Source organism: Kribbella sp. NPDC006257 (assembly GCF_040613535.1).
Classification (GTDB): Bacteria; Actinomycetota; Actinomycetes; order Propionibacteriales; family Kribbellaceae; genus Kribbella.
Genome location: NZ_JBEXSJ010000014.1, coordinates 1 through 198,851 on the forward strand (window position 1 = coordinate 1; position 198,851 = coordinate 198,851).

General features: G+C 66.9%; 164 protein-coding genes, 3 tRNA genes, 2 pseudogenes and 2 riboswitches. Of the genes and pseudogenes, 78 read left to right on the forward strand and 91 right to left on the reverse strand.

From position 1 onward, the window contains the following. The 4 genes and pseudogenes from ABZ004_RS18500 to ABZ004_RS18515 form a co-directional block, all read left to right on the forward strand. A pseudogene (locus ABZ004_RS18500) lies at positions 1 to 1,055 on the forward strand (hypothetical protein); the annotation flags it as partial. Beyond that, the gene (locus ABZ004_RS18505; protein WP_355681093.1) at positions 1,052 to 2,323 is read left to right on the forward strand and encodes a hypothetical protein; all 1,272 of its coding nucleotides are present in this window, start codon (positions 1,052 to 1,054) and stop codon (positions 2,321 to 2,323) included. The pseudogene ABZ004_RS18500 and the gene ABZ004_RS18505, both read left to right, overlap by 4 nt. Further along, on the forward strand, positions 2,320 to 2,967 hold the full coding sequence (locus ABZ004_RS18510) for a helix-turn-helix transcriptional regulator (protein WP_355681094.1): 648 nt from the start codon (positions 2,320 to 2,322) through the stop codon (positions 2,965 to 2,967). Before ABZ004_RS18505 ends, ABZ004_RS18510 begins: the two co-directional genes overlap by 4 nt. Continuing rightward, a complete protein-coding gene (locus tag ABZ004_RS18515) occupies positions 2,967 to 4,616 on the forward strand; it encodes a right-handed parallel beta-helix repeat-containing protein (protein ID WP_355681095.1) in 1,650 nt (549 codons plus the stop codon). The genes ABZ004_RS18510 and ABZ004_RS18515 overlap by 1 nt, the downstream gene beginning before the upstream one ends. Before the next feature lie 353 nt (positions 4,617 to 4,969). Here ABZ004_RS18515 and treZ read toward each other — a convergent pair whose 3' ends face one another. The 4 genes from treZ to ABZ004_RS18535 form a co-directional block, all read right to left on the reverse strand. Further along, positions 4,970 to 6,676 carry a malto-oligosyltrehalose trehalohydrolase gene (gene treZ / locus ABZ004_RS18520; RefSeq protein ID WP_355681096.1) on the reverse strand — a complete coding sequence of 569 codons (1,707 nt, stop codon included), beginning with the start codon at positions 6,674 to 6,676 and terminating at the stop codon, positions 4,970 to 4,972. 1 nt (position 6,677) lies between these two features. Beyond that, positions 6,678 to 9,128, reverse strand: a complete 2,451-nt coding sequence (gene treY / locus ABZ004_RS18525) for a malto-oligosyltrehalose synthase (protein WP_355681097.1) — start codon at positions 9,126 to 9,128, stop codon at positions 6,678 to 6,680. Continuing rightward, positions 9,125 to 11,242 carry a glycogen debranching protein GlgX gene (gene glgX / locus ABZ004_RS18530; RefSeq protein WP_355681098.1) on the reverse strand — a complete coding sequence of 706 codons (2,118 nt, stop codon included), beginning with the start codon at positions 11,240 to 11,242 and terminating at the stop codon, positions 9,125 to 9,127. The genes treY and glgX overlap by 4 nt, the downstream gene beginning before the upstream one ends. A 79-nt stretch (positions 11,243 to 11,321) precedes the next feature. Beyond that, positions 11,322 to 13,337 (reverse strand): DUF1906 domain-containing protein, encoded by a 2,016-nt coding sequence (locus ABZ004_RS18535; RefSeq protein ID WP_355681099.1) that lies wholly within the window; start codon positions 13,335 to 13,337, stop codon positions 11,322 to 11,324. Between the two features lie 217 nt (positions 13,338 to 13,554). Here ABZ004_RS18535 and ABZ004_RS18540 point away from each other — a divergent pair, with 217 nt between their 5' ends. Continuing rightward, on the forward strand, positions 13,555 to 14,343 hold the full coding sequence (locus ABZ004_RS18540) for a serine protease (protein WP_355681100.1): 789 nt from the start codon (positions 13,555 to 13,557) through the stop codon (positions 14,341 to 14,343). 141 nt (positions 14,344 to 14,484) lie between these two features. On the opposite strand, the gene ABZ004_RS18545 is transcribed toward ABZ004_RS18540, so the two are convergent. Both ABZ004_RS18545 and ABZ004_RS18550 read right to left on the reverse strand, forming a co-directional pair. After that, the gene (locus ABZ004_RS18545) at positions 14,485 to 15,684 is read right to left on the reverse strand and encodes a hypothetical protein (RefSeq protein WP_355681252.1); all 1,200 of its coding nucleotides are present in this window, start codon (positions 15,682 to 15,684) and stop codon (positions 14,485 to 14,487) included. Then, on the reverse strand, positions 15,668 to 16,711 hold the full coding sequence (locus ABZ004_RS18550; protein ID WP_355681101.1) for a glycosyltransferase: 1,044 nt from the start codon (positions 16,709 to 16,711) through the stop codon (positions 15,668 to 15,670). The genes ABZ004_RS18545 and ABZ004_RS18550 overlap by 17 nt, the downstream gene beginning before the upstream one ends. 72 nt (positions 16,712 to 16,783) lie before the next feature. On the opposite strand from ABZ004_RS18550, the gene ABZ004_RS18555 reads away from it, so the two are divergent. Genes ABZ004_RS18555 through aceB form a run of 3 tightly spaced genes read left to right on the forward strand, consistent with a single transcriptional unit; the run spans position 16,784 to position 19,828 of the window. Then, on the forward strand, positions 16,784 to 17,341 hold the full coding sequence (locus tag ABZ004_RS18555; RefSeq protein ID WP_355681102.1) for a TetR/AcrR family transcriptional regulator: 558 nt from the start codon (positions 16,784 to 16,786) through the stop codon (positions 17,339 to 17,341). Then, positions 17,338 to 18,195, forward strand: coding sequence for an LLM class F420-dependent oxidoreductase (locus tag ABZ004_RS18560; RefSeq protein WP_355681103.1), 858 nt, complete (start codon positions 17,338 to 17,340; stop codon positions 18,193 to 18,195). The genes ABZ004_RS18555 and ABZ004_RS18560 overlap by 4 nt, the downstream gene beginning before the upstream one ends. A 52-nt stretch (positions 18,196 to 18,247) precedes the next feature. Then, positions 18,248 to 19,828 (forward strand): malate synthase A, encoded by a 1,581-nt coding sequence (gene aceB, locus ABZ004_RS18565; protein WP_355681104.1) that lies wholly within the window; start codon positions 18,248 to 18,250, stop codon positions 19,826 to 19,828. Between the two features lie 25 nt (positions 19,829 to 19,853). On the opposite strand, the gene ABZ004_RS18570 is transcribed toward aceB, so the two are convergent. Further along, complete coding sequence (locus ABZ004_RS18570) at positions 19,854 to 20,234, reverse strand: cupin domain-containing protein (protein ID WP_355681105.1); 381 nt, start codon at positions 20,232 to 20,234, stop codon at positions 19,854 to 19,856. A gap of 69 nt (positions 20,235 to 20,303) precedes the next feature. Between ABZ004_RS18570 and ABZ004_RS18575 the strand changes: the two genes are divergently transcribed. Beyond that, positions 20,304 to 20,645, forward strand: coding sequence for a YciI family protein (locus ABZ004_RS18575; protein WP_355681106.1), 342 nt, complete (start codon positions 20,304 to 20,306; stop codon positions 20,643 to 20,645). On the opposite strand, the gene ABZ004_RS18580 is transcribed toward ABZ004_RS18575, so the two are convergent. After that, complete coding sequence (locus ABZ004_RS18580; protein WP_355681107.1) at positions 20,634 to 20,930, reverse strand: antibiotic biosynthesis monooxygenase; 297 nt, start codon at positions 20,928 to 20,930, stop codon at positions 20,634 to 20,636. The two genes, ABZ004_RS18575 and ABZ004_RS18580, sit on opposite strands and share 12 nt — an antisense overlap. Positions 20,931 to 20,983: 53 nt before the next feature. After that, positions 20,984 to 21,337 carry a GNAT family N-acetyltransferase gene (locus ABZ004_RS18585; RefSeq protein ID WP_355681108.1) on the reverse strand — a complete coding sequence of 118 codons (354 nt, stop codon included), beginning with the start codon at positions 21,335 to 21,337 and terminating at the stop codon, positions 20,984 to 20,986. Between the two features lie 213 nt (positions 21,338 to 21,550). On the opposite strand from ABZ004_RS18585, the gene ABZ004_RS18590 reads away from it, so the two are divergent. Genes ABZ004_RS18590 through ABZ004_RS18600 form a run of 3 tightly spaced genes read left to right on the forward strand, consistent with a single transcriptional unit; the run spans position 21,551 to position 23,884 of the window. Then, positions 21,551 to 22,141, forward strand: coding sequence for a hypothetical protein (locus ABZ004_RS18590; RefSeq protein WP_355681109.1), 591 nt, complete (start codon positions 21,551 to 21,553; stop codon positions 22,139 to 22,141). A 44-nt stretch (positions 22,142 to 22,185) separates the two neighbouring features. Then, positions 22,186 to 23,115 carry a diiron oxygenase gene (locus ABZ004_RS18595; RefSeq protein ID WP_355681110.1) on the forward strand — a complete coding sequence of 310 codons (930 nt, stop codon included), beginning with the start codon at positions 22,186 to 22,188 and terminating at the stop codon, positions 23,113 to 23,115. A gap of 22 nt (positions 23,116 to 23,137) precedes the next feature. Beyond that, positions 23,138 to 23,884, forward strand: a complete 747-nt coding sequence (locus tag ABZ004_RS18600; RefSeq protein WP_355681111.1) for a hypothetical protein — start codon at positions 23,138 to 23,140, stop codon at positions 23,882 to 23,884. Between the two features lie 15 nt (positions 23,885 to 23,899). Here ABZ004_RS18600 and ABZ004_RS18605 read toward each other — a convergent pair whose 3' ends face one another. The 12 genes from ABZ004_RS18605 to ABZ004_RS18660 form a co-directional block, all read right to left on the reverse strand. Beyond that, on the reverse strand, positions 23,900 to 24,562 hold the full coding sequence (locus ABZ004_RS18605) for a class I SAM-dependent methyltransferase (RefSeq protein WP_355681112.1): 663 nt from the start codon (positions 24,560 to 24,562) through the stop codon (positions 23,900 to 23,902). Further along, entirely contained in the window at positions 24,555 to 26,780 is a 2,226-nt protein-coding gene (locus tag ABZ004_RS18610; protein WP_355681113.1) for a DUF4062 domain-containing protein, read from the reverse strand. Before ABZ004_RS18610 ends, ABZ004_RS18605 begins: the two co-directional genes overlap by 8 nt. A gap of 104 nt (positions 26,781 to 26,884) precedes the next feature. Then, a complete protein-coding gene (locus ABZ004_RS18615; RefSeq protein WP_355681114.1) occupies positions 26,885 to 28,045 on the reverse strand; it encodes a VWA domain-containing protein in 1,161 nt (386 codons plus the stop codon). Continuing rightward, a complete protein-coding gene (locus tag ABZ004_RS18620) occupies positions 28,042 to 30,261 on the reverse strand; it encodes a DUF5682 family protein (protein WP_355681115.1) in 2,220 nt (739 codons plus the stop codon). Before ABZ004_RS18620 ends, ABZ004_RS18615 begins: the two co-directional genes overlap by 4 nt. Next, positions 30,258 to 31,337, reverse strand: a complete 1,080-nt coding sequence (locus ABZ004_RS18625) for an AAA family ATPase (RefSeq protein ID WP_355681116.1) — start codon at positions 31,335 to 31,337, stop codon at positions 30,258 to 30,260. The genes ABZ004_RS18620 and ABZ004_RS18625 overlap by 4 nt, the downstream gene beginning before the upstream one ends. Continuing rightward, a complete protein-coding gene (locus ABZ004_RS18630; RefSeq protein WP_355681117.1) occupies positions 31,334 to 32,734 on the reverse strand; it encodes a DUF5691 domain-containing protein in 1,401 nt (466 codons plus the stop codon). Before ABZ004_RS18630 ends, ABZ004_RS18625 begins: the two co-directional genes overlap by 4 nt. Then, the gene (locus ABZ004_RS18635) at positions 32,731 to 34,041 is read right to left on the reverse strand and encodes an SWIM zinc finger family protein (RefSeq protein ID WP_355681118.1); all 1,311 of its coding nucleotides are present in this window, start codon (positions 34,039 to 34,041) and stop codon (positions 32,731 to 32,733) included. Before ABZ004_RS18635 ends, ABZ004_RS18630 begins: the two co-directional genes overlap by 4 nt. Before the next feature lie 64 nt (positions 34,042 to 34,105). Continuing rightward, on the reverse strand, positions 34,106 to 36,355 hold the full coding sequence (locus ABZ004_RS18640) for an MFS transporter (protein ID WP_355681119.1): 2,250 nt from the start codon (positions 36,353 to 36,355) through the stop codon (positions 34,106 to 34,108). Between the two features lie 474 nt (positions 36,356 to 36,829). Then, positions 36,830 to 37,573 (reverse strand): SDR family oxidoreductase, encoded by a 744-nt coding sequence (locus ABZ004_RS18645; protein WP_355681120.1) that lies wholly within the window; start codon positions 37,571 to 37,573, stop codon positions 36,830 to 36,832. Positions 37,574 to 37,665: 92 nt separating this feature from the next. Beyond that, entirely contained in the window at positions 37,666 to 38,601 is a 936-nt protein-coding gene (locus ABZ004_RS18650) for a LysR family transcriptional regulator (protein WP_355681121.1), read from the reverse strand. Between the two features lie 32 nt (positions 38,602 to 38,633). Then, the gene (locus tag ABZ004_RS18655; protein WP_355681122.1) at positions 38,634 to 38,795 is read right to left on the reverse strand and encodes a hypothetical protein; all 162 of its coding nucleotides are present in this window, start codon (positions 38,793 to 38,795) and stop codon (positions 38,634 to 38,636) included. Positions 38,796 to 39,089: 294 nt separating this feature from the next. Further along, the gene (locus tag ABZ004_RS18660) at positions 39,090 to 39,461 is read right to left on the reverse strand and encodes a glyoxalase superfamily protein (RefSeq protein WP_355681123.1); all 372 of its coding nucleotides are present in this window, start codon (positions 39,459 to 39,461) and stop codon (positions 39,090 to 39,092) included. Positions 39,462 to 39,575: 114 nt separating this feature from the next. On the opposite strand from ABZ004_RS18660, the gene ABZ004_RS18665 reads away from it, so the two are divergent. Both ABZ004_RS18665 and ABZ004_RS18670 read left to right on the forward strand, forming a co-directional pair. Beyond that, on the forward strand, positions 39,576 to 40,001 hold the full coding sequence (locus ABZ004_RS18665) for a phage holin family protein (RefSeq protein ID WP_355681124.1): 426 nt from the start codon (positions 39,576 to 39,578) through the stop codon (positions 39,999 to 40,001). Next, the gene (locus ABZ004_RS18670) at positions 39,998 to 40,336 is read left to right on the forward strand and encodes a DUF3618 domain-containing protein (protein ID WP_355681125.1); all 339 of its coding nucleotides are present in this window, start codon (positions 39,998 to 40,000) and stop codon (positions 40,334 to 40,336) included. Before ABZ004_RS18665 ends, ABZ004_RS18670 begins: the two co-directional genes overlap by 4 nt. A 114-nt stretch (positions 40,337 to 40,450) precedes the next feature. On the opposite strand, the gene ABZ004_RS18675 is transcribed toward ABZ004_RS18670, so the two are convergent. Continuing rightward, entirely contained in the window at positions 40,451 to 41,197 is a 747-nt protein-coding gene (locus ABZ004_RS18675) for a class I SAM-dependent methyltransferase (protein ID WP_355681126.1), read from the reverse strand. A gap of 104 nt (positions 41,198 to 41,301) precedes the next feature. Between ABZ004_RS18675 and ABZ004_RS18680 the strand changes: the two genes are divergently transcribed. From ABZ004_RS18680 to ABZ004_RS18690, 3 genes are all read left to right on the forward strand, one after another. Beyond that, the gene (locus tag ABZ004_RS18680) at positions 41,302 to 42,183 is read left to right on the forward strand and encodes a LysR substrate-binding domain-containing protein (protein ID WP_355681127.1); all 882 of its coding nucleotides are present in this window, start codon (positions 41,302 to 41,304) and stop codon (positions 42,181 to 42,183) included. Between the two features lie 95 nt (positions 42,184 to 42,278). Next, the gene (locus tag ABZ004_RS18685) at positions 42,279 to 43,106 is read left to right on the forward strand and encodes a SigB/SigF/SigG family RNA polymerase sigma factor (RefSeq protein ID WP_355681128.1); all 828 of its coding nucleotides are present in this window, start codon (positions 42,279 to 42,281) and stop codon (positions 43,104 to 43,106) included. 93 nt (positions 43,107 to 43,199) lie between these two features. Continuing rightward, positions 43,200 to 43,694: a DNA polymerase ligase N-terminal domain-containing protein gene (locus tag ABZ004_RS18690; protein WP_355681129.1), complete on the forward strand. Its 495-nt coding sequence runs from the start codon at positions 43,200 to 43,202 to the stop codon at positions 43,692 to 43,694. On the opposite strand, the gene ABZ004_RS18695 is transcribed toward ABZ004_RS18690, so the two are convergent. From ABZ004_RS18695 to ABZ004_RS18735, 9 genes are all read right to left on the reverse strand, one after another. Then, positions 43,684 to 43,992, reverse strand: coding sequence for an AzlD domain-containing protein (locus ABZ004_RS18695; RefSeq protein ID WP_355681130.1), 309 nt, complete (start codon positions 43,990 to 43,992; stop codon positions 43,684 to 43,686). The genes ABZ004_RS18690 and ABZ004_RS18695 overlap by 11 nt on opposite strands. After that, positions 43,989 to 44,696, reverse strand: coding sequence for an AzlC family ABC transporter permease (locus ABZ004_RS18700; protein ID WP_355681131.1), 708 nt, complete (start codon positions 44,694 to 44,696; stop codon positions 43,989 to 43,991). The genes ABZ004_RS18695 and ABZ004_RS18700 overlap by 4 nt, the downstream gene beginning before the upstream one ends. Continuing rightward, positions 44,693 to 45,235 (reverse strand): CGNR zinc finger domain-containing protein, encoded by a 543-nt coding sequence (locus ABZ004_RS18705; RefSeq protein ID WP_355681132.1) that lies wholly within the window; start codon positions 45,233 to 45,235, stop codon positions 44,693 to 44,695. The genes ABZ004_RS18700 and ABZ004_RS18705 overlap by 4 nt, the downstream gene beginning before the upstream one ends. Positions 45,236 to 45,319: 84 nt before the next feature. Next, a complete protein-coding gene (locus ABZ004_RS18710; protein WP_355681133.1) occupies positions 45,320 to 45,964 on the reverse strand; it encodes a nitroreductase family protein in 645 nt (214 codons plus the stop codon). Positions 45,965 to 45,983: 19 nt separating this feature from the next. Beyond that, positions 45,984 to 46,955 carry a penicillin-insensitive murein endopeptidase gene (locus tag ABZ004_RS18715; RefSeq protein ID WP_355681134.1) on the reverse strand — a complete coding sequence of 324 codons (972 nt, stop codon included), beginning with the start codon at positions 46,953 to 46,955 and terminating at the stop codon, positions 45,984 to 45,986. Between the two features lie 90 nt (positions 46,956 to 47,045). Next, complete coding sequence (locus tag ABZ004_RS18720) at positions 47,046 to 47,666, reverse strand: L-threonylcarbamoyladenylate synthase (RefSeq protein WP_355681135.1); 621 nt, start codon at positions 47,664 to 47,666, stop codon at positions 47,046 to 47,048. Positions 47,667 to 47,675: 9 nt separating this feature from the next. Then, complete coding sequence (locus tag ABZ004_RS18725; RefSeq protein ID WP_355681136.1) at positions 47,676 to 49,019, reverse strand: S41 family peptidase; 1,344 nt, start codon at positions 49,017 to 49,019, stop codon at positions 47,676 to 47,678. A 69-nt stretch (positions 49,020 to 49,088) separates the two neighbouring features. Beyond that, positions 49,089 to 49,538 (reverse strand): class F sortase, encoded by a 450-nt coding sequence (locus ABZ004_RS18730; RefSeq protein WP_355681137.1) that lies wholly within the window; start codon positions 49,536 to 49,538, stop codon positions 49,089 to 49,091. A 191-nt stretch (positions 49,539 to 49,729) separates the two neighbouring features. Next, entirely contained in the window at positions 49,730 to 50,563 is an 834-nt protein-coding gene (locus ABZ004_RS18735; protein ID WP_355681138.1) for a DUF4397 domain-containing protein, read from the reverse strand. 216 nt (positions 50,564 to 50,779) lie between these two features. On the opposite strand from ABZ004_RS18735, the gene ABZ004_RS18740 reads away from it, so the two are divergent. Next, positions 50,780 to 51,502, forward strand: a complete 723-nt coding sequence (locus ABZ004_RS18740) for a hypothetical protein (protein WP_355681139.1) — start codon at positions 50,780 to 50,782, stop codon at positions 51,500 to 51,502. Between the two features lie 116 nt (positions 51,503 to 51,618). Next, on the forward strand, positions 51,619 to 53,097 hold the full coding sequence (locus ABZ004_RS18745) for a DHA2 family efflux MFS transporter permease subunit (RefSeq protein ID WP_355681140.1): 1,479 nt from the start codon (positions 51,619 to 51,621) through the stop codon (positions 53,095 to 53,097). Here the strand turns inward: ABZ004_RS18745 and ABZ004_RS18750 are convergent. From ABZ004_RS18750 to ABZ004_RS18760, 3 genes are all read right to left on the reverse strand, one after another. Continuing rightward, positions 53,084 to 55,090, reverse strand: coding sequence for a neutral/alkaline ceramidase (locus ABZ004_RS18750; RefSeq protein WP_355681141.1), 2,007 nt, complete (start codon positions 55,088 to 55,090; stop codon positions 53,084 to 53,086). The two genes, ABZ004_RS18745 and ABZ004_RS18750, sit on opposite strands and share 14 nt — an antisense overlap. Positions 55,091 to 55,313: 223 nt before the next feature. Continuing rightward, positions 55,314 to 55,604 (reverse strand): hypothetical protein, encoded by a 291-nt coding sequence (locus ABZ004_RS18755; protein WP_355681142.1) that lies wholly within the window; start codon positions 55,602 to 55,604, stop codon positions 55,314 to 55,316. Positions 55,605 to 55,618: 14 nt separating this feature from the next. Further along, complete coding sequence (locus tag ABZ004_RS18760; protein WP_355681143.1) at positions 55,619 to 64,768, reverse strand: LamG-like jellyroll fold domain-containing protein; 9,150 nt, start codon at positions 64,766 to 64,768, stop codon at positions 55,619 to 55,621. A gap of 394 nt (positions 64,769 to 65,162) precedes the next feature. On the opposite strand from ABZ004_RS18760, the gene ABZ004_RS18765 reads away from it, so the two are divergent. The 3 genes from ABZ004_RS18765 to ABZ004_RS18775 all read left to right on the forward strand — a co-directional run bounded on the left by ABZ004_RS18765 (position 65,163) and on the right by ABZ004_RS18775 (position 67,118). After that, on the forward strand, positions 65,163 to 65,900 hold the full coding sequence (locus tag ABZ004_RS18765) for a tachylectin-related carbohydrate-binding protein (protein WP_355681144.1): 738 nt from the start codon (positions 65,163 to 65,165) through the stop codon (positions 65,898 to 65,900). A 64-nt stretch (positions 65,901 to 65,964) separates the two neighbouring features. Continuing rightward, positions 65,965 to 66,240, forward strand: coding sequence for a hypothetical protein (locus ABZ004_RS18770; RefSeq protein WP_355681145.1), 276 nt, complete (start codon positions 65,965 to 65,967; stop codon positions 66,238 to 66,240). Continuing rightward, positions 66,207 to 67,118 (forward strand): hypothetical protein, encoded by a 912-nt coding sequence (locus ABZ004_RS18775; RefSeq protein WP_355681146.1) that lies wholly within the window; start codon positions 66,207 to 66,209, stop codon positions 67,116 to 67,118. The genes ABZ004_RS18770 and ABZ004_RS18775 overlap by 34 nt, the downstream gene beginning before the upstream one ends. 47 nt (positions 67,119 to 67,165) lie before the next feature. On the opposite strand, the gene ABZ004_RS18780 is transcribed toward ABZ004_RS18775, so the two are convergent. The 3 genes from ABZ004_RS18780 to ABZ004_RS18790 form a co-directional block, all read right to left on the reverse strand. Next, positions 67,166 to 69,418, reverse strand: coding sequence for a hypothetical protein (locus ABZ004_RS18780; RefSeq protein ID WP_355681147.1), 2,253 nt, complete (start codon positions 69,416 to 69,418; stop codon positions 67,166 to 67,168). Between the two features lie 186 nt (positions 69,419 to 69,604). Further along, complete coding sequence (locus ABZ004_RS18785; protein WP_355681148.1) at positions 69,605 to 70,036, reverse strand: hypothetical protein; 432 nt, start codon at positions 70,034 to 70,036, stop codon at positions 69,605 to 69,607. Next, positions 70,033 to 79,758 (reverse strand): polymorphic toxin-type HINT domain-containing protein, encoded by a 9,726-nt coding sequence (locus tag ABZ004_RS18790; protein WP_355681149.1) that lies wholly within the window; start codon positions 79,756 to 79,758, stop codon positions 70,033 to 70,035. The genes ABZ004_RS18785 and ABZ004_RS18790 overlap by 4 nt, the downstream gene beginning before the upstream one ends. Positions 79,759 to 80,012: 254 nt before the next feature. On the opposite strand from ABZ004_RS18790, the gene ABZ004_RS18795 reads away from it, so the two are divergent. Further along, positions 80,013 to 82,034, forward strand: coding sequence for a tachylectin-related carbohydrate-binding protein (locus ABZ004_RS18795; protein WP_355681150.1), 2,022 nt, complete (start codon positions 80,013 to 80,015; stop codon positions 82,032 to 82,034). A gap of 52 nt (positions 82,035 to 82,086) precedes the next feature. On the opposite strand, the gene ABZ004_RS18800 is transcribed toward ABZ004_RS18795, so the two are convergent. Beyond that, entirely contained in the window at positions 82,087 to 82,827 is a 741-nt protein-coding gene (locus ABZ004_RS18800; protein WP_355681151.1) for a DNA alkylation repair protein, read from the reverse strand. A 182-nt stretch (positions 82,828 to 83,009) separates the two neighbouring features. Between ABZ004_RS18800 and ABZ004_RS18805 the strand changes: the two genes are divergently transcribed. The 5 genes from ABZ004_RS18805 (at position 83,010) to ABZ004_RS18825 (ending at position 87,160) form a co-directional block, all read left to right on the forward strand. Beyond that, positions 83,010 to 83,399 carry an STAS domain-containing protein gene (locus tag ABZ004_RS18805; protein WP_355681152.1) on the forward strand — a complete coding sequence of 130 codons (390 nt, stop codon included), beginning with the start codon at positions 83,010 to 83,012 and terminating at the stop codon, positions 83,397 to 83,399. A gap of 102 nt (positions 83,400 to 83,501) precedes the next feature. Then, positions 83,502 to 84,293 carry an ATP-binding protein gene (locus tag ABZ004_RS18810; RefSeq protein ID WP_355681153.1) on the forward strand — a complete coding sequence of 264 codons (792 nt, stop codon included), beginning with the start codon at positions 83,502 to 83,504 and terminating at the stop codon, positions 84,291 to 84,293. A gap of 327 nt (positions 84,294 to 84,620) precedes the next feature. Then, positions 84,621 to 85,652 carry a LacI family DNA-binding transcriptional regulator gene (locus ABZ004_RS18815; RefSeq protein WP_355681154.1) on the forward strand — a complete coding sequence of 344 codons (1,032 nt, stop codon included), beginning with the start codon at positions 84,621 to 84,623 and terminating at the stop codon, positions 85,650 to 85,652. A 24-nt stretch (positions 85,653 to 85,676) separates the two neighbouring features. Continuing rightward, positions 85,677 to 86,261, forward strand: coding sequence for an SIS domain-containing protein (locus ABZ004_RS18820; RefSeq protein WP_355681155.1), 585 nt, complete (start codon positions 85,677 to 85,679; stop codon positions 86,259 to 86,261). Between the two features lie 170 nt (positions 86,262 to 86,431). Next, positions 86,432 to 87,160 (forward strand): polyprenol monophosphomannose synthase, encoded by a 729-nt coding sequence (locus ABZ004_RS18825; protein WP_355681156.1) that lies wholly within the window; start codon positions 86,432 to 86,434, stop codon positions 87,158 to 87,160. On the opposite strand, the gene ABZ004_RS18830 is transcribed toward ABZ004_RS18825, so the two are convergent. Together ABZ004_RS18830 and ABZ004_RS18835 are read right to left on the reverse strand one after the other, a co-directional pair. After that, positions 87,157 to 87,894 (reverse strand): hypothetical protein, encoded by a 738-nt coding sequence (locus ABZ004_RS18830; protein ID WP_355681157.1) that lies wholly within the window; start codon positions 87,892 to 87,894, stop codon positions 87,157 to 87,159. The two genes, ABZ004_RS18825 and ABZ004_RS18830, sit on opposite strands and share 4 nt — an antisense overlap. Positions 87,895 to 87,948: 54 nt before the next feature. After that, entirely contained in the window at positions 87,949 to 88,488 is a 540-nt protein-coding gene (locus ABZ004_RS18835; RefSeq protein ID WP_355681158.1) for a metallopeptidase family protein, read from the reverse strand. 101 nt (positions 88,489 to 88,589) lie between these two features. Here ABZ004_RS18835 and ABZ004_RS18840 point away from each other — a divergent pair, with 101 nt between their 5' ends. The 8 genes from ABZ004_RS18840 to ABZ004_RS18875 all read left to right on the forward strand — a co-directional run bounded on the left by ABZ004_RS18840 (position 88,590) and on the right by ABZ004_RS18875 (position 92,343). Then, a complete protein-coding gene (locus ABZ004_RS18840) occupies positions 88,590 to 89,762 on the forward strand; it encodes a hypothetical protein (protein ID WP_355681159.1) in 1,173 nt (390 codons plus the stop codon). Between the two features lie 413 nt (positions 89,763 to 90,175). Continuing rightward, positions 90,176 to 90,248 (forward strand) — tRNA-Glu (locus ABZ004_RS18845). A 59-nt stretch (positions 90,249 to 90,307) separates the two neighbouring features. Then, positions 90,308 to 90,384: transfer RNA gene (locus tag ABZ004_RS18850), tRNA-Asp, on the forward strand. A gap of 53 nt (positions 90,385 to 90,437) precedes the next feature. Further along, positions 90,438 to 90,510 (forward strand) — tRNA-Phe (locus ABZ004_RS18855). A gap of 189 nt (positions 90,511 to 90,699) precedes the next feature. After that, a complete protein-coding gene (locus ABZ004_RS18860) occupies positions 90,700 to 91,005 on the forward strand; it encodes a hypothetical protein (RefSeq protein WP_355681160.1) in 306 nt (101 codons plus the stop codon). A gap of 12 nt (positions 91,006 to 91,017) precedes the next feature. Further along, positions 91,018 to 91,329, forward strand: coding sequence for a hypothetical protein (locus tag ABZ004_RS18865; RefSeq protein WP_355681161.1), 312 nt, complete (start codon positions 91,018 to 91,020; stop codon positions 91,327 to 91,329). Positions 91,330 to 91,383: 54 nt separating this feature from the next. Further along, positions 91,384 to 91,674 carry a hypothetical protein gene (locus ABZ004_RS18870; protein ID WP_355681162.1) on the forward strand — a complete coding sequence of 97 codons (291 nt, stop codon included), beginning with the start codon at positions 91,384 to 91,386 and terminating at the stop codon, positions 91,672 to 91,674. Between the two features lie 270 nt (positions 91,675 to 91,944). Beyond that, the gene (locus ABZ004_RS18875) at positions 91,945 to 92,343 is read left to right on the forward strand and encodes a hypothetical protein (RefSeq protein ID WP_355681163.1); all 399 of its coding nucleotides are present in this window, start codon (positions 91,945 to 91,947) and stop codon (positions 92,341 to 92,343) included. Between the two features lie 20 nt (positions 92,344 to 92,363). On the opposite strand, the gene ABZ004_RS18880 is transcribed toward ABZ004_RS18875, so the two are convergent. Beyond that, entirely contained in the window at positions 92,364 to 93,545 is a 1,182-nt protein-coding gene (locus ABZ004_RS18880) for a Fic family protein (protein WP_355681164.1), read from the reverse strand. Positions 93,546 to 94,583: 1,038 nt separating this feature from the next. Here ABZ004_RS18880 and ABZ004_RS18885 point away from each other — a divergent pair. Both ABZ004_RS18885 and ABZ004_RS18890 read left to right on the forward strand, forming a co-directional pair. Then, positions 94,584 to 96,791: a S8 family serine peptidase gene (locus ABZ004_RS18885; protein WP_355681165.1), complete on the forward strand. Its 2,208-nt coding sequence runs from the start codon at positions 94,584 to 94,586 to the stop codon at positions 96,789 to 96,791. Between the two features lie 475 nt (positions 96,792 to 97,266). Continuing rightward, a riboswitch (cyclic di-AMP (ydaO/yuaA leader) is annotated at positions 97,267 to 97,437 on the forward strand. Positions 97,438 to 97,502: 65 nt separating this feature from the next. Next, on the forward strand, positions 97,503 to 98,972 hold the full coding sequence (locus ABZ004_RS18890; protein ID WP_355681166.1) for a family 16 glycosylhydrolase: 1,470 nt from the start codon (positions 97,503 to 97,505) through the stop codon (positions 98,970 to 98,972). A 237-nt stretch (positions 98,973 to 99,209) separates the two neighbouring features. Here ABZ004_RS18890 and ABZ004_RS18895 read toward each other — a convergent pair whose 3' ends face one another. The 5 genes from ABZ004_RS18895 to ABZ004_RS18915 all read right to left on the reverse strand — a co-directional run bounded on the left by ABZ004_RS18895 (position 99,210) and on the right by ABZ004_RS18915 (position 103,465). Next, positions 99,210 to 99,614, reverse strand: coding sequence for a hypothetical protein (locus tag ABZ004_RS18895; protein ID WP_355681167.1), 405 nt, complete (start codon positions 99,612 to 99,614; stop codon positions 99,210 to 99,212). Next, a complete protein-coding gene (locus tag ABZ004_RS18900; RefSeq protein ID WP_355681168.1) occupies positions 99,611 to 100,882 on the reverse strand; it encodes a hypothetical protein in 1,272 nt (423 codons plus the stop codon). The genes ABZ004_RS18895 and ABZ004_RS18900 overlap by 4 nt, the downstream gene beginning before the upstream one ends. A gap of 121 nt (positions 100,883 to 101,003) precedes the next feature. Beyond that, positions 101,004 to 101,453, reverse strand: a complete 450-nt coding sequence (locus tag ABZ004_RS18905) for a DUF4304 domain-containing protein (protein WP_355681169.1) — start codon at positions 101,451 to 101,453, stop codon at positions 101,004 to 101,006. An 11-nt stretch (positions 101,454 to 101,464) separates the two neighbouring features. Beyond that, positions 101,465 to 102,916, reverse strand: a complete 1,452-nt coding sequence (locus tag ABZ004_RS18910) for a PQQ-binding-like beta-propeller repeat protein (RefSeq protein WP_355681170.1) — start codon at positions 102,914 to 102,916, stop codon at positions 101,465 to 101,467. Positions 102,917 to 102,964: 48 nt separating this feature from the next. Beyond that, positions 102,965 to 103,465, reverse strand: coding sequence for a hypothetical protein (locus ABZ004_RS18915; protein ID WP_355681171.1), 501 nt, complete (start codon positions 103,463 to 103,465; stop codon positions 102,965 to 102,967). Positions 103,466 to 104,100: 635 nt separating this feature from the next. Here ABZ004_RS18915 and ABZ004_RS18920 point away from each other — a divergent pair. Together ABZ004_RS18920 and ABZ004_RS18925 are read left to right on the forward strand one after the other, a co-directional pair. Continuing rightward, a complete protein-coding gene (locus ABZ004_RS18920) occupies positions 104,101 to 105,612 on the forward strand; it encodes an esterase-like activity of phytase family protein (RefSeq protein ID WP_355681172.1) in 1,512 nt (503 codons plus the stop codon). Between the two features lie 97 nt (positions 105,613 to 105,709). Beyond that, a complete protein-coding gene (locus ABZ004_RS18925) occupies positions 105,710 to 106,006 on the forward strand; it encodes a hypothetical protein (RefSeq protein ID WP_355681173.1) in 297 nt (98 codons plus the stop codon). Between the two features lie 365 nt (positions 106,007 to 106,371). Here ABZ004_RS18925 and ABZ004_RS18930 read toward each other — a convergent pair whose 3' ends face one another. The 3 genes from ABZ004_RS18930 to ABZ004_RS18940 form a co-directional block, all read right to left on the reverse strand. Continuing rightward, positions 106,372 to 106,953 (reverse strand): hypothetical protein, encoded by a 582-nt coding sequence (locus ABZ004_RS18930; protein ID WP_355681174.1) that lies wholly within the window; start codon positions 106,951 to 106,953, stop codon positions 106,372 to 106,374. 2 nt (positions 106,954 to 106,955) lie between these two features. Beyond that, a complete protein-coding gene (locus tag ABZ004_RS18935) occupies positions 106,956 to 107,246 on the reverse strand; it encodes a hypothetical protein (protein WP_355681175.1) in 291 nt (96 codons plus the stop codon). A 66-nt stretch (positions 107,247 to 107,312) separates the two neighbouring features. Then, a complete protein-coding gene (locus tag ABZ004_RS18940) occupies positions 107,313 to 107,756 on the reverse strand; it encodes an AAA family ATPase (protein WP_355681176.1) in 444 nt (147 codons plus the stop codon). Between the two features lie 92 nt (positions 107,757 to 107,848). Between ABZ004_RS18940 and ABZ004_RS18945 the strand changes: the two genes are divergently transcribed. After that, a complete protein-coding gene (locus ABZ004_RS18945) occupies positions 107,849 to 108,124 on the forward strand; it encodes a DUF6247 family protein (protein WP_355681177.1) in 276 nt (91 codons plus the stop codon). Positions 108,125 to 108,221: 97 nt separating this feature from the next. Further along, positions 108,222 to 108,512: pseudogene (locus ABZ004_RS18950) on the forward strand (NUDIX domain-containing protein); the annotation flags it as partial. Positions 108,513 to 108,682: 170 nt separating this feature from the next. On the opposite strand, the gene ABZ004_RS18955 reads toward ABZ004_RS18950, so the two are convergent. The 3 genes from ABZ004_RS18955 to ABZ004_RS18965 all read right to left on the reverse strand — a co-directional run bounded on the left by ABZ004_RS18955 (position 108,683) and on the right by ABZ004_RS18965 (position 111,385). After that, positions 108,683 to 109,534 (reverse strand): carbon-nitrogen hydrolase family protein, encoded by an 852-nt coding sequence (locus ABZ004_RS18955; protein ID WP_355681178.1) that lies wholly within the window; start codon positions 109,532 to 109,534, stop codon positions 108,683 to 108,685. Positions 109,535 to 109,903: 369 nt separating this feature from the next. Further along, entirely contained in the window at positions 109,904 to 110,449 is a 546-nt protein-coding gene (locus ABZ004_RS18960; protein ID WP_355681179.1) for a DinB family protein, read from the reverse strand. A gap of 36 nt (positions 110,450 to 110,485) precedes the next feature. Next, on the reverse strand, positions 110,486 to 111,385 hold the full coding sequence (locus ABZ004_RS18965) for a phosphotransferase (protein WP_355681180.1): 900 nt from the start codon (positions 111,383 to 111,385) through the stop codon (positions 110,486 to 110,488). Between the two features lie 57 nt (positions 111,386 to 111,442). Here ABZ004_RS18965 and ABZ004_RS18970 point away from each other — a divergent pair, with 57 nt between their 5' ends. Further along, a complete protein-coding gene (locus tag ABZ004_RS18970) occupies positions 111,443 to 112,315 on the forward strand; it encodes a nucleotide excision repair endonuclease (RefSeq protein ID WP_355681181.1) in 873 nt (290 codons plus the stop codon). Here ABZ004_RS18970 and ABZ004_RS18975 read toward each other — a convergent pair. Continuing rightward, positions 112,284 to 112,925 (reverse strand): tyrosine-protein phosphatase, encoded by a 642-nt coding sequence (locus ABZ004_RS18975; protein ID WP_355681182.1) that lies wholly within the window; start codon positions 112,923 to 112,925, stop codon positions 112,284 to 112,286. The two genes, ABZ004_RS18970 and ABZ004_RS18975, sit on opposite strands and share 32 nt — an antisense overlap. After that, positions 112,922 to 113,725 carry a DinB family protein gene (locus ABZ004_RS18980; RefSeq protein WP_355681183.1) on the reverse strand — a complete coding sequence of 268 codons (804 nt, stop codon included), beginning with the start codon at positions 113,723 to 113,725 and terminating at the stop codon, positions 112,922 to 112,924. Before ABZ004_RS18980 ends, ABZ004_RS18975 begins: the two co-directional genes overlap by 4 nt. Positions 113,726 to 113,779: 54 nt before the next feature. Here ABZ004_RS18980 and ABZ004_RS18985 point away from each other — a divergent pair, with 54 nt between their 5' ends. After that, positions 113,780 to 114,640 (forward strand): biopolymer transporter Tol, encoded by an 861-nt coding sequence (locus ABZ004_RS18985; protein ID WP_355681184.1) that lies wholly within the window; start codon positions 113,780 to 113,782, stop codon positions 114,638 to 114,640. Here ABZ004_RS18985 and ABZ004_RS18990 read toward each other — a convergent pair. Next, positions 114,637 to 116,064, reverse strand: coding sequence for a DHA2 family efflux MFS transporter permease subunit (locus ABZ004_RS18990; RefSeq protein WP_355681185.1), 1,428 nt, complete (start codon positions 116,062 to 116,064; stop codon positions 114,637 to 114,639). The two genes, ABZ004_RS18985 and ABZ004_RS18990, sit on opposite strands and share 4 nt — an antisense overlap. Before the next feature lie 93 nt (positions 116,065 to 116,157). On the opposite strand from ABZ004_RS18990, the gene ABZ004_RS18995 reads away from it, so the two are divergent. The 3 genes from ABZ004_RS18995 to ABZ004_RS19005 all read left to right on the forward strand — a co-directional run bounded on the left by ABZ004_RS18995 (position 116,158) and on the right by ABZ004_RS19005 (position 117,720). Beyond that, positions 116,158 to 116,877, forward strand: coding sequence for a TetR/AcrR family transcriptional regulator C-terminal domain-containing protein (locus ABZ004_RS18995; protein ID WP_355681186.1), 720 nt, complete (start codon positions 116,158 to 116,160; stop codon positions 116,875 to 116,877). A 9-nt stretch (positions 116,878 to 116,886) separates the two neighbouring features. Next, positions 116,887 to 117,441 carry a DUF6058 family natural product biosynthesis protein gene (locus ABZ004_RS19000; RefSeq protein ID WP_355681187.1) on the forward strand — a complete coding sequence of 185 codons (555 nt, stop codon included), beginning with the start codon at positions 116,887 to 116,889 and terminating at the stop codon, positions 117,439 to 117,441. A 96-nt stretch (positions 117,442 to 117,537) separates the two neighbouring features. Further along, the gene (locus tag ABZ004_RS19005; protein ID WP_355681188.1) at positions 117,538 to 117,720 is read left to right on the forward strand and encodes a YegP family protein; all 183 of its coding nucleotides are present in this window, start codon (positions 117,538 to 117,540) and stop codon (positions 117,718 to 117,720) included. A 60-nt stretch (positions 117,721 to 117,780) separates the two neighbouring features. On the opposite strand, the gene ABZ004_RS19010 is transcribed toward ABZ004_RS19005, so the two are convergent. Continuing rightward, positions 117,781 to 118,143: a YciI family protein gene (locus ABZ004_RS19010; RefSeq protein ID WP_355681189.1), complete on the reverse strand. Its 363-nt coding sequence runs from the start codon at positions 118,141 to 118,143 to the stop codon at positions 117,781 to 117,783. 169 nt (positions 118,144 to 118,312) lie between these two features. Between ABZ004_RS19010 and ABZ004_RS19015 the strand changes: the two genes are divergently transcribed. The 3 genes from ABZ004_RS19015 to ABZ004_RS19025 all read left to right on the forward strand — a co-directional run bounded on the left by ABZ004_RS19015 (position 118,313) and on the right by ABZ004_RS19025 (position 122,401). After that, positions 118,313 to 120,130: a right-handed parallel beta-helix repeat-containing protein gene (locus tag ABZ004_RS19015; RefSeq protein ID WP_355681190.1), complete on the forward strand. Its 1,818-nt coding sequence runs from the start codon at positions 118,313 to 118,315 to the stop codon at positions 120,128 to 120,130. 16 nt (positions 120,131 to 120,146) lie between these two features. After that, positions 120,147 to 121,097: a pyridoxal-phosphate dependent enzyme gene (locus ABZ004_RS19020; RefSeq protein WP_355681191.1), complete on the forward strand. Its 951-nt coding sequence runs from the start codon at positions 120,147 to 120,149 to the stop codon at positions 121,095 to 121,097. A 266-nt stretch (positions 121,098 to 121,363) separates the two neighbouring features. Next, positions 121,364 to 121,556: riboswitch (cyclic di-AMP (ydaO/yuaA leader) on the forward strand. Then, positions 121,556 to 122,401: an NlpC/P60 family protein gene (locus tag ABZ004_RS19025; protein ID WP_355681192.1), complete on the forward strand. Its 846-nt coding sequence runs from the start codon at positions 121,556 to 121,558 to the stop codon at positions 122,399 to 122,401. Its footprint overlaps the riboswitch before it by 1 nt. A gap of 144 nt (positions 122,402 to 122,545) precedes the next feature. On the opposite strand, the gene ABZ004_RS19030 is transcribed toward ABZ004_RS19025, so the two are convergent. Continuing rightward, positions 122,546 to 123,202, reverse strand: a complete 657-nt coding sequence (locus ABZ004_RS19030) for a response regulator transcription factor (protein ID WP_355681193.1) — start codon at positions 123,200 to 123,202, stop codon at positions 122,546 to 122,548. After that, positions 123,199 to 124,398, reverse strand: a complete 1,200-nt coding sequence (locus ABZ004_RS19035) for a histidine kinase (RefSeq protein WP_355681194.1) — start codon at positions 124,396 to 124,398, stop codon at positions 123,199 to 123,201. The genes ABZ004_RS19030 and ABZ004_RS19035 overlap by 4 nt, the downstream gene beginning before the upstream one ends. A 167-nt stretch (positions 124,399 to 124,565) precedes the next feature. Here ABZ004_RS19035 and ABZ004_RS19040 point away from each other — a divergent pair, with 167 nt between their 5' ends. The 3 genes from ABZ004_RS19040 to ABZ004_RS19050 all read left to right on the forward strand — a co-directional run bounded on the left by ABZ004_RS19040 (position 124,566) and on the right by ABZ004_RS19050 (position 126,700). Continuing rightward, positions 124,566 to 125,453, forward strand: coding sequence for an ABC transporter ATP-binding protein (locus ABZ004_RS19040; protein WP_355681195.1), 888 nt, complete (start codon positions 124,566 to 124,568; stop codon positions 125,451 to 125,453). A 29-nt stretch (positions 125,454 to 125,482) separates the two neighbouring features. Continuing rightward, positions 125,483 to 126,292 (forward strand): ABC transporter permease, encoded by an 810-nt coding sequence (locus ABZ004_RS19045; protein WP_355681196.1) that lies wholly within the window; start codon positions 125,483 to 125,485, stop codon positions 126,290 to 126,292. A 216-nt stretch (positions 126,293 to 126,508) separates the two neighbouring features. Then, positions 126,509 to 126,700 carry a DUF3073 domain-containing protein gene (locus ABZ004_RS19050; protein ID WP_185442564.1) on the forward strand — a complete coding sequence of 64 codons (192 nt, stop codon included), beginning with the start codon at positions 126,509 to 126,511 and terminating at the stop codon, positions 126,698 to 126,700. A gap of 285 nt (positions 126,701 to 126,985) precedes the next feature. On the opposite strand, the gene purM is transcribed toward ABZ004_RS19050, so the two are convergent. Genes purM through ABZ004_RS19065 form a run of 3 tightly spaced genes read right to left on the reverse strand, consistent with a single transcriptional unit; the run spans position 126,986 to position 129,827 of the window. Next, positions 126,986 to 128,050 carry a phosphoribosylformylglycinamidine cyclo-ligase gene (purM, locus tag ABZ004_RS19055; protein WP_355681197.1) on the reverse strand — a complete coding sequence of 355 codons (1,065 nt, stop codon included), beginning with the start codon at positions 128,048 to 128,050 and terminating at the stop codon, positions 126,986 to 126,988. A gap of 43 nt (positions 128,051 to 128,093) precedes the next feature. Continuing rightward, entirely contained in the window at positions 128,094 to 129,656 is a 1,563-nt protein-coding gene (gene purF / locus ABZ004_RS19060; protein ID WP_355681198.1) for an amidophosphoribosyltransferase, read from the reverse strand. 24 nt (positions 129,657 to 129,680) lie between these two features. Next, positions 129,681 to 129,827: a hypothetical protein gene (locus ABZ004_RS19065; RefSeq protein WP_355681199.1), complete on the reverse strand. Its 147-nt coding sequence runs from the start codon at positions 129,825 to 129,827 to the stop codon at positions 129,681 to 129,683. 103 nt (positions 129,828 to 129,930) lie between these two features. On the opposite strand from ABZ004_RS19065, the gene ABZ004_RS19070 reads away from it, so the two are divergent. Both ABZ004_RS19070 and ABZ004_RS19075 read left to right on the forward strand, forming a co-directional pair. Continuing rightward, the gene (locus tag ABZ004_RS19070; protein WP_355681200.1) at positions 129,931 to 130,914 is read left to right on the forward strand and encodes a LuxR C-terminal-related transcriptional regulator; all 984 of its coding nucleotides are present in this window, start codon (positions 129,931 to 129,933) and stop codon (positions 130,912 to 130,914) included. Positions 130,915 to 130,923: 9 nt separating this feature from the next. Further along, entirely contained in the window at positions 130,924 to 131,520 is a 597-nt protein-coding gene (locus ABZ004_RS19075) for a hypothetical protein (protein ID WP_355681201.1), read from the forward strand. Between the two features lie 889 nt (positions 131,521 to 132,409). On the opposite strand, the gene ABZ004_RS19080 is transcribed toward ABZ004_RS19075, so the two are convergent. From ABZ004_RS19080 to ABZ004_RS19105, 6 genes are all read right to left on the reverse strand, one after another. Beyond that, a complete protein-coding gene (locus tag ABZ004_RS19080; protein ID WP_355681202.1) occupies positions 132,410 to 132,733 on the reverse strand; it encodes a hypothetical protein in 324 nt (107 codons plus the stop codon). 42 nt (positions 132,734 to 132,775) lie between these two features. After that, a complete protein-coding gene (locus tag ABZ004_RS19085; RefSeq protein WP_355681203.1) occupies positions 132,776 to 134,146 on the reverse strand; it encodes an NAD(P)(+) transhydrogenase (Re/Si-specific) subunit beta in 1,371 nt (456 codons plus the stop codon). Then, positions 134,143 to 134,448 (reverse strand): NAD(P) transhydrogenase subunit alpha, encoded by a 306-nt coding sequence (locus ABZ004_RS19090; RefSeq protein ID WP_355681204.1) that lies wholly within the window; start codon positions 134,446 to 134,448, stop codon positions 134,143 to 134,145. Before ABZ004_RS19090 ends, ABZ004_RS19085 begins: the two co-directional genes overlap by 4 nt. After that, positions 134,445 to 135,569 carry an NAD(P) transhydrogenase subunit alpha gene (locus ABZ004_RS19095; protein WP_355681205.1) on the reverse strand — a complete coding sequence of 375 codons (1,125 nt, stop codon included), beginning with the start codon at positions 135,567 to 135,569 and terminating at the stop codon, positions 134,445 to 134,447. Before ABZ004_RS19095 ends, ABZ004_RS19090 begins: the two co-directional genes overlap by 4 nt. 83 nt (positions 135,570 to 135,652) lie before the next feature. After that, the gene (locus ABZ004_RS19100) at positions 135,653 to 136,978 is read right to left on the reverse strand and encodes a dipeptidase (protein WP_355681206.1); all 1,326 of its coding nucleotides are present in this window, start codon (positions 136,976 to 136,978) and stop codon (positions 135,653 to 135,655) included. A 5-nt stretch (positions 136,979 to 136,983) separates the two neighbouring features. Next, positions 136,984 to 138,837, reverse strand: coding sequence for a hypothetical protein (locus ABZ004_RS19105; RefSeq protein ID WP_355681207.1), 1,854 nt, complete (start codon positions 138,835 to 138,837; stop codon positions 136,984 to 136,986). Positions 138,838 to 138,934: 97 nt separating this feature from the next. Between ABZ004_RS19105 and ABZ004_RS19110 the strand changes: the two genes are divergently transcribed. Beyond that, positions 138,935 to 139,873 (forward strand): hypothetical protein, encoded by a 939-nt coding sequence (locus ABZ004_RS19110; RefSeq protein WP_355681208.1) that lies wholly within the window; start codon positions 138,935 to 138,937, stop codon positions 139,871 to 139,873. 3 nt (positions 139,874 to 139,876) lie between these two features. Here the strand turns inward: ABZ004_RS19110 and ABZ004_RS19115 are convergent, their stop codons facing one another. Next, a complete protein-coding gene (locus ABZ004_RS19115) occupies positions 139,877 to 141,364 on the reverse strand; it encodes a serine/threonine-protein kinase (protein WP_355681209.1) in 1,488 nt (495 codons plus the stop codon). A gap of 137 nt (positions 141,365 to 141,501) precedes the next feature. On the opposite strand from ABZ004_RS19115, the gene ABZ004_RS19120 reads away from it, so the two are divergent. The 11 genes from ABZ004_RS19120 to ABZ004_RS19170 all read left to right on the forward strand — a co-directional run bounded on the left by ABZ004_RS19120 (position 141,502) and on the right by ABZ004_RS19170 (position 152,472). Then, a complete protein-coding gene (locus ABZ004_RS19120) occupies positions 141,502 to 142,620 on the forward strand; it encodes a hypothetical protein (protein ID WP_355681210.1) in 1,119 nt (372 codons plus the stop codon). Further along, positions 142,617 to 143,720, forward strand: a complete 1,104-nt coding sequence (locus ABZ004_RS19125; RefSeq protein ID WP_355681211.1) for a hypothetical protein — start codon at positions 142,617 to 142,619, stop codon at positions 143,718 to 143,720. Before ABZ004_RS19120 ends, ABZ004_RS19125 begins: the two co-directional genes overlap by 4 nt. Beyond that, positions 143,720 to 144,238 (forward strand): hypothetical protein, encoded by a 519-nt coding sequence (locus ABZ004_RS19130; RefSeq protein WP_355681212.1) that lies wholly within the window; start codon positions 143,720 to 143,722, stop codon positions 144,236 to 144,238. Before ABZ004_RS19125 ends, ABZ004_RS19130 begins: the two co-directional genes overlap by 1 nt. Positions 144,239 to 144,284: 46 nt before the next feature. Continuing rightward, entirely contained in the window at positions 144,285 to 145,442 is a 1,158-nt protein-coding gene (locus ABZ004_RS19135) for a hypothetical protein (RefSeq protein WP_355681213.1), read from the forward strand. Positions 145,443 to 145,502: 60 nt separating this feature from the next. Further along, the gene (locus tag ABZ004_RS19140; protein WP_355681214.1) at positions 145,503 to 146,237 is read left to right on the forward strand and encodes a metallophosphoesterase family protein; all 735 of its coding nucleotides are present in this window, start codon (positions 145,503 to 145,505) and stop codon (positions 146,235 to 146,237) included. A 183-nt stretch (positions 146,238 to 146,420) separates the two neighbouring features. Then, the gene (locus ABZ004_RS19145; protein WP_355681215.1) at positions 146,421 to 147,551 is read left to right on the forward strand and encodes a histidine kinase; all 1,131 of its coding nucleotides are present in this window, start codon (positions 146,421 to 146,423) and stop codon (positions 147,549 to 147,551) included. A gap of 10 nt (positions 147,552 to 147,561) precedes the next feature. Beyond that, positions 147,562 to 148,311: a LytTR family DNA-binding domain-containing protein gene (locus ABZ004_RS19150; RefSeq protein ID WP_355681216.1), complete on the forward strand. Its 750-nt coding sequence runs from the start codon at positions 147,562 to 147,564 to the stop codon at positions 148,309 to 148,311. Further along, positions 148,308 to 148,691: a hypothetical protein gene (locus ABZ004_RS19155; protein WP_355681217.1), complete on the forward strand. Its 384-nt coding sequence runs from the start codon at positions 148,308 to 148,310 to the stop codon at positions 148,689 to 148,691. The genes ABZ004_RS19150 and ABZ004_RS19155 overlap by 4 nt, the downstream gene beginning before the upstream one ends. Positions 148,692 to 148,703: 12 nt before the next feature. Beyond that, the gene (locus tag ABZ004_RS19160; protein ID WP_355681218.1) at positions 148,704 to 150,239 is read left to right on the forward strand and encodes a cation acetate symporter; all 1,536 of its coding nucleotides are present in this window, start codon (positions 148,704 to 148,706) and stop codon (positions 150,237 to 150,239) included. Between the two features lie 248 nt (positions 150,240 to 150,487). Beyond that, on the forward strand, positions 150,488 to 150,829 hold the full coding sequence (locus ABZ004_RS19165; protein ID WP_355681219.1) for a DUF485 domain-containing protein: 342 nt from the start codon (positions 150,488 to 150,490) through the stop codon (positions 150,827 to 150,829). A gap of 11 nt (positions 150,830 to 150,840) precedes the next feature. Then, the gene (locus ABZ004_RS19170) at positions 150,841 to 152,472 is read left to right on the forward strand and encodes a cation acetate symporter (protein WP_355681253.1); all 1,632 of its coding nucleotides are present in this window, start codon (positions 150,841 to 150,843) and stop codon (positions 152,470 to 152,472) included. Positions 152,473 to 152,590: 118 nt separating this feature from the next. Here ABZ004_RS19170 and ABZ004_RS19175 read toward each other — a convergent pair whose 3' ends face one another. From ABZ004_RS19175 to ABZ004_RS19185, 3 genes are read right to left on the reverse strand one after another with little or no spacing between them, the layout of a single operon-like run. Then, positions 152,591 to 154,075, reverse strand: coding sequence for a CYTH and CHAD domain-containing protein (locus ABZ004_RS19175; RefSeq protein WP_355681220.1), 1,485 nt, complete (start codon positions 154,073 to 154,075; stop codon positions 152,591 to 152,593). 48 nt (positions 154,076 to 154,123) lie between these two features. Continuing rightward, on the reverse strand, positions 154,124 to 154,279 hold the full coding sequence (locus ABZ004_RS19180; RefSeq protein WP_355681221.1) for a hypothetical protein: 156 nt from the start codon (positions 154,277 to 154,279) through the stop codon (positions 154,124 to 154,126). After that, positions 154,267 to 155,058 (reverse strand): methyltransferase domain-containing protein, encoded by a 792-nt coding sequence (locus tag ABZ004_RS19185; RefSeq protein WP_355681222.1) that lies wholly within the window; start codon positions 155,056 to 155,058, stop codon positions 154,267 to 154,269. Before ABZ004_RS19185 ends, ABZ004_RS19180 begins: the two co-directional genes overlap by 13 nt. A 40-nt stretch (positions 155,059 to 155,098) precedes the next feature. Between ABZ004_RS19185 and ABZ004_RS19190 the strand changes: the two genes are divergently transcribed. Both ABZ004_RS19190 and ABZ004_RS19195 read left to right on the forward strand, forming a co-directional pair. Next, complete coding sequence (locus tag ABZ004_RS19190; RefSeq protein WP_355681223.1) at positions 155,099 to 156,583, forward strand: PLP-dependent aminotransferase family protein; 1,485 nt, start codon at positions 155,099 to 155,101, stop codon at positions 156,581 to 156,583. A 327-nt stretch (positions 156,584 to 156,910) separates the two neighbouring features. Continuing rightward, entirely contained in the window at positions 156,911 to 157,228 is a 318-nt protein-coding gene (locus tag ABZ004_RS19195; protein ID WP_355681224.1) for a CopG family transcriptional regulator, read from the forward strand. 2 nt (positions 157,229 to 157,230) lie between these two features. Here the strand turns inward: ABZ004_RS19195 and ABZ004_RS19200 are convergent, their stop codons facing one another. The 3 genes from ABZ004_RS19200 to ABZ004_RS19210 are packed head-to-tail and all read right to left on the reverse strand — an operon-like array spanning position 157,231 to position 159,859. Beyond that, positions 157,231 to 158,193, reverse strand: a complete 963-nt coding sequence (locus tag ABZ004_RS19200; RefSeq protein WP_355681225.1) for a hypothetical protein — start codon at positions 158,191 to 158,193, stop codon at positions 157,231 to 157,233. Positions 158,194 to 158,222: 29 nt separating this feature from the next. Then, on the reverse strand, positions 158,223 to 159,515 hold the full coding sequence (locus ABZ004_RS19205) for an MFS transporter (RefSeq protein WP_355681226.1): 1,293 nt from the start codon (positions 159,513 to 159,515) through the stop codon (positions 158,223 to 158,225). Continuing rightward, a complete protein-coding gene (locus ABZ004_RS19210; RefSeq protein ID WP_355681227.1) occupies positions 159,512 to 159,859 on the reverse strand; it encodes a sterol carrier family protein in 348 nt (115 codons plus the stop codon). Before ABZ004_RS19210 ends, ABZ004_RS19205 begins: the two co-directional genes overlap by 4 nt. Positions 159,860 to 159,941: 82 nt before the next feature. On the opposite strand from ABZ004_RS19210, the gene ABZ004_RS19215 reads away from it, so the two are divergent. Then, a complete protein-coding gene (locus ABZ004_RS19215) occupies positions 159,942 to 160,580 on the forward strand; it encodes a hypothetical protein (RefSeq protein ID WP_355681228.1) in 639 nt (212 codons plus the stop codon). Here the strand turns inward: ABZ004_RS19215 and ABZ004_RS19220 are convergent. From ABZ004_RS19220 to ABZ004_RS19265, 10 genes are all read right to left on the reverse strand, one after another. Beyond that, positions 160,577 to 162,115 carry an alpha/beta hydrolase gene (locus tag ABZ004_RS19220; protein ID WP_355681229.1) on the reverse strand — a complete coding sequence of 513 codons (1,539 nt, stop codon included), beginning with the start codon at positions 162,113 to 162,115 and terminating at the stop codon, positions 160,577 to 160,579. The two genes, ABZ004_RS19215 and ABZ004_RS19220, sit on opposite strands and share 4 nt — an antisense overlap. After that, complete coding sequence (gene ricT, locus ABZ004_RS19225) at positions 162,115 to 163,092, reverse strand: regulatory iron-sulfur-containing complex subunit RicT (RefSeq protein WP_355681254.1); 978 nt, start codon at positions 163,090 to 163,092, stop codon at positions 162,115 to 162,117. The genes ABZ004_RS19220 and ricT overlap by 1 nt, the downstream gene beginning before the upstream one ends. A gap of 45 nt (positions 163,093 to 163,137) precedes the next feature. Next, the gene (locus tag ABZ004_RS19230) at positions 163,138 to 164,109 is read right to left on the reverse strand and encodes a DUF4190 domain-containing protein (RefSeq protein ID WP_355681230.1); all 972 of its coding nucleotides are present in this window, start codon (positions 164,107 to 164,109) and stop codon (positions 163,138 to 163,140) included. 37 nt (positions 164,110 to 164,146) lie between these two features. After that, entirely contained in the window at positions 164,147 to 164,821 is a 675-nt protein-coding gene (locus ABZ004_RS19235; RefSeq protein WP_355681231.1) for a DUF4190 domain-containing protein, read from the reverse strand. Positions 164,822 to 164,946: 125 nt separating this feature from the next. Then, positions 164,947 to 166,116 (reverse strand): DNA polymerase III subunit delta', encoded by a 1,170-nt coding sequence (locus ABZ004_RS19240; protein WP_355681232.1) that lies wholly within the window; start codon positions 166,114 to 166,116, stop codon positions 164,947 to 164,949. Continuing rightward, positions 166,113 to 168,104: a dTMP kinase gene (gene tmk / locus ABZ004_RS19245; RefSeq protein ID WP_355681233.1), complete on the reverse strand. Its 1,992-nt coding sequence runs from the start codon at positions 168,102 to 168,104 to the stop codon at positions 166,113 to 166,115. Before tmk ends, ABZ004_RS19240 begins: the two co-directional genes overlap by 4 nt. Before the next feature lie 41 nt (positions 168,105 to 168,145). Further along, positions 168,146 to 170,974, reverse strand: coding sequence for a glycoside hydrolase family 2 TIM barrel-domain containing protein (locus ABZ004_RS19250; RefSeq protein WP_355681234.1), 2,829 nt, complete (start codon positions 170,972 to 170,974; stop codon positions 168,146 to 168,148). Between the two features lie 76 nt (positions 170,975 to 171,050). After that, positions 171,051 to 171,494 carry a Fur family transcriptional regulator gene (locus tag ABZ004_RS19255; RefSeq protein ID WP_355681235.1) on the reverse strand — a complete coding sequence of 148 codons (444 nt, stop codon included), beginning with the start codon at positions 171,492 to 171,494 and terminating at the stop codon, positions 171,051 to 171,053. A 10-nt stretch (positions 171,495 to 171,504) separates the two neighbouring features. Further along, entirely contained in the window at positions 171,505 to 174,276 is a 2,772-nt protein-coding gene (gene topA / locus ABZ004_RS19260; RefSeq protein ID WP_355681236.1) for a type I DNA topoisomerase, read from the reverse strand. A gap of 435 nt (positions 174,277 to 174,711) precedes the next feature. Continuing rightward, positions 174,712 to 176,013, reverse strand: a complete 1,302-nt coding sequence (locus ABZ004_RS19265) for a hypothetical protein (RefSeq protein ID WP_355681237.1) — start codon at positions 176,011 to 176,013, stop codon at positions 174,712 to 174,714. A gap of 165 nt (positions 176,014 to 176,178) precedes the next feature. On the opposite strand from ABZ004_RS19265, the gene ABZ004_RS19270 reads away from it, so the two are divergent. The 4 genes from ABZ004_RS19270 to ABZ004_RS19285 all read left to right on the forward strand — a co-directional run bounded on the left by ABZ004_RS19270 (position 176,179) and on the right by ABZ004_RS19285 (position 184,809). Further along, on the forward strand, positions 176,179 to 179,952 hold the full coding sequence (locus ABZ004_RS19270) for an NPCBM/NEW2 domain-containing protein (RefSeq protein ID WP_355681238.1): 3,774 nt from the start codon (positions 176,179 to 176,181) through the stop codon (positions 179,950 to 179,952). 301 nt (positions 179,953 to 180,253) lie between these two features. Then, positions 180,254 to 181,555, forward strand: coding sequence for a cytochrome P450 (locus ABZ004_RS19275; RefSeq protein ID WP_355681239.1), 1,302 nt, complete (start codon positions 180,254 to 180,256; stop codon positions 181,553 to 181,555). A gap of 108 nt (positions 181,556 to 181,663) precedes the next feature. Then, positions 181,664 to 183,223: a GGDEF domain-containing protein gene (locus tag ABZ004_RS19280; protein WP_355681240.1), complete on the forward strand. Its 1,560-nt coding sequence runs from the start codon at positions 181,664 to 181,666 to the stop codon at positions 183,221 to 183,223. Positions 183,224 to 183,243: 20 nt separating this feature from the next. Next, entirely contained in the window at positions 183,244 to 184,809 is a 1,566-nt protein-coding gene (locus tag ABZ004_RS19285) for a GGDEF domain-containing protein (RefSeq protein WP_355681241.1), read from the forward strand. Here the strand turns inward: ABZ004_RS19285 and ABZ004_RS19290 are convergent. Then, complete coding sequence (locus ABZ004_RS19290; RefSeq protein WP_355681242.1) at positions 184,803 to 186,236, reverse strand: class I SAM-dependent methyltransferase; 1,434 nt, start codon at positions 186,234 to 186,236, stop codon at positions 184,803 to 184,805. The genes ABZ004_RS19285 and ABZ004_RS19290 overlap by 7 nt on opposite strands. 154 nt (positions 186,237 to 186,390) lie before the next feature. Between ABZ004_RS19290 and ABZ004_RS19295 the strand changes: the two genes are divergently transcribed. Then, entirely contained in the window at positions 186,391 to 187,794 is a 1,404-nt protein-coding gene (locus ABZ004_RS19295) for a hypothetical protein (RefSeq protein ID WP_355681243.1), read from the forward strand. Here the strand turns inward: ABZ004_RS19295 and ABZ004_RS19300 are convergent. The 6 genes from ABZ004_RS19300 to ABZ004_RS19325 form a co-directional block, all read right to left on the reverse strand. Next, on the reverse strand, positions 187,787 to 188,578 hold the full coding sequence (locus ABZ004_RS19300) for a class I SAM-dependent methyltransferase (protein ID WP_355681244.1): 792 nt from the start codon (positions 188,576 to 188,578) through the stop codon (positions 187,787 to 187,789). The two genes, ABZ004_RS19295 and ABZ004_RS19300, sit on opposite strands and share 8 nt — an antisense overlap. Positions 188,579 to 188,581: 3 nt before the next feature. Next, a complete protein-coding gene (locus ABZ004_RS19305; RefSeq protein WP_355681245.1) occupies positions 188,582 to 189,376 on the reverse strand; it encodes a DUF2785 domain-containing protein in 795 nt (264 codons plus the stop codon). Positions 189,377 to 189,527: 151 nt separating this feature from the next. Further along, complete coding sequence (locus ABZ004_RS19310; RefSeq protein ID WP_355681246.1) at positions 189,528 to 190,292, reverse strand: hypothetical protein; 765 nt, start codon at positions 190,290 to 190,292, stop codon at positions 189,528 to 189,530. 1 nt (position 190,293) lies between these two features. Then, positions 190,294 to 191,295 carry an ABC transporter ATP-binding protein gene (locus ABZ004_RS19315; protein ID WP_355681247.1) on the reverse strand — a complete coding sequence of 334 codons (1,002 nt, stop codon included), beginning with the start codon at positions 191,293 to 191,295 and terminating at the stop codon, positions 190,294 to 190,296. A gap of 309 nt (positions 191,296 to 191,604) precedes the next feature. Then, positions 191,605 to 193,911, reverse strand: coding sequence for a sodium-translocating pyrophosphatase (locus tag ABZ004_RS19320; RefSeq protein WP_355681248.1), 2,307 nt, complete (start codon positions 193,909 to 193,911; stop codon positions 191,605 to 191,607). Between the two features lie 215 nt (positions 193,912 to 194,126). After that, the gene (locus ABZ004_RS19325; protein WP_355681255.1) at positions 194,127 to 194,456 is read right to left on the reverse strand and encodes an STAS domain-containing protein; all 330 of its coding nucleotides are present in this window, start codon (positions 194,454 to 194,456) and stop codon (positions 194,127 to 194,129) included. 196 nt (positions 194,457 to 194,652) lie between these two features. Here ABZ004_RS19325 and ABZ004_RS19330 point away from each other — a divergent pair, with 196 nt between their 5' ends. The 3 genes from ABZ004_RS19330 (at position 194,653) to ABZ004_RS19340 (ending at position 198,714) form a co-directional block, all read left to right on the forward strand. Beyond that, a complete protein-coding gene (locus ABZ004_RS19330; protein WP_355681249.1) occupies positions 194,653 to 196,983 on the forward strand; it encodes a DEAD/DEAH box helicase in 2,331 nt (776 codons plus the stop codon). A gap of 39 nt (positions 196,984 to 197,022) precedes the next feature. Beyond that, complete coding sequence (locus ABZ004_RS19335; RefSeq protein ID WP_355681250.1) at positions 197,023 to 197,511, forward strand: hypothetical protein; 489 nt, start codon at positions 197,023 to 197,025, stop codon at positions 197,509 to 197,511. A gap of 450 nt (positions 197,512 to 197,961) precedes the next feature. Beyond that, the gene (locus ABZ004_RS19340) at positions 197,962 to 198,714 is read left to right on the forward strand and encodes an RICIN domain-containing protein (protein WP_355681251.1); all 753 of its coding nucleotides are present in this window, start codon (positions 197,962 to 197,964) and stop codon (positions 198,712 to 198,714) included. Positions 198,715 to 198,851: the final 137 nt, after the last annotated feature.

Sequence of the window (198,851 nt, forward strand, 5' to 3'; positions counted from 1 at the left end):
CCCCAACCGCGGCCACCCGGTCCGATCTGCCGGCGCGGGTTGCCGGGTTCGCCGGGCGGTCCGCGGAGCTGGCGGCGATCGCGTCTGCGCGGGTTGCCGATGGCGTGGGCGTGGTGACGATCGACGGGATGCCGGGGGTGGGGAAGACGGCGGTTGCGCTGGAGGCGGCGTACGGGCTCGGCTGTCCGGACGGCAGCTTCTACCTGGATCTCGGCACGCACTCCGACCAGCCGCTCGACGCCTTCGATGCCCTCGGCAACCTGATCCGCGCGGTCTCCGGCACCGAGATCTCGTTGCCTGCAGCAATGGATCAGCGGGCCGCGCTGTGGCGCTGGCTAGGCGCCCGGATCCTGCTCGTACTCGACGACGTCGCCGACGCGTTCCAGGTCCGCCAGCTGCTCCCGAACACCGCAGGCTCGATGGTGATCGTGACGAGTCGCCGCCGCCTGACCGGCCTGGACCGGACCGGCTCGGTGAGCCTCGACGTCCTGCCCGCCTCGGACGCCGCCCGCCTGACCGAGCCCGCAGCTCTGGTCGGCGTCGCCGAGGCCGAGCACGTACTGCGCTGGTGCGCCGGCCACCCGGCCGCTCTCCGCCACCTGTCCGACCGGATGCGCGACCGGCAACCCTGGACAGTCACCCGGCTCGCTGCCCGCTTGGACGACCGGACCAGCCGATGCCAGGAGTTCGCGGAGGTGCACGCGCTCTTCGACCCGACGTACGACGCCCTCTCCGAGCCGATCCGCCGGTGCTACCGGTTGCTGAGCATGACGCCGTCCTTCGACGTACGGCGTACTGCCCGGCTGCTCGACACCACCCAGCAGGAGGTGGAGATCCTGCTGGACGAGCTGCTGGACCTCCACCTGATCGCCGAGACCGGGCCCGGCCGCTACGCCCTGCACCCGCTGGTCCGCGATCACGCCCACACGCTCCTGCTCGCCACCGAGTCCGAGGACGAGCTGACAGCCGCAGCCACCCGCGTACGTCGGGCCGGTCGCGGCGAGCTGGAACTCGTGTCGCCGGAGGAACTCCACGGTCCGAGGGTTGTCGCATGAGGCCGCCTGCCGCGGCCGCTCCCGCACCGGGCCAGCAGACTGCCTACAGCCCGGCGGTCACCACCGTTCCCCAGTCAACTTCAGTCGGTACGCCGATCGCCGCTGTCCTGACCCGTCCACCCGCGCCTCGTCCGCTCCATGCGGCTGCTCCCCAACCTCCGATCGCTCTCCCTGTCCCGTTGCACCTGGCAGAGCAGCCACCAGCTCCGGCTCCGGTCCTGGACACAGTGGAGCGCCAGGAGAGGTCGATCAGAGTCGGACAGATCCTCAGCTGGCAGCTCGCATTGGTGATGGTGGGTGCCGCTACTGCCGGATCACGAGTCGTCCTGATCCTGACTGCAGTCGCAGCACTGTCGCTAGTCCTGCTGACCGCAGTGCGGTTCCGCGGGATGTGGCTCTACCGCTGGGCCGGAGTACTGCTGGCCTTCCTCACCCGCCACCGCCGCATCGACCTCCCTGCTGACACTGCGATCAACCTGGTCAGCCTGTTCTGCGGCCGCACCTCGACCAGCTCTCTGGTCGTCCGCGAGCAGCCGTACGGCGTACTGAGTCGCCCGGCCGGGGCCAGTGTGGCTCTCCGGGTCGGCGCCGACGCGCAGTACGAGCTGTTGCAGCGGATGGGATCGCTGGCCGACTCTGCCGACGAGCAGCCGGTCGACGTCACCGTGCAACTCGTTCTGCACAAGGGCACCAAGCAGAGCCAGCCGGCTCGCGCCTGGATCGCTGTCTGTGCGACCCGCTCGGCAGAGATCGCGACCGACGAGCAGGTCGGCCAGGTGCTCGCCAACACCGTCCGGCGGATGGTCCGGCGATTCGACCGGGAACAGCTCGAGTGCATGCCACTCGACGAATCAGACCTGCTCGCGTCAATCGGCGCGCTGGCCCACGCCAACGCGGGTCGCGGTCAGCTCCGCGAGCGCTGGACCAGCTGGGCTGCCGGCCCTGTCCTGCAGGTCGGCATCCGGCTCACCGGCTTCGCGCGGCTGTCCCAGCCCGTCGCCAAGGCCCTGATCAGCACCTTGCTCGGCACCGGCACCGGGGCCGCGCAGACCATCGCCATCACGGTCGCGGCACCCACCGACGACACCGAGCCCACTCTCTACGACGCCGTACTCCGGGTCGCCGCTTCGCACCCGGCCACGCTCGACACGGCGATCACCGTCCTGACCACGCTGGCCCGTTCCTGCGGGATCGAGCCGGAACGCCTCGACGGCCGGCACGCCACCGGCGTCGCCGCCACGCTACCTCTGGGGGTCCCTCTCTCATGACTGTCACGATGATCAATCGCCCGACGACCTTCCACCAGGTTCCTGCCCACGACGGGGTCGCTGCCCTGCTGGCCGGTGCCCGCGACGAGGTGATTGCCATGAGCAACCTCACCCCGAGCGGCCTGGCCTTCGGCCCGCGCGATGTCCGGCCGGGCCTGCGCTACCGGGCCATCTACCCCGACACCGCCCGGACCGCGCCGACGCTCTGCCGGCACCTGGGCGCGATGTCGATGGCCGGGGTGGGCGTCCGGACGATGCCGCTGGTGCCGATGAACGCGCTGATCATCGACGGCTCGGTGGTAGTGCTGCCCACCGACTCGACCAACAGCAGCGTCGCCGTACTCCGGCTGAGCAGCGTCGTCATCACCGCCTCCGAGCTGTTCGAGCGGGTCTGGCCCGACGCCGTGCCGCTGAGCGACAGCGACGTACCGCTCGACACCGACCTGTCCGGCCGGGAGCGCGAGATGCTGCGCCTGCTCTCGCTCGGCGCGACCGACGAGTCGGCCGCCGCGCAGCTGGGGATCTCGGTGCGGACCGTACGCCGGATGGTCGCCCAGCTGATGAACCGGCTCGGTGCTCGCAGCCGTTTCCAGGCCGGGGTGAAGGCCGCCGACCGTGGCTGGCTGCTGGACCGGGCCAGCTGATGCCGGCCGCGACGCGGGTACTGACCGTTGCCGCCGACCGTCCAGGCGCCTATCCGACCATCGGGGCCGCGTTGCTCGAAGCACCCGACGGAGCGGCCATCGCGATCGCCGCCGGGACGTACCCCGAAACGCTCGAACTCAGTGGTCGCTCGATCACCTTGCAGGCCGAGGCCGGGGCGACCGTCGTACTGGATGGGGCCGGGGCGGACTGGCCGACACTGCGGGCGGTCGACGGCGAGTTGACCGTACGCGGGCTCGACGTACGGGCCGGTGACAATCTCGCGATCTCCGTCGAGCGCACGGTGCTGACGGTCGAGCAGTGTGCCGTCCGCGGCCGGACGCGGCCGGCGATCAGCGTGCACGCGGCCGGCGTCTTCACCGTGGACCGGTGCACGATCGAGGGCGCCGAGACCGGGATCGTGGTCGAGGGCGCCAGCGGGCGGATCCTCGACACCGACGTCAGCGGGATCTCCGGCGACGGGATAGTCGTTGCCCTGGGCTCCGATCCGGTGATTCGCGGCTGCACGATCACGGCCTGCGGTGGTCGCGGCGTCTACGTCTACCAGTACAGCCGGCCGGAGCTCACCGACACCGAGATCGGGCACACGGGGGCCGAGGGGGTCGGCGTCGCGCACGGCAGTACGCCGGTCATCCGGCGGGTGACGGTGCACGACACCCGCGGACCGGCGATCACCTTCGCGCCGGGGTGCGGGGGCACCGTCGAGGGGTGCCGCACCGACAACACCGGGCAACCCGCGCTGGCTATCGCCGACGGCGCGACCGTCGAAGTGATCGAGCAGGCGTCCGCACGGCCGGCCGATACGGGTGGTCCGCTGGAGGAGCTGTTCGCCGATCTCGACGAGATGGTCGGTCTGCCCGAGGTGAAGGCTGAGGTGCGGGCGATGGTCGACGAGATCCAGGTGAACGAGTGGCGCCGCTCCGCCGGTCTGTCGGTCGGTGCGGTGAGCCATCATCTGATCTTCGCGGGCGCGCCCGGGACCGGGAAGACGACCGTGGCCCGGCTCTACGGGAAGCTGCTCAAAGCGCTCGGCGTGCTCCCGAAGGGTGACTTCACCGAGGTGTCCCGCCGGGATCTGGTCGGTCAGTACATCGGGCACACCGCGGAGAAGACCGCGCAGGTCTTCGAGAAGTCACTCGGTGGCGTGCTCTTCATCGACGAGGCCTACACGCTGTCCCGCTCGGCCGGGTCCGGCGGCGATTTCGGGCAGGAGGCGATCGACGCGCTGGTGAAGCTGATGGAGGACCACCGCGACGAGATCGCCATCATCGTGGCCGGCTACACCGACGAGATGAACGACTTCCTGGCCGCCAACCCCGGTCTGGGGTCGCGGTTCTCCAAGACCATCGAGTTCGAGAACTACAGCGCCGAGGAGCTGCTGCTGATCACCGACCGGATGGTGGCGGGTGGCGACTACCTGCTGGACCCGGCCGCGGGCCCACCGCTCACGGCGTACTACGACCGGATCGCCCACGGCCCGAACTTCGGCAACGCGCGCGAGGCCCGCCGGCTGGTAGAAGGCATGCGCAAAGCGCAGTCCCAGCGCCTCCGGGCGCTCGGCCGCATGCCCACCACCGACGAACTCCGCCAGCTACTCCCGACGGACGTCCTCACCGCCGCAGCTAGCTAGCTGGAGACCTTCGGCTGGTGCTCCCGGGATGCGGGGCGGCGGTCTGTGGGTGGGTGGTCCGTACTGCGTGGGGCTGGGCAGACCGGGCCCCGGCGGATGGGTCCGCCGCCCAGTCTCCTGCTCTTCCACTGCTTCTCTTCGTAGTCGTAGTAAGTGTCGACGCCTCCGACTGCCATTGATGTCCTCCCGTCAACCCCCGCGACCTGCGATGCCTCGTCCACAGTCCGTCACCGACCCTAGGAAATACAAGCGATTCTTCAAGTACCCACGACAACCGGACTCTTCGGCCGGAAAAGAGCCAGTTTGTCCAGACTTTTCAACCCACAAAGAACTTGCGGCTCGGGACGCTTACTTCACACTGCGAAGATGACAACGCTGTGTCCTGAGAGGCGAACACCCTCAGCAACCACCTCGGCCGTACCGAATGCCATCACCTCGTACGCCGGTACGCCGTCCAGCGGGATCTCCGCGCTCTCCGTCTCGAGATTCACCACCACCCGCAGGGACCCGCGGCTCACCACCAGCCAGGACTCGGTCGCGACCACCCCGACCGAGTCGAGCCGATCATTCCGCAGATCGTCGTTCCGCGCCCGCAACGCCAGGAGATCGCGATACCACCGCAGCAACTCGGCATGCGGCTCCTCGTCGACCTCGGTCCAGTCCAGCACCGAACTCCGCCACGTCTCCGGATCCTGCGGGTCCGGAATCTCCGCAGCGTCCCACCCGTACGCCGCGAACTCCCGCCGCCGCCCGGTCCGTACGGCGTCCGCCAGCTCGGGCTCGGTGTGATCGGTGAAGTACCGCCAGGGGGTCGAGGCGCCCCACTCCTCCCCCATGAACAGCATCGGCGTGTACGGCGAGGTGATCACCAGCGCAGCCCCGATCGCCAGCTGCCCCGGCGTCAGCGCGGGCCGGTCGCCCAGCGCCCGGTTCCCCACCTGATCGTGGTTGGAGGTGTACGCGAGGAACTCCCAGCCGCGGTGTCGCGCAGGATCCACCGGCCGCCCCCAGTCCTTGCCGCGGAACGTCGAGTACGACCCGTCGTGCAAGAACACCTGGGTGAGCGTCTTGGCAAAGACCCCCGGCTCGGCGAAGTCCGCGTAGTACCCGGCGACCTCACCGGTCAGCAGAGTGTGCAGCGCGTGGTGGAAGTCGTCACTCCACTGCGCAGTCATCCCGAGCCCACCCTCAGCCACCGGTTCGACCATCCGCGGGTCGTTCAGGTCCGACTCCGCCACCAGCCCCAGCGGCCGGCCCAGCTCCTCTGCCAACGCGGCCACCTCGTCCGAGAGCTGAGCAAGCAAATGCACCGGGCTGTCGTCAACCAGCGCGTGGACAGCGTCCAGCCGCAAAGCGTCGATGTGGAACTCGCGGAACCAGCGCAATGCGTTGTCGCAGATCCACCGGCGTACCTCGTGACTGCCCTCGTCATCCAGGTTGACCGCCGGCCCCCACGGCGTCGTGTGCCGCGAGGTGAAGTACGGCCCGAACGAGTCCAGGTAGTTCCCACTCGGCCCGAGATGGTTGTAGACCACGTCCAGACACACAGCGAGCCCGACCGCGTGACACTGATCGACGAAGCGCTGCAGCGCCTCAGGCCCGCCATACGGCTCGTGTACGGCGTACAGGTCCACCCCGTCGTAACCCCAGCCGTGCCGCCCGGGAAACGCAGCGACCGGCAACAGCGACACCACCTCGACACCGAGCGCCACTAGGTAGTCCAGGTGCTCAGCAGCTGCCTCTAGCGTCCCCTCAGGCGTGAAAGTCCCCAGGTGAAGCTCGTAGAAGACAGCCCCTCGCACGTCTCGCCCGGCCCAGTCACCATCGCTCCAGGCGAAGCGAGAGGAGTCGAAGACCCTGCTGAAGCCGTGGACGCCGTCCGGTTGCCACGGACTCCGCGGATCGGGCATCGGGTCGCTGCCGTCGACAGAGAACGCGTAGTCCGTCCCCTCCGCCTCGACCGACCACCAGCCGCCGTCACCACGCAGCATCGGCACCGAAGCACCGCCTGACAGCACCAGCGACACGGTCGAAGCATCAGGCGCCCAGACAGTAAACAAGTCAGCTCCTCGCCAGTAACGCCACCGGAAGCTCGGCCAGCAGCTCATGGATGCGAGCCGCTCCACTACCCACCGGACGTCCAGTCAACACGTCCTGCCAGTTCCCATCAGGCAGTACGACGGTGCTGTCTCCCCAGCCACCCAGTCGATGCAGAGCAACAGGCAGCCGAGTAGCGATCGTCACGGCGGCATCCCCACGAGCAAACGCGACAGCGTGCCCACTAGAGGTCGGCAGCGGCTTGTAGCTACCAGCGAACGCCTCTGCCTCCTGCCGTCGCAGCCGCAACGCACGTGAAGTCACCAGCAGCTTCTCGTCGGCCAGCCCTTCCGGATGAGCTCCACCGTCGAGCCGGGCCAGCCGAGCGATGCGCGACGAGTAGTCCACCGGTCGGCGGTTGTCGGGGTCGACCAGCGACAGGTCCACGAATTCGCTGCCCTGGTAGACATCTGGGACACCGGGCATCGTGAGCTGCACCAGCTTCTGCCCGAGCGTGGCTGCTCTCACGTATTCGGCCTGCCCGTCAGCGAACCGGCGTACGGACTCCAGGAGTGCCTCGTCAGCCAGGACTCCAGTGGCGAAGGCAGCGACGGACTGCTCGTACTCCGCGGCCGGCGACGTCCAGCTCGTGTGCCGCTTCGCCTCGCGGATCGCCTTCTGCAGATACGCCTGCAACCGGTCCTCGGCCAGCGGCCCGTTGTCCCAGGTGCCGAACAAGGTCTGCCACAGCAGGTACTCCGTGCTGCCGTCGAGCGCCGAGTCGCGATAGTCGGACGCCATTGACCGCCACGAACGCACCGCCTCGGCCCAGGCCGCAGGCTGCTCAGAGAGCACACCCAGCCGAGCCCGTACGTCCTCGGACCGTTTGGTGTCGTGCGTGGAGAGCGTCGTCATGGTCCGCGGCCAATGCTGGTTCAACCGGCTCGCAAACGCATGGAACTCCTCCGGCGAGACCCCGAAGTGCGCGGGATCCCCGCCGACCTCGTTCAGCGACGAGAGCCGGAACCACCGGTAGAACGCGGTGTCCTCGATCCCCTTCGCCATCACCGGTCCGCAGGTCTGCTGGAACCGCACGATCAGCTCGTGCCTGGCGTCCTCGTCGATCCGGCTCGCAGTACCGGCTTCCCTGCCCAACAAGAGATCCCGGACCAGCTCCAGCGTCTCCTGCTGCTCGTCGTCAAGATTGCGCCGAGCCAGCTCGACCGCATGCTCCATAGCCTGTACTGCGGTATGCGGCGCCGGCTCCCCCGGTACGACGTAGGCCCGGTACCGGTCGAAGTTCACCAGGAGCTCCACCACGACCTCGTGGAAGGCCCGTCGAGTGTGGTCGCGCAACCGCACGTCGTCCTGACAGATGCGCGCCAGCAACTCCACCAGGCGATGCACCTCGGCGTACTGCCCGTGCTGCACCACCTCTCGCTTCGCCTGCTCCACTACCGGCGCGAAGTCGGCCGGCTCACCCGTGAGCTCCGAGTGGAAGGCAGCAAGGGGCGCTGCACCCGCTGGGTCGACAAAGAGTCCGCCGACTCGCAGCAAGGCGTCGTACCCAGTAGTGCCGGCACACGGCCAGTCGGGCGGTAGCACCTCGTCACCTTCGAGGATCTTCTCCACTACGACCCACGCACCACCCGTGCGCTCGGCCAGGCGACGTAGGTAGCCGCGGGGATCAGCAAGGCCGTCCGGGTGATCGATGCGGAAACCGTTGAGCTTCCCCTCGTGCAGTAGCTCGAACAGAAGCTTGTGGGTGGCCTCGAAGACCTCCCTGTTCTCCACGCGCACTGCTGCGAGGGTGTCGACGTCGAAGAAGCGCCGGTAGTTCAGCTCCTCGTCAGCGACCCGCCAGTGCGCCAGGCGATACCACTGCTCGGTGACAAGCTCGGCGATCGGCAGATTCTCGGTGCCGGGCCGCAGCGGGTACTCGTGCTCGTAGTACCGCAGTACGTCGCCGTCCACGGACAGCTCCCCGTCGCCCAGCACCTTGCCGATGCGCTGTCCGAGCACCGCCATCAGCAACGGCTGGTTGCCAGCACCCCAGTCGACGTCGAACCACTCCGCATAAGGAGACCCCGGACCGTCTCGCAGTACGGACCACAACGCCTTGTTCAACCGCGCCGGCGTCGGCACCGCCACATGATTCGGTACTACGTCCGCGATCGCCCCCATCCGGTGGTCGGCCAGCGTCGCGGCCAACCGGTCGAAGGCCGGCCTGCCACCGGCCGGCTCCGACAACCTGGAGTGGTCGACCACGTCGTACCCGTGGGTGGAGCCGGGCGCGGCCTGCAGGATCGGGGACAGGTACGCGTGCGAGATCCCGAGGCTGTGCAGGTAGCCGACGATCTCGGCGGCGTCGTCGAACCCGAACCCGGCATGCACCTGCAACCGGTACGTCGCCTGTGGATGACCGGCTGCAGGCCGGTCCGGTCCGGAGGGCAGGGCTGGTGGGGGCACCGTCATGCAGTGCCCTGTCGCGGCCGGGTCAAAACAAGGGTGCCGTGCGCCTCGATCCGGACGGTGCTCCCCGCGGCGTGCTCCTCCTCGTTCGCCCGGCCGGTCGGGCGGATGGTGTCCACCACGACCGTCCAGTTCTCGCCGAACTCCTTGGGCGGCAGCAGGAAGTCCTGTGCCTCGTAGTTGCTGTTGAGCAGGATCAGGAACGAATCGTCCACCACTGGCTCGCCGCGCGGGTCCGGCTCGGAGATGGCGTCGCCGTTGAGGAACACGGCGATGGACCGGGCGTCGTCCCGGCTCCAGTCGCTGTCCTGCATCTCCTGACCGGCCGGAGTGAACCAGACCAGGTCGCCCAGCCCGTCGACTCCTTGGTCGCCGTGGAAGAACCGGCGACGGCGCAGTACGGGATGGTTGTTGCGGAGCTTGACCAGGTTGCCGGTGAACTCCAGCAGGTCCTTCTGCTCCTCGGTGAGATCCCAGTTCACCCAGGCGAGCTCGTTGTCCTGGCAATACACGTTGTTGTTGCCCGACTGGGTCCGGCCCAGCTCGTCGCCGTGCGCAAGCATCGGCACGCCTTGCGAGATCAGCAGCGTTGTCAGGAAATTGCGCTGCTGCTTGGCGCGCAACTGCAGCACCTCGGGATCGTCGGTCTCGCCCTCGACACCGCAGTTCCAGGAGCGGTTATGGCTCTCGCCGTCGTTGCCGCCCTCGCCGTTCGCGTCGTTGTGCTTCTCGTTGTACGAGACCAGGTCGCGCAGGGTGAACCCGTCGTGGGCGGTGATGAAGTTGATGCTCGCGAGCGGCCGGCGGCCGTCGTCGCGGTACAGGTCCGACGAGCCGGTCAGCCGGGAGCCGAACTCGGCCAGCGTGTACTTCTCGCCTCGCCAGAAGTCGCGCACCGTGTCGCGGTACTTGCCGTTCCACTCGGTCCACAGCGACGGGAAGTTCCCCACCTGGTAGCCACCGTCACCGACGTCCCAGGGCTCCGCGATCAGCTTCACCTGGCTGACCACCGGATCCTGCTGGACCAGGTCGAAGAACGCCGACAGCCGGTCCACCTCGTGGAACTGACGGGCCAGCGTGGACGCGAGGTCGAACCGGAACCCGTCCACGTGCATCTCGGTCACCCAGTACCGCAGTGAGTCCATGATCAGCTGCAGGACGTGCGGGTGCCGCATCAGCAGGCTGTTCCCGGTGCCGGTGGTGTCGTAGTAGTGCGACTTGTCCTCATCGACCAGCCGGTAGTACGCCGCGTTGTCGATGCCCTTGAACGACAGCGTCGGACCGAACTCGTTCCCCTCGGCGGTGTGGTTGTAGACCACGTCGAGGATCACCTCGATGTCCGCCTCGTGCAGCGCCTGCACCATCGTCTTGAACTCGGTCACCTGCTGACCGCGGGTGCCGTTGGACGAGTAGGCGTTGTGCGGGGCGAAGAAACCGATCGTGTTGTAGCCCCAGTAGTTCGACAGCCCGCGCTCCTGCAGGTGGCCGTCCTGGGCGAACTGGTGCACCGGCATCAGCTCGACCGCGGTCACCCCGAGGTCTTTGAGGTGATCGATGATCGCCGGGTGCGCCATCGCGGCGTACGTGCCGCGGATCTCCTCCGGCAGGCCCGGGTGGGTCTTGGTCAGGCCCTTCACGTGGGCCTCGTAGATCACCGTCTGGTGGTAGTCGTGGCCCGGCGGCCGGTCGTTGCCCCAGTCGAAGAACGGGTTGGTGACCACCGACAGCATCGTGTGCTCGCGGTTGTCCATCGTGTTCAGCTCGTCCGGCTTGGCGAACCGGTAGCTGAACAGCGACTCGTCGGCGTCGACCTGGCCGTCGATGGCCTTCGCGTACGGGTCGAGCAGCAGTTTGGTCGGGTTGCAGCGGTGCCCCTCGGCGGGGTTGTACGGCCCGTGCACCCGGAACCCATACCGCTGGCCGGGCTGGACCGACGGCAGATAGGCGTGCCAGACGAAGCCGTCCACCTCGGTCAGCTGGACCAGCTGCTCGGTTCCGTCATCAGCGATCAGCGCCAAGTCAACTTGTTCGGCAACCTCCGAGAACAGCGCGAAGTTCGTTCCGGAGCCGTCGTACGTGGCTCCGAGGGGATAGGGACGACCAGGCCATTTCTGCACCCGACGACAGTAGCCATCCCCACCCCCCGACGAAGAACCGCGGCTGGATTTCGTGCCGAATGTTCACTCCGGGCCGGACTTACTTCACGGTGACAACCTTCGTCGCGCTGACCGTGGTGGCGTGGTCGGCGTCGGCTAGCCAGACGACGCGGTAGTTGTAGGTGCCGCGAGCGGTTGGCTTGATGCCGAAGGCGTAGTTGCCTGTCGTGTTCAGCTTGGTGGTGGCGACGCTCGGCCAGGTGGTGCCGCTCTGGCGCTGCAGGTAGACCGTGGTGCCGGGGTGCTGCGGACGCATGTACCCGTAGAACGAGGTGCTGGCGCCGAGGTTGATGGTGGCCGCGGTGAGGTTCGCCGTGATCAGCGGGCGAACCTCGACGGTGAGGCTGCCGCTGCGCGAGCCCAGCAACGTGGACGAGCCGTTGTAGCCCCAGACATAGACGGTGGAGACCGTCGGCTTCACTACGGCACTGACCGAGCCGGTAGCGCTCGATGTGGTCGTGGTCACCGCGGTGAAGGTGGTGCCGTTCTTCGGTCGCGCGTAGAGAGTCATCGGTACGCCGACAACCGACGCCTTGGTGTCCACGTTCGTCACTCGGCTGTAGAGAGTGGCGGAGGTGTTCCAGACGATCGACGCCGAGTCGGCCGCGATCGTGGACCCGGTGCCGGTGAGGCGCAGATCGACTCCAGGGCCGAACTTGCCGGTGCTGTCCTTCACCCAGGCGCGGAACGCGTGGCTGGTGGCGTTGGCAAGCCCGGTGGCCGTAGTGGAAGCCGCTGTCCCCGCGTAGACCGCAGTACCGGCGCCAGGAAGACCAGGCGGGTTGGTGCCCGCGTTACGCCGTACGACGACCTGCCCGATGCTCGTGTTGGCCGGGACCGTCCAGCGGAGCGCTGCGGAACCGGACGCGCCGGTGCCGGTGAAGGCGGTCAGCGGTGCGGGCGGTGCAGTGACGTCGACTGCGTTGCTGTCGACGTTGATCTTCACGCCGCCGTAGGTCTCGTCATGCCCGCCGACGTATTGGTGAACCCGCTGATGATTGGTCCAGTACGTTGCCGGGATGTACTTGTTGTCCGACGTATCGGTCACCGGCGGGGTGCTGTAGCGGGCGAACCAGAGGTTGTCCGGCCGCGTGTACGCCGTGTTGTTGTAGGCACTCGCGAGGTCGACCCCACCCGAGGCCGCGCCGACATACGCACCGGCCACGTAGCCACGGCTGTTGAGCTCAGTGGTCCAGCCGCTCAGGTACGACAACACGGAAGCCTTGCAGGCCGCGGTGGAGGTGTAGGCCTCGATGTCGCTGTAGATCGCGCTGCGCTGCCCGAAGCCGAGCGCCGTCGCGCTGGTGATGGCGTTCGCCGCGGCCGTGCGTCCCTGGCTACGGGCGGTGGCCGGGTCCGTCGACATCCTGCTCTTGTAGGTGGTGCAGGGTGCCTGCATGCCGAGGTCGACCAGCAGGAACTGCCAGTTGTTGGCGGCGTTGGCGACGACCCAGTCCGGGGTGAGGTTCGGCTGCGCGCAGGCGCGGAGGCCGCCGCTGATGTAGATGCCGACCGCCTTGTAGGGGGAGGCGGTCCACGCGTTCATCGCGGTCGTGCTGGGCGCCGAACAGGCGTCGAACGCGGGTCCCGTGAGGTTTCCGGTCGCCACTATCGAGGCAGTGACGGCCTTGGGCGTCATCGCCGTACGGAACGACTTGGAGGTCACCCGGGCCGTGCCGAGGAGCTTGCGGGCGGACTGCTCGCCGCCAGGCGCGTAGTACGCGGTCGCCAGTACGCCGGCGTCCTGCGCGGCCACCTGGATCTCACCGTCGGTGGTGTGCGCCGCCTTGGTGAGCGGCTCCAGCACGATGCCTTCGCTGCGACCAGCCAGGTGCGCCGGGCAGTCGGCCTGCGCAGTACTGGTGCCTAGGTAGACCGCCGGGCGGTCGTACCGGACGCAGGCGGTCGGGTCCTTGGCCAGGTCGACAACGGGCCAGCTGGCCGGCACCGTCACCTGGTATCCGCGGTACGAAACCGTCTGGTCGCTGACTCCTTGGGCAGGGGTCACCCCGGTCGCCAGCACCACAACGGGCAGGACGAATTTCCACAACCTCACAACAAAGCTCCTCACAGCGGCTAAGCGGGCCGACGGCGAGTATTACAGAGAAGTTGTTCAAGGCACCTGAGTATTGCTACTTATGGCAATGGAGCGATCCCGTCGAGCAATCGCCGCAGGCCCCACACGTACTGCCCGGTCGAGATCGCGCTCGGCGTGACAGTGCTCCGGCGCGACGTACCGCGATCGGTCGATCACGTGCAGTAGGTTCGAGCCCATGTTGACTCGGGCCGCGGTGATCGCGGGTGTACTGGTCCTTGCTTCGGCGGGGGCGGCGGTTGCGACGACGAACCGGGAGGACCGGCCGATGATCATCGGCGGCACCCTGGCGAGCACCACCGAGGCGCCGTGGGCGATCTCGCTGGCCAATACCGCCGGCTCGGATCCGACCGGCCGCTGGTGCGGAGCCGCGCTGGTCCGGCCGGACAAGATCATCACGGCCGCGCACTGCATGATCAAACCCGCCGCCACCTACACCGCAGTACAAGGTCGAGCGGATCTGAACGATCTCGGCACCGGCCGGACCTCGAGGATCAAGAGCATCTGGGTCCACCCCGGGTACAACCACACCGACAACCACCACGACTTCGCGATCCTCACGCTGTCCCGGCCGATGACCGGCGTACCGGTGCTCCGGCTGGAGACCAGCAGCAAGGCGGATCGCAAGGGCGTCGTCCCGACGGTCTACGGCTGGGGCGACACCCACGGCACCGGGCCTGACGACATCCTGCAGAAGATCGCCGTCCCCGACCTCGGCGACGCGGCCTGCCTGGCGAACAGGGAGTACGTCGGCAACGGGTACACCGCCGCCGCCAACGTCTGCGCGGGCTACCTCGACGGCACCGGCGACGCCTGCCAGGGCGACTCCGGCGGCCCCCTCGTCCTCAACGGCCGCCTGCTCGCCACCGTCTCCTGGGGCAAAGGCTGCGCCGAACCCAACTACCCCGGCGTCTACGCCGAAATAGCCCCCGACGCCAAAACCCTCCAGGCCGAGATCAACAAGTAGCCGGTCCCGCCTGAGCACAGGTTCATTCGGGTAAACATTCCAGAACGCCGATGCCTACCTCTACCGCGAAGGCAAATCGAGAACCTGCCAGTCGCGGGCTGGCTTGTCGAGGTCGAAGTGGATGTCGCCTATCCGAAGTAGCTACTTGAGCAGAGCGGCGAGGTTGCTGGGCGCGTAGTAGGCGGTGCTGTCGGGACAAACAGGTGCTGTAGGCAACAGCTCGGCGAGCGCGGCCGGGGAATCGGCCAGTACTGCATCGCCGCGCTCGATGACCCGCAGCAGGTATTCGTGTCCCGGCAGCTGCGCTACGACGGTGCGGCAGCCGAGGACCATGCCTTCGAAGAGGGCGGTGGTCGCGACGCCGACCTGATACCCCGCCGAGGCGAGCAACCCCAGCGTCGACTCACTCGGCCCGGCCGAGATCCGCACCCCCGGCCGCGCCGAGTAGTCCGACGCATGCTCACTCGGGTGCAGCCGGAACACGACCTCGTACTCCGGGCGCGCGGCCGCCAACGACGCCGCGAACTCGAACAGCGACGGCCCGATCGTCCCCTGGGAAAGGAAAACCACCCGCTGCGACTCCTTGGCCGCCATCTCCGCATCCGACAACGGCTGAATGAAAGGTGCACCCGCAACCGCTGTCGTCACCCCAGCCGGAAGCTCTGCGACATCGGTCCAGTACGACCCGAAGCACCAGAGCTCGTCCGGCTGATCCGCGACCACCGGCCGGCCTGGATAGCTGTAGCCCAGGTGGAACGGCGAGATCGCGCCGTGCTGCAGCTCCACCACGCGGATCCCCAGATCACGAGCCGCGCCGACGATGTGCTGGTGGAAATACGCCACCACGACGTACACCGTCTTGATCCCGCGTCGCTTGAGCAGCGTCCGGTAGAGCGCGCGCAGCCGAAGATGCTTCGGCACCTCGCGAGCAACCAACGCGGCGATCGGCACCTTCACTCCGGTCAACGCCTCCAGCGCATCCGCGACCTTCCGGCTGCGGCCGTCGACCAACCGGCTGCGCACCGCCCCAGCCGCCGACGTGAAGAAGTCGAGATTCGTACTACGCGGCAGCGGCGTCCCGTTGATGCCCGAGTCGAGCACGAGTGCCGATGAGCCCAGCTCGGCCCGCAGCGCATCGGTGTAGATCTCGACCCCGCCGGGTTTGCGCGGATGCGGAACCACCAGTGAGTCGAACGGTCCCTTGGCGAAGAAAGGGTTGCGGGTGCCGACGCCGGTCACGTGCTGGCCGATCAACCGAAGCTGGTCAGCCCGCGTACGGCGTACCGGATGGGGTTCGCCGTGGATGCCGGTGCGTTTGCTCAGCTCATGGAAGACGCGCATCCGGATGATCGGCCACGGGTGCGCCTTCTGGATCCGCCAGTTCAGCAGATCCAGCTCCCGCTCCACCTGCCAGATCGCCTGACACAGCGTCGCCACCGTCTGCTCGGTGCCGTTCCCGGTACTCGTCATGGTTGATCCCTACTATGCCCGCGAGGCTGCCGATGCCCGAGAAGAACCGGCGGACGGCCTTCAGCAGGTAGGTCTTCCGGAAGGTGACCAGACCGCCGAGGCCGTACACGAAGGCCGAGGCGATCCGCGCCAGAGCATAGGCCAGGACCTTCAGGTAGCTGGCGGCGCCGGGCCGGATGAGCAACCGGCTGATCGTGTCGCCGCTGCCGGACCGGAACGCGCGACGGAACAACCAGCGCAACGTCGTACGGGAAGCCGGCACGTCTTCCTGGATCCGGGCCTCTTCGCACCAGACGATCCGGTAGCCGGCCTGGTTGACGCGCAGGAAGAAGTGCAGGTCGCTTGAACCGGTGTAGCGGAAGGCGGGATGGAAGGCCGGTTTCACATCGTGGTAGACGCGCTGGGCGACCAGGGTGTTGTTCGTGTAGGCCTTGTTGAGCAAGTCCCCGGTCGCATGCTTGCCGACCGAGGAGTGGACGTCGCTGTAGTGGTTCCACGCGGGCGCGTCGGCCGGCAGGATGCCCTGCACGGGCCCGGTCACCACATCGGCGCGGGTCTTCTCCCAGGCACCGAGCAGCGTTGCGAGCCAGCCGGGCGGGGCGACCTCGTCGTCGTCCACGAAGATCAGCGCGTCGTCGTTCCAGGCCAGCTGGACCGACTTCTCGCGAGCGAACGGAATACCCGGCTCGGGCTCGATCGCAGTCTCGATCGGATACCGGCCTTCGGCCTCGGCGATCACCTCGGCCGCCGACCCTTCGGCGTCGTTGTCGACCACGACGATCCGTACGGCGAAGTCGCTGTCGGACGGCAGTTCCTGCGCCTGCAGGCTGGCCAGCAGGTCCCTCAACAGGTCAGGTCGCCGAAAGGTGATGACGGCGATCGCGACGCTGATGCTCATGCCGACCGAGCCTAGCCGGGTTGCCCCCGCGGAAGCCATTCGGCTGTACCTATGGGTGGGTACAGTGGCTGGGTGGAGACGGTGGAGCGGTTGATCCGGAGTACGCAGGAACTGCTCTGGGAGCGCGGGTACGTCGGGACGTCGCCGAAGGCGATCCAGATCGCGGCCGACGCCGGGCAGGGCAGCATGTACCACCATTTCAGCGGCAAGGCCGAGCTCGCCAAGGCAGCGATCGAGCGGTCCGGTGCTGAGTTGCGCGCGGCTGCTGAGGAGCAGTTCACCGAGGGCACCGCGGCGTCGCGCATCACTGCTTATCTGCGCCGCGATCGGGAGGTATTGAAGGGCTGCCGGATGGGCCGGCTCACCTCCGATCCCGACGTGATGGCAGATCCGGTACTCCGGGCGCCGGTCGACGAGACGTTCGCCTGGATCCGGTCGCGGCTGGCCGAGATCATTGCCGAGGGCAAGAAGTCTGGTGAGTATCCGAAGAGCCTGGATGCTGCGAAGACGGCGGCCACCATCGCCGCAGTACTGCAGGGCGGGTATGTTCTGGCCCGCGCGGCGAACTCTGCGGAACCGTTCGACCTCGCGATCGAGGGCCTCATCGATCTGCTGGGAGCCGTTTCATGAAGATTGGCGCCATCTTCCCGCAACTCGAGATCGGCGCGGATCCGCTGGTCGTGCGGCAGTGGGCCGAGACCGTCGAGGCGGCCGGTTACAACCACATCCTCGCCTACGATCACGTGCTCGGCGCGAGTCCCGAGCATCGGCCGGGCTGGACCGGATACACCGACAAGTCCTTGTTCCATGAGGTTTTCGTCCTCTTCGGCTACCTTGCCGCGATCACTTCTTCGGTCGAACTGGTCACCGGCGTGCTGATCCTGCCGCAGCGCCAGACCGCGCTGGTCGCGAAGCAGGCCGCCGAGGTCGACGTGCTCAGCGGCGGCCGGCTGCGTCTCGGGGTCGGCATCGGCTGGAACGAGGTCGAGTACCAAGCGCAGGGCGTTCCGTTCTCGCAGCGCGGAGCGCGGCTGACCGAGCAGGTGGATCTGTTGCGGAAGCTCTGGGCCGAGCCGGTGATCTCGTACGACGGTGAGTTCCACCGGGTCGAGGAAGCAGGGCTCAACCCGATGCCGCGGCCGGACATCCCGATCTGGTTCGGCGGTGGCGCCGAGGCCGTCCTTCGTCGTACGGGCGAGATCGGCGACGGCTGGCTGCCGCAACTCGATCCGGGTGACGAGGCGCGGGAGAAGCTGGATCGAGTCCGCTCGTACGCCGTGGCGGCCGGTCGCGACCCGGCGTCGATCGGGTTCGAGGCGAGGCTGTCGCTCGGGCGGGTCCCGGAGAGCGAATGGGCGGCGTACGCCGAAGGCTGGCGGGAACTCGGCGCGACCCATCTCGGGATCAACACGATGGGCATGGGCCTGGCCACGCCGGAGGATCACGCCGCGGTACTGCGGGACGTCCTCCCCACCCTCGGATAGCGTGGGCCCGACTAGCGGGCATCCCCTCGGAGCGGCCGGGGAGCGGCGGCGGATGGAGGATCACGTGGCGATCGAGATTGCCGGACCGATGCTGGACCGGTACGACGAGATCTTGACCGGGCAGGCGCTGGAACTGATCGAGCTGCTGCACCGGGAGTTCGACGGGCGGCGGCTGGAGCTGCTCGGGAAGCGCCGCGAACGGGTCGCCGCGATCGCCGCCGGGGGAACGCTCGGTTTCCTCCCCGGGACCGCTGCGGTCCGGGAGGACTCGTCGTGGCGGGTGGCCGACCCGGCGCCCGGGCTGGTGAACCGGCGGGTGGAGATCACCGGCCCGACCGACCGGAAGATGACGGTCAACGCACTGAACGCCGGCGCCAAGGTCTGGCTCGCCGACCAGGAGGACGCGAACACGCCGCTGTGGGAGAACGTGATCGGCGGCCAGCTCAACCTGCTCGACGCGGTGACCCGGCGCATTGATTTCAGTTCCGAGGCCGGCAAGCGGTACGAGCTGCGGCCCGACGACGAGCTCGCGACGATCGTGGTCCGCCCGCGCGGCTGGCATCTGCCGGAGAAGCACCTGCTGGTCGACGGCCAGCGGACCTCGGGGTCGCTCGTCGACTTCGCGCTCTACCTCGTCGCCTGTGGACAACTCCAGCTCGATCGTGGCCAGGGACCGTACTTCTATCTGCCGAAGATGGAGTCGCACCTCGAGGCCCGGCTCTGGAACGACGTGTTCCTCAAGGCCCAGGAGTTCCTCGGGATGCCGCCCGGCACGATCCGGGCGACCGTGCTGATCGAGACCTATCCGGCGGCGTTCGAGATGGAAGAGATCCTGTACGAACTGCGCGAGCACTCGGCCGGCCTGAACGCGGGTCGCTGGGACTTCATGTTCAGCGTGATCAAGACATACCGGACCCGAGGTACGCAGTACCAGCTGCCCGACCGGAACTCGGTGACGATGACGGTGCCGTTCATGCGCGCCTACACCGAGTTGCTCGTCCGCACCTGCCACAAGCGCGGTGCGCACGCGATCGGCGGGATGGCCGCGTTCATCCCGAGCAAGGACCCGGCGGTGAACGAGCAGGCCTTCGCGAAGGTCGCGGCCGACAAACGCAGCGAAGCCGGTGACGGTTTCGACGGCTCCTGGGTCGCCCACCCCGGCATGGTCGACACCTGTCGCGTCGTCTTCGATGAGGTCCTCGGCTCCAAGCCGAACCAGCTCGACAAGCTCCGCGAGGACGTGCACGTCACCGCCGACCAGCTCCTGGATGTGGGGGCGACGCCCGGTGAGGTGACCGAGGCGGGCCTGCGGAGCAACGTGAGCGTGGCGATCCAGTACCTGGCCGCGTGGCTCGAAGGCACCGGCGCGGTCGGCATCTTCAACCTGATGGAGGACGCCGCGACCGCGGAGATCTCGCGCTCCCAGATCTGGCAGTGGCGGCACAACAAGGTCGTCCTCGACACCGGCGCCACCGTCACCACCGAGCTGGTGAACCAGATCGCCGACGAGGAGATCACGAAACTCGGCGACCCGGATCGCTACGCGGCCGCACGAAAGACGTTCCTGGATGTCGCCACCGCGGAGGAGTACGTCGACTTCCTGACCCTCCCGGCATACGAGACCTTTCCCTAGGACTCGCCTGGCGGCTCTCCGCAGCTCATCCTCGACCGTTGGTGAAGTTCTCGACGTTGACGGTGGGGATGCCGCCACCGGCCCGGGCGATGACGGCGATCGACGGTTCGTTCCCCGGGTTGCTCTCCCGGTGGATGGTGAACGCCGGGACATGGATGAAGTCCCCGGCGACGGCATCGAGATAGCCGGCTCCTCCGTCGAACTCGAGCCGGAGGATGCCCGATACGACGTACAGGCTGGTCTCGTTGCGATCGTGGTGATGCCAGCCGGAGATCGCGCCGGGCAGCGTCTCCACCCTTCCCGCCCACAGGATCGGTAGCTCGAACGCCTTCTTCCGCAGCATGCCGCTGGTCGGATCGGAGGCGATCAGCTCGACTTCCCGGATTACTCGCACAGGCTCGGTCATACGATCCATTCTGCTCCTGCCGACCTGTCGGTGCTGGTCAGTTGGTGGGGGAATGGCTACGGTCGGTGCATGCGGTACATGCTCCTGCACAAGACGAACGACAAGCTCGAGGCGGGCTTGCCGCCGGACGCCGACGTGCTTGCGCGGGCGGACGCCGTACTGGAGGAGATGCGCCAGGCGGGAGTGCTGTTGCTCGCCGAGGGCCTGATGCCGAGCTCGCGCGGCGCCCGGATCGCCTTCGCCGACAGTTCGCCGCGCGTCGTCGACGGACCGTTCACCGAGACCAAGGAGCTCGTCGCCGGGGTCTCGATCATCCGCGTCGACTGCAAGGACGAGGCCGTGCGGTGGGCCCTCCGCTTCGCCGACGGCGACCCCGGCACCGACATCGACATCCTCGAACTAGCCGACTGACTCCTCGGTGGTGCCCTCTTCGGCACTGATGACTTCGTCGATGGCGGCGAAGAAGCGGGCGATACCGGGCAGGTTGGCGCCCTTCGCGCGACTGGCCGCGTAGTCCTCGGCCGACGCCCAGTCCACGACGTCCAGCCACTCGCCACCCGGCAACTGAATCAACCGTGCTCCCCGGAACCCTTCGCGATCAGCCGCGAAGTCCGCCACCATCTCCGCCCGCGCCGCCAGCAGCTCAGCCGTCTTCTCCTCCGCCACCTTGAACCGCGTCAACTCCACCGTACTCATCATCACTCCATATAGTCAGCGCTATTGATAGTCACTGATTTTGACTATATCACTCAGCGCTGGCGCGACATATGAAGGAGGGGATAGGGCTTGCCCATGCCGTCCAGCTCTGAACGGCCGATGATCCGGAAGCCCTGGTGCAGGTAGAAGCCGACGGCCTGCGGGTTCTGTTCGTTCACGTCCAGGGTGGTGGCGCCGAACGCGCTGATCGCATGCTCGAGCAGCAACTTCCCGCCACCCTGCCCACGAACCGGCGGATCGAGAAACAACATCTCGACCTTCCCCGCCTCCACCCCCACGAACCCGACCAGCCGATCGTCATCATCACGCAACCCAGCCAGGTGCTCGATCTCCCCGAACCCACCCAGCACCAGCGGCCGGAAGATCTCGATATCAGCCTCACTCACAAACCCATGAGTAGCCCGAACCGACGCCTCCCACACCTCCAGCGCCCGCCCAAACTCCCCCACCCCAACCCCCGAAACCCTCACCCCACCAGCCCACCACGCCACCCCCACCCCCGCCACCGGTCTCACTTCGCGAGGAGCACGAACAGGCCTACGCCGGTAGAATTAGACAGGTCAGGGGGTGACGTTTCCTAGGCAGTTCGGAGGGGACCGGTGCAAGAAGACGGACTCGACGTGGCACAGGCACCCAGAAGCGGATTCGCAAGGATCCTCTTGACAAGATTCTTCGGCGTCGCCGCTCCGATCGAAACCCAGTCGATAGAAAATGCGCTATGGACGACGCGGCAGAGTCCGATGTCCGATCAGGAGACAGGTCTCCTGATCGAGCAGTACAAGCTCTATGTCGAGATGGCCGACCGCATCAGTACGCGCCGCGGTATCGCGAACGGCTTCTTCCTGACCTTGAACACGCTGATCTTCACCGCTGCCGGATTCTTCTGGCAGAAGCCGGCCGACGCTCGGGCTGGTTTAGTTCTGTTCCCCTGGCTCGTGCTCACCGGCCAATGCCTGGCCTGGTTCCTGATCATCCGATCGTACCGGCAACTGAACACTGCCAAATATGTCGTGATCGGCGCACTCGAGGAACGTCTGCCGGCCAGTCCGTACTGGCGGGCGGAATGGGCGGCTCTCGGGGTCGGCAGGGACCAGGCCCGTTACTGGCCGCTGAGCACCATCGAGCAGTGGATCCCCATGTTCTTCGCCGCATCGTACGTGATCGGATTCATTGCGCTTATCGCTGCCTGACCGACATTCGCGTCGGTAGCTGCCGACAGGAAATGAGCAATACCATGGATATTTTCGCCGACTGGGACAAACAGGCGACGGTCAGATCAGGTCTGCGCAGGGTGCTGCGCGATGAGTCGGACATGGGTAAGCGGCTATTCCCCGTCGAGCTCGTTCAATACCTCGACCATCCATTGCTGGCACACGCCGTTGGAAGTCACAGTGGCACCACCCATCGCATCCTCACGCAGCAGCTTTATCAGTACCTCTTGTTCACTATCCACTTCGAGGTCAAGATCGTGAACCGCGTGACGCAACTGATCGCCACCGAGTCGATGCCGCACAGCATCTCTCCCGAAACCAGACTGGCGGCCTTCAAGATCTACACCGACGAGGGGTACCACGCACTCTTCAGTCTCGACCTCGTCACCCAGATCGAGGCGGCCACCGAGATTCCTGCCCTGCCCTACACGTTCGACCCTTTCCTGGCAGCCGTCGACCGCACGATCGAGCTCGCGATGCCTGGCAACATCCCACTCGGCCGCATCCTGCAGGTGGTGGTGTTCGAGACAGCCGTGACCTCGATGCTGGAGAACATCCCGCGCGACCGAGGAGTCGCCACGCTCGTCCGTGAGACTGTCGCCGACCACGCTCGCGACGAGAAGTTTCACCATGCATTCTTCGCGCGCTTCTTCCTCGATCTCTGGGCGAGCCTCCCGACCGACATGAAGGCGGAGGTGGCATTCGCCATGCCTCGGCTGATTGTCACCAGCCTGTCGCCGTACCTCCAGCCGTACGCTAATATCCTCTCTGATCTCGGTCTGAGCACGGAAGATGTTCAGACAGTTCTCCGAGATACCTACGACCGTCGACAGGTACTTGCTACTGTCCGCCACAGCGCGCGGCACTCTGTTCGACTCTGCGAAAAGGCTGGTGTCCTCGAGGTCCCTGGAGCTGCGGAGGCCTTCAGGAATGCCGGCTTGTTAACGTCTTGATTCACTGCGACGGAGGCAGTTCATGGAGATCAACACGGTGCCATCTCTGGGCGAGCCGGTCGGGAGTGTGTGGAGAGATCTGCAAGCCCGGCATATCGCTTCATCCGGCACCTTCAACTATGCCCTGCCGCTGTCGAGCACCCCGCGGCCAATCTACTCCTGGGCGATCAAGAACCACGCGCGGTTCGCCGGCTGGGATTCATCCCGGTTCGTCCTGATGGACGAACAGGTCGACGGGACACCGCCTGCGGTCGATTACATCCCTGCCGTCGACAGCGCCAGCTACGAGTCATTCGCAAGGACGCACCTATTGTCGCCGTTGGACGCAGCCACCGGCGCCGAGACGCTCGTGCTCAAGCCCGACCTCCAGAAATTCTCGAGCTTCGACGCCCCGATCAACATGCTGGTTCTGGCACTGGGCGTCCAGGGGAACTACGCCAATGTCATGCCTGGGACGCCCCTCGACGTCGGCTGGCACCTGGCTCGGCTCATCGAAGAATTCCGGCAGGTCCACACCGAATCCTCGAGTGAATCGTATGCAGGCGCTCGTTTCCGTGAATACGGCATGTCACTCGGCCCATGGCAGGTACGCACGGCCGATCAAGTCATCGTCATTGTCTCCGGCGCCCGCAAGCGCGACCTGTACGCCGAATTGATGTCGCACAAGTCCCCTGATCCGGACTTTCCGCTGTCGATCATCTTCCACCCCGAGGTCCGCGATCGGGTTTCGGTCTTCGTCACCGAAGACGTCGTCGCCGAAGCCGGCTGAGCCTGTAGACCCGGCTCAGCGCTTGACGCAGAGGCCCATTCCACTGCCGAGCGGGACGATGGCAGACTCGACCCGATCTTCCTGCTGTATCAGCTCGATCGTGCGACGCAGGGCGGTCATCTTCGGGTTGCCGTCCGCCTCCACAACGTTCTCGCCGGAGTGCCAGCCTGCCACCGTAGCCATCAGCAGGTTGTCGATCACCAGGATCCCGGCGGTCTCGAGGAGATCGACGCAGAGCGAGAAGAGCTGCGGATAGCAACTCTCGTCGACATCTAGCAGCACCAGGTCGAACCGGCGGTCGTCAGCCAGCAGCTCGTGACAGACCGACTCCGCGTCGCCGACCCGGTACGAGATATCGACCGACTCCGGCGCGTACACGACGGATCTTGCCTTCGAGACCGCTTCCGCACTCTGGTCCACGGTGCAGATGGATCCGCCCCCCAGGTCTTCGAGCGCCTTCGTGAACACCGAGGTGCTGAACCCTAGAAAGGTTCCCAGTTCAAGGATCCTGGTGGCCCGACGCACGGTCACCAGAATCTTGAGAAGATTCACCTGCGAATAGAATATCTGCTCGTTCTCGTGCCCGGATCCGGCGATCTCGCTCTCGATATCCTGCAGAAACCCCGGCTTTGCCTGCCGCATTTCAATCCATTGCCGCAGCTGCTCCTCATCAATCACTAGCGATCTCCCCCAAGTAGTCCAGCGCCTCCTGCGCGACTCGGCGTTCGGCAGCCACACCGTCGCGACGGTACCTCTCGAAAATGTCCATGTCTCGGCCGTCGGCGACGCCACAGAGGCTGATGAGGTAGAAGAGCCGGAGTGGCTCTGGAACCATCGCGTCGAGTTTCGACACCAAATAGAGTCGTGCCTCTTCCAGACTGCCGTAATAGTCCTTCAGTTCACTTCTGATCACGTCCCTCGGGATCGGATTCCCGAGATGCGCCTGGAGCGCGGCGGGATCGATACCGGCACCCAGGTCGATGAGAGTCACCAGTAGCTCACGAGTGACGAACGGCTCTGTTTCAGCACCTGTGAGTTCTTTGAGCCGCGACTCTGCAGCGCGGAGGTCGATGCTCCCGGTCCTTCGCTGGACACGGGCCAGCAGATACGGGCACAGATATCGGAAGACCGGCGATTCGGCCAGCCCTGCCATCTCGAGAAGTGCATCGACTGCCCGCGGATTCGTCACCAGCAGGTCGACGGCGAACGCATCGGTGACTTTTGACGGAAACCGGCGCAGGTCCAGTTTTGCATCTCGTCGCAGAAGCGCCTCGACGATGCGTTCGGCCAGGAAGTATTCGGCGAACGATCGATGCGCATAGGTGAAGGTTCCATCGGCGCGCGCCCGCAGGAACGTCGCGACCCGGAGCGCTTCTGCTATCTCGTCGTACTGGCTGTTGAGAATGTCCTGGGGGAAATATTCCGGCAGCAGTTGTGGCAGATCATCGAAGTAGAACGAGTCGGTCGCCGAGGTGTGCAGCAACAGAGCCAGGTCCTGAAAGAGCCGTCGGGCACCGATGTGACTGAGCCGGAGCCGCCAACTCTCTCTGGCCAACCACCGATCCAGGTAGACCTCGTAGAGAGCTCCGCCAGTGACCGGCGCTTCCCTGTCTGCAGATTCGAGTTCACCAAGTGAGTCACAGACCATCGGCAGCAGAACAGGTCGTCTGGCCAGATCCGGAAGGTCAATGATGGCGCTCAGATTCCGCCACTGTTCACCGGTCGAATCACCGTACTGTGTGGTCAGGAACTGCCTCACCTGCGAACTCGTCAGTGCATTCACTGAGAACACGGCATGCCTGGCCCGCCGTCCGCCGGCGCTGCTCCGGAGTGCTGAACCCACCAATCGATCGATCTGCGCTTTCGAATCGAACAGATGAGAGCGGCTCGTGATCACCAACTGACGGCCGGGAGCAGACAGGCCCAGCGTGAGTTCGAGCAGCCGGAGTCGCGATCCTGGCGGGTTCTTGGCAACTGCCTCGTCGTACGCATCCAGGAGAAATACCCCCGCCTGCGAGGCTTCCAGCTCCGCCAGGCTGCCGACCGAGTGTTCCGCGCGACTACGAACGAATCCCCGGGCCCTCGCCGAGGAGGTCGCGTTCACCGGGTTCGTGGCCAGACCAGGAGCAGCAGCGAAGATGTCTCCGAGGTCTGCGAATTCCGGCAGCGCCTGAGCGCCCTCTCCGTTGTAGCCTTCCACCAAGGTCGCGTACAACTGCTTCAAGTACCAGGTCTTGCCTGAACCGACCTCCCCGAGAACGAAGATGACTTCCGTGCCCGCGGCGAGTTCCTTCCGGACCGCGACGTCGAGATCGACTGCGTCGGCCCCCGGCGCGTCGACTGCCGGGACCGCGGAAGTACAGGTCAGAGGAAGCACGAGATGGCGAAGGTCCCGACTGCGAATCGAAGCCGCTCGTTCCTTCGCCGCCGATTCTGCGGAAATCTTCGGCAACTGGATCGAAAGTGCCCGATAGAGCTCGAACTTCAGTTCTTCGATCGAGTCCACGGTGGCGATGTAGACGCCCGACCTGAAATGTGAGATCCGGTCGATAAACTCCTGCTGTGCGGGCTCGTAGCCGGGTTTCCTGAGGATGAAGCCGAGAAGCGGAACCTTGAATTCGTCAACCGCCCAGCGCGCCTCGAGTTCGGTGATCGACAAGTTCGTGGTGTCATCGACGTAGCCGTAGCGTGTGCCATAGATTCCCACCACGCAATCAGCGGATCGAACCATTTCCCGGCAGGCTTCGACGGGAGCGATATCTTGCGGCGCACCTTCCTCGCTCAGGATGACTGTCGACGCTGTCTCCACATCCGAGCAGAAAGCCACGATCGTCTGCTTCGCCGCAGAGCGGTACAGCTCGTACTCCTTGACGGGTGAGCTTACAAGAAACCTCATCCAGGCTGTCTCTTTCTGTCGCTCGCATCATCTCATCGCGTGCTGACACTCGCCAGACGAGCGCGGACAGCAGCGTTGAGGAGCAGTCCGGCGCCTGCCGGGCCTCACTTGGCCAGGTTCATCGCCGACCAGGTGGTGAGGTCTTCGTGGCGGATGGCGGCGGCCAGGAGGTCGGGGAAGAGGTCGGGGGTGCAGGCGAAGGTGGGGATGCCGAGGTCGGTGAGCGCTGCGGCGTTGTCTGCGTCGTACGACGGGGTGCCGGAGTCGGCCAGGGCGAGAAGGGCGATCACCTGTACGCCGGACTCCATCAGCGAGCGTGCTCGCCGGAGCATCTCCGCTCGTACGCCGCCTTCGTACAGGTCGCTGATCAGCACCAGCACCGTCTCGGCCGGCCGTGCGACCAGGCCCTCGCAGTACGCCAGCGCGCGGTTGATGTCCGTCCCGCCGCCGAGCTGCGTCCCGAACAGCACGTCGACCGGATCATCCAGCTGATCGGTCAGATCGACCACCGCGGTATCGAACACCACCAGCGACGTCCGCAACGCCCGCATCGACCCCAGCACCGCGCCGAACAAACTCGCGTAGACGACCGATTCCGCCATCGACCCCGACTGGTCGATCGCCAGCACGATGTCGCGCTGGACGCTGTGATTGCGCCGCGCGTACCCGACGAGCCGGTCCGGCACGATCGTCCCCAACGACGGCGAGAAATGCTTCAGGTTCGCCCGGATCGTCCGATCCCAGTCGATGTCCGAATGCCGCGGCCGCCCGGTCCGCCCAGCGCGATCCAGCGCACCCGTCACCGCAGCCCGAGTCCGCTCGGCCAGCCGCTGCTCCAGCTCAGCGACGACCCGGCCGACCACCTCCCGCGCGGTCTGCTTGGTCTCCTCCGGCATCACCTCGTTCAGCGCGAGCAAGGTGGTGACGAGGTGTACGTCGGGCTCAACCGCCCCCAGCAACTCAGGCTCCATCAGCATCCGCGTGATGCCGAGCCGCTCCACCGCATCCCGTTGCATGACCTGAACCACCGTGCTCGGAAAATACCCGCGGATGTCCCCCAACCACCGCGCAACCCGAGGCGCCGACGAACCCAACCCCGCCGAACGACGCGACCCACCCTCGCCCGGCTCCGCGTCGTACAAGGCTGCCAGCGCCGCGTCGATCGACTTGTCGGCCGCGGACAACGTAGTACCGGTCTCTGGCTCCGCTTCGCTGCCGAGGACCAGGCGCCACCGCCGCATCCGCTCTTCTTCCACGCCGCTCACACCCCCAGCAATCGCGCAACGGCCGGCAGCACCGACGCCGCCAGCTCTTCGTCGAGATCGTTGTCCTCAGCAACCACCCGGATCCGCCCACCAGGACCCAGTACGGCGGCCCGCGAACCGATCGACCGTCGCTCGGGCGGCGCGAAGGTGCCGAACGTCCGCCGCAACAACGGCAGCACCTCGACGAAGTCCTCGTCCCGGATCCCGGACAGCCACGAATCCACCAACGCCAGCAGGTGCTCATCGTGGATCAGCAACAACCCACCGCCGGCCAGGAAGCCTTCGATATAGCCGGCCGCGTCGCCCGTCGGGGTACCGGGCGTCAGCACCCGCCCCAGCCGGAGCCCGACCTCGCGCGCCTCCACCCGCGACGTGTCGAGCATCAACCGGGTCAGCCGCCCGGCGATCAACGGCGGCACCGACGACCGATCGCTCAGCCCTTCCAACGTCGCCAGCCACTCGCCCCGAACCTCCGAGGCGAGCAACGCGGTCGCATCCTGGACGCCGTCGATCAGTTCCAGCACCTTCGCCGCGGCGTCCGGATCGAGCCCATGCACGGTCCGCGCCAAGCCGGCACAGACGCGCGAAACCATCCGGCTCGCCACCGATCCGAGGCCGTCGCTGGAGCTCCCGCGCACATCCCCGTACCGCGCAGACCGGGCAAGCGCCGGCAACGCGGCCATCAGATGCCCCACATCAGCGTCCTTAGCGGCCCGCGTATCCACCCCAGCCAGCAGCGCCGGCAACGCGTCGGCAAGATCCGCCAGCAACGACCTCTCGAGCGCGGCGGTCACAGCCGCCAACGTCGAAGACTCGTCCGCGACGCGCAGCATCGTCGTAGTCGCCGCACCAAGCACCGTCGTACCGTGCGCACCCGCGGCGACAAGGTCCACTTCCAGCCCCGGATCCCAGCTCAGCGTCCAGGTCTCGCGGAACGTCCCCTGGTTGCGTCGCTCGTCCGCGGTCGGCACACCCCAGTCGATCCCCAGGATCCGCAGCCGGTGCAGCAGCCGCGACTTCTCCAGATCGTTCGGCTTCCGCAGGTCGAGCTCGACCACGCGCTCGACCGCGTCCCGCTTCATCCGCAACCGCCGCGCCTGAGCCGCCAGATCCGCCGCCACCGGAGCCTGCGGAGTAGCAGCCGGTACGGCGCCCAGCAGCTCTCCGACCACTGCCTCTCGCGTCACCAGGTCGAGGAGCACGTCGTTGCCCCCGCACATCACCGCTCGCGTCGCCTCGGTGACCTCGCTCAACCCAGCGAGCGGCCGTTCACGCAACGCAGCCAGCGTCTCCGCCAACCGGACCGCCTCGATCACATGCGCGCTCGACACCGGAAGATCCTCGGCCCGCAGTACCTGCGCAACCTTCGTCAACCATCGCGTGGTGATCTGATCAGGTGCCGTGAAGAGGTGGTGATACCAGCCAGGCGAGGTAACACCGGCACCGTATCCACTCGCCGACGCCAACCGGCCATGCGTCCAAGGCACCCAGGTGCAGGCGACCTTCCGCTTCGGCAAACCTTTCAGGATGCGAGCATCGTGAGTTGCCGGAGGCAACGGCGCCGTCAAGGCAGGCACATGCCAAGCACCGCACACCACGGCGATCCGCTCGAAGCCTTCCTTTATTGCCTTCCGCAACACCGTCCGCATGAAGGCCTCGCGCTGCGCCTCCCGCCCGACCGCCTCCTCGTCGACGCGCAGCTCAGCCATCGCCTCGGCGATCACCGTGAACGGTTCGGCCCCGTCGCGCCGATGCTCGATCACGTCGTCCCACCAGCGCTCGGGATCGTCGTACCCACCGGCCTCGGCGAGTGTCGCCAGCGGGTCGATCGACAACCCGCGCCGCCCGTCCGCCCCCGACGAGGCGAACTGATGTGCGGCCGGCAGATCACAGAACCGCACCGGTACGCCGGCCGTCAGCGCGTGCCGAATCGCCTGCCACTCCGGACTGAACACCGCGAACGGCCAGAACGCCGCCCGGGTCGAATCGTCCACCGCATAAGCCAGCAACGCGACCGGCGGCTCCATCTCTTCGTCCGCGGCCAATTCGACAATCTTGTCGGCCTCGGGTGGGCCCTCGATCAGCACGATGTCCGGCTGCAACTCACCCAGCGCAGTCGCCAACGCACGAGCCGACCCCGGCCCGTGATGCCTGATCCCGAAGAGGTGGACTCGCCCGCTCGTGCCGAGCGCCGGCGAAGGAGCTTCAGCTGTCATCCGCTGATGTCCCGGCACGCCCGGTAGAAGTCCGACCAGTCCTCCCGCTCGCGGACCACCGTCTCCAAGTACTCCGACCAGACCACCCGGTCCGCCGACGGGTCCTTCACCACCGCGCCAAGGATCCCACCCGCCACGTCGTACGAGCGCAGCACTCCATCCCCGAAGTGCGCCGCCAGGGCGAGCCCACCAGTCACCACGCTGATCGCCTCGGCAGTCGACAACGTGCCGGACGGCGATTTGACCGCAGTACGACCGTCCTCGGTCCGCCCGGCCCGCAGCTCACGGAACACCGTCACCACACGCCGGATCTCGACCAACGCATCATCGGCCTGCGGCAGCTCCAACGACGAACCCAACTGGGCCACCCGACGTGAGACGATCTCGACCTCATCCTCGGCCGAATCCGGCAACGGCAGCACCACCGTGTTGAACCGACGCCGCAAGGCACTCGACAGCTCGTTGATGCCCTTGTCCCGATCGTTCGCGGTCGCGATGACGTTGAACCCCTTGCGGGCTTGGACTTCCGTGCCCAGCTCGGCGATCGGCAGCGTCTTCTCGGACAGGATCGTGATCAACGCGTCCTGGACGTCGGACGGCATCCGGGTCAGCTCTTCGATCCGGGCGATCTTCGCATCCGCCATCGCGCGAAACACCGGACTCGGCACGAGCGCCGCCTCACTGGGGCCCTGGGCAATCAATTGCGCATAGTTCCAGCCGTACCGGATCGCCTCCTCGGCAGTCCCGGCCGTGCCCTGCACCAGCAACGTGGAATCACCGCTGATCGCCGCCGCCAAGTGCTCGCTCACCCACGTCTTCGCCGTACCGGGCACGCCGAGCAGCAACAACGCGCGATCCGTCGCCAACGTGGCCACGGCGACCTCGACCAGCCGCCGAGGACCGACGTACTTCGGCGTGATCTCCACATCTCCGGCAGTCCCGCCGAGCAAGTACGTCACCACCGCGGCCGGAGACATCCGCCACGCAGGCGGCCGGGTCCGGTCGTCCGACGCCACCAGCGCAGCCAGCTCCTCGGCGTACTCGTCCTCGGCATGCGGCCGCAGTACTTCAGTCATGACAACTCCTCGTACATTTCCCGGCGGAAGATCAAGGTCTCGACGAGCCGCAGCCGCCAGGTGTCTTCCTCACCTGTCGGTTCGCGGGTGATCCGATGGTTCAGTACTTCGGGCGGTACGGCGCGCGCCGCGATACTCGCCAACCGCGCCCAGCTGCGGCCGGTCCCGACCTTCGCCAGCAGATCGAGCACCATCACGCCGAGCGGCACCGGCCACGGCACCGGTAGCCCGCCGACCAGTTCGGCAAGATCGATCCGGGCGCGGAGGATTTCGAGTGCGGGCACCCATTCATCCTCAGGCAATATCCGCAGCAGCTCGGCGACACGATTACCCGTCGCGGCATTGACTGCGAGCAAGGCACGAGCCCATTCGACGTTCCGTTCTCGCACGGTCGCCTCGGCCCACGCCACCTGCAACACCTCCGGGGCGCAACCTTCCACCTTCAGTTTCAGATAGTCCGGCTCGGACGTTGCGAGCGGAGCCGCGGCGAGAATCTGCCGGAACCACCAAGCCCGCTTGCCGATTCCCTCCTGCGGCTGCGGATCGATCCCGTCCCGCAGCATCGCCTCGTCAACCCGCGACGGCAGCGTCACCGCCAACATCCCCTGGCTGACGTTCAGCTGCGCCCACACCCGCGCCGCCATCCTCTTCCCGTACTGCGAACCCGGCAACCGCGCGAGCAAGCCTGCCGCCGATCGCCGGACCTCCTTGGACCGATCGTCGAGGGCTGCTTCGAGAAACTCCTCGTCGGCAGGTGAGAGCTCATCCGCCAGCAGGGCAAGGAAGTCGAGCCGGATCGGCGCAGGTTCGGTCGGCCAGACCTCGCGCAACGCTTCGAGCGCCGCGGCCGGATCGCGCCGACGCAGGTCGCGCAACCAACTACGACGCTGAATCGCGTTGCCATGCGTCCAGATCGTCTCATTGTTGCTATCCGCAACCGCCTCGTGCAGGAACCGCCACTCGGGATTGAGGTCTGCCAACCAGGCGGCCCGGCGCCCCGCCGCCTTGACCACCAACGGCCTGTACTCCGAGCGCCCGCGCGCGTAGTCGGCCAAAGCCGGCAGGTGCTCCGGCGGCACACCCCACCCCCGAGCATCCGCAGCCCGCAACCATTCACCAAGTGCCGCCGTCTGGAACCCACCCAGCATCGCCGCCAACCGACGGACAGCAGCGTTGCGGGGAAGCGGTTTGTCCTCCCCAGCCGCTCGAGGCAGCGGCTCCAACCCCTCGAGCGGCTTCCGCCCAGCGCGCTGATAGACCGTCGCCAACGCAGCAGCATCCAGCAATCCACCGCTGCCGATCTGCGACCGAATCGCCTCCGGCAACTCATCGAAGTGCGCCGGCCGCCGCTCGGTCCCCAGCAACGCCGAACTCACCAACCCGTCCCATCCCCTCACGACAGCACCACCGGGCGGTCCTCGTGCCAGCACGTCATCGGTTTGAAACCGGCGCGGTTCCACTCACCTGACACGGTGATCGGGTCGCCGGCGGAGACCGCCAGCAATTTCCACGGATCGACGCCTGGCAGGAGTTCCAGCCCGCCCGTCTCATCGACCAGCGCCCATCCGTCGCCGTTCCGCGCCGGGCGCACGTCGGCCAGCACCAACGGCCAGCGTTCGTTCCAAGGGTCGGCCGCGAGCGATTCGACGTACGAGGCCAATGCCTGTAGCGCAGTGAAGCCACTCGGCCGCGGACCGGGCAGGCGTGGTGCCGATTGGGTCAGCAACGCGCGCATCGGCAGAGCGCCCGGATAGAAGGACAGTACGCCGGGGACGAGTTCGCCCGGGCGGCCCGGGAGCGGGTCGAGTTGGCGACCACCTGCGGCGAAGTTGAGGATCAGCGCGAGTCGGCCGGTCGAGGCACCACGCAACCAGACTCGCCGTACGGTCAAGTGGTCGTCCGGCTCGATCACCCGGCCGAGGACGAGCCAGTCGTCCTCGACCTTCTCACCTTCGGCCAGCACCCGCGCGGTTTCGACGGTCCAGCCGATCCGCGACTGCACGGTGTCCGCGAGGGACGGCGGCAACTCGGCCAGGCGGGAATGGGCCGACACGATGAGGTGGATCAGCGAGAGTTCCTCCAGCAACTCGCCCGGCCACCCGTGTCCCCGGCCGACGACGCCGGCTGCCCGGCGTACGGAACCCGCCACGCCCGGCGCCTGCGCGTCCACCATCCGCGCGGCGAGCCGGCTCAGCTCGGCGTACCCGCGCTGCTCGAATCCGCTCAACCCCTGCCGCACCTGATCGTCCAGCCAACCGCGCAGCTCAGCCATCCCACCTGCGACGCGATCCGCCCGGCGAGCCACCCGCTGCTGCGCCGCCAGCGGATCCGCGACCTCCCCCGGTTTCTTCTCCGCGCGCTCGGCCGCACGATCAGCGCGATTCGCCCGCTCCTCGATCCACTCGCTGGCCCAGGCAGGTTCGGTGCTCTCGGCGAGCAGGTTCGTGGACCACAGCAACAGCAGACCGAGCGCATGCTTGCAGGGAAACTTCCGGCTCGGACAGCTGCAGCGATAGGCAGGACCGCTCAGGTCGACGATCGTCTGGTACGGCTTCTTGCCGCTCCCCTGGCAGAGCCCCCAGACAGCCCGCTCGGAACTCCCCTGCTCCGACCACTTGGCCGGCTTCGCCTGCGCCTGCCCCGCCTTGGCCGAGGCAGCATCCGGCGCAAGCGCCAGCACCCGCTCCACATCCCAAGGCCCCACGCCGCTCCCTCTCCACCAGCCAGTAGATCGAGAGCATGCCATCCCACACCGACAGCCGGTTCAACTACCCGAACGCTTGGCGTTCCTGGTCGTGCGCCGGGTAGCCATTGCCGTGGTTGATGTTCGGATGCGGGCGGTGCGAGTTGGTGATGGCTGGCGGCGGGGCGGCAGGTGGTGCGGGAGTGTCCGACAGACCATCGCGTACTACGCCGAGTAGGCGCTCCTCGACGGCCTCGAGCTCCGCGATGCGTTGCCGGATCGCCTCCTCCTCGGCCCGGGCCGACGCCAGCAACTCATCCGCCTCGGCCTTCGCGACCTCCCGCAGATGGTCAGCCGTCCGTTGACTAGCGCTCAGCACACTCAACTCGTACCGCCGCAGCTCACCCACCAACGCACCGTCCTCCCGCTGCGCATCCAGCACCGGCGCCATCGGGTGATCGCTCTCCACCACCGGCAACGACTGCTCGAGCTCCGCGATCTGCTGGTCCACCCGGGTGAACAGATCAGCCACATCGGTCCGCATCCGCCGGATCACCGTCGCCGCGGCATTCACCCGCTCGGTCGCTTCCCGCTCCCGCTCCAACGCCGTCCGCTCGGCCGAAGCGATCACATCCAACGCCACCGCCGCAGCACGCGACGCCTCGTCCTCCATCCCCGGCGCGGGCGCGGCCGACAGGTCACGTTCCCCGACGGCGCCATCCGGTACGCCGCCCGCCATCGCCACCGTCCTCCGCAACGGCACCTCGCGGATGAACAGCACCGACAACAAGCTCACCACCGCAGCCGCAGCCGCGATCAGGAAGATCCGCCCGGTCGCATCCCCATACGCATGCCGCACGATCGTCGCCAACTGCGGCGGAAGCGCCCCGACATCGAGCACACTCGTCCCCGACCCACTCTGCAGCGCCTGCCCCGCCTGGGCACCGGCCGGACCGAGATCCCGCAGATTCGCCGTGATCAGATCAGTCACCCGGGTCGCGAGCACCGCACCGAGAACGGAGACTCCCACAGCACCACCAAGGCTGCGGAAGAACGTCACCGACGCGCTCGCGGCACCGACCTCGCTGACGTCGACAGTGTTCTGTACGGCGAGCACCAGGTTCTGCATCATCATGCCCATGCCGATGCCCATCCCGAGCATGCCGAGGCCGACGTACCAGTAAGGGCTGGTGTGATCGATCGTGCCGAGCACCGCAAGTCCGGCTGCCAGGAAGAGCCCGCCGAGAACCAGGTACCGCTTCCACTTGCCGAACCGGGTGATCATCTGGCCCGAACCGACCGAGCCGAGGAACGAGCCGAACATCATCGGGATCGTCAGCAGCCCGGCCTCGGTCGCGCTGTACCCACGAGCGATCTGGAAGTACTGCCCGAGGAAGACCGCGCTGCCGAACATCGCGACGCCGACCGCGAGGCTGGCTAGGATCGCCAGTGCGGTGGTGCGTTCACGGACCACCCGCAGCGGCACCAGCGGCTCACTCACCCGGGTCTCCACGACGACGGCGAGGATCGCCAGCAGCGCAGTACCGCCAAGGAACTCAGCGGTCTCGCGGGACCACCACGGGAAGTGCTCGCCGGCGAAGGTGACCCAGATCAGCGGCAGGCTGGCCGCGGCGGCGATCAGGATCGCGCCGAGGTAGTCCATCTTCACGCGACGCTTGATCAGCGGCAGATGGAGATAGCGCTGCAGCACGACCAGGCTGATGAGTGCGAGCGGGACGCAGACGTAGAAGCACCAACGCCAGCCGAGCCACGAGGTGTCGACGATGACACCACCGATCAGTGGACCACTCACGGTGGCGAGGGCCATCGTGGCGCCCATGTAACCGGAGTACCGGCCTCTGTCTCTTGGCGGGATCGCGGCGCCGATGATCGCCTGGGCCAGCGCCATCAGGCCGCCCATCGCCAGCCCCTGCAGAACCCGGGCGCCGATCAGGAACGGGACGTTGTGCGCCATCCCCGCGAGCGCCGAGCCGATCACGAACAGGATGGTCGCCAGCTGGACGAGCAGCTTCTTGCTCATCAGGTCCGACAGCTTGCCCCAGACCGGCGTCGACACGGTCATCGCGAGCAGGCTGGCGGTGATCACCCAGGTGTACTGCGTCTGGGTTCCTTCGAGGTCGGCGATGATCGTCGGCAGCGCGTTGCTGACGATCGTGGAGCTGAGGATCGCCGTGAACAACGCGGCCAGCAGGCCGGCGAGGATCTCGAGGATCTCCTTGTGGGTGAGCTCGGGATCGGCAGCCCGTACGGCGGCGGCGGCTTCGGTCGAGGGTGGCGCTTCGGTCGATGGTGCTGCTTCTGCGGGGGCAGACATCCGGGGTCCGTTCTGCTGCGCGATCGTTCGGCCGGCGCAGCTGATCGAGCTGCCCCGGGGCGGAGGACGGCGCCCGGCTCCCCGCCCTCACGGACGGAGCCTCACCCGGACCACATTTGGTTGCAGTACCCAACGATAACTTCTGGTGAGACGGGCCCTCCCACCGGAGGCCGGTTCCGCGTACGATCTCAGCCTGTTGAGTAATCAACAAAAGCCTCGGTGGAGCTGTCAGGGCCCACCGAGGCGCCTACCTCCTGGAAGAGGTTGTGGGCGTTGGCGGTAGCCCTGGGGGTCTGCCGGATATTGCCCGCCCGCATTGTTGGTCTCGCGAAGAACGCGAATCGTCCGGGATGCCTCCGACCCACGGCAGCGGCCGCCTCGTTCACCTGGCGCGCCAGCACCCGCGCCCGGAAATCAAAAGTGGGCGTGGACATCGACGAGGTCCACCTTGCTCATCTCACCACCCCTGGATGATCAAGCGGCCGAGCCGCCGTTGGTGTAGATGACCTGGCCGTTGATCCAGCGCCCGCGCCCGGCGAGGAACGAGATCACCTCGGCGATGTCCTCGGGCTGGCCGAGCCGCTCCAGCGGCGGTTCGGCGGCGATCCGGTCGATCAGCTCCTGCGGCTTGCCGTCCAGGAACAAGGCGGTCGCGGTCGGGCCGGGGGCCACTGCGTTGACGGTGATGTTCCGGCCGCGCAACTCGCGGGCGAGGATCAGGGTGAGCGCCTCGACACCACCCTTGGTCGCCGCGTAGGCGCCGTACCCGGGCCGCGCCAGCTTGGTGAGCGAGCTGGAGATGTTGATGATCGCGCCGCCGTCGCGCAACCGGCGGGCCGCCTGCTGGTCGACCACGAAGGTGCCGCGCAGGTTGGTCCGGACGACCTCGTCGAAGACGGCGAGGTCCAGGTCGGCCAGCGGCGACAACGGCATCACGCCGGCCGCGTGCACCACCACGTCGATCCCACCGAAGGCTTCCTCGGTCCGGTCGAACAACGCGGCCACCGCGGCCTCGTCGGCCACATCAGCCTGTACGGCGATCGCCCGGCCGCCCACCGCGTCGATCTCCTTCACCGCCAGCTCGGCCTCGCCCCGGTTCCCCGAGTACACGACCGCCACCGCGTAGCCCTCGGATCCGAGCCGGACCGCCGTCTCGCGGCCGATCCCGCGCGATCCGCCGGTCACGATCGCGACCCGCTCGGTGTGCTGCTCCGTCATCGCCCTGCTCCTTCTGAGTTCCCGATGTCTGACACCAAACAATCCTGCGCTCGGCGATGCATCAACTCAAACGACTCAACTCGATAGGTAAATCAATTCTGTTGATCCAAGAGATCCGCGCCGAGCGTGGTCCCGGCCGGCTGCTGGAGATGCTTGCCGACCAGTCCGAGCAACGCCCGCAGCGCCGCCGACGGTTTCCGCTTCTTCAGCGTCGCCATGTACAGCGACCACTGGAACGGCTGGTCCGCGATAGGCACCGCCCGGATGCGTTCCTCGGCCAGCACCGCGTACGCCGGCAGGATCGCCAGCCCGACCCCGTGCCGGACGAACTGGACCCCGTTCTCGATCCCGAGCGCCTCGACCACCACCCGTCGCTCGATCCCGGCCGCCTCGAACTTCTGGTCGATCAGCACCCTGGTCCCGAAGCCCGGCGGGAAGTCCACGAAGGCCTCGTCCGCCAGCTCGGTCAGGTGCACGGACCGCCGCCGCGCCAGCCGATGATCGACCGGAACGGCCAGCACCTGCGGCACCCGGAGCAGCTCCCACGAGGACAGATCCCGCGGCACGCTGCCCGCACCGACGCCCAGGAAACCGACCTCGATGTCGCCGTTCCGCAGCCCGAAGATCACCCCGGCCGACCCCTCCGCCTCGACCCGCAACTGCAGCTCGACGTTCTGGTACCGGCGCCGGAACTCGCCCGCCGCGGCCGGCAGATCGATCAGCCCGAGCCCCGGCAGCAGTCCGACCCGGACCGATCCGCGCATCCCGGCGCCGAGTTCGTCGACCACATCCCGGGCGCCCTGCACCGCGTCCATCACAGCGAGCGCCTCGGGCAACAACGCCGTACCGGCTTCAGTCAGTACTACGCGTTGGGCGCTCCGCTCGAACAGCGTGACCTTCATGTCCTTCTCCAGCGAGGCAATCGCGGCACTGACAGCGCTCTGCACCACATGCAGTCGCCGCGCGGCGAGCGTGAACGACCGCTCGTGCGCCACCGCCACGAAGTACTCCAACTGCCGCAACTCCATGGCCAGAGTCTGGCACTACGGCAGTGCTGGGCTCAGGGGGTGCGGACGGACTGCTGATCCACCCAGACCAAGTGGCCGTGGTGGCTGACCAGCACCTGGTCGGCGCGGTGGGACAGGGCCTGACCAGCGATCCAGCGGCCGCCGATGCGGACCTGGACGTCGACCGGCCTGGCTGTGGGGGTGGCGACAGGCATGGCACTCGACTTCTTGACAGGGGCGGCAGCGGATTGACGGCGTCGTGAAGCACGCTGGGGGTGATGGTGAAGATCGGTCATGTTCGTCCTCGGCAGGGACCGCAGTCGTCGACGCATCGAACGCCGGCTGGCTGCTCAACCAAAGGCCACCTTACAACCGGTCACCAAGCTCGTCCTAGCGGTAACCCGGACTGTCCGATGCTCGGAATCACCGATGGAATCCTCAACCAGGTAAGGACTTTCGAACTGTTCATCTTTAAGTAGAGTTCAAGTCCCCCGGAAGTTCCTGACCGGTCAGCTGTAGACCGGGAGTTGCTGCAGCGCCCAGCCGTTGCCGTCGGGGTCGCTGAAGAACACGAAGCTGCCCCACGGGAACTCCTGGACCTCCGACACCTCCACCCCGCGCCCGACCAGCTCGGCCCGCGCCGCGGCCACATCGGCGACCACGATCTGCAGCCCGCGCACCGACCCCGGCTCCGCCTGCGGCAGCCCGGTCCCGATCGCGATCGAGCAGGCCGAGCCCGGCGGCGTCAGCTGAACGAACCGCAGTTCGTCGGTCACCTGGTGGTCGTGGTCGGCATGAAATCCGACCTGGTCGGTGTAGAAGGCCTTCGCCCGGTCCACGTCCGACACCGGCACCGAGACCAGTTCGAGCTTCCAGTCCATCGTTTCCCCTCCCGAGTCGCCTACCTAGCGGCAAACCTACCGGGCGAACCGGGCAGTCGCTTGGCGTGACCAGCATTGGGTACCGGGCCGGTAAGCCAACCACGGGAGGTCACCATGACGACCCATCCGGCGCCCGTCCGGGAAGACGACCGCATCGGCGCCCTGGTCGCTCAGCTGAGCAGGGACGTGAGCCACCTGGTTCGCGACGAACTGCAGCTGGCGAAGGCCGAATTGAAGGACAAGGGCAAGGAGGCCGGGATCGGCCTCGGCCTGTTCGGCGGCGCGGGGACGTTCGCCCTGTACGGTCTCGGCGCGCTGGTGGCGGCCGCCATCTGCGGCCTGGCGACCGCAGTACCGGCGTGGTTGTCGGCGTTGATCATCGCGGTCGTGCTGTTCGCGATCGCCGGGGTGGCCGCGCTGCTCGGCAAGCGTCATGTCAGCCATGCGACTCCACCGATGCCGCAGCAGGCAGTCGAGGGAATGCACGACGACCTGGAAGCACTCAAGGGACACGAGCCGGAAGGTAGGGCAGTTCGATGAGTGATACCAAGATGAGTGACACCGAGATGCTGCGGGCCGATCTGGAGATGACCCGGCAGCACCTGGCCGACACCGTCCAGCAACTGAGCCGTCAGCTCAACTTCCCGCGCCGCATCAAGGAGTCCGCCGCCGAGGCCGCCGGTACCGCCGCACAGCGCGCCAAGCAGGTACCAGCGATGGCCAAGCAGGTACCGGTCATGGCGAAGCAGGTACCGGCGAGGGCGAAGCAGGTGCCTGGGCAGGCGCGGCAGCATCCGCGGGCGACCGCCGCGATCGGCGGTGCGGCCGCGATCGGCGCCGGCGCCGCCGCGTGGGCCGTCCTCCGGCACAAATGAGACGTGCTCCACAAACCCGAATGAAACAAGACCCTCTGGGCACCAGAAGAACAGCAAGTATCGGTTAACCAGGCCCCGGTGTTGAGCAGACAGCACCGGGGCCGTTCCGTGCCCTCAGCGCCGAATCGCGACCATCAATGCGTCGTTCCCGCGCCGCCAGACCACACCGGCCCGCTCGAACTCGTTCCGCCGCAGCAGATCGATATGCCACCCCTCGCGCTCCATCAGATCCCCACTCCAGTGCGCGAACACCTTCTGCCGCTCATCCCAGAGCCCCTCGTACGCCGGTACGCCGTACGCCCGCCGATACCAGCCATCACAGTCCTCCACCCCATCCCGGAAGCCGGCCTCGAGATGCTTTGCGTGCAACGCGTCCGCCGCCGCCCGGAGTACGGGCTCCGCGATCGGGAAGTGGTCCGCGTTGGCGAAGACCCCACCCGGCCGGAGGAGTCGCGCGACCCCGGCGTAGACACCGGCTAGCGCGTCCGCCGGGAACCAGTGCATCGCGGTCGCGGTGAGGACGGCATCGAAGCCGGCCTCGAGCCCGTCGGTCCAACTTGGTTCGGCCAGCTGTCTCGCCATCACCTGGACCCGCGGCTCGTCGGCGTACGCGTCCCGCGCCAGGTCGAGCAACAGCGGGTCGATGTCAACGGCAACTACTTCTGTCGCAGGGAACCGGTTCAGCACGCGGCGGGTGATGGAGCCGGGACCGCAGGCCAGATCGAGCACCCGGGCAGGCGATCCACCGGTCAGTTGCTCGACATGATCAAGCATTAGTTTGAAACGGAGTTCGCGATCCGGGGCGTGGATATTCTGCTGGTCTTCCCAGGTCGACCGGAGGTCTTCACGCAGTGTCGTCATAGGAATCACGTTGAGTGCGCTGAGCCCTCGACGTCCAACACACAGTCGCACTAACGTCACAGTCTCTGGTTATCGCTGCAGGTGGGAAGGTTGCACTAGACGTCATGGACGTTGATTTACGGTTGGTCCGGTATTTCTTGGTGATGGCGGAGGAGCTGCATTTCACTGCGGCCGCACGTCGGCTTTATGTGTCACAACCGGCGCTGAGCAATCAGATCCGGCGCCTGGAGGCCCAGCTCGGGGCCCAGTTGTTCGAGCGTTCGCCGCGGGGAGTAACGCTGACGGCGGCCGGCGACGCCTTCCTGCCGCACGCTCGCGGCGCGCTCGCAGCGATCCGCTCCGGCGTGGCCGACGCGACTGCCGCGGCCGGACGGGACCAGGTACTCCGGATCGATGTGCTCCAGACCGATCTGGCGACCCCGCGTGCCGTGCTGGCCAGGCTGCGCGACCGGCTCCCGTCGCTCCGGCTCGAGGTGAGCAGCCGCGGTACCCGCGATCAGGAGCGCCGGCTGCTCAGCGGCGAACTGGATCTCGCGCTCTGCGGCTCCACCGCGCACTGTCCGGAGGGAGTCGCCCAACGACTGATCCGGCGCGAGGCACTCGGCGTCGCACTGCCGGCCGATCACCCACTGGCGGCCGCCGAGTCGGTCGCCGTCCGGGAACTGACCGGCGAGACGCACTATCTACCGCGCGACGACTTCGCTCCGGAGTGGAACGAGTTCGTGCTGGCCTGCTGCCGGACGGCCGGCTTCACCCCGCGCCGGCATCCCGCAAGCACGGATGGAACGAGTTCCGCGCTCGAACTCGTCAAGGCCGGCGAATGTGTTGCCGTCGGTTTGCTCTCGACTCCGTATCCCGACGGCGTGGTGGTCCGCCCCCTGGCCGCCGGCGTCCCACCGTACGGATGGTCCTTGCGCTGGCGCGATTCTGCGCGGACGCCTGCGGCGGCCCTCGCAGCATTGCGCAATCTGGGCCCGGATGCATAAGTTCGTATCCCGTAGGGTAGGAATGACTCCAACAGATATTGACCGCGGTCCAGACATGTGCCGCGCCGTGACTCACAGTCGCGAGGTCAAGAATCATGGTTACCGCACTTGCTAGCAGCACCGTCGACGAGCAGTCTGCACCGAATGATCCGAAGCAGCGCCGCGACCGAGCCACCCGGGCCCTGTTGGCCCAGCGGGCCGGCTCCACGAACGAAGCAGAGCGTCAGTCCCTGCTGGAGCAGGCGATCGAGCTCAACCTGGGCATCGCCCACAGCATCGCGAGCCGGTTCCGCGGCCGCGGGGTCGAGTCCGACGACCTGGACCAGGTCGCCTACCTCGGCCTGCTGAAGGCAGCCCGTAGCTACCGGCCGGACACGGAGACGCCGTTCCTGGCGTACGCCGTACCGACGATCCGGGGCGAAGTGAAACGGTATTTCAGGGACTGTTCCTGGACCGTGCGCATCCCGCGCCGGCTGCAGGAACTGCAGGGCTCCATCGCGGCCGCCCGGCCGCAACTCGTCCAGGATCTGCAGCGTGATCCGACCCTGGAAGAACTCGCCGAGGCGATCGGTGTCGAGGTCGGCGAGGTCGAGGCCGCCATCGCTGCCGACGGCTGTTTCTCCGTGCTGTCGCTGGACCGTCCGATGGACGGCGAGTCGACCGCGAGCCTGGCGGACACGATCGCGGACGAGGAGGACGGCGCCTTCGAGCGCACCGAAGCGGTGGCCGTCCTCGAACCGGTGCTGAGCGAGCTGGCACCGCGCGAACGCCGGATCCTCGAACTGCGGTTCATCGAGGGTCACACCCAGGCCGACATCGGCGCCGAGATCGGTGTCAGCCAGATGCAGGTCTCCCGTCTGCTGCGCGGCATTCTCGACCGGCTGCGCGACCAGATCGAGCCTCCCACCGCTGCAGCGGCCTGATCGCCCTCCCGATCACCGGCCCGCAGCGCGCCCGTGGTGGTCCGCCGTAAGCTTGTCTGTACGGTGGACCACCAGCGGGGAGGCGTTGCTTAGATGCCTAGGGCACCTATTTTCGTGGTCCAGCTGCACGATGCCCGGCGCCTGCACTACGACTTCCGGCTGGAGGTCGACGGCGTCCTGAAGTCCTGGGCCGTACCGCGCGGACCGTCGCTGGACCCGACGGTGAAGCGGCTGGCGGTCTTCACGACCGACCACTCACTCGAGTACGCCGGGTACGAGGGTGTGATCGCCGGCAGCCAGTACGGCAGTGGCGCCGTGATCGTCTGGGACGGTGGCGTCTACCAGAACCTCACCCGGGACAAGCAGCGTCCGGTCGACCCGGCGACCGCGATCGATCGCGGTCATCTCAAGTTCCGGCTGCAGGGCGTCAAGCTCAACGGGATCTTCGCGCTCACCCGGACCGAGCGCGACTGGCTCCTGGTCAAGGTGCGCGACGACGACGCCGACCCGCTCCTCGACCTGACCGTCACCGAACCGCAGTCGATCCTCAGCGGCCTCACCATCGAGGAGATGGCGGCTAAAGGCTGAGCCGGAGAAGTGCCGTCACGACGATTCCTCCGGCGACGGCCGCCAGCATCGGAACCTTCGGAGTGACGCTCAGCCCGCCTGCCGCACCGACGCCGACCAGAGTCGTCCAGTCGACATCCCGCCAGCCCGCACCGCCGAGATCGGTCACGATCAACCCGGCGAGGAGGACCGGAGCGGTCAGCGCCGTGACTCCGACCACCCGGGGTGGCAGCTTCCTGCTGCCGATCACCAGCGGTGCGCTCCCCTTCATCAGCCAGCTGATCACGGTCAGCATGAGTACTGAGAGCCACATCTTCATTCCTGCTCACCATCCTTGTCCGGCAGTGCGCCCTTGTCCGGCTGTACGCCGAGGAGCGCGGCCGCGGTCGCGCCGAGCAGCGCGTAACCGGGCGAGGTCACGAACAACAAACCGGCCGCCACCGCCGCACCGATCAGTCCCGCCAGCAACGCCCGGGACGAGCGCCGCACCTCGTCGATCGCGAGGATCACGAAGAAGGCCGGGAAGGCCACGTCGAGACCCAGCCGGTGCATCAGGTCCGGGGCCGGCGCGATCACCGCTCCGATAGCGGTCCCGCTCACCCAGCACACCCACTGCACCAGGCTGGCGCCGAGCAGCCGGCGTACGTCGTACCCGCCATCGTTGCGGTGGGCAACGACGAAGGAGGCGTCCGCCAGCGCCTGCGCCTGGAGCGCCCGGGACCACCGGCTGCCGCGCAGACTCTCGTTCAGTGCAAGGCTCATCATCAGGTAGCGGGCGTTGATCAGTACGCCCGCGGTGACCGCGGCCACGGCGGATCCGCCGGCCAGGGTCGACAGCAGCGTGAACTGGGCCGATCCGGAGAACGCGAACATCGAGAACAGGACCGGCAGGCCGAATCCCCAGCCACGGCTCCGCGCCTCGGCGCCGAACGTGAGCGCCAGTACGAAGCACGCACCGGCAGGCCCGAGACCCAACCGCATCCCTTCCAGGAAGGGTGCCTTCTGCTCCGCGACGACAGTCATGAGCTACGCACCCGTTCGTAGTGCCGCTTCGCCCGGGCCCGGTTGCCGCAGTCCGCCGAGCTGCACCACCGCCGCGAACCGTTCTTGCTGCGATCCAGGAACAGCCAGCCGCAGTCGTCGTCCTGGCACTCGCGCAACCTGGTCAGGTCCGCACGTTCCAGCAGTCGCGCGGCGGCCATCGCCAACGTCCCCATCAGACCGTCGACCTGCCAGTCGAGCAGGCGCACCAGATCCGGAGCGGATGGCTCGGCGGTGTCCATCGCTTCGACAATCAGCCGGCGCAGTGCGTCGAGGTCGGCCCGCGCAGGTCCCTCGCCGCGAGCCATCGGCCGGAGTACGCGGTAGGCGATCTCGCGCAGCCTGGTGACATCTTGCAGCGGTGTGTCACCCGGACTCAGGCCGACTGCGGCACACCAGTCCGCGAGGTCCACTCGGGTGCTCAGCCGGTCGATCCGGCGTGCGCCGTCGAGTCGCCACGAGACCGTGTTCACCAGGTCCACCAGCAGGTGGCCGCCGATCAGTTCAGGTTGATAGCTCATCGTCATCACCTCTTCTAACAACCTAAAATGACTTAGCTTGTTAGGCGAGGCCAGGCGTGTCGTAGCAGCCCTGGCGTGGCCGGCCTACCAGGTGTCGATGTGCAGGATGTCGTCGAGTGGCCGCCGCGGGGCCGGCTTGAAGGTGTCGCCGGTGTAGTAGGCGGTCGGAAGCAGCACGGACTGCCGGATGTCCTCCGGCAGTCCGAGCAACTCGGAGATCTCCCGCTCGTAGGTCATGTGGAGCGTGGTCCACGCAGTACCGAGGCCGCGAGCCCTTGCTGCCAGGCAGTAGCTCCAGGCGGCCGGCAGGATCGAGCCCCAGATGCCGGCCTGGTTGCCCGCGCCCAACGACTTCACCTGCAGGCACGGGATCACCAGGACCGGCACCTCGCCCATCCGCTCACCCAGGTACGCCACACTCGAGCCGACCCGCTGCTGCACCGGCGCGCGATCGGGATCATCGGCGTACAGGCGCCCGGCTGCACCGGAAGACTCCAGATAGGAGGCGACCGATCGGCGGTAGTACTCACCGATCGCTGCGCGCTTCTCCTGGTCCGTGATCACGAGCCAGTGCCAGGTCTGCCGGTTGCTCCCCGACGGAGCTTGGAGCGCGATCTCGATGCACTCCTTGATCAGCTCCATCGGCACCGGGCGGTCCAGGTCCAGCCGCTTGCGGACGGTCCTGGTCGTGGTGAGCAGGTCATCCGGAGTCAGGTCGAGTGTGGTCACGGGCTCCAGTTTGTCTTTGTCAGCAGACGTAGGTCGAGTTGGGGTGCACCTTCTCGCAGTACCGGATGTGCAGGTGGTTGTCGTGCCCGGGCCAGTTGGCGGTCAGGCCCTCGTTGATCAGGGTCGGGTCGTTGAACCAGATGAACTTCACGTGGCCGGGCGCTGCTGCCCGGACTGCTTGCACCAGTTGACGGGTCGCCGCCCGGTCGTACGTCGAGGACTCCCAGGTGATCCGGCCGGCGGTGCACTGGGCGTTGTCGGTGCGGATCGGCCAGATGTCGATGTCCATGCCGTTCTCGTGGCTGGCATGGCCGGGAATGTCACCGCCGTGCTCGAACCCGGCGTCGCCGTACCCGACCTGACCCTGGTTCGTGCTCGCGAAGGACCTGGTGGCCGCTTCCAGCTGTGCGACAGCGGCCGCGGCGGCCCAGTTCGCGGCGGTGCCGTTGCCGTCCGGGTCCTGGTCGCAGAGGTTGGCGGTGAAGTCGGGATAGTCGTAGTGCCAGGCGAGATTGCGCCAGGTGATCGGGCCGACGATCCCGTCCGCGCCGATGCCGGCATGGGTCTGGAAGGCGATGACGGCGTCGCGGACCCCAGTACTGAACACGCCGTCGACAGCGAGGTTGAGGCGGCGCTTGGCGTTCAGCTCGACCTGGAGCGCCTTGACGGCGGCACCGGTGTCACCGGACCGGATGGTCGGGACGAGCGCACCCCAGGTCGCCGGACCGACGATGCCGTCGGCGCCGAGGCCCTTGGCGGTCTGGAATGCCTTGGCGGCCGTCACGGTGGCGGCGCCGAAGACGCCGTCGGTGGGGTTGGTCTGGCCGTTGGCTTGCAGGAGGTACTGGATCGCCAGGGTGTCGGCGCCGCGGTTGTTGAGGCTCTGGGTCGGGAAGAAGGCGTTCGCGTAGGCCTGCGCCGGGCTGGGCAGCAGGCCGATCAGGAGGACGAACCCGGCGAGCGCGGGGCCGAATCGCTTCAAGGAAGGCACGATGATCTCCGTTCGGGGCGGTGTCCGTGAGTCATTTCCCTCTCGGCGACACCTTCGGTCAGATTTTTCCTAACCGCAAGCCCCGGCGCCCTACTCGAAGGGGCTGGGATCTCCTGCCCCGATCCGGACGACCTCCGGGACGTCTTCGGAGAAGTCGATGACGGTGGTCGGCTCGGTACCGCAGTCGCCGGAGTCGACCACCGCATCCACCTGATGGTCGAGCAGCTCCTTGATCTCCCAGCCCTGCGTCATCGGCTCCTCCTGGTCGGGAAGCAGCAGCGTCGTCGACAGCAGCGGCTCGCCGAGCTCCTCGACCAGCGCCTGCGTGACCACGTGATCCGGAATCCGCACCCCGACCGTCTTCTTCTTCGGATGCAGCAACCGGCGCGGAACCTCTTTGGTCGCCGGCAGGATGAACGTGTAGCTGCCCGGGGTGGTCGCCTTGATCGCCCGGAACACCGCATTGCTGATGTGCACGAACTGCCCGAGCTGGGCGAAGTCCTGACAAACCAGGGTGAAGTGATGACGGTCGTCGAGATGCCGGATCGTCTTGATCCGATCGATCCCCTCCTTGTTCCCCAACGCGCACCCGAGCGCGAAACAGGAGTCGGTCGGATACGCGATCAGCCCACCCCCGCGCACCAGCTCGACCACCTGCCCGATCGCACGCTTCTGCGGATTCTCAGGATGCACATCGAAGTACCTAGCCATCCCCAGACCCTAGCGGCCTTCCTTCAGCAAGGTGAGTGCGGTGGCGAAGGCGGTGTCGCGGTGGTGGTTCAGCTCCTCGGGGGTGAAGACCGGGACCCGGATGTCCGGGGGAATGCCAGGACCGTCGAATGCTTTCCAGTCGAGGGTGCGGAACTCCTCGTTGGGAAGGATGTACTCCCAGCCGTTCGGCAGGGTTCGCTGGAGGGTGTCGGAGAAGACGCCCTGGGTGTTCTGCCCGACCCGGATCGGCCGCGGCATCCGGTTCATCATCGCCTCGGTGAAGGTCTCACCAGCGCTCATCTGCGACCCACCGGTGAGGATCACCAACGGACCGGCGTACCGGCGGCGGTTGGAGGGCTGGACGAAGAACGGCTGCGGCTTGGTGAACCGAGTGGGATCGGCGGGATCGTTGCGCGCTCGTTTGAAGTAGGCGAAGAAGGGCTTGTCCGTCAGCCGACTCGCGACGTCGAGGGCGAGTTGATCGGAACCGCCGCCGTTGATCCGCAGGTCGAGGATCAGCCCGCGGAGGTTCTGCGCGCCGGCCAGCGCCTGGTCGAGGGCAGCGTTCAGCGCGGTTCGCTCGGCGTTGTAGTCGGGGATGTTTCCGTACCCGAGGAACGCGATGATCCGGAGATACCCGATCCGGCCCGGCAGGCCGGCGTACCCGATCCTGTCGTTCGCGTACGACGTGTAGGTGATGCCCTTGAGTGCGGTGCTCTCGATGTACGGCCTCAGCCGGGCCTCGAGCTCCTCGCTCGGGAAGGTGGTGCCGGGGCGCACGCCCTCGTACAGCTTCCCCTCGGGCGTCCGGACCGCGGTGTGCGCATCGTTGAGCGGCCGGATCATGTCCGCAAGGAGGCCGAACAGCGCGTCGTCGGACATGCCGGGCGTGACCCGCTGCCGGTACTTCGCCCGCACGGCGTTCCAGTCGATGCCCTTCGCCTTGAAGAACGGGTAGTTCTCCGCGTAGTCGGTCCAGAACTGGTCGAAGACTGCTCGCGGCCCGGTCGGCCCAGGCTCCGTGCAGGTCCTTGGAAGGGCACGCAGCCGGCGAAGGTTCTTGTCGCCGACGTTGCCTTCAACATGCAGGCGGTTGGCCGTGATCGTGAAGGCCTGCTCACCGTTGGCCGTGAACCGGTTGCCACTCTGCCGGTAGATGGTGGGTGTCGAACAACTGATGCTGGTAGTCGGGTAGACCCGCGCCTGGCCTTTGTCGATCGCGAGGACCAAGCCATAGCCGTCCGTCTGCCAGACCCCGTCCAGCGAGTCGGTTGCCTGCGCCGCCACCGGGCCCACGAGTGGAACAGCGATCAGACCGGCGGCCAGGCCGACTCGGAGCGTCTTTGAGTTCATGCCGGCAACTCTCGCCGGACCGAGCGGCCGCCTCCATGGAGCTAGACCCCCAACCCGGTGGTGCTACCTCTACCTGGCCAGTCCCACCGGGGTCGCTGTTACTACCAAGTTTTCTTCGTAGCCACCTTTGGAGCGGTCATAGGCGCCGGTGCAGGTAATCAATACCAACTTATGATCACCCGTTTGATTGAATGCGTCGCTGCTGGTCGCAAGTGCATTCTTCGGTACTTCGGCGATGGAATCGATCCGGTACGCCGCGGTGTGCCCGCCGTCTCCGGTCAGAACAACGATTTCCCCGGCTTTCACCTGACGTAGCCGGACGAAAATGCCAATACCCTCCGTCGCCGAATCGACGTGACCGGCCAGCACCACCGCCCCGAACGGATCACCTGCCTCCGCGCCACCGTCCCACCAGCCGACGCGCTGAACCTCCTCCGGCACCCGCAGTTCGCCGTTCACCGTGCTGGCCGGGAGCACCGGCGCGCGATGTCCTCCGGGCAACACCACCTCGGTCGGCACGAAGCGCACCCGTTGACTGGCGGCCGGCGTACCGACTCTGCCGGGCAGCACGGGCAACCCGGGCGGCGACGCAGACTGTCCGACAGCCGGTACGCCGCCGCCCTCGCCAGGAGTCGGAACTGCCTGGTTCACCTGCGCGGCACACCCCTCCAGGGCCACGCACGAGAACAGCAGTCCGAGCAGGATCCTCCTCAGCGACGCACGACCTTTCGTACGGTCAGGATCGATGCGACGACCAGCAGCAGACCGACCAGCACGATCGGCTCGTCGCGGTTCATCAGCCTGGCGGCCTGAGCACCGGTCCCGGCGTTGATCAACCCGGCGGCCTGGCCACCGGTCCCGGTGTTCACCAGATCCGGCTTGCCGGACCCGGACCCGGGCAGTTTCAGCGACGTCACCACGACGTTCATCGTCTTCGAATCCGGCTCACCGATCGCGAAAACCCTGGTCAGATAGCCGGCTTTGACCGGCAGCGCCAGCGGCCCGAGAACGACCGGCGAGGTGGCGCCGGCCGGCACGATGTCGACCGAATAGGTACCGGCCGGAACGACGACGTCGAGCGATTCACCGTTCGCCACGTTCGCGAACAGCACCTTGCCGTTCACCCGGATGTCGGCCGGTCCGACCGCGGCCGTGTGCGCGACCCGGAGCGCGGCCTTGTCCTTCGGAATCCCGGTCAGCTTGTTCGCGTAGCTGGTGATCACCGGCGCCGCGGTCGGGGAGGCCGGCCGATGGATGACGACGTCGAGGTTGCTCTCGGCACCTACCGTGACGACCCGCTCGATCACCACCTTGCCGCCGTCCCTGGCGGTTACTTTCCGTTGCCCGGCGGCGATCTCGAGCGGGCCGACCACCTCGGCCCCCTTGACCCCGCGGGCCACCGTCCGGCCGTCGATCGAGATGTCCAGGGTCCGCCCGGGCAGCCCCTGGACGACGTGCACGACCCCCTTGCCGGCGGCATCAGCCGGTACGGCGAGCAGCACCGAGGCACCCGCGATCATCACCGCGAGCGCGCAGGAAATCACCCTCAGATAATGCGGACCTCGGATTCTCGAAATCATTCTGCCGATATTCGGAACTGATTCGACAACCCTCCGGAATGACCTGGACACGCTCTGCCTCCGCATTCCTGCCCCCTCAAAAATGACATTCAGAATAGGTTTTATCGTGCGAATTGGGGCGTATCGTATGCGGAAGTCGATCCGGCCGCCAGAGGAAGCGTCCGGGTCTTTGGGGGACCGATGTCGCTGTCCAGAGGAATCGCACTCGTCGCACTGGCAATGGGGCTGGGCGCAGCTACCGCATGCTCGAACGGCGACGGCGACGGCGACGCCGGACCGACCGCACCGAGTCCGGGACACCTGACCGGCGGCGGTGCCACCGCATCGATCCAGGCACCGCCGACCCCCGAGGGGCCGGGTCTGACCGCACCGGGGATCCGGCTGGCCGCAGTACCGAGGGGTGACGGAAGCTTCGACATCACCGAGGACCTGGTCGCGCGGAGTGCTGTCACCTCCTTGCCGTTGCGGCTACCCGATTCCGGCGAGGAGTTGCCGGGGATGATGACGGCGACCAAGCCGACGGTGACCGACCTGACGGTGATCGCGGACGGCGATCCGGTCCCGGTGGACCAGGCCGTGGTCAGTGGGCCGCGCGATCTGCCGATGATCACGGCGCCGACGCGGTTCAAGCTGACCTACCGGCTCCGCGGCTCCGTCGTACGGCGGATCCCGTCGACGACCGGGCGCGCCTCGGCCGCCATCAAACCACTGACGTCCGAGCTCGACGGCACGCTGCCGACCGACCTGGTCGTCTCCGGCGGCGGACTCCAGAACGCGATCTGCCCGTTGCTGACCGAGACCCGGTGTGCGGTCGGCGAACCACCCGGCATGGCAGTCCAGCAGGGCATCCCGGCGAGCCAGGCGCTCGCAGTACTGCAATTGGATCTTCCACTGCAGCCCTAGTGTCCTGAGTCGGAGGGTCGTGCTTCAGCTCCGGTGGTCAGGTGCGTGCATCGTGCCTGGGCGCCGGAGATGTGCACGAACCTCCGACTCAGGACACTCGCCCCTACGCTGTCCCTATGGTCGATGCAGAGGATCGGATCGCCTTCGGGACGGCGCGGGGCCGATGGGTGCTGGCGGCCACTGCCCTTGGTTCCGGGATGGCGTTCCTCGACGGCACTGTCGTGAACGTGGCGCTGCCTGCGATGGGTTCAGATCTCGACGCCGGTATCGCGGGGCTGCAGTGGATCGTCAACGGCTACATGTTGATGCTGGCGTCGCTGATCCTGCTCAGCGGCTCACTGGGCGATCGGCTCGGCCGACGGCGGCTCTTCGTGGTCGGGGTGATCTGGTTCGCGCTGGCTTCTCTTGTCTGCGCGGTGGCGCCGACCCTTTCGGTGATGATCGCGGGCCGGGTGCTGCAAGGCATCGGGGGCGCGCTGCTGACTCCTGGCAGCCTGGCGATCCTGCAGACCAGCTTCCGGCACTCGGATCGCGGCAAGGCCGTTGGCGCCTGGTCCGGGTTGACGTCGGTCGCGGCCGCGGTCGGCCCGTTCGTCGGCGGCACGTTGGTGGATCACGGCTCCTGGCGGCTGATCTTCCTCATCAACCTGCCGCTCGCCGCGGTGACCGTGCTCGTGGCGATGCGGCACGTCCCTGACACCCGCGACGAAACCTCCACCGGCAAGCTCGATCTCGGCGGCGCTTTGTTGGCCACGATCGGCTTGGCGGGGTTGACGCTCGGGCTGATCTCGGCCGGCGACCGCGGCTTCGGTGATCCATTGGTACTGACCAGCCTCGTGATCGGGGTGGTTGGGTTGGCGGTCTTCGTGGAGGTCGAGCGGCGCAGCTCCCATCCGATGCTCCCGCCCGGCATCTTCAAGAACGTCCGCTTCACGGGCGCCAACCTGGTCACGGTCGTCGTGTACGGCGCCCTGGGCACCGCCACCTTCTTGGTAGTCGTCTACCTACAAACAGCCCTCGGGTACGACGCTCTGCGCGCGGGCGCCTCGTTGCTCCCGATGACCTTGCTGATGCTGGGCCTCTCCAGCTACGCAGGCAGCCTCTCCGAGCGCATCGGCGCCCGAATCCCGATGACCGTAGGCCCTGTCCTGATGGCCGGCGGGTTCTTGCTGATGCGCCGAATCGGCCCGGGCTCTTCTTATTTTGCTGACGTTCTCCCCGCGGTCGTCGTCCTGGGACTAGGACTCGTCTGCACAGTCGCACCTCTGACGGCGACCGTTCTCTCGTCCGTGGAGGACCACCACGCCGGCATAGCCTCCGGCGTGAACAACGCGATCGCTCGTTCCGCCCAGCTCATGGCAGTCGCCGCGATCCCCCTAGCCGCAGGCATCACCGGCGACTCCTACCGAGACCCGGTCTCCTTCAGCCACAGCTTCATGACCGCCATGTGGATCTCGTCCGGGCTGGCCGTCATCGGCGCAGTACTAGCCTGGGCGACGTTGGCGGATCGCCGCCCAGCACCCCGCCCACCGGTCCCGATCCACAGCCACCGGCACTGCGCCTTGGAGTCCCCGCCGCTTACTAGCTCACACTGAAGGTTCGTGAGGTGCCGGTGAACGGGGTGATGGTTCCGTTCACCGCCTTCGAATCGCCGTGGTGGACGATCCGGTAGGTACCGGGTGCATCGGCCTTCCAGGTGATGGTCGCCTTCGAATCGGCCGGTCCGGTCCGCTCCCAGCGATACGTCGTACCCCAGTCTCCGTCGTCGGCAACTCGTTGCCATTGGCCACTTGTGAGCTTCTGGACTTCGAGGAAGGTGCCGTTGCGGTGCAGGTCGTTCTTGGGGTGCCCGGTCACGAAGGAGACAGTCACCGTCTGATTCACCTGGTACGCCGGGGCCGCGTCGGTGAGCACCTGGCCGAACGACTTGAACGGCGGTGGGCTGTCGAACACCACGCCGGTCTGCAGGTTCAACTCAGCCGTAGCCGGTGTCGGCGGATGCGTACCAGCCGGAACCTGTACGCCGGTCTTCAACGCCTTGGCCAGGCCGGCAAACTCCTGCTGATAGGCGGGCAGCGTGTACTTGCCGAATAGCGTCGACCCGCCTTCGTACTGCTGGAGCTGGTACTCCTCCGGCGTGGTGACGTACTGGCTGTAGGCGTTGGCATAGCCCTGGATCAGCACGTTATCGAGCGGGACGTTGAGCTCCTGGGCAACTGTGCGGCGGAGACGCAGACCGGCCACGATCGTCAACTCACCCGGCACCGCGACGAGATGGAACTGGCCGAGCTTGACGAGCTGGATCGGCACGATGTCCGGCGTCGCCTGCAGCATGCCGGTCGGTACTGCGGGTGCCTTCGGCGACTGGCAGCTGATCAGCCACGGCGGCACATCCACCTTGAACGGCTTGAGCAACTCGAAGAACGGATTCGTCACGCCTTCGGGGATGATCGCGATGCCCGGACCGTCCTCGACACTGCCGGCCAGCGTGGACACCCCGACGACGCCGGTGCAGGTGCGATGCGGCTGACCGTCGGGCGTGTACCGCGGGTCCACCTGGACGGACGACATGTCGACATAACGCATCCGCGCATCGATGCCGCCGGTGATCGTTGCCCTCGGCCCGCTGTACGCCTGCTCCGCCGCGTCCACCTGGCGCTGACCGATGATCCGATCGTTCTCTACCGGATCCTCGGTCGGGCCGGAACCCGGCCTGAGGTTCAGGTTGGGCGACATGTCTCCCGCGTTGGTGTTCGGGAACGCCGCCACGAACCCGTTGCGATTGTCGTCCAGATACCTGACGCCCTTGCCGTCGTGCTCCCACCGGTAGGCGGCGTACCCCTTGTTGTCCGGGCTGATCAACGTGTTCTCGTTGGTGATCGAGGTCGGGTGCGTCGCGAACCAGTTGATCGCCCCGACGTCCTGCCCGTTCTGCTGGAACCGCAGCACGGTCACCGCCGGATCGATAGCCTGCGGAAACGCCGCTTTGTCAGGCGCCGGATTGGCATCGAACGCTACTCGTGACCTGTTCACGCTCGCGTTGGTCAACTGACTGCGACCCAAGCTGATGCTTCCCGGCTTGAGATCGTCGTTGGCCTTCACCACCGCCTCAACGATCCCATCCACCGTCGCATCGAACGCCTGCTTCTGAAACCCCAGAATCGACAAGTTGTACGCCAGATTATGCGACTGCCCACCCGGCCCCGAGTGCGTGTGCGTAGCGTTCAGCAACACGTTCCGCTCGTTGTACAACCCCCCGTACTTCGCCTGCAACTTCGCCAGCACCGCATCATGCTGCGCCTGAAAAATGCTCTGCAGATCAGCGTTGACATACGCCACCCGCTCCCCACTCGCCCGGTCCACCATCACAAACGCCCGAGCCCGCAACCGCTGCTGAATCCCCGAAGTATTCTGCCCAAACTTCGAATACCCCATCATCCCATTCTCAGCCGCCGGCCCCGTGATATCAGAGATCCCTCTCCCCACGAGGTACTCCTCCGCATCCACCGCCGCCGCCTGCCCCGCAACCGTCACCCCCGCAGCGACGACCCCAAGAACCACCAGCGCAACGAACGGACGACGAGTCATCGCGACCTCCCTCGAAGCTGAACAACCTTCACTTCTACCGGAGAGTACCGGCCTGATCGCCGTATGTGAAGCACGGACCAGGGGCCACCTAACTGGATCCCCAGCACCCTCGCGCAATCCAGCCGGGGAAACCACAGTTGGTCGAGCGGTCAACGTTGGTTGAATCATCGAAGTCATGAATGCAGTTCACAACAGCGACCGCAGGACGGCGCCTAGACGCGTTTCAAGAATGAAGTTTAGAGAAGTCCGTGAAGCCCGAAATAGCCAGCCGCTCCACCGCGGCCTCGATGTTCTCGCGAGTGACCGTCTCGACGACCAGAAGGTTCGAATGAGGAAAGAAGCCTCTTTCTCGAATCTCGTAGGCGATATCCTGAGCAAGTCTGAAGGTGTCATATGCCGCAAACTCAATGGCGCTGTCGGCTACTAATATTCGGATACCGCCAAGGTACCCCTTCGCCTCTACCTCGTAGGGCACGAATCCCTCTGGCAACACCAGTGTAAATTGAATTGACACCCACAAGCTCCCGTCTACCTCGTCCGGATCTTCGCAAGCTCCTCAGCATACCGCTGCGGGGTCAGATTTGCCCCAGGAGCAGGCACGATCTCAAAATGATGCTCATTTCTGCCTCTCTGGATTATCCTAAGCGTTCTTGGAAATGTCTCCGGATCAATTCGATGCGGCAGGTACTTCTCGGCGAGCTCGTTGGCATCGTCGAACACAGAGACTCCATGCGTCTCCTTTACAAAGCCGGTCTCCTTGTCAACTTTGTATTCATGCGGCTTCGGTTTAAAGGTAAGCTCCTCATCACGCGCCCGACCTCTGAAGCAGTTTCCGGGCTCTGCCTTTCTTTGGCAATCCGGGTCTGCTCCGCCGCCTACGGCGCCAGCTCCGGCGGTAGATGACTGCGCAGGCTTGTCGCTTCCTCCTTCTAGGGCTTCGGCTAGGAGGCCGGCTTGGGGGACGAGGCCGGTGAGGGAGGGCCAGGAGATCTTTCCGAATCCTGGGGGCCGGTCTACCTGGCTGAGGACGGAGGCACCACCTGCCAGTGCGATCGCTGCGCCACCCAGTTGACCTGCGGTCAGGCCGCCGGTGGTCAGGGTGCCCCAGGCGCTGAATGCTGCGCCGGCGGTGCCGACTACCACACCCTTTGCGGCGACGGCGGCCTGGTAGATGGCGGCTGTCTGGCCGCGGATGTCGTCGACGAAGTTCCAGTTGCCGCCGCCGAAGGGATTACCTCGGGTGAAGAGCGGACCGCTGACTCCGGGCGCGTTGGGCTGCGGGTTCTTCTTGAGGTCTCTTTCGAGGTCCCTGCGAGCCTTGATGGCCGGGTCCGGGGGCGGCGGCGGCTTGGGGCGATGGGTTGATTCGTCGCCGTTGCCGTTGTCGTGATCAGGGCAGTCGGCGAAGGCGTAGCGACCGGCTGCGGCATTGAGGTAGCGGTTGTCGCCGCCTCCGCGGCCTGAGCGACCTTGGGTGCCTCCCATGCCGTTGCTTCTCGGCAAGCCGTCAAGGGTCCAGTCGAACCACGGCTCGGTGTCGATATTGCCGTCCGGTTCGCCGGGCATGTAGCCCAGCGGCACATACGGTGGCGGCCACCTGTCGCCCTCATCCGTGTCGTGGCCGCCGTTTCGGGTCGGCTTCGTTCCTGGGGGTGGGGGCGGCTCGACGATCCGCTTGTGCGTTGTCTTGCAGGAACTGTTGCCGGTGGGGTCGGTGTTGGTGAGGGGGTTGGCGTCGCCGTAGAGGTACTTGTTGGCGGTGACGGAGTCGCCTTCGGAGTACGAGATCGTGTCGCGGGAGGTGAAGGTGCCCGTGTCGGGGTCGTACCAGCGGGCACCCATGTTGGCGTCGCCGGTTGCTGGGTCGTTCCAGTCGCCCTGATAGCCGACGCCGTAGCTGAGACCGCCGGCAGCAGCGACCTTGCCGAAGGGGTCGTAGGTGCGGGAGTCAGGAAGAGCAGCCAGTATCCCATCGGCGGGGTCGAAGCCACCGACGACATCACTGTGGCTGTCGGACATCGTCAGGCGCTTGGTCGTGCCTTGCCCGATCGAGAGGACATCGTCCCCTGCACCGTGGCCGTAGACCTGGGTGCCGTCGGCCACTACCTCGTCGCTGAACCCGGCGTACTGCATCGTGGTCCCGTTGCCGGTGACCGGACGGTCCACACCGTCGTACTGGTACGTGCGACCGCCCTGGGAGATGACCCGGTCGAAGGCGTCGAACGACGTTGAGTCGGTTGTGGAGCCGGTCGTCTTCGACAGCAGCGTCCCGCGCGCGGAGTAGCTGTAATCTGCGGTTCCGTCGGTGATGAGGCGGTTACGCTCGTCGAAACGGGCCGTCTTACCGTCGGCGGAAACCCGGTTGCCGGCATCGTCCCACCCGTACGACGTGGTCTTGCCGGCACCCGTCCAGCTCCTCAGCCGGCCGGCGTCATCGTAGGTGTAGGTGTTCGCGCCGGCGCCCTGTACGCCGGTGGTGGTCTTGCCGATCAGGTTGTCGGAGAGGTCGAAGCTGTACGCGATCGAGCTCACCGTCGTACCGGCGCTGTTCTTCAGGCCGTCCGACTTCAGCCGGCCGAGTTCGTCGTAATCGAAGGTTCGGGTCCGCCCGAGTCCGTAGTTGATCGTCTTCGGAGCACCCGCGCTGTCGTAGCCGAACGTCTGCGCGGTCCTGGTGACTGAATCGGTGACCGAGCTCAATCGGCCCTTGGTGTAGCCGAAGTTCGCAGTACCGGACGCGTCGGCCCGTTGCACCAGCGATCCGTCGGCGTCGAAGGAGAAGTTCGCTGAGCCAGAAGGACCGGTCGCCGACAACAACTGCCAGCGATCGTTGTAGGTATAGGTGTTGTCGGCTCCGATGCTGTTGATCGAGGTGACCCGCCCCAGAGCGTCGTACCCGGCCTTCCGGTCAGCTCCCTGGACGCCAGGTCCCGAACCGGTCTCAGTCGTGAGCCGACCCGCGGCGTCAAAGGTCCGGGTGCGATTCACTCCCCCCGGCTCAGCGAGTTTGACGGCGTTTCCGGCGACGTCGTACGACGTGGTCCAGGTGCGGTCCGCTGCGGCTGGATGCGCCGCTGTGGAGGGTTCGATCACGGACTCGGTGAGGCCGAGGGTGTTCACGGTCGTGTACGTCGAGTTGCCGCGGCCGTCGGTGTAGCGGGTCTGGTTGCCGGCGGCATCGTAACCGAACGTGGTGGTGATGGTCTGGGTACTCGATGTCGGTTCCTGCTGGCGTACCAGCTGGCCCAACGCGTCGTAGGTGTAGCTGACCGTGCCACCGACCGGCGGCTTCGCTGTCAGAAGGTTGTTGTCGGCATCGAAGGTGTAGAGGCTCTTCCGCAGCTCGTTCTGGGAGGCATCCAGGTCGGTGCTCTGCACCACCCGGTTGGCCAGGTCGTAGCCGGTCAGGGTGGTTCGGCCGAGGCCATCGGCCGATTCGATCTGGCGGCCGAGGAAGTCATAGCCGAACTGCCTGACCACGTTGGAGGGGTCAACCACCTTGATCGGCTGCCCGATCGTGTCGTACGTCGTGGAGCTGGTCGCACCGGACGGCGATGTCGTCGAGAGCAGCCGGTCGCCCTCGTCATAGCTGAACTTGGTCGTGAAGTTGTCCGTCACCGGCTTGCGCTCGACCTGCGTCGCCGTGATCACCCGGTCGAGGTCGTCGTACGTCGACTCGCTCACGCCACCCAGCGGATCCGTGGTCTTCCGGAGCCCTCCGTTGCCGGTGTACTCGTACCGCCAAACTGCGCGATCATTGTTGGTGCCAAGAGGAGCATCGCGCAGAACCACCCGGTTCTGCCGGTCGTACCCGAAGCGGGTCTCGGCCCCGCGCGGGTCGATTGTCTTCAGCACGTTGCCGTTTCCGTCGTACTCCACCTTCGCGTTCGGCGTGACCTCAGAACCGCCTGGCGGCGTGTACGTCGGACCGGTGGTCTCGACCGGCAGCCCGAGCTTGTTGTAGGTGGTGCTGCCGACGTTGCCCAAGGCGTCCTTCGTCGACACGACCTCGCTGTAGGCGTCATATCCCACGGTCGTGACGGGAGCTGCCGTGAACGCCGGCTGCCCGTTCTCCTCGATCTGGACCTTCGGCTGCGTGATGACGTCCTGGCGCCCCAACTCGTCGTACCCGTAAGCGGTGGTGAAGTCCGCCTTGACCGCGCCGGCCTCGTTGCCGCGCGGCGAGGTGACGCTGGTCTGCAATGCACGCTGGTCGTAGGTCCAGCTTGTTGTCAGCCCGCGGGTACTGTCCAGCCAGACGGTCTGTGAGGTTTGGCGCCCAGCAGTGTCATAGACGTAAGTGGCCTTGCGTTGCTGCCCGTTGACCGCCCAGTGCGAGTTCGAGTAGTTGCCCGTTTCAACAGTCGACTGAATCTTGCCACCGGGCTCGTAGGTCATCGTGGTGGTCCGGTTGACACCGCCGGGGTCCACCGTGCTGGTCTTCACTCGGCCGGCCCCGTCACGGGTGTAGGCCGTCGTGGTCTTGCCGTCGTCGGTGACCTGCTTGAGTAGATTGCCGGCGGCGTCGTACGTGTCCGTCTCGAGGACGAAGTCGGCCGTGGTGCCGTCCACCTTGTGGAAGGCCTTCAGCGTCTTCGACTTCAGCAACCCGTCGCCGTAGTACGCGTACTCGACGGTCCGGCCCATGGTGTCGGTCTCGCGAGCCATCCGCCCGACAGGGTCGTAGCCGATCGACCGCATCACCTTGTAGCCGTCGTCACCGGTCGAGTCGGCGTCTCGCAGACGGACTTCAGTGAGCTGGTTGCTAGCGGAGTAGGCGTATTCGTACCGGTTGCCGTTGGCATCCGTCATCGACATCTTGTTGCCGAAGGCATCGTAGCTATAGGACGCCTCGTTGCCCGCGGCATCGGTCTGCCGCTCCAACCGATTCCGGTCGTCGAAGCTGTACGCCGTACGGCGCGGATCCCCTCCACCGAGGACGTCAACGGACTCTTGGGCGACCAGGTTGCCGTCGTCGTCGTACGACAGCGTGACCTTCTGCTGATGCTTGTCCCCGGTTACCTTGTCGGTCGTCACCGGGCCGGTCGAGGTGGCCAGCCGGGACGCCAGGTCGTAGGTGAAGGTCGTCGTGACCCCGTTCGGTTGCGAGTCCGACGTCTGCGTCTGGCTGATCTTGCGGCCGACGGCGTCGTAGGTGAACGAGGTCTTCAGCCCGGTCGGAGCAGTGATCTCAGCTATTTGGCCGGTGGCGTGGTACGCGTACGTCGTCACTCCGCCGCGCTGATCGGTCGTCGTCCGGATCAGGCCGGACGGCATCAGCCCGGTCGGCCCGACCTCGGAGCCGTCGGTGTAGGTGTTCCTGACCCAGCCGTCGTCGGTGCTGGTCTGAGTGGCGAGATCACCCTGCGGAACGTAGGTGTAGACGGTCCTGAAGGTGTTGTCGGTCGGCCCAGCCGCCCGGCCGTCCCGGAACTCGGTCGGCTTCGACCACCGCGGATCCAGCGGATCGGTCAGTCCCGTCGTCGGGAACGTCGTGTAGCTGGTCTGGCAGTCGGTGCTCATCCGGCAGGTGGTCTTCGACGTGTTGTTGCCCTTGCTGTCGTAGCTCAGCGTCGTCGATTCGCCGCCCGCGTTCGTCGTCTTCGTCAGCTGACCGGACTTGTCGTACTCGTAGCTGCGGACCGCGATCCCGTCCAGCGCATGCCAGTCGAAGATCGGATCCTGCGCCCCAGACCCCGGCGTCACGACGCAGAACTGCGGATCGCCAGGGTCCGGGGTGTTGCAGTTTGACGGCGTCGGGGTTGGGGACGGCGCCGGCGGCAGATCCTCCTCGCGTGTCCCGAGACCGTTCGGTACGCCGGCGCGCAGCATCCAGCCGCCGATCCCGTCGTACTCGTAGAAGAACCGCCGGTCGGCAGGGTCCCGGACCTCGACCGTGCGGCGAAGGTCGGCGGCGCCTCCGGTGACGGCCGGCGTACTGATCTTCCACAGCCCACCGTTGTCGTCGGTGAACTGCTTGATCCGTTCCGTGCTGGTGTCGTAGGCCGCGTCCTCGGCCACCTTGCCGCTCGGCAACGTGACGGTCGTCAACTGATTGGCGGCGTTCTTCCCCAGCTGGTAGTGCGCGGCGACCTGATCGGCCGACAGCGGCCGCGAGTACAGTGCGACCTCATCGATCGCCCCCGTCAGATAATTCCGGAGCTTGGTTCCCCAGCCAGGCCAGGCGCCTGGTGCGACAGCGAACGCCGCACCGAGTTGGTTGCTCACCATGTTCGCGTGGTCGACGTTCCGGCCGGTGATAGTGCCGACCTGGGCGCCGTCGACGTACAGGGTCTGAACGGCACCGTTGGAGGTGAGCGCGACGTGGTGCCAGTTGCCCTCGTCCACCGGATTGACCGAGGCCATCGGGGCAGCCGCGCCGTTCCAGAACTGCCCGCGCAGCAGGCCGTCCGTGCCGACGTACAGAATCGGCATACCGGTGGTGGATGTCCCTTCGACGCCGGCGTTCTGATACCCGAGCAGCGGGTTGGTGAGACCCTTGGCAAGGATCTTGAACCACATTTCGACGGACTGGTTCCGGTTCTTCCGGATCGCCCCGTTCGGCAAGGTCACGTACGACGGTGCGGTGGCTCCGCTGAAGCTCGCGGCCGTGTCGCTCGACCCGGTGAGGGCACCAGCAGCATTGTTGGTGACGCTCTTGTAGGTGCCGTTGTCCTTGCCGAAGTTGGTGAACACCTCGCTCGCGGCAGGGTTGGCGTCGTCGTTCAGGCGGTAGTACGACTCCGGCTGCGAATCAAGGATCGAGGAGCGATAACGCGATCCCGGGGCCGAGCCGTACGTCGTGCATTTGCTGTCCGGACCGCAGACCGAGGTGAGGATGTCACCGGAGTAGGAGTAGGTCCACTTCAAGGGGGCGCCGTTGACCGGAGCCGTGCTCACCGTGGCGACGTGGGCGCCGTTCCAGGTGAAGGTCAGCGCCTGGTTGTTGCCCTGCTGGCTGGTGACCTTGATCAGCTTGCCGTCGCCGCCGTACTCGAACAGCATCGGCTTGCCCCAGCGACCCTTGATCTGGGTGAGCTTGCCCGACACCGAGAACGAGTAGGTGTTCGCACCGCCGTCCTTCAACGTCCAGGTGCTGATCGTACTGTCAAAAGTCAACTGGGCCTGACGATTCGCCGGACCGACATAAGTCCCGTTGGGGTTCTTGCCGAACCGCACCTGCTGACCGTCGGGGTAGTTCGCCAGCACGCTCCCGGCCGGCTCGACTACGAGCCGCAGGTCGTACCTGCTGGACCAACCGGCGCCGAACACGCCCGTCTTGCGTGGGTCGATGCTGTTGTACGTCCGAGCCACGTTGAGCTCGGGGCCGGCGACCGGGATCGTGACGTCGACGGCCGAGGTCAGATGGTTGCCCATGTTCGGGTCGAACGGCTGGGCACCACTGCCGTACGGCGCATTGGCCAGCCGTGACGTGATCGCGGGCTGCGGTACGTCGGTGAGCAAGGCCATCCTGGCCGGCGCGACCGGCGATACCGTGATCCCGCCATTGAGGTCCTTCGCCATCAATCGCCAGGCATACTCCTTGTTCCAGGACAGCTTGCCGGCCGGAATCTCGTAGTTACCGGCCGCCGAGTACGCCGAGCTGAAGCAACCGACGTACGTGCCCGCGCTTGTCTTCTCACAAACCTCGAAGCTGTACGTAAGACTGGTCGACGGAGCGTCGATGTCGAACGCGCGTCCCCACAATTGGGGCGTGAGCACCTGGGTCCGATAGCCGTTGTCCGGCGACAGCTGGTCGACGACCGGAGGCAGATTGCGGACCTCGATCAGAACCTCTGCAGGGGTGACCTTCTCCGTACTGAAGTCAGGACCGCCAACCTTGGTCAGCGAGAAGTAGACGCGATACTGCTTCGCGCCGGTCGGGCCGGCCGGCATCATCTTGACCAGCGCGTCGAGCACAACACTGCTACCCCGCGCCAGCGTGGTCGGCAGATTCGCGCCGCGGTACTGGTACAGCTGGTTCTTGTTGACGTCCGTGACAATCGTCTTCAGGTAGTACTGCGACGGCGCCCAGTCGAACGCGCTCACGTTCTTCACCCGGACCTGGATCTTGCCGTCCTGGTTCTGCAGCACCGGCGGATTCGGCTTGCCGAGCACCGTGTACGACGCGTTGTACGGCGAATGGGTGACGAAGAGTTTCGGCGGATTCGCTCTCGCCGTACCGACGAACTTCTTCCACGCACTGCCGTCGTTCACCGGAGCTCGCAGTGAGATACCCCGGTTAGCGTTCGGATCGTTGACCCAGCGCTGGACCATCTCGGCTCCGGCAGCGCCAAGGTTGAATCCCACCGGAACCGTCGTGCACTTGGTGGTGGTGGAACCACTCGCAATGTAGCCCTGGGCAAAGGACTGCGAGGTCAGCGCGGCACCGACTGTGGGCCCCGGGTAGCTCAGGCTCATGCTTGGCGCCCAGTTCGCAGTGACCGGGTAGACGGTCACCGGACGCGGGGTACAGGACGGCGCAGTGATGCTGCTGACCTGCAGTTGCGCCCCGTAGATGGTGTTGAACTTCAAGGAATCGACGTTGAACTTCATGTACGCCGCGGAACGGTTGCCGTCCTGACTACCAACCATGAAGTTGTCGTCGCCGAGATAGCTACCCGAGTCCCGGACAGTGACGGCCTGGCCGGCATCGACGTGCAGTTCGGTGACAGTCGGGTCGACCCGGATCGGGAAGATCCGCGCTGGGTCGTCCAGCCAGCGTCCGTCCAGGTCCACCTTCAGCGCCTGCCGGCCGCCGGCCTGAACGAGGCGGTAGGTCACACCGCTCGAGGTGGCGCCTTTCCGGTCCACCATGAACCCGGCCGGGATCGTTGCCTTCTCGTTGCCCTGGGCATCGACCAGTGCGATCTCGGGGCCGTGCAGCCGCGCGGTCAGTCCGTCCAGGTGCAAGGGGAACATGTAGGACCGGGTCGCCGCCAGTGAGCGCAGTACGACAGTCTCTTTCAGGCCGCCCGGCTGTGTGGTGAGCTCCAGGTCCGCGCCGGGAGCGAAGCCCGAGTACCGGACCGTGTCGTCACCCACCGGCGTGCCCGCGGCTCCGTTGGCGCCACTCACCGTCCAGCCAACCTTCTGCCCACCGGCCAGTGTGAGCTCGGCGATCGGCTGGTCCTCGGCCGCCTTCGCGGAAAGCGTCGAGGTGACGCTGTCTCCGGTACTACGCCAGCCCGCAGCACCGGTGATCGCCGGCTGCCTGCTCAACGTCGTACGGGCCGGTGCCCAACTACCGTCCGGACGCTGGTAGTTGGTGGGGGACGTCGAGATCGTGGTGGTCTCGGTGCCGTCCGCGTTCGCAAAGGTCGACCCGTAGCGGCTGCGCTTGCCCGGAAGCTCTTTGCTGGTCCTGGCGTCAAAGCCTTTCACCGGCTGACTCTTCGACGGCAATATCTGGATCGCATTGGCCGGCGTACCAGGTTTTGCCGGCTGCAGCTCCGGATAGCGCGCTTTGAGACTCGTCGGCACCGTCTTGTTGAGGTTCTCACCGATCACGTGCGGCTGGTTCGCGGCAGAGCCCTCCCGCTGTTCGGGGGCCGGCTGCGCCTTGTGGTTCGACGGTCCGGCACCGCCACCGCTCGGCTGCCCGGTCGCCGCGGTGCCGTAATCGGCAGCACTCAACGGCACGGCAGCGACGAGAACGAACGCCAGCCCTTTGCTCATCCACCGAAGGGCAGTGGCCTGCTTGCGGGCGCGCGACAGCGATCGGGCCATGTGAACTACCCCCAGCGAAGTGGACTTCCTCGTCCCCCGAGTCAGTCAACGGGACGGAAGCTACACGCTCTGAAAACCGCTGCCTAGCAAGAACGCCCGCACTTGCACGTTGTTGCAGAGGCCTCATTGCAACTTCTTGCAATCCGGCTACTCATGATCAACGGACTCGGGTAACGTCCGAGCCGATCGGCGGAACGCCGGAGGGCGGGTATCGCGTCGACGCTGTGGCATGCGGCTCGGGGCCGGAATCACGCATGCGCCATCCCACACTGGGGGTTCCATGTTCAGCTCTGTTCCATGACGCCTCCCCGGGTTCGGACTCCGCCGGAAATTCGGCGCAGCCTTGCTGACCGCGGGCCTGACAGCCGGCCTGCTCGGCGCTGTCGGACCGACCACGGCTCAGGCCGAGGACGCCGACATCACCTGTACTCCGAGCCAGAGCATTTTCGCGACCAAACCCAACGGCGAACTATGGCTCTACCAGTTCAACGATCTGAGCGACAGCAACGCATCCCCGGTCTGGAATGCACCGCCCAAGCTGCTCGGGAACGGCTGGGACACCTTCAACAAGCTGCTCGCGGGTCCCGACGGTTGGATCTACGGGATCAGGGCGGCCGCCAACAACGGTGGCGGGCTGTTCGCCTACCACTGGAACGGCACCAAGTTCGATGTCGCCGCGAAACCGCTCGGTGGCATCTTCAACGGCTGGGCCGAACCCAGTCGCCTGAACAAGATCACCATCGACGCACGTGGCGACTTCTTCCTGATCCAGGACAACGGCGGTTTGCGCCGCTACGTATTGGACTCGGCGACGAACACCTTCAGCAGCCAGCCGCTCGGTACGGGCTGGAATGTCTTCGACTCGATCACAGCCACCGGTGACGGCGTCATCCACGCTCGCAAGCCGGCGGGGACGCTCACCAGGTACCAGTTCGAGAAGACCAGCGACCGCTTCATTCACGTCGTCCAGGACGGGGCCAGCGGCTGGCAGAACTACCCCAAACCCCCTGTCCGTCGGTGGCGACATCATCCTCGGCGTCGATGCGAGTGGCCGACTCGCGCAGTACAGGTACAAGCGTGATCCCAATGCCAGGTGGATCTTCCAGAACGCGACTCTCGGCACCGGCTGGCAGCAGTTCAACAACGTGGTCGGCACCTCCAACGCCTGCCGGCTGACCGCGTCCTACATCCCGACGCCGCCCGCAGTACCGGCCGAGACGAACGCTCCGATCGCAGTGATCCAGACCTCGACCGGCTCACTCGAGTACGGGTACACCGACAACATCGGCCGATCGTACTGGGGCCATCAGCCCGACCCCGTGGACTACGGCGGACTCGTCTGGAACCCGATCAACGGCAACGAGGCGTACGTCGGAACGCCCGGCGCGTGGTCCAGGCATCCGACGCCAAGGTGTCGGTGACCCTGCACAACACCGACAGCCGGTTCGCGGTTCGTAGCCAGACCGCCGCCGGCTCGAACACCCTGGCGCCGGCCGTCGATGCGGGTGGTGTGATGGCCTCGAACGGCGCCTCGATCAAGGATCCGAGCACGAACAAGGTCGTGACCTTCGCGCTGGACGGCGACGGCAAGCTGTGGGCCAGGCCGGAGGGATCGGGCGGGTTCCAACCCTGGGCGCAGCATGCGGCCCCGGCGACCTTCACCGGCACACTGTCGGTCGCCGTCGGCGCGGATGACCATGTCAACGTCATCGCACGCGACACGAACGGCACCTTCTGGGCCGCCAAGTGGGACGGCTTCGCCCCGACCGGCTTCAGCAGCCTCGGTGGTAGCGGATTCACCGGGCAGGTAGCGATCGTGCGCTACCCGGGCGATCTGCTGCGAGTGTTCGCGAGGGATGCCGGCGGGCACATCAAGACCCAGAAGCAGACCACTCCGGGGACCGCGTTCCCCGGCACGTGGCAGACGGTCGGTGCGGAGGATCAGACCTTCCCGGGCTCGCCGGCGGCGATTCTGGCACCGGACACCGGAATGGTTCAGGTGCTCGCACTAGGTGCTGACGGCAACAACTACTACGCGCAGGAACTCTCCCAGGGCGCTGGAACCTGGCCCACCTGGAAGAAGGTGGACGCTGGGCAGACCGAGCTGTATACGGCCAGCACTCCCACGCCCTTCGTCTACAAGGTCGGCGACGTACTGAAGTGGGCGATCCTGACCTACACGTCGGACTTCCAGGTTCGCGTGTTTCCCGCCAGCACAGTTACCAGTGCCGCGAAGGGTGCGAAGGCGGCTGACCCGGCCTTCACCCGGCAGACCCTTCCCAAAGCACCGAAGAAGTAGGAGCGAAAGAGGGGCCTCCGGATCATGGATCCGGAGGCCCTTCCGGCCTATCTGAGCTCGTAGATCTGTGCACCCGCTGTGGTGTGCCGGAGTTGCGCGTAGTGGCTGAGCATCGGCGAGACCCGGACACCCGCTCGCCGGTCGACGTAGAGCCAGCGGACGCCGTACTGGCGGAGCTTGTCGATGGCTGCCTGGGTCGGAGCGGTGAAGGCAGTGTTGTTGGCCGCGAGCAGGTCCTTGTTCCAGAACGGGAGGACGCTCGGGTTGACGCCGGTGGTGATCGACAGGCTGTTGGCCTTGTTCGTATAGGCCCAGCCTTCCACCAGCATCTGGCGCTCACTCAGCGCTGCGATCCAGAAGTGCCTGCTGTCACAAAGGTTTCCATGCTGGAAGAGGCAATGCACATTGGTCGCTACGACGTCGTCGGTGTCGCTGTTGGCATAGATCCAACGGGCAGCGTCCCGCTCGGCCTTGCTCGGGCCGCCGAGACCGATCTTGCCAAAGGCCAGCACACTCGCTTGCTTCGAGACCAGGCCCTCCAACGGCAAGGTCGTCGCGCCGATCGTGCAGGTCGCGACGAATGCGACCAGGAACGCGGTTGTCCTCGAGCCCGGGCGCCCGCTGAGCTTCCAGCCCGCGGCGATCAACAGAGCTGCCACCAAGAGGGCGCCGAGCATCCAGAGCATCGGGCCTTTGACGCCCGGCAGGTCGTTGGACCGCAGACGGGCGATCGCACATGCTCCGACACCCAGAGCCGCTCCGACCGGCACCAAGAGCGCAGCGCGTCTGTCGCCCAACCGATGGACCAGTTGGACAAGTCCCACACACGAGAGCACAGCAAGGAAAGGAAGCGCGGTCCGGTAGAAGTAGATCTGACTGATCCCCGGCTGCGACGTCAGCAGAGTCGCGAAGATCGCGCCGATGGCTGCACCGACCAGGTACGGCGTGGCCGGGTCGCGCCAGAAGCGCCGCAGGAACAGCACCCCGACGATCGCGAGCCCCCAGGCTGTCAGACTCGTTGCCGCACTCAGCAACTCGGCCGATCGGTCAAGACCCGTTCCGTGTCTCAGCGTGGCGTACGGCTGCAACTGGGTGAACAACGAGCCGAACTTCACCTGCAAGCCTGACGACTCACCGCCGAAGATGATCAGCACCGAGCCGGCGAAGACCACGAGCATGGCGGCCGTGGCGACCAGCGGAGCCCTGAAGGGAGACCGGGTGAACAGCCTGAACAGCAGGACCAATCCGAAACCACAGACCGCCAAGGGAACAACCGTCGCCTTGGCACCAGATGCGGCCACCGCGATCAGGACCAGCAGGATCCAGCGGCTCTTCGGGGACGGGTCTCGCAGCAGGTCGATCGCCACTACGGCGAGCAGCAGCGAGAGCATCACACCGAAGTTCTGGGTCGGACTCGCGTAGGCACTCGACGCCATCGACATCCCGCCCAGCCCGGCCTCTGGAAGCGGCTGCAGAGTCCCGCCGATCCCGGCCAGTACGACGGCCAGCGGTCCCGCCCACGTCGTACCGGTTCGCCCCAGTGCCTCCGGCCCGGTCAGGAACCGCTGCGTCAGCACGAAGACCAACGCGCATCCGGCAAGCGCCAACGGCAACCACATCAGCGAGTAGACGAGGTTCGTCAGGTTGATCCCAGTCGCCCACGAGGTCGCCGCGGTGATCTGATGAAAGAACGTCTGATACTTCATCGGCTCACCGGACACCCACAACGGCACGATCGGCACATCGGACTTCGCACTCGCCGCCAACGCCTGGTGAAAGGCCATATCCGGGTAGTGCGCCTGCGCCTTCGCGAACCCAGGAGCGTAGTACCGCGGCCCCTTCGCATAAATCACGAAGACCACCAGCAAACAAGATGCCGACAACAACCAAGCAGCCAACGGCGTCAGCGGGTCCTCAACCCGCCGCCACACCTTGCGACGCACGACCGGACTGAAAGCGCCGACCAGCAAGACAATCGGCCCCCACACCCAGGACCACCGCTGCAGCCCCGCTTCGGCGAAGGCCAGGTAAACGAGCAGCTGGACGGCACAACCGACCGCGAACCCCGCGGCGAAGTCCTCCACCAGGTTCCGCCGGTAGTTGCCGATCAACCGCCACAGAACGATCCCGGGCAAGGTGACCCCAAAGCCCACAAAGCCAACGAACTTCGCCACATCGAGCGCCGGCCCACCCCCACGCAGCATCGCCACACCCAACACCACCACCGGCACCACAGCCAGCCGCCCAGCCCACACTCCGCCGCCGACCCCAGCCCCCCGCCGCCTCCCCCGTACCCACATACCCGCCATCCTATTGCCGCCCCAACCGCACCCCGTAACCGGTCACCCACCACCCGGTAGCCAATCCGTCAAGGGGCAGCGCACAGGCGAGGCGGCTGAAGGTTGCGGTGAGCCAGCTCTCGACACCACTGACGCTCAAGATACTTGCTCACCGCAATGGCACCGACCGACTGTCTTCTGTTCGCGTTAGTTGGCGACAGCGCGCAGGAAGTCGTCCCGGTTGTCGATTGCGTAGTACGCCTCGTAGAGCGAGTCGAACGATGCGGTCAGTGAGTCGTCCAGCGCGAATCCAACAGCTGCGACCGCACGAGCCTTGCCGAAGGCTCGGCGATATTCGTCCCGGTTGGCATCTCCGGTGTCAACCCGCTCCTGGATGTCCCAAGCCGCCTCGTCCAGCTCCTGCGTCAGGTCGTCGATCCGGCTGCGAAGGTCCTCGATTCCGAAGCTTCTCGAACGGATCGCGTCGAGCGCCTCGGTGACCTTCGGGTCCGCCACCTTCGTACGCTGAACAGCCAGTAGGCAGGCCCGCTCAACGAGTCGATGACGCGTCTCATCAGGGCTCTGCCGGAGCAGGTCGACCAACTCAGGCGAGATCTGCGTCAATCCAGGTTGAGTCACCTCCTCACCTTCTTCAGTGGACTTGCAGCCAAGGCTCCAGCTTCGTCAATAGCAGCGGCGCACCGTGGACAGATCGGTCTTCCAGCCGCGACCCTGAGCGGCGTAATTCCGTTCGCCTTCATATAGTCGAGGATACTTGGCTCGGCATGACCGGGGCCTGTCGCTACGTCCTCGCCTTCCCTGATGAGGTCCCGCACACCAGGCCTCAGATATCCGCCGTCTTCGCTTGTTCCGATGACGGTCCGGAGGTTACCTGCCTCATCCACACCTTCGCCGACGCCCATCGTCACTCGCCCCTGCGATCCAGGCGGAAGCGCCGCCTGCAGTTCATCAGCACGCGCACGGATATTGCAGTTGTGGACTAGGAGGCTGGAGGCGCCTACGTAGTAGTTGTGGTCGTCTTCTACCTCGAAGTTGTAGACGGTGGTGGTGGTTTGTTGGTGGGCGATGGAGCGGATGGTGACTGTTTGGCCGGTGCGTTGGAGGAGTTTGTCGCCGACCTTGAGGTCGCCGGATTCCACCCAGCCGCGGTCGGGGGTGTAGAAGGGGTGTTCGGAGGTGACCGGGACCACGCCGCCGTCGGAGAGCGTGATCGTCATCAGCTCGTCGGCCTGCTTGTTGAAGAGGTCAGTGACCTTGCGCAGGACTGACTTGCCGGTGATCTGGTCTCTTGCCCAGACCTCGTCGCCGACCTTGATGTCCTCGATCGGCTTGGCACCTGAAGCGGTCGCGACCGTTGTGCCTGCTGGGAAGCAGTTACAGGCTTTCCCTACGTCTTCGGCTATTTCGCCTGCTCTGACTACGCCCTTGGCTTCTTTGCCGGCTTTGACGCCCTTGTTTACATAGCGGGCTGCCTTTGCGGCGGTGGCGGCGTAGCCGGCGAAGGGGATGGCTGACGCGGCTGAGAGGGCGGCGTTGACGTAGTCGCCTTCGGCGGCGTACCAGGCCGCGTTGGCCAGGTCGGCTACTTCGCCTACGCCGGGGATGAGGCCGACTGTGTCCAGGACGGCGTGGCCGATGGCGGACTTGTTGTCCTTGATGAACTTGCCGATGCCCTTGAAGGCATCCTTGAGATCTCCCCAGCTGGGCTTCTTCAGGTGGCCGTCGCCGGGGGTGGGGTTGGCGAACGGGTTGAAGGGTTGGTCGGCGTCGTTGGCTACCGGGCCGGTGCGGGTGACGGCGGCCTTGTAGATCTCGTCGGCTTGGCCTCGGGTGTCATTGATCAGGTTCTTGGAGTTGCCGCCGCCGGTGGGGTTGCCCTGGGCGAAGATGGGCTTGGTGATGGCGACGACGTTCGGTTGCGGGTTGTTCTTGACCTTCTGCTCGAGTTGCTTGCGGGCCTTGATCGCCGGGTCCGGCGGAGGCGGCGGCTTGGGCTTGGGTTTGGGTTTGGGCTGCACGGGATTGCAGTTCGAGCTAGCGGGGGAATCCGCCGCGTAGAGGACGCCGCTAACCGCCCTGGCGTTCTGGGGGTATCCAGTGGGCGTGCCGAGCGCCCGCGGGTCGATGCCGCCCGGCTTACCGGGGTGAACCCCACCGGGCCGGTCGGCGCCGTGGTCCATCGGGTCCTCGGGCGGCATGATCGGCGGCCACGGCGGCTTCGTAGGCTTCGGCCTCGATCGGGGAGGCGGGTCGCCGCCGTCATCGTCGTCACCAGGCCTGTTCGGCCCCACCTTGTCCGGCTTGCAGGAGGAGAAGCCGGTGGGGTCGATGTTGCTGAGCGGGTTGGCGTTGCCGTAGAGGTACTTGTTGGCGATCGCGGACTCGCCGCCGGAGTAGGAGGCGGTGTCGCGGGAGGTGAAGGTGCCGGTGTCGGGGTCGTACCAGCGGGCGCCCATGTTCACGTCGCCGGTGGCCGGGTCGTTCCAGTCACCTTGGTAGCCGACGCCGTAGGTCATACCGGCAGAGGCGGTGACCTTGCCGAACGGATCGTAGGTGCGAGAGTCGGGGAGAGCAGCCAACACTCCATCGGCCGGATCGAAACCGCCGATCACATCGGAGTGGCTGTCCGACATCACCAGGCGCTTGGTCGTGGCTTGGGCAACCGAAAGGACCTCGTCGCCAGGACCGTGCCCGTAAATCTGGGTGCCGTCGGCGACTACCTCGTCGCTGAAGCCGGCGTACTGCATCGTTGTGCCGTTGCCGGTCACCGGGCGATCGGTGCCGTCGTACTGGTAGGTGCGGCCGCCCTGGGAGATCACCCGGTCGAACGCATCGAAGCCGGTCGAGTCCGTGGTGGACCCGGTCGTCTTCGAGAGCAGCGTGCCGCGGGCGGAGTAGCTGTAGTCGGCTGTTCCGTCCGTGATCAGGCGGTTGCGTTCGTCGAAGCGAGCTGTCTTGCCGTCGACCGACACGCGGTTGCCGGCGTCATCCCACCCGTACGACGTGGTCTTGCCGCCACCAGTCCAGGTCTTCAGGCGGCCGGCGTCGTCGTAGGTGTAGGTGTTCGCGCCGGCGCCTTGTACGCCGGTCGTTGTCTTGCCGGTCAGGTCGTCGGAGAGGTCATAGGTGTAGGAGTCGGAGGCGACCGTCGTACCGGCGCTGTTCTTCAAGCCGTCGGACTTCAGTCGGCCGAGGTCGTCGTAGTCGAAGGTCCGGGTCCGGCCGAGCCCGTAGTTGATGGTCTTCGGGGCACCGGCGTTGTCGTAGCCGTAGACCTGCTGGGTACGCGTGACCGGGTCGGTGACCGAGGTCAGGCGGCCGTTGGTGTAGCCGAAGTCCGCAGTACCGGAAGCGTCGGTGCGCTGGACCAACGCGCCATCGGCGTCGAAGGAGAAGGATGCCGAGCCCGAGGGACCGTTGGACGACAGGACCTGGCCGCGGTCGTTGTAGGTGTAGGTGTTGTCGGCGCCGATGCTGTTGATCGACGTGACGCGGCTCAGAGCGTCATAACCGATCTTGCGCGAAGCCGATTGAACCCCGGTCCCGGAACCGGCCTCGTCGGTCAGCCGACCGGCCGTGTCGAAGGTCCTCAGACGAGTCACGCCGCCTGGTTCGGCCAACCGAACAGCGTTCCCGCCGACGTCGTACGAGGTGGTCCAGGTCCGATCAGCAGCCGCCGGGTGGGCAGCCGTGGAAGGCTCGATCACGGACTCGGTGAGGCCGAGGCTGTTCACGGTCGTGTACGTCGAATTGCCACGCCCGTCGGTGTAGCGGGTCTGGTTGCCGGCAGCGTCGTAGCCGAAGGTGGTGGTGATGGTCTGGCTACCCGAGACAGGCTCCTGCTGACGAACCAGCTGGCCCAACGCGTCGTACGTGTAGCTCACTGTTCCACCCACCGGCGGCTTCGCCGTCAGGATGTTGCTGTCGGCATCAACCGTGTACACGCTCTTCCGCAACTCAGTCTGCGAAGCGTCGTAGTCGGTGCTCTGCAGGACCCGGTCGGCCAGGTCGTAGGTGGTGAGGCTCGTGCGGCCGAGACCGTCGACCGCCTCGATCTGCCGGCCGAGGAAGTCGTAGCCGAACTGGGTGACCACGTTCGACGGGTCGGTCGCCTTGATCGGCTGACCGATCGTGTCGTACGTCGTAGAGCTCGTCGCACCCGACGGCGACGTCGTAGAGAGCAACCGGTCCGCGTCGTCGTAGGTGAACTTGGTGGTGAAGTTGTCCGTGACCGGTTTGCGCTCGACCTGCGTCGAGGTGATGACCCGGTCGAGGTCGTCGTAGGTCGCCTGGGTCACGCCGCCCAGCGGATCGGTCGTCTTCCGCAGCCCACCGTTCCCGGTGTACTCGTACCGCCAGACCGCCCGATCGTTGTTGGTCGAAGTAGGAGCATCCCGCAGAAGCATCCGGTTCTGCCGGTCATACCCGAAGCGGGTCTCCGCACCGCGCGGGTCGATCGTCTTCAGCACGTTGCCGTTCGGGTCGTACTCCGTCTTCGCGTTCGGCGTGACCGCAGTACCACCCGGCGGCGTGTACGTCGGCCCGGTGCTCTCCACCGGCAGACCGAGCTTGTCGTACGTCGTCGTACCGACGTTGCCCAGGGCATCCTTCGTGGACACGACCGCGCCGTAGGCGTCATAACCCACCATGACGACAGGAGAAGCCGTCACCGCGGGCTGGCCGTTCGACTCGACCTGAACCTTCGGCTGGGTGATGACGCTCTGGTGACCCAGCTCGTCATACCCGTAGGTGGTCGTGAAGTCGGCCTTGACCGCGCCGCTCTCGTTACCGCGCGGCGAGGTGACGCTGGTCTGCAGATCGCGCTGGTCGTAGGTCCAGCTCGTCGTCAGACCACGAGTACTGTCCAGCCACTCGGTCTGCGAAAGCTGCCGGCCGGCGGTGTCATAAGCAAAGGTCGTCTTGCGCTGCATCCCGGCGACCGACCAGTGGGTGTTCGAGTAGTCGCCCGTCTCGACCGTCGACTGGATCTTGCCGCCGAGGTCGTAGGTGATCGTTGTCGTCCGGTCAAGGCCGCCCGGGTCGACCGTGCTGGTCTTCACCCGGCCCGCGCCGTCCCGGGTGTACGCCGTCGTGGTCTTGCCGTTGTCGGTGACCTGCTTGATCAGGTTCCCGGCACCGTCATAGGTGTCGGTCTCGAGGACGAAGTCGTGCTTGGACCCATCAGCCTCGTGGAAGTCCTTCAGCGTCTTCGACTTCAGCAACCCGTCGCCGTAGTAGACATACTGGACGGTGCGACCCATCGCGTCGGTCTCCCGCGCGGTCCGGCCGACCGGGTCGTAGCCGATCGAGCGCATCACCTTGTAGCCGTCGTCACCGGTCGAGTCCGCATCCCGCAGCCGGACCTCGGTGAGCTGGTTGCCTGGCGAATAGGCGTACTCGTACCGGTTGCCATTGGCATCCGTCATCGACATCTGGTTGCCGAAGGCGTCATACGTGTACGACACCTCGTTGCCGGCAGCATCGGTCTGCCGCTCGAGACGGTTCCGGTCGTCGAAGCTGTACGTCGTACGCCGCGGCTCCCCACCACCGACGACATCCACGGACTCCTGCGAGACCATGTTGCCGTCGTCGTCGTACGACAGCGTGACCTTCTGCTGATGCTTCGCCCCGGTCACCTTGTCGGTCGTCACCGGCCCTGTCGTCGTCAGCAACCGCGACGCCGCGTCATAGCTGAAGGTCGTCGTGACCCCACTCGGCTGCGAATCCGACGTCTGCGTCTGGCTGATCTTCCGTCCGACCGTGTCATAGACGAACGAGGTCTTCAGGCCGGACGGTGAGGTGATCGAACCCACCTGACCGGTCGCGTAGTACGCGTACGTCGTGACTGCGAGACGAGCGTCCGTGCTCGTCCGGATCAGGCCGGACGGCATCGCGCCGCCGCCTGTCGCGACCTCCGAACCGTCGGTGTAGGTGTTCTTGACGGTGCCCGCGTCCGCGCTGGTCTGGGTCGCCAGCTCGCCTTGGGACAGGTAGGTGAAGCTGGTCTTGAAAGTGTTGTCGGTCGGCCCGGACGAGCGGCCGTCCCGGGCTTCGATCGGTTTGCCCCAGCGTGGGTCCATCGGATCGGTCAGACCGGTCGTCGGGTAGGTCACGTAGCTGGTGTGGCACTCCGTCGCGGTTCGGCACGTCGTCTGCGTGGTGTTGTTGCCCTTACCGTCGTAGCCGAGTGTCGTCGTCTCGCCGGCCTCGTTGATGGTCTTCACCAACTGGCCCGACTTGTCGTACTCGTAGCTACGGACCGCGATCCCATCCAGCGCGTGCCAGTCGAAGATCGGATCCTGCGACCCGGTGCCGGGGGTGACCACGCAGAACTGCGGATCGCCGGGGTCAGGCGTGTTGCAGGTGGTCGGAGAGGGCGTCGGCGTCGGAGCCGGCGGCAGATCCTCCTCGCGTGTCCCGAGACCGTTCGGTACGCCGGCGCGCAGCATCCAGCCGCCGATCCCGTCGTACTCGTAGAAGAACCGCCGGTCGGCAGGGTCCCGGACCTCGACGGTCTTGCGCAGATCGGCAGCACCACCGGTCATCTCCGGTGCGCCGATCTTCCACAGGCCGCCGTCGTCGTCGGTGAACTCCTTGATCCGTTCCGTGCTGGTGTCGTAGGCAGCCGACTCGGTCACCTTGCCGCTCGGCAACGTGACGGTCGTCAACTGGTTGTCGGCGTTCTTGCCCAGCTGGTAGTGCGCGGCGACCTGATCGGCCGACAGCGGCCGCGCGTACAGCGCGACCTCGTCGATCGAACCGGTCAGGTAGTTGCGGGCATTGGTCCCCCAGCCCGCCCACGCCGCCGGCGCCTGGGCATACGCACCACCGAGCTGGTTGCCGACCATGCCCAGGTGATCCACATTGCGGCCGGTGATGGTGCCGACCTGCGCGCCGTCGACGTACAGCGTCTGAACCGCACCGTTCGAGGTCAGCGCGACGTGGTGCCAGTTCCCCTCGTCCACCGGATTGAGCGAGGCCATCGGGGCCGCGGCGCCGTTCCAGAACTGGCCGCGCAGTTTGCCGTCCGTCCCGACGTACAGGATCGGCAGGCCCGCGGTCGAGGTCCCTTCCATCGTGCCGTTCTGGTAGCCGAGCAGGGGGTTGGTGAGACCCTTCGCGGTGATCTTGAACCACATCTCGACGGATTGGTTGCGGTTCTTCCTGATCGTCCCGTTCGGCAGCGTCACGTACGACGGCGCGGTGGCGCCGCTGAAGGTCGCGGCGGTGTCGCTGGATCCAGCGAGGGCGCCCGCGGCGTTGTTGGTGACGCTCTTGTAGGTGCCGTTGTCCTTGCCGAAGTTGGTCGTGACCTCGCTGGTGGCCGGGTTGTCGTCGTCGTTCAGGCGGTAGTACGACTCCGGCTGGGAGTCGAGGATCGACGAGCGGTAGTGCGAGCTCTGGGCAGATCCGTACGTCGTGCACTTGCCGTCAGGTCCGCAGACCGAGCTGAGAACGTCGCCTGTGTAGGAGTAGGTCCACTTCAAGGGCGCGCCGTTGACCGGAGCCGTGCTGACCGAAGCGATGTGGGTGCCACTCCAGGTGAACGTCAGCGCCTGGTTGTTGCCCTGCTGGCTGGTGACCTTCGTGAGCTTGCCGTCGCCGCCGTACTCGAACAGCATCGGCTTACCCCAGCGGCCCTTGATCTGGGTCAGCTTCCCGGACACCGAGAAGCTGTAGGTGTTCGCGCCACCGTCCTTCAGCGTCCAGGTGTTGATCGTGCTGTCGAAGGTCAACACGGCCTGACGATTCGCCGGACCGACATACGTGCCGTCCGGGTTCTTCCCGAACCGCACCTGCTGTCCGTCCGGGTACGTCGCGACCACGCTGCCGGCCGGCTCGATCACCAACCGCAGGTCGTACTTGCTCGACCAGCCGGTACCGAACACACCCGTCTTGCGCGGATCAAGACTGTTGTACGTGCGAACCACGTCCAGCTCGGGACCGGCAACCGGAATCGTCGCATCGATCGCCGAGGACAGGTGGTTCCCCAGGTTCGGGTCGAACGGCTGGTCCCCACTTCCGTACGGCGCGTTCGCCAGATGTGACGTGATCGCGGGCTGCGGAACGTCGGTGAGCAGCGCCATCCGGGCCGGAGCGACCGGGGAAGTGGTGACGGCGCCGCCAGAGTCCTTCGCCATCAGCCGCCAGGCGTACTCCTTGTTCCAGGACAGCTTCCCCGCCGGGATCTCGTAATTGCTGGCAGCGGAGTACGGCGAGGGGAAGCAACCGGTATAGGTACCGGCGGGCGTCTTCTCGCAGACCTCGAAGCTGTAAGTGATCCCCGGCGTCGAACCGTCGATGTCGTACGCGCGGCCCCACAACTGCGGCGTCAGCACCTGCGTGCGGTAGCCGTTGTCCGGTGAGAGCTGATCGACGACCGGCGGGATGTTCACGACCTCGATCGCGATCGAGGCGGGGGTGACCTTCTCCGTGCTGAAGTCCGGACCGCCGACCTTGGTGAGCGTGAAGTAGATCCGGTACTTTCCGACCGGCATCTTCTTGATCACCGGATTGAGCACGACGCTGCTGCCGCGCGCCAACGTCGAGGTGAGGTTCGCACCGCGGTACTGGTAGAGCTGGGTGCCACCGAGGGTCGTGACGACCGTCTTCAGGTAGTACTGCGATGACGTCAGAGCGAACGCGCTGAGGTTCTTCACCCGGACCTGGATGTTGCCGTCCTGGTTCTGCAGGACCGGCGGGTTCGGCTTGCTGAGCACCGTGTACGACGCGTTGTACGGCGAGTGCGTGATGAACAGCTTCGGCGGGTTGTCCTCGCCGGTACCGACGAACTTCTTCCACGCGCTGTCGTCGCTCACCGGAGCGCGCAGCGAGAGGCCGCGGTTCGCCGCCGGATCGTTCACCCAGCGCTGGACCAGAGCAGCTCCGTTCGCGCCGAGGTAGAAGGGCACCGGCACCGGCTTGCACTTGGTGGTCGTGGAATGGTCCGCAATGTAGCCCTGAGCGAACGACTGCGAAGTCAGCGCGGTACCCACAGCCGGACCTGGGTAGCTCAGGCTCGTGCTCGCGGTCCAGCTCGCGGTGACCGGGTAGACGGTCACCGGCCGCGGTGTGCAGGAAGGCGCCGAGAAGCTGCTCACCTGCAGCTGAGCGCCGTAGATCGTGTGGTACTGCAGCGCAGACACGTCGAACTTCAGGTACGCCGCGGAGCGGTTGCCGCCCTGACGGCCGACCATGAAGTCACTCGTACCCAGGTAGCTCCCCGAGTCCCGGACCGTGAGGGCCTGGCCGGCCTCGACCCGTACCTCGTCGACCGTCGGATCCACCTTGATCGGGTAGACCCGGGCCGGGTCGCTCAGCCAGCTGCTGTCCAGGTCCACCTTGAGCGCCTGCCGGCCGCCGTCGTCGACCAGCCGGTAGCTCACGCCACTCGAGGTGGCGCCCTTCTGGTCCACCATGAATCCGGCCGGGATGATCGCCTTTTCGTTGCCCTGGGCATCGACCAGCGAGACCTGGGAGCCCTGGAGCCGCGCGGTCAGACCGTCCAGGCGCAACGGGAAGAGGAAGGACCGCGCGGCGGACCGCGTACGCAGTACGACTGTCTCCTTCAGGCCGCCCGGCTTGGTGGTGAGTTCGAGGTCCGCGCCCGGCGCGATGCCTGGGTAACGGATGGTGTCGTCGCCCACCGGGGTGCCGGCGATCGCGCCGGCGCCGCTCACACTCCAGCCGACCTTCTGGCCACCGGACAAGGTGAGTTCGGCGATCGGTCGGTCTGCGGAGGTCGTCGCGGCCAGGGTCGATCCGACGCTGTCGCCGGTACTCCGCCAGCCAGCCGCGCCGGTGATCGCCGGTTGCCTGCTCAGCGTCGTACGGGCCGGTGTCCAGCTGCCGTCCGGGCGCTGGTAGTTCGTGGGAGTGGTCGAGACGACCGTGGTCTCCGTGCCGTCCGCGTTCGCGTAGGTGGTGCCGAAACGGCTGCGCTTGGCCGCGAGCTCCTTGCTGGTCCTGGCGTCGAAACCCTTCACCGGCTGGGACGTCGGCGGCAACGCCTGGACCGCATTGGACTGCGGCTTCGTGGTGTTGGCGGTCAGCAGGTCCGGATAGCGCGACTTGAGACTCGCCGGGACTGTCTTGTTGAGATTCTCGCCGACCGAGTGCGGCTGGTTCGCGGCGGAGCCCTCCCGCTGTTGCGGGGCGGGCTGTGCCTTGTGGTTCGCCGACGGCTTCGAGCCGCCGCCACTCGGTTGACCGGTCGCCGCGGAGCCGTAGTCGGCAGCGCTCAGCGGCACGGCGGCGACGAGGACGAAGGCCAGACCCTTGCTCATCCACCGAAGGAAGGTGACCTGCTTGCGGGCGCGCGACAGCGACGAACGGGTCATATGAGATACCCCCAGTGAAGGTGGACTTCCTCGTCCCCCGAGTCGGTCAACGCCAGGAAGTTATCAGGGAGCGGAAATACCTGGCTAGCGACAGAGCCCCGTATTGCAGCTTGTTGCAAAACTCCACTGTGCAAGGAGAAACAGGGATAGTGTGCGATCCGATCGGTGGTTCAGAACCGCCGGTCGACTGTTGGAGCATGCGGCTCGGGGCGGGCATCTCGCATGCACTCATCCCGATTCTGGGGGTTCCCATGTTGAGCACTCTTTCTGCACGCCTGCCCGGTCTCGGGTGGCGCCGCAAATTCACCGCCGTGGCGCTGATCGCCGGGCTCGCCACCGCCGGCCTCGCCCTCACCGCGCCCACCCAGGCACGGGCCGAGGACGCGAACATCACCTGCACGCCGACCCAGAACGTCTTCGCCATCAAGAGCACCGGCGAGCTGATGCTCTACAAGTTCAACGACCTGAGTAGCGTCACCGGGGCGACGGCCGCCACTCCGACCAAAGTCGGCAGCAGCTGGAACATCTTCTCCAAGCTGATCGCCGGTCCGGACGGCTGGCTGTACGGGATCAAGCCGAACGGCGGCGGCACGTTCGCCTACCACTGGAACGGCACAACCTTCGACGTTACGAACCGGAGCCTCGGCAACGTCTTCAACATCTACGCGGTGCAGGCGCGGGTCAACAAGATCACCATGGACGCGCGCGGCGACTTCTACACGCTGCAGGACGACGGCACGCTGCGCCGGTGGACGTACAACACCAGCACCGGCGCGATGACGAACCAGCCGGTCCGTGGTGACTGGAGCGGCTACAACGCGATCACAGCCGCCGGCGACGGCGTCATCTACGCACGCAAGCCGGCTGGTGGATCCGGCACCGGATCGCTCGACCGCTACCAGATCGAGCCAACCAGCGACCGGTTCCTCTCCGCGCGCCAGGTCGGCGGCAGCAGCTGGAACACCTTCAGCAGCTTCTTCAGCGTCGGCGGCGACATCTTGCTCGGGATCCGGCCGAACGCCGATCTGCTGCACTACCGGTTCCGGCCCGACCCTGACTTCACCTGGGCCTTCCAGGCAAACCAGCTGGGCGGCGGCTGGGACGCGTTCATCGACGTCGCCGGCACCTCGAACGCCTGCAAACTGACCAAGTCCTACGTCCCGGCCACGCCGACGATCCCGGCCGAGAACAACGCTCCGATCGCAGTCCTGCAGGCCGGCACTGGTCAGCTCGAGTACGGCCTCACCGACAACATCGGCCACACGAAGTGGGGACACCAGCCCGATCCGACCGACTTCGGCGGTACGGCCTGGACGACCCTGCCGGACACCAACGCGTATGTGGGTACGCCGGCCATCACCCAAGGCGCCGACAACAAGGTCGACCTGACCGTGCACGCCACCGACAGCCAGGCGTGGGGCTTCATCCAGTCGGCTCCGGCCGCCGCCACGCTGGGCGCCCCGGTCACCCGAGCCGGCCTGATGGCCTCGGGTGCCGCCGCCGCCAAGAGCCCGCTGACGAACAAACTGTTCCTGCTCGCGTTCGACGGCAGCGGTTCGCCCTGGATCAAGATCGAGGGCGTCTCGGGACTCCTGTCCTGGCAGCACTTCACCAGCGCGGGCGGTCAGGTCTTCACCGGTACGCCGGTCATCGGGCCTGGCCCCGGCACCACCCTGACGGTGATCGCCCGCGACACCGCCGGGACCTACTGGGCAGCGAGCTGGAACGGCACTGCACTGTCGGCCTGGAGCAGCCTCGGCGGTTCGGGCTTCACCGGCAAGGTCTCGATCGTCCGGTACCCCGGCGACCTGCTGCGCGTGTTCGCCCGTGACGCGGACGGCCACATCAAGACCCAGAAGCAGACCGCGGCGGGGACCTCGTTCCCCGGCACCTGGGACCAGGTCGGCGCCGCTGACCAGGTTTGGCCCGGCTCGCCCAGCGCCGTGATGGCGCCGGACACCGGGTTGGTCGAGGTCCTCGTCCGTGGCACGGATGGCAAGAACTACTTCGCCCAGGAGCTGGCTCAGGGCACCGGTAGCTGGCCGCAGTTCAAGGAGGTCCAGCAGGACGTGACCGAGCAGTACACCACCGATCCGACGGCCTTCGTCTACACCGCCGGCGGCGTTCCGAAGTGGGCCTTCGCCACCTACAACCAGGACTTCCAGGTCCGTGTGGTCACGGCCAGCAGCGTCAGCTCCTCGTCCTTCGCCACTACCGGCACCAGCATGAAGAGTGCGCCGGCCGACCCCACCTTCAACACCAACAAACTGCCGTAACTCTTAACCCAGCAAGGGCCGCCGGTGAGCACCGGCGGCCCTTGTTTGTTGTCTATGGCAAACGCTTCATCGACAGATACTGCTTTCGGGTCTCTGGCGGGAGGCGCTCTATGGCGTAGCGGAGCATGGTTCGGGGCATCGCCGTGGCGTGCTGGTCGAGGAAGGTTCGGAGGTCGTCGGGAGAGACGCGTTTGCCGGCCTCGCGGAGCATCCAGCCGGAGGCTTTGTGAATGAGGTCTTCCGGGTCGTCGAGGACCAGGGCGGAGAGGGCGTAGGTGTCGGCGGTCTGGCCGGCGCCGATCAGGTACTGCGTCGCAATGAGGGCGATCCGACGTTCCCAGAGGTTGCTAGAGGCAACGAGTTTGTAGAGCGGGTCTCGGTCCTTGTCGAGGAGGTGGGCGCCGACGATCTGCGGGGCACTGCAGTCGACGAGATCCCAGTTGTTCACGTGCTGGGTGTTGCGGAGGTAGAGGTCGTAGATCGCGCTCAGTTCAGCAGCGTTCGCAGTACGGGGTTTCACAGCGTTGGAGGCTCTGTCCGCGAGCAGGGCCAGTACTGCGAGGCGGTGCTCGTGGATCGGACTGGCCAGCGCCTTCTCCAGGTCGGCCAATGGCAGGCCGGCGCGAACATAAGGTTTCAGCAGCCCGCGCAAGGTGGACAGTTTGACGCCGATCATCTGGTCGCCATGACCGTAGCCGCCCGGCTGGAGCTGGAAGTAGCGCGCGAGCACCTCGGCGACGGCGGGGTCCGCGGCGTCGTCGATGGATCTCAGCAGGTCGCCGACCGTACTCACATCACAACTCCTCCAGTCGCTGTTCAGGATAGGCAACGCTAAGGCCGATCATCACGCTCCGAGGTCACTAGCGGTGCAACCGTTGTGACCTCGGAGCGTTCGGGCATACGGTGAGGCCAGGGCAGTTTCCCCGCGCCAGGACCGACCGGCGTCCGCGGAGCCGGCCTCGGGGAGGGACCGCCGTGACCAGCCAGCCGGAGTCACCGGACGACGAGATGATCCGGACCGTTTTCGATGTGGTCACCGAGGAACTGCAGCCCGGTGTCCGGCTGATCCGGATGTCGGGTGAGATCGACATCGCCAGCACCGAACTGGCCGCCCGGGCGATCCGGGCCGCGGTCGGACCGCCGGCCCGGATCGTGCTGATCGACATGTCCGCGGTGACCTTCTGCAGCTCCGCGGGGCTGGGAAATCTTGTCGAGGCGCGGCAACTCGCGACCCAACATGGCATCGATCTCGCATTGGTCGGGATCGGCCGTCCGGTGGACCGTCCGCTGTCCATCACCGGCCTCGGCGGCCAGTTCAGGATCTATGCCTCGGCCGAGGACGCTCTGCGTGAGAGGGGCGCCTGAAGGCCGCCGGCCTGCATCGACCCGCCCCGCGAGCTGCCCGGCTGCTCCGGGGCAGGCTGACCGCAGGGGAATCCGAGCGGGCGAGAGACGGTAAGGCGCGAGATGAGTCAGGGCAGGCCGCTCGAAATCTCGGTCCGGACGGTCGGCAACGCGGTGGTGATCCGCCCGGCCGGCGTACTGGACGTCGGCACCGCACCGCAGTTGCGGACCTTCCTGTTCAAGGCGCTGGCGGACCAGCCGGAGGCCGTGATCGTGCAAATGCAGGATCTCGTCCTGACCAGGGCCTCCACGCTCACTCTCTTCACCACGGTTGCCAGGCAGAACGCAGACTGGTCCGGCGTGCCGTTGATCCTCGTCACCGGCCGGCGGGACAGCCGCGCGGTCCAGCTCCAGACCCAGCTGATCGCCCGGTTCATCCCCGTCTTCGCAGAACTCGCTTCCGCGCTGGCCTCGATGCACACCCCACCGGCGCGCCAACTGACCAAGCTCCGGCTACCGTCGGTTCCGGCCAGTGCGGGCGTCGCGCGCCGGTTCGTCGCTTCCACCTGTGAGCTGTGGCGCTGCGAGGACGCCTCCGAGGACGCCGTCGCGATCGTTTCGGAGCTGGTCGGCAATGTCGTCCGGCACACCTGGTCGGAAGCCGATCTCCGGCTCGAGCTGCGGAGGCAGTTGCTCACGGTCGCCGTCACGGACCAGGACTCGGTCTTCCCGGTACGTCGTCCGCCGTCCGCCACCCGGACCAGCGGACTCGGGCTGAGCATCGTCACCCACCTGGCGAGCGCCTGGGGTGCCAACGCGAACTCCACCGGCGGCAAGGTGGTCTGGGCGACGATCCGGCTCACGCCGCCGAACGCCCGGGTGGAACTCAACAACGCCTGGCGGAACGGGCAGTAGCGTGGCCGCGTGACCAAGCTCTGGGGGGGTCCGCAGCGACGAGGCCGAGGGGCGGCATCTGCTCAACCTCGACGTCGAGCTGCCGGCCGACGTCCTGCGGCCGCTGGTCAGGGACGCTCTGAACGAGCCGGATTCGGCCAGCGAGACGCTGGTGGAGGCGGTCAACCGGCGGGGACGGGCGATCACCGTCCGGTTGATCTGCAGCCCCCTCCACGGCCCTGACGGGCGGCAGCGAGCGGCCCTGCTCACGATGGAACCGCAGGATTCGGCGAAGCCACTCGGGCCAGGACCGGTACCGGAAGGTGGCCCGGGCCCTACGATGACGGCGTGACTGGGGATTTGAAGAAGCAGGCGAGCCGGCCGACCGTGCAAGACGTCGCCCGGGAGGCAGGCGTGTCGCCGTCGACCGTTTCGCGCGCGCTGCACACCCGTGGTTACGCCTCGCGCGAGGTGCGGGAGCGGGTCCAGGCGGTCGCCCAGCGGCTCGGCTACGTCCCGAACCACATGGCCCGGAACCTGCGCAGCCGGACGTCAACGGCGATCGGCGTACTGATCTCCGACCTGCGCAACCCGTTCTACGCCGATCTGGCCGCAGGTGTGGAGGAGGTACTGCGCTCCGAGGGTCACCAGATGATCCTGGTCAACGACAACGGCGACCCGGACGAGGAGATGCACGCCGCCGAGACGCTGCTCGCGATGCAGGTCGCCGGCGTGATCGTCACCCCGGTCGCGGCGGGCTGCTCGAAGATGCTCCAGGACAACGGCATCCACGTGGTCTGCGCCGACCGACGGCTCGGCCGGGCCGGCTGCGACGCCGTCCTGAGCGACAACAAACTGGGCGCGCAGGAGCTCACCGAGCACCTGATCGGCTTCGGGCACGAGCGGATCGGGCTCTTGATCGATGAGACGAAATGGTCCACCGGGGCCGGTCGACTGTCCGGATTCCGGGCGGCGCACGAAATTGCCGGAATTGATCTCGACGAGGATCTGATCGTCTACACGAGCTTCGACGCCGACGCGGCCCGGCAGAGCACCGCAGAGCTGCTGAACGAGCACCACGTGACCGCGATCATGGCCGCCAACAATGTGCTGGCACAGGGCGCTTTGGCCGAAATCAAGCACCGCAGGCTGCGGATTCCGCACAAGATCAGCCTCGCGGCGTACGACGATGTGCCGTGGATGTCGTTGGTCCAGCCCGGAATCACCACTGTCGATCAGCACACTGTGGATATAGGTCGTAGCTGTGCGCAACTACTGATGGCCCGGATCCGGGACGAACTGCCCGCCCGGCACCGCACGATCAGGGTGGCACCGCGACTAATTGTGCGCGGATCTACCGGACAGGCTCCCCGCAAGTAGCAAAACTGGCGTACCACCGTCCACATGACCCAAATTTATGTGGACCGAGTCATCGCCCGGCAGCTCGAGCGACACGCCGAGGTTGCCTACGCGATGCACAGCCAGCTGGACGCGATCCAAGAGGTCGCCGACGAGCTCATCCGCCGACTGGACTCGGGCGGTGTGCTCTACACCTACGGCAACGGAGGATCCGCCGCCGACGCTCAGCACCTGGTCGGTGAACTGATCGGCCGGTACCTGCGGGAACGGCGGCCGCTGCCCGCCGTTGCCCTGGTCGGCGACGCCGCCGTGACGAGCTGCATCTCCAACGACTACTCCTACGACGAAGTGTTCTCCCGCCAGGTGGAGGCCCTGGCGCGGCCGAACGACATGGTGATCGGATTCACCACCTCCGGTACGTCTCCGACGGTGGTGAAGGGACTTGCGATGGCCCGTTCGCGGGGCGCGTGCTCGGTCGCCTTCACCTCCACCCGCGGCATCGCGCTGGCGGCAGCGGCCGACCTGGCGATCGTCGTACCGGCTGAGGAGACCGCGCGGATCCAGGAGATGCACCTGGTCGCGCTGCACCTGGTCAGCGAGCTGGTCGATCAGTGGGCGACCGCCTGCTGATCGGATCGCCGGGCGATCGGGTTGCCGACTCGCCGGTCATCGGATCGCCGACAGTCCGCTGATCAGTTCCATCCGCCCGAGCGGCGGTCCGGATGAACCCTGTGCACCCGGGCCGCCGCTTCCAACTGGTAGCGTCCTGCGTCCCGGTGTTTCTCGAAGAAGGACAGTTCATGGGCGAGAGCTCCAAGATCATCGTCGTCGTGCCGACCTACAACGAGCGGGAGAACCTGCCCGTGCTGGCCGGCCTGCTGTCGGACCTGCGACTGCCCGGCCTGCAGATGCTGGTGGTGGACGACAACTCCCCCGACGGCACCGGCGCCGTGGCCGACGAACTGGCCGAGAAGGCCCCCGACCAGGTCGCCGTCCTGCATCGCACCGAGAAGGACGGCCTCGGCCGCGCCTACATCGCGGGCATCGGCCGCGCGCTGGCCGAGGACGCCGACATCGTGATCCAGATGGACGCCGACCTGTCCCACCCCGCCTCGGTCATCCCGACCATGGTCGAGACGCTGCGGACGACCGACGCCGGCGTGGTGATCGGGTCCCGGTACGTCGAAGGTGGCTCCGCGGCGGCCGAGTGGGCCTGGCACCGGCGGCTGCTCTCGGCGTTCGCGAACGTCTATGTGAACACGATCCTGCGTTTGCACGTGAAGGACGCCACAGCGGGCTTCAAGGCCTGGAAGGCGGACACTCTACGGGCGATCGACGTGGCGAGCATCCAGAGCAACGGGTATTCGTTCCAGGTCGAGATGAACTACCGGACCGTACGCCGCGGCCTGCGCATCGCCGAGGTCCCGATCCGCTTCGAGGAACGCACCGTCGGCGCGTCGAAGATGACCTTCAAGGTCCAGCTGGAGTCGGCGCTGATGCCCTGGAAGCTCCTCTTCAAGCGGTCCTAGATCGACCGGGCAATCGACGCGGTCATCTTTGCCACCTCGGCGCGCACGGCGTCGAGGCTTTCGGCGTACGCGAAGTAGCAGATACTCACGCTGACATCGTTGATGGCAGGCAGACCACGGAACCTCGTGCAGACGCCTGCGAATCGATAGGTCACGCCGTCCTCGACGTAGGAGCTGGTGAAGCTGATCGTGGCCGCGTCGAAGGTGTTCAGATTGGGCGCCAGGGTCTTCCGCTCGGCTCCGAGTTTGAGATTGTCCAGGACCATCATGTCGGCGAAGGTCGTGGCGTCGGGGACCAGCAGGCCGGTCGTCTGCACCGGATGGTTCGACAGGGTGATCTGAGCCGCGCCTCGGCCTGGGGAGACCACCCGGGCGCCGTTGAAGCTCTCCCGCTGCCAGCCTTGCGGGATCTCGATGAACACGCCGTAGTTGATCGGGACGCCGCCATCGACCTCGGGATCGCGGCGCGGGTTCTTGGACGGGATCACTTCGGCCGCACTTGAGGGCTCAGGCGGGGTTGTGGGGGTACTCGCGGTCGTCTGGGCGCTCGCGGTCGTCTGCGGGCTCGCCGTGTGGTCGGAGCTCGCCGTGTGGTCGGAGCTCGCCGTGTGGTCGGAGCTCGCGGTGTGGTCGGACGAAGGTCCGGCGTACCGGAGGATCAGGGCGCCGACGACGAGCACGGCGAAGGCTGTCCCGGCTGCGAGCAGCTTGGTCGTCGGCGAGAGTGATGGCACGGGCTGAGGTTAGCCGTCGACGAGGGCGCCGGTCGGTCGGCGGTGCGGGCGCGGTCAGCCGTAGCCGAGGGCGTGCAGGCGGGCGTCGTCGATGCCGAAGTGGTGGGCGATCTCGTGCACGACGGTGATGTTCACCTCGTCGACGACGTCTTCGTGGGTTTCGCAGATCGACAGCGTGGGGTTGCGGTAGATGGTGATGCGATCGGGCAGCACGCCGCCGTAGTAGTGACCGCGTTCGGTCAGCGGGATGCCCTCGTAGATGCCGAGCAGGTGCGGATCGCTCGCCGGTGCGTCGTCCTCGACGAAGACGGCGACGTTGTCGATCAGCGCGGCAAGTTCGGGCGGCACCTGGTCCAGCGCCTCCGACACCAGCAGCTCGAAATCCGGCCGGCTCATCTCGATCACACGCCCAGCGTAGTGAGCGGTTCCACACGACCAGAGCCCGTACGCCGTACGCGGTGCCGGCCGCGCCCGGCGTACCGGGGTCGGCTGCGCGTTCGGCGTACCGGGGTCGGCTGCGCGTTCGGCGTACCGGCGTCGGCTGCGGGCCGGCGTACGGGGTCGGCGGGTTTCTGCCATGCCGGTTTCAGACATCGTTGAACCTCGTAGTACCTGGCTCGGGCTGCGGATACTGACGGCCAACCGGTCGCGTCCCGGCGACCGGTTTCCGCCGTCCACCGTTGCAGGAGTTCCGTATGAGAAAGCGCACGATCTGGACCACGGCTCTCGCCGCTGCCACCCTCGCGATCGGGCTGGCCGCGCCACCCGCCAACGCCGTACCGGTTGCCACCACCACAGCCACTGTCACGTCGTCCCAGGCCGACCAGCTGCTGGCGCAACTGCCCGCGTGGCGCGAGCAGGCTGCGGTCGTTCGCGCCCGGCTCGGGCTCGACGACAGTCCGCTGCGTGAGGCGACGCTGAACGCGATCGACCCCACGCAGTACGAATGCTCCCCGGCGCAGCCGCCGGTGGTCACCGCGATCACGGCCGGGATCGCGAACTGGACGGCCGATCAGCGGCTCGCCGCGCTCTACGTCCTGCTGTTCGACCTGCCGATGACGGAGGCGGTGTACTTCCCGACCCCGGGCCCGTACACCTTCGGCGCCCGCGGCGACTTCACGACCAAGGCCACGCACACCTTCCGCGACCTGCGCAACTTCTGGGACATCAAGTCCGACGACATCCAGCTGGTGCCCGCCCACGGCCGGATGCTGCTCGACACGGCTCGGGTCACCAAGGTGTTCACGACGTTCTACGGGTTCCCGCAGACCACGTCCCTCAACACCGCCGAGTTCATCAAGGCCCAGGTGAACACGGCCACGTTCAACTACGGCGACACCGCGCTCTTCACGTTCAACGCCTACGCGAACAGCATGGAAGGCCAGCCCCTTCCCGGCGTCGGCGACGTACCGGACCGGATCGTGCTCGGCGACGGCGTCCTGGACGGCTTCGCCCAGGTCGGCCTCGGCGACGTGACGACGCAGGCGATCCTGGCGCACGAGTTCGGGCACCACGTCCAGTTCGAGGACGGCCTGTTCGCCTCACCGCTGACCGGACCGGAGGCAACCCGCCGTACCGAACTGATGGCAGACGCCTTCGGCTCCTACTTCCTCACCCACGCGAGGGGAGCGGCCATGAACTGGAAGCGGGTCCAGGAGTTCGGCCAGACCTTCTACCAGGTCGGCGACTGCGGCTTCACCGCCGTCGGCCACCACGGCACGCCGAACCAGCGCCTCCGCACCATCCTCTGGGCCCACAACATCGCCGACTCCGCCCGCCCCCAGGGCCACATCCTCCCGTCCCGAACCTTCGACACCCTCTTCGAACAAGCCCTCCCCCAGTTGGTAGCCCCCGACGCAACCAACTAACCCCTCCGCGGTCCCGCGCCTAACCCGGACCAAGCCGACCAGGTGCTGCTGCAAGGTGCCTCCGGCATCATCAACCTGATCAAGCCGCACCCTGCTGCCGTACGCCGGCCACACCACCGGCGTACGGCACCCACTCCCCGAACCGGCACGTGGTGCGCCCGGTCTCTCACCCCACGGCGCACCACGTGCCACCCCTCGCGTCTTCGTGCACCGGCTGAGCAAATTCCCGCTGAACCGATGCTCATCCCATGCACAGAGACGACACTGATCCCCTTCTGTCCCCCCGGCTCGCCCTCGCCTCGCTTGCCGGCTTCCCACCCTTCAGGGCGCTTGTCAGGAACTCGTTTTGGACCTTCGCCAGGTCTCATCTATGCTTACGGCTGTCCCAAGGAGCTTCGGCTCCCGCGGTCCGAGTCCCCATCGTCTAGTGGCCTAGGACGCTGCCCTTTCAAGGCGGTAACGCGGGTTCGAATCCCGTTGGGGATACGGTCGAAAGACCGATGTCAGTAAGGCTCGAAGAATGGTGTAGCATCGTCGAGCAATCTGGCCCAGTAGCGCAGTTGGTTAGCGTGCCGCCCTGTCACGGCGGAGGTCGCGGGTTCGAGTCCCGTCTGGGTCGCCAGGAGTGAGAAGTGGCGGCGGGTGTCCACACACCGCCGCCATATTTTCTCTCCCGGTCAGGTAGCTCAGCTGGTAGAGCGTCCGCCTGAAAAGCGGAAGGTCGGCGGTTCGAGACCGCCCCTGACCACACTTCTTGAGCGTGAATCCGGCCATCGGCCAGTGCCTCCGAGTACTCCTGAGTGACCCTGATTGGCCATAGCTAATCGCACGCCAATCGCACGCCCGATTGCCTGTCCGGACATGCGCCATTGACCCAAACTGTCCCCGATCCGGCGTACCGTGGGATCTACGGGTCGACATTGCGAAGGGGCGACGCATGAACGTCAGCGACCAGGATCTGACCAGCGCCGAGCTAGCTGCGCTCAATCGGGCGATGGAGGTTGTCGATCGGCTACCCCGCGAAGCCGTCGACCGAGTCGTGCGTCACCTGCTGAGAGTTGGCCTGTACTTCCGGCGCACAAGGAACCCAGAGGTCTTGTCTGCCGCCGTGGACAGCCTCTTCCACATGGTCAAGAAGAACAGCGACGACACCTATCGCAAGCGGTCATCCGACGCACCCCATCGGGATCGGCGTGAGCAGTCGATGGATGCACAGCAGGTGCTGGCGGAGCTCCGGAAGTAGTCGAGCAAGTCGATGGCACGCATCGCTGTCGAGGCGTACCGGTGGCTCGATTGGTGGCTAGGAGAGTCAGGTCAGGCTGTTGAGGGTGATCGCGCGCTCCTGGTGGAGCTGGTCGAGTCGATCGAGTCCGACAAGTGGCGCAATGGTCGCTGGTTCTGCCCGTTTGACCCGGCTCAGGACCTTTACGACTGTCAACCTCGGCCGGGCCTCCATATCCTCATGTACCTACAACCTGACGCGGACGGCGAGTGGGCTGTGGGCATCGAGTCGATGACCTATGACGCCCCTGGCCATGACGAGCAGTACGACGACCTGCCTTTCTAGTGAGCCGCACCTGCCCGTCCCCCTGATTGCTGCAACTCAGGTCAGCGCACAGAAGTGAAGTATGTCGAGCTCGCGCATGCACTGTCGGCGTTCGTTCGAGCACGCAAGAAGGTGGGACTGACTCTGACCTTCCACGACCTCCGCCATACCGGACAGAGCCTCGCTGCCGCTTCTGGTGCGAGCACGGTTGACCTGATGAAGCGCGCCGGCCACTCGACGGCGGTAGCTGCTCAGCGGTATATCCACGCGGTCGAGGGACGTGACGCCGAGGTCGCAAAGGCGCTCAGCGAGATCGCGTCCAACGGTTCGGCAGCCCGCCTTCCGCGAACAATCAAGATCGACTGATGTCGCACGTAGATCGCACGCACATCTGAAAAGTGGCCTCTGACCTGCGGTTATGTGAGCGCCTGAAAAGCGGAAGGTCGGCGGTTCGAGACCGCCCCTGACCACCCTTCTGACCTGCGGTTTCTCCATCGGAGAACCGCCAACGCATCCCCCAGTACCGCAACGTCCGCCGACTTTCCACGGGCGGTTGACCGTATATGGTCATCGCGCATGACCGACCAAACGATGGGCGGTCAGCACTGACGTCGTGGCTTGCGGAGGGTGACAGCGGTGGGCTTCCTGCAGGGGTTCGATCATGAGAACTGGCGGGTCATCGTGGAGGATGACGATGCCGTGGCTTACGCGTACCTCTTGGACGGAGACGCAATAGTCAGCGACGTGTGGTTGTACAACCACGGCCCTGACCCGCTCGAACGACCATGGCAGAACGGTGCTGAGATGCCGTTCCGCAACCCTGCGGAGTTCACATCAGGAGATGACATAGGCGAGTCTGTGGCGTCGAGCGCGGTGGGCATCCGGTGGCTGGCAGTGGATGGACCTGGAATCAGAGCAGAGATCCGCCTTCGCGAACGGCCCATCGCCTGGCTTGAACCTGGTACCCGGCCGGGATGGTCCGCCCGGGTGACAAAAGATGGGCCGCTGGCGAAGCGAGCCCTCGACCGCTCCTGAGACTGCAACAGCTACCCCACTCACGAATGGTTCTGTCGATAAGGAACCGCGCGCTTAGGCTGCTCACCTCGGGTGTTGCCTGACTCGGTGGCGGACGCTCGCTCATAGTCGGTGAGGATCCCGAACACCTTCGGAGCCTCATAGAGACGTGAGCGCCGCTGATTGCCGATTGGCTGAAGGATTCCGGCCTCGACATAGCTTTCCATGGCCGCGAACGCAGCGGATCTGCTCGCCCCGGTCAATTGCATGACATCTTCTGCGCTGATCACTGGATGCCCGATCAACTCGGGAAGCAGACGTTCGGCCGCGCTGCCTTTGCGAGGGTTGAGCGTGGCTCGCCAATCCAACTCGAGATCCGCCAGACTTTTTTGCAGGGCGGCTGCATCGGCGGTGGCTCGCCGGGTTGCAGTCAGGAACAGGTCCAGCCAGTCGCGGAGACCATCGAGCGCCGCTTGTCCGTCCGGGGGGCCTGTGTATCTGAAGCTGGACAGTCCGTCGACATATGCCGAGGCGCGAGTCGCGAGTGCAAGGCTGATCGGCGGGATGAAGTCCCTTGTCAGCCCTCGCCTCTTGAGGATGACATGGATGAGGGCACGACCGGTTCGGCCGTTCCCGTCTGCGAAGGGATGGATCGTCTCGAACTGCGCATGGGCCAATCCGGCCTGCACCGTGCCGGGTAAATCGTCGCGATTTACGAACGCGCACAGATCCTCGAGTAATGCTTCGACGTACTCCGGTGGCGGCGGTACGAAGGCCGCCTGGCAAGGGTTGAAGTTGTTGCCACCGATCCAGTTCTGTTTGGTTCTGATCAGACCGGCGATCTCGGGTTGGTCCGAGTGCTCCATGAGAGCCCGGTGTATGTCGAGAAGATCCTCTACCTCGACCCTCTCGACCACTGCAACCGACTGCACCGCGTGGTTCATGGCTTTGACGTTGCCCAGAACGGCGTCGGCTGTCGCGTCTTTGTCCTGTACTCCGGCCGCCAACCTCGCTTCATGTCTGGCTAGCCGGCGGCTGTTGACCTGCAGGCCCTCGATCTTGGATGATGCGACGGCCTCAGCTCGCAGCAAGAACCGTGCCAGTTGCTCCAGGTGGTGCTCCCCGGGTCCGCCGAAGGCTGCCAGGGCACGTTCGGCGTCGACGATGTCGGCCGCGAATTCAGCACTGAAATCCAACCCATGGGCGCTGAGCAGGTCAGGCACGTACGCTGTGTACTCGCATGGACGTCTGTGTTTGCGCGGTCCGTAGGCGTCTGGATTGGCTTGCCAGACTGCGGTGATCTGCTGACTCAAACCTGGATCTCCTCATCGTTAAGTCCAGGTTATCTATCTAACCTGGACTTACAGCGATACTAGTCCAGGTTAGATCCCCACCTGAGGACCTCTCGCGACGAGCGACCCGGCAGTCAGAGCGCGCACAGAGAGGATCGCGCACCGCTCAACCGGGGGCAGGTCCCTTGGATCAATCGCTCCTAGCACTGACCCGCAGCCGTTACCGCAACGAGTACCGCAACGGCCTGCGACAGCGTGCGTCCGCCAGAGCGCAGCCCCAACGCCCAGCAGAAATGTAGGCGGCTTCGATATGGGCCGCTGTCGAGCTGAAAAGCGGAAGGTCGGCGGTTCGAGACCGCCCCTGACCACCTCATCTCCCTTCGCCTTCTGGTGGAGGGATTCTTCTTTCCCACGCACGCTCCGCAACCGGTCCTTCGTCGCCGCCACTGGTGAGGCTGGTCACTCGGATCGCCCGGAGGGCTCGCCCAGGCCAGCCCCAAACTCCGCGCTCTTGTCTCTCCATCGGAGAACCGCCGACCTTTCCGCTTGTCCAGCAACGTCTATCCAGCTAGGTGTTCCGCGAGCTGATCGAGCGCCTTCCGCGGATCGGCATGACTTCCCGGGTCGAGGTCGCTATCGAGACAGCGCTACGGCGCCTTGGATAACTGCGGGTTCCCTGCTGGCCGCCCTTCCGGTTCTGTTCGAGAACCGCTCTTGTCCACCCGTCTGGCCTCGGCTTCTCGGTTGCAGAGTCGCGGATCCCTTCGGCAGGACGGCAAAGTCCTTCACCAGTGCACTCGCCTTCGCACCGGGCTGTTTCCTCGCGTCGGTGCAGGCAGCCGGTGCGGACTGATCGCCCGGCTGAGAGGAATCCGGTGGCGGCTGGTGCGAGACCTTGACTTGGTCGCGGGCCGACCCCATCGTCGCGTGGGTCAGACGAATCACCTCCAGGAAGCTGGTGGACCGCCCATGAGAACTTTGACGAGGACACTGATCGCCGCACCGGTCGCGATGGTGATGGTCGCCCTGGCTGCGACTTCGGCAACGGCACAGTTGTCCGAACCACCGGCGCCGATCACGTCGTACGCCGGAGATCCTGGCAGGCTGGGCGATCCAGCGAGCTGGCGCACCCCTGAGTTCAACCGGGATGTCGGCCTGGTCTCGATCGGAGCGGAGTACGCCTACGCGGCCGGCTATGCCGGAGCCGGGATGTCCGTCGGCGTCGTCGACTCGGGCGTCTTCGCCGGGCACGTGCGAGAGCACGGCAGCCTCGCGACGAATTACGCGGTCGGGGACCGTTACTTCTCGGTGCCGGCACAAGGCGGCGACACCGGCCTCACACCAGGGTTCTACGACCCGGCGTACAACGACACGCACGGCACCCACGTCACCGGCACCATCGGCGCGAGCCGAGACGGTGTCGGTGAGACGACGCCCGCCGGTCCCGAGGCCAACATGCACGGCGTCGCGTTCAACAGCGACGTATACACGGGTAACACGCACAAAACCGACGGCGTCTTCTACGGCCTGCTCCCGGCCGACGCCACCGAGGCGCAGACCCCCGACAACGCCTACATCCAGAACGTCTACCGAGCTGTGAACACCGCGGCGACCACTGACGGCAAGCCGATCAGGCTCATCACGAGCAGCTGGGGCAGTGCGCCCCCGACCGAGAACTACAACACGTACGACGCTCCGCCCGGCGGACCGGCGACCTTCGGCCTGAACACGGCGTGGCGGCACTGGTCGCTGCCGGACGGTCTCGTGGACGCGAACGGCAAGACGGTGCGCTGGATGAACGGCGCCATCGAGGTCGCGCGTACCGGCACCATCATCCAGTTCACCGCCGGAAACGCCGGTGCCATCAACCCGACGCCGCGGGGCGCGGCGCCGTACTTCCTGCCCGACCTGGAAGGGCGCTGGTACACGACGTCCGGAATCAATCCCAACATCGGGCGTACGTTCAACGCCGACGGCTCGGTGCTCGTCCCGGGGCAGCAGGAGTTCAACCAGTGCGGTGTCGCGAAGTGGTCCTGCGTCACTGCTCCGAGCAGGCTGATCAACAGCACCACCGTGCAGCTCGTCGATGGTGTGCCGCAGCCTCGGTACCAGGCCTTCTCGGGTACGTCGATGGCTGGTCCGCACTCCGCGGCGGCGCTGGCCCTGATCATGCAGCGCATCCCCTACCTGACCAACGAGCAGGCGCTGTACACGATGTTCACCACCGGGCGGCAGAACAACACGATCAGCGATGCCACAGGTGTCGCGGTGCCGAATCCCACGCGTGGCCAGATCGTGCAGGTTCCGGACCGGCGCAACGGCTGGGGCACTGTGAGCCTGCGCGAGGCATTCAGGGGTCCGGGGCAGCTGCTCGGTCCGTTCAACGTCGACACAAAGGGGTTCAGCGATGTCTGGTCGAACGACATCTCCGACGTCGCCATCCAGTCACGGCGGCTGGAAGATGAAGCCGAAGACGCCGCCTGGGAGGCGACCAAAGCCGCCAAGGGATGGACCAACGGACTGCCGCCCGGCGCGAGCGACGTCGACAAGTCGGACTTCGCCATCGGTACCCGCCGCGAGCAGGCACGCGAGGCGCGCGTCTACGTCGGCAGTCTCAGCAAGAAAGGCGCGGGGACGTTGTTCCTCACCGGCAATGACAGCTGGCAAGGTAGGAGCACCGTGCGCGGCGGCAAACTCTCGGTCGTCGGCTCGCACGCAAGCGCGATCGACGTTGCCGGCGGAACGCTCGGCGGGAGCGGCACCGTGATCGGCGGCATCGACGTGGCCCGCGGTGTGCTGCAGCCCGGTCTCACAGCGAAGGAAGCCGCACGCATCACCGACGTACCCGTCACCCCAGGCAACGTCCTGACCACCGGCGGGGATGTGCGCATCGCCAGAGCGGGTCGCCTGGCCGTGACCGTCAGGGACGACAGCGACTACACGAGCGTCGCCGCCGCCGGCGATCTGGTGCTGGCCGGAGAACTGGATATTGACGTGCAGGGATCGCTGACCCGAGGCACCGTGCTGACGCTCATGAAGGGAAGGTCGGTCTCGGGCACGTTGCACAAGCTGCCTGAACGGCGCGTCGTGAACGCGGGCGGCTACTTGTTCAGGGTGTCGTACCGGAACAACAGCGTGACCCTGACCGTCATCGGCGCAGTTCCGCCCGGGCGATAGCTCGAGAAAACTCCGTTGCCCGGCGTACCGGCGTACTGGCAGTGCGATCGGTTTGGACCGCGACGGGCGACGGACTTACTCGGTTGAGGTTGGGGTTGGAACTGGCGGGAGATTGCGGCTGTCTGTAGACGGATGAATACGGTGTGAAATCGGCTGTTCGAAATGCGGCGTAAATTCTGCGCAAAGCTCAGAACAGACTGTTACGAAAGGACCGTTGCGTTCTCCGGATATCGGTGTCGCGCGACGGACAGTAATTCCGTGAGCGGCACCGATCCGTCGCAATTGTCACGCTCTGTCAAGAGAGCCTCCCGATTGTCGCGGTGCGTAATCACGATGGATTCCGTTACCGGTTTGAGACCTCGTTGTGACTGTGCATATAGTCACCGGCGCCTGGCTGGATCTGGGGACCGGGCAGGCGAGCAACGGAACACACTCCGCCGACTCGCAACGCCGAGTTCCGCCCTCCGGGTCGGTGGCCCCTCCCACATCGCATTCGAGGGCGGAAGTGGGGAACCCAAGGTTTCCGGACCGGCTGTGGCGCCTGCGTGCGCTGCGGCCGCTCCTTGGGGCGAAGTCGCACCCGCGACCGGGCAAATCTTCCTGCCCGAGCCCGACAGCTAACCTCACAGGCGTGCAGGAAGGACTGTCCCCATGGGGGATGCTTTCTCCCGTCGGCATGCACAACATCGCGCTGCCGTTCCCTCCGATAAATTGCAAGAACCGGCCGCAAAGGCCGGCCGCCGGGTACTGATCCCGCTCATCGCGGGCATCTCATTGCTCCTCACTACAGCCGGGATCGGCGTGGCGGCGCTGAACTCGGACAGCAGTCCGGCTCCGGTCAGCCTCACAGCCACCGCCGACGCCTACGTGAGCACCACTTCCGCCACCCAGCGGCATGGTTGGTCCTCTCGGTTGGTCGCGAAGATGAACGAGTCGACCAGCCTCATCCGCTACACCGTGCCCGCCGTGGCGGATGGCTACGAACGCAAGGCCACTCTGGTACTGACCCGGCTCACCACCAGCAACCCGGCCGAGATCGCGGTGTCGAAGGCGCCGGGCGGCTGGACCGAGGCCGTCACCTACTCAACCGCTCCGAAGCCCGGTACGCCGTTTGTCAGCGCGCCGGATGACGGCAAGTCGGCGCAGTTGCGAATCGACGTTTCGAAGGGCATCACCGAGGCCGGCGAGCTGAACCTGGCGGTGACGCAACCGGTTGGTGCCGGCGCCACCATCTTCGGTTCGCGCGAGTCCGGTACGAAGCAGACGAAGCTGGAGATCAGCTACGTTCCTGAAGGTACGACCGGCCCAGAGCCGTCGACACCTACTTCGGCCCCGACCTCAGCCCCCACCTCGGCGCCGACGACGGTCAAGCCGACGCAGTCGCCCACGGCGACGCCGACGACCAGTACGCCGACCGCTCCGTCACCGACGCCCACCGCGACGGCCTCGCCCACCACGACGTCTTCTCCGCCGACGACCGGCCTCAAGCCGTCGTGGAGCTCGACGAGTTCGAGCCGGCTGACGTTCCAGGACGAGTTCAATGCCACGGCAGTCGACACGACCAAGTGGGAGCGCGGCTGGTTCAAGGAAGGCATCTCGGACGGTGTCAACAGCGACAACCTCCAGTGCTACGACACCAAACAGGTCACCGAGTCCGGCGGGTACCTCAATCTGGCTCTCGCGCAGCGCCAGGCGACCTGCCGAGGTGGCACCAAGCAGTACGTGTCCGGTCTGGTGAACACCCGCAAGTCGTTCAACCAGCGGCTCGGCTCGTTCGAGGCAAGGGTGTGCCTGCCTGACGGCAACGGCGACGGCAAGGTCGACGGTTTCCCGGCCTGGTGGACGAACGGACCGTCCTCGGTGCCGTGGCCGGACCATGGCGAGATCGACATCCTGGAAGGCATTGGCGGCGGCACCAAGGCTTCGCTGCACTATGTCAACCCGGTCTACCACGGCGGTACGTACTCATCCACGCCGCTGGCCGGCTGCCACAACTTCGGCTCGCAGTGGACAAGCAGTGGAGTCACGTTCTACTACGACGGCAAGCCGATGTGGACGCACGCCTTCGCCGGCACGCTCCCCCAGTTCCTCATCTTCAACTACGCGGTCCGCCAGCACACGGGCGAAGCAATCACCCCCGGCACCGCAGTCCGAGTCGACTGGGTCCGAGTGTGGGCATGATGCAAGAGCTGAGTTCCTGAGATAGCAACACCGCGCGGGTGCATTCCTAAGTCTCAACACAGGAATGCACCCGCTAGGTGAAGTCCACGGCAGGGAACAGGTCTGGGCGCCGCCTGTCACTAGACCGGGAACCTGAGAGGGTGGCCGCAAGCCTTGACCGCAACAGCCAGCACGGACGGCCGCCGCTCCGCTGGCCCGGCTCCTCTCTCGCCCGTGTCGCTCCCCGGAAACCTTTCGTCAGCCAATGGGAGGCGAACTGTCTTGGGGGGTGAAGTCGAGGTCTGCAACCGACGGGGAACCCTCAGCATCCCAAACGCGGGCATAAGCTCCTGCAACGAGCGGCCAGATCTGTTGCAGGCCGTCTTCGACCGTCTCGATCTCGGCGGCTAGGTCTCCCGAGACAACGAACTCGTGTGGGATGACGCGACCGGCTGCATCCTTACGCCCCAACGGATCGGGAAAACGCAGCGCGACCTTCCCGGCAGCACGACGCCACGTCGTCGGCTCGTCCTCGAGATCCGCGAAGCTGCGTTCGTAGTCCAGTAGTGGGTCCGCCTGCCCTCCGCTGAGGAGGAACCTGAACCCCCAGGAGCGCCCTCGAGTAGCCCAAATGAGGCTCTCGGACAGGTCCTGAGGGCTCACTTGAGACTCCTGATGAACAGCTTCTCCTTGACGCCCTGTTCCAAATCCAATTTGAACTGGGTGAGCGTCGCGGTAAGGAAGTCATGGTGCTTCCGGGCCTGGGCATTGATATCCCTGAGTTGCGCCCCGCCCATCCTGGCGGCCGCAATCAGCGCAGGGACCGCAGCCTTGCCCGCGAGAGGGCCGACTATCGGCAACTTCGCCACCAGTTTCTCGATACCGAGACCCTTCCCAGCCATCAGGGCCGCAGCCATGGTCTCGGCACCGTCAGCCAGGGTGTCCAGAACCCTTCTCGGGATTTCCATCCGTTCGTTCCACTGAACTCGGCGCTCTAGGGGAAGCATTGAGGCCACCGGAAGGATGAGGTCGAGTCCGACCCGTTGAGTCACATCAATCTCCACCAACTCGGGGCCGGTCGAGGAGAGCTCGAACTTGGCCGAGGAGAGCAGCATGAAGTCCTCGCCCACCGATAGCGCGTCAGGCGTGTCCACGAGGTCTTTGAGCGTCGAGCGCAGGCCGTCGAGGTGATCGGCAGCCTTCCCGATGACGAGGTCGCGGAACGAATAGATGTCCCAGTCCGGGAAGAGGTCCGCCTTGGAGAGCGCAACGATCCAGATCCGCGGGAACTCGACCAGACGGTCCTCGTCGCTCAGGAGGTCATCCTTGAGCCGCAGCACGCCTTGGCGGAAGTTCGTGAGAAGCGACCGAAGGTACCGCTCCTCCTCGCCCTTGTAGTCCAGCAACTTCTGGCCGTCAACCAACAAGAGTGCGACGTCGGAGCATAGCAACGACCGGAACGTGTCGATCCGCCGATTGGCCTCTTCATCGCTGCTCGGCGACTCCTCGAACCACTCCCCCGGGTAGTCGTGCCATGCGAGTCGCAGGGCGTCGAAAGGCCGCTTGTTCGCCTCGGGGTTGTCGCCGCCCTTGAGCTTCACCGTGAATGAGTAGGTGGTGGCCGCGAATCGAGTGGGCGCCGGCGCCTTCGCGCGGTCCCTCATGCCAAGGAAGTTCTGGTAGAGCCGGTTGCCTTGGCCGGTGTCATCTGCGACAAGGTCCCAGAGGTCGTTCGAATACGAACCCTCCTGGGTCGGACCGAAGAAGGAGGAAACAAGCACCGTCTTCCCGGAGCCGCTCTCCCCGAAAACGGCGATGTGCTGCTCGCGGATCCTGGGATATTTCGCCATTGCGCGAACGTACCCCACCGGTGCAATCGACGGCGGCGGAAGGTCGTCGAGTTCGAGACCTCCGGTGGCCAGCCAGTCCAAGCGTGAACCCGGCTCATCTGGGCCTGCCGCGAGTACCCGTGAGGTCCCTTCAGCGATCATCCGCAGTTGCAGGGATTCTGCACGTCAGGCACGTCTTCTTTCGATGCCGAGCCGACTGACTCTACATCCGGGCCGAGAGCTGTTGCTTCCAGAATGGCTCTGCCTGCGACTCTACGAATCGAAGGACTTCGTGAGCGAGTGCTTGGTAGGTGGTGTGGGGCTGTAGTTTTGCCGTGCCGGGCTCGTAGTTGCGCGGTCCGAAGACGAACCAATGGTCGCCGTGGGGAAAGGCCGTCGTACCAAGGCGCGGGCGGGGCGCGGGGATGTCCTGGGCGGTCACCTTGTTGGGGGGCTTGTGTTCGCCCCAGGAAGTCGTGAAACCGTCAGGGCCGCACTCAGCGATCTCGACGACGAAGCTTCCGCCGGCTGAGAAGAACTGGAAGCTGATCAGGCAGATCTGGGTGTCCGAACGGCGACGCAAGTGCGGTAAGGATCCGGTGAATCCCTGAGGACGCAGGTGGTGTGCGATCGCGTCCTTCAAGGCGCCGTTCATTGCCTCGCGGGGAGTCATCTCCTGCACTTTCAGGAGGTTCGGTTGAAGGTGATGAAGAGGCCGTTGGCGTCGATTGTCACGGTGCGGCCGTCGCTGACGATGCCCTTGATCGGGCCGATCTTCTTGCCTGGTAGAGGATTCGTGACGGCTCCCGAGCCTAGGTCGACGGCGATCAGTCCGTCGTCGAAGGTGTTCGCCAAGAGGCTGTTGCCCAGGACTTCGGATGCCCCATGCCTCAGGGGCGAGGCGGTTGCGGAGATCTGCGTTCGCCAGCGTTCGGTGCCGTCGGTGAGGCTGCGGGCGACCAGGTCAGAGGTCTTCGGCCTCTCGCCCTTCTCGTAAGAGAGAAGGAGGCCGCCGGCCACCTTGAAGTAGTCGATGAGCCAGTAGCCGAACTGGTCCTTGAAGTCGTGCTTCCACAGTTGCTTGCCGGTCCGATCGATACCGGTCAGCCAGGTCTCGTTAACCAGGGTCTTGCCTTGGTAGGACGAGCGGCGGGAGATCACTGCCGCGACGTCCTTGCCGGTGCCCACGACATTACTGATCCAGCCTCGATCATCGGGTCCGCGGTAGGTCCAGGTCGGCGTACCGTCTGAAGTCGAGCGCGCCACGATTGCACCTCGATCCCTGACCGGCGGCTCCGACTTGTGGTCAGGATCGAGTTTCCGCGAGCGGGCGTCGTCATCCAGGTCGGTGGGGAGTCGGCTCAGCAGGAGTTGGTCTTGCAGTACATGCACAGAATCGGCCTGGTCCAGGCCCGCGACGCGTTTGTTCCAGTTGACTTTGCCTGACCGGGCGTCGATGCGGGCCAACCGCACGTCATGATCCGAGTCCTTGCGCCCATCGGATGGGCGGACGACGAAGAGCGCATCCCCGGACGCCGCTGAGGCGAAGGTCCAGCGCGAATCAGTGTCGCTGTCCTTGCCGACCTTGGTGCACCACGCGAGATCGCCGTTGCTGGTCTCCACGGCCGTGATCCGTGGCGCCGTGTCCCTGGGCATGCGCGTCAACACCAAACGGCCGGCCAGGTCCCCATCGCCGGCGCCGGTGCTCTCCTGGCGGCGTCCCCACACCGGTTTGCCGGTCTCCCCGTCCACCTGCACGATGGCAGCCGCCGTACCCGACCCGAGAAGGCCGCCGTCGCCCACCTTGAATCGGACGTCCCCGTCGTTCGAGTTGGCCAGAGTCGCGACAGCCGTGCCCGTTTGATGGGGTAAGACGACGGCATTTCGTGCTGCCCCAAGCGGCGCCACGGGGTGCTGGGCGACCTCCAGGAGATTCCGGAGGTTCTCCCGAGACCCTTCGTAGAAGTCGTCGACCTTGACCTGGTCCAGGGGCACCGTATGAACCCTCGCCAGCTTTGCGACCGGAACCTTCTCGAAGCTCGCCGAGCACCGCCCTTCCCACCAGGGCCGGACGATCAGAACTCCGGCCGCGATCACCGCGACGCCGGTGACGATGGCGATAGCCCGCCGGTTCATTGAGATCTCCGTTCAAAGGTAGGGATCAGCCCTGCTGCTTGAGCAATATCACTCGGTCATCGACCTTGACGTCCAACTCGGCGTCGAGCCCGTCGCCGGGTCCGGCCGGGTGTACCAGCCGGCCATCGAGACGCACACGGCGACCAGCCAGATGCCGACCGCGACGGTTGGTGCCCCGCTCCAGTCGATCTGCTCGATCCCCGGAGAGACTGGGGACGAATCCGGCTTGATGACAATGATCAGGACGGTGACCGCGAACCCGGCACAACTAGCTGCCAGGGCAGCGACCGTTGCCGGAGACACCAGACAGACAAGAGCCAGCAGGAGATAGGTGCGGAACAGCCAGGGACCCGCACTGCCCATCGGAGAGCTGGTGTCGGCGGCGGACAAGATGTCGAGCAGGCTGATACCGCTGTAGATCTGCGGCGGCTTCACAAGACCGTCGTTCCAGGTGGTCAGCCATGGTGTCGCGAGCAGAACCAGCAGGGCGAGAGATGCGGCAAAGCACATCAGGCGGAAGTCTCGCCACTTCTGGTTGGCATCGCGCATTGAAAGCCTCGTTCCCCAAGTCGTTGTCATGGGCATCCTTGCAGACCTGCGGCCGACAGGGCGGCGGCAAGCCGTTTCCTGCAGGAAGCTGCAACAGCTGAAGAATTGGGGTCAGTCGACCCACCATAAATGCGAACCGGTCCAGCGGTGTGCCGATGGACATGAGGTATGTGGTGGGAAAGGGCTCGCCGTTCGGTGGTGAGCGTGGGGGGGGGAAAGGTCAGCCGGAGACCTCATGTCCGTCGGTACGGGGTCAGGTGGAGAAGTCGATCGGGTGACCTTGCCGCGCACCGGTCGACCATTCGCTCGTGCGGAGGCAACGAGAGGCGACGGCGAAGGGGGTTGCGTGGGCGGTTCCCGGCGTACGAGATGCCACGGAACGAGCACAAGCAGCGGCAGTTACTCGACGGCTGTTGAGGCTAAACCTTCCGAGGGTTTGGCGGAGCCTCCGGGAGTTGCCGAGGGTTCATGTTGTGAAGGGGTGACGTTCATCGGGGGGCGTCAGGTTCGGGGGGATGAGATTTCGTGGGCGGGCTGTGGTGGCGGTCGGGGTTGCTGTCGGGTTGGTGGGCGCGGGTGGGGTGGTGGCTCGGGCTGGTGGGTGGTTGCCGTGGGGGGAGCATAACTTTCGGGTGGTGGGTGATTCGTACTCCGGGCGCGGTGCGGTGAGCGGCAACGTGCTGCGGAACGACTCGGGGGCGACTGCGGTCGTGAGGCATACCGAGCCGGTGAACGGGACCGTCTCGGTGAATGCGGATGGCTCGTTCACCTACAACCCGGCGTACGGGTTCAAGGGGGTGGATTCCTTTACCTACACGGCATCGGATGCGGTGCAGCTGTTCAGGACCACGCCGGTGTCGCCGCTCGGGGAGGTGGCTGGGCCAGGTGGGACCACGACGAAAGTGTCCGGGGCGGGGTTTGGGTCGTCGTTCACGCCGGTGCCTGGGAAGGCGGGCTACTTCTACGGTCTCACCGACCGCGGTCCGAACGCCGACGCGCCGGACGGCAACAAGTCGGAGATGTTCCTCGACTTCACGCCGCAGATCGGGAAGTTCAAGCTGGTCAACGGCAAGGCCGAGCTGATCAGCCGGATCCTTTTGAAGGGACCGGGTGGGAAAAAGTACAGCGGTCGGCCGCCGAACGACACGAGCGAGACGATCGACGACGTCAACGCGACCAATGCGAACGGTGGTACGCCGGTGCCGGTCGCGAAGGACCCGAATGGGTACGACTCCGAGGGCCTGGTCGCGCTGAAGGACGGCACGTTCTGGGTCTCGGACGAATATGGGCCGTATGTCACGCATTTCGACGCGAACGGATACGAGCTGGGTCGCCTGACGCCGTACAGGAACAGCCCGGACAACGCGTCGCACAAGATCCTCGGCTACCTACCGGCTGAGCTCGCGTTTCGCGCCAAGAACAAGGGCATGGAGGGTCTGACGCTCACACCGGACGGTACGACGCTCGTCGGTGTGATGCAGTCCGCGCTGCAGCAGCCCGATCTCGGCGGCGTCAAGCCGGGCAACGTCGCACCGACCCGGATCGTCGCGATCAACCTGCGCACGTTCGAGACCAAGCAGTACCTGTACCTGCTGGACAACCCGGCGAGCACGGGCGCCGCGGTCAGCGAGATCACGGCGCTGTCCAACTCCCGGTTCGTTCTCGACGAACGGGACGGCAACTTCGAGCCGTTCGCGCAGAAGAATCTCACTGTGGTCGACATCAATGGCGCCACCGATGTCAGCGGGTTGACCATCGGTGGCAAGTCGCCCGAGGCCTTCGCGGGGAAGGCTGACACCAACGCGGCCCTGACGGCGTTCACCGCGGCCGGCATCAATGTCGCCCAGAAGCAGCCGTCTGTGAATGTCGGCACGCTGGTCAGCCAGCTCGACCCGACCGGCAAGTTCTTCGGGCACGACAAGGTGGAAGGGGTCGCCACCACGGACGGCGGCCGGACGCTGTACCTGTCCAGCGACGACGACTTCGGCATCGACACCATCGTTGTCGATCCCGACGGCAGGTGGACCGTTCACCAGAAGGTGCTGCCGCCGACGGGTCAGGCCGACAGCGGCGAGATCCTGAAGGTCGACACGACCAAGCTGCCGGCCGTCCTGAAGACCGTCACGGTGACGGTCCGCGTGCGCTGAGGGCCGTTGCACGTTGCTGCAATTCGCTGTTCATCGGCCTGCAGCTTCGGCTAGGTTGCCGCAGGCATCATTCACGGCATTCTTTGGTGGGGGATTCATGAACATCGATTTCGGGTACGACGCAACGTTTTCCTGGTACGTCGTATTGCTCTGCGTCAGCGGCGCGGCAATGGTGGCGATGGCTCTCGTGCGACTGGGTGAGCAGTCGGACGGAGCCCGGATGGTCAGCGGATTGGCGGGGGCGGCGTTTCTCGGCTACGGGGTCTATCTGGCCTTCATTTTCCAGGGTGGCACCTACTGGATGTTCTTCCAGGCGTTCATCCTGCCCGCGTTGCTGGTGATCAACTTCGTTCGGACTCTGCTCGCCAAGCGCTCCGATCGCCAGCGGGTCTAGCCGATTCGGGCAAGCCTGGGCCAGAGGGCCGACCAGGGTTCGCGGAGGTGGCAGGTCCAGACGACCCGGCCGCGTTCCCTGGTGGCGGTCGGGGTCTTCACGGTGGCGGACGGACCGATGGTGTCGCAGGCCTGGTAGGTCCAGGTCGGGGCATCGGTGGTGCTCCTGGAGTCGGTGACGATCAGGACGATGTCTGCGGAGTCGGGCGGGCGCGGCCAGTTGGCGAAGGCGTTGTGACCGCTGTACGCCGCGGGTAGGCCGCGCTGCGGGCCGAAGAGCTCGAGTGCGGACGCCTGCGTGTAGCTGTAGGGGGTAGACGACGGCGCGGTCGCGTTCTGCAGGGGTGAGCTGGTGCATGGCCCGGGCTATTGGTAGCCGCGTTTGAGGAGGTACTTGGCGCCGGCGTTGTAGGCGTCGGGGGTGAGGAGGGTGAAGCCGAAGGCGTCAGCCAGGCGGTTGGTGGTGTTGAAGGCGACGCAGACTGCCAGCGCGTCCTTGAGCTGCTGCGGTGAGGCACCGGAGGTGAGGGCTGCTCGCATGTCGTCGGCACTCACCGTCTTTTCGCGGATCAGTTTGCCCAGCATTCGCAGGGTTTCTCGCAGTGGAGCTTCGATGGGAGCGGTGTCGAGGTCGGCGAGGACTGCGGTGACTCTCGCCTCATCTTGGTACGCCTGGGTTGCGGTGGCGGTGTGCGCTCCGATGCAGAAGGCGGACTTGTTGACCTTGGAGACGTACGCGGCCATCAGTTCGCGGTCGCCGATCGACCAGGCGGACGGGCCGCGCATCGCCTCGTGGGTGAACGCCTTGGCGTGCGTGCCGTAGAAGTCGGGGCGGTAGAAGACGATCTTCGCGGCGTCCGGCAGCGGGTGGCCGGAGAAGAGGCGGATGATCGCGAAGAGCAGTTTCGTACTGCGGCTGTAGCCGTGGTTGAGGACATTGAGTCGCACGATCAGGTCTCCGCTTCTTCGAGAGCGGCCAATCCTGTGTAATAAAGCCGAGTCGACTCGCCAACCGCTGCGCAGACCACCAGCTCGAACAACTGGTCTTCCGTGCAGCCCGATACTGCTGCCAGATCTGCCTCAGTCGGCGCGCTGACAACCTTGCCGATGAGGGCATCCGACGGCGCGGGCAGGCTCTCGTTGCCGAAAGCCTGGGCCCGTTGCAACGTCGAGGCGGTGCCGTCGCCCTTCAGAATCCGATCCACCAGGGCTTGGTGCAATGCTCGCTTCTTGTCCTGCACTGTCCGTCCACCTCTCTCTGAGCGATCTTCACCCTGTATGACGATTGGCCCGGCGCGGAATCGACATCAGGAGCTTTTGAGTTGCTCAATGGCGTCGGCGAGGTCCTTCACTGACTGCCGGGCATCCAGCTCCAGCGTTGCGCCTTGACGGAGCAAAGGCTCGACAGTTTCGACGTACTGCGCTATCTCAGCCTGCTGCTCAGCGGTTTTGCCATACGGATTGTTCGTACGCCGGCTCACGCGATCAATGAGGACCTGGAGTGGCGCACTCAGCAGCACCACATGGTCGAACCGGTTGTAAAACCGCCCCTGATTCTCCACCGTGCCCGACACCACCAGATCAGAATGCTCATCCAGCAAGCCCGCCATCCGCCGCTCGTCCCACCTCCCATCCCCCGTCACCCAACCGTCATAGTCCGTATCAACGGTCAAAAACCCCCGCCGCCGAAGCTCCCCCAGCACGCTCGTCTTCCCCACCCCAGACATCCCCGTCACCAACACCCGCACCATGCGAGCGACCGTAGCAAGAACACCCACGGACGGCGACGAACCGGCGTACGGCGTGCAGGTTTGAGTAGGTTGATCGTATGGAGGGTCAGCCGGTGAGAGAGCCGTTCGATGATCCGGGCGAGATTCTTCGTGCGTTGCCGGTGCGGTGGCGGGAGCAGTTCCTGAGCGAGTACCACGCCGCGCTCGACGATGCTCGCGAGGTGTCCCGGTTCCGGCAGTTGCGCGAGGTGCTGCACCTGTGGCGGCTGCGGGCGATCGCGTACTCGGGTCCGGGCTTCGACGCGGCAATGCAGGCGGCGCGCGACGGGCGGGCCGATGAGTTTGTTCCGGCTGATCAAGTGATCCCCGGCTGGCTCGACCGAACCTGACCGGCCTACGGCGGCCTCGGTTAGCGTGGGTGGATGAGTTTTCGGTTGGCGGCTTATGCGGTGTGTGTGGTGGGTGGGCGGGTGTTGCTGGCTCGGTATGTGTCGCCTCGGGGGGGATGGGACGTGGTGGACGTTGCCGGGTGGGAAGGTGGAGCACGGCGAGGATCCGGTGGATGCGGTGATTCGGGAAGTGGCTGAGGAGACCGGGTGTTCGGCGGTGGTCGAGCAGTTGCTGGGGGTTGACTCGCGGGTGATTCCAGCGGCCGAGCGGACCATTCCCGGTGGGCCGGAGCATCAGAACGTGGGGATCTTCTACGCGGTCCGGATCACGGGTGGGGAGCTCCGGCCGGAGGCGAACGGGGAGACTGCGGAGTCGGTGTGGACGCCGATTTCTGAGGTCGCGGGGCTGCACAGGTCGTCGCTGGGTAGACGTGGGGATCGCGCTGGCGGAGAAGCGGCCGGCCACCGGGCATGTCGACGCCGTGCAGGTCGGCGGGTTGATCAGGCATTAAGCAGATCCCGTACGACGGGCGCCCGTCGTACGGGATCTCCTGGTGATCAGGAACTGATGCGCGAGCGCGCCTCTCGTCGCCAGTCGTGCGCGACCGGCGGGAACGCGTGCGACCGGTCGAGGTCGGCGACCGCGATCGCCGGGCTCCCGTCGGACGGGCAGCGGGCGATCCAGTCACCCATGCTGTCGATCACGCCGGACTCGATGTTCGACGACGGGTTGGCGGCGACCGCGAGGCTCACCCAGTAGCAGTTCGCTGCGGCATGTCCGCGCGCTTCCGTGCCCGCGCGGTCGTTCCCCGGCCCGCCCTTCGTCGAGTACGAGATGAGCACGCCGTCGACGCCGGCTGCGTCGTACGCCGTGTACAGCTCCGGGAAATGCACGTCCATCCCGAGCGTGAGACCCAACCGGTAGCCGTCGATCTCGAAGGTCACCGGCTCGGAATCAGGTGTGTACATGTAGGTGAGTTTGGTCGTCGAGAGCGTGCGTTCGTCGTACCGGGCAACGATCTTGCCCTGATCGGAGACGACGTACAGGCTGTTGTGCGGACGCTTCCCGTCGGGCCGTTGGTGCACCGAGGCGATCACGGTCCAGATCCCCAGCTCGCCCGACAGCGCGACGATCTGGTCCAGCTCGTCCTGGAGCACGCTCCAGGACGCCTTGGTCCAGTCGGCCGGACCGAGCTCGTCCGGGCCGAGCTCGGACATCACGTACTTATTGGGGAAACAGAGCGCACCTTCGGGGAAATGCACCAGGCGTGCGCCGGCGGCCGCCGCGTCCTGAAGGAAGCGTCGAGCCTCCGCGCCGCTCGCGCGCAGCCCGTCGGCGTCGGTGGGATCCTCGCGCACCGTCGACTGGGCGACGGCGATCCGCAGGATGGTCTGGGTGGTTTCCGGCATGTCTTCTCCTGATGGAGTCGGACGGAAGTGCCGGAGGGCAGCCGTGTAGGACTCGCCCGTTTTGGCGGCGCGGGCTCGGACCCGTCGCTTGAAGTTCCTGTGCGCTGTCATCTGGCCTTCCACGCACTCGCACGCGATCCCCCAGCGATCCCGCCCGAGGCAGAGGACCAGGACAAGCGGCCCGAGATCGGAGATCCCTTTGCCTTCTCGAAGGCACACAGTGCCTTCTCAGCGAGACCAGGCTGGGGCCGGTCGACGAAGGTGAGGCGCGGGCCGCGCCAGTGCCCCACATCCTTCCCGACCGAAGGCCCCGCCGTCAAACACCGCGCGCCCGGCATGTCGCTGGAATCCCCTTACCCGGTTGGCCTTTCACGGAACTGAACCGCCGCGGAACTGATCAGCCACCGCCTGAACCATCCCGTACTGCGTGTCGCCGGGCGCCGCTTCGATCAGTTCCCGAACGATGTCCGCATGACCCGCGTGCTGCGCGGTCTCGCCGGCCATTCTGATCAGCAACACCCCCAGAGTCGTCTTCCCCTCGGCCCAGTGCGCCACGAACCCCGGACTGTCCAACTCGAGAGCGCCGACCGTCGCATCCGCGTGCGCACACGCCTTCCGGTAGACGCTGGCGATGTAGTCGCTCGACTCGTCAGCCGTCGCCCACATGTCGATCTCGTCGTACGGATCATCCCGGAACCACGTCGGCCGCTCCGCCGGTGGACGCCCGAAGGACGCCCCGAGATACCCGTACTCCAACCCCGCCAGATGCTTCACCAACCCGAGCAGATTCGTCCCCGAAGCAGTCAACGGCCGGCGCCGGTCGTACTCCGACAGCCCCTCCAGCTTCCCGAGCATCACTGCTCGCCCACTCCGCAACAACCCCAGCAACTCACCTTTGACATCAGGAGACCCCATACAAGCGGACCCTAGACGCCCCCACCGACAAGGCCGCTAGCTGTCCAGCCAGGCCTGGGCTCGGACGGCGTGGTAGTCGAGGTATTCCTGCGGGAGGGGGCCAGTCGTGGTCGCCGCATTGAGGTTCAGCCGGTGCAGGCCTCTGGCCACGATCAGACCTCGCAGCAGCTCGTCCGAAGTGAACGGCCAGGGGCGGGAGTCGGTGTAGCCGTCGCGGAATGCGGCGGTCAGCGCTTCGCGGTCGTCGCGGCGGCCGAACGAGGAGAGCGTGATCGAGATGTCCTGCGCCGGGAAGCCGAGGACCATGTCCTGGAAGTCGATCGGCACCGGACCGGCGGCCGATTCGATCACGTTGGCCGCGGTGAGATCGCCGTGGATCAGCTGCGGACTTCCGGACCGCCACAGGTCGTCGATCAGCAACTGCACGCTGTCCCGGGCGAGGCTGAACACCTTCGGAAGGTCGGCCAACCGGTCGGGCAACAGCCAGTAAAGGACCTTGCCCGCACGCAGCACATCGGCATCACGGAATGCGGACCGGTGTGCGTGCAGCCGAGCCATCAGCTCACCCAGGACGCGAGCCCGGGAAGGATCGAGCTGCATCGGTCCCCCGTCGATCCAGGCGAACAACACACATGTCCGCGGCTGGCCGTCCGGGTCGTCCACGAACACGACCGGCTCACCCGATGAGGTGAGGATGACGTCCGGAACGGCCAGGCCATCGGCGACCAGATCCCGGTGCCAGGCGGCCTCCGCGTACGCCGTACCGGCCGTGTGAAGCTGCTGCCTCGGCCCGACACGAAGCGCGAAGACACCCTCAGCAGCTTCGACCCGGTAGATCGTGTTGTACGAATGCGCAGCCCGCGTGACCTCGCGGAGCTCGAGAGGAAAGTGCTGCAAGGCGGCGCGTGCGAGTTCCTGCTCAGTTGCCTCGACCACAACCAGCCAACCTCTCCTTCGATAAGCTCGACAGCCGAGCATAGATGGCAGGTGACCGTGGGCAAACCGAATAGCTGGGGCGAGGAGGGACTCGCCGTACTCCGTGCCGCCTCCGCCGACGCACCGCGCACGCCCGGCGTCTACTTCTTCCTTGCCGACAGCAACGAGATCCTGTACGTCGGGAAGGCGACGAATCTGCGTCAGCGACTCCGCCAGCACGCGGCCGGCGGGATTCCCCAGTCGCAGCTGCATCAGCGCTACGACCTCGTCCGCCGGGTCGTCTGGGAGTCCGCCGACGACGAGGAAGCCGCGGTCTGGCGAGAGGCCGAGCTGATCTTCGCTCTCCGTCCACCGTTCAACGCCAACACCGGTCTGCGCGCGACCGACCCGATCGGCAAGGACGCGCCGGCTCCCTACATCGTCGTACAGGAGACGAAAGGCCTGCTCAGCTTCGCCCTCGAGCCAACTGTCCCGGCAACTGGACGGGCCTACGGATGCTTCCCGCACCTGGGCAAGGGCGTCGCGTCCCGACTCGGCATCGCTTGCAGCGACGGCTACACCGCCCTGCTCCGCCTGCTCTGGGCTGCTTCAGGCGAAGGCAGCCACATGCCGGCCGCCATCACGAAGTCCGCGCCGCCCTCATTCACAGTGGCTGGCCTCGAAAGCGACACCCTGCACCGCTTCCTCTCAGGAACGAGCCCGAAGCTGGCGGACCAACTCTTGCTAGCGGCAACCGATCGGCCGCCGTTCATGCAACCAGCGCTGCGGCGCGACAGAGACGCCGTACTACGTTTCTTCGCCGCCGGCCCGCGCCTCGTCCGCGCACACCGCTTGCATCATCACCTCACAACGCGCCTGCTGGACGTGGAAACCTATCGACGGCTCCTCCGCGACGAGATCACCCCACTAATCGCGCTGCCAACAACGTGAAGTGCTCGGCCGTGGCCCCACCACCCGCAAGATAGCCGGCTACTCCCCCATAAACCTTCTCAAGATGCTCCAACATCAACGTGATCGTTTCCCCTTGTGAAGCAGCAAATTGGGGCACAAGACTCTCGGCGTCCAACGCCGGACTCGACGCGTAGTCGGCAGCAATAACATCCGCCGGTACTCCGACCAGGTGCAACGCGAGCGCCACGATGAGGCCGGTGCGGTCCTTCCCCGCGTGACAGGCAACCACAACGCAGCCGGGCGGCGCCTCCGCAATCGCCACGATCGCCGCGGCGAACCGTTCCCGCGATCCGTCCAGAAGCACTCGATACTGCTCAACCAGCTCCTCCGTCGACAGGTCAGGCGCATCCGGATCCACCAGTGGAACATTCCGCCAGATCGGATCGTCGGCGAACGGCGACGGGTACCTCTCGCACTCCCATTCACTCCGCAGATCAACGATCCGCCGTACGCCGGCCGCGCGCACCGCAGCAATCCCGGCAGCGTCGAGCTGGTCCAGATTGTCGCTCCGCACGAGCGCACCAGCTCGCAGCTGCCCGAGCCCACCCAGATCGCGTACGTTCTTGCAGTTCGGCCAATCCAGCTTCACAGACCGCCACCCTCCAGCAGGGTGAGATCGCGTGCGGCGTACAGACGATGCTCCCACTCCTCGTTGATCACGATGTAGAGGCAGTCCTTGAAGGGGAAGCTCTCCCGCAACGGCCAGCCGGGCTCGGTCATGCTCACCTCGGACGTGAGCTGCTCCTCGGTCAGCGACGCGAGCACCTCCCGGATCATCGCCTGCCGCTCAGCACGAACCTCCAGTACGACGTCCAGCGACGGTTGCGCCTCCCGATCCCAGGGAATGCCGTCCCAGCCGGGCGCCTCGTCCCACGGCAGGTCCAGCGGATGCCACGGCGAAGCATTGCCGCGAATCATCCGGCCGACCCAGGCAGCGCTCGCGAAGTTGAGATGCCGCAGCGTCTGGATGAACGACCACTCGCCATCGACACTGCGATGCAACGCCTCCTCGGGGAAGGTCCGCGCCCGCGCGATCGTCTGTTCCCACAGACCTTCCAGGATCGACCATGCCTCACGGAAGCCGGTCGCAGAGTCCGGCCGCATCTTGGCCCGTTCCGGGATCCGCCGATTCAGCTCGGCCTCGATCAGCGGCCCGATGTCGACCCCGTTGACGAGGACGTTCTGCACCTCACCGGAGATCTCGACGTCGACCAGCTCCACGCCCCGCAGGCGGGCCCGGTGAAATTCGGCGCCCCGGATCGTCACGTCGTTGAGGTCGACCGACCGCAGCTCGGCGCCGTCGAGGGTGACGTGGTCGAACGTGGCGCCCTGAAGGTTGGCCCGCTCGAAGCGTGATCCACTGAGGTCCTGCTCGCGAAAGTCGGCCATGAACCGACGCTAGACCACGTTCCCGACAAAACGCGTCCGGATAAGTTAGGACCTATGCGCACTCTTCGTCCTGGTCAGCTGGCCGAGCTGTACGTCGTACAGATCTCCACCGGCGAAAGCCGCTGCGTCCATCGATCGTCGACCTTGTTGTTCGAAGCACCGAACTGGACGGTCGACGGCGAGTCGCTGATCGTCAACGGGGACGGCAATCTCTACCGGCTCCCGGTCGCAGGCGGCGAGTTCGAGCAGATCGACCTCGGCGGCGTACCGGAGATCAACAACGACCATGTCCTCAGCCCCGACGGCGAGACCGTCTACGTCTCAGCCGAGGACGGCCACCTGTACGCCGTACCGCTGACCGGGCCACCGCACACGCGCCGGGTGAGCAACGACCGCGGACCCGGGTTCCATCACTACCTCCACGGCATCTCGCCGGATGGCAAGACCCTGGCCTACATCGGCCTGGAGAACGGCCGCACGAACATCTACACGATCCCCGCGGCCGGCGGCATCGACGAACAGATCACCGACGACGAGTACGCGGACGACGGGTCGGAGTACAGCCCGGACGGCCAGTGGATCTACTTCAACTCTGAGCGGGCCTCGACAACACCTGGTCATGCCCAGCTGTTCAGGACCAGCCAGGGCAACACTGAGCAGCTCACGTTCGACGAGCGCGTCAACTGGTTCCCCCACCCGTCGCCGAACGGCGAGACGATCGCCTACGTCAGCTTCCCGCCCGGCACCCTCGGTCACCCGGAGAATGTCGACGACGTACGCGTCCGGCTGCTGCCGGCCAGCGGTAGTTCACCGCGCGACCTGGCCACCCTCTACGGCGGCCAGGGCACGATGAACGTTCCCAGCTGGTCTCCCGACAGCACCCGACTCGCGTACGTCGCCTATCCGCTGACCTAAGCGGCAACAGCTGCCTCAGTGAGCTGCTCTGCCGTCGGCTGCAGCTGAGGCGAAGCCATGGTCAGTACTACGTTCGCCACGGCGAAGGCAGCCGCTACCAGCAAGCCACGCTGGAAACCTTCGACCAGCGCCTGCTGCTGCGGAACACCGTGCGTCAGAGCATCCGTAGTACGGCTGATGGAAAGAGTAGTGACGATCGCGAGCCCCAGTGCGCCACCGACCTGGTACATCGCGTTGACGACACCAGATGCAGCGCCAGCTTCGTGGTTCTCGACCTCGGAGACTGCAGAGATCTGACCCGGTACGCCGACGCCGAGAATGCCGAAGCCGAAGATCACCAGACCCGGAAGCAGCTGAGTCGTGTAGCTGCCGACCGCATCTGCCTGGGACAGCATCAGCAACCCGACAACGCTGAGCACTGCTCCGCCGAACTGCACGGTCCGTGTACCGATCTTCTGGACCAGCTGGGAAGCAAGGACGGCTCCGATGATCGCCGCGCCGCCCATCGGCAGGAAGTGAACGCCTGCCTCGAGTGCGGAATCTCCGCGAACCTGCTGCAGGTAGATCGCAGTCAGGAAGAACATCGAGAGGAACCCGGCGCCGTTCAGCGCCAGCGAAGCACCCGACACGCTGAGTGCACGGGACCGGAACAGTCGCAGCGGTACGAGCGGTGCCTTCGACCGGGCCTCTACCAGCACGAAGGCGATCAACAGGGCGACACCGCCGATGAGGAACGTCAGCACCTCGCCTGAACCCCACCCCTTCGGCTCGGACCGGACCACGCCGTACACGACAGCCAGCAGACCCGCAGTACCGAGCACTGCTCCTGCCGTGTCGAACGTGCGGTCCCGGCCCTCGTTGTGCCGGGTGTCGCGGATGAAGACCGGGATCAGGGCCACCAGGACGAGCACGATCGGCACGTTGACGAAGAAGACCCACTGCCAGCTGAGTGAGTCGACCAGTACGCCGCCCGCGACCACCCCGAGCGTGCCGCCGAGGCCGGCCAGGCCGCCCCAGACGCCCATCGCGATGTTCCGCTCACGGCCGTGCGCAAACGTCACGGTCAGGATCGCCAGTGCCGCGGGTGACAGCAGAGCACCACCGAGGCCCTGGACCGCGCGAGCGCCGATCAGGAACTCCGGTGAGTTCGACAGCCCCGCGACCAGCGAGGTGGCGCCGAACAGCAACAGGCCGGCGACGAACACCCGGCGAGGGCCGAGCAGGTCGGACATCCGGCCGCCGAGCAGCAGGAAGCCGCCGAACAGGAGCGTGTAAGCGTTGATCACCCACTGCAGGTTGTCGGCGGAGAAGTTCAGATCGGCCTGAATGTGCGGCAACGCGACGTTCACGATCGTCACGTCCAGCACCACGATGAATTGCGCTAGGGCCAGCACCGCGAGGGTCGCCCAGGGACTACGTCGCATCTCCAACCTCACAGGGGAGTCGTTGTCTACGTTGTATGTATACGGTGTATGCGTACTTCGTACACCGTAGGTCTACGCTGTACACTTGTCAACGTGGCGACGATCAGCAAGGAGACCGCGAAGCGGCTCGACCCGGAGAAACTGGCGACCAGCGCACTGGCGCTGGCCGATGTCGAGGGGCTCGAGGCCGTCACGATCAGACGGCTGGCCCAGCAGCACGAGGTCACCCCGATGGCGCTCTACCGGCACTTCAGCGACAAGGAGGAGCTGCTGGCCGCGATCGGCGACCGGATGCTGGCCGACATCGACCTGCCGGCACCCAACGACGACCGCTGGGACCGCCAGCTGCAGGCGATCTTCACCAATTTCGTCGCCGCGCTCCGCCCGCATCCGAAGGTCGCGCAGCTGGCGATGTTCCGCATCCTGAGGTGCGAGGCGAGCCTGGAGATGTCCGAGCGGGCGATGGAACTGCTCACCGAGGCGGGGTTCGGCGTGGACGACGCGGCCGAGGTCGGCCGGCAGTCGATCTGCGCGCTGATCACCCTGGTCACGATGGAGCCGGGCGCGAACGAGGTGACCGATCCGATCGCCCGCGAGGACGCCCTCCGGCAGAAGCGCGCGGCACTCGGCGCGCTCTCCCCGCGGCGCTACCCGCTGATCACCTCCGCCGCGGACACCCTGGTCTGCCCGTCCTCGACCGACCGGTACTACGAACTCGGCATCGAACTCGTCGTCGCCGGCATCCGCGGCGTCCTCCCCGACCGCCACCGGAAGGACGACACTTCGGCCGGTACCGAAGGGATCCGGGGTTAGCTTCAGGGCATGACCCAGGAAGCAGTTGCGGCGAGGTTCCGCGAGATCAACGGTGACCACCCGATGAGCGCCGAGGACGACGCCTATGTCAGCCGGCAGTTCCGGGTACTGACGGAGCTCTGTGCCGAACACGGTCGCGACGTGGACGACGTACGGGGCCTGATGCTGGCCGGCAAGCTCCCGATGCCCGGGTATCTGCGCTCGGACGGTGCCGAGATGGTGCCGGCGGATCTCTTCGCGCTGGCCGACCGGGTCGGCCTGGACGAGTTGCACGACTGGTTCGTCGCCCAGTGGCAGGACGTTGCTGATGGCAAGGACGAGTGGGAGGCCTACCTGAGCGGGCAGTACGTCTGCCTGCATTCGGTCACGCCGGCCACGATCCAGCGCAAGGACCAGCTGATCAAGGCGATCGACGCTGGGCCGGACCCGGCCGAACTCAAGCTCCTGGTCGATGAACTCGACGAGCTCGAACCCGGCTTCACCGGCTACGACCGGCTCCGCTTCAACGGCCCGGTCTCCCGCGACACCCACATCAGCGCCCTCAGAGCACGCCTCGCGGAGTGAATTGCGGTACGGCGTACGTAGTGTCGGGGCGGGTGTTGGACGGGCTGCGGGTCTAGGCTCCGGAGCGTTAGTGGCTCATCACACGGAGGTTTTCCAATGGCGGGAAAGTTCGAGCTGTACGAGGACAAGTCCGGCGGGTTCCGGTTCCGGCTGAAGGCCGGGAACGGCGAGATCATCGCGAGCAGCGAGAGCTACAAGACCAAGGCTGCCGCGGAGAACGGGATCGAGTCGGTCAAGAAGAACGCCGGCGACGCGACCGTCGACGACCAGACCTCCTGACGACACACCCCGAACGGCAGGACCTCCTGGTGGAGATCCTGCCGTTTCGCGTTGCGTCGGTCAGAGTCCGACCTCGTGGATGATCTCGCGGACCTCCACGCCGAGGCCCTCGATGGCGGCGTCCGGGATCTGCGCGGCCAGCTCGTAGGCGCGCTCCCGGCTCGCGACGTCGATCAGGTAGTACCCGGCGAGGAACTCCTTCGCCTCAAGGAACGGGCCGTCGGTGACAGCCGGTACGCCGTCGCGGACCTTGACGACGGCCGTCTTGGCCGGCTCGGCCAGCGCCGCCGTGCTGTGGAACTCGCCGGACTCCTTGGTCGCCGCCATGAACTTCTCGTGACCACTGAAGATCGCCTGCTGCTCCTGCTCGGTCAGCGCGGCCAGCACGTCAGGGTTGATGTTCAGGACCAGTAGGTATTTCACGATGTCTCCTTCAGGCTCGGCTCCCCCGATGGGAACCGCTCGTCATCAGTACGGAACCGGCTGAGCGTTCTTGACATGCTACGAACTCTGGTGGCCATCCATCGGCTTGTGGGACCGTGTGACCTCGAGCCGGTTGCTGGGGGGAACCGCAAACGGTTTGGGGGGTTCTATGCGTCGCGTTGTGCTGTCCGCTGTCGTCGCCATGATCGCGGCACTGCTGCTCGCGGTCGGGCAGGCCGGGCCTGCCCAGGCCGCACCGATCACTGTCACCACCACGGCGGATGTCGTGAACGGCGGCGACGGGGTGACCTCGCTGCGGGAGGCGATCACCACGGCCAACGCCGCGGGCGACGCGACCACGATCACCCTGACCGCGGCCGCGACGTACGGACTGGATCTGTGCGGTGACGACGACACGAATGCCGCTGGCGACCTGGACAGTACGTCGATGCAGCCGCTCACGATCAAGGGCAACGGGTCGACGATCGACCAGAACTGCGCGGGCGAGCGGGTGCTGAACACGCTCGACACCAATGGCTCGATCACCTTGCACGACGTGACCTTGACCGGTGGCGACAGCCTCTTCGGCGCAGCGCTGCAGCACGCGGGCGACGCGACTCTCGACGGCGCGACAGTGACCGGCAACGCGGGTGGCGCCGGCCGGGTGCTCGAGAGCTCGCTAGGCGGCGCGGTACTCAACCTGACTGGTTCCAACATCCACGACAACACCGGGACGGGCGTCGCCTTGTCACTGGGTCAGGTGCACATCGTCGACTCCTCTATTACTAACAACACCGGCCGGGGCGTGGGCCTGACCGACGGAGCTCTCTCTGTGAGCGGCTCGACGATCAGCGGTAACGGAGGTGACGGCGTACGGACCACTGGGCAGGGTTCGGGGCTGTTCACTCTTACCAACACGACAGTGGACAACAACGGTGGCACCGGAGTGATCTGCTCAGCTTGCGGCGACCTGACGGTGACCGGATCGACCGTCACCGGCAACCACGCTGGTGGCGGCAGTGGCGGGGGTATCCAGGTGCTGTTCGACCAGGACTCGCCCACTGATCAGCCAGTGGTGTCCGTGACCGAGTCGACGGTCTCCGGGAACTCCAGGACCGGCTCCGGCGGCGGGATCAATACAGCCATCATCGAGAACTCCAGTGGACCGCCTCCTGCGCAGATCGTCGTCACCCGATCGACCATCAGCAACAACAGCGCCACTGATCAGGGTGGTGGCATCTATGCAATCACCGGCGAGGTACGCGTCGACAACTCGACAGTCACAGGCAACAGTGCCACCAATGCGGGCGGTGGTGTCGGCACGCTGGCCCATGACATCTACCTACGGCATGCGACGGTCTCGGGTAATACAGCAGGTGGCGCCGGTCGCAACGTGGCCACTAGCGCCGGCCTGCACACCTTCGGCTCGATCGTGGCCGGTGGCACGGGCGCCAGCGACTGCAGCATCGGACTAGCGACCTCTTCTACTGGCTACAACCTCGACGGGGACGGCACCTGCGCACTGGCCGGACCTGGCGACCACAGCAACATCGGCAGCCCACAACTGGGCGCACTGGCTAGCAACGGCGGGTCGACTCAGACGATGCTGCCGCTTGCCGCATCGCCGGCCAACGGCGCAGTACCGGCTGCTGCTTGCACTGTCTTTACTGTCGACCAGCGAGGCATCACCCGGCCGCAGGGCGCCAACTGCGAAGCCGGGTCCGTAGAGGTAGCCGAAGTACCACCGACACCTGCCTGCACGAAGTCCGGTACTGCGGGGAGCGACCTGCTCATCGGTACGCCGGGCGCCGACGTACTGTGCGGTCTCGGCGGCGACGACCTCATCCTCGGACTGGGTGGCAACGACCTCCTGCTGGGCGGCAACGGCAAGGACATCCTGATCGGCGGCACCGGCCACAACACCCTCGACGGCGGCCCTGGCCAGGACCTCTGCCTCGGAGTCGGGGACACCAAGATCTCTTGCTGACGGTAGATTCCCGGACATGCTCAGCCTCGAGGATGTCCGGGAAGCCGCCCAGCGGATCGACGGAGTCGCCCACCGGACACCGGTGATCACGTCGCGAACTCTGAACGAGCGGGTCGGCGCCGAGGTGTTCCTCAAGGCCGAGAACCTGCAGCGGATCGGGGCGTTCAAATTCCGCGGCGCGTTCAACGCGATCAGCCGGTTGAGCCCGGAGCAACTGACGCGCGGCGTCGCGGCGTACTCGTCCGGGAACCATGCCCAGGCGGTCGCGCTGGCGGCGTCGATGGCGGGGACCACGGCCGTGATCCTGATGCCCGAGGACGCCCCGCCGACGAAGGTCGCGGCGACCAAGGGTTACGGCGCCGAAGTGATCACCTACGACCGCTACACCGGAGACCGTACGGCGCTCGCAACCGCGCTGGCCGAGGAGCGTGGCGTCGCGCTGATCCCGCCGTACGACCACTACGACGTGATGGCCGGCCAGGGCACGGTCGCACTCGAGCTGATCGAAGAGGTGGGGCAGCTCGGGGCATTGCTGGCCCCCGTGGGCGGTGGCGGCCTGATCGCGGGCTGCGCGACCGCCGCGGTCGAACTGTCGCCGGGGATCCGGGTGATCGGGGTCGAGCCGGAGGCGGGCAACGACACCGCCCTCTCGCTGGCGGCCGGCGAGCGGGTCGACAACGGCGTACCGCACACGATCGCCGACGGTCAGGCGATCCCGATCCCGGGCGAGCTCACCTTCGAGATCAACCGGCGGCTGCTGGCCGCGGTCGAGCTGGTCAGCGACGACGAGATCCGGGCCGCGATGAAGTTCGCCTTCGAGCGACTCAAGCTGGTACTCGAGCCGAGCGGCGCCTGCGCGCTGGCGGCGCTGCTCGCGGGCCGGATCGAGGACCTTCCGGACCGGGTCGGAGTCGTGCTTTCCGGCGGGAACGTCGGCCTGGAGCGCTTCCTCGAACTGCTCGGCTGAGGGCGCCCTCAGACCGCCCCGAACACTCACTGTGGTCGTTGTCACAGAGAGCAATCCCAGAAAGTGACCCACGTCACACGAATTTGCTACGCGACCGCCTGAGACACGCTCAGACACGCTCAGGACTCCTGGTGTTCACCAGCGATCCCTGAGCCGTCAGAGAGCCATTTGAGGCCTTTCCAGAGGGTCTCTCTGGATCTGAGGGTTTGCGTCGTGATCGTTCTGTTATACAGTCGTCGGCGGTTCGACAAATGAGACGAACTGCAGGTGTGTCAACGCCGAGTCCTGCCAGGCGCACCTGTTCCCCTCGAACAACCATGGCAGGAGTGGGGGACCCAGGAGGTTGGGGTCCGACCGTGAGTGGTCGGGTCCCTGGGGTGAAGTCCGCGGGAGCGGACCGGGCTATCGACTCTCAGCCCGAACCCGACAGCTAACTCCGCAGGCGTCGGGAGACAACCATGCCCGTCACCGTCCGACGGACAGCGCTGCCTGCTGTCCACAGCGAGTCCAGTACCCGGCCCACCGGTCGCATGCTGGCCAAGCACCGCAAGTCCACCAAGTCCGCGGCCGCCCCTCGTGCCGCAGCCGCCGTCCTTTCGGTCGGCCTCGCCGTCAGTGGCGGAGCGATCCTCACTGTCGCCGGTCCCAGCAGCACCACCACCGCCTCGGCCACCACCAAGACCACCTCGGCCGCGTGGGCCCGGGGTAACCTGCCGATCGCCAAGAAGCCGCTGCTTCGCTACGCGGACGCCGGTTCGGCCGTCCGTTACGTGCAGCGCTCCCTGGACGTCCCGGCCGGTGGTTGGTACGGCTCCGCCACTCGTACGGCGGTCGCCAAGTTCCAGCGCCGGGTGGGCCTGCCCCGCACCGGCACCATGACGTACAACACCTGGCGTTCGCTGCTCTACGCCGCGAGCCACGGTCTGCTGCACGGCGGTACCGGTAGCAGCTCGACCTTCCAGGCGCGCGTCCTCAAGGAAGCAGCCAAGCTCAAGGGCACCCCGTACCGCTACGGCGGCACGACCACCCGCGGCCTGGACTGCTCCGGCTACACCGGCCTCGTCTACAAGCGGGCCGGCAAGAAGCTGCCCCGCACGTCGCGGCAGCAGTACAGCGCCACCAAGCACCTGAGCCGCAAGGCTGCGAAGCCGGGCGACCTGGTGTTCTTCAAGAGCGGTGGCGGCAGCGTGTACCACGTCGGCATCTACGCCGGCGGCAACATGCTGTGGCAGGCCTCGAAGCCGGGCCGGCCCGTCGCCAAGTCGAAGATCTGGAGCAGCAACGTGGCCTTCGGCCGCGCCTGATCCGACTGTCCTGCCTGGGCAGGACAGGAAGCCGTCAGCGAGACCGATTCCCCCCATCGGTCGCTGACTCTGAAACCGGTCGCGAGCCGCCGCCCCCACCCCTCCGGCGGCACGCGACCGGTTTCGCTTGTTTTCAAGGCCTTTTCAGTCGTCCAGCAATCCCGCGTCGTGGGCGAGGATCGCGACCTGGACGCGGTTGGTGGCATCGAGCTTCACCAGCACCCGCGAGACATGGGCCTTCACAGTCGCCTCGCTCATGAACAGCTGCTTGCCGATGTCCGCGTTGGACAATCCCTTGGCGACCGCGGCCAGGACTTCCCTCTCCCGATCGGTCAGCGTGGTCAGCCGACCCTGCGCCACCCGCCGCCGATCGGTCCGCTGGTCCGCCGCGAAGTGCCCGATCAACCGCTTGGTCACCGCCGGCGACAACATCGCGTCCCCGGCCGCGACCACGCGAATCGCCTGCACCAGCTCACGCGGTGGCGTGTCCTTCAACAGGAACCCACTCGCCCCGGCCTGCAGCGCCCGGAACACATAGTCATCGAGATCGAACGTGGTCAGTACGACGACCTTCGGCGGATCCGGCAGCGCCTGCACAGCCCGGGTCGCAGCGAGCCCGTCCAGCCGCGGCATCCGGATGTCCATCAGCACCACGTCCGGGCGATGCTCGCGCACCATCGCGGCCGCGTCGGCGCCGTCCTCGGCCTCCGCGACCACCTCGAGGTCGTCGGCCGACTCGAGGATCATCTTCAGTCCGGCCCGGACCAGCGCCTCGTCGTCCACGATCAGCAGCCGCGTCATCCTTCTCCTTCGTCGATGTCGCCCGGACGGCCGAGCCGGCCCGGATCCTTCTCGCTCCACGGCAACCAGGCCTCGACCCGCCAGCCACCCTCGGCGGTCGGCCCGGCCGAGATGCTTCCGCCGGACAGACTGACCCGCTCACGGAGCCCGACCAGGCCCGCGCCCGATCCGGGCAGCAGCGAATCGGCCGCGACCGGCCGGACGTTGGTCACCCGGACCGTCACCCCGGTCCCGGGCGCGCCCTTCACGAAGACTTCGGTCGACACCCCGCGAGCGTGCTTGTGCACATTGGTCAGCGCCTCCTGGACGATCCGGTAGACCGTCCGGCCGACCGAGGCCGGCACGTCGTCCGGCAGCTCCAGGTCGCTTTGCACGTTCACCCCGGCTGCTCGCGACGCCTCCACCAGGCGGGCCAGATCGACTGCCCGTGGTACCGGAGCCAGGTCCGCACCAGCCGCGCTCAGATCAGTTCGCAGTACGCCGAGAACTTCGCGCAGGTCCTCCATCGCCTGGCGGGCGGTCTCCCGGATCAGGCCGGCCGAGCTCTCCACCTTCTCGGGGCCGACCGCCGGGTTCACCTCCAGCCCACCGGCATGCAGGGCGATCAGCGAGACCTTGTGGGCCAGGACGTCGTGCATCTCCTGCGCGATCCGGGCCCGTTCGCCCAGCCGGGCCTGGTCCGCCCGGAGCTCGCGCTCGGCCTCGGCCCGCTCGGCCCGGTCCCGCAGCGACACCATCAGGTCGCGCCGGGCGCCGATGTAGGCGCCGATCGCGACCCAGGTCCCGATCAGGAACGGGCCGGTGAAGATGAGGACCCACAGGTCGCTCGGCTGATTCCAGTAGGAGCTCAGGACATACCCGGCGTACGCCGCAAGGCTGAGGACGGCCAGCGCCAGGTCGCGGCGGCGGATCGCGAGGGTGAGCAGCGCGAGGCCCATCGGGACGAAGATCTGGCCACCCAGCAGCGCCAGGATTGCGACGACGGTGACCGTGACCGGGAACCGCCGGCGCCACCACAGCGCGAGCGAGGCGACGATTCCGAGCCCGAGGACGACCCAGTCCCGCAGCTGCCAGCCCGCCCGGCCCGAGGCCGCCTGGGCGAGGATCGTGATCAGGCTGAAGCCGATGTACATCAGGTCGCGGATGCGTGGCGCACGCTGGACGAACCAGGCGTACCAGCGCCGCAACCGTTGCATTCCGTCAGCCTAGTCGCGCTGCGTACAGGTCCACGTCAGCCTTTGGGTGCTGCCCGTCTCCCCCATCAGGTGGGGGTCGGTAGGGGGTCGTCAACGACTTTCGTAGGGGGCTGGTCGAGACGCACGGTCGATGTGGCGAGGGGGTCCCGGACGGAAGAGTTGCCCCCATGATCACCGTCGAGAACCTCAGCAAGCGCTACGGCAACAGCACGGCCGTGCAGGATGTGTCTTTCACCGTCGAGCCAGGCAGCATCACCGGCTTTCTCGGCCCGAACGGGGCCGGCAAGTCCACCACGCTGCGGATGCTGACGGGACTCACGCCGCCGACCTCCGGCCGCGCGACCATCGCCGGCAAGCGGTACGCCGACTTGCCGAACCCGGGCCGGGTCGTCGGGGTCATGCTCGACGCCGCCGCCCAGCACCCGGGTCGCACCGGCCGGGAGACGCTGCAGCTCAACGCGAGCCTGCTCGGCGTACCGAAGAGCCGTGCGGACGAGATGCTCGAGGCCGTCGGGCTCACCCCGGCCGCGAAGCGTCGCGTCGGCCAGTACTCGCTGGGCATGCGGCAGCGGCTCGGCATTGCGGCCGCGCTGCTCGGCGACCCCGCCGTACTGATCCTCGACGAGCCTGCCAACGGGATGGACCCGGAGGGCATCCGGTGGATGCGCGGCCTACTGCAGGACTTCGCGAGCCGCGGCGGCACGGTGATCCTGTCCAGCCACCTGCTGGGCGAGGTGCAGGCGACCGTGGACCGGCTGGTCGTCATCGGCGGCGGCCGGATCGTCGCCAACGGCTCGCTGGAGGAGTTGCTCGCCGGGAGCGGCACGCTGGTTCGCGGCCTCGACCCGATCGCGCTGAACCAGGCGCTGACCGCCGCCGGGCTCAACCTCGAACCGCTGCAGGACGGCGCGCTCCGCGTCGACGGCACCGCCGAGCAGGTCGGCCGCGCGGCCGCCGCTGCCGGCCAGATCCTGCTCGAACTGCGTGAGAGCGACGGCGCCGGCCTGGAGGAGCTCTTCTTCCAGCTGACCAGCCCGACCGCCGTAGCCGCCTGACCACCTCGAAACTTCTGGAGCTCATCACCATGGCTGTCACCGAAATCACCTCACCGCCCGCCGCGGCCGCTGCCAAGCACCGCGCCGTGTCCACCGCGCTCCCGCCCGCGCGCGGGCAGTCCTTCCTCCGACTCGTCACCACCGAACTGCGCAAGTCCCTGGACACCCGCAGCGGGCGGGTGCTGGTCCTGGCCATCCTCGCGCTGGCTGTCGCCGCACTGACCTGGCAGCTCACGCACACGAACAACGAGGTGCAGGGCTTCGACAGCTACCTGGCCGCGGCCTCGGTGGGTGTCCAGCTGATCCTGCCGGTGATCGGTGTGATGGCGATGACGAGTGAGTGGACCCAGCGCACGGCGCTGACCACCTTCACGCTGTCGCCCCGCCGGGTCCGGGTGCAGCTGGCCAAGTTCGTCTCCGCGGTCGTGCTGAGCGCCGTGCTGATGACGGCGACCGCACTGCTCGCTCTGGCCGCGACCGGCATCGGCGGGGCCGTTGTCGGCCACGGCACGTCGTTCGCCGGGCTGGGTGGCGCGCTGGCCGGCGCCTACCTGACCACCGCGCTGAATGTCGTGATGGGTGCCGCCTTCGGTGCGGTGATCGCTCAGACCGCCGTCGCGATCCTGGTCTTCTTCATCGCGCCGACCGCCTGGTCGCTGGCCGGCCCGGCGCTGTTCAAGGACAACGCGAACTGGCTCGACGTCTTCGGCGCCTTCGGCCGGATCGCGGAGCGGGATCTGCACGGGATGGTGCCCGAGACGCTCACCGCGATCGCAGTCTGGATCGTTGCGCCGACCATCGTCGGACTGTGGGCAAGCTCACGTCGCGAGGTGAAGTAACGCCTCGGTACGACGCTCAAGACGCGGGAGGCCTGGCCGGTTTGAGGGGATCGGCCAGGCCTTCCGGCCTGTCATCGGGCTGCTTCGGCAGTCCAGCCAGGGGGCGGTGCGTGTGTCGGACACCGGCTCCGGGTAATCTAGAACCACGATTACTGACGACTGATCCGTGGACGCCCAGCTGCGTACCCGGTTGACTTGTGCGAGGGGGTCGACGCTATGGGGCGCGGCCGTGCAAAGGCCAAGCAGACGAAGGTCGCACGCGACCTGAAGTACCGCACCTGGGACACCGACTTGGACCAGCTCAAAAAAGAGCTGTCCGGCGGCGAGCAGAGCGGTAACGGATCTGCGAACGGCGACAACGACGCAGACGTCGGCGATGACGCCGACGACTACCACCCCCGTCGGTAAGGCAGCAGTTCAGCTCGGATGACCTGCCCTAGCGCGCTAGGGCAGGTCTCCTGTGCTTGACCGACGAGTTCCACCACAGGGCTAGCGCTTGACCACACAGATGGCGGTTTGGCGTGCCTGCTCACTCCGTGAATCCGCAGAACTCTTGCACGGGAGTTCTGCGGATTTCAGGGTTCCGGTACGGCGTACTCCGTCGTCAACCCCTCGATCAGGTGGCTCACCCGGACGTCGTGCTGGGCCCACGGGCCTCGCGTTCGGCCCACGGCCGACCCCGATGCGCGGGAACTAGCTGGCGTAGTCGCCTTGGAGTTCGACGCCGGTGCCTTCGCTGACCTCGCCGCAGACCCAGGCGGGGATGTCTCGCTCGGCCAGTGCGGCGATCGCCTGGTCGGCGGCGGCCGGGTCGAGGACGGCGACCATGCCGACGCCCATGTTCAGGGTCTTCTCGAGTTCGAGGAGCGGGACACTGCCGAGCTCACCGACCAGGCCGAAGATCGGCGCCGGGGTCCAGGTCGACCGGTCGATCCGGACCTGGAGCTCGGCGGGGATCACCCGGGCCAGGTTCGCCGCGAAACCACCGCCGGTGATGTGCGACATCGCATGCAGCGGCTTCTCGTCGGCGTTCAGCTCCTGGATCAGCTCCAGGCAGTGCTTGGCGTAGACCCTGGTCGGGGTGAGCAGGGTGTCACCGAGAGTGCCGCCCAGCTCGGGCACTTCCCGGTCGAGCTGCCAGCCGGCCCGGTCGAAGAAGACGTGCCGGACCAGGGAGTAGCCGTTCGAGTGCAGCCCGGAGGACGCCATCGCGACCACGACGTCACCCGCGCGCACGCGATCCGCGCCGATCACCTCATCGGCTTCGACGACACCGGTGGCGGCACCCGCCACGTCGTACTCGTCGGCCTCGAGCAGTCCGGGGTGCTCCGCCGTCTCGCCGCCGACGAGCGCAGTACCGGCCTCGACACACGCCTCCGCGATGCCCTTCACGATCTGCGCGATCGTCTCCGGGACCACCTTGCCGGTGCAGATGTAGTCGGTCATGAACAACGGCTCCGCGCCGCAGACGACCAGGTCGTCCACGACCATGCCGACCAGGTCGAACCCGATCGTGTCGTGCCGGTCCATCTTCTGCGCGATCGCGACCTTCGTCCCGACCCCGTCCGTCGACGTCGCCAGCAACGGCCGCCGGTACGCCGTGAGCGCGGACGCGTCGAACAGGCCGGCGAATCCGCCGAGCCCACCGACCACCTCGGGGCGGGTCGCCTTCGCCACCCACTCCTTCATCAGCTCGACGGCCCGGTCACCGGCCTCGATGTCGACCCCGGCGGCGGCGTAGCTGGCGCCCTCGCTCACGATGTTCTCCTTGTTTCAGGGCTGATCTTGACAGCCTTTTGCCTCAGGGCCGGGACAGCGCGTCCGCGGCGCCGGCTCCGCCGGAGACCGTGGCCAGTCCGTCGACGTCGGTGCTCACCGGCAGCTCGAGCAGGTGCTTGCCGAGGTGTTCCGGTTCCGGCAGGGCGATCGGGTAGACGCCGTCGAAGCAGGCCCGGCAGAGCTTGTCCTTCGGCACCGTGGTGGCTTCGATCAGGCCGTCCAGGCTCACGTAGCCGAGCGAGTCCGCGCCGATCGAGCGGCAGATCTCCTCGGTGTTCAGGCCGTTCGCGATCAGTTCCGCGCGGCTGGCGAAGTCGATGCCGTAGAAGCACGGCCACTTCACCGGCGGCGACGAGATCCGGACGTGGATCTCGGCCGCGCCCGACTCGCGCAGCATCCGGATCACTGCGCGCTGGGTGTTGCCGCGGACGATCGAGTCGTCGACGACGACCAGACGCTTGCCCTCGATCACCTCGCGCAGCGGGTTCAGCTTCAGCCGGATCCCCAGCTGGCGGATGGTCTGGCTCGGCTGGATGAAGGTCCGGCCGACGTAGGCGTTCTTGACCAGGCCCGAGCCGTAGGGGATGCCCGACTCCTCGGCGTACCCGATCGCGCCCGGCGTACCGGACTCCGGGGTGGCGATCACCAGATCGGCCTCGACCGGGTGCTCGCGGGCCAGCTGGCGGCCGACCTCGACGCGGGTCGAGTGGATCCGCTGACCGGAGATCTGGGTGTCCGGGCGGGCCAGGTAGACGAATTCGAACAGGCAGCCCTTGGGATCCTGCTCGGCGAAGCGGGTCGAGCGCAGGCCTTCCTCGTCGATCGCGACGATCTCGCCCGGCTCCACCTCCCGGATGAAGCTCGCGCCGACGATGTCCAGGGCTGCCGTCTCGCTGGCGATCACCCAGCCCCGCTCGAGCCGGCCGAGGACGAGCGGGCGGATGCCTTGCGGATCGCGCGCGCCGTACAGGGTGGTCTCGTCCATGAAGACCAGGCTGTAGGCACCCTTGACCTTGGGGAGGACCTTCGCGGCGGCCTGCTCGATGGTGAGATCGGGGTAGCCGGCCAGCATCGAGGTCAGGATGTCGGTGTCGGAGGAGGCGCCGTGCTTGGCGTTCGCCTTCGCGTGCTCGACATCCATGTCCAGCCCGAGATCCAGGTCGTCGTTGCCACCCAGGGTCGCGGCCAGCTCACCGGTGTTGGTGAGGTTGCCGTTGTGCCCGAGCGCGATCGACCCGGTCGCGGTGGACCGGAAGGTCGGCTGGGCGTTCGCCCAGACGCTGGAGCCGGTCGTCGAGTACCGGCAGTGCCCGACGGCGATGTACCCGCGCAGCGACGCCAGGGTCGCCTCGTCGAACGCCTGACTGACCAGACCCATGTCCTTGTAGACCAGAATCTGGGTCCCGTTGCTGACCGCGATGCCAGCCGACTCCTGCCCCCGGTGCTGCAGAGCGTAGAGCCCGAAATAGGTGAGTTTGGCAACCTCTTCCCCCGGAGCCCAGACCCCGAAGACGCCACAAGCGTCCTGAGGTCCTAGGTCCTGCGGGTCAAGATCATGAGTGAGCCGACCATCGCCACGAGCCACAGACAGCAGTCTACGGGACCAGATTTACCAGCAACCCAGGGATACGCAGTTGCCGTTCGGATCGTCCGGTACGCCCGGGTCCTCGCCCGCCGAAGTCAGGCCGGAGGGAAGCCAGGTGGCAGCTGCCAGCAGCAGCGTCAGCCCGGACACTGTGAGAAACCTCTTGATCACAGCACGTCCTTTCGAAATAATCCGAAACGTTCACTTGAGCGCGCTAAATCGACGCACCCTGTATATGGTCGGTTCCAAAACGTGGGTTGGAAGGGTGTAGATAGTGCTGGAACCGTTAGGTGTGGACGAGGCCACCTTCGCGGTCTATCACGCCCTTCTGCGCGAGCCGGACAGCACACCGGCTCAGATTGCCGCACTCCTGAATTGTCCATTGGATGAGGTTCATCACCGGATGGACGTACTCCGGAAACTCGACCTTCTCGTACCTACCTGGTCGAACCCCTCCGTCGAGCACGCCGTTCATCCCCGAGTGGGCCTGAGTGGGCTGGCCGAGCGCCGCCGGAGCGAACTGAACAAGATGCTCGGCGAACTCAGCCAGGCCGAGGCCTCCGCCGAGGTCCTGGCCGAGCAGTACAACGAACTTCTTACCTCACGGACCAGTGGCGATGTCGAGGTATTGCGTGGTCGCGCAAATGCTTCCCGCCGGATCGAGGAGCTGGGCACCAAGGCCCGGGAGTCTTTCTGGGGACTCATCCCCGCCCACGTCGACGACATCGTCGCCCCGGCCGAGGAGTCCCCGGACATCCCCCTGCTCGAGCGCGGGATCAAGATGCGCAGCGTCTACCTGCAGAGCATGACGGTTTCGAAGGCCGGGCTCGAGTTCGCCTCCTACATGCATAAGCTGGGCGGCGAGGTCCGCGCCACCCCGACCCTGGCGATGCGGCTGCTCATCATCGACCAGGAAATCGCGATCATGCCGCTGAACCCCGAGGTCGAGAGCGCCGGCGCGGTGATCCACCGCAGCCCGTCCGTACTCGCCCTCGCGATCGCCCTCTTCGACTCGTACTGGTCCCGCGCCACCGAACTCTTCGCCCCCGAGGACCGCGAGGACGACTCACCCCTCACCCCCCACGAAGCCGAGGTCCTCCGCCTACTCGCCGGCGGCGCCAAAGACGAACAGGTAGCCCGCCTCCTAGGCATCTCCCTCCGAACCGCCCGCCGCATCACCGCGAACTTGTCGGAGCGCCTGGACGCCACCTCCCGCTTCGAACTAGGAGTAGCCGCAGCCAAACGCGGCTGGGTCTGACCACCCCCAGTGTTCGACTCCCTGGGCATCACCGACACCACCCTCGCGGTCTACCGCGCCTTGTTGGCGCATCCTGAGGTGGTCCCGGCGGAGATCGGCTCCGTTCTGGATCTGCCGGCGCCGGCCGTGGACGAGCAGCTCGAGCTGCTTCGCAAACACGAACTCGTGGTGATTCGGAGCTGGGGCGACGACCCAACCGAGGAGTACGCGATCCACCCCAACCGGGGCTTCAATCTGCTGGCCGAGAAGCGCCGCGAGGAACTCGAGCACCTCCAGAAGGCGCTGCGTCAGGACGAACTGACCGCGCAGGAGATCACCGAGCAGTACAACCACATGCTGCGCGGGAGAACAGCCAACGATACCGAGATCCTCATCGGCCAGGAACGCGCCAATCAGCGTATGCAGCAATTCATGCCGACGCTTTCCACCTGGGGCTTGATTCCATCCACATTCGAGACCAATGGGCCACCAGAGGAAGGCCGGGCAAATATATACTCGCTGGCTTTACGACCACGGCGCAAAGGTGCGGAGCATGCCCAGCGTGCCGATGCGAATGGTCATCTTCGACGGCAAGTCTGCGGCAATGCCATTGGACCCCTCCGATGAAGACGCTGGCGCGGTTATTCACCACAGCACTCAGGTAGTTCATCTCGCAAAGCTCTTCTATGAACACTGTTGGCGGCACGCCAAGGATGTGTTCGATGACAGGCCAGCCAGCGCCGCGGAGATCACTGCACAGGAGATCGAACTGCTGAATCTCTTGGTGGAGGGGGCTACTGATGAGCAGGCGGGGCGGAAGTTGGGGGTGTCGTTGCGGACGGTCAGGCGGATGGCGGCGAAGTTGAGTGAGCAAGCCGGAGCGTCCGGGCGGTTCGAGTTGGGGGTTCGGGCGGCTCAGCGGGGATGGGTTCGGTAAAGATTGCTTTTCCGTTAGGGAATTACCGGACTGGACCGGTTCAGATGCACCAGCCTCGGAGGTAGTGGCCGGAAGATGCCATCGGGTTGTGGTCTCGGCAGAAAAGTGCTCTCCAATCGTTGCCGAGAGCCGAGTGGGTGGTGGCCGGGGCCAGCGGGAGCAGGAGCAGGGAAAGACAGGCAGCGGCCAGCGGGACGGGGCGCGCTGAATACGGCGTACGAGTCGACATGGTCTTCCTTGGGGTTTGGGCATGACGAAATAGCCGCGGGGGCGGAATGCCGCTGAAATCGGAGCGGCGGAGGACGGGAGCGGGGCTGCTCGCCGGTGCCTACGAACTTATTCGCGGGCTCGACGGACGGTCAACGCACGCGCACGGCCGCATGGTGCATTGGCACCACCCGGCCCGTCCGCACCGAGGTCGATCTGTGGTCTTCACTCCTCCTGTGGGGGTTCACTCCCTGCTAGACCAATGGGCGGACCCCCACAAGAGGAGTTGAGCGCCACAAGAGGGGTGAAGCCGCCTCCACCGCGCGGAACCGGGTGGAGGACCACGGTGCAGAGCCGCATGAGGTGAGTCGGCTATTTGTGCCAGGTGAGGGAGTAGCGGAAGAGCAGGTGGCGGCGGTAGGTCGAGCCGGGGAGCAGGTCGGTCGCCAGGGCTCGCATCTGCGGATAGGTGACCGGTGGCGGCCACACGGTCGGCGACGGGTGGTGCCAGTAGCCCTTGACCGCGCGGTAGGCCCAGTTGGCGCCCACACCGGCGACGTCGTACAAGAAGTCGCGCGGCAGCGTCGTACGGGCGACACCGACGACCACCAGGAAGCCGCCCGGGCGCAGTAGTTCGCGCATCCGAAGGAGGCCGGTGCGGGCATCGACGTGGTGCAGCGCCAGAGTCTGGGACATGGCAAGCGGCGGCTCCCGGCGGGAACCGCCGCTCAATAAGAATCAGACTGTTTTGACTGCTGCCAGGAGCTTGGTCAGGGAGTCTTTGGCGTCGCCGAACAACAACGTGGTGCGGGGGTCGTAGAGGAGTTCGTTCTCGATGCCGGCGAAGCCTGGGCGCATGGATCGTTTGAGGAAGATGACTCGTTGGGCCTCGTCGGCGTTCAGGATGGGCATGCCGTAGATGGGGGCACTCGGGGTGTTCCGGGCGGCGGGGTTGACGACGTCGTTGGCGCCGACGACCAGGACGACATCGGTGGCCTTGAAGTCGGGGTTGATCTCGTCCATCTCGCGGAGCTGGTCGTAGGGGACCTGCGCCTCGGCCAGCAGCACGTTCATGTGACCGGGCATCCGGCCGGCCACTGGGTGGATCGCGTAGTCGACCCGTACGCCGCGTCCCTGCAGCACCTCGACCAGCTCGCGCAGGGTGTGCTGCGCCTGGGCAACGGCCAGTCCGTACCCCGGGACGATGATGACCCGCTGCGCATAGGCCAGCAGGATCGCCACGTCCTGTGCGCCACCCGAGATCACCGGTCGCTCGGAGACCGTTCCGCCGCCAAGGGTCGAACCGCCCCGGACAGCACCGAACAGGATGTTGAAGACCGACCGTCCCATCGCGTCGGCCATCAGCTTCGTCAGCAACGTACCGGCCGCGCCGACCAGCGTTCCGGCGATCAGCAGCAGCGCGTTGCCGAGGACGTAACCACCCGCGGCCACGGTCAGACCCGTGAACGCGTTCAGCAGCGAGATGACGATCGGTACGTCGGCGCCACCGACCGGCAGCACCAGCATCACCCCGACGGCCAGGCCGAGCAGGCAGAGCAGTACGCCGACCCACACCCGTGGGTCCGACACCAGCCACCCCGACAAGGCCAGCGCGCCGAGAATGCCGGCCACGAACAGCACCGGCAGCCCGGGGAACGTCACCGGCCGGGTGGTCATGAGTTCCTGCAGTTTGGCGAAGGTGACGATCGATCCCGAGAAGCTGATCGCACCGACCACGATGGTGAACGCGGTCGCGATCGCCGCCACGGTCTCGCCCGACCGGACCTCGCCGAGCTCCATCAGCGCGACGAGCGCCGCGGCGCCACCGCCGACACCGTTGAAGAGGGCCACCAATTGCGGCATGTGGGTCATCTGCACCCGGCGGGACCCGATCACGCCACCGACAGCACCGATCGCCAGCGCGATCAGGATCGGCACCAGGTGATCGGGCTTGTAGGCGATGAACGTGATCACCACCGCGAGCACCGCACCGGCCGCGCCCAGCAGGTTGCCGGTCCGCGCAGTACGGGGTGAGGACAGTGCCTTCAGGGCGACGATGAAGCAGACCGCCGAAACCAGGTAGCCGATCTGGGCCCAGGTCGCGATCACTTGTGCAGCTCCTTCTTGCGCGCCGCGGGTCCGCGGAACATCTCCAGCATCCGGTCGGTGACCACGAAGCCACCGACCATGTTCACGGTCGCCAGTACGACGGCCAGCAGGCCGACGATCACCACGATCGTGGAGTCGGCCTGACCGGTGACGATGATCGCGCCGACCAGGATGACGCCGTGGATCGCGTTCGCCCCGGACATCAGCGGGGTGTGCAACGTCGAGGAGACCTTGCTGATCACCTCGACGCCGACGAACGCGGCCAGCACGAAGATGGTCAGCAGGGCGATGGACTCGGTCATCTGGACGGTCCTTCCAGGAGCTCCCGGGTCGGCTCGTGCAGAACCGAGCCGTCGTGCGTGACACAACAGCCGGCCACGATCTCGTCGTCGAAATCGGGATCGAAGGCGGCGTTGCGGGTCATCAAAGTGATCAGGTTCGCGATGTTCTGGCCGTAAAGCCGCGAAGCCGGCCCGGCCATCTGGCTGGGCACGTTCGCGCCGCCCCAGACCAGCGCGTTGCCGATCATCAGTTCGGTACCGGCCACCGAGCCCTCGACGTTGCCGCCGGACTCCGAGGCCAGGTCGACCACGACCGAGCCGGGCTTCATCTGCTCGACCATCGCGCGGGACACCAGCATCGGCGCGGTCCGGCCCGGTACGGCGGCCGTGGTGATCAGCGCGTCCGCGCCCGCGACGTACGGCGCCAGCAGGTCGCGCTGCAACTGCGCGCGCTCCTCGGTCATCTCGCGGGCGTAACCGCCCGGGCCGTCCAGCGTCCCGAGCTCCAGCTCGATCGGGCTGGCTCCCATCGACGCGATCTCCTCGGCGGCAGCGGTCCGTACGTCGTACGCCTTCACCACGGCGCCGAGGCGCTTCGCGGTCGCGATCGCTTGCAAACCGGCGACGCCGGCGCCCAGCACGAGCACCTGGGCCGGCGGGACGGTGCCGGCGGCGGTCATGTTGAGCGGGAAGAACCGGGGCAGTCGCTCCGCCGCGATGATCGCGGCGCGGTAGCCGGCGACCAGGGCCTGCGAGGAGAGGGCGTCCATCGACTGGGCCCGGGAGATCCGCGGAATGAGCTCCATCGCGAACGCGGTCAGCTTGGCCCGGGTCGCGGCCCGGATCACGTCCGGCGGATTGGTGGGCAGGAACGACATCAACGCCGTACCGGCATGTAGCCGCTGCAAGCGTTCGCGCTCGAGCGGCTGGACCGACACGACGACGGTCGCGGCATGGTCGGCTCCCCAGGCGACCTCGGCACCGGCTTCGCGGTAGGCGTCGTCGGAGTACAACGCGCGCTCACCTGCCGCGGGTTCGACCGCGACCTCGTAGCCGAGCTGGACAAGTTTGACGACCTGTTCCGGCACCAGCGCCACCCGGCGCTCCGCCGGTCTGGTCTCGCGCACTACTGCGATCTTCACTCGCCGAAACCTATGCCAAACCCTGGGTACGCGGAAACCCCGGTACTCAGGGCTTGGCCAAGTTGTGAGGGATCACCCAGGGATCAGGCCAGGTTCTGCAGCAGATGAGCCTCGGCGAGGCAGACCTTGGCGAACTCCTCCAGGTGCAGACCCTCGTCGATGCCGTGGGCCCTGGTGTCGGGATCTTCCACCCCGGTGACCAGGACCGCGGCCTGTGGGAAGGCCCGCTGGAACTCCGCGATGAACGGGATCGAGCCGCCCATCCCGGTGTCGACCGGCTCCACGCCCCAGGCCGCCGCGAAGGCCGACCGGGCGGCGTCGTACGCCGTACCGCGGGCGTTGATCGAGCACGGCTGGCCGATATCGCCTTCCGTGACAACGACCTGGGCGCCCCACGGAGCGTTCTGCTCCAGGTGGTTGACCAGGGCCTGCATCGCCTTGTTCGAGTCGTCGCCGGGCGCGACCCGGAGGCTGACCTTGGCCCGCGCGACCGGCACCAGCGTGTTGCTCGCCTCCGCGGTCCGCGGCGCGTCGATCGCCAGCACCGAGATCGACGGGCGGGTCCACAGCCGGTCGACCAGCGAACCGGAGCCGGTCAGCCGGACCTGGTCCAGCACGCTCGACTCGGCCCGGAACCGGTCCTCGGGGTAGTCCAGCTCGGCGGCGCGAGAAGCGTGCAGCCCGTCGACAGCCACATCGCCGTTGTCGGTGTGCAGCGTCGCCAGCAACCGGCACAGCGCGGTCAGCGCGTCCGGAACGGCTCCACCGAAGAGCCCCGAGTGCACTGCGTGCTTGAGCGTCCGTACTTCGACGTAGCAGTCGACCAGGCCGCGCAGCGACACCGTCAACGCCGGCTGGCCGATCGCCCAGTTGCCCGAGTCGGCGATCACGATCGCGTCGCAGGCCAGCTCGTCGGAGTACTCGTCGAGCAGCTGCAGCAGGGTCGGCGAGCCGATCTCCTCCTCGCCCTCGACGAAGACCGTGACGCCGACCGGAAGATCGTTGCCGAAGGCCCGTACTGCGGCCAGATGTGCCGCGATGCCGGCCTTGTCGTCGGCCGCGCCGCGGGCATACAGCCGGCCGTCGCGCTCGGTCGGCACGAACGGCTCACTCGTCCACTCGTCGAGAGAGCCGGTCGGCTGGACGTCGTGGTGCGCATAGAGCAGCACCGTCGGCTTGCCCTCGGGCGCGGCCTTCTTGGCGATCACGGCCGGCGCGCCCTCACCCGCCCGGACGATCTTCACCTCGAACCCCTCGGCCTCGAACAGGGCCGCGGTCGCCTCGGCGGACCGCTGGACGTCGGCCTGGCGGGCCGGGTCCGCACTGACCGAGGGAATCCGGATGAGGTCCTCGAGATCGGCACGAACACTGGGCAGAACGCGGTCGATAGCCGCTTGCAGATCGGTCATGAGCCCTACGGTACGGCGTACCCCATCAGCCCTTCTCGCTGAGCACCCGCTACTCCGTCACAGTCCGCACCGGCCAGGAAATGGTCGTACGCCGACGGCTGGTAGCACCGGTACAGCGGCACGGTGGCAGCACCTGCCGGGGCCGTGTGGATCCAGCCTTCGAGCCCGAGCTTCGCCTGACCTTCACAGTCGGCTTGAGCGGAGACGAGGTGGTTCGTGCCGTTGGGTGTCTGGTAGGAGCAGCCGTAGAGAGCTGAGGTGCCCGGCTGCTGATTGCCTTCGATGAACCAGCGCCGCTCGGCCGTGTAACCGCTGGAGATCGCCCTGCTGGTCACCCAGCGCTCATGCCCGTTGGAGAAGCGGGTGAACGCGACCTCCGTCGTACTGATGGCGTAGCCGATCAGACCCTCCTGCACGGCCGCGGTGTTCTCGCAGCCTGGATCTGTCGACACGTAGTGGTCGTCAAGACCGGCCACATGGCAGCGGTACAACGCGACCGAAGGAGCAACCGGTGGAGAGACGTAGATCCAGCCAAGGGTCTGCAGGACGTTGAAGCCTCCACAGTCGGCCTGCAGGGCGACGAACTGGTCGACTGCTCCGTTGCGGCAACTGTAGAGCGGCTTGGTCCCGGGGCGCTCGCCCGCTTCCAGAAGCCAGGTGCGCGTCGGGTAGTAGCCGGGTTCGCGGACGAGGTCGGTAGTGACGCGGTGCCGGTTGGCGTTGTCCGACCGGACCAGCGGCACCGTTCCGAGGTCGCGGCCGCCGGTGCAGGTGACCAGGCGGCGCATCATGTGCGCGTTGTTCCAGTCCTGGTTCATGGTGTTCCACTGCAGGTAGAAGACGTAGAAATCGTCACCGACCACCGACGGATCCGCTCCAGTGCCGACCACTGTCGGGTAGGCGTTGAAGCGGTCCGGGTCTCTGAACAGGGTCACGCTGCTCGACCAGGACGTGACGCCGTCCGCCGAATCGGTGAGCACGAACTCGTTCGGGGACACCATCGCGACCAGCAGGCTGCCGCCCTTCGCCGTACGGGCCGTGTTCGGGTGCCAGGCCGGTCGCTCACCCGGGCGGAGGTCGGTGGACGCGCCGCCGACTCCAGGTGAGTTCCAGGCGCCGTCCAGGTACTTGTTCCACGGCGCTGTCCGGCCGTTCTGCGCAGCGGCGACCACCTCCGCCACCGGCGCCCGGACCGCCGACAACGCCGTCCCTGCGAAGTTGCCATTGGAGTCGATGAAGTAGTCGGGGAAATGCACGTAGAGGTAGCCGTCGCGGGAAACGAAGGACGGCGTACCGACGTCTGCCGAGGCCCGGTGTGCACCGACCTGCTCCAGAGTGGCCGTCGGCGTCGCAAGAGGTCCCAGGTACGTCGTACGCCCGGTCGCCGGGTCGAACCGGCCGAGGTGCAGCGACGAGTAGAAGCCGCCCGGCGAGCTCTGTTCGAGGTGCAGCATCTGCAGCACCAGCCCGCTGCCGGGATCGCGGTACACCGGGCCACCCCCGCCGTACTGGTAGCCGGCCGGGAGCCCGATCACCGGGGCCAGCGTCTTCACCCCGTCGGAGACCGGATCGGCCAGGGTCCCGCGGGTCACCGCGATGCTCTGGTTCGCGCCACCCGATCCGACCAGCGCCGCCACCGCGAGGAACTTGTACTTGCCGGCGCCATCGGGCAAGACCCCGAAAGGCGTGTCGGCCCAGCCGTTCAGGCCGAGGCTCTTCCGGGTCTGATCGGCCACCACCTCCTCGGCAGGACCGACCTTCACTCCCGCGCACTGGGTGGGCGGCGAAACAGCCACCGCGGTGGCCGGAACCAGCAGCGACCCGGCCAAGCCGGCAAGTACGACGATTGTCCTGAACACGGGACGACTGTAGGAAGTCGAGGGGTCGTCGGTAAGCCGTTGCCGGACTAGGGTTCGGATTCGAAGGTTTCCGCCCCAACCTGGAAGAGGACCGACTATGGCCCGCCCGCTTGCCCTTCTCACTGCCTTCATCACAACTGCTACTGCGCTCACTGCCTCGCTCTCGGCCGGTGCTGCGATTACCTGCGACACCGACACGACCGGTGGCAGCACGTTCTACGACGGGCCGTCTGCGTCGAAGAAGTACGACGCACGGTTCAGTAACTCCGCGATGACAGTGCCCGGGCTGAGCACCTACACGCCGCAGGGTGCCGGGACTTGGTACAACTGGGACGGCTCCGGCAAGAACCTGATCCTGGTGTCGTCGTACCGCGACGGCGCCGACTCGCACATCTACGGACTCGACCCGGCGACCGGTGCGACGGTTGGTGTGGTCGCAGTAGCCGAGGCGCACGTCGGTGGCATCACCACCAGCAAGGGCTGGGCGTTCGTAGCCGGCACGAGCAACACGATCCGCAAGTACCGCCTCACCGAGCTGCGCGACGCAATGAAGGCAGCCGGTACGCCGTACCTCGCACAGGTCGGTACTGCGCGGTCCGTCGCCGGCGCTTCCTTCCTGACCAGCTACGGCGACTCCGTGTGGTCCGGGTCGTTCAACGACACCGGCCGCGGAACCATGTACGAGTACAAGATCGCCGACGACGGCACCCTCACCACGGTGGCCGGTGCGTGGGAGATCCCGACCAAGACGCAGGGCCTGCTGGTGACCTCGACCCACTTCATCTACGCGACCTCGTACGGCCGAGGCAACCGCAGCAACCTGTACGTCGTACGTCGCGGCCAGAAGGACCTGGACGCCGCGACTCTGAGCTGCTTCCGGGCGCCGAGCATGGCCGAGGGGATCACGGAGTACAACGGCACGGCGTACCAGGTCTACGAGTCGGGCTCATACCTCTACAGCGGCGACTCGGCCACGCTCAACGTGATCAGCAAGATCCACAAGGCCACAGTGTCTTCGCTGACCTCGCTGGCCTAGCAGCTACTTGACGACGACCGAGTCGAGCACCTTCTGGAGCTCGGCTGGGTCGTTGTCGCGAACCTGGATACGGACCGAGCCGCTGCCGGAGAGTGCCAGGTACCGCTCTTTGACCGTGCTCTGGTCGCAGGTATAGGTGAAGGTGACCGCCGTGCGATCACCAACCTTGTCGTTGTTCGTGTCTCCCGCTGTGCAGTTCTTCGGCGGCGTCCCGCTCTCCGGCAGTTTCGAGGCGCCCAGGATGCCGACGAACACTCCAGCGACGTTCTGCTCGTTCTGCCAGGCCGTGGTGTCCGTGCTGATCAGTAGGGCCGGCTGCGAGTTCTGGGCGGTATTCACCGACTTTTGAGTCCACTCGCGCGGCACCTTCACCGACAAACGCTGACTGTTGTCCTCCACGGTCACCGGGCGGCTCATCACCAGCTTGTAGCCGCCGTAGCCACCACCAGCAGCCAGTACTACGGCCAGCACAGCCGCGATCCACCGAGCTCGACCGGACCGTCTGGGCGGAGCTTCGGCAGGTGCTTCTTCAGCAGCGGGGGTCTCTGTGAGACCACCGGCTAGTGGAGCGATGGTCGGGCGGTTCGCGTCGGCCAGCTGAGTCGCCTGATCGAGGCCGCCCGGTCCGGCCTTGACCGGGAGTTCCTCGGCCGGAACCAGGCCGGCTGGGATCTTGCCGGTCGTGTGGGCCTCGTTGAGCGCGTCGAGGAAGCTGTCCAGGTCCGGCCAGCGCTTGTCCCGATCGGGTTCCAGCGCACGGCGTACGACGGCATCGATCGCCGGCGGGATGTCGTCGCGGATGGTGCTCATCGAGGGCGGCGGGGCGTCGATCCGCATCACCGCGCCCAGGCTGATCACGCCGTGCGGCGCCTGGCCGGTGAAGGCGGCGTACGCGACCGCACCGAGCGAGTAGAGGTCCGCGCGGTGGTCCAGCCGGTCGCCCATCACCTGCTCGGGAGCGACGTACGCCGGTGTGCCGCCCGGCATCGTGAGCTGCGACACGGTCTCCAGCGACTTGCCGAGCCCGAGGTCGCCTAGCATCGCCCGGTCGCCTTCCGGCTCCTTGTGGAACAGCACGTTCGCCGGCTTCACGTCACGGTGCAGCACACCACGGGCGTGCAACTGCTTCAGCCCGCTGCCGACCTGGGTGACGATGTCGACCACGTCGGCGATCTCCAGCGGGCCGGCCTTGATCTTGTCGGCCAGCGACCCACCGTCGGCGTAGGTGAGCACCAGGTACGGACGGCCGTCCTCGGCCTCGCCGACGTCGTGCACGCCGACCACATGCGGCGAATCGACCCGGCGCAGGAAGCGTCCCTCGGCCAGGAACCGGCGCCGGACGTCGTCCTCGTCGATCCAGTTGTCGGACAGGATCTTGACCGCGACATCGGCGTCCAGCTGCTCGTCCCGGGCCAGCCAGACGGTCGCGAAACCCCCGGCACCCACCCGGCGGACCAGGGAGTACCGGCCGATCCGCGGTGGCTGGTCCATACGCGCATTATGCTCGATCGCTCCTGCGACCGGGTCGCCAGTACTGTGCTTTGTCACCGCACTGTCACACCGAGATCTCGATCGGAGCGAACAAAACGCCGACCGGTGGCGTCTGAACGGGGATGGAAAACGGGCGCGTGTCAGCCAAGAACCGACCGCTGGTCGCCGTGGTAGCCGCTGTAGCGGTCGCCGCCGTGGCCGTCGGGGGGCTGCTCGCGTCCAGGCGGGACCCGCAGGTCGGGCACGGTGCAGCCGTCCCACTGGCCGCCTCTGCGCTGCCGAGCTCAGCCGATACACCGGCCAAGCCGCTGCCCCAGAAGCTCAAGGTCGACGCCAGGAAGCTCCCGCTGGGCCGCGAGCCACAGGTCCCCTATCTACGAGACCGGACCTTGCAGGGCGGTAGTGGCGGTCCAGTGAAGATCCCCGGTAAGGCCGAGCTCGTCGCTGTGGCCAGGCTGTGGGACAACGTCCTGACAGTGCAGCTCAAGACGGTCACCAGCCCTTCACTGGTCGTGCTGGACGGCGAGGGCAAGCAGGTGAATCAGATCCAGGGCGTGGACTCGTTGGTGACTAGCGCGGACGGACAGGCCGCGGCCTACGCATCCGGTGGAAGGTTCGCGGCCGACGCCATGGCCGGCGGCACTGTCTATTACCAGGGGCCGGGCTCCCAACCGACTGCGAAGCTCGCACGCCCGCATGTCTACGACCTGCAGGTCCTGGCCGTCATCGGCAAGACGGTCTACTTCCACGCAGGCCGCGGCCCCGACCTTCCCTGGGACCTCTACCGCTGGCAGGTGGACAAGCAGACCGTCACCAAGATCCCAGCTGTTGCCTCACCTTCGCTGGTGAACCCTAGCGGTACGGTCGCCGCCGGCTTCGCTGTCTTCCACGACAGCGGCATGTGCACAGTCCTGACCGACCTCGCCAACAGCAAGCAACTGTGGCGGACCTGTCAGTACCAGTTGACTCGCTTCAGCCCGAGCGGCAAGTTCGCGCTGGCGATCCCACCCGGCAGTGCGCCGTACGGCGATCTGCTGACGGCCGCGCTGGACAGCAAGACGGGCGACCTGCTGCGAGAGTGGGACGCCCCATCGCTCCGCGGCGCCGTCGCCGAAGACGACGACCACGTGCTGCTGCAGTGGCACGACCAGGCAGAACCGGAGTCGCGGTCCGCGCTGGTCCGCTGCTCGGTCAGTAAAGGTCAGTGCGAGCTGGCCACTCCCCTGTCGTCCGAACCGCTCCTCCTCGCATCATGAGGGGCCAGAACGGCCGGCTGGTCGCAGTAGTCGCATCCGTCGCGGTGGCGGCGGTCGTCATCGGCGGAGCGATCGCCTACCGGCGCGGGCCGCAGCAGGAGAACCAGGTACCTGCCCCGCTCGCCGCGACCCTCCCGCCTTCGACGCCCGTGAAGGTAGACCTCAAGACCCTGCCGACCGGCCGGGCTCCCCAGGTCGTCTACGTCAGCGGGCGAGTGATCAAGGGCGGCCTCGGCCAGGACGTCACCGTGCCGGGCTCGCAGGAGATCCTCCATGCGGTCCGGTACGACGGCGACGCCATGGTGATCCTCGAGGTCGGCATCGGCGGCTCCGAGCTCGTCCGGGTCAACAAGGACAAAGGCATCCTCCCCGGAGCCACTGCGGCGGTCGCGAGCCTGGTGACGTCGGTCGATGAGGACGCCATCGCCTACGGCACCGCCCGGACCAACGCCGACCACACACGCCGGCAGGGCAACACTGTCTACTGGCGCAACGCTTTCACCGACGAGAAGCTGGAACGGCCCAATGACTGGGCCTCCAAGGTGCTGGCCGTTGTCGGCGACACCGTCTACTTCGCGGCCGATACCGATCGCGACGGCGAGACTTCGACGCTGAACGCCTGGCACGCCCTGACCGGCAAGGTCGACCTGCTGAAGTCCTTCAGATCCCCTGCAGGCGTGGACTTTCAGGGCAGGAACGGGGTGGACCAGCTCGCCGGTGCCGCCCAGACCTTCTGTTCGGCCATCCGTCAGGTTGCCGACGGCAAACAACTGTGGCGGACCTGCGACTACTCGCTCAACGGCTTCACCCCGAACGGATTGACCGTGATCGCGACACCGGACTTCCGGGGCGAGGGCGGCGACCCGTCCACGACCGCGCTCGACGCCCGGACGGCCGACGTGCGGCGTCAATGGACCGGTGCGCACTTCTTCGGAGCGACCGCCGAGGACGACGACCACCTGCTGATGGTGGCCGACACCGGCGAGAACACGGCGAGCGCGATCATCCGATGCAGCATCGGCACCGGCGTCTGCGAGCTCGCGACCGCCCCCGCCCGAACGCCTCGGCGGGACAGTCTGCGGCTGATGGGAGCTGGGTAATGAAGCGCCAGAGCGGTCTGCTGGTCGCCTTCGTTGCCGCGGTGACAGTCGCCGCCGTCGTCCTGGGCGGCACGATCGCCTCCCGTCATGTCCCGCACTCGGAGAACGTCGCCGCGGCGGCACCGCTGACGGCGCCGATCAAGGTCCCGCTCGCGGTGAACGAACTCGGCACCGGACAGCTGCCCGAGGTTCCGTACGTGGTCGGCTGGAACTTCAAGGTGCTCGCGTACGCGGCCGGGAAGGTCTACTACCAGTCCTCGGACGTACTCGGCTCGGGTGCGAGGTGGAGCACCTACGCGTGGACGCCAGGAGACCCGAAAGCCCTCGATAGGAGGAGCGGGCGACTGCTCCGCGAGTGGATGGGGTGCTTCCGGAGCGCGGCGCCGGAGGACGAGGATCACCTGCTGATGGTGGCTTCGGCCGGCCGCGGGAAGTCCGCGATCGTGCGCTGTACGGTCAGTACCGGCGACTGCGAGCTGGCGACGCCGGTGGCCGCAGACAACCTCCTCCTGAGCTGATGATCGCCGACACTGAGTACGACCTTCGCTTCTTAGGAGCATGGCAATGAAACAGAAGAACGGCCGGCTGATCGTCCTGGTCGCGGCGATCGCAGTACTGGCCGTGATCACCGGCGGCGTCATCGCCTCCCAGCGCGGACCGCAGAAGGGCGACAACTCAGCGGCTCCCCTGGCAGGGCAGACGACCACGCCGGTCGCCAAGACCCCGACCGCGACACCGTCCACGCCGTCGCCGTCGGCTACGCCGTCCTCGGGTGGCGCAGTCAACGTGTCCTTGAAGCTGAGCAAACTCCGCAAGGGTCGCGATCCGCAGGTTCCGTACCTGGTCGGCCGGGAGGTCCGTGGCGGTGCCGGCGCACCGACGAAGATCCCGGGCACGGCTCAGATCCAGGAAGTCGCCCGGGTCAGCGACTCGGTGCTGGCCGTGGTCAGCAAGGGTTACGGCACCGAGTTGCTCACGATCCTCTACGACAAGGTCGAGCACACCCCTGACGTCACTTCCCTCGTCACCACTGCGGACGGCAGGTTCGGCGCCTATGCGACCAAGAGGATCGGCAGCGACGGCGGGGGCCGCGTCGGCAGCACGGTCTACGCGACCGTTTCCGAGAGCGACCTCAGCGTGGTGAAGAAGCTCGAGTTGCCGAACCGCTGGGAGGTCTCGGTGCTCGCCTACCAGGACGGCAAGGTCTACTACCGGGCCTACGCCACCCAGAACGCTAATACCTGGCAGCTCTACGCCTGGGACCCGGCCAAGTCTTCCGCGACCGAGGTCAAGACAGTCACCTCACCGACCGCCTTGTCCGGCAATGGCAAGCTCGCCGCCTCGATGACCACCATCAACGACAACGGCACCTGCTCGATGGTCACCGAAGTTGCCACCGGCAAGAGTTTGTGGAGGACCTGTGCCAACCGGATCGGTGGATTCACCGAGGACGGCGCCACGGCGTACGGGGGTCCGGCGGTCGGCGACGGGTACGCCGACCTGAGCGTCTCCGCGCTGGACACCAAGGCCGGCGCCGTGATCCGCGAGTGGGGCGGCGGCCCGTCCTTCCGCCAGACCGTCGCCGAGGACGACCAGCACCTCCTCATCCTGGCCGACGACGGCCACGACACGAAGGCCGCGATCATCCGCTGCACGGTGACGGATGGTCAGTGTGAGCTCGCCACCCCGCTGGCCACGGGTGAACTCATGATCGGCTCGTAGTTCTCTGCTGATAGCAGAGAACCTGCTTCTGGAAGGTCTTTTGCGGCCACACTGGGTTGCATGAGTGTTGTGGTGCTGGCCGATATTCACGGTGTGCTGCCTGCGTTGGAGGCTGTGCTCGCTGAGCCGGATGTTGCCGGCGCGGAAGTGATCGTGCTCGCCGGTGACATCGCCAGCGGGCCGATGCCGGTGGAGACGCTGGATCTCCTGGTGTCGTTGGGGAAACGCGCCGTCTGGGTCCGCGGCAACGCGGATCGGGAGCTCGTCGCGATGGCGCGCGGGACGTTCACCGGAACCCCTCCTGATCCGGTATCGCCCTGGGCAGCCGAGCAACTGCGCCCCGACCAGGTATCGCTACTCGACGATCTACCGACCACGTTCACCCTCGGCGACACCCTGTTCTGCCACGCCACCCCACGCGACGACGAGGAAATGGTCCTGGTCGACAGCCCGATCTCCCGCTGGGCCACTGTGTTCGGCGGCGTACCGGCCGATGTCCGAACCGTCGTCTGCGGCCACACCCACATGCCGTTCGCCCGCCAGGTCGACCGCCGCCTGGTCGTCAACGCAGGAAGCGTAGGCATGCCGTACGGCGCCCCCGGAGCCAGCTGGGCCCTCCTCACCCCCGACGGCGTCAACCTCCGCCGCACCCACTTCAACCCCACCGAGGCAGCCACCTATCTCTCCACCCACTCCAGCTACCCCCAGATCGACACCTGGTCCGCTGAATACCTCCTCACCACCTACTCCGACACCGAAGCCCTAGAAGCCTTCCGCCCCCGCGCAGAGCAGTAAACCCACCCCGCAGACTCACCCTGTGGCTTCCCCGCCTGTCGGTGTCCCGATCGACAGGATCAATGCGCCGAACTTCGCTCCACCCCAGCCCAGCTGAGCCTGAACCCTCGCACCCGCCGCCAATTGATCCTGTCGATCGGGACACCAACCCGTTCTCGGCGCCGGAGCGGTTACCGTCGTTGTGTGTTCGGGCGGCGGCGGAAGCATTTCGGGACTCCGGCTGACAAGGCGACGTATGCGACTCTGCATACCGCCTCGTTGGCCAGTCCGAGTTTGCGCGAGGGGCTGACGCCCGCGGCGGCGGGTAAGGCGAGCAAGCATCTGCGGGATCTGCTCGGTACGGCGGCGATCGCGATCTGCGACTCGTCCGGCGTACTCGCCTGGGACGGCGTCGGCGGACCGTACGAGTCCAACCACCGAGTGGACGCCAAGTCCATCGCCGCCCACACCCTCCGCACCGGGAGGACCGCAGTCCTGGGCGCCCACGACGTAGCTTGCCGGGATCCACAGTGCCCGATCCGTACGGCGGTCGTCGCACCGATCGTCACCGACGAGCACGTCGTCGCGGTGCTCGTCGCCTACAGCCCGAGATCCTCTGCAGCGCTCGTCCGCGCCACCGAGGAAGTCGCCCGCTGGGTCTCCGGCCAGGTCGAACTCGCCGAGCTCAACAAGGAACGCACCCGCGCCATGGAGGCCGAGCTCAGAGCACTGAGAGCCCAGATCAGCCCGCATTTCATCTACAACGCCCTCGCAGCCATCGCCTCCTTCGTCCGCACCGACCCCGAACGCGCCCGCGAACTGCTCCTCGAGTTCGCCGACTTCTCCCGCTACGCGCTCAGACGAGGCGGCGAGTTCACCGCGCTCTCCGACGAGCTCCGCAACGTCGAGCGCTACCTCGTTCTGGAGCAGGCCCGATTCGGCGAGCGGCTCACCGTCTCGCTCCTGATCGCGCCCGAGGTACTGGCGGTCGCCATCCCCTACCTCGTCGTCCAGCCGCTCGTCGAGAACGCCGTACGGCATGGTCTGGAAGGCAGCACGGGCGTCGGCCGGATCACCATCCGGGCGCTCGATCGCGGCTCCGAGGCGGAGATCAGCGTCGAGGACGACGGCGCCGGCAGCGACCCGGAGGTGATCCGCGCGGCGCTCGCCGGGGAGCCGACCGGCGACTCGATCGGGCTCGGCAACGTCGACTCGCGACTGCGGCAGGTGTACGGCGACGCGTACGGCCTGGTGGTGGAAACGGCTCCGGGCGCCGGCACGAAGGTTAGTTTCCGGGTGCCCAAATACTCCTCAGGGGTGCATGCGTCCGCTTAACATGCGCCTTATGGCTGACTCCCGACTCCGCGCGCTCGTGGCCGACGACGAGCAGCCGGCGTTGGCCGAGCTGGTCTATCTGCTCCGCCAGGACGACCGGATCGGCGAGATCCTGACCGCGTCCAACGGGGCCGACGCGCTGAAGATCCTGCAGGCGACCGACCTCGACGTGGTCTTCTGCGACATCAAGATGCCCGGCCTGGACGGGATGGACCTGGCCCGGGTGCTGTCGAAGTTCGCCCGGCCGCCGCGCATCGTCTTCGTCACCGCGTACGACGAGCACGCGGTCGCCGCCTTCGAGCTGGATGCCTCCGACTACGTGATGAAGCCGGTCCGCGCCGAGCGGCTGACCGAGGCCGTACGCCGGGTGGTCAGCGCCGGTACGCCGACCGTGCAACCGCCGCCGGCCGACGACACCGACGACGAGGTGATCCCCGTCGAGCTGGCGGGCGTGACCCGGTTCGTGCAGCGATCCACGGTCCGGTACGTCGAGGCGCAAGGCGACTACGCACGCCTGCACACCGGCCAGAACTCGCACCTGGTCCGGATCCCGCTCAGCACCCTCGAGGAGCGCTGGCGCGAAGCCGGGTTCACCCGGATCCATCGCAGTACGTTGGTCGCCCTCGCGCACGTCGACGAGATGCGCGTCGACAGCGGCCGGTGCGCGGTCCGCGTCGGCGACGACTGGCTGCCGGTCAGCCGCCGGCACACCCGCGAACTGCGCGACCTGCTGGTCCGGTCGACCTCGCTCCGGGGATGAGTACGCCGGCGGACGGTCCACGCCGGGTTCGTGTGACGAGCCCGCGGACGAGTGCGGCCCGCCGTCCCAGTACGCCGGCCGGTACCCGTGAGATCGACGAGCAGACCCGGCTCGGCGAGGTCTACATGCACTCGCTGATCCAATCGCAGCTCAGGCTCGCCCTCGGCGTGGTCGGCAGCGCCGCGCTCGTCCTCGGCGGGCTGCCGTTGCTCTTCGCACTCATCCCCACCACCCGCCGCCTACTGATCTTCGGCATCCCCCTCCCCTGGGTCCTACTGGTCTTCGTGGTCTACCCAGTGGTCTACGTCTCGGCCCGGATCTACGTTCGCAAGGCCGAACGCATCGAAGCCGAGTTCACCGAGTTCGTCGGGCGGCAATAGATGTCCTCGGCAATGAGTCTGACGGCGATCGGTTTGGTGGTCGCGGCAACCATCGGGATCGGCTTGTTCGGGCTGCGGATCTCCCGGACGACAAGTGACTTCTACGTCGCCAGCCGAGCCGTGACGCCATCCTGGAACGCCTCGGCGATCAGCGGCGAATATTTGTCGGCGGCATCTTTCCTCGGCATCGCAGGCCTGGTGCTGGTGAACGGCGCCGACATGCTGTGGTTCTCTGTCGGTTACACCGTCGGCTACTTGATGCTGCTGGCCCTGATCGCCGCGCCGCTACGCCGCTCCGGCGCCTACACGCTGCCGGACTTCGCCGAGACCCGCTTCGAGTCCGCGGTCGTCCGGCGGATCTGCTCAGGGCTCGTCGCCGGGATCGGCACGCTCTACCTGCTCCCTCAGCTCAGGGGCGCCGGGTTGACCTTCCACACCGTGACAGGCGCACCGCCGGCGGTCGGAGCAGCCATCGTCGCGGTGATCGTCGTCATCAACGTCGCGGCCGGCGGCATGCGCTCGATCACCTTCGTCCAGGCGTTCCAGTACTGGCTGAAGCTGACCGCCCTGGCCGCGCCGATCTTCGTCATCCTGATCTCCTGGCGGTCGATGGACCACTCGGTCGGCCTGCTCGACTCCCTGCACGGCGCCGGATCGGAATGGGCGGAACCGCTGTCCCACGCAGGCGGCCGCGACCATCCGCTGTACGCCACCTATTCGTTGCTCTTGGCCCTTTGTTTCGGAACGATGGGCCTGCCGCACGTACTGGTCCGCTTCTACACGAACCCCGACGGACGAACAGCACGCCGTACGACGGTCGCCGTACTGGCTCTCCTCGGCATGTTCTACCTGTTCCCACCCCTGTACGCCGTACTCGGCCGCTCCTTCGCCGCTGATCTGATCGGGACCACTCCGGATACCGTCGTCCTCGAGCTCCCCAGCCGGATCTTCGCCGGCACGACAGGAGATCTGCTCGGAGCACTGCTCGCAGCAGGTGCGTTCGCCGCGTTTCTCTCGACATCCTCCGGCCTGACCGTCGCGATCGCCGGTGTGATCGACCAGGACCTCCTCCGACCGCGATTGCACCGCTTGACCGGCGGGGACTACTTGGCCGTCAACAGCTTCCGAATCGCTGCTCTGCTGGCGATTGCTGTTCCCTACCTGGCCTTCAACCTCACCAAATCTCTCAGCCTCGCAGACACCGTCGGGCTCGCGTTCGCTGTGGCCGCCTCGACCTTCTGCCCCCTGCTGGTGCTGGGCATCTGGTGGCGAAGGATGTCCGTCACCGGGGCCGCCGCCGGTCTCGTCGTCGGCGGAGTCGCCGCGATCACCGCCGTACTGGTGAACGTGATCGGACCACCCGAAGCCGGCTGGCCAAGAGCCCTCTTCGGCCAACCCGCCGCCTGGACGATGCCGCTCGCCTTCCTCACCGTGATCGTGGTTTCCAAGCTCACCCCGCACAAGATCCCCCGCGGCACCGCCCGCAGCATGGTCCGCCTGCACGCCCCCGAGGCCGTCGACGTCGACCGAGGTTTCCCCTCCCCCTGAACAGCCGGCAGCGCGGCAAATGAGCCCGCCACCCGGCGACCGGGCGCCCGCAGTACCGGCTGTTCGCCCGTTCGTCGCGGGATTCGTACCGCTCGTCGCGGCGGGCGGCGCCGCCGGGCGAGGGGGCGGGGCCGCTGGGCGCTCGATGCGTGTGCGTGCTGGGCGGCGGGAGTGAGCTGGGCCACAGTGTGCGCAACAACCCTGCGCGCCGGTCTCCGCCCGGCCCTGTTCTCGTCTGGAGGTCCGCGATGAGCGATACGCGTCGCGCGGGCGATCCGGAGTTGTCGACGTACCGGGATGTCCAGCTGTCGCCGGACTTCTCCGAACTGCGTCGCCGCTTCCGGCGCTTCGTGTTCCCGATGACCGGCCTGTTCCTGGTCTGGTACTTCCTCTATGTCCTGCTCGCCGACTACGCCCACGGCTTCATGTCGCACAAGATCGGCGGCAACATCACCGTCGCACTGATCTTCGGGCTGCTCCAGTTCGTGTCGACCTTCGCGATCACACTGACCTACGTCCGCTGGGCAGACCGCAAGATCGACCCCGAGGCCGAGCAACTGCGCAACCAGATCGAAGGTGAGCACCAGTGAGCGCGCCCCTGATGTTGCCGCTGGCAACCGAGATCGGTGACCCGAAGATCAACATCGCGATCTTCGCGCTGTTCGTGGTCGCCACCTTGGCGATCGTGATCAGGGCCTCCCGCAACAACAAGACCGCGGCCGACTACTACGCCGGCGGCCGCTCGTTCACCGGTCCGCAGAACGGCATCGCGATCGCCGGTGACTACCTGTCCGCCGCGTCGTTCCTCGGCATCGCCGGTGCGATCGCGATCAACGGGTACGACGGGTTCCTGTACTCGATCGGCTTCCTGGTCGCCTGGCTGGTGGCCCTGCTGCTGGTCGCCGAGCTGCTCCGCAACACCGGCCGCTTCACGATGGCCGACGTCCTGTCGTTCCGGCTCAAGGAGCGTCCGGTCCGGATGGCCGCCGCCATCTCCACCCTGGTGGTCAGCTTCTTCTACCTGCTGGCCCAGATGGCCGGCGCGGGTGGCCTGGTCGCCCTGCTGCTCGGTATCTCGGATCGGGCCGGCCAGAACGTCGTGATCGCCGTCGTCGGCCTGCTGATGATCACCTACGTGCTCGTCGGCGGCATGAAGGGCACCACCTGGGTGCAGATCATCAAGGCGGTGCTGCTGGTGATCGGCGCCGGCATCATGACGCTGTGGGTGCTGGCGAAGTACACCTTCAATCTGTCCGCGCTGCTGGGCGCCGCCGTGGACAAGAGTCCGGCGGCTGGGGAGAAACTGCTCAGCCCCGGACTGCAGTACGGCGCAACGGGGGTCAGCAAACTCGACTTCATCTCGCTGGCCCTGGCCCTCGTGCTGGGCACCGCGGGGCTGCCGCACGTGCTGATGCGCTTCTACACGGTGCCGAACTCCAGGGAAGCCCGCCGCAGCGTGAGCTGGGCGATCTGGATCATCGGCATCTTCTACCTGTTCACGCTGGTGCTCGGGTACGGCGCGGCCGCGCTGGTCGGGCCGGACAAGATCAAGGCGGCACCGGGCAAGGCGAACTCCGCCGCACCGCTGCTGGCCTTCGAGCTGGGCGGTGAACTGCTGCTCGGAGTGATCTCCGCGGTCGCCTTCGCCACCATTCTCGCGGTGGTGGCCGGGCTGACGATCACCGCGAGTACGTCGTTCGCCCACGACGTCTACGGCCAGGTGATCAAGAAGGGCCAGATCACCGGCAACAACGAGGTGAAGGTCGCCCGGATCACCGCCGTGGTGATCGGCATCGTCGCGATCGTCGGGGGCATCTTCGCGAACGGCCAGAACATCGCCTTCCTGGTGGCGCTCGCGTTCGCGGTGGCGGCGAGTGCGAACCTGCCGACGATCCTGTACTCACTGTTCTGGCGACGCTTCAACACCCGCGGCGCACTCTGGAGCATCTACGGCGGCCTGGCGTCCACGATCATCCTGATCGCGTTCTCCCCGGTCGTGTCCGGCAAGGTCGACAAGAAGACCGGGCTCAGCCTGTCGATGATCACCGACACCGGGATCGACTTCCACTGGTTCAAGCTGGACAACCCCGGCATCGTCTCGATCCCGCTGGCGTTCCTGCTCGGCATCATCGGCACGTTGACCAGCAAGGAGCAGGTCAACGTCGACAAGTTCGCCGAGATGGAGGTCCGCTCACTCACCGGCGCGGGCGCCGAGAAGGCGACCCACCACTAGACCTGTCAGGCAGGCTTTGCTGAGGTAAACGCGAGCCTGCCTGGCAGCACCAATCTCCGCCCATCTCCTGCGCGAAGCCCCGGCATCCTGTCGGGGCTTCGCTCATTTCAGGCTGGGCTCATTTCAAGCTGGGCCAGAGCTCGAGGAACTCCTGGTACGAACGCTCGCCGCGGACCTCCTCGGCGGCATGCAAACGCCCATAGGTAAAGGCGTTTCCGCCGGACAGATGCACCTCGACGGCCAGCTGGCGAAGGAGTCTGCGCGCGACCACGCTGTCCTGGTGGTCGCCGAGCACCTCCTGGACCTGCTCGGCGCGACCGGCCAGCGCGGTCGCTTCGGCTCCGAGCACCGGCTCGGCCGACTCCCCGGCGTACCGGAGTCGCTTGGCTGCCTTCCGTACTTCGTGCAGCTCGTGATCGCGCTCGGTGTCGTCCGCGGCGGCTTCCATCCGGCGGACCGCCTGCCGCATTCTTTTGTAGTCGTGATCGAGAATCTCGGGCAGCTGCTTGGCCGCCTTCCGCTCGTCACCGGTCAGCGGCGGGTCCGCGATCAAATCGTCGAGCGAGTCGAGCAGGCGGAAGTACCGCTCGCTCTCCAATGCCGCGAGCGCCTGGGTCCGGCCGGCCTTGTACACGCCACGCAGGTGATCGTCGATGAAGCCCGCCACCCGGCCCATCACCAGTTCGACGGGCTGCTCGGCGACGGTTGCGGCGAAATGCTCACGCAGTACTTCGGCGTCGCGGGCGGCGCCGAGCTCTCCGGCGAGCCACTTGAGTTCGGCCCGGAGGACGTCGCCGGCCTCGCGATCCACCACCGGCCGGTAGCTGGCCAGCGCCGACCGGAGCCGCCTGGTGGCGACCCGCATCTTGTGGATCGAGTCCGGCAGATCCCGGCGTACTTCGGGGTCGCGGACCCGGATCGCGTCGACCTGCGCCGCGGCGTACAGGCGGAACAGGTCGGCGGTCAGCGGCTTCTTCGGCAGCACCCGGTCGACCGGCTTCGGGACCCGGGAACCGAGTGCGCGGGCGAGCTTGCTCGGGCCCTTCGCGGGCGTCGCGCCGACACTGCGGAGCAGTGGTTCGGCGGCTTCGAGGAGGTCTAGGTCGCCGTTGACGAGCTCGACCTCCCACTCGCGCCAAGTGTCCGGCTCGGCCCCTTCGACCTCGGCGGTGACGTGGTCGTCGGCCACCTCGGCGAGGACCTCACCGTCGGCGTCCAGCAACCGGTGCACGATCCGGTGGGTCTTCAGGGTGACCACCGGCGCGAGCTCGTGATCGCGGACATGCACCCGGACCGACCGCACCACCTGGATCGGCACCTTGCTCACCACCCGCCCGAGCGGGTGCCGGATCTCGAGCCGTCCGGAACCGGAGCCGGGCAGCTTCACGTGCCAGCCGTCGTCCTCGCCGCCGGTGCGTCTGCGCAGCGTCACCCGGTTCGCGGCCAGTGCAAGGTCGGCCGTGTCGAAGTACACGGCCTCCAGGTCGAGCTCGACCGGTTGGGCGACACTCGCGACACCGGGCAGCTCATGCAGAGCCGGCAGGATCGCGTGTTCGTCCACGTCGTACTTGGTCTCGATCTCCAACTGCTCGGTCGCCGGCATACCCCTTTGTCTACCAGCCCCGATCAATCCCTCCCACCCTCGCGCGCGTCAAGATTCGCGCTCCGCGACGGCTGCGAGTTCGGCGAGGAGGCGCTGATGGTCGCGGTCTCTTGGGTCTGTGGAGGCGGCCGGCTGGGGGCGCCTGCGGTGGGTTCGTTCGAGCACCGCGACGACGAGGGCAGCGAGCAGGATCAGGCCCGCCATGCGACGGCCTTGAAGAACGTGTAGTGGAAGGTGCCGCCTGGTTCGGCTGCACGAGTGAGGTCTGCGATGCCGCGCTGCCAGCGTTCTTCCGTACTACGGCCTGCCGCGAGCGCGCGTTCGCGGACCGACTCGACCATCGCGATGAAGGTCTTGCGGGTGAAGCCGTCGACGAGGTGCGGCAGGGTCTCGTCGGCGTACACCGTGCGAGGCGTGGTGCGGATGCCGGCGTACCCGGCCTCGTTGAGCAACGGCTGCAGTCGCCGGCCGATCAAGGAGTCGCCACCTGCTTCTTCCTGCAGGTCGATGAGGCAGTCGATCACGTGCTGCGCGTCGCTGCTCTGCGGGTGGAAGAACGCCGATCGGTGATCGCCTTCGATCACCGTGATCGATCCGCCCGGCCGGAGGGCCCGCTGGAGTTTCGTCAGCGCCTGGACCGGATCCGGCAGGTGCTCGAGGACGAAGCACAAGAAGAGATGATCGAACTCACCGTCGTACGGCAGCTCCCGAAGATCTCCCTGCACCCACTCGACCTCAGCCGTCACCCGCGCCTTGGCCTGCGCGAGGGACTCCTCGGAGATGTCGACCGCGGTGAGCCGGATCCCCGGGCTTCTCGTCACCAGCTGCAGCGTCTGAGCACCGACGCCACAGCCCACCTCCAGCACCTTGCTCCCTGGCTCGTACTGCGTATCGCCGTGCAGCAGGTCGGCCAACGTACCCGCCTGATCGGCCAGCCGGCGCGTCTCGGCCTGCGTGTATCCGTGGACGTAGTCGATTCCCATAACCCCACCGTGCGCGCACAATGGTCCAGTGCCCAGGTCCATGTCTGCTTCATCCGACAGGTCCAAAGCCGGTGCCGACTTCCTCCAGCTCTCCCTCGCCGAGGCTCCCGCCGGCGGTCTGTCCAGCTGGCTGGCCGAACAACTCCGCACCGCGATCTCCGACGGCCGCCTCCCCATCGGCAGCCGCCTCCCCGCCACCCGCCTGCTCGCCGCCGAACTCGACGTCTCCCGAGGCGTAGTCACCGAGGCCTACCAACGCCTCACCGAAGACGGCCATATAACAGCCAACGGCCGGGCCGGCACCACGGTCGTCGCCGCACCGCTCACCACTCCTCCGGTTCACACCCAACCCCTCCGCGCCGCCTACTCCGGAGTGGTCGTGAGTGAGCCGGGACTCGAGGTGTTCGACGCGATGCGTGCGGTGCCGGCTCGGTTGGATCTGACGCCCGGAGTACCGGATCTGGCGGCGTTTCCGCGGTCGGCTTGGGTGAAGGCTGAGCGGAGTGTGCTGGCTGAGTTGTCAGCTGCGGAGTTCGGGTATGGGGAGCCGGCCGGTACGCCGAGGTTGCGGCGAGCGGTGGCGACCTGGCTCGCGCGCAATCGGGGGATCACGGCGGATCCGGATGATCTGATCATCGTGGCGGGAGTGGCTCAGGCGCTGGCGTTGATCAGTCAGGTGTTGCGGGACGAGGGGACGACGGAGCTCGCCGTGGAGGATCCGGGGTCGCTCGGATCGCGGCAGCATCTGCAGAGCTTGGGGATGGTGACGACGCCGATCCCGGTCGACTCGGAGGGGCTTCGCGTCGATGAATTGCGTGCGTCGGGGGCGCGCGTAGTACTGGCTACTCCTGCGCATCAGTTCCCGATGGGCGTGGTGCTCGGTGGGGAGCGGCGGCGGCAATTGATCCAGTGGGCCGGCGAGGGTGGGGTGATCGTCGAGGACGACTACGACGCGGAACACCGGTACGACCGGCCGCCGGTGCCTGCGTTGCGGGCGATGCTGACCGATCGGGTGATCTACCTGGGCAGCGTGTCGAAGCTGCTCGCCCCGTCGCTCCGGATCGGGTGGATGCTGGCGCCGCCGCAGTACAAGCCGGCGTTGGTCCGCGCGAAACGCCTTGCAGACTTGGGAAACGCGAGCCTCCCACAACTCGTTCTCGCCGAACTGATGGAGTCAGGCGCCCTCGAACGCCAACTCCGCTACGTCCGCCGCCGGCACCGCGAGCGCCGGGACGCCGTCGTCGATGCGATCACCACTCACTTGCCCGAAGCAACCATCCATGGCGCCGCCGCCGGCCTCCACCTGACCATCACCTTCGCCCCCACGGTCGACGACGTCGCCCTCGCCCGAGCCGCCCTGGACCTCGGCGTCAAAACCCAACCTCTCTCCTGGCACACCCAATCCACCGGTCCCCCCGGCCTGGTCCTCGGCTACGCAGCCCGCACCCCCGCCGACCTCACCCAAGCCATCCCCCTCATAGCCACCGCCCTCACCCAGCAAGACCCCCTCCCGCTGACGCAATAGAACCATCAGCTCGGTTGTGTATTACACAAGAGATGTTTTGTAGTACATTGCTCAGGTGGCGATCACGTGGGCATCCAGCGCGGACAAGCACGGCCATCGACCGTGAGGACGCACTGCACGCGATAATGAACGCCTACTTCGTCGAGCGGGAGTTCGACGAGCCGAGACCACCGGCTGAGATCCGGCCTACCTTGTTCATCGGTCCACCCAGGAAGCTGGGTGGGGAACTGTTGGAGGTCATGGTCGAGGTGAATCCTCCGCGCGACCTGCACATATTTCACGTGATGGTCGCTCGGCCAAAGCATCTCGAGCGGATGGAGGAGGGAAATGACTGAGAAGGACTACGACGCCGCGGCCGAGTGGGCCGAGCATGACATGAGGCTGCCGGCCGGCTCCAAGTCCAGCCTGCGCGATGCGGATGCGGCTGCCTTCGGACGGGAGCTGGTAGAACGCTCGCAGGGTGGCCGGCCATCGATCGACCCGGACGCCGGTCCCGGTGAGAAATCGCCAGTTCGGCAGGTGCGGTTGCCGCGGGCGCTCAACGCAGATCTCGACGCGTTCGCCAGAAGTCACCATCGCAAGCCGAGTGACGTACTGCGCGAGGCACTGAGTGAGTACCTGGCGACCCACAAGAACGCCAGCTGAGGTCAGTGGGTGTAGCGGCCGGCGATGGTGAGGGCGAAGGTGGCCATCTGGTCGGGGTCGGGGTGGGGGATGCCGAGGGGGACCAGGTCGACGATTTTGGTGGTGCCGACCCGGATCGTGCCCCGGCCGGTGACGGTGTCGATGTAGCCCTCGTCGCCTAGTGGGACCGGCTGGGAGGTGGGGGCCTTGCGGATGGGCGCCATCAGGGCTTCGGCGTCGGTGACGTGCCGGGCGGTGGTGTAGAGGACGCCCTTCTCGGTGATCCAGCCGCAAACCAGGTCGCCGGCGGAGGTCTCGCTGTCGCGCCGGAAGACCGCCGGCGCACCCATCACCTTCGCGGCGGCCGAGGTCCCCCGTTCGCATTCGGGGCGGGCGATCGACAGCGGCGCATCCGGCAACCCAGGTGCCTGCCGAACGACTTCCTGACCGAGTACGACGTACTTCGCCAAGGTCGCCGGCGGCCCACTGACCTTGATCAGCCGGTCACGGAACAGGAACACCACGAACCGGCTGGTCCCGAAGCCGCCATCACCAAGAGCAACCGGCTTGGCAGCCTCACCCTTGGAGGCGGCGTACGCCTTCTGCTCGGCATCAAGCGAACTCTTCGTGGCGACGACCAGCGACCGCTCCATCCGCAGCACGGCAGCCCCGGGACTGGTACTCAGCCCCAGCTCGCACACGTCGTACGTCGGAAACCCGAAGTCCGCGGGGACCTGCTTCGTCTGGATCTCGACCACCGGTACGCCGAGCGTGGTCTGCACCACCGTCGGGTTCACCCGCGTGCACAACGTGTCGGCCACCTTCGCCGTGGCCGGGCTGCTCGGAGTCTCAGTCGGCGTCGGTGTCTCGGTCGTCGGAACCGACACCAGCGGCGGCACGTTCGGCGCATCCTCGTTCCCCGGGCCACTGCAGCCGGTCAACAGTGCCGCGACACCCAGGAGCCCCACTACCGAACGCATGCGCATGGTGACCAACACTACTCATAGCTCTCCCACTACCCGGCCGCCTCGGCCGCTGTCCGGAGGTCGCGCTCGCGAATGGCGTGTTCGTCCGTGCGCGCGTCGTACCGCCAGAACTCCCGCAACCACGCGGTCGTCGCGACCACGCCGATCACACAGAGGGCACCGCCGCTGACGATCGCCGTACGGACCGTCGTCAGGTCGGCCACGATGCCTGAACGCGCCTGACCGCCCAAAGGCCCGAGCGAGTAACCGAGCATCTCGATCCCTGCCAGCCGGCCGCGCATCTCGTCCGGGATGGTCTGGTTCCAGATCACCGACCGGAACAGCACCGAGACCATGTCCGCACCCCCGGCCAGCGCGAAGAACCCGATCGCGATCCAGATGTTCGGCGCCAGCCCGGCCAGGCCGACCGCCGCACCCCAGCAGATGGTCGCGATCACCACCGCGCGGCCCTGGTGATGGACCCGCTTCGCCCAGCCGCTGGTCAGGCTGGCGGCCATCGCGCCGATCGCCTCCGCGCTGTAGAGCAGACCCAGCAGTTTCGGCTCCTTCAGGATGTCGGTGGCGAAGGCGGGGAAGAGCACGATCGGCATCGCCATGAACATGCCGACCATGTCGACGACGTACGTCGCGAGCAGGTCCTTGCGGCGGTACGCGTAGACGATCCCTTCGCCGATCCCGCGCAGGCTCGGCGGCTTGCTGTGCTCGTTCACCTTGTACGAACCCAGGGCGGTGTAGAGCGCGGTGGCGATCAGCAGACCGGCCAGCTCGATCCCGAAGGCCCAGCTGACGCCCGCGGTGCCGACGAGGACGCCGCCCAGCGCAGGACCGGCGAGCTGGCCGACCTGCGAGGTGAGAGAGCTCAGCGCGACGGCGGCGGGCATCTCCTGGTGCTTGACCACCCGGGGCAGCAACGCCTCGCGGCTCGGGCGCTGCAGCGACGTGGCGATCGCGGTCAGCGCACCGCAGACGTAGATCACCCAGACCTGTGGATGGGCGAGCAAGCTGTTGGTGAGCACCACCGCGAGGATCACCGCCTGGGCGATCCCGGTGGCGATCAGGGTCTTGCGGCGATCCATGTGATCCGCGAGCGCCCCGCCGTACAGGCCGAAGACGACCAGCGGGGCGATCGTCACCAGGCCCATCGCGCCGACGGCGAAGTTGGAGCCGGTCAGCTGGTAGAGCTGGAACGGCAGCGCGACGTACCCGACCATGCCGCCGAGGTAGAAGACGGTCCCGGCGACCAGCAGGATCCGGAAGTCACGGGAGCCGCGCCACGGCGTCAGGTCGACACTCAGGCGGCTCAACCGCGTTCGAAGACTCACCGCACAACCAACGGCAGGAGTGCGGTGAGATCCGTCCGCTCACCGGAGGCCCGGACCTTCCCGGTCGCGCGGGCGTCTGCCCAGCCGATCCGGCCCAGCGCCAGGTCGATCCACATCTCGGCGGGCAACTCGATCACCGCGCCCGGCGTACCGCGGGTGTGCCGTGGTCCCTCGATGCACTGCACGGCTCCGTACGGCGGGACGCGGACCTCGACCGCATGCCCGGGGGCCTTCGCCACCAGAAGATTCAGCAGCTGTTTCACCAGAAGTTTCAGGTCGGCCCGTTCCGCCTCACCGGCGTCGTAGCGGCGCAATGCCTCCGCGAGGGCCTGTTCGGTCTCCACGACGGGCCAGCGTACGCCGGGTTTCGGCGAAGGCCCCTTCGTAGTCGATAATCAGCATGAGGCAACGGAAGGCGAGGTCGGGATGCTGACGCCCAGGCACCAGGCGCTGCTGGCGACACTGGCGGGAATGACTGTCGGCGTGGCCGTCTTCGGCACGGTTCTGGCGATCAACCGGGACAACGGCGACAACACGGCTGCGCACGTGGTGACCACCCCGTCCCAGACGCCGAGTACGCCGGGCCCGACCGATGGGTTGCAGGCCGCCTCGCTGCAGTACGTGGCGCAGACCTTCGGCACCAAGCAGTCTCCGGTGACCGCCGAGGTGCCGGCCGGCTGGGTCAGCTCCCAGGCGGGCACCAGGCCGCGGTTCCTGGACCCGACCGGTGTCTGGCAGATCCGGTTCGACACCCGGGGCAGCAAGCAGGCCCCGGACGCGATGGTCGACGCCCGCGCGAACAGCATCGACGAGCAGGACCTGACCGTGATCAGCCGCACCGACGGCACCCTGGTCTACACCTACACCGACAAGGTGCGCGGTCCGCGGATGGGCATGTCGCGCTGGATCGCGGCCGAGGGTGGCCGGCGATCGGCGATCGAGATCACCGTCGGCGGCCGTCCGCAGGACCAGGACGCGCTCAAGGCCGTCCTGGAGCACGCGACCGACACCCTGCAGCTCCCGCCGCAGGACACCGGCGACTCAGCCGATCCGCGCCCCAACTAGCACTGGATGTCGGTGGCCGGCGGGGTGCCCTTCAGCAGGTAGGTCTCCACGGCCTTGTCCACGCAGTCGTTGCCTTCGTGGTAGCCGGTGTGCCCGTCGCCGTCGCGGGAGATCAGGACGCCGTTCTCCAGCTGGTGCGCCAGCCCGACGGCCCACGAGTACGGCGTGGCGGGGTCGCGCGTCGTACCGACCACCACGATCGGCTTCGACCCGGCCGCGGTGATCTTGTGCGGCTTGTCGACCGGCTTCACCGGCCAGTTCGCACACGGCAGCGAGCCCCAGAGCAGGAACGAGCCGAACCGCGGTGACGCGGCGTCGAACTTCGCCTGCTCGGCCTTGCCGCTGGCCACCGACGTGAGATCCGGCCGGTCGAGGCAGTTGACCGCGTAGATCACCTCGCCGGCGTTGTTGCTGTAGCCCTTCGGAGTGCGGTCCGTGTACTCGTCGGCGTTCGCGAGCAGCCGCGCACCCTTGCCGGCCAGCCCGTCGACCACCGCGTCCTCGAGCCGCGGCCAGTACTGCTTCACGTAGAGGGGGAAGATGATGCCCAGTACGGCGATCGCTTGGGTCACCTCACGCTTGCCGTCACCGGGGAGCGGCTTGGCATCGGTGTCCTTGATCAGCTTGTCCACATTGGCCAGCACTTCGGCCTTCGTCGTACCCAGTCTGCAGCTTCGTTGTGCGCAGTCCTCGGCGAACGCGTCCAACGCGGTGTCGAAGCCCTTCGCCTGCGCGATGTTGTTGTCCTCCGACGACAGCGACGGGTCGATCGCGCCGTCGAGCACCAGCCGGCCCACGTTCCGCGGGAAGAGCTCCGCGTAGGTGGCACCGAGGAGGGTGCCGTACGACATGCCCAGGTAGTAGAGCTGCGGGTCGCCGACGATCCCCCGCAGTACGTCGATGTCGCGGGCCGCGTCCTTGGTGGAGACGTGCGGCAACAGCTCGCCGGAACGCTGCTCGCAGCCTCCTGCGAGGATCTTCGCCTGCTCGTTGAGGGCGTTGATCTCGGCGTCGTCGTCCGGGCTGCCGTCCGCGGCGATGAACTTGTCCATCTGCTCGGTGTCCAGACAGGTCACTGGCGTGGATTGGCCGACGCCGCGCGGGTCCCAGCCGATCACGTCGAACTTGCGCAGCAGGGCCGGCCCGAGCACGAAGCCGGCCGCGGCCGCGAAGTCCAGGCCGGAACCGCCCGGACCACCCGGGTTGATGAAGAGCGTGCCGACCTTGCCGGTCCGGTCGCGGGCCGGCACCTTGCGGGCGCGCAGCTCGATCGTCTTGCCGGTCGGCTTGGTGTAGTCCAGCGGCACGGTGATCGTGGCGCACTGGTTCCCCGAGCCGCAGCGCTCCCAGTTCGGCTGCTGGTGGTAGAACGTCTCCAGTCCGGCGGGGATCGGGCCGGCCGGACCCGTGGGCGTCGTACCGCCGCCTGGCACCGCGCCGCCGGACCCGTCGGAGTCCTGGGCCCTGCTGGCCACTCCACATCCACTCACCAGCACCGCCAGGGCTGCCAGACCTGCGATCGTCCTGCGCGTCATCACTGCGAGCTGTCTCCCGTGTCTTGGTCGTCGCCTGCCTGACTCAGCCGGCGCCGTCGCCGCGGTTTCCGCCGCGGACCCTCTGGAGTCTGCTCGACGACAGGCTCATCCAGCACTACCGGCGGCTCGACTGCTACGGCATCCGGCGTAGTCGTCGGCGAGGCCTCGTACTGCTGGCGTGGCGAACACACGTCCGCGCGGCTGCACGCACAGCGCCGCCCCGACGCAGCAAGCCGTACGACGACGGTGTCGCTGGGCACGTTGTGCCCGACGACGACCCCGTCCCCCGCCGGCGTCTCGACCGCGGTGCCGGTGGCCGGTGCCTTCGCGTTGAACTCCTGGTAGAGCGGGTGCTCGTACTTGAGGCAGCACATCAGCCGGCCGCACGCACCGGAGATCTTCAACGGGTTGAGCGGCAGGTCCTGGTCCTTGGCCATCCGGACGCTGACCGGCTCGAAGTCCTTCAGGAAGGTCGCGCAGCACAGATCCCGCCCGCACGGGCCGATCCCGCCCTGCAGCCGGGCCTCGTCGCGGGCGCCGACCTGGCGGAGCTCGATCCGGGCCCGCAGGCCCCGGGCGAGATCGCGGACCAGTTCACGGAAGTCGACGCGATGCGGTGCCGAGAAGTAGATGATGACCAGCTGGTCGACGTCGGCGCGCCGGTCGACGAAGTCGATGCCGACCACCTTCATCGGCAGGCCGTGCTCGCGGATCAGCCGCTTCGCGATGAGCCGGGCGTCGGCGCGGCGCTCACGGTTCTGCTCGTCGCGATCCAGATCGGCGGTCGTCGCGATGCCTTCGCACAGCGGCAGCCCACCGATCTCCTCGGTCACGTACTGCGGCGCCCAGACGCACTCGGCCACCTCGGGCCCGTCGTCGGTCGGCACCAGCACTTTGTCCCCGACCCGCGGTCGATGCGAGCCGGGATCCAAGTAATACAGCCGCCCGTACCGCTCGAACGACACCGCCATCACCATTCCCACGCCGCCAGACTACGTGGCAGTCGGCGTTTCGGTGCGTTCCTACCGCTTACTGCCCTTCACGCTGCCGTGCAGGATGTCGCCGTCGTCGGCCTCGACGGCGCAGATGACGATCCGGTTGTTGACCTTCCAGAGGCTCTCGTCCGGCCACCAGTAGTTCGACTTCCGTACCGACTTCTCCAGCGGAACCCCGACATACTTCGCGAATTCCGCCCGGCAGGCGCGCCGGGCGGTTTCCTGCACCTTGGCGTCACCGGGGTACGCGCCGCGCGGCAGCGTGACGTTCGCGATCAGCTCGCCCTGGTGGTCGATCGGACACGGCTGCCGGAGCACCTGGCCCTCCTCGGACCCTTCGTCGAAACACTCCCCGACGACCAGTTCGTCGGCGTAGACCGGGTCGGGCGTCGGCGTCGCGGAGTAGGAGCTGACCGGTTCGTCGGACCCGTAGTCGTCGGTGCCCTCGTTCCAGTCGACCACGATGAAGAAGACCGTGAGCGCCCCGACGACCACGGTGATCAGGCTGCCGAGGACGAGCCCGGCCACGGCCTGACCGGTGCCTCTCTCCTGCCGGCGCTTGATCTGCACCAGAGCAGCGATCCCGAGCCCGATCGCGACCGGCGCGACGAGCGAGATGAAAACGCCGACCAGACCGCAGACGAGGGCGGCGATCGCCAACCCGTTCGTCTTGGCCTGCTGCACCCCCTGATACCCGTAGCCGTAGGCGAACTGAGGATACTGTCCGCCCTGATACTGCTGCGGTCCCTGGTACGGCGGGGGTGGCGGGGGAAGCTGGTACGGCGAACCCTGCACCGGCGAACTCGGCGGCACGAACGGCGCGCCCGCATCCTGCGGCCGGTCGTACGGATTCTGCTTCCGCGCGACCGGATCCTGCGGCCGGTCGTACGGGTTCTGCTTCGGCGCAGTCTCCTCCGGCCGCCCGTACGTCGGAAAGCCCGACGCCGGCGGCGAGTCCTGCGGACGGTTGGGGTCCGGTGGGTAGGGCGGGTAGCTCACGGTCTCCCCCCGAGAAGCTTGGATGTCCTGCCCGGCATCAGCGCTGCGATCCGCGCATCGTGCCGGTGAGTTGCCGGCCGGGTTTGCCGACCAGGCAGAGGACGTTGCCATCAGCAACAGGACGATCTTCCAGTACGACGTAGTACATGTCCAGTTCCGATTGTGCGTAAGGCTTCCCGACGAACTCCTGGAAAGACGTCGCACATGCCTGGGTCGCCGCCGTCCCCTTCTGCTCGGTGGAAAGCCCGGACAACCCGGCCGACACCTTCGCATAGGCCTCGCCGGTGTGCCCGGTCGAGCAGTCGGCGATCGTGACCAGCTTGAGGGTGTCGCCGCCGTCCAGGTCCGCGTCGAAGCATTGCCGGACATCCAGCTGGCCGATCTGGACCGACCGGCCGATCCCGGCCTTGTGTTCGCCGTACAGACCGAGCGCGGCGGCGACGCCGAGCGTGATCGCCCAGCAGACGCTGATCGCCAGCGCCGCGATCGCCAGCCCACGCCCGCGGGCGCCGGATTTCCGGATCCGGGCCAGGCCGATCAGCGCGAGTACCGCGCCGACCGGGGCGGTGAGTCCGGGCAGGCTGACCACGAACCCCGCTACGGCGTACCGGTCCAGCCGGCGTTCGCCGGGCAGCGGTACGCCGGTCAGCCACGACTCCGCGGACGGCAGGCGCGTCCGGGCAGGCTGAATCGGAGCGGGTGGTTGGGTCATGCAAGTCCTTAGGAAACGGCCGCTGCCTTGATCGGGAGGACGCGACAGCCGGGTGTCCAGCCACCGCTGACATCGGACCGGCCGCCGGCTTCGTTACAACGCCGTCCGCCTTTCAGGCGGCCGTCTCACCCCTCGAACAGGGCGATCGTCATCGCCTCGAGCGCCAGCAGCGGCGCGACGTTCCCCTCGATCGCCTCGCGACAGGCCGACAGCGCGTCGATCCGGCGAATCGTCTGTTCCGGGGTGGTCCGGGTCGCGAGTTGCTCGATGTTGCGGTGCAGTTCGGCATTGATCAGCTCGGCACCGGCGCCGGTCTGCAGGACCAGGACATCGCGGTACAGCGCCATCAGATCGACCAGCGACCGGTCGAGGACGTCCCGCTCCCAGCGCTTGGCCCGGGCCTTCTGCTGGTCCTCGAGTTCCTTGAGCGCCGCGGCGGTCTCGCGCGGTTTGGCGCCCTTGGTGCCCATCCCGAGCGCCTGTTCCAGCTCGGCCCGTTCCTTCTCGTCCACCTTCGCCGCGCTGACCTTGGCCTCGGCCTTGGCGGCGTCGACGAGCTGCTGGGCCAGGTTCAGGCAGGCGCCGATGTCGCGCAGCTCGAACGGCACCTCGAGCACCTTGTTCCGGCGGTCCCGGACCTCACCGTCCCGCGCCAGTGCGCGGGCCCGGCCGATGTGGCCCTGCGCGGCGCGGGCCGCGAACCCGGCCAGCTCGGGCTCGACGCCGCCCTGGGTGGCGAGCATCTCGGCGATCGCGGCGACCGGCGGCGTCCGGAGTACGAGCAAGCGGCAGCGGGACCGGATCGTGGGGACGACGTCCTCGACCGTCGGGGCGCAGAGCACCCAGACCGTCCGTGGCGCAGGCTCCTCGATGCTCTTCAGCAACGCGTCGGCGGCCTGCTCGGTGAGCCGGTCGGCGTCCTCGACGACCATCACCTGCCAGCCGCCCTGGGTCGGGCTCATCGCGGCCCGGCGGACGAGTTCGCGGATCTCGCTGACGCGGATCGACAGCAACTCGGTGCGGATCAGGGAGACGTCGGGGTGCGAGCCGCTGATCGCCGTACGGCAGACAGCGCACTCGCCGCAGCCCTGGTTGGGGCATTGCAGTGCGGCCGCGAAGGCGCGGCCCGCGTTCGACCGGCCGGATCCAGGTGGGCCGGTGATCAGCCAGGCGTGGGTCATGCCGTTGGTCGCGGTGCCGGTCTCGCCGCGCATCCGGGCTGCGGCCCCGTTCACGGCTCGTTGCAGCACTGCGACTGCGGGCTCCTGCCCGACCAGGTCGTCCCACACTGTCATGGCGTCACCTTCGGCAGCATCGGCAGCAAACGCGCCTGGATCTGGAGCGCGAGCTGCTCGCGCTCCAGGGTCGCGTCGAGGACCAGGTAGTGCTGCGGTTCGGTCGCCGCGAGCTCCAGGAACGCGGCCCGGACCCGCTCGTGGAAGTCGGCCGACTGGGCCTCGATCCGGTCCCGCTCCTCGAACCGGCCGAGGCCGCTCTTCGGCGGAAGGTCGAGCAGGATGGTCAGGTTCGGCCGGAGATCGTCGGTGGCCCAGCGGTTCACCCGCTCGACGTCGGCCAGGTCGAGATCGCGGCCGGATCCCTGGTAGGCCAACGCGGAATCGACGTACCGGTCGGTGATCACGACGGCGCCGGCCTTCAGCGCGGGCCAGATCACCGAGTCGACATGCTCGGCCTTGTCGGCGGCGTACAGCAGCGCCTCGGCCCGGTGCGAGATGTCGCCGGTGGCCGGATCGAGGACGATCTGCCGCAGCGTCTTGCCGAGATCGGTCGCGCCCGGCTCGCGGGTCAGCAGCACCTGCTGGCCCTGCTCCTCGAGCCACTTCACCAGCAGCGCGGACTGGGTCGACTTGCCGGCCCCCTCGCCGCCTTCGAGCGCGATGAACAGGCCGGTGGTCGGGTAGACGCCGGGAGTCTTGCCGAAGCTGCGGCGCAGGTCGCGCCAGAACGGTACGCCGGGGCGGTCGTCCATCTGCTTCCAGGCGATCAGGCCGATCACGCCGGCCAGCACGGCGGCGATCAGCATCGTGATCGCGGCACCGTTGTAGGTGATCGAGTGGCCACCGACCGTCAGCGTGGGCCGGCCGATCGCACCGGCGATGAACGGGGCCACCGCCAGTGTCACGGCGAGCACGGTCCGGACCGCGGACTGGACGAACGCGAAGGTCCGGCCACGCACGTTGTCCGGCACTTCGAGGCCGAGCAGCGTGTAGCCGGAGACCCAGGACGCGCCGGCGCAGAAGCCGAGCACGATCGCGATCATGGTGGCGATCTCGATCTGCTGGATCAGCGCGAGCCCGGCCAGCCCGATCCCCGAACCGACCAGGCCGGCCGCGAACAACCGGCGCCTGGAGAGTCCCGAGAACAAGCGCGGGGCGAAGCCCATCCCGAGGGCCAGACCACCGAAGACGGCGCCGAACAGTACGCCGTACCCGGGATCGCCGGCGTGCAGGCCCTCGACGTACGTCCGGCCGAGGCCGATCACGACCGCACCGGCCGCGAAGGCACCGGAGATGCCGACGACCAGGCCGCGGACGACCGGCGTACCGGTCACGTAGGACCAGCCTTCGACCACCGTGCGCCACAGCGTCGGGTGTTCCTCGTGGTCGTGGCTGCCGGAGCGGCCGATCTCGGCGACCGACACGATCGCCAGGCCGGAGATCACGAAGGTGGCGGCGTTCACGTACACCGCGAGGTTGATCGAGAAGTTGCCGCCGAGACCGCGGGTGACGAGGGTGATCGCGGTGAAGATGGCTGCTGCCGGGAGAGCCGACCCGTACGTCGTGATCAGGCTCAGCTGGTTGGCGGCCTCGAGCCGGTGCCGGGGCACCAGGTTCGGGACGCTGGCGTCCTTGGCCGGGCCCCAGATCAGGCTGACGATCTCGATCAGCACGGTCGCGACGAAGACCCAGGTCAGCGTGCCGACGATCGGGATGCTGACGAAGAAGGCGGCCCGGATCAGGTCGCCGATGATCATCGTCCAGCGCCGGTCCAGCCGGTCCGCGATCCAGCCGGCCACCGGGCCCATCACCAGCGCGGGCAGCACGCGCAGGAACAGCACGCCGCCGATCGCGAAGTTCGCCGCCTGGTAGTCGTCGCCCGCGAACGCCTTCGCCATCGCGGTCAGCGCCAGCAGACCGATCCAGTCGCCCAGGCTGGACAGCCCGAACGCGATCCAGAGCCGCCGGAACGCCCGGATCCGCAACACCGCGCGCAGGTCATGCGCCGGTGCAGGGTCAGTCAGCGGGTCATACACCTCCGGCACACCCCAAACCCTATCCGGGCACACCGACAACCCCTACGCGGCTACCTGCTGAACCTCACCGACAGCGAGGCCGGCGCCGTGTGCAGCTTGTACTTGTCCGGCAGCGCCGGGCCGCACGAGTTGGACCCGATGCCGGCCTGCGCCAGATCCAGCGTCACGTACGTCGTATCGCCAGCGACCAGATCCGGAGCGTGCGTCGCATTCACCAGGTCGGCCGTGGTCCAGTGCCGGACCGTGAGGCCGAACAGATCGGGAGCGGCCTCGATCCGGAGCGGCCCGACGGTCGCCCAACGGGTGTCGATCCGGTGACCGTTCTCCTGCGGACGCACGTACGGCGGCTGCAGCTCGTCGACCGTTGCGGAGTACTTCCCGACCGCAGCGGCCTGACGGGTGTCGACGTACGCCTCATTCGGACCCGTGCCGAACCACTCGACCTGGTCCACCCGCGGCAGCTCGAAGGTGATCGCCAGCCGCGGCAGTGTCGCCGGGAACTGACCATCGGGCTCCACAGACAGGTCCAGAGCGACAGCACCGTCCTGCGTGTGGCTCCAGCGCCACGTGGCGACTAGACCCCACTGGAGCGCGGGCGGCGCAGTACGGGTGACTACTTCCCAAGCACCGTCGTGCAGCCCGGCTGAGACGAGGCGGTGCTGTACTCGGTGGAGTCCAGCTTCCTTCCAAGCGTCCGTGACGCCAGGGATCGTGTCGTTGTCGGTCGGTGCCCGCCAGACGTCGAGCCGCACGTTCTGCAGGCCGAGTGAAGCTACTGAGATTCCGTTGACGCCTGCGGAGACGTCCTCGCTCGCAGCTTCCGCCCGAGCGTGCCGTGCCTCACCTGCTGCGGTGCCTTCTGCAGCAGAGCCATTCGCGTGCCTCGGTGCTACAGGCTCGTCCAGACGGACCTGACCCCAAGCAATCCGGTGAGCGGCGTCGGCCCACGCAGTACCGTTCGTCAGCTCGGCAGTGACCGTCAGCCAGGTCTCCGGCTGCGAGGCGTCTACCGGCGGAAGCTCAACTGATGCTGTCTTCCCAGGTGCAATCGCCGGAACCTCTAGAACACCTGAGCCGGTGCGCTCGCCCTGAACCTCGGTGACGACGCGGAACGTCAGGTGGCTCGTGTCGAGCACCTCGTACCGGTTGGTGATGCTGAGCGAGCTCTTGTCCCCGGTGATCACCAGCGGCTCGATCACCTTCGTGTACTCGAGCATGCCGGGCGACGGCGTACGGTCCGGGAACAGCAGTCCGTCGCAGACGAAGTTGCCGTCGTGGATCGTCTCGCCGAAGTCCCCGCCGTACGCGTAGAACTCCTTGCCGTCCTTGACGGTCCGCAGGCCGTGGTCGATGAATTCCCAGATGAAGCCGCCCTGGCAGCGCGGGTACTTCTCGAACAGCTCGTGGTAGTCGGCCAGCCCGCCCGGCCCGTTGCCCATCGCGTGCCCGTACTCGCACAGGATGAACGGCAGGCCCCGGTACGACGAGGTGTCCTCGCCGATCTTCGTCACGTCCTCCGGCGAGGTGTACATCTGCGAGTAGATGTCCACGAACTCCGCGTTGGTGTCGCGCTCGTAGTGCACCGGCCGGGACGGATCGCGGTCGTGCGCCCACTCGTACATCGCGCGCAGGTTGTCGCCCATCCCGCACTCGTTGCCGAGCGACCAGATCACGATGCTCGGGTGGTTCTTGTCCCGCTCGACCATCCGGGTCATCCGGGCGACCAGGTCGTCGCGCCAGCGCGGGTCCATCACCGGGTTCGGCAGGTCCGGCGGCTGCGGCTCGTACCCGAACCCGTGCGTCTCCAGGTCGCATTCGTCCACGACGTACAGGCCGTACTGGTCACACAGGTCAAGGAAGTGCGGGTGCGGCGGGTAGTGACTGGTCCGTACTGCGTTGATCCCGGCGCGCTTCATGATCAATACGTCGTCGAGCATGTCCTGCTCGGTCAGTGCGCGACCGCGGTCGGGGTGGAACTCGTGCCGGTTCACCCCGTTGAACAGCACGCGGTTGCCGTTCACGGTAAAGATGCCGTCGACAATTGCGACCGTACGGAAGCCGACCTTGAGCCGTACGTCGCCACCCTCGGTTCGCACAACCGCGTCGTACAGGCGCGGGCTCTCGGCGCTCCACGGCTCCACTGCGGGCACCGGAGTCTCTTGGTTCGTGGGGAACTCCAGCCCGAGCTCCTCGACCACGACGGTGCCCGGGACATCGGAGTCGACCTTCAGGGTGCCTGCGCCGTTGGCGTAGGAGGCGTGCACGAACACGTCGGTCGGCGCCTGCGGCTTCAGTGCGAGCAGATTGACCTCGCGGAAGATGCCGGACAGCCACCACATGTCCTGGTCCTCGAGATAGCTTCCCGCAGACCACTGATGCACCCGGACGACAACTTTCAGGTTGTGGCCTGGGGCAACTCTGTCGGTCAGGTCGAACTCGGTCGGCAGCCGGCTGCCCGACGACCAGCCGACCAGCTCGCCGTCGACGTACACCGCGAACCGCGAGTCGACGCCTTCGAACCGCAGCACGATCCGTGACCCGGCCCAGTCGGCCGGCACCTCGACGGTCCGGACGTAGTCGCCGGTCGGGTTCGCGGTCGGCAGGAACGGCGGCTCGAGCGGAAACGGATAGACGATGTTCGTGTACGCCGGTTCGCCGTACCCGCTGAGCTGCCAGTGCCCCGGCACGCTGATCGTCTCCCAGGACGAGGTGTCCGGGTCCCTCAGGTCGTCCGGCGCCTCGGCCACGCTCGGCGACAGCCGGAAGCTCCAGTCCCCGGCCAGCGGGATGCGCCCGGAATCGTCGTCCAGCCAGGCCCGCGCCGGCAACACGTTCGCCCCGGCCGCGAAGTCTTCGACATAACTGTGGTCATAGGTCACAGAAGCCGACCCTACGACCATTCTGTTCACAATTCCACACCGATGAACAGATATGGACAGCTCCGCACGGCGGGGATCAGGCGAAACAGTCTTTGCAGAGGCCTACCAGGGCGACCTGTTCGGGGGCGAGGTGGAAGCCGAGTTCGCGGAGGACCTTGCGGCGGGCGGGGTCGAGGATGTCGCCGGCGACGTCGAGGACCTTGCCGCACTCGCTGCAGCGCAGGTGCAGGTGCCGGGGGGCGAGGTCGCCGGCCAGGTGGTACGTCGTACCGGCGCGGCCCAGGTGCACATGGGTCACCAGGCCGAACTCGCCGAGGGCGTCCAGCGCGCGGTAGACCGTGGCGCGGTGGATCCCCGGGCGGAGCTGTTCTGCGCGTTCGCCGATCTGCTCCGCGCTCAGGTGTTCCTCGGTGTTGGCGAGCACCTCGACCACGGCCAGCCGGGCCGGGGTGACCCGTTCACCGCGCTCGCGGAGGCGTTGCGCGGTGACGTCGACCGGGCCGTTCGAAGCAGTCGCCATGGCTCACCTATCAGGACTTCTCGGCCGGAGCTTTCTTGGCGGCGGCCGTCTTCTTGGCGGCGGCCTTCTTGGCCGTCGCCTTCTTCGCCGTCGTCTTCTTGGCAGCCGTCTTCTTGGTAGCAGTCTTCTTGGCGGTCGTCTTCTTCGCCGTGGTCTTCTTGGCCGCCTTCTTCGCGGTCTTCTTCACCGGTCCACGGGCCCGCTTGTCGGCGAGCAGCTCGGCCGCGCGGAGCAGCGAGATGGTGTCGACCGAGTCGTCCTTGCGCAGCGTCGCGTTGGTCTCGCCATCGGTGACGTACGGACCGAAGCGGCCCTCCTTCACCACCACCGGCTGACCCGACGCCGGGTCCTCGCCGAGCTCCTTCAGCGGCGGCGCGGCCGCGCGGCGACCCCGCTGCTTCGGCTCGGAGTAGATCTTCAGCGCCTCGTCGAGGGTGATGTCGAACAGCTGGTCCTCGGTCTGCAGCGACCGCGAGTCGGTGCCCTTCTTCAGGTACGGACCGTAGCGACCGTTCTGCGCGGTGATCTCCTCGCCGGACTCCGGGTCCTTGCCGACCACCCGCGGCAGCGACAGCAGTCGCAGCGCGTCGTCCAGCGTCACCGTGTCCAGCGACATGGACGACAGCAGCGATCCGGTCCGCGGCTTGGCGCTCTTCGGCGCGTCCTCCGGCAGCACCTCGGTCACATACGGACCGAACCGGCCGGCCTTGGCCACCACCTTCAGGCCGGTGTCCGGCGTCTTGCCGAGCTCCAGCTCGACGCCCGACGGCTGGCTGAGCAGCTCCTTGGCGCGCTCGACGGTCAGTTCGTCCGGCGGCAGGTCCTCGGGCACGTTCGCCCGGGTCTCGTCCGGACCTTCGACATAAGGCCCGTAGCGACCCACCCGGACCACGATCCCGCTGTCCGGCGGACCGACCGGGAACGTCGACATCTCCCTGGCATCGATGTCACCCAGATCACTCACCATCGACTGCAGGCCTTCGATGCCCTCTTCGCCGAAGTAGAACCGGCCGAGCACCCCTTCGCGCTGCAGGTTCCCGGCCGCGACGTCGTCCAGCACGTCCTCCATCGAGGCCGTGAACGCGTAGTCGACCAGCCGGGTGAAGTGCTCCTCGAGCAGCCGCACCACCGCGAAGGCCAGCCACGCCGGGACCAGCGCGTTGCCCTTCTTGTAGACGTACCCGCGCGCCTGGATCGTGCCCAGGATCGACGCGTACGTCGACGGCCGGCCGATCTCGCGTTCTTCCAGCTGCGCGATCAGCGTCGCTTCGGTGAAGCGGGCCGGCGGCTTGGTCTCGTGCCCCGACGCCAGCACCTCGGTGGCCGGCAGCACGTCGCCCTCGGAGACGTCCGGGATCTGTGTCTCCCGGTCGTCGGTCTCGGCGGACGGGTCGTCCGCGCCCTCGACGTACGCCTTCAGGAAGCCGTGGAAGGTGATCACCCGGCCGGACGAGGTGAACTCGCAGTTCTCCCCCGACGAGGCCTTCGCGTCGATCTTGATCGAGACGCTGTTCCCGGCCGCGTCCTTCATCTGCGACGCGATCGTCCGCATCCAGATCAGCTCGTAGAGCCGGTACTCCGCGCCGCTCAGCCCGGTCTGGGCCGGCGTCTGGAACTGCTCACCGGCCGGCCGGATCGCCTCGTGCGCCTCCTGCGCGTTCTTCACCTTCGAGGTGTAGACGCGCGGCTTGTCCGGCAGGTACGACGCGCCGTACAGCTCGCGGACCTGGGCCCGGGCAGCGGTGATCGCCGTGTCCGACAGCGTCACGCTGTCGGTACGCATATAGGTGATGTTGCCGTTCTCGTACAGCCGCTGCGCGATCTGCATGGTCTGCGAGGCGGACATGTTCAGCTTGCGCCCGGCCTCCTGCTGCAGCGTCGTGGTCCGGAACGGCGCGTACGGCTTGCGCGTGTACGGCTTGGACTCGATCGACCGGACGGTAAAAGAGGACTCCCGCAGCGCCGCGGCCAGCGCGGTGGCGGTCGACTGGTCCAGGTGGACCGTGTTGCCGCTCTTCAGCTCACCCGTCGAGGCGAAGTCCCGGCCCTGCGCAACCCGCTTGCTGTCCACCGAGACCAGGCGGGAAGGGAACAACCGGGGCGTCTTGCCCTCGCCGGCGTCGAGGGTGGCATCCAGGTCCCAGTACGACGCGCTGCGGAACGCGATCCGCTCACGCTCACGGTCGACCACCATCCGGATCGCCACCGACTGCACCCGGCCCGCCGACAGCTTCGGCATGACCTTCTTCCACAGCACCGGGCTGACCTCGTAGCCGTACAGCCGGTCCAGGATCCGCCGGGCCTCCTGGGCGTCGACCAGGGCATCGTTGATCTGCCGCGCACTGCCGACCGCGTCCTGGATCGCCTTCGGGGTGATCTCGTGGAAGACCATCCGCTTGACCGGGATCTTCGGCTTCAGCTCGTCCAGCAGGTGCCACGCGATGGCCTCGCCCTCGCGGTCCTCATCTGTGGCGAGATAGAGCTCGTCGGCGTCCTTCAGCAGGTCCTTCAGCTTGCGGATCTGCTGCTTCTTGTCCGCCGGGACGACGTACAGCGGGTCGAAATGGTCCTCGATGTTCACCCCGAGCCGTGCCCAGGGCAGCCCCTTGTACTTCGCCGGGATCTCGTCGGCCCCCTTGGGCAGGTCCCGGATGTGGCCGAAACTCGACTCCACCACGTACCCGGACCCCAGGAAACCGGCGATCATCCGCGCCTTCTTCGGCGACTCGACGATCACCAGACGACGACTGGTTGCTGCCTTGGTACCGGATACCCCTGCCACTGCGCTCCTAGCTCTTGCCGCTCTCGTGATGCCCACAACGCCTACGGCCGGACCACTGTTCCCCCGAGCAGCTTGTACCGACCCGTCCGAGGACAGAGTACGGCCGACAGCAACGCATTTCTCAACGCACGGTAACCGCTCGGGGCGTCGCCGGCCTCATCAGCGTTCCAGAAACCGGGCGAAAAACGCGCCCAGCGCGCGTCGGACGAGACCGACGGCACACTCCGGACCGACCGTTCCGAGGCCTTGCGACCGAGGCAGGACCACCCGGTACGGCGTACTCGGTCTGCCGCTGCCTGCAGAGGAACCGCGACGAGGCCGATGGACAAAGCGGCGACGAGGACTGACCTGTTCATGTCCCCGACCCAACCCGTTCCACCGGCCGCGCGAATCAACCGACGGCTTGATCTTCGAATCAACCCGTGGGTGCAGATCTCACCGCACGAACTGCACTTCCGGGAAACGCGGAGACTCCTTGCGCAGCAACGCTTGGGGGCGGTGTTTGAGGAACTGGTTGAAGAAGGCGGTCAGGTACGCGTTCTGCGCCGCGACACTGCGGTCCGGGTCGATGGTGCCGACGCGCAGCGCGATCGAGTCGTCGACGATCGGCGTCTGCCCGAAGATCTTCGGCAGCAGCTGCGGATAGACGAGCTGGTAGTCGGAGAACGACTGCTGCAGCGAGCCGGGCAGTTGCAAGTTGAGCTTCCAGCCCCGCTGCGCCTCCCAGAACGCGGCCCACGACTTGTCGTAGTACGCGGACTTCGGTTGTGTCCGCTGCCTGGTGTCCGAGCCGAACAGCAGGAACGGCCGGTCGAGTCCCTTCTGCGACACCGTGCTCAGCGGCCCGTTGTCGAAGTCGTACTGCAGCATCCCGTCGAGGTCCGCACCAGCCTCGATCCGGCGGTCCTCGAGCATCGCGTTGGCCGTGGTGAAGCCGCCCGCCGAGTAGCCGAACATGCCGACCTTGTGCAGGTCGAGCGAGGTCCGCAGCCCGAACGGCAGCGGCTTGCGATCCACATCCGGGTTGAGACCGTAGGAGAGCAGCGTCAGCTGGTCGAGCACGAACCGGGTGTCGGCCGTCCTGGTGGCGATCGCCTTCTGGTACGCCGGTACGTCGGGCTCGTCCTCCTGCCCCGGCACGAACCGGCCACCCGGTAATGTCACCGGACCCTCGTGCGTGTGATCGATCGTCACGACCACGTACCCCTGGCTGGCAAGCTCCTCGGCCTGCGCGGTGTTCAGCAGCCGGCTGAACGAGTATCCCGGCGAGAACAGCACGACCGGGTGCTTCCCGGACTGGACCTCTACGCCGACCTGCCCGTGGCTGCGGCTGTTCGCGTAGTCGAACGTCCCTTCCGGCAGCCCTGCCCAGACCCACGGTGCCTGGGTCGCGTCGGACGTCTTCCCCGGCATGTACTTGGCGACCGAGCCATGGCTCCCGGAACGGGCTGGGTACCAGAGGCCCACCATCAGTTCACGCTTGCCACCGGGCGCTGACGAGTCGTTCCGCTTCCTGTCGACCAGGTGCAGCTCAGTCGTGCCGATCCGGTACCGCCCGGTCGGCTCCGGCAGGGTCAGCTTGACCGGCTTCACCTCGGGCTCGCCTGCCGCCCGGGTGACCGCACGGTCAGGGTCCAGGGGTGCCGCCTGGGCGAGGGCGGGAACGGTCAGGAGTGCGCTCGCCGTCAGCCCCGCGACCAGAGCCAGGCGGCGACTGAAGACTTGATTGTTCGCCATGCGAATCATCGTCACCGGCCGGCCGCCGAAGCGGGTCCACCGTCCCATGGAGACCTCGTCTCAACTTCGTGACAACGCCGCAGGGTGCCGACCTAGTGACAAACGGCGGTCGGGTGAGCTATCAATAGCGCAATCCTGTTCATAGATGCGTGAAGTGAGGCACTCGTGAGCATCTTTGTCCGCCTTAAACGTTCATCAGTCTCGGTTAAACGTTCAGCGCTCGCCGGTACGGCGGTCGCCCTGATCGCGGGCGCCCTGGTCGCCGGCAGCAGCACGCCCGCGACGGCCCAGCAAGACGCCGGGGACACCTCTCTCGGCGCGGTGACCGGCTTCGCCGCCGACTCCTCGACGTACACGCTGAGCGCCGGTGTCGCCAAAGTGAAAGTTGTGTTCCTGAAGAAGGACGTGTTCCGGCTCTGGCTCGCGCCGGACGGAAACTTCACCGACCCGGCGAACACCCCACCGGCCAACCCGGCCGATCCGGCCTCGAATATCGTCGTCAAGACCGACTACGCGAAGCCGAAGACCACCTGGCACGACCAGGGCAGTTACTACTCGCTGCGGACCGACGCGATCGAAGTACGGGCGAACAAGTCGCCGCTGCGCTTCTCGCTGTACCGGTCGAACGGGCAGCAGATCTGGTCCGAGACGGCCCCGCTGTCCTGGAACGACACCTCGACGACACAGTCGCTCAGCCGTGGCACCAGTGAGCAGTTCTTCGGCGGCGGCATGCAGAACGGCCGGTTCTCACACCGCGACCAGACCATCGCGGTCGCCAGGGACTTCAACTGGGAAGACGGCGGCAACCCGAACGCTTCGCCCTACTACATGAGCACGGCGGGCTACGGCGTACTGCGGAACACCTTCACCCCGGGCAGCTACAGCTTCACCGATCCCGTCGTCACCAAGCACGACGAGAAGCGGTTCGACGCGTACTACTTCGTCGGTGACCTCAAGACCTCGCTGGACCGCTACACCGAGCTCACCGGCCGGCCGTTCATGCCGCCGATCTACGGACTCGAGTACGGCGACTCCGACTGCTACAACCGCGGCCACTACGGCACCGACCCCGATCCCAGCAACGACTGGAAGGTCAACCCCGAGAAGGTCACCACGCTGGACGCCGTGAAGGTCGCCCAGAAGTTCCGTGACAACGACATGCCCGGCGGCTGGATGCTCGTCAACGACGACTACGGCTGTGGGTACTCCGCCAACACCGACTCCGAGCAGGTCAACGGCACCTGGTGGGGCAAACGCGACATCCCCGCGCTGAAGCAGACCGGTGACGAGCTGCGCCAGCGGAACATCCAGATGGGGCTGTGGACGCAGTCGTCCCTGGACCGGCAGCCTGCTGAGGTAGGCGATGCAGGAGTCCGCGTACGCAAGCTGGACGTTGCATGGGTCGGCCCTGGCTACCGCTACGCACTGAGCGCCTGCGACACCGCGCATGACGGCATCGAGCAGTACAGCAACGCCCGTGGCTATGCCTGGATGGTTGAAGGCTGGGCTGGCGCACAGCGCTGCGCAGTGCAGTGGACCGGCGACCACAGCGGTTCGCTGGACGCGATCAAGTGGCAGATCCCGGCCATCACCGGCTCCGGCAACTCCGGAATCGCTTACAGCGCAGGCGATGTGGACGGCATCTTCGGCGGTTCACCGACCAGCTACACGCGTGACCTGCAATGGAAGGTGTTCAACCCGGCCTTCATGACGATGTCCGGCTGGGCCACCCCGGCGTTCAAGCAGCCGTGGACGTACGGCGAGCCGTATACCTCGATCAACCGCAAGTACCTCAAGCTACGCGAGCGCCTGCTGCCGTACTTCTACTCGTACGCCGCCGAGGCGCACAGCACCGGCTCCCCGCTGATCCGTTCGCTCGTGCTCGAGTACCCGAACGATCCGAACACCTGGGGCGACGCAGCGAAGTACGAATTCCTTGCTGGTAAGGAGTTCCTGGTCGCGCCGTCCTGGAGCGCCGGCGAGGTCAAGAGCGGCATCTACCTGCCGAAGGGCAACTGGGTCGACTACTGGTCCGGCAAGGTCTACCAAGGCCCGACAACGGTCAACGGCTACCACGCACCGCTCGACACCCTGCCCCTGTTCGTCAAGGCAGGTGCCGTCGTACCGATGTGGAAGAGCGGCATCAACTCCGCTGCGGAGCAGAGCTTCGCCGATCGGCTCACCGTCGACATCTACCCGCAGGGCAAGTCGTCCTTCTCGCTGTACGAGGACGACCGCGTCACCCGCGACTACAAGCAGGCCAAGTCCGCCAAGCAGCAACTGGAGGTCACCGCACCGACAGCCGCGCGCGGCGACATCACCGTCAAGATTGGCGAAAGCAAGGGCTCGTACGCCGGGAAGCCGGCCACCCGCCCCTACGAGCTCACCGTGCACACCGGCACCGCGCCCGGCACCGTGTCGGTGGACAACACCAAGCTCACCAAGCTGGTCAGCAAGAACGCGTACCTCGCAGCATCGACCGGCTGGTACTACGAGAACGGTGTCGTGCTGGTGAAGACCGCACCGATCTCTACCGCCCGCGCTGCCACGGTCCTGCTCTCCGGAACCACTTCGGTCGGCGGCGGCAAGACCGTGCTGGAGACCTTCGGTACTCCTGAACTCGCGACGCCGTCACTGTGGAACGCGCCCGGCCAGGCGACCGAGGTGACAGCCACCTTCCACAACGCGGGTACCACGACGATGCGCGACGTACGGCTTGCGCTCGACCTTCCCGAGGGCTGGACCGCCAGCGGTTCGAACACCTTCGCCACGGTCGATCCGGGAAAGACCGTCACCACCAAGCTGCAGGTGACTCCAGCTGCTTCGGTGAAGCCGGCCAGCTTCACGTTGAAGCTCAACGCGACGTACAAGGTGCATGACAGTACATATACGAACAGCGCTGTCGGCGCGGCACAGTTGCCGTACGCATCGTTGTCCCAGGCAGCGACCGTGGTCGGTGTGTCGGATGCGACGACCTACGCCAAGGGCAACTTCGACGGCTCTGGTGACAGCTTCAACGGCGAAGCACTGGCGGCCGCCGGCTACACCCCAGGCGCCAAGGTCACGGTGCAAGGCGCAGAGTTCACCTGGCCCACCGGAGCCCCCGGTACGCCGAACGTGGTGAAGGACCAGTCCGCACCGATCCTCGTCTCCGGCACCGGTTCCCACCTCGCTCTACTCGGGGCAGGAGCCAGCCTGAACGCCAAGGGCAGTGTCACCGTCATCTACACCGACGGGTCGGAGTCGCAGTCCACACTGCAACTTCCGAACTGGTGCTGCCAGGACCCGACTACCGGAGGGGCTGCTCTCGCCGTCTCGGTCAAGGGTCGCTACACACCAGCCGGTCTGGGAAACACCACCACCGACTACCGGGTCTTCTACAGCGCGGTACCGCTGGCTCCTGGCAAGACGGTGAAGGCAATCAAGCTGCCCGGTGGCGGTCTCGGGTTCTTCGCGGCCACCATCGCCGACAAGCCCTTGCCACCGGCACCGACCGGGCAGCCCTGGGTCAGCGACCTGGAGTTCCTCGACTCGACGAACGGCTGGGGGCCGGTGGAACGCGATCACAGCAACGGAGAGGACGCGGCCGGTGACGGCGGGCCCATCACGCTCGACGGTACGCAGTACGCGAAGGGCCTCGGCACCCACGCGCCGTCGTCGGTGAGCGTCCGGCTCGGCGCCAACTGCAGCAGCTTCACCGCCAAGGTCGGCGTGGACGACGAGATGGAGGATCGTGGCAAGGTGAGCTTCAAGGTCGCGGTGGACGGCGTGACGAAGTACACATCGGATCTGCTCACCGGAACGTCGCCGACGGTGCCTGTCGCGGTCGATGTCACCGGCGGGCAGACCCTGACGCTGCAGGTGACCGATGCCGGTGACGGCGTCACCAGCGACCACGCCGACTGGGCAGACGCCAGGTTGACCTGCCAGAACCCCTGAGCTGACCTGCAATAACACCTGACGCATCCGACTTTCGGCTGGATTTGCCCTGAAGTACCCCGGAACCCACCTGATCGCCGTCCCAGGGGACGGTACAGGTGGGTTCCGGTGGTAAGTCGGCCCTCCGACGTGACAAGGTCTGACTGGCAAGAAGCTGCGACCATGGCCCCCTCCCATGGTGGTGCCAACGCCACCAGCAGAAGTAGTGCCAACACCATCAGATCTGGTCCGCGGAAGAGTTAGCTTTTCGGTAAGCCGAAAGCCGTCGGGGGCAGCACGTCAGAGAGGGCGCGTGGGAGTCATGGTTGCGACATACCTGAAGAGATGGGTCGGCAGCCGGGTACTGAGCAGAACCACCCGCAAGGGTGGTCTCAACCTGTCCAAGATGCGGGTGTTCCCGCGACAGGTCTCGATGCCGTTGCGGCGCAGCGGTCTGGACCCGGTGCCGGAGCTCGGCAGGATCCGCGAGGTCGAGCCGGTGCACAAGCTGGCCAACCTGTTCGGGCTGAACGTCTGGATGGTCACCGGTCACGCCGAGGCCAAGGTGGTGCTGGCCGACAGCGAGAACTTCAGCAACGACATCCGGCCGCTGGTCGGCTCGGACCCGAACAAGCCGTCCGAGGGCATCGGCGGCCTGGGCTTCACCGATCCGCCGGACCACACCCGGCTGCGCAAGCTGCTCACCCCGGAGTTCACCAAGCGCCGGCTGGCCCGGCTGGAGCCGGCGATCGAGAAGATCGTCAACGACCAGCTCGACCTGATGGAGGCCAAGGGGCCGGTCGCCGACATCGTCGCCGACTTCGCCTTCAACGTGCCGTTCCTGCTGATCGCCGACCTGCTCGGCGTCGAGGAGTCCGACCGCGACCGGTTCCGCGCCCTCGGCCCGGCCCGGTTCGACCTGTCCGGCGGCGGCATCGGGGTGTTCGGCTCCGCGAGCGAGTCGCGCGACTTCCTGTTCGAGATCGTCCGCAAGCAGCGCAAGGAGCCCGGCGACGGCCTGATCGGCTCGATCATCCGCGAGCACGGCGACACGATCGACGACATCGAGCTGGGTGGGCTCGCCGACGGCGTCTTCCTGGGCGGCTACGAGACATCGGCCAGCATGCTCGCGCTCGGCACTCTCGTGCTGCTGCGCGACCCGGAGAACTTCGCCCGGATCAGGACCGAGCCGGGAGCGGTCGACGCGATCGTCGAGGAGCTGCTGCGCTACCTGACCGTCGTCCAGGTCGCCTTCCCGCGGTTCGCCCGGCACGACCAGGAGCTGTTCGGTCACCAGGTGAAGAAAGGTGACCTGGTCGCGGTCTCGCTGTCCGGCGCCGATCGCGACAAGTCCGTGTTCGGCGTGAATGCCGAGGAGTTCTGGCCGCAGCGGGCCCCTGCCGCCCACCTCGCCTTCGGGCACGGCATGCACCGGTGCGTCGGCGCCGAACTGGCCCGGATGGAGCTGCGCGCGGCCTTCACCGCACTGGCCCACCGCTTCCCGGATCTGTCCCTCGCGGTGGCCGAGGAGCAGTTGCGGTTCCGCGACTTCTCGATCGTGTACGGCGTCGAGTCGCTGCCCGTTCAGCTGCACGCTTCGGACACCCAGCAGGTGGCCGGCTGACCGACTGCCTTGTCACCTCGACGACAAGGCAGTGACAGCGAGCCTCCGCGCGGACACAATGGGCGGTCCGACCCGAACAAACGGGTGACCTGCGAGGGGACTGGCTAGATGGCGATGGGCGGTGGCCGGCTGACCGATCGGATAGCCGCCGCGATGACGCTTGCCCAGTCCGGTGGCCATGTCACCGCAGCGGCCGAGCTGAAGGCGATCCGGGCGGAACTCGGCAGCGAACCCAGCTACGAGCTGGCCGCAGCGGAGTACGTCCGCGGCGTGACCGCGCACCATGCGAGTGATGCCGACGAAGCCCTGGCCGCGGTGGAGTCCTGCCTCGCGGTCGGCCGGGCCATCGACGAGCCCGGCTGGGAAGCGAACGCGTTGCCCATCCGGATCATCACGCTGGCCCGGAGCGGCCGCGGGGGCGACACCGTGAACGACCTCGTCGCCGCCGAACACGCGCTCAGCCGGACCACCGACGAAGGCCTTAAGGCGTGGGCGCACACCGGCATCGGCTACGCGTACGACGTACTGCGGATGTTCGAGCTCTGCGTACCGCATTACGAGACCGCGGCCAGGTCGGAAGCCGATGTGCTCGAACTCGCCGAGGCCCCCGCAATCGACCGGCTGAATCTCTCCGAGACCCACCTGCGCTGGGCACACGAACTCGAGCGGCTCGGCGATCCGTCGTACGACGACGAGATCCGCGACCTGCTGGCGGCGGCCGAACACTGGGCCCAGGAAGCCGGAAGCGTCATCGTCGACGACGAGAGCCAGGAGTACTGGCGGCTCAGTGTGCGGCTCTGGCTCGCGGCGGCGCGGACCAGCGCGGATCCGGCCCGGGCAGTCGCCGACCTGGAGGACTGCCGCGACGAGATCAGCAAACTCGGCGAGACCGAGCGGCTGGCGATCGCCGGGGCCTACCTGGCCAGGGGATTGGCCGCGCAGGGCCGGATCGAGGCGGCGACGGCAGCCGCCGACCGGGCCCTGGACGACCTGATTCCGTTGGCCGATCCAGCGACCGTGATGCTCGTGCTGCAGACCCGATCGGAGCTGGCCGCCCGGACCGAGGGGCTCGGAGCCGTTGCAGGCTTGAGTTATGCGCGCTCGGTGGCCAGGGGCTGGTGGAAGGAACGGCTGCGCGCGCTGAACGCCGTACGGCATGCGCTGGAGTCGCATGACCTGCTGGCCCGCCATGATGCGGAATGGCATGCCGCGCGGCAGGATCCGCTGACCGGGATCGGGAACCGGCGGGCCTTGGACGAGCGGCTGACCGCGGCCCGGGATTCGCAGCGCGCTGTGACCTTGCTCGCCATCGATGTGGACGATCTGAAGGTTGTCAACGACACCTATGGGCATGCTCGAGGTGACGAATTACTGCAGGTTGTGGCAGATCTGCTGGTAGAACAGGCACGAGCGACCGACGCCGTGATTCGATCGGGAGGGGACGAGTTCTTCGTAGTACTGGATCAGCCGGACGCGAAGGGTGGCGCCCAGCTGGCCCAGCGGATCAGGACCGCGGTGGCGACCGTCGCCCGGACGACGTCGAAGCCGTGGCTCGGCAGACTCGGGCTCAGCATCGGGTACGCCGCGACCGCGGAAGGGGTACCGGTGGAGCTGCTGATCCCGATGGCGGACACCCGGCTGTACGAGGACAAGCGTCGCGCGCGGTGAGCGCGGCAGGGGGAGGTGGCGTGCGCGAGACGTCGGGGGTGACCGCCCGGATCGCAGCGGCGATGACGCGGGCCCAGTCGGGCAACCCGGCCGAGGCCGCGACCGAGATCCGCCGGCTGCTGACCGAGCTCGGCCCGGAACCGTCGCCCGAACGCGCCGCCGCGGAGTACGTGCGGGCCGTCGCCGCGCACCACGCGACCGATGCCGACGAGGCGCTGGACGCCGTCGACGGGTGTATCCGGGTGTCCCGCGCGATCGACGAACCGGGCTGGGAGGCGAACGCGCTCGCGCTGCGGATCGTCACGCTGATCCGGACCGGCGAGGGCGGCGATTCGGTCGCCGACCTGGTCGCCGCCGAGAACGCGCTTTCGCAGACCCGGGACAGTGGACTGGCCGGCTGGGCGCACACCGGGCTCGGCTATGCCTACGACCTGCTGCGGTTGTTCGAGTTGTGCATCCCCCACTTCGAGCTCGCCGCGGAGGCCGACTCGGATCCGCTCGGCCTGCCCGAGTCACCCGCGATCAACCGGCTCAATCTGGCTGAGTCGAACCTGCGCTGGGCGCACGAGATGGAGCGCCTCGGCGACGCGTCGTACGACGAGGAGATCCGCCGGCGGCACGCGGAGGCGAAGCGCTGGGCGGGTGAGGCGATCGAGGCGATCGTCAGCGCCGACCTGATCGGGTACTGGCCGATGACCGGCCGGATGTGGCTGGCCGCGTGTGAGCGGGAAGCCGATCCGGCGGGCGCCGCGGTGATTCTTCGTGACTGCCGCGATCAGTTGGCCAAGCTGGGTTCTCTGGAGCTGGCCGCGATCGCTGGCGCCTATCTGGCGAAGGCGTATGCGGCGCTCGGTCAGATCGACGATGCCCTGGAGGCTGCGGATCGGGCCGGTACCGACCTGCCGCCGACCTCCGATCCGCCGGTCGAGGCACTCGTCCGGCATACCGCAGTACAGATCGTCGCTGATACCGGTGACGCGGGTGCGGCGATCGGACTGCACTACGCCCGGGCGATCACCCGCGGCTGGTGGGCCGAACGACTCCGCGGCCTGTACGCCGTCCGCAGCGCGCTCGCGAACCACGAGCTCTCGATCCGGCACGACGCCGAATGGCGGGCCGCCCGGGAGGATCCGCTGACCGGCGTCGGCAACCGGCGGGCGCTCGACGAACGGATGTCGCTGGCGGCGGACTCCGGCCGCTCGGTCGCGGTGATCGCGATCGACGTGGACAACCTCAAGATCGTCAACGACAGCTACGGGCATGCGTGTGGCGACGAGGTGCTTCGCCGCGTCGCCCAACTGCTGACCGAACAGTGCAGGGCCGAGGACATCGTTGCCCGGGCCGGTGGCGACGAGTTCGTGGTGGTGCTGGACAACCCTGACGAGCGCGGCGCCCGCGAACTGGTCGAGCGGATCAAGGCCGCTGCCGAACGAGTGGCCGACTCGGCTGTCGAACCGTGGTTCATGATGCTGCGACTCAGCATCGGCCACGCCACCAGCACCGACGGCACCCCGGTCACCGAGCTCCTCACCGAAGCAGACCGCCGGATGTACGCCGAGAAGCGCCGCCGACGGTCGTCTCAGTAGTCCAGAAAGCCTTCTACGACAAGGTTCCTGATCTTCGGCAGGTAGTCGGCGTGCACGTCGTCGCGCTCGAGCAGGCTGCCCAGGGCGTCCAGGATCTGGCCGACGCTGAGGTCACCGTCGCAAGCTCCGACGAATCCGGCGAGCACGGTGTCGGCGTGCTCGGCCCTGCGCATCCCGCGCTGCCGCCGCAGCACGATCGTCGCCGGATCCTCGGCACCTGGTTGGCCCGCTGTCTCCTGCACCACGTCTTCCGCGACCGTGAGATGCAGGCCGGTCAGGTCGTCCGGTAGCCCTTCGCGTCGCTCGAAGCGGTCGAGCACGTGCGGCCCGATCGGCTGCTCGATCTCGTACGGCCACTCCTCCGCGTCCAGGGTGCCCGGGAGGTTTCGCAGGTTGATCCAGCCCATCCCGATCGCCTCGACCTGCTGATCCTCCAGCCACCGCAGCCAGGCGTCGTACCGACTCGTGTACTCCGGGCGGCCGTGCAGCCCGGCGTCTCGCAGCCACAACTCCACGTACTCCGCGGGATCCAGCTGCTCCCGCTGCACCGTCCAGGCTGCGCGATCTCCTGTCCAGTCAGCGATCCTCTCCCGCCAGTCCTGGCCGCGGATGCAGGTCCAGTTGGCCAGGAGCTGACACCAGCCGCCTTCGGTCAGGTGCGTTGGTGCTCGCCGAACAAGTTGCTCGACCACCGCATCTCCGGCGAACCCGGTCTCCCGGTAGGTCAGCCGCCCGTCGCTCGGCGGCGCGATCACGTACGGCGGGTTGCTGACGATCAGGTCGAAGCGTTCTGTGTTCACCGGCTCGTAGAGGCTGCCCTCTCTGAGGTCCAGCTCGATGCCGTTGAGCGCGGCCGTCCACTGGGTCAGCTGGAGCGCGCGTTTGTTGACGTCGGTGGCGACGATGTGGTTCACGCGATCGGTCAGGTGCAGTGCTTGGATGCCACAGCCGGTGCCGATATCGAGGGCCTTCTCGGCCTTGATCGGCACCGTCAGCTTGACCAGGCTCAGGCTGGCGGGCGCGATGCCGAGCACATAGTCGGGACGCATCGGCTCGCGCCGGCCGTCCAGCCCTGGGGTCAGGTCTGCGACGACCCACCACTGCCGCTCGTCCTCGGCGTAGGGACGGATGTCGACTGCTGCTCTGACCTCGTCGCCTTCTGCGGTGATGATGCCTAGGGCAAGTAGCTTCTCGGAGGTCTGTGGAAAGGCCTTGCTGACGGTGGCTTCCGGGACGGATCGCTGCAGCAGGAACAGCCGGATCATGGTGTCGATCGGGTCGCCGGACGCCGTTTCGCGGTAGGCAAGGGTGGTCTCGTTCCGCGCGAGCGCATTGTTGGCCTGGGCCCCCAACCGCTCGGCGACCCCGTCAACCGTGTAGCCGGCCGCGGCCAGCTCAGCCCGCAACCGCTCCGCTATCGCATCCACTCTCACAGCCCTCTCTCGTATCAACGCTTTTAGTCTCCCAGATTGCAGCTTTTGACATCGGAAAGTTGTCCACAGGCTGCCGATTCGGTCGCCGGGAGGCCCTTGATTCCTGGCATATTCAAAGCATCAAGGTCGCAGCCGAAGGGAAACACTGATGAAGATGCGCGCAGGGCTTGCCCTGGTCGCGGGCCTGGGGCTCGTCACCGGATGTGGGGCATCGGGCCTCGAGACAGCTGCCGGGACGGTCGAGAAAAAGACGTCCGAGGCGTTCCTGACCACCGCCGAGTCCACCTGGCACAGCCAGGTGGACGGAGAATCGAACAAGAACCTCGGTGCCGACGCGCGCTGCTACTTCGTGACCGGTGCCGACAGCACCAAATCTCTCGGCAACGTCGCCTGCGGGCCGATCCGCCGGCTGGGGACACCGGAGAAACAGGTCTGGGACGTGGTCCGGATCGAGCCGACCGGAGGCGACAAACCAGGACTGCAGATCCCCGGCAACGAGCCCTGGAAGAAGTCCCAGGTGCGCCCGGACAGCAGCAACTTCTGGCGACCGGACGGCAAGAAGGTTGCCGCCGACGCCGACGCGCTGGCAGCACCTGCCGCTCCACCGGCGCAGGCCGGCCTGACCGAGGTGCTCGACAAGAGCCAGACCCTGCAGCTCCAGCCGGCCACCGACAAGCTCGTCGTGCCGGACGGAACGGTAACGCTCAAAGGGATCGCGACCCCGGAGACCATCGGCAGCGACACCGACGTGCGCTCACCGGCCACCGGGGAGAAGTTCGTCGTCGCGGTCTTCGGCGTCGCCCCGACCGTTGATCCGCTGACCGGTGACGGCGCCTACGACCCCGCCAAACCCAGCCCGAAAACGGTCGCGACCAAGTGGACGGTCACCGTGGGATCGCAGCAACGCCCGGTCGAGATCCTTCCCGACGCAGAAGGTTCGGCCACGATCCCGGAGCGGACATTGATCGCTTCGGTCCCGAAGGACACCGCCGACGTGGTGCTGACAGCGGTCAACGGACCCGTCACCCAGACGCTTTCCCTGACCACCGGCAAGCGCACCAGCACGAACGCGGCCGCCTACTACCGGACCGGCACGATGGCCACTTTGAACAAATCCATCCCGACCAGCCAGGTCAAGCTCGGATCGGACTTCCGCAGCAAGTTCTCGTATTCGCTTGGCCGCGCAGCGTTGACCCCATGGGACCCCGAAGCAGGCTGGGCGCCGGACGGGCTGGCCTGGGTCAGGGTCGAGGTGGAGTCGAGCCTCGACTACTCCTACATCGTCTACGACAAGAAGTGGGCCGATCCGTTGCTGACGGCAACGGCCGACGGCGCACCGGCGGGTAAGCCTTCGGTCCGGAATTCGCTGGAAGCCGCGAACCAGTCGGAAGGCACAGTCGTCGCCATCGCCGTACCGGCCACTGCCAAGACCGTCCAACTCAAGGCAGCGCCCCGGATGAACTTCACTGCCAACGCCATCAGCCAGGGAGCCGTTCCCAGGACCGGCACCGCCGTCTATCCCACCCTGACAGCCACCGCCACCTTCAACTAGCGGTCGTGTAGAGCACAGTGCCGGACTCGGTGAAGTCCTCTGGTCCGAGTCCGGCCAGCTCTCGCTCGGCCGTCGCGAGGCACTCCTGGCGTCGGTCAGCCGGAAGCAAGGCGATCCGCCGAGCCATCGACCCGATGACCTGAGAGTGCGCCAGGAACTCCGCGGCCGTCGGCTGATGCCGGAACCGCTCGATGGTGATCTCCACCCGGTCGAACTGCGCTTGTCTCAGCGCCGTCTCCAGGTTGCCCGGATCGGAGGTGACGGCATTCGACGGCATCTGCGGCGACGGATCGGGCGGAGCGTCGTACTCGTCGATCACCCGCACCCACACCTCGTACGCCGGGTGCGGGTCGTGCCCGGACCAGGTCACCGCGGCGAAGGAACCACCGGGCACCAGCGCCCGGCGTACCTCGGACAGCGCAGAAGGGAGGTCCGGGAGATGGAAGAGGACGAACGGCATCACGATGGCGTCCAGGCTGTCCTCAGCGAACGGCAACGCCTGCGCATCACCGACGACGCGCCCGAACCGTGCGGGCGCCTTGCGAAGCATCGCTTCGGTCAGGTCAGCGCCGATGATCTCGGCCTGTGGGGCGAGCTGTTCGAGATGGGAGAGCAGCCGGCCCGGACCACAGCCGATCTCGGCGACCCGGCGAGCCTGCGTCAGGTCGAGACGATCGGCGACGGCTCGAGCGTGCACGGCGAGGACATCGGCCCACGGACCGTCGTACGCGGTCGCGACGGCTGCGTAGTTCTCCCGGATGGCAGCGGTGAAGAGTTGGGTCATCGGTCAGAAGAAGTAGGGGGTCGCGGCGTGGAAGACCTCGATGAGCTTCGTCTTGATCGCGTCGCGGTGCGGGACCTGGACCGGGGGCTTCTCGCGATCCAGCAGGACTCCCTGGTCGACCATCAGGTAGACCACGCGCAGGGTGCGCAGGGTGTTGGAGGACTCGGCGGCGATCCCGCCCAGCTGGTGCATGCTGATCGCACGGACCGCCGGGTCGAGCCAGCTGACCGCATCCGCGGCACTGAGATCCGGCCGGGTCAGGGCCGCCGACAGGGCGAACCCGAGCCGGTCGTCCTCCAGGTCCCTCATCACGTGCTCCGTGGGCGTCAGCAGCCGCCCGATGCCCAGCCGGAGCATCTCCACCGGCTCCACGGCCGGAAACTGCGCCAGCGCGCCCAGCAGGTCGCTGCCGTGGGCGATCGCGTGCAGCCAGCCGAGCTTCGGGTCGTGGCCGCGCAGGTCCTCCTCGGCGACGTACCAGCGTTCGAACGGCGGCACCCAGGCCGGATCGAAGACGCCCGCCGAGACGATCGAGTCGAGGATCAACGGCGCGAACGTCCGCGCCTGGATCTCCTCGTCCCCGAACCGCGCGGCCATCTCGTCCCCCAGCGCCCGCAACTGCTCCTCGTCGAGCACTTCCTTGCCGATCCAGGTCGCCAGCGTCGAGTACGCCTGCGCATCCCGCACGACAGGATCCGGCGACCGCAACATCACCGAGAGCTCGGCGACCAGCTCAGCGAGCGGACGATCGGTTGGCACAGCGAAGCCATCGGCGCGAACCTGCGCCCAGTCGGTCATGCAGCGCAGGCTATGCGCTCCACCGGTCCACCCGCCACCACCTTCTCACCCCAGCACAGGAAACGGCCCGTGGCGCATCTGGTGGATGCTCCACGGGCCGCAGCGACCAGGACCCCTCAGCCCGGCCGGGCCTTCGTACCCCCGCGAATCGTCAGGCGTCGCGCCTGCTCGCGCTGAACAGAGCGATGACGAGCAATGCAGCCGCCCAGCCGGCGAAGTACAGCAAGGACCACCAGGGGCTCAGCGCGTAGGCATCGGGGCCGGGGGTCGGGCCGGCCAGTCCCTGGTCCAGGCCCTGGTTCACGAAAGAGCTGCCGTTGGCGAACGGCGACCACTTCGCGAGGTCGTCGCCGACCTTCGGGATCAGGTTGAACAGGTTCTCGACCAGCAGCGGCCACAGGATGAGGATCGCGATCGCGCCGGCGCTCTGCCGGATCAGGATCCCGACCGCGACCGCGATGACGGCGGAGACTGCGAACAGCAGTCCCTTTCCCGCCAGCAGCCGCCATTCGGCGCCCGTGTCGAGTGCGATGGAGCCGTTGGTCACGAACAGGTTGCCGATTGCCCAGGCCCCGAAGGCGGCGACCACGCCGACGATCCCGGCCAGGAAGGCGACCACGGCCGTCTTGCCCAACAGCAAGCTGGCGCGCTGCGGCACTGCCTGGAAGCTGGTTCTGATGGTGCCGAACCGGTACTCGGTAGTCACAGCCAGTGCAGCCATCACCATCATCACCATCTGGCTGAGCTGCGCGCCCGCCTGGGTGAAGAAGATCGTCGCCCGCTGCTCGTCCGAGGCGTTCAGGAAGGCGGTGAACAGGGATGCCAGGCCCACACTCAGCACGGCCGCCGTGATCATGCACCACCAAGGTGACCGAGTGGAGAAGAGCTTGATCCGCTCTACTGCGATGACCGACATGTCAGTTGTCCTCCTTCGGCCCGGCGGCCACCTCGGCGCCGGAGACCGGCGGAACCGCGTTCGGGTCGATGACGGGGGCGATTCCGTCGGCTGCGTGGTACTGCACCGAGTCGCCGGTCATCTGCATGAACGCCTGCTCGAGCGAACCCCGCTGCAGGGTGAGCTCGTGCAACACGATGCCCTGGGCGGCAGCCAGCTCGCCGACCTGGTCGGTCTTGACCTCGCCATCGACGAAGAGCACCTTGCCCTCGTTCTCGACGTCCTCGATCCGGCTGACCAGTTGCTGCTGCTGCAGCACGGTCTGCAGCTGGTCCAGCTGCGGGCTACGCACCTTGACCGACGTCCCGCTGGCGCGGTCGACGAACTCGGTGGTGGTGCACTGGGCGATCAGCTTGCCGCGACCGATGACGATCAGTTCCTCGGCGGTCTGCGACATCTCCGACAGCAGGTGACTGGACACCAGGACTGTGCGGCCCTCGTCGGCCAGGCGGTGCATGAAGGTGCGGATCCAGACGATGCCCTCGGGGTCCAGGCCGTTGACCGGCTCGTCGAAGAGCAGGATCTCCGGGTCACCGAGCAGGGCGCCGGCGATGCCGAGCCGCTGCGACATACCCAGTGAGTACGCACCGGCGCGCTTGTTCGCGACCTCGGTGAGGCCGACCATCTCCAGTACCTTGTCGACACTCGATTTGGGCAGTTTGTTGGAGGCGGCCATCCAGCTCAGGTGCGCTCGGGCCGAGCGGTTCGGGTGGACCCACTTGGCGTCCAGCAGCGCGCCGATCTTGGTCAGCGGCTGCCGCAGGTCGCGGTAGTGCTGGCCGTCGATGCGGACGTCGCCGGCGGTCGGGGTGTCCAGGCCGAGGATCATCCGCATGGTGGTGGACTTGCCGGCCCCGTTCGGGCCGAGGAAGCCGGTCACCTTGCCTGGTTTGACCTCGAAAGACAGGTTGTCAACGGCAACGGTTGCGCCGTATCGCTTGGTGAGGCCTTGTGCCTCGATCATCGCCGTACTCCTCGTTCGGTGGCGCGCCAGTGAATCCGTCGGGCGGGCTGTTGACTTCAGTATCGAGGCCAGGTCGGGTCATCACATCGGACCCCGGACGGATCCGGTGTGTCCACCTCTGGGTGGATTCTGCCGTCCCCCTTCGGCCCGCCGCCATCGGTTGACCCCCTGACCCGTCCCCGACGATCCCCTACCCGGGCGAGGGAAACATCAGCCGAAAGTCGACTCCTCGTTAACCAAAGGAAAGCGGGTATACAAAGCACAAGGCCCGCCGGAGAATCTCCGGCGGGCCTTGTGGCGACTACTGGATCAAGCGGCTGCGTTCACCTCGGCCGGGGTGTCCGAGATGACGGACTCCCGGCGCTTGGAGACGACCACGGCCGCGGCAATGATCACCAGCGCCACCAAGGCGATGGCGATCCGCAGGGCGGTGTTGGTGTCCTCGCCGATCTTGGACATCCCGACGACGGCCGGAGCGATCAGCACCGAGACCAGGTTCATCACCTTGATCAGCGGGTTGATGGCCGGACCGGCGGTGTCCTTGAACGGGTCGCCCACGGTGTCACCGATGATGGTGGCCTCGTGCGCCGGCGAGCCCTTGCCGCCGTGGTTGCCGTCCTCGACCAGCTTCTTCGCGTTGTCCCAGGCGCCACCGGAGTTGGCCAGGAAGACGGCCATCAGGGTGCCGCTGGCGATCGCGCCGGCCAGGTAGCCGGCCAGTGCCGAGGCACCGAGACCGAAGCCGACGGCGACCGGGGCGAGGATGGCGAGCAGACCCGGGGTGGCCAGCTCACGCAGCGAGTCGCGGGTGCAGATGTCGACGACCTTGCCGTACTCCGGCTTGCCGGTGCCCTCCATGATCCCGGGGATGTCCCGGAACTGGCGGCGCACCTCGTACACGACCGCACCGGCGGCACGGCCGACGGCGTTGATCGCGAGACCGGAGAACATGAACACGACCGCCGCACCGACGATCAGGCCGACCAGCGTGGACGGGTCGAAGACCAGTGCGTCGGCGTTGAACGCAGCGTCACCGGCGTCGTTCAGGACCGCGTAGATCGAGTCCGTGTAGGAACCGAACAGCGCGGTGGCGGCCAGTACGGCCGTCGCGATCGCGATGCCCTTGGTGATCGCCTTGGTGGTGTTGCCGACGGCGTCCAGCTCGGTGAGGATCTGGGCCGCTTCGCCGTCCACGTCACCGGACATCTCGGCGATGCCCTGCGCGTTGTCGGAGACCGGACCGAAGGTGTCCATCGCGACGATGACGCCAACGGTGGTGAGCAGGCCACAGCCGGCCAGCGCGATCGCGAACAGCGCGACCACACCGGAACCGCCGACCAGGAACGCGCCGTACACGGCAGCGGCGATCACCAGTGCGGTGTAGACGGCGGACTCGAAGCCGACCGAGATGCCGGACAGGATCACGGTGGCGGCACCGGTCAGCGACGTCTTGCCGACGTCCTGGACCGGCTTGTCCTCGGTACCGGTGAAGTACCCGGTCAGCGCCAGGATGATCGCGGCCAGCACGATGCCGATGATCACCGAGACGGTGGCGATGATCCGGGGATCACCGTCGTGGGCGGCGATCGCCGCGGTCGCGCCGGTCAGGTCGCCGAACTTGGCCGGCAGGTAGACGAACGCGGCCACCGTGCAGAGCACGGCGGAGACGAAGGCCGAGATGTAGAACGCCCGGTTGATCGTCTTCAGGCCGTTCTCGCCGGCCCGCGGCTTGGTCAGGAAGACACCGATCACCGCGGTGACGGCGCCGATGGCCGGCACGATCAGCGGGAAGATCAGGCCCTGCTCGCCGAAGGCGGCCTTGCCGAGGATCAGCGAGGCGACCAGCATCACGGCGTACGACTCGAACAGGTCGGCCGCCATGCCGGCGCAGTCACCGACGTTGTCGCCCACGTTGTCGGCGATGGTCGCCGCGTTGCGCGGGTCGTCCTCGGGAATGTTCTGCTCGACCTTGCCGACCAGGTCGGCGCCGACGTCGGCGGCCTTGGTGAAGATACCGCCGCCGACCCGCATGAACATGGCGAGCATGGCGGCACCGAAGCCGAAGCCTTCGAGCACCGTGGGGGCATCACCCTTGAAGAACAGCACCACCGCGGCGGCGCCGAGCAGGCCGAGGCCCACCGTCGCCATCCCGACCGTTCCACCGGTCCGGAACGCGACGCGCATGGCAGGTTCGCGCCCCTCGTCCCGGGCGGCCGCGGCGACGCGGACGTTCGCCCGGGTCGCGAGCCACATGCCCAGGTAGCCGATCGTGGCGGAGAACCCCGCACCGATCAGGAAGAAGATCGACCGGAAGATCTTCAGCGTGGTCTGGTTGTCGCCGTCACTGTGCACAGGCAGCAGGAACAGCAACAGGAATGCGACCACGGCGAAGACCGACAGCGTCTTGAACTGGCGGTTCAGGTAGGCCGATGCGCCTTCCTGGACCGCCTGGGCGATCGTCTTCATACTCTCGGTGCCATCGTTCGCGGCAAGCACCTGGCTGCGGAACACCATCGCGATGGCGACCGCGAGGATCGCGATCACACCGACGACGACGACCAGCGTGGTGTTGCTCGACGAAAGATCCACCGCTTGTACAGCAAGCGACGCGGACATCCGTCCTCCTTGTTGGCAACCCCTCTGGGCTGGACGGCCCCCGTAAGCCGCTACCGAAGGGTTGGGAAATACGAAACAGCACCAATGACCTGGCGCGGTGGGTCACTCTAACGGGTATTCGACCAGACCTGACGACAGGGTGGTCTACGCCATACCCGGGCGGTTCAGGCGAGACCTCACCCTGGGTAGCGAAGGGGCTACCTTTTCACCCGGATTCAGATCGCCGAGGCGACATCGGGATGGATGTCGAAAACCTTGGTCAGCCCGGTGATCCGGAAGATCTTCAGCAACCGTTCCTGGGTACAGACCAGCGACAGCGACCCGTCATGGGTGCGCACCCGTTTCAGTCCGCCGACCAGGACTCCCAGGCCGGTGGAGTCCAGGAACTCCACTCTTTCAAGGTCTACGACCAACTCGTACTGCCCCGCGTCGACCAGCGAGACAAGGGTCTCGCGCAGCTTCGGCGCGGTGTAGACGTCGATCTCCCCGCCCACCTCGACGACGGTGCGCCCGCCCTCCGAGCGCGTCGTCAGCGACAGATCCACTTCGGCCTCCGATCCCGTGAACTGTTGCATTCAACCATGTACGGACCGTGAGAAGGGCCGTTGCGGAAAACTCTTTCACCTCGGCTCAGCCCACGTCGAGCCACCCGGCAGAACTGACGTGTGCATCCGCCTCGGTCGTTCGCTCGTGCAACTCCCGGCCGGCTTCTTTGTCCACGGCCACCATTACTCTCGCGGTATGCGCGATGGCGGTGAGGCAGCGGTGGTACTCAAACGCTTGGCTGCCGGACCTGGGCGTGCCGAACGGCTCACCCATGTCGAATTCGTGCCGCCGCGCCAAGGACAGACCGGCACCTGGCCACGCTGGGTGCCACCCGAGGTCCTGAGTCAGCTGGCCGATGCCGGAGTGACAGAACCCTGGACCCACCAGGTCGCTACTGCCGAGGCGGCTTACAGCGGCAAGCACGTGGTCGTTGCGACGGGCACTGCGTCCGGCAAGTCGCTCGGTTACCTGCTTCCCTCGTTCGCCACGCTGAGTATTGCCCAGGCGGCGTCACCACATCGGCGTACGGCGTCTGTTCTCTACTTGTCCCCTACCAAGGCATTGGCGCACGACCAGTTGCGTGCTGTTTCGTCGTACGACGTGCCGGGGCTGCGGCCGACCACTCTCGACGGTGACTCGGAGCGGACCGAGCGGGACTGGGCCCGGGAGCACGCCACCTACGTACTGAGCAATCCGGACATGCTCCATCGATCGGTGCTGCCCAACCACCAGCGCTGGGCGCGGTTCCTGGGCTGCTTGCAGTACGTAGTGGTCGACGAGTGCCACCACTACCGAGGCGTGTTCGGTGCACATGTCGCCGGCGTACTACGGCGGCTTCGCCGCGTCTGCGCGCAGTACGGCGCTCATCCGATCTTCATCTGTGCTTCGGCGACCGTCGCGGAGCCGGCGGTGTCGGGTGAACGGCTGACTGGCCTGCCGATGGTCGAGGTGGTCACGGACGGCTCACCCCGCGGCGGCATCTCGTTCGGCCTGTGGGAGCCCCCGCTCACCACATTGAGAGGCGAAAACGGAGCCCCCGTACGCCGTTCCGCAACGGCTGAGGTCGCGGACCTGCTCACCGACCTGGTGGTGTCAGGAGTGAGAACAGTCGCCTTCGTCAGGTCCAGGCGCGGCGCCGAGACGGTTGCCCTGACCGCACGGGACAACCTGGCTGAGGTGGATCCCGCTTTGGCGAACCAGGTATCGGCGTACCGGGCGGGCTATCTCCCGGAGGAGCGGAGACGGCTGGAGCGGATGCTGCAGAGCGGAGAACTCACCGGAGTCGCAGCGACGAACGCGCTCGAGCTAGGAATCGACATTGCCGGGCTGGACGCAGTACTGCTGTCTGGTTGGCCTGGGACGAGGGCGTCGCTCTGGCAGCAAGCAGGGCGAGCGGGGCGGACAGGTGGAGATGCCCTGGCGCTACTTGTCGCCAGAGATGATCCACTGGACACCTATCTGGTCCGGCACCCACAGGCGATCTTCGGACGCCCTGTCGAGGCGACTGTCTTCAACCCGGAGAATCCGTACATCCTCGGGCCTCAGCTCTGCGCAGCAGCCCAGGAGCTGCCACTGACACCGGCCGACTACGAGATCTTCGGAGCCAGTACTGAGAACGTGATCGGCCAGCTGGTGCGGCAAGGTCTCCTGCGCGAGCGGCCGCATGGCTGGTTCTGGACCCGGCGGGATCGCGCGGTCGACGCGATCGACATCCGTTCGGCCGGTGGCAAGACCGTGCAGATCGTGGAGGACCAGACCGGCCGGCTGCTGGGAACAGTGGATGGCGGCTCGGCCCACGCGAGCGTGCACGAAGGCGCGGTGTACGTCCATGCCGGGGAGTCCTACCTGGTCCGCAGTCTCGACCTGGAGGGCCACGCCGCGATCGTCGAGCAGGCGTCACCCGACTACACCACCTTCGCCCGGGACAAGACCGAGATCAGCATCCTGGCCACCGAGAAGGCTCAGGCCTGGGGCACGGCGGAGCTGTCGCGCGGATGGGTCCAGGTGACCAGCCAGGTGATCTCGTACCAGCGCAAGGAGCTCGTGACCGGCAACATCCTGGACGAGCAGCCGTTGGATCTCCCGGCCCGCACGCTGCGGACCAAGGCCGTCTGGTGGACCATGCCCGACGAGCTGATCCGAGGACTCGGGCTGACCGACGTACCGGGCGCCGCTCACGCAGCCGAACACGCGTCGATCGGACTACTGCCGCTGTTCGCCACCTGCGATCGCTGGGACATCGGTGGCGTCTCCACCGCCAAGCACGCCGACACCGGCAGGCTGACGGTCTTCGTGTACGACGGGCACCCGGGTGGCGCCGGCTTCGCCGAGCACGGGTACGCCGCGGCGCGCGAATGGTTGACCGCGACACGTGAGGCGATAGCACACTGTGAGTGCGTCGACGGATGCCCGTCGTGCGTACAGTCACCCAAATGTGGGAACGGGAACAACCCACTCGACAAGGGCGGCGCGGTCGCGCTGCTCACCGCTCTCCTTGCGTTCGCACCGCTCGGCAGTGAGGCCTAACCGTCCAGCAGTCCGGCTGCTGGGAGAAAGGCAGCGATCATGCTGGCTCTCGGAATCGTTCTGATCGTCCTGGCCGTCCTGTTCGGCCTGGGCGTCTCGGTCTCGTCCGGTGAATCCACCAAGATGTCGGTCTTCGGCGTCGACTTCGGGCTCGCCGTACCCACCCTGTTCCTGCTCGGCGCCGCGACGGGGATCGCGCTGTTCCTCGGCCTGTGGTTGACGAAGAAGGGACTCGGCCGCGGCTACCGCCGCCACAAGGAGGTCCGCGAACTCCGCCAGCAGGTCGCCGCCGCCCCCACCACGACAGACGGCACCACCGAGGGCGCGACAGCTGTCGACGAGCGCGAGGTCACCGACAGCGACGTCACTCCGCGGCACGCCGCACCCACCGGGCCCGACGATCGCCCCGTCGCGGGCGCCGGCGCCGACCCCGACAGCCGGACCGTCGACCTCGGCGAGGCCGACCACCTGGCCACCGAACACCACACAGTTGCCGAAGGCACCGATTCTCGGGACCAGCGACGCTGAAGCTGAGAAACCTTCGCCCTTGCGCCCTTGCCGGGAAGTGAAACTCCTTCTCCGCAAGGGCGAAGCCCGACGGCAAGAAGTTGCCGTATCTCGATCGGCACACAGCCGCCACACAGTGACAGCACGGCGATCCTGCGGCAAGATTTCGATGCCCTATGCAACGATTTCTCCGTGGCAGTTAGTTGCCATTGGCATCAAGTGACATCGGTTGTCCATAACCACCTCCGGACCTCTTGTGCATTACTGGTCGTGGCGTCAACGTCGCGTTGAGTCACCGTCGGCCTTCCGGGCCACACCGCCTCCTCACGGGGGATCGACCCGCATCTCATCCCACAGCGCTTGGGATGCCCGTTGCGGTTCCCGGAACCGGCTCGCTCTCGCTTCGAGGTCCCGACGACCCGACGCCGCGAGATAGCACGACCTCTGGAGGTTGTCTTGATCATCCGTAGATTGTTGAGTCGCACCGGCGTCGCAGTGCTCGCCGTCAGCGTCGCCCTGGCCACGGCCATCCCGGCGCAGGCAGCCGCACCGTCCGCACCGGCCGGCCCACCCCCGGGCGTCGAGGTCGGCGTCGTGAAGCAGATCGCCAGCCGGGCCGACACCCGCTACTGCCTCACGTTCGTCACCGCGAACAAGGTCCCGATGGCCGTGATGATGGCCTGCGCTCCCGGCAAGGAGGGCAAGACCCAGGAATGGGTCTACACCGAGAAGGGCCAGCTGCAGGTCGCGATGAGCAGGAGCGTCGGTGGCGCCCTTGCGAAGACCGGCGCCTGCCTGGACACCGGCGCGGACCTCGTCACGCCACCGGCGGACGCACCGGTCCTGGTGCTGCCCTGCCGGAGCGGTACCGGCCAGCAGTGGAACTACGACACCGAAAGCGGCTCCTTCACCAACGCGGCGAGCGGACTGGCACTCACCTCGCTGCTCGGGAAGGGCAAGGCCAAGCAGGCCCAGCCGACCGGTGACCTGGCGGCCACCGGTGCCCCGATCCAGGGCTGGAGCGCACTGCCGCTGCCGGGCCTGGACATCCTCGGCGCGGTACTGGCACTCGTGAACGCTCTGCTGGCATCGCTGGGCCTGGCCCTGCCGCTGCCGATCGCGAACGCCGCATCGAGTCTTCTCGAGCTGGTCCGGGGCAAGACCCCGGTCCCGGCGCAGATGACGACCCTGCCGAAGCAGATGATGCAGCTGGCCAGGCGCTGATCGAGAAGGATCCTCGAGCCACACAGAGGACGGCCGGCCCCGCCCGAGGCGGGGCCCGCCGCCTGGTTTGAGTGAATGAGTGTGGAAAACGAAGAAGAGATCTCGGAGGGGGGGGGAACATTGTAAACAAAGGGGTG

Excerpts from the sequence above, each read along its gene's own strand:
- ABZ004_RS18505 (WP_355681093.1), top strand. The coding sequence starts at position 1,052 with ATGAGGCCGCCTGCCGCGGCCGCTCCCGCACCGGGCCAGCAGACTGCC.
- ABZ004_RS18510 (WP_355681094.1), top strand. The coding sequence starts at position 2,320 with ATGACTGTCACGATGATCAATCGCCCGACGACCTTCCACCAGGTTCCT.
- ABZ004_RS18515 (WP_355681095.1), top strand. The coding sequence starts at position 2,967 with ATGCCGGCCGCGACGCGGGTACTGACCGTTGCCGCCGACCGTCCAGGC.
- treY (WP_355681097.1), bottom strand. The coding sequence starts at position 9,128 with ATGACGGTGCCCCCACCAGCCCTGCCCTCCGGACCGGACCGGCCTGCA.
- ABZ004_RS18540 (WP_355681100.1), top strand. The coding sequence starts at position 13,555 with ATGTTGACTCGGGCCGCGGTGATCGCGGGTGTACTGGTCCTTGCTTCG.
- ABZ004_RS18545 (WP_355681252.1), bottom strand. The coding sequence starts at position 15,684 with ATGCGCGTCTTCCATGAGCTGAGCAAACGCACCGGCATCCACGGCGAA.
- ABZ004_RS18550 (WP_355681101.1), bottom strand. The coding sequence starts at position 16,711 with ATGAGCATCAGCGTCGCGATCGCCGTCATCACCTTTCGGCGACCTGAC.
- ABZ004_RS18560 (WP_355681103.1), top strand. The coding sequence starts at position 17,338 with ATGAAGATTGGCGCCATCTTCCCGCAACTCGAGATCGGCGCGGATCCG.
- aceB (WP_355681104.1), top strand. The coding sequence starts at position 18,248 with ATGGAGGATCACGTGGCGATCGAGATTGCCGGACCGATGCTGGACCGG.
- ABZ004_RS18570 (WP_355681105.1), bottom strand. The coding sequence starts at position 20,234 with ATGACCGAGCCTGTGCGAGTAATCCGGGAAGTCGAGCTGATCGCCTCC.
- ABZ004_RS18575 (WP_355681106.1), top strand. The coding sequence starts at position 20,304 with ATGCGGTACATGCTCCTGCACAAGACGAACGACAAGCTCGAGGCGGGC.
- ABZ004_RS18580 (WP_355681107.1), bottom strand. The coding sequence starts at position 20,930 with ATGAGTACGGTGGAGTTGACGCGGTTCAAGGTGGCGGAGGAGAAGACG.
- ABZ004_RS18595 (WP_355681110.1), top strand. The coding sequence starts at position 22,186 with ATGGATATTTTCGCCGACTGGGACAAACAGGCGACGGTCAGATCAGGT.
- ABZ004_RS18600 (WP_355681111.1), top strand. The coding sequence starts at position 23,138 with ATGGAGATCAACACGGTGCCATCTCTGGGCGAGCCGGTCGGGAGTGTG.
- ABZ004_RS18610 (WP_355681113.1), bottom strand. The coding sequence starts at position 26,780 with ATGAGGTTTCTTGTAAGCTCACCCGTCAAGGAGTACGAGCTGTACCGC.
- ABZ004_RS18620 (WP_355681115.1), bottom strand. The coding sequence starts at position 30,261 with ATGACAGCTGAAGCTCCTTCGCCGGCGCTCGGCACGAGCGGGCGAGTC.
- ABZ004_RS18625 (WP_355681116.1), bottom strand. The coding sequence starts at position 31,337 with ATGACTGAAGTACTGCGGCCGCATGCCGAGGACGAGTACGCCGAGGAG.
- ABZ004_RS18640 (WP_355681119.1), bottom strand. The coding sequence starts at position 36,355 with ATGTCTGCCCCCGCAGAAGCAGCACCATCGACCGAAGCGCCACCCTCG.
- ABZ004_RS18645 (WP_355681120.1), bottom strand. The coding sequence starts at position 37,573 with ATGACGGAGCAGCACACCGAGCGGGTCGCGATCGTGACCGGCGGATCG.
- ABZ004_RS18650 (WP_355681121.1), bottom strand. The coding sequence starts at position 38,601 with ATGGAGTTGCGGCAGTTGGAGTACTTCGTGGCGGTGGCGCACGAGCGG.
- ABZ004_RS18655 (WP_355681122.1), bottom strand. The coding sequence starts at position 38,795 with ATGCCTGTCGCCACCCCCACAGCCAGGCCGGTCGACGTCCAGGTCCGC.
- ABZ004_RS18660 (WP_355681123.1), bottom strand. The coding sequence starts at position 39,461 with ATGGACTGGAAGCTCGAACTGGTCTCGGTGCCGGTGTCGGACGTGGAC.
- ABZ004_RS18665 (WP_355681124.1), top strand. The coding sequence starts at position 39,576 with ATGACGACCCATCCGGCGCCCGTCCGGGAAGACGACCGCATCGGCGCC.
- ABZ004_RS18670 (WP_355681125.1), top strand. The coding sequence starts at position 39,998 with ATGAGTGATACCAAGATGAGTGACACCGAGATGCTGCGGGCCGATCTG.
- ABZ004_RS18675 (WP_355681126.1), bottom strand. The coding sequence starts at position 41,197 with ATGACGACACTGCGTGAAGACCTCCGGTCGACCTGGGAAGACCAGCAG.
- ABZ004_RS18680 (WP_355681127.1), top strand. The coding sequence starts at position 41,302 with ATGGACGTTGATTTACGGTTGGTCCGGTATTTCTTGGTGATGGCGGAG.
- ABZ004_RS18685 (WP_355681128.1), top strand. The coding sequence starts at position 42,279 with ATGGTTACCGCACTTGCTAGCAGCACCGTCGACGAGCAGTCTGCACCG.
- ABZ004_RS18690 (WP_355681129.1), top strand. The coding sequence starts at position 43,200 with ATGCCTAGGGCACCTATTTTCGTGGTCCAGCTGCACGATGCCCGGCGC.
- ABZ004_RS18695 (WP_355681130.1), bottom strand. The coding sequence starts at position 43,992 with ATGAAGATGTGGCTCTCAGTACTCATGCTGACCGTGATCAGCTGGCTG.
- ABZ004_RS18700 (WP_355681131.1), bottom strand. The coding sequence starts at position 44,696 with ATGACTGTCGTCGCGGAGCAGAAGGCACCCTTCCTGGAAGGGATGCGG.
- ABZ004_RS18705 (WP_355681132.1), bottom strand. The coding sequence starts at position 45,235 with ATGAGCTATCAACCTGAACTGATCGGCGGCCACCTGCTGGTGGACCTG.
- ABZ004_RS18720 (WP_355681135.1), bottom strand. The coding sequence starts at position 47,666 with ATGGCTAGGTACTTCGATGTGCATCCTGAGAATCCGCAGAAGCGTGCG.
- ABZ004_RS18725 (WP_355681136.1), bottom strand. The coding sequence starts at position 49,019 with ATGAACTCAAAGACGCTCCGAGTCGGCCTGGCCGCCGGTCTGATCGCT.
- ABZ004_RS18740 (WP_355681139.1), top strand. The coding sequence starts at position 50,780 with ATGTCGCTGTCCAGAGGAATCGCACTCGTCGCACTGGCAATGGGGCTG.
- ABZ004_RS18745 (WP_355681140.1), top strand. The coding sequence starts at position 51,619 with ATGGTCGATGCAGAGGATCGGATCGCCTTCGGGACGGCGCGGGGCCGA.
- ABZ004_RS18750 (WP_355681141.1), bottom strand. The coding sequence starts at position 55,090 with ATGACTCGTCGTCCGTTCGTTGCGCTGGTGGTTCTTGGGGTCGTCGCT.
- ABZ004_RS18760 (WP_355681143.1), bottom strand. The coding sequence starts at position 64,768 with ATGAGCAAAGGGCTGGCGTTCGTTCTCGTCGCTGCCGTGCCGTTGAGT.
- ABZ004_RS18780 (WP_355681147.1), bottom strand. The coding sequence starts at position 69,418 with ATGTGGGTACGGGGGAGGCGGCGGGGGGCTGGGGTCGGCGGCGGAGTG.
- ABZ004_RS18790 (WP_355681149.1), bottom strand. The coding sequence starts at position 79,758 with ATGACCCGTTCGTCGCTGTCGCGCGCCCGCAAGCAGGTCACCTTCCTT.
- ABZ004_RS18810 (WP_355681153.1), top strand. The coding sequence starts at position 83,502 with ATGAGTCAGGGCAGGCCGCTCGAAATCTCGGTCCGGACGGTCGGCAAC.
- ABZ004_RS18820 (WP_355681155.1), top strand. The coding sequence starts at position 85,677 with ATGACCCAAATTTATGTGGACCGAGTCATCGCCCGGCAGCTCGAGCGA.
- ABZ004_RS18825 (WP_355681156.1), top strand. The coding sequence starts at position 86,432 with ATGGGCGAGAGCTCCAAGATCATCGTCGTCGTGCCGACCTACAACGAG.
- ABZ004_RS18835 (WP_355681158.1), bottom strand. The coding sequence starts at position 88,488 with ATGTCTGAAACCGGCATGGCAGAAACCCGCCGACCCCGTACGCCGGCC.
- ABZ004_RS18840 (WP_355681159.1), top strand. The coding sequence starts at position 88,590 with ATGAGAAAGCGCACGATCTGGACCACGGCTCTCGCCGCTGCCACCCTC.
- ABZ004_RS18860 (WP_355681160.1), top strand. The coding sequence starts at position 90,700 with ATGAACGTCAGCGACCAGGATCTGACCAGCGCCGAGCTAGCTGCGCTC.
- ABZ004_RS18865 (WP_355681161.1), top strand. The coding sequence starts at position 91,018 with ATGGCACGCATCGCTGTCGAGGCGTACCGGTGGCTCGATTGGTGGCTA.
- ABZ004_RS18885 (WP_355681165.1), top strand. The coding sequence starts at position 94,584 with ATGAGAACTTTGACGAGGACACTGATCGCCGCACCGGTCGCGATGGTG.
- ABZ004_RS18905 (WP_355681169.1), bottom strand. The coding sequence starts at position 101,453 with ATGACTCCCCGCGAGGCAATGAACGGCGCCTTGAAGGACGCGATCGCA.
- ABZ004_RS18910 (WP_355681170.1), bottom strand. The coding sequence starts at position 102,916 with ATGAACCGGCGGGCTATCGCCATCGTCACCGGCGTCGCGGTGATCGCG.
- ABZ004_RS18915 (WP_355681171.1), bottom strand. The coding sequence starts at position 103,465 with ATGCGCGATGCCAACCAGAAGTGGCGAGACTTCCGCCTGATGTGCTTT.
- ABZ004_RS18925 (WP_355681173.1), top strand. The coding sequence starts at position 105,710 with ATGAACATCGATTTCGGGTACGACGCAACGTTTTCCTGGTACGTCGTA.
- ABZ004_RS18940 (WP_355681176.1), bottom strand. The coding sequence starts at position 107,756 with ATGGTGCGGGTGTTGGTGACGGGGATGTCTGGGGTGGGGAAGACGAGC.
- ABZ004_RS18955 (WP_355681178.1), bottom strand. The coding sequence starts at position 109,534 with ATGCCGGAAACCACCCAGACCATCCTGCGGATCGCCGTCGCCCAGTCG.
- ABZ004_RS18960 (WP_355681179.1), bottom strand. The coding sequence starts at position 110,449 with ATGGGGTCTCCTGATGTCAAAGGTGAGTTGCTGGGGTTGTTGCGGAGT.
- ABZ004_RS18980 (WP_355681183.1), bottom strand. The coding sequence starts at position 113,725 with ATGGCCGACTTTCGCGAGCAGGACCTCAGTGGATCACGCTTCGAGCGG.
- ABZ004_RS18985 (WP_355681184.1), top strand. The coding sequence starts at position 113,780 with ATGCGCACTCTTCGTCCTGGTCAGCTGGCCGAGCTGTACGTCGTACAG.
- ABZ004_RS18990 (WP_355681185.1), bottom strand. The coding sequence starts at position 116,064 with ATGCGACGTAGTCCCTGGGCGACCCTCGCGGTGCTGGCCCTAGCGCAA.
- ABZ004_RS19000 (WP_355681187.1), top strand. The coding sequence starts at position 116,887 with ATGACCCAGGAAGCAGTTGCGGCGAGGTTCCGCGAGATCAACGGTGAC.
- ABZ004_RS19005 (WP_355681188.1), top strand. The coding sequence starts at position 117,538 with ATGGCGGGAAAGTTCGAGCTGTACGAGGACAAGTCCGGCGGGTTCCGG.
- ABZ004_RS19015 (WP_355681190.1), top strand. The coding sequence starts at position 118,313 with ATGCGTCGCGTTGTGCTGTCCGCTGTCGTCGCCATGATCGCGGCACTG.
- ABZ004_RS19020 (WP_355681191.1), top strand. The coding sequence starts at position 120,147 with ATGCTCAGCCTCGAGGATGTCCGGGAAGCCGCCCAGCGGATCGACGGA.
- ABZ004_RS19025 (WP_355681192.1), top strand. The coding sequence starts at position 121,556 with ATGCCCGTCACCGTCCGACGGACAGCGCTGCCTGCTGTCCACAGCGAG.
- ABZ004_RS19030 (WP_355681193.1), bottom strand. The coding sequence starts at position 123,202 with ATGACGCGGCTGCTGATCGTGGACGACGAGGCGCTGGTCCGGGCCGGA.
- ABZ004_RS19035 (WP_355681194.1), bottom strand. The coding sequence starts at position 124,398 with ATGCAACGGTTGCGGCGCTGGTACGCCTGGTTCGTCCAGCGTGCGCCA.
- ABZ004_RS19040 (WP_355681195.1), top strand. The coding sequence starts at position 124,566 with ATGATCACCGTCGAGAACCTCAGCAAGCGCTACGGCAACAGCACGGCC.
- ABZ004_RS19045 (WP_355681196.1), top strand. The coding sequence starts at position 125,483 with ATGGCTGTCACCGAAATCACCTCACCGCCCGCCGCGGCCGCTGCCAAG.
- ABZ004_RS19050 (WP_185442564.1), top strand. The coding sequence starts at position 126,509 with ATGGGGCGCGGCCGTGCAAAGGCCAAGCAGACGAAGGTCGCACGCGAC.
- ABZ004_RS19080 (WP_355681202.1), bottom strand. The coding sequence starts at position 132,733 with ATGTCCCAGACTCTGGCGCTGCACCACGTCGATGCCCGCACCGGCCTC.
- ABZ004_RS19090 (WP_355681204.1), bottom strand. The coding sequence starts at position 134,448 with ATGACCGAGTCCATCGCCCTGCTGACCATCTTCGTGCTGGCCGCGTTC.
- ABZ004_RS19100 (WP_355681206.1), bottom strand. The coding sequence starts at position 136,978 with ATGACCGATCTGCAAGCGGCTATCGACCGCGTTCTGCCCAGTGTTCGT.
- ABZ004_RS19110 (WP_355681208.1), top strand. The coding sequence starts at position 138,935 with ATGGCCCGCCCGCTTGCCCTTCTCACTGCCTTCATCACAACTGCTACT.
- ABZ004_RS19115 (WP_355681209.1), bottom strand. The coding sequence starts at position 141,364 with ATGGACCAGCCACCGCGGATCGGCCGGTACTCCCTGGTCCGCCGGGTG.
- ABZ004_RS19125 (WP_355681211.1), top strand. The coding sequence starts at position 142,617 with ATGAGGGGCCAGAACGGCCGGCTGGTCGCAGTAGTCGCATCCGTCGCG.
- ABZ004_RS19130 (WP_355681212.1), top strand. The coding sequence starts at position 143,720 with ATGAAGCGCCAGAGCGGTCTGCTGGTCGCCTTCGTTGCCGCGGTGACA.
- ABZ004_RS19135 (WP_355681213.1), top strand. The coding sequence starts at position 144,285 with ATGAAACAGAAGAACGGCCGGCTGATCGTCCTGGTCGCGGCGATCGCA.
- ABZ004_RS19140 (WP_355681214.1), top strand. The coding sequence starts at position 145,503 with ATGAGTGTTGTGGTGCTGGCCGATATTCACGGTGTGCTGCCTGCGTTG.
- ABZ004_RS19150 (WP_355681216.1), top strand. The coding sequence starts at position 147,562 with ATGGCTGACTCCCGACTCCGCGCGCTCGTGGCCGACGACGAGCAGCCG.
- ABZ004_RS19155 (WP_355681217.1), top strand. The coding sequence starts at position 148,308 with ATGAGTACGCCGGCGGACGGTCCACGCCGGGTTCGTGTGACGAGCCCG.
- ABZ004_RS19160 (WP_355681218.1), top strand. The coding sequence starts at position 148,704 with ATGAGTCTGACGGCGATCGGTTTGGTGGTCGCGGCAACCATCGGGATC.
- ABZ004_RS19165 (WP_355681219.1), top strand. The coding sequence starts at position 150,488 with ATGAGCGATACGCGTCGCGCGGGCGATCCGGAGTTGTCGACGTACCGG.
- ABZ004_RS19170 (WP_355681253.1), top strand. The coding sequence starts at position 150,841 with ATGTTGCCGCTGGCAACCGAGATCGGTGACCCGAAGATCAACATCGCG.
- ABZ004_RS19175 (WP_355681220.1), bottom strand. The coding sequence starts at position 154,075 with ATGCCGGCGACCGAGCAGTTGGAGATCGAGACCAAGTACGACGTGGAC.
- ABZ004_RS19180 (WP_355681221.1), bottom strand. The coding sequence starts at position 154,279 with ATGGCGGGCCTGATCCTGCTCGCTGCCCTCGTCGTCGCGGTGCTCGAA.
- ABZ004_RS19185 (WP_355681222.1), bottom strand. The coding sequence starts at position 155,058 with ATGGGAATCGACTACGTCCACGGATACACGCAGGCCGAGACGCGCCGG.
- ABZ004_RS19190 (WP_355681223.1), top strand. The coding sequence starts at position 155,099 with ATGTCTGCTTCATCCGACAGGTCCAAAGCCGGTGCCGACTTCCTCCAG.
- ABZ004_RS19195 (WP_355681224.1), top strand. The coding sequence starts at position 156,911 with ATGACTGAGAAGGACTACGACGCCGCGGCCGAGTGGGCCGAGCATGAC.
- ABZ004_RS19200 (WP_355681225.1), bottom strand. The coding sequence starts at position 158,193 with ATGCGCATGCGTTCGGTAGTGGGGCTCCTGGGTGTCGCGGCACTGTTG.
- ABZ004_RS19215 (WP_355681228.1), top strand. The coding sequence starts at position 159,942 with ATGCTGACGCCCAGGCACCAGGCGCTGCTGGCGACACTGGCGGGAATG.
- ABZ004_RS19220 (WP_355681229.1), bottom strand. The coding sequence starts at position 162,115 with ATGACGCGCAGGACGATCGCAGGTCTGGCAGCCCTGGCGGTGCTGGTG.
- ricT (WP_355681254.1), bottom strand. The coding sequence starts at position 163,092 with ATGGTGATGGCGGTGTCGTTCGAGCGGTACGGGCGGCTGTATTACTTG.
- ABZ004_RS19235 (WP_355681231.1), bottom strand. The coding sequence starts at position 164,821 with ATGACCCAACCACCCGCTCCGATTCAGCCTGCCCGGACGCGCCTGCCG.
- ABZ004_RS19240 (WP_355681232.1), bottom strand. The coding sequence starts at position 166,116 with ATGACAGTGTGGGACGACCTGGTCGGGCAGGAGCCCGCAGTCGCAGTG.
- ABZ004_RS19255 (WP_355681235.1), bottom strand. The coding sequence starts at position 171,494 with ATGGCGACTGCTTCGAACGGCCCGGTCGACGTCACCGCGCAACGCCTC.
- ABZ004_RS19265 (WP_355681237.1), bottom strand. The coding sequence starts at position 176,013 with ATGGCGAACAATCAAGTCTTCAGTCGCCGCCTGGCTCTGGTCGCGGGG.
- ABZ004_RS19275 (WP_355681239.1), top strand. The coding sequence starts at position 180,254 with ATGGTTGCGACATACCTGAAGAGATGGGTCGGCAGCCGGGTACTGAGC.
- ABZ004_RS19280 (WP_355681240.1), top strand. The coding sequence starts at position 181,664 with ATGGCGATGGGCGGTGGCCGGCTGACCGATCGGATAGCCGCCGCGATG.
- ABZ004_RS19295 (WP_355681243.1), top strand. The coding sequence starts at position 186,391 with ATGAAGATGCGCGCAGGGCTTGCCCTGGTCGCGGGCCTGGGGCTCGTC.
- ABZ004_RS19300 (WP_355681244.1), bottom strand. The coding sequence starts at position 188,578 with ATGACCCAACTCTTCACCGCTGCCATCCGGGAGAACTACGCAGCCGTC.
- ABZ004_RS19305 (WP_355681245.1), bottom strand. The coding sequence starts at position 189,376 with ATGACCGACTGGGCGCAGGTTCGCGCCGATGGCTTCGCTGTGCCAACC.
- ABZ004_RS19310 (WP_355681246.1), bottom strand. The coding sequence starts at position 190,292 with ATGTCGGTCATCGCAGTAGAGCGGATCAAGCTCTTCTCCACTCGGTCA.
- ABZ004_RS19315 (WP_355681247.1), bottom strand. The coding sequence starts at position 191,295 with ATGATCGAGGCACAAGGCCTCACCAAGCGATACGGCGCAACCGTTGCC.
- ABZ004_RS19320 (WP_355681248.1), bottom strand. The coding sequence starts at position 193,911 with ATGTCCGCGTCGCTTGCTGTACAAGCGGTGGATCTTTCGTCGAGCAAC.
- ABZ004_RS19330 (WP_355681249.1), top strand. The coding sequence starts at position 194,653 with ATGCGCGATGGCGGTGAGGCAGCGGTGGTACTCAAACGCTTGGCTGCC.
- ABZ004_RS19335 (WP_355681250.1), top strand. The coding sequence starts at position 197,023 with ATGCTGGCTCTCGGAATCGTTCTGATCGTCCTGGCCGTCCTGTTCGGC.